General features: G+C 64.6%; 208 protein-coding genes, 1 tRNA gene and 1 pseudogene (1 of these 210 cut by a window edge). 110 read left to right on the plus strand and 100 right to left on the minus strand.

The window, feature by feature from the left end:
* A protein-coding gene (locus LV82_RS08905; RefSeq protein ID WP_104070946.1) for a DMT family transporter crosses the window boundary here: on the plus strand, positions 1-301 show its 3' portion. Its footprint begins 632 nt before the window's first position; only the last 301 of its 933 coding nucleotides appear in the window; its start codon lies off the left edge, out of view; the stop codon is at positions 299-301.
* On the opposite strand, the gene LV82_RS08910 is transcribed toward LV82_RS08905, so the two are convergent.
* Entirely contained in the window at positions 298-645 is a 348-nt protein-coding gene (locus LV82_RS08910; RefSeq protein WP_104070947.1) for an ArsR/SmtB family transcription factor, read from the minus strand. The two genes, LV82_RS08905 and LV82_RS08910, sit on opposite strands and share 4 nt — an antisense overlap.
* A 250-nt stretch (positions 646-895) precedes the next feature.
* On the opposite strand from LV82_RS08910, the gene LV82_RS08915 reads away from it, so the two are divergent.
* From LV82_RS08915 to LV82_RS08935, 5 genes are all read left to right on the plus strand, one after another.
* On the plus strand, positions 896-1,225 hold the full coding sequence (locus LV82_RS08915; protein ID WP_104070949.1) for an AtpZ/AtpI family protein: 330 nt from the start codon (positions 896-898) through the stop codon (positions 1,223-1,225).
* 44 nt (positions 1,226-1,269) lie between these two features.
* Positions 1,270-1,998, plus strand: a complete 729-nt coding sequence (locus tag LV82_RS08920; protein WP_104071245.1) for a F0F1 ATP synthase subunit A — start codon at positions 1,270-1,272, stop codon at positions 1,996-1,998.
* Positions 1,999-2,046: 48 nt separating this feature from the next.
* A complete protein-coding gene (locus LV82_RS08925; RefSeq protein WP_104070950.1) occupies positions 2,047-2,286 on the plus strand; it encodes a F0F1 ATP synthase subunit C in 240 nt (79 codons plus the stop codon).
* 81 nt (positions 2,287-2,367) lie between these two features.
* A complete protein-coding gene (locus LV82_RS08930; protein WP_104070952.1) occupies positions 2,368-2,943 on the plus strand; it encodes a F0F1 ATP synthase subunit B' in 576 nt (191 codons plus the stop codon).
* A gap of 4 nt (positions 2,944-2,947) precedes the next feature.
* A complete protein-coding gene (locus LV82_RS08935) occupies positions 2,948-3,502 on the plus strand; it encodes a F0F1 ATP synthase subunit B (protein WP_104070953.1) in 555 nt (184 codons plus the stop codon).
* An 82-nt stretch (positions 3,503-3,584) separates the two neighbouring features.
* Here the strand turns inward: LV82_RS08935 and LV82_RS08940 are convergent, their stop codons facing one another.
* The 3 genes from LV82_RS08940 to LV82_RS08950 form a co-directional block, all read right to left on the minus strand.
* A complete protein-coding gene (locus tag LV82_RS08940) occupies positions 3,585-4,355 on the minus strand; it encodes a FadR/GntR family transcriptional regulator (protein ID WP_104070955.1) in 771 nt (256 codons plus the stop codon).
* A 104-nt stretch (positions 4,356-4,459) separates the two neighbouring features.
* Entirely contained in the window at positions 4,460-5,119 is a 660-nt protein-coding gene (locus LV82_RS08945) for a YiaD family glycine zipper/OmpA-like lipoprotein (protein WP_104070956.1), read from the minus strand.
* A gap of 121 nt (positions 5,120-5,240) precedes the next feature.
* The gene (locus tag LV82_RS08950; protein ID WP_104070958.1) at positions 5,241-6,110 is read right to left on the minus strand and encodes a bifunctional helix-turn-helix domain-containing protein/methylated-DNA--[protein]-cysteine S-methyltransferase; all 870 of its coding nucleotides are present in this window, start codon (positions 6,108-6,110) and stop codon (positions 5,241-5,243) included.
* Positions 6,111-6,189: 79 nt separating this feature from the next.
* Between LV82_RS08950 and nth the strand changes: the two genes are divergently transcribed.
* Positions 6,190-6,834, plus strand: a complete 645-nt coding sequence (nth, locus tag LV82_RS08955) for an endonuclease III (protein WP_104070960.1) — start codon at positions 6,190-6,192, stop codon at positions 6,832-6,834.
* Entirely contained in the window at positions 6,831-7,820 is a 990-nt protein-coding gene (locus LV82_RS08960) for an adenosine kinase (protein ID WP_104070962.1), read from the plus strand. Before nth ends, LV82_RS08960 begins: the two co-directional genes overlap by 4 nt.
* Before the next feature lie 16 nt (positions 7,821-7,836).
* Here the strand turns inward: LV82_RS08960 and LV82_RS08965 are convergent, their stop codons facing one another.
* Both LV82_RS08965 and LV82_RS08970 read right to left on the minus strand, forming a co-directional pair.
* Positions 7,837-8,580, minus strand: coding sequence for a phosphatase PAP2 family protein (locus tag LV82_RS08965; RefSeq protein WP_170063392.1), 744 nt, complete (start codon positions 8,578-8,580; stop codon positions 7,837-7,839).
* 1 nt (position 8,581) lies between these two features.
* Positions 8,582-9,400, minus strand: coding sequence for a sulfotransferase family protein (locus LV82_RS08970; RefSeq protein ID WP_104070964.1), 819 nt, complete (start codon positions 9,398-9,400; stop codon positions 8,582-8,584).
* Between the two features lie 141 nt (positions 9,401-9,541).
* Between LV82_RS08970 and LV82_RS08975 the strand changes: the two genes are divergently transcribed.
* From LV82_RS08975 to polA, 4 genes are all read left to right on the plus strand, one after another.
* The gene (locus LV82_RS08975) at positions 9,542-11,119 is read left to right on the plus strand and encodes a DUF5928 domain-containing protein (RefSeq protein ID WP_104070966.1); all 1,578 of its coding nucleotides are present in this window, start codon (positions 9,542-9,544) and stop codon (positions 11,117-11,119) included.
* Between the two features lie 8 nt (positions 11,120-11,127).
* Complete coding sequence (locus LV82_RS08980; RefSeq protein ID WP_104070968.1) at positions 11,128-11,511, plus strand: histidine triad nucleotide-binding protein; 384 nt, start codon at positions 11,128-11,130, stop codon at positions 11,509-11,511.
* 88 nt (positions 11,512-11,599) lie between these two features.
* Positions 11,600-11,785 carry a zinc-finger domain-containing protein gene (locus LV82_RS08985; protein ID WP_104070970.1) on the plus strand — a complete coding sequence of 62 codons (186 nt, stop codon included), beginning with the start codon at positions 11,600-11,602 and terminating at the stop codon, positions 11,783-11,785.
* A gap of 51 nt (positions 11,786-11,836) precedes the next feature.
* Positions 11,837-14,671: a DNA polymerase I gene (gene polA / locus LV82_RS08990; RefSeq protein WP_104070971.1), complete on the plus strand. Its 2,835-nt coding sequence runs from the start codon at positions 11,837-11,839 to the stop codon at positions 14,669-14,671.
* A gap of 7 nt (positions 14,672-14,678) precedes the next feature.
* Here polA and LV82_RS08995 read toward each other — a convergent pair whose 3' ends face one another.
* The 6 genes from LV82_RS08995 to LV82_RS09020 form a co-directional block, all read right to left on the minus strand.
* Positions 14,679-16,691, minus strand: a complete 2,013-nt coding sequence (locus LV82_RS08995; protein WP_104070973.1) for a hydantoinase/oxoprolinase N-terminal domain-containing protein — start codon at positions 16,689-16,691, stop codon at positions 14,679-14,681.
* On the minus strand, positions 16,692-18,317 hold the full coding sequence (locus LV82_RS09000; RefSeq protein ID WP_104070975.1) for a GMC family oxidoreductase: 1,626 nt from the start codon (positions 18,315-18,317) through the stop codon (positions 16,692-16,694).
* 92 nt (positions 18,318-18,409) lie between these two features.
* Positions 18,410-19,309, minus strand: a complete 900-nt coding sequence (locus tag LV82_RS09005) for an NAD(P)-dependent oxidoreductase (RefSeq protein ID WP_104070977.1) — start codon at positions 19,307-19,309, stop codon at positions 18,410-18,412.
* Positions 19,310-19,318: 9 nt separating this feature from the next.
* Complete coding sequence (locus tag LV82_RS09010) at positions 19,319-20,869, minus strand: trimethylamine methyltransferase family protein (RefSeq protein ID WP_104070978.1); 1,551 nt, start codon at positions 20,867-20,869, stop codon at positions 19,319-19,321.
* A 41-nt stretch (positions 20,870-20,910) separates the two neighbouring features.
* Positions 20,911-23,361: a GcvT family protein gene (locus tag LV82_RS09015; protein ID WP_104070980.1), complete on the minus strand. Its 2,451-nt coding sequence runs from the start codon at positions 23,359-23,361 to the stop codon at positions 20,911-20,913.
* Between the two features lie 33 nt (positions 23,362-23,394).
* Positions 23,395-25,845: a GcvT family protein gene (locus LV82_RS09020; protein ID WP_104070981.1), complete on the minus strand. Its 2,451-nt coding sequence runs from the start codon at positions 25,843-25,845 to the stop codon at positions 23,395-23,397.
* Between the two features lie 113 nt (positions 25,846-25,958).
* Here LV82_RS09020 and LV82_RS09025 point away from each other — a divergent pair, with 113 nt between their 5' ends.
* Positions 25,959-26,840 (plus strand): LysR family transcriptional regulator, encoded by an 882-nt coding sequence (locus LV82_RS09025; RefSeq protein WP_104071248.1) that lies wholly within the window; start codon positions 25,959-25,961, stop codon positions 26,838-26,840.
* Between the two features lie 2 nt (positions 26,841-26,842).
* Here LV82_RS09025 and LV82_RS09030 read toward each other — a convergent pair whose 3' ends face one another.
* Complete coding sequence (locus LV82_RS09030) at positions 26,843-27,508, minus strand: CDP-alcohol phosphatidyltransferase family protein (RefSeq protein ID WP_104070983.1); 666 nt, start codon at positions 27,506-27,508, stop codon at positions 26,843-26,845.
* Complete coding sequence (locus tag LV82_RS09035; RefSeq protein ID WP_211289196.1) at positions 27,509-29,668, minus strand: FAD-dependent oxidoreductase; 2,160 nt, start codon at positions 29,666-29,668, stop codon at positions 27,509-27,511.
* A gap of 260 nt (positions 29,669-29,928) precedes the next feature.
* Here LV82_RS09035 and LV82_RS09040 point away from each other — a divergent pair, with 260 nt between their 5' ends.
* The 12 genes from LV82_RS09040 (at position 29,929) to LV82_RS09095 (ending at position 40,524) form a co-directional block, all read left to right on the plus strand.
* On the plus strand, positions 29,929-31,182 hold the full coding sequence (locus LV82_RS09040) for an NAD(P)/FAD-dependent oxidoreductase (RefSeq protein ID WP_104070984.1): 1,254 nt from the start codon (positions 29,929-29,931) through the stop codon (positions 31,180-31,182).
* A gap of 42 nt (positions 31,183-31,224) precedes the next feature.
* Positions 31,225-31,917 (plus strand): tRNA (guanine(46)-N(7))-methyltransferase TrmB, encoded by a 693-nt coding sequence (trmB, locus tag LV82_RS09045; protein WP_104071252.1) that lies wholly within the window; start codon positions 31,225-31,227, stop codon positions 31,915-31,917.
* A gap of 72 nt (positions 31,918-31,989) precedes the next feature.
* Positions 31,990-33,339 (plus strand): 3-phosphoshikimate 1-carboxyvinyltransferase, encoded by a 1,350-nt coding sequence (gene aroA, locus LV82_RS09050; protein WP_104071253.1) that lies wholly within the window; start codon positions 31,990-31,992, stop codon positions 33,337-33,339.
* Between the two features lie 4 nt (positions 33,340-33,343).
* Positions 33,344-33,949 (plus strand): (d)CMP kinase, encoded by a 606-nt coding sequence (locus tag LV82_RS09055; RefSeq protein WP_104070986.1) that lies wholly within the window; start codon positions 33,344-33,346, stop codon positions 33,947-33,949.
* Between the two features lie 213 nt (positions 33,950-34,162).
* Positions 34,163-35,845 carry a 30S ribosomal protein S1 gene (rpsA, locus tag LV82_RS09060; protein ID WP_104070987.1) on the plus strand — a complete coding sequence of 561 codons (1,683 nt, stop codon included), beginning with the start codon at positions 34,163-34,165 and terminating at the stop codon, positions 35,843-35,845.
* Positions 35,846-36,143: 298 nt separating this feature from the next.
* Positions 36,144-36,425, plus strand: coding sequence for an integration host factor subunit beta (ihfB, locus tag LV82_RS09065; RefSeq protein ID WP_104070989.1), 282 nt, complete (start codon positions 36,144-36,146; stop codon positions 36,423-36,425).
* Positions 36,426-36,434: 9 nt separating this feature from the next.
* Positions 36,435-36,797, plus strand: coding sequence for a lipopolysaccharide assembly protein LapA domain-containing protein (locus LV82_RS09070; protein WP_104070990.1), 363 nt, complete (start codon positions 36,435-36,437; stop codon positions 36,795-36,797).
* A complete protein-coding gene (locus LV82_RS09075) occupies positions 36,794-37,450 on the plus strand; it encodes a phosphoribosylanthranilate isomerase (RefSeq protein ID WP_104070992.1) in 657 nt (218 codons plus the stop codon). Before LV82_RS09070 ends, LV82_RS09075 begins: the two co-directional genes overlap by 4 nt.
* A gap of 101 nt (positions 37,451-37,551) precedes the next feature.
* Positions 37,552-38,778: a tryptophan synthase subunit beta gene (gene trpB / locus LV82_RS09080; protein WP_104070993.1), complete on the plus strand. Its 1,227-nt coding sequence runs from the start codon at positions 37,552-37,554 to the stop codon at positions 38,776-38,778.
* Between the two features lie 167 nt (positions 38,779-38,945).
* Complete coding sequence (locus LV82_RS09085; protein ID WP_245873128.1) at positions 38,946-39,464, plus strand: PepSY domain-containing protein; 519 nt, start codon at positions 38,946-38,948, stop codon at positions 39,462-39,464.
* Positions 39,465-39,549: 85 nt separating this feature from the next.
* Positions 39,550-39,957: a PepSY domain-containing protein gene (locus tag LV82_RS09090; RefSeq protein WP_104070995.1), complete on the plus strand. Its 408-nt coding sequence runs from the start codon at positions 39,550-39,552 to the stop codon at positions 39,955-39,957.
* A gap of 27 nt (positions 39,958-39,984) precedes the next feature.
* On the plus strand, positions 39,985-40,524 hold the full coding sequence (locus LV82_RS09095) for a helix-turn-helix transcriptional regulator (protein ID WP_104070996.1): 540 nt from the start codon (positions 39,985-39,987) through the stop codon (positions 40,522-40,524).
* Here LV82_RS09095 and LV82_RS09100 read toward each other — a convergent pair.
* Together LV82_RS09100 and LV82_RS09105 are read right to left on the minus strand one after the other, a co-directional pair.
* Positions 40,521-41,328, minus strand: a protein-coding gene (locus LV82_RS09100) for an IS5 family transposase (protein WP_425427744.1) whose coding sequence is annotated in 2 segments (ribosomal slippage) — positions 40,521-41,000 and positions 41,002-41,328 — 807 coding nt in all. Because the reading frame shifts where the segments join, the coding sequence is not laid out codon by codon here. The genes LV82_RS09095 and LV82_RS09100 overlap by 4 nt on opposite strands.
* 452 nt (positions 41,329-41,780) lie before the next feature.
* Positions 41,781-42,992 (minus strand): ROK family transcriptional regulator, encoded by a 1,212-nt coding sequence (locus LV82_RS09105; RefSeq protein WP_342750183.1) that lies wholly within the window; start codon positions 42,990-42,992, stop codon positions 41,781-41,783.
* A 177-nt stretch (positions 42,993-43,169) separates the two neighbouring features.
* On the opposite strand from LV82_RS09105, the gene LV82_RS09110 reads away from it, so the two are divergent.
* From LV82_RS09110 to pdeM, 5 genes are all read left to right on the plus strand, one after another.
* Positions 43,170-44,183 carry a sugar ABC transporter substrate-binding protein gene (locus LV82_RS09110; protein ID WP_104070999.1) on the plus strand — a complete coding sequence of 338 codons (1,014 nt, stop codon included), beginning with the start codon at positions 43,170-43,172 and terminating at the stop codon, positions 44,181-44,183.
* Positions 44,184-44,286: 103 nt separating this feature from the next.
* On the plus strand, positions 44,287-45,366 hold the full coding sequence (locus tag LV82_RS09115) for an ABC transporter permease (protein WP_104071001.1): 1,080 nt from the start codon (positions 44,287-44,289) through the stop codon (positions 45,364-45,366).
* Positions 45,363-46,151, plus strand: coding sequence for an ATP-binding cassette domain-containing protein (locus LV82_RS09120; RefSeq protein ID WP_211289197.1), 789 nt, complete (start codon positions 45,363-45,365; stop codon positions 46,149-46,151). Before LV82_RS09115 ends, LV82_RS09120 begins: the two co-directional genes overlap by 4 nt.
* Positions 46,152-46,241: 90 nt before the next feature.
* A complete protein-coding gene (locus LV82_RS09125; protein WP_104071004.1) occupies positions 46,242-48,641 on the plus strand; it encodes a ligase-associated DNA damage response DEXH box helicase in 2,400 nt (799 codons plus the stop codon).
* Positions 48,642-48,683: 42 nt separating this feature from the next.
* Positions 48,684-49,361 carry a ligase-associated DNA damage response endonuclease PdeM gene (pdeM, locus tag LV82_RS09130; RefSeq protein WP_104071006.1) on the plus strand — a complete coding sequence of 226 codons (678 nt, stop codon included), beginning with the start codon at positions 48,684-48,686 and terminating at the stop codon, positions 49,359-49,361.
* A gap of 82 nt (positions 49,362-49,443) precedes the next feature.
* Here the strand turns inward: pdeM and LV82_RS09135 are convergent, their stop codons facing one another.
* Together LV82_RS09135 and LV82_RS09140 are read right to left on the minus strand one after the other, a co-directional pair.
* Positions 49,444-51,147, minus strand: coding sequence for a SulP family inorganic anion transporter (locus tag LV82_RS09135; RefSeq protein WP_104071007.1), 1,704 nt, complete (start codon positions 51,145-51,147; stop codon positions 49,444-49,446).
* Between the two features lie 41 nt (positions 51,148-51,188).
* Complete coding sequence (locus tag LV82_RS09140) at positions 51,189-51,476, minus strand: helix-turn-helix domain-containing protein (protein ID WP_104071008.1); 288 nt, start codon at positions 51,474-51,476, stop codon at positions 51,189-51,191.
* A gap of 163 nt (positions 51,477-51,639) precedes the next feature.
* On the opposite strand from LV82_RS09140, the gene LV82_RS09145 reads away from it, so the two are divergent.
* Genes LV82_RS09145 through LV82_RS09160 form a run of 4 tightly spaced genes read left to right on the plus strand, consistent with a single transcriptional unit; the run spans position 51,640 to position 55,856 of the window.
* Entirely contained in the window at positions 51,640-52,551 is a 912-nt protein-coding gene (locus LV82_RS09145) for an AAA family ATPase (RefSeq protein WP_104071010.1), read from the plus strand.
* Between the two features lie 12 nt (positions 52,552-52,563).
* Positions 52,564-53,826, plus strand: coding sequence for a vWA domain-containing protein (locus tag LV82_RS09150; protein WP_104071012.1), 1,263 nt, complete (start codon positions 52,564-52,566; stop codon positions 53,824-53,826).
* Between the two features lie 30 nt (positions 53,827-53,856).
* A complete protein-coding gene (locus tag LV82_RS09155) occupies positions 53,857-54,831 on the plus strand; it encodes an XdhC family protein (RefSeq protein WP_104071014.1) in 975 nt (324 codons plus the stop codon).
* Positions 54,828-55,856 (plus strand): molybdopterin-binding protein, encoded by a 1,029-nt coding sequence (locus tag LV82_RS09160; protein WP_104071016.1) that lies wholly within the window; start codon positions 54,828-54,830, stop codon positions 55,854-55,856. The genes LV82_RS09155 and LV82_RS09160 overlap by 4 nt, the downstream gene beginning before the upstream one ends.
* Here the strand turns inward: LV82_RS09160 and LV82_RS09165 are convergent.
* From LV82_RS09165 to LV82_RS09180, 4 genes are read right to left on the minus strand one after another with little or no spacing between them, the layout of a single operon-like run.
* Positions 55,835-57,106, minus strand: coding sequence for a molybdopterin-binding protein (locus LV82_RS09165; RefSeq protein ID WP_104071018.1), 1,272 nt, complete (start codon positions 57,104-57,106; stop codon positions 55,835-55,837). The genes LV82_RS09160 and LV82_RS09165 overlap by 22 nt on opposite strands.
* Positions 57,103-57,609 (minus strand): molybdopterin-guanine dinucleotide biosynthesis protein B, encoded by a 507-nt coding sequence (gene mobB, locus LV82_RS09170; protein WP_104071019.1) that lies wholly within the window; start codon positions 57,607-57,609, stop codon positions 57,103-57,105. Before mobB ends, LV82_RS09165 begins: the two co-directional genes overlap by 4 nt.
* Positions 57,606-58,220 (minus strand): molybdenum cofactor guanylyltransferase MobA, encoded by a 615-nt coding sequence (gene mobA, locus LV82_RS09175; protein ID WP_104071021.1) that lies wholly within the window; start codon positions 58,218-58,220, stop codon positions 57,606-57,608. The genes mobB and mobA overlap by 4 nt, the downstream gene beginning before the upstream one ends.
* Entirely contained in the window at positions 58,207-59,082 is an 876-nt protein-coding gene (locus LV82_RS09180) for a formate dehydrogenase accessory sulfurtransferase FdhD (RefSeq protein WP_104071257.1), read from the minus strand. Before LV82_RS09180 ends, mobA begins: the two co-directional genes overlap by 14 nt.
* Before the next feature lie 272 nt (positions 59,083-59,354).
* On the opposite strand from LV82_RS09180, the gene LV82_RS09185 reads away from it, so the two are divergent.
* The 3 genes from LV82_RS09185 to LV82_RS09195 are packed head-to-tail and all read left to right on the plus strand — an operon-like array spanning position 59,355 to position 61,581.
* Entirely contained in the window at positions 59,355-60,059 is a 705-nt protein-coding gene (locus LV82_RS09185) for an ABC transporter permease (RefSeq protein WP_104071022.1), read from the plus strand.
* Complete coding sequence (locus tag LV82_RS09190; protein ID WP_104071024.1) at positions 60,053-60,772, plus strand: ATP-binding cassette domain-containing protein; 720 nt, start codon at positions 60,053-60,055, stop codon at positions 60,770-60,772. Before LV82_RS09185 ends, LV82_RS09190 begins: the two co-directional genes overlap by 7 nt.
* On the plus strand, positions 60,769-61,581 hold the full coding sequence (locus tag LV82_RS09195; protein WP_104071025.1) for an ABC transporter substrate-binding protein: 813 nt from the start codon (positions 60,769-60,771) through the stop codon (positions 61,579-61,581). The genes LV82_RS09190 and LV82_RS09195 overlap by 4 nt, the downstream gene beginning before the upstream one ends.
* On the opposite strand, the gene ade is transcribed toward LV82_RS09195, so the two are convergent.
* Together ade and hemE are read right to left on the minus strand one after the other, a co-directional pair.
* Entirely contained in the window at positions 61,571-63,265 is a 1,695-nt protein-coding gene (gene ade, locus LV82_RS09200; protein WP_104071027.1) for an adenine deaminase, read from the minus strand. The two genes, LV82_RS09195 and ade, sit on opposite strands and share 11 nt — an antisense overlap.
* A 66-nt stretch (positions 63,266-63,331) precedes the next feature.
* Positions 63,332-64,363, minus strand: coding sequence for a uroporphyrinogen decarboxylase (gene hemE, locus LV82_RS09205; RefSeq protein WP_104071028.1), 1,032 nt, complete (start codon positions 64,361-64,363; stop codon positions 63,332-63,334).
* A gap of 104 nt (positions 64,364-64,467) precedes the next feature.
* On the opposite strand from hemE, the gene hemC reads away from it, so the two are divergent.
* Positions 64,468-65,406, plus strand: a complete 939-nt coding sequence (gene hemC, locus LV82_RS09210) for a hydroxymethylbilane synthase (protein ID WP_104071030.1) — start codon at positions 64,468-64,470, stop codon at positions 65,404-65,406.
* Positions 65,407-65,433: 27 nt separating this feature from the next.
* Here hemC and LV82_RS09215 read toward each other — a convergent pair whose 3' ends face one another.
* From LV82_RS09215 to glpD, 9 genes are all read right to left on the minus strand, one after another.
* A complete protein-coding gene (locus tag LV82_RS09215; protein WP_104071031.1) occupies positions 65,434-65,874 on the minus strand; it encodes a molybdenum cofactor biosynthesis protein MoaE in 441 nt (146 codons plus the stop codon).
* Between the two features lies 1 nt (position 65,875).
* Positions 65,876-66,124 carry a molybdopterin converting factor subunit 1 gene (moaD, locus tag LV82_RS09220; RefSeq protein ID WP_104071033.1) on the minus strand — a complete coding sequence of 83 codons (249 nt, stop codon included), beginning with the start codon at positions 66,122-66,124 and terminating at the stop codon, positions 65,876-65,878.
* The gene (pgsA, locus tag LV82_RS09225) at positions 66,121-66,786 is read right to left on the minus strand and encodes a CDP-diacylglycerol--glycerol-3-phosphate 3-phosphatidyltransferase (protein WP_104071034.1); all 666 of its coding nucleotides are present in this window, start codon (positions 66,784-66,786) and stop codon (positions 66,121-66,123) included. The genes moaD and pgsA overlap by 4 nt, the downstream gene beginning before the upstream one ends.
* A 122-nt stretch (positions 66,787-66,908) precedes the next feature.
* Complete coding sequence (gene uvrC, locus LV82_RS09230; protein WP_104071258.1) at positions 66,909-68,774, minus strand: excinuclease ABC subunit UvrC; 1,866 nt, start codon at positions 68,772-68,774, stop codon at positions 66,909-66,911.
* A 288-nt stretch (positions 68,775-69,062) separates the two neighbouring features.
* Positions 69,063-69,878, minus strand: coding sequence for an SDR family oxidoreductase (locus tag LV82_RS09235; protein ID WP_104071036.1), 816 nt, complete (start codon positions 69,876-69,878; stop codon positions 69,063-69,065).
* Positions 69,879-70,048: 170 nt separating this feature from the next.
* Positions 70,049-70,852 (minus strand): S49 family peptidase, encoded by an 804-nt coding sequence (locus LV82_RS09240; RefSeq protein WP_104071037.1) that lies wholly within the window; start codon positions 70,850-70,852, stop codon positions 70,049-70,051.
* Positions 70,853-70,901: 49 nt separating this feature from the next.
* Positions 70,902-72,035 (minus strand): iron-containing alcohol dehydrogenase, encoded by a 1,134-nt coding sequence (locus tag LV82_RS09245; RefSeq protein WP_104071260.1) that lies wholly within the window; start codon positions 72,033-72,035, stop codon positions 70,902-70,904.
* Positions 72,032-73,522 (minus strand): glycerol kinase GlpK, encoded by a 1,491-nt coding sequence (glpK, locus tag LV82_RS09250; protein ID WP_104071039.1) that lies wholly within the window; start codon positions 73,520-73,522, stop codon positions 72,032-72,034. Before glpK ends, LV82_RS09245 begins: the two co-directional genes overlap by 4 nt.
* Entirely contained in the window at positions 73,519-75,096 is a 1,578-nt protein-coding gene (glpD, locus tag LV82_RS09255; RefSeq protein ID WP_104071041.1) for a glycerol-3-phosphate dehydrogenase, read from the minus strand. The genes glpK and glpD overlap by 4 nt, the downstream gene beginning before the upstream one ends.
* Before the next feature lie 131 nt (positions 75,097-75,227).
* On the opposite strand from glpD, the gene LV82_RS09260 reads away from it, so the two are divergent.
* Positions 75,228-75,998: a DeoR/GlpR family DNA-binding transcription regulator gene (locus LV82_RS09260; RefSeq protein WP_104071262.1), complete on the plus strand. Its 771-nt coding sequence runs from the start codon at positions 75,228-75,230 to the stop codon at positions 75,996-75,998.
* A 6-nt stretch (positions 75,999-76,004) separates the two neighbouring features.
* On the opposite strand, the gene tdh is transcribed toward LV82_RS09260, so the two are convergent.
* The 4 genes from tdh to LV82_RS09280 all read right to left on the minus strand — a co-directional run bounded on the left by tdh (position 76,005) and on the right by LV82_RS09280 (position 79,834).
* Positions 76,005-77,030: an L-threonine 3-dehydrogenase gene (gene tdh / locus LV82_RS09265; RefSeq protein ID WP_104071264.1), complete on the minus strand. Its 1,026-nt coding sequence runs from the start codon at positions 77,028-77,030 to the stop codon at positions 76,005-76,007.
* A gap of 13 nt (positions 77,031-77,043) precedes the next feature.
* Positions 77,044-78,234: a glycine C-acetyltransferase gene (gene kbl, locus LV82_RS09270; protein WP_104071043.1), complete on the minus strand. Its 1,191-nt coding sequence runs from the start codon at positions 78,232-78,234 to the stop codon at positions 77,044-77,046.
* An 89-nt stretch (positions 78,235-78,323) separates the two neighbouring features.
* A complete protein-coding gene (locus tag LV82_RS09275; protein WP_104071044.1) occupies positions 78,324-78,884 on the minus strand; it encodes a helix-turn-helix domain-containing protein in 561 nt (186 codons plus the stop codon).
* Between the two features lie 32 nt (positions 78,885-78,916).
* On the minus strand, positions 78,917-79,834 hold the full coding sequence (locus tag LV82_RS09280) for a LysR family transcriptional regulator (RefSeq protein ID WP_104071046.1): 918 nt from the start codon (positions 79,832-79,834) through the stop codon (positions 78,917-78,919).
* A 97-nt stretch (positions 79,835-79,931) separates the two neighbouring features.
* On the opposite strand from LV82_RS09280, the gene LV82_RS09285 reads away from it, so the two are divergent.
* The 5 genes and pseudogenes from LV82_RS09285 to LV82_RS09300 all read left to right on the plus strand — a co-directional run bounded on the left by LV82_RS09285 (position 79,932) and on the right by LV82_RS09300 (position 87,119).
* Positions 79,932-81,140 carry an acyl-CoA dehydrogenase gene (locus LV82_RS09285; RefSeq protein ID WP_104071048.1) on the plus strand — a complete coding sequence of 403 codons (1,209 nt, stop codon included), beginning with the start codon at positions 79,932-79,934 and terminating at the stop codon, positions 81,138-81,140.
* 22 nt (positions 81,141-81,162) lie between these two features.
* Positions 81,163-83,352 (plus strand): dehydrogenase E1 component subunit alpha/beta, encoded by a 2,190-nt coding sequence (locus LV82_RS09290; RefSeq protein ID WP_104071049.1) that lies wholly within the window; start codon positions 81,163-81,165, stop codon positions 83,350-83,352.
* A pseudogene (locus LV82_RS15260) lies at positions 83,352-84,371 on the plus strand (ACP S-malonyltransferase); the annotation flags it as partial. The gene LV82_RS09290 and the pseudogene LV82_RS15260, both read left to right, overlap by 1 nt.
* 15 nt (positions 84,372-84,386) lie before the next feature.
* Complete coding sequence (amaB, locus tag LV82_RS09295; protein WP_104071266.1) at positions 84,387-85,886, plus strand: L-piperidine-6-carboxylate dehydrogenase; 1,500 nt, start codon at positions 84,387-84,389, stop codon at positions 85,884-85,886.
* A gap of 156 nt (positions 85,887-86,042) precedes the next feature.
* Positions 86,043-87,119: a saccharopine dehydrogenase family protein gene (locus LV82_RS09300; RefSeq protein ID WP_104071051.1), complete on the plus strand. Its 1,077-nt coding sequence runs from the start codon at positions 86,043-86,045 to the stop codon at positions 87,117-87,119.
* 18 nt (positions 87,120-87,137) lie between these two features.
* Here LV82_RS09300 and LV82_RS09305 read toward each other — a convergent pair whose 3' ends face one another.
* Positions 87,138-88,139, minus strand: coding sequence for a polyprenyl synthetase family protein (locus LV82_RS09305; RefSeq protein WP_104071052.1), 1,002 nt, complete (start codon positions 88,137-88,139; stop codon positions 87,138-87,140).
* A gap of 54 nt (positions 88,140-88,193) precedes the next feature.
* On the opposite strand from LV82_RS09305, the gene LV82_RS09310 reads away from it, so the two are divergent.
* The 3 genes from LV82_RS09310 to LV82_RS09320 all read left to right on the plus strand — a co-directional run bounded on the left by LV82_RS09310 (position 88,194) and on the right by LV82_RS09320 (position 89,453).
* Positions 88,194-88,409 carry a putative signal transducing protein gene (locus LV82_RS09310; RefSeq protein WP_104071054.1) on the plus strand — a complete coding sequence of 72 codons (216 nt, stop codon included), beginning with the start codon at positions 88,194-88,196 and terminating at the stop codon, positions 88,407-88,409.
* Between the two features lies 1 nt (position 88,410).
* On the plus strand, positions 88,411-89,175 hold the full coding sequence (locus LV82_RS09315; protein WP_104071055.1) for a tRNA1(Val) (adenine(37)-N6)-methyltransferase: 765 nt from the start codon (positions 88,411-88,413) through the stop codon (positions 89,173-89,175).
* 110 nt (positions 89,176-89,285) lie between these two features.
* Positions 89,286-89,453 (plus strand): YdcH family protein, encoded by a 168-nt coding sequence (locus tag LV82_RS09320; RefSeq protein WP_104071056.1) that lies wholly within the window; start codon positions 89,286-89,288, stop codon positions 89,451-89,453.
* On the opposite strand, the gene yddG is transcribed toward LV82_RS09320, so the two are convergent.
* The 4 genes from yddG to LV82_RS09340 all read right to left on the minus strand — a co-directional run bounded on the left by yddG (position 89,440) and on the right by LV82_RS09340 (position 93,425).
* A complete protein-coding gene (gene yddG / locus LV82_RS09325; RefSeq protein ID WP_104071058.1) occupies positions 89,440-90,321 on the minus strand; it encodes an aromatic amino acid exporter YddG in 882 nt (293 codons plus the stop codon). The two genes, LV82_RS09320 and yddG, sit on opposite strands and share 14 nt — an antisense overlap.
* Positions 90,322-90,433: 112 nt before the next feature.
* A complete protein-coding gene (gene phbB, locus LV82_RS09330) occupies positions 90,434-91,159 on the minus strand; it encodes a beta-ketoacyl-ACP reductase (RefSeq protein ID WP_104071060.1) in 726 nt (241 codons plus the stop codon).
* Between the two features lie 94 nt (positions 91,160-91,253).
* Positions 91,254-92,429: an acetyl-CoA C-acetyltransferase gene (locus LV82_RS09335; protein WP_104071268.1), complete on the minus strand. Its 1,176-nt coding sequence runs from the start codon at positions 92,427-92,429 to the stop codon at positions 91,254-91,256.
* A 153-nt stretch (positions 92,430-92,582) separates the two neighbouring features.
* Complete coding sequence (locus LV82_RS09340; RefSeq protein ID WP_104071270.1) at positions 92,583-93,425, minus strand: EAL domain-containing protein; 843 nt, start codon at positions 93,423-93,425, stop codon at positions 92,583-92,585.
* A gap of 94 nt (positions 93,426-93,519) precedes the next feature.
* Between LV82_RS09340 and LV82_RS09345 the strand changes: the two genes are divergently transcribed.
* Positions 93,520-94,101 carry a DNA-3-methyladenine glycosylase I gene (locus LV82_RS09345; protein WP_104071061.1) on the plus strand — a complete coding sequence of 194 codons (582 nt, stop codon included), beginning with the start codon at positions 93,520-93,522 and terminating at the stop codon, positions 94,099-94,101.
* On the opposite strand, the gene LV82_RS09350 is transcribed toward LV82_RS09345, so the two are convergent.
* Positions 94,086-94,667 (minus strand): TlpA family protein disulfide reductase, encoded by a 582-nt coding sequence (locus LV82_RS09350; RefSeq protein WP_104071063.1) that lies wholly within the window; start codon positions 94,665-94,667, stop codon positions 94,086-94,088. The two genes, LV82_RS09345 and LV82_RS09350, sit on opposite strands and share 16 nt — an antisense overlap.
* 18 nt (positions 94,668-94,685) lie before the next feature.
* Between LV82_RS09350 and argH the strand changes: the two genes are divergently transcribed.
* The 4 genes from argH to LV82_RS09370 all read left to right on the plus strand — a co-directional run bounded on the left by argH (position 94,686) and on the right by LV82_RS09370 (position 100,449).
* Complete coding sequence (gene argH / locus LV82_RS09355; protein ID WP_104071065.1) at positions 94,686-96,077, plus strand: argininosuccinate lyase; 1,392 nt, start codon at positions 94,686-94,688, stop codon at positions 96,075-96,077.
* Positions 96,074-96,229, plus strand: a complete 156-nt coding sequence (locus tag LV82_RS14925; RefSeq protein WP_170063394.1) for a hypothetical protein — start codon at positions 96,074-96,076, stop codon at positions 96,227-96,229. Before argH ends, LV82_RS14925 begins: the two co-directional genes overlap by 4 nt.
* A gap of 185 nt (positions 96,230-96,414) precedes the next feature.
* Entirely contained in the window at positions 96,415-97,686 is a 1,272-nt protein-coding gene (gene lysA, locus LV82_RS09365) for a diaminopimelate decarboxylase (protein ID WP_104071068.1), read from the plus strand.
* A gap of 63 nt (positions 97,687-97,749) precedes the next feature.
* Positions 97,750-100,449: a DUF4175 domain-containing protein gene (locus LV82_RS09370; RefSeq protein WP_342750184.1), complete on the plus strand. Its 2,700-nt coding sequence runs from the start codon at positions 97,750-97,752 to the stop codon at positions 100,447-100,449.
* 30 nt (positions 100,450-100,479) lie between these two features.
* On the opposite strand, the gene LV82_RS09375 is transcribed toward LV82_RS09370, so the two are convergent.
* Positions 100,480-101,358: a zinc-ribbon domain-containing protein gene (locus tag LV82_RS09375; protein WP_170063395.1), complete on the minus strand. Its 879-nt coding sequence runs from the start codon at positions 101,356-101,358 to the stop codon at positions 100,480-100,482.
* A gap of 177 nt (positions 101,359-101,535) precedes the next feature.
* On the opposite strand from LV82_RS09375, the gene LV82_RS09380 reads away from it, so the two are divergent.
* Genes LV82_RS09380 through LV82_RS09390 form a run of 3 tightly spaced genes read left to right on the plus strand, consistent with a single transcriptional unit; the run spans position 101,536 to position 103,867 of the window.
* The gene (locus LV82_RS09380; protein ID WP_104071273.1) at positions 101,536-102,207 is read left to right on the plus strand and encodes a cell division ATP-binding protein FtsE; all 672 of its coding nucleotides are present in this window, start codon (positions 101,536-101,538) and stop codon (positions 102,205-102,207) included.
* Positions 102,204-103,112, plus strand: a complete 909-nt coding sequence (locus LV82_RS09385) for a cell division protein FtsX (RefSeq protein ID WP_245873129.1) — start codon at positions 102,204-102,206, stop codon at positions 103,110-103,112. Before LV82_RS09380 ends, LV82_RS09385 begins: the two co-directional genes overlap by 4 nt.
* Entirely contained in the window at positions 103,109-103,867 is a 759-nt protein-coding gene (locus LV82_RS09390) for a lysophospholipid acyltransferase family protein (protein ID WP_104071071.1), read from the plus strand. Before LV82_RS09385 ends, LV82_RS09390 begins: the two co-directional genes overlap by 4 nt.
* On the opposite strand, the gene LV82_RS09395 is transcribed toward LV82_RS09390, so the two are convergent.
* Entirely contained in the window at positions 103,864-104,865 is a 1,002-nt protein-coding gene (locus LV82_RS09395) for a zinc ABC transporter substrate-binding protein (protein ID WP_104071276.1), read from the minus strand. The two genes, LV82_RS09390 and LV82_RS09395, sit on opposite strands and share 4 nt — an antisense overlap.
* Before the next feature lie 82 nt (positions 104,866-104,947).
* Here LV82_RS09395 and LV82_RS09400 point away from each other — a divergent pair, with 82 nt between their 5' ends.
* Genes LV82_RS09400 through LV82_RS09410 form a run of 3 tightly spaced genes read left to right on the plus strand, consistent with a single transcriptional unit; the run spans position 104,948 to position 106,981 of the window.
* Entirely contained in the window at positions 104,948-105,445 is a 498-nt protein-coding gene (locus LV82_RS09400; protein ID WP_104071072.1) for a Fur family transcriptional regulator, read from the plus strand.
* Positions 105,442-106,203: a metal ABC transporter ATP-binding protein gene (locus tag LV82_RS09405; RefSeq protein ID WP_104071074.1), complete on the plus strand. Its 762-nt coding sequence runs from the start codon at positions 105,442-105,444 to the stop codon at positions 106,201-106,203. The genes LV82_RS09400 and LV82_RS09405 overlap by 4 nt, the downstream gene beginning before the upstream one ends.
* Positions 106,196-106,981, plus strand: coding sequence for an iron chelate uptake ABC transporter family permease subunit (locus LV82_RS09410; RefSeq protein ID WP_104071075.1), 786 nt, complete (start codon positions 106,196-106,198; stop codon positions 106,979-106,981). Before LV82_RS09405 ends, LV82_RS09410 begins: the two co-directional genes overlap by 8 nt.
* On the opposite strand, the gene LV82_RS09415 is transcribed toward LV82_RS09410, so the two are convergent.
* Positions 106,978-108,288 (minus strand): UDP-glucose dehydrogenase family protein, encoded by a 1,311-nt coding sequence (locus LV82_RS09415; RefSeq protein ID WP_104071077.1) that lies wholly within the window; start codon positions 108,286-108,288, stop codon positions 106,978-106,980. The genes LV82_RS09410 and LV82_RS09415 overlap by 4 nt on opposite strands.
* 147 nt (positions 108,289-108,435) lie before the next feature.
* Here LV82_RS09415 and LV82_RS09420 point away from each other — a divergent pair, with 147 nt between their 5' ends.
* Both LV82_RS09420 and LV82_RS09425 read left to right on the plus strand, forming a co-directional pair.
* A complete protein-coding gene (locus tag LV82_RS09420) occupies positions 108,436-109,086 on the plus strand; it encodes a CAP domain-containing protein (RefSeq protein WP_170063396.1) in 651 nt (216 codons plus the stop codon).
* A gap of 139 nt (positions 109,087-109,225) precedes the next feature.
* Complete coding sequence (locus LV82_RS09425; RefSeq protein ID WP_104071082.1) at positions 109,226-109,432, plus strand: hypothetical protein; 207 nt, start codon at positions 109,226-109,228, stop codon at positions 109,430-109,432.
* Between the two features lie 84 nt (positions 109,433-109,516).
* Here LV82_RS09425 and LV82_RS09430 read toward each other — a convergent pair whose 3' ends face one another.
* The 9 genes from LV82_RS09430 to LV82_RS09470 form a co-directional block, all read right to left on the minus strand.
* Complete coding sequence (locus tag LV82_RS09430) at positions 109,517-110,077, minus strand: YjbF family lipoprotein (RefSeq protein ID WP_170063397.1); 561 nt, start codon at positions 110,075-110,077, stop codon at positions 109,517-109,519.
* Between the two features lie 140 nt (positions 110,078-110,217).
* Positions 110,218-112,356 carry a YjbH domain-containing protein gene (locus tag LV82_RS09435; RefSeq protein WP_245873130.1) on the minus strand — a complete coding sequence of 713 codons (2,139 nt, stop codon included), beginning with the start codon at positions 112,354-112,356 and terminating at the stop codon, positions 110,218-110,220.
* 125 nt (positions 112,357-112,481) lie between these two features.
* Positions 112,482-113,630, minus strand: coding sequence for an iron-containing alcohol dehydrogenase (locus LV82_RS09440; RefSeq protein WP_104071088.1), 1,149 nt, complete (start codon positions 113,628-113,630; stop codon positions 112,482-112,484).
* On the minus strand, positions 113,627-115,015 hold the full coding sequence (locus tag LV82_RS09445) for an aldehyde dehydrogenase family protein (RefSeq protein WP_104071090.1): 1,389 nt from the start codon (positions 115,013-115,015) through the stop codon (positions 113,627-113,629). Before LV82_RS09445 ends, LV82_RS09440 begins: the two co-directional genes overlap by 4 nt.
* Before the next feature lie 31 nt (positions 115,016-115,046).
* Entirely contained in the window at positions 115,047-116,411 is a 1,365-nt protein-coding gene (locus LV82_RS09450) for a glutamine synthetase family protein (protein WP_104071091.1), read from the minus strand.
* A 116-nt stretch (positions 116,412-116,527) separates the two neighbouring features.
* On the minus strand, positions 116,528-117,565 hold the full coding sequence (locus tag LV82_RS09455; RefSeq protein WP_104071092.1) for a TRAP transporter substrate-binding protein: 1,038 nt from the start codon (positions 117,563-117,565) through the stop codon (positions 116,528-116,530).
* A gap of 49 nt (positions 117,566-117,614) precedes the next feature.
* On the minus strand, positions 117,615-118,943 hold the full coding sequence (locus tag LV82_RS09460; RefSeq protein WP_104071094.1) for a TRAP transporter large permease: 1,329 nt from the start codon (positions 118,941-118,943) through the stop codon (positions 117,615-117,617).
* Positions 118,940-119,449, minus strand: a complete 510-nt coding sequence (locus LV82_RS09465) for a TRAP transporter small permease subunit (protein ID WP_104071095.1) — start codon at positions 119,447-119,449, stop codon at positions 118,940-118,942. The genes LV82_RS09460 and LV82_RS09465 overlap by 4 nt, the downstream gene beginning before the upstream one ends.
* A 1-nt stretch (position 119,450) precedes the next feature.
* Positions 119,451-120,227, minus strand: a complete 777-nt coding sequence (locus LV82_RS09470; protein ID WP_104071278.1) for an N-formylglutamate amidohydrolase — start codon at positions 120,225-120,227, stop codon at positions 119,451-119,453.
* 128 nt (positions 120,228-120,355) lie between these two features.
* Between LV82_RS09470 and LV82_RS09475 the strand changes: the two genes are divergently transcribed.
* Positions 120,356-121,228: a MurR/RpiR family transcriptional regulator gene (locus tag LV82_RS09475; protein ID WP_104071279.1), complete on the plus strand. Its 873-nt coding sequence runs from the start codon at positions 120,356-120,358 to the stop codon at positions 121,226-121,228.
* Between the two features lie 8 nt (positions 121,229-121,236).
* Here the strand turns inward: LV82_RS09475 and LV82_RS09480 are convergent, their stop codons facing one another.
* From LV82_RS09480 to LV82_RS09500, 5 genes are all read right to left on the minus strand, one after another.
* On the minus strand, positions 121,237-122,250 hold the full coding sequence (locus tag LV82_RS09480; protein ID WP_104071097.1) for an oligopeptide/dipeptide ABC transporter ATP-binding protein: 1,014 nt from the start codon (positions 122,248-122,250) through the stop codon (positions 121,237-121,239).
* The gene (locus tag LV82_RS09485; protein WP_104071098.1) at positions 122,247-123,215 is read right to left on the minus strand and encodes an oligopeptide/dipeptide ABC transporter ATP-binding protein; all 969 of its coding nucleotides are present in this window, start codon (positions 123,213-123,215) and stop codon (positions 122,247-122,249) included. The genes LV82_RS09480 and LV82_RS09485 overlap by 4 nt, the downstream gene beginning before the upstream one ends.
* A gap of 1 nt (position 123,216) precedes the next feature.
* Positions 123,217-124,143, minus strand: coding sequence for an ABC transporter permease subunit (locus tag LV82_RS09490; protein WP_170063399.1), 927 nt, complete (start codon positions 124,141-124,143; stop codon positions 123,217-123,219).
* Positions 124,144-124,146: 3 nt separating this feature from the next.
* Complete coding sequence (oppB, locus tag LV82_RS09495) at positions 124,147-125,070, minus strand: oligopeptide ABC transporter permease OppB (protein ID WP_104071100.1); 924 nt, start codon at positions 125,068-125,070, stop codon at positions 124,147-124,149.
* 70 nt (positions 125,071-125,140) lie between these two features.
* Positions 125,141-126,754, minus strand: coding sequence for a peptide ABC transporter substrate-binding protein (locus LV82_RS09500; RefSeq protein ID WP_104071283.1), 1,614 nt, complete (start codon positions 126,752-126,754; stop codon positions 125,141-125,143).
* A 493-nt stretch (positions 126,755-127,247) separates the two neighbouring features.
* Here LV82_RS09500 and LV82_RS09505 point away from each other — a divergent pair, with 493 nt between their 5' ends.
* The 11 genes from LV82_RS09505 (at position 127,248) to LV82_RS09555 (ending at position 141,233) form a co-directional block, all read left to right on the plus strand.
* Complete coding sequence (locus LV82_RS09505; RefSeq protein WP_104071285.1) at positions 127,248-129,599, plus strand: serine/threonine-protein kinase; 2,352 nt, start codon at positions 127,248-127,250, stop codon at positions 129,597-129,599.
* A gap of 211 nt (positions 129,600-129,810) precedes the next feature.
* Complete coding sequence (locus LV82_RS09510) at positions 129,811-130,884, plus strand: LysM peptidoglycan-binding domain-containing protein (protein ID WP_104071102.1); 1,074 nt, start codon at positions 129,811-129,813, stop codon at positions 130,882-130,884.
* A gap of 65 nt (positions 130,885-130,949) precedes the next feature.
* Positions 130,950-132,047, plus strand: a complete 1,098-nt coding sequence (locus LV82_RS09515; protein ID WP_104071287.1) for a LysM peptidoglycan-binding domain-containing protein — start codon at positions 130,950-130,952, stop codon at positions 132,045-132,047.
* A gap of 100 nt (positions 132,048-132,147) precedes the next feature.
* Positions 132,148-133,245 carry a LysM peptidoglycan-binding domain-containing protein gene (locus LV82_RS09520; RefSeq protein ID WP_104071103.1) on the plus strand — a complete coding sequence of 366 codons (1,098 nt, stop codon included), beginning with the start codon at positions 132,148-132,150 and terminating at the stop codon, positions 133,243-133,245.
* 181 nt (positions 133,246-133,426) lie between these two features.
* Positions 133,427-134,302, plus strand: coding sequence for an FHA domain-containing protein (locus LV82_RS09525; RefSeq protein ID WP_104071105.1), 876 nt, complete (start codon positions 133,427-133,429; stop codon positions 134,300-134,302).
* Complete coding sequence (locus LV82_RS09530) at positions 134,286-135,242, plus strand: PP2C family protein-serine/threonine phosphatase (protein ID WP_104071107.1); 957 nt, start codon at positions 134,286-134,288, stop codon at positions 135,240-135,242. Before LV82_RS09525 ends, LV82_RS09530 begins: the two co-directional genes overlap by 17 nt.
* 2 nt (positions 135,243-135,244) lie before the next feature.
* A complete protein-coding gene (locus tag LV82_RS09535) occupies positions 135,245-136,666 on the plus strand; it encodes a hypothetical protein (RefSeq protein ID WP_104071109.1) in 1,422 nt (473 codons plus the stop codon).
* Between the two features lie 265 nt (positions 136,667-136,931).
* Positions 136,932-138,992: a dynamin family protein gene (locus tag LV82_RS09540; protein WP_245873131.1), complete on the plus strand. Its 2,061-nt coding sequence runs from the start codon at positions 136,932-136,934 to the stop codon at positions 138,990-138,992.
* Positions 138,989-139,939 carry a dynamin family protein gene (locus LV82_RS09545; protein WP_104071112.1) on the plus strand — a complete coding sequence of 317 codons (951 nt, stop codon included), beginning with the start codon at positions 138,989-138,991 and terminating at the stop codon, positions 139,937-139,939. The genes LV82_RS09540 and LV82_RS09545 overlap by 4 nt, the downstream gene beginning before the upstream one ends.
* A 102-nt stretch (positions 139,940-140,041) precedes the next feature.
* On the plus strand, positions 140,042-140,404 hold the full coding sequence (locus LV82_RS09550; protein ID WP_104071114.1) for a hypothetical protein: 363 nt from the start codon (positions 140,042-140,044) through the stop codon (positions 140,402-140,404).
* 40 nt (positions 140,405-140,444) lie between these two features.
* Positions 140,445-141,233 carry a hypothetical protein gene (locus LV82_RS09555; protein ID WP_146065153.1) on the plus strand — a complete coding sequence of 263 codons (789 nt, stop codon included), beginning with the start codon at positions 140,445-140,447 and terminating at the stop codon, positions 141,231-141,233.
* A 4-nt stretch (positions 141,234-141,237) separates the two neighbouring features.
* On the opposite strand, the gene deoD is transcribed toward LV82_RS09555, so the two are convergent.
* Positions 141,238-141,942 carry a purine-nucleoside phosphorylase gene (gene deoD, locus LV82_RS09560; RefSeq protein ID WP_104071117.1) on the minus strand — a complete coding sequence of 235 codons (705 nt, stop codon included), beginning with the start codon at positions 141,940-141,942 and terminating at the stop codon, positions 141,238-141,240.
* A 68-nt stretch (positions 141,943-142,010) separates the two neighbouring features.
* The gene (locus LV82_RS09565) at positions 142,011-143,981 is read right to left on the minus strand and encodes a protein meaA (protein ID WP_104071119.1); all 1,971 of its coding nucleotides are present in this window, start codon (positions 143,979-143,981) and stop codon (positions 142,011-142,013) included.
* Between the two features lie 164 nt (positions 143,982-144,145).
* Here LV82_RS09565 and LV82_RS09570 point away from each other — a divergent pair, with 164 nt between their 5' ends.
* From LV82_RS09570 to LV82_RS09595, 6 genes are all read left to right on the plus strand, one after another.
* The gene (locus LV82_RS09570) at positions 144,146-145,549 is read left to right on the plus strand and encodes a 1-acyl-sn-glycerol-3-phosphate acyltransferase (RefSeq protein ID WP_104071121.1); all 1,404 of its coding nucleotides are present in this window, start codon (positions 144,146-144,148) and stop codon (positions 145,547-145,549) included.
* 108 nt (positions 145,550-145,657) lie between these two features.
* Positions 145,658-146,947: a crotonyl-CoA carboxylase/reductase gene (gene ccrA / locus LV82_RS09575; RefSeq protein WP_104071289.1), complete on the plus strand. Its 1,290-nt coding sequence runs from the start codon at positions 145,658-145,660 to the stop codon at positions 146,945-146,947.
* A gap of 174 nt (positions 146,948-147,121) precedes the next feature.
* Entirely contained in the window at positions 147,122-147,322 is a 201-nt protein-coding gene (locus LV82_RS09580) for a hypothetical protein (protein WP_104071122.1), read from the plus strand.
* 187 nt (positions 147,323-147,509) lie between these two features.
* Complete coding sequence (locus LV82_RS09585) at positions 147,510-148,142, plus strand: acyl-homoserine-lactone synthase (protein ID WP_104071124.1); 633 nt, start codon at positions 147,510-147,512, stop codon at positions 148,140-148,142.
* A gap of 45 nt (positions 148,143-148,187) precedes the next feature.
* Complete coding sequence (locus LV82_RS09590; protein WP_104071125.1) at positions 148,188-149,711, plus strand: ATP-dependent DNA helicase; 1,524 nt, start codon at positions 148,188-148,190, stop codon at positions 149,709-149,711.
* 69 nt (positions 149,712-149,780) lie between these two features.
* Positions 149,781-150,017 (plus strand): Lrp/AsnC ligand binding domain-containing protein, encoded by a 237-nt coding sequence (locus tag LV82_RS09595; RefSeq protein ID WP_104071127.1) that lies wholly within the window; start codon positions 149,781-149,783, stop codon positions 150,015-150,017.
* 6 nt (positions 150,018-150,023) lie between these two features.
* Here LV82_RS09595 and LV82_RS09600 read toward each other — a convergent pair whose 3' ends face one another.
* From LV82_RS09600 to fsa, 12 genes are all read right to left on the minus strand, one after another.
* Positions 150,024-150,878, minus strand: coding sequence for a TIGR02186 family protein (locus tag LV82_RS09600; RefSeq protein ID WP_104071128.1), 855 nt, complete (start codon positions 150,876-150,878; stop codon positions 150,024-150,026).
* 82 nt (positions 150,879-150,960) lie between these two features.
* Positions 150,961-151,929 carry an ABC transporter permease gene (locus tag LV82_RS09605; protein WP_104071130.1) on the minus strand — a complete coding sequence of 323 codons (969 nt, stop codon included), beginning with the start codon at positions 151,927-151,929 and terminating at the stop codon, positions 150,961-150,963.
* The gene (locus tag LV82_RS09610; RefSeq protein WP_104071131.1) at positions 151,929-153,020 is read right to left on the minus strand and encodes an ABC transporter permease; all 1,092 of its coding nucleotides are present in this window, start codon (positions 153,018-153,020) and stop codon (positions 151,929-151,931) included. The genes LV82_RS09605 and LV82_RS09610 overlap by 1 nt, the downstream gene beginning before the upstream one ends.
* Positions 153,017-154,588, minus strand: coding sequence for an ABC transporter ATP-binding protein (locus tag LV82_RS09615; protein WP_245873132.1), 1,572 nt, complete (start codon positions 154,586-154,588; stop codon positions 153,017-153,019). Before LV82_RS09615 ends, LV82_RS09610 begins: the two co-directional genes overlap by 4 nt.
* Positions 154,589-154,610: 22 nt before the next feature.
* Positions 154,611-155,606: a BMP family lipoprotein gene (locus tag LV82_RS09620; RefSeq protein ID WP_104071133.1), complete on the minus strand. Its 996-nt coding sequence runs from the start codon at positions 155,604-155,606 to the stop codon at positions 154,611-154,613.
* A gap of 160 nt (positions 155,607-155,766) precedes the next feature.
* Positions 155,767-156,207 carry a ribosomal protein S18-alanine N-acetyltransferase gene (gene rimI, locus LV82_RS09625; RefSeq protein ID WP_104071134.1) on the minus strand — a complete coding sequence of 147 codons (441 nt, stop codon included), beginning with the start codon at positions 156,205-156,207 and terminating at the stop codon, positions 155,767-155,769.
* Positions 156,204-156,809: a tRNA (adenosine(37)-N6)-threonylcarbamoyltransferase complex dimerization subunit type 1 TsaB gene (tsaB, locus tag LV82_RS09630; protein ID WP_104071136.1), complete on the minus strand. Its 606-nt coding sequence runs from the start codon at positions 156,807-156,809 to the stop codon at positions 156,204-156,206. The genes rimI and tsaB overlap by 4 nt, the downstream gene beginning before the upstream one ends.
* Positions 156,799-157,365 carry a NifU family protein gene (locus LV82_RS09635; protein ID WP_104071137.1) on the minus strand — a complete coding sequence of 189 codons (567 nt, stop codon included), beginning with the start codon at positions 157,363-157,365 and terminating at the stop codon, positions 156,799-156,801. The genes tsaB and LV82_RS09635 overlap by 11 nt, the downstream gene beginning before the upstream one ends.
* A gap of 60 nt (positions 157,366-157,425) precedes the next feature.
* The gene (locus LV82_RS09640) at positions 157,426-158,133 is read right to left on the minus strand and encodes a CDP-alcohol phosphatidyltransferase family protein (RefSeq protein WP_104071140.1); all 708 of its coding nucleotides are present in this window, start codon (positions 158,131-158,133) and stop codon (positions 157,426-157,428) included.
* Between the two features lie 28 nt (positions 158,134-158,161).
* Complete coding sequence (locus LV82_RS09645; protein WP_104071142.1) at positions 158,162-159,091, minus strand: tyrosine recombinase XerC; 930 nt, start codon at positions 159,089-159,091, stop codon at positions 158,162-158,164.
* A 6-nt stretch (positions 159,092-159,097) separates the two neighbouring features.
* Positions 159,098-159,805, minus strand: coding sequence for a DUF484 family protein (locus LV82_RS09650; protein ID WP_104071144.1), 708 nt, complete (start codon positions 159,803-159,805; stop codon positions 159,098-159,100).
* Positions 159,806-159,923: 118 nt separating this feature from the next.
* On the minus strand, positions 159,924-160,577 hold the full coding sequence (gene fsa / locus LV82_RS09655) for a fructose-6-phosphate aldolase (protein WP_104071292.1): 654 nt from the start codon (positions 160,575-160,577) through the stop codon (positions 159,924-159,926).
* 86 nt (positions 160,578-160,663) lie between these two features.
* On the opposite strand from fsa, the gene LV82_RS09660 reads away from it, so the two are divergent.
* Entirely contained in the window at positions 160,664-162,862 is a 2,199-nt protein-coding gene (locus tag LV82_RS09660) for a primosomal protein N' (RefSeq protein WP_104071146.1), read from the plus strand.
* 3 nt (positions 162,863-162,865) lie between these two features.
* On the opposite strand, the gene LV82_RS09665 is transcribed toward LV82_RS09660, so the two are convergent.
* Positions 162,866-163,927: a YeeE/YedE family protein gene (locus LV82_RS09665; RefSeq protein WP_104071294.1), complete on the minus strand. Its 1,062-nt coding sequence runs from the start codon at positions 163,925-163,927 to the stop codon at positions 162,866-162,868.
* A gap of 155 nt (positions 163,928-164,082) precedes the next feature.
* Between LV82_RS09665 and msrA the strand changes: the two genes are divergently transcribed.
* The 3 genes from msrA to LV82_RS09680 all read left to right on the plus strand — a co-directional run bounded on the left by msrA (position 164,083) and on the right by LV82_RS09680 (position 166,120).
* Positions 164,083-164,736 (plus strand): peptide-methionine (S)-S-oxide reductase MsrA, encoded by a 654-nt coding sequence (gene msrA, locus LV82_RS09670; RefSeq protein WP_211289199.1) that lies wholly within the window; start codon positions 164,083-164,085, stop codon positions 164,734-164,736.
* Between the two features lie 59 nt (positions 164,737-164,795).
* The gene (locus LV82_RS09675) at positions 164,796-165,665 is read left to right on the plus strand and encodes a 50S ribosomal protein L11 methyltransferase (protein WP_104071148.1); all 870 of its coding nucleotides are present in this window, start codon (positions 164,796-164,798) and stop codon (positions 165,663-165,665) included.
* Positions 165,666-165,772: 107 nt separating this feature from the next.
* Positions 165,773-166,120: a hypothetical protein gene (locus tag LV82_RS09680; RefSeq protein WP_104071149.1), complete on the plus strand. Its 348-nt coding sequence runs from the start codon at positions 165,773-165,775 to the stop codon at positions 166,118-166,120.
* A gap of 81 nt (positions 166,121-166,201) precedes the next feature.
* On the opposite strand, the gene LV82_RS09685 is transcribed toward LV82_RS09680, so the two are convergent.
* Positions 166,202-166,396: a DUF1127 domain-containing protein gene (locus LV82_RS09685; protein WP_104071297.1), complete on the minus strand. Its 195-nt coding sequence runs from the start codon at positions 166,394-166,396 to the stop codon at positions 166,202-166,204.
* 268 nt (positions 166,397-166,664) lie between these two features.
* Here LV82_RS09685 and ruvC point away from each other — a divergent pair, with 268 nt between their 5' ends.
* Genes ruvC through ruvB form a run of 3 tightly spaced genes read left to right on the plus strand, consistent with a single transcriptional unit; the run spans position 166,665 to position 168,864 of the window.
* Positions 166,665-167,168 (plus strand): crossover junction endodeoxyribonuclease RuvC, encoded by a 504-nt coding sequence (ruvC, locus tag LV82_RS09690; RefSeq protein ID WP_104071151.1) that lies wholly within the window; start codon positions 166,665-166,667, stop codon positions 167,166-167,168.
* Complete coding sequence (gene ruvA / locus LV82_RS09695) at positions 167,165-167,836, plus strand: Holliday junction branch migration protein RuvA (protein WP_104071152.1); 672 nt, start codon at positions 167,165-167,167, stop codon at positions 167,834-167,836. Before ruvC ends, ruvA begins: the two co-directional genes overlap by 4 nt.
* Before the next feature lie 2 nt (positions 167,837-167,838).
* Entirely contained in the window at positions 167,839-168,864 is a 1,026-nt protein-coding gene (gene ruvB, locus LV82_RS09700) for a Holliday junction branch migration DNA helicase RuvB (protein WP_104071154.1), read from the plus strand.
* Between the two features lie 9 nt (positions 168,865-168,873).
* Here the strand turns inward: ruvB and LV82_RS09705 are convergent, their stop codons facing one another.
* Positions 168,874-169,188, minus strand: a complete 315-nt coding sequence (locus tag LV82_RS09705) for a bactofilin family protein (protein ID WP_104071156.1) — start codon at positions 169,186-169,188, stop codon at positions 168,874-168,876.
* Positions 169,189-169,324: 136 nt separating this feature from the next.
* Between LV82_RS09705 and ybgC the strand changes: the two genes are divergently transcribed.
* From ybgC to folD, 11 genes are all read left to right on the plus strand, one after another.
* A complete protein-coding gene (ybgC, locus tag LV82_RS09710) occupies positions 169,325-169,726 on the plus strand; it encodes a tol-pal system-associated acyl-CoA thioesterase (protein ID WP_104071158.1) in 402 nt (133 codons plus the stop codon).
* Between the two features lie 125 nt (positions 169,727-169,851).
* Positions 169,852-170,547 carry a protein TolQ gene (gene tolQ / locus LV82_RS09715; RefSeq protein WP_104071160.1) on the plus strand — a complete coding sequence of 232 codons (696 nt, stop codon included), beginning with the start codon at positions 169,852-169,854 and terminating at the stop codon, positions 170,545-170,547.
* 3 nt (positions 170,548-170,550) lie between these two features.
* Positions 170,551-171,030, plus strand: a complete 480-nt coding sequence (locus LV82_RS09720; protein ID WP_104071161.1) for an ExbD/TolR family protein — start codon at positions 170,551-170,553, stop codon at positions 171,028-171,030.
* 11 nt (positions 171,031-171,041) lie between these two features.
* Positions 171,042-172,223 carry a hypothetical protein gene (locus LV82_RS09725; RefSeq protein WP_104071163.1) on the plus strand — a complete coding sequence of 394 codons (1,182 nt, stop codon included), beginning with the start codon at positions 171,042-171,044 and terminating at the stop codon, positions 172,221-172,223.
* A gap of 80 nt (positions 172,224-172,303) precedes the next feature.
* Entirely contained in the window at positions 172,304-173,620 is a 1,317-nt protein-coding gene (gene tolB / locus LV82_RS09730; protein ID WP_104071165.1) for a Tol-Pal system beta propeller repeat protein TolB, read from the plus strand.
* Between the two features lie 66 nt (positions 173,621-173,686).
* Entirely contained in the window at positions 173,687-174,217 is a 531-nt protein-coding gene (gene pal, locus LV82_RS09735) for a peptidoglycan-associated lipoprotein Pal (protein WP_104071167.1), read from the plus strand.
* Between the two features lie 16 nt (positions 174,218-174,233).
* Positions 174,234-175,082: a tol-pal system protein YbgF gene (gene ybgF, locus LV82_RS09740; RefSeq protein ID WP_211289203.1), complete on the plus strand. Its 849-nt coding sequence runs from the start codon at positions 174,234-174,236 to the stop codon at positions 175,080-175,082.
* Between the two features lie 13 nt (positions 175,083-175,095).
* A complete protein-coding gene (gene tilS, locus LV82_RS09745; protein ID WP_104071170.1) occupies positions 175,096-176,391 on the plus strand; it encodes a tRNA lysidine(34) synthetase TilS in 1,296 nt (431 codons plus the stop codon).
* Positions 176,392-176,473: 82 nt separating this feature from the next.
* Complete coding sequence (gene ftsH, locus LV82_RS09750; RefSeq protein ID WP_104071171.1) at positions 176,474-178,402, plus strand: ATP-dependent zinc metalloprotease FtsH; 1,929 nt, start codon at positions 176,474-176,476, stop codon at positions 178,400-178,402.
* Positions 178,403-178,825: 423 nt separating this feature from the next.
* Positions 178,826-180,502 (plus strand): formate--tetrahydrofolate ligase, encoded by a 1,677-nt coding sequence (locus LV82_RS09755; RefSeq protein WP_104071173.1) that lies wholly within the window; start codon positions 178,826-178,828, stop codon positions 180,500-180,502.
* Between the two features lie 100 nt (positions 180,503-180,602).
* Positions 180,603-181,493, plus strand: coding sequence for a bifunctional methylenetetrahydrofolate dehydrogenase/methenyltetrahydrofolate cyclohydrolase FolD (folD, locus tag LV82_RS09760; protein ID WP_104071175.1), 891 nt, complete (start codon positions 180,603-180,605; stop codon positions 181,491-181,493).
* Positions 181,494-181,567: 74 nt separating this feature from the next.
* On the opposite strand, the gene LV82_RS09765 is transcribed toward folD, so the two are convergent.
* The gene (locus tag LV82_RS09765) at positions 181,568-182,338 is read right to left on the minus strand and encodes an NAD(P)-binding domain-containing protein (protein ID WP_170063400.1); all 771 of its coding nucleotides are present in this window, start codon (positions 182,336-182,338) and stop codon (positions 181,568-181,570) included.
* Positions 182,335-183,645, minus strand: coding sequence for a P-loop NTPase family protein (locus tag LV82_RS09770; protein WP_104071177.1), 1,311 nt, complete (start codon positions 183,643-183,645; stop codon positions 182,335-182,337). The genes LV82_RS09765 and LV82_RS09770 overlap by 4 nt, the downstream gene beginning before the upstream one ends.
* A 146-nt stretch (positions 183,646-183,791) precedes the next feature.
* On the opposite strand from LV82_RS09770, the gene LV82_RS09775 reads away from it, so the two are divergent.
* A complete protein-coding gene (locus tag LV82_RS09775) occupies positions 183,792-185,456 on the plus strand; it encodes a hypothetical protein (RefSeq protein ID WP_146065154.1) in 1,665 nt (554 codons plus the stop codon).
* Here LV82_RS09775 and LV82_RS09780 read toward each other — a convergent pair.
* The 12 genes from LV82_RS09780 to LV82_RS09835 form a co-directional block, all read right to left on the minus strand.
* The gene (locus LV82_RS09780) at positions 185,384-185,938 is read right to left on the minus strand and encodes a prepilin peptidase (protein ID WP_104071181.1); all 555 of its coding nucleotides are present in this window, start codon (positions 185,936-185,938) and stop codon (positions 185,384-185,386) included. The genes LV82_RS09775 and LV82_RS09780 overlap by 73 nt on opposite strands.
* A gap of 4 nt (positions 185,939-185,942) precedes the next feature.
* Positions 185,943-186,803 (minus strand): tetratricopeptide repeat protein, encoded by an 861-nt coding sequence (locus LV82_RS09785; RefSeq protein ID WP_104071182.1) that lies wholly within the window; start codon positions 186,801-186,803, stop codon positions 185,943-185,945.
* 27 nt (positions 186,804-186,830) lie between these two features.
* Complete coding sequence (locus LV82_RS09790; RefSeq protein ID WP_245873133.1) at positions 186,831-187,337, minus strand: tetratricopeptide repeat protein; 507 nt, start codon at positions 187,335-187,337, stop codon at positions 186,831-186,833.
* Between the two features lie 62 nt (positions 187,338-187,399).
* Positions 187,400-188,389: a type II secretion system F family protein gene (locus LV82_RS09795; RefSeq protein ID WP_104071186.1), complete on the minus strand. Its 990-nt coding sequence runs from the start codon at positions 188,387-188,389 to the stop codon at positions 187,400-187,402.
* Between the two features lie 10 nt (positions 188,390-188,399).
* A complete protein-coding gene (locus tag LV82_RS09800) occupies positions 188,400-189,368 on the minus strand; it encodes a type II secretion system F family protein (protein ID WP_104071187.1) in 969 nt (322 codons plus the stop codon).
* Between the two features lie 6 nt (positions 189,369-189,374).
* Positions 189,375-190,802: a TadA family conjugal transfer-associated ATPase gene (locus LV82_RS09805; RefSeq protein WP_104071189.1), complete on the minus strand. Its 1,428-nt coding sequence runs from the start codon at positions 190,800-190,802 to the stop codon at positions 189,375-189,377.
* A gap of 17 nt (positions 190,803-190,819) precedes the next feature.
* Positions 190,820-192,061, minus strand: coding sequence for a CpaE/TadZ family protein (locus LV82_RS09810; RefSeq protein ID WP_104071191.1), 1,242 nt, complete (start codon positions 192,059-192,061; stop codon positions 190,820-190,822).
* A 251-nt stretch (positions 192,062-192,312) separates the two neighbouring features.
* A complete protein-coding gene (locus tag LV82_RS09815) occupies positions 192,313-192,975 on the minus strand; it encodes an OmpA family protein (RefSeq protein ID WP_104071192.1) in 663 nt (220 codons plus the stop codon).
* 5 nt (positions 192,976-192,980) lie between these two features.
* Positions 192,981-194,351, minus strand: a complete 1,371-nt coding sequence (locus LV82_RS09820; protein WP_104071194.1) for a type II and III secretion system protein family protein — start codon at positions 194,349-194,351, stop codon at positions 192,981-192,983.
* A gap of 219 nt (positions 194,352-194,570) precedes the next feature.
* Positions 194,571-195,443 (minus strand): Flp pilus assembly protein CpaB, encoded by an 873-nt coding sequence (cpaB, locus tag LV82_RS09825; RefSeq protein WP_104071195.1) that lies wholly within the window; start codon positions 195,441-195,443, stop codon positions 194,571-194,573.
* Between the two features lie 169 nt (positions 195,444-195,612).
* Positions 195,613-195,807: a hypothetical protein gene (locus LV82_RS09830; protein ID WP_104071197.1), complete on the minus strand. Its 195-nt coding sequence runs from the start codon at positions 195,805-195,807 to the stop codon at positions 195,613-195,615.
* 214 nt (positions 195,808-196,021) lie between these two features.
* Positions 196,022-196,213 (minus strand): hypothetical protein, encoded by a 192-nt coding sequence (locus LV82_RS09835; RefSeq protein WP_104071199.1) that lies wholly within the window; start codon positions 196,211-196,213, stop codon positions 196,022-196,024.
* Positions 196,214-196,559: 346 nt separating this feature from the next.
* On the opposite strand from LV82_RS09835, the gene LV82_RS09840 reads away from it, so the two are divergent.
* Positions 196,560-197,432, plus strand: coding sequence for a lytic transglycosylase domain-containing protein (locus LV82_RS09840; RefSeq protein WP_104071200.1), 873 nt, complete (start codon positions 196,560-196,562; stop codon positions 197,430-197,432).
* 9 nt (positions 197,433-197,441) lie between these two features.
* Positions 197,442-198,875, plus strand: coding sequence for a UbiA family prenyltransferase (locus LV82_RS09845; RefSeq protein WP_104071201.1), 1,434 nt, complete (start codon positions 197,442-197,444; stop codon positions 198,873-198,875).
* Here LV82_RS09845 and LV82_RS09850 read toward each other — a convergent pair.
* A complete protein-coding gene (locus tag LV82_RS09850; protein ID WP_104071203.1) occupies positions 198,872-199,114 on the minus strand; it encodes a hypothetical protein in 243 nt (80 codons plus the stop codon). The two genes, LV82_RS09845 and LV82_RS09850, sit on opposite strands and share 4 nt — an antisense overlap.
* Before the next feature lie 108 nt (positions 199,115-199,222).
* Here LV82_RS09850 and LV82_RS09855 point away from each other — a divergent pair, with 108 nt between their 5' ends.
* Together LV82_RS09855 and LV82_RS09860 are read left to right on the plus strand one after the other, a co-directional pair.
* Complete coding sequence (locus LV82_RS09855) at positions 199,223-199,945, plus strand: M48 family metallopeptidase (protein WP_104071204.1); 723 nt, start codon at positions 199,223-199,225, stop codon at positions 199,943-199,945.
* A gap of 8 nt (positions 199,946-199,953) precedes the next feature.
* Positions 199,954-200,322, plus strand: coding sequence for a diacylglycerol kinase (locus LV82_RS09860; protein WP_104071206.1), 369 nt, complete (start codon positions 199,954-199,956; stop codon positions 200,320-200,322).
* A 229-nt stretch (positions 200,323-200,551) separates the two neighbouring features.
* On the opposite strand, the gene rimO is transcribed toward LV82_RS09860, so the two are convergent.
* The 4 genes from rimO to LV82_RS09880 are packed head-to-tail and all read right to left on the minus strand — an operon-like array spanning position 200,552 to position 204,282.
* A complete protein-coding gene (gene rimO / locus LV82_RS09865; protein ID WP_104071208.1) occupies positions 200,552-201,940 on the minus strand; it encodes a 30S ribosomal protein S12 methylthiotransferase RimO in 1,389 nt (462 codons plus the stop codon).
* Between the two features lie 41 nt (positions 201,941-201,981).
* A complete protein-coding gene (locus tag LV82_RS09870; protein WP_104071210.1) occupies positions 201,982-202,743 on the minus strand; it encodes an ABC transporter permease in 762 nt (253 codons plus the stop codon).
* A complete protein-coding gene (locus LV82_RS09875; protein ID WP_104071212.1) occupies positions 202,740-203,666 on the minus strand; it encodes an ABC transporter ATP-binding protein in 927 nt (308 codons plus the stop codon). The genes LV82_RS09870 and LV82_RS09875 overlap by 4 nt, the downstream gene beginning before the upstream one ends.
* Positions 203,667-203,697: 31 nt before the next feature.
* A complete protein-coding gene (locus LV82_RS09880; RefSeq protein ID WP_104071213.1) occupies positions 203,698-204,282 on the minus strand; it encodes a GcrA family cell cycle regulator in 585 nt (194 codons plus the stop codon).
* A 346-nt stretch (positions 204,283-204,628) separates the two neighbouring features.
* Between LV82_RS09880 and LV82_RS09885 the strand changes: the two genes are divergently transcribed.
* Entirely contained in the window at positions 204,629-205,813 is a 1,185-nt protein-coding gene (locus tag LV82_RS09885) for an aspartate aminotransferase family protein (protein ID WP_104071215.1), read from the plus strand.
* A gap of 37 nt (positions 205,814-205,850) precedes the next feature.
* Entirely contained in the window at positions 205,851-206,777 is a 927-nt protein-coding gene (gene argF / locus LV82_RS09890; RefSeq protein ID WP_104071216.1) for an ornithine carbamoyltransferase, read from the plus strand.
* A gap of 34 nt (positions 206,778-206,811) precedes the next feature.
* Here argF and LV82_RS09895 read toward each other — a convergent pair whose 3' ends face one another.
* Genes LV82_RS09895 through LV82_RS09905 form a run of 3 tightly spaced genes read right to left on the minus strand, consistent with a single transcriptional unit; the run spans position 206,812 to position 210,992 of the window.
* A complete protein-coding gene (locus tag LV82_RS09895) occupies positions 206,812-207,732 on the minus strand; it encodes a sulfite exporter TauE/SafE family protein (protein ID WP_104071218.1) in 921 nt (306 codons plus the stop codon).
* 31 nt (positions 207,733-207,763) lie between these two features.
* Entirely contained in the window at positions 207,764-210,217 is a 2,454-nt protein-coding gene (hrpB, locus tag LV82_RS09900) for an ATP-dependent helicase HrpB (RefSeq protein ID WP_104071299.1), read from the minus strand.
* Positions 210,218-210,224: 7 nt separating this feature from the next.
* Complete coding sequence (locus LV82_RS09905) at positions 210,225-210,992, minus strand: DUF3108 domain-containing protein (protein ID WP_245873134.1); 768 nt, start codon at positions 210,990-210,992, stop codon at positions 210,225-210,227.
* A gap of 123 nt (positions 210,993-211,115) precedes the next feature.
* Here LV82_RS09905 and meaB point away from each other — a divergent pair, with 123 nt between their 5' ends.
* From meaB to LV82_RS09940, 7 genes are all read left to right on the plus strand, one after another.
* Entirely contained in the window at positions 211,116-212,123 is a 1,008-nt protein-coding gene (gene meaB, locus LV82_RS09910) for a methylmalonyl Co-A mutase-associated GTPase MeaB (RefSeq protein ID WP_104071302.1), read from the plus strand.
* Positions 212,120-213,025 (plus strand): carbon-nitrogen hydrolase family protein, encoded by a 906-nt coding sequence (locus LV82_RS09915; protein WP_104071219.1) that lies wholly within the window; start codon positions 212,120-212,122, stop codon positions 213,023-213,025. Before meaB ends, LV82_RS09915 begins: the two co-directional genes overlap by 4 nt.
* A gap of 73 nt (positions 213,026-213,098) precedes the next feature.
* Entirely contained in the window at positions 213,099-213,317 is a 219-nt protein-coding gene (gene infA / locus LV82_RS09920; protein ID WP_104071222.1) for a translation initiation factor IF-1, read from the plus strand.
* 1 nt (position 213,318) lies between these two features.
* Positions 213,319-213,903: a Maf family protein gene (locus LV82_RS09925; protein WP_104071223.1), complete on the plus strand. Its 585-nt coding sequence runs from the start codon at positions 213,319-213,321 to the stop codon at positions 213,901-213,903.
* Entirely contained in the window at positions 213,900-214,949 is a 1,050-nt protein-coding gene (locus LV82_RS09930; protein ID WP_104071224.1) for a ribonuclease E/G, read from the plus strand. Before LV82_RS09925 ends, LV82_RS09930 begins: the two co-directional genes overlap by 4 nt.
* Complete coding sequence (locus tag LV82_RS09935) at positions 214,949-215,125, plus strand: DNA gyrase inhibitor YacG (RefSeq protein ID WP_104071226.1); 177 nt, start codon at positions 214,949-214,951, stop codon at positions 215,123-215,125. Before LV82_RS09930 ends, LV82_RS09935 begins: the two co-directional genes overlap by 1 nt.
* Before the next feature lie 92 nt (positions 215,126-215,217).
* A tRNA-Phe gene (locus LV82_RS09940) sits at positions 215,218-215,293 on the plus strand.
* Positions 215,294-215,402: 109 nt separating this feature from the next.
* Here LV82_RS09940 and LV82_RS09945 read toward each other — a convergent pair.
* Entirely contained in the window at positions 215,403-215,648 is a 246-nt protein-coding gene (locus LV82_RS09945; protein WP_104071228.1) for a CDGSH iron-sulfur domain-containing protein, read from the minus strand.
* Between the last annotated feature and the right edge of the window lie 524 nt (positions 215,649-216,172).

Genomic DNA, 216,172 nt, shown 5'->3' on the forward strand with positions numbered 1-216,172 from the left:
TGACATCCGCGCGACCGAATGGCTGTCCCTGCCGTCGATCGTCTGGGTGACGCTTGCCTATACCACGGTCTTTGCCAGCGCCGTGACTTTCGTCCTGCTTCAGTTCGCAACGCTGCGGCTGCCTTCGGCCAAGGTGATGGCCTATACCTATCTGGTGCCCGGCTGGGTGCTGGTCTGGCAGATGGGGCTGGGGCAGCCGTTCCCGGGCCTTGTCGTCGCGCCGGGCCTGGCGCTGACGCTGGGTGCCTTGGCGCTGTTGTTGAGGGACGACACCTCGGTGCCGATTGCGGCTGAAACCTAGTCCGACTCGGGCAGGGTTTCGGGCAGTTCACTTCGCAGGAACAGCTCGAATGCATCGAGATCGAGCGGATCGAACAGGCCGAAACCCTGGATCCAGACCGAGGCCGCGCGCATCGCGTCGGGCTCCAGCTTGCACCACTTGACCCTTCCCCGCCGCTCCTGGCTGATCAGGCCCGCCTCGGCCAGGACGGCCAGGTGCTTCGAGATCGCCGCAAGCGACATCTCGAACGGCGCGGCGACATCGGTCACGGCCATGTCGTCCTCAAGCAGCATCATCAGGATCTGCCGTCGGGTTGGATCGGCAAGGGCGGCAAAGATGGCGTCCAGATCGGCGGGCTTTTTCATGGCCGCACTCTAGCCGTTCCCGTGTGCCGTCTAAAAGGGGGACAAGTCGATATTCAACCGCATGGTTGAACATGCAATTGACCGCGGGATCGGGCCTTGGGCTGTTGCGCGAAAGCCGCGCCGCGACGGGTAGATTCTTAAAATCAAGCAAATACAATGGCTTGTCCGAGGTGTCTGGCGGTCGCTTCCAGATTGACTCGGCGGGCGCAAGCCACTAGCAAAGCCGCAACTGTTCACGGGGGACAACGCGATGTCCGACGAGCCCGATCCAGAGCGTCTGAAGGCGCTTGAGGAACGCCTCGAACGGCTGAAGGGCGAAAAGGGCCGCAAGCCCCATGTGGACGACAAGGTTTCCGCCGCCAGCGATGGCTGGCGGATGGTGATCGAGCTGGTGAGCGGTCTGGCCATCGGCTTCAGCATCGGGTTCGGACTCGACACCCTGTTGGGGACGATGCCGTTCATGATGGTGCTGTTCACATTGCTGGGTTTCGCCGCCGGCGTGAAGGTCATGCTGGGCACGGCGCGCGAGATGCAGAACCGGAATGCGGCGGAAGGTTCCGCCAGGGACGAAGGGGAATAGACGTGGCGACGGAAGATCACAGCGAAGGCCTGGTGTTCCATCCGATGGACCAGTTCATGGTCAAGCCGCTGTTCGGCGGCGACACGGTCGGCATGCTGACACCCACGAACGTGACGCTGTGGATGGCGATCACCGTCCTGTGCATCGCGGGATTGTTCGTCTTTGGCACGCGCGGCCGCGCGATCGTGCCCTCGCGCACGCAGTCGATTGCCGAGCTGGCCTACGGCTTTGTCCACAAGATGGTCGAAGACGTCGCGGGCAAGGACGCGCTGAAATTCTTCCCCTACATCTTCACGCTGTTCTGCTTCATCGTCTTCTCGAACATGCTGGGCCTTCTGCCGAAGGCATTCACCACGACCAGCCACATCGCCGTTACGGGCGTCCTGGCCCTGGCCGTCTTCATCACGGTCACCGCGATCGGCTTCATCAAGAACGGGGCCAGCTTCCTGTCGCTGTTCTGGGTAAGCTCGGCGCCGCTGGCCCTGCGGCCCGTCCTGGCGGTGATCGAGATCATCTCGTATTTCGTCCGCCCGGTCAGCCACTCGATCCGACTTGCGGGCAACATGATGGCCGGTCACGCCGTCATCAAGGTCTTCGCAGCCTTCGCGCCGCTCGTGCTGTTCTCGGCCGTCGGTGTTGTCGTGACGCCGCTGTCGATCCTGGCGATCACCGCGATGTACGGGCTGGAAGTCGTCGTAGCCTTCATCCAGGCCTATGTGTTCACCATCCTCACCTGCGTCTATCTGAAGGATGCGCTGCATCCGCACCACTGACGCCGGCTGAACCATCAACCAGTCAAACCAAACCGTAAGGAGAGAATCATGGAACTCGCAGCAGCAGCAGCTCTCGGCAAGTATATCGGCGTCGGCCTGTCGTGCCTCGGCATGGGCGGTGCGGCGATGGGCGTGGGCAACGTCGCGGCCAACTACCTGTCCGGCGCCCTGCGCAACCCCTCGGCCGCGGCCAGCCAGACGGCCACGCTGTTCATCGGCATGGCCTTTGCCGAAGCGCTGGGGATCTTCTCGTTCCTCGTCGCGCTTCTGCTGATGTTCGCCGTCTGATCCGCGGGCTTGTTTCCTTACGGCCGGATGGGCGCCAATGCGCCCATCCGGGTTGTATAACGGGCATCGACGGGGGCCGAGATGGCAAATACCACGCATGATACGGCCGCGACGCTCGGCCATGGGGCAGATCATGCCGCCCAGGCGGCAGGGCACGCGGCGCAGTCCGCGGGCATGCCGCAACTGGATCTTTCGACTTTCGCGAACCAGATCTTCTGGCTCGTGGTGGCCCTGATCGCGATCTACTTTATCCTGTCGCGCATCGCGCTGCCCCGGATCTCGGGCATTCTGGCCGATCGCCAGGGCAAGATCACCAGCGATCTGGCCGCGGCCGAGGAATTGAAGGCCAAGGCCGTCGAGGCCGAGAAGGCCTATAACGAGGCCTTGGCCAATGCGCGCGCCCAGGCCGCGAAGATCATCGCCGAGGCCCGCGCCGAGATTCAGGCGGATCTCGACAAGGCGATGGCCAAGGCAGACGCCGAAATCGCCGCCAAGGCCGCCGAATCCGCAAAGCGGATCGAGGAAATTCGGGCCAATGCCGCCAAGACGGTGGCCGAGGTCGCACGCGAGGCCGCGGTCGAGATCGTCGCGATGTTCGGTGCGCAGGCCGATGAACAGGCCGTTGCGGCGGCAGTCGAAGCACGACTGAAAGGATAAGGCCATGAAGAAGTTTCTGCCCATCCTGACGCTTGTCGCTTCGCCGGCCATGGCGGCAACGGGACCCTTCCTGTCGCTGCGGAACACCGACTTCGTGGTGACGATCGCGTTTCTTGTCTTCGTCGGCGTATTGCTGTGGTTCAAGGTCCCCGCGCTGATCGCGGGAATGCTGGACAAGCGCGCCGCGGCCATCAAGGCCGAGCTGGACGAAGCGCGTGCCCTGCATGACGAAGCGCGTTCGATCCTCGCCTCTTACGAGCGCAAGCAGAAAGAGGTTCAGGAGCAGGCCAACCAGATCGTCGAGACGGCCCGCAAGGAGGCCGTGGCGGCCGCGGAGAAGGCCAAGGAAGATCTGAAGGAATCCGTCGCGCGCCGTCTGGCCGCCGCGGAAGAGCAGATCAAGTCGGCCGAGGCCGCCGCCGTTCGCGAAGTCCGCAATCAGGCAGTCAGCGTGGCTGTCGCCGCTGCGGGTGAGATCATCGCCAAGCAGATGGATGCGTCGCGCAAAAACAAGCTGATCGAGGAATCGATCGAAGAGGTCGCGCGGCGTCTTCACTGAAGGCGTACCATGGAATGCCAAGGGCCGGGCTTGATGCCCGGCCTTTTCATTTGGTCAATCCTTCAGGGCAAGGCCCGCGGTTTCACTTGCGCTTGCTTTCATGTTCCAGGCGAAGCTGTGCCAGACGCGCATTGCGCGCGGCTTTCCGGTCGTCCTCGAGTGCCTTGCGCACGAAGTCCAGGTGCGTCTCGACGGCCGAGCGCGCCGCGGCAGGGTCGCGGGCCTGCAGCGCGGCGTTGATCGCGCGGTGCTGGTCCAGCAGCGTGGCGCGGGTCGCCTTCTGACGGAACATGACCTGACGGTTGTAGAACACCCCCTGCCGCAGAAGGTCGAACATCGACCGCATCATGTGCAGCATGACCACGTTGTGGCTGGCCTCCAGGATAGCAAGGTGGAACTCGGCATCCAGCCGGGCCTCGTCGGACGGATCGCGCTTGCCATGCGCGACCTCCATCCGGCGGTATATGCTGTCCACCACCTGAAGATCGGCATCCGAAGCAAGGCGTGCGGCGCGCTCTGCGGCAAGCGCCTCGAGATCGCGCCGGAAATCCAGATAGTCGAAGACGGCCTCGTCGTGCCGCGCGAAAAGGTCGATCAATGCCGGAGAGAAGGCCGAGCCCAGCACCTCGGCCACGTAGATCCCCGAGCCCGGACGCGCAACCAGCAGGCCGGCCTGCTGCAGCTCGGCAATGGCTTCGCGCAGCGACGGGCGGGAGACGCCCATCCTCTCGGCCAGTTCGCGTTCGGCCGGCAGCCGGTCGCCCGGACGCAGGATACCCTGCAGGATCAGGCTTTCGATCTGGCGGACGACGGATGTGGCCAGCTTTTCGGGTTCGATCCGGCGAAACGGCATTTGGACCCCCTGCAATTGGCAAAGTCTTATGACCGGATCGGGCCGCCTGCAATGCAAAAGGGGCCGGACGCTGGGCCCGGCCCCGAGAAGGAAGCACTGACCGATCAGCGCGTGGGAATGATCAGGATCTCGACCCGACGGTTCAGCTGACGTCCCTGGGGCGTCAGGTTCGAGGCAACCGGCTGATCCTCGCCACGGCCATAGGCGACGATGCGGCTGGGCGAGACGCCCGCATTGCGAAGGATCGCCGCGACGGCCTGAGCGCGCCTCTGCGACAGGTCCTGGTTGTAGGCGGCCGAGCCCGTATTGTCGGTGTGGCCGACGACCTCGATCCGCGAATTCGGATAGCGGTTCAGGTGCGCCGCCACTTCGTACAGATCGCCCTGGATCGACGGCTGGACCGCCGCGCTGTCAACCGGGAACAGGATGCCTTCCGGCAGCACGACACGCAGCTGGTTGCCTTCGTTGATGACCCGGATCCGGCTGTCCAGACGGGCCTGCAATTCGGCCGCCTGCTTGTCCAGGTTGTTGCCGACCACGCCGCCAATCAGGCCGCCGACCGCGGCACCGACGAGGGCGCGGTCACGCTTGTCCTTGCTACCTTCGCCGGTCAGGATGCCCAGCCCCGCGCCGATTGCCGCACCGGTCAGCGCGCCTTCCTTGGTGCGCTTGTTCGGGTCGGGGGTGTATTGATCGACAGGCGTACAGGCCGACAGGGCCAGGGCGGCCGCCGCGCCGATGGAAAGGATGTATTTCAACTTCATGCGTGATTCTCCGCGTTTGAATGCGCTGTTGCACCACTTGGTCGCGCATGGCGCAATGTTAGGCAATAACGCGGCCGCATGACAGGGGTTCCGGGGCGAGGAACTTCTGGATGCCCGTGCCTTAAGTCAGATCCGGGCTCGCCTCGGCGCGGGCTGTTTCCCATGCAAGCATCGCGCGCTTCACGGGCAGGCCCCAATGATAGCCACCCAGGGCACCCGACTTGCGGATCGCGCGATGACACGGAATTGCCCATGCAACCGGATTGCGTCCGACGGCCGTGCCCACCGCGCGCACGGCGCGTGGGGAACCTACGGACTGCGCCAGGTCGGAATAGGTCGCAACATATCCCGGCGGCACGCGCAGCAATGCCTCCCAAACCTTGATCTGGAAGGGCGCGCCGATCAGGTGCAGACGCGTCTCGCCGCGCCCGCCGAACGCGGCCTGCACCCAGTCGCGCAGGGCGGACGCATCGGGAACGAAGCGGGCCATCGGCCAGCGCGCTGCCAGGTCGGCAAAGGCGGCCTCGCGCCCGATCTCGGCCGCAAATGCCATTCCGCAGAGGCCGCGTTCGGTCCCCATGGCCAGAACCTCGCCAAAGGGCGAATCGAACCAGCCATGCCGGATGGTCACGCCGCTTCCCGCGCGCGCAAATTCCCCGGGCGTCATCGCCTCCCAACGCACGAACAGGTCATGCAACCGACCGGTGCCCGACAGGCCGGCTTCCTGCGCGGCGTCCAGCAGGCAGCGTCTCTCGTGCAGCAGACGCCGGGCCAGCTCCAGCGTCAGGTACTGTTGGTACCGCTTGGGCGACACCCCCACCCAGGCGGAAAAGACGCGCTGGAAATGCGCCGGGCTCATGCCCAGACGCTGCGCAAGGTCTTCGAGGCTCATCTCCCTGCCGCCCGCGCTCTCGATCAGCGCGAGCGCACGGGCGATGACCCGGTAATGATAGGCGTGATCGACGGTGTCGTTCGGTGCAATCTGGCTCATGTGCCACAGGATAGGGCAGTGCAACCGGCCGCGCGACCCGGTTCTTGCGCATCCGCCGCCATGGGGGCATACCCGCCGCATGTCCGCACAGCTCGACTACAAGACGATCAAGGAAATCTTCGGCCGCCTTCATGCGCTCAACCCCGAGCCAAAGGGCGAGCTGGAGCATGTCAACGCCTATACCTTGCTGGTGGCGGTGGTCCTGTCCGCCCAGGCGACCGATGCCGGGGTGAACCGCGCCACGCGCGCCCTGTTCCAGATTGCCGACACGCCGCGAAAGATGCTGGACCTGGGCGAGGAAGGGTTGATCGAACACATCAAGACGATCGGCCTGTTCCGGCAGAAGGCGAAGAACGTGATCCGGCTGTCGCAGATATTGGAGGAAACCTATGACGGGCAGGTTCCATCCTCGCGCGCGGCGCTGCAGGCCCTGCCCGGTGTCGGACGCAAGACCGCCAATGTCGTTCTCAACATGTGGTTTCATCAGCCTGCAATGGCGGTCGACACGCATGTCTTTCGGGTGGCGAACCGCACGGGAATCGCGCCGGGCAAGACGGTCGAAGCCGTCGAACGAAACCTTGAAGATCAGGTTCCGGCCGAATATGCCCTGCACGCCCATCACTGGCTGATCCTGCATGGGCGTTATATCTGCGTCGCACGACGCCCGAAATGCGGCATCTGCCCGATCAGGGATCTTTGCCCCAGCGAGGAGAAGACCGAGTGAAGAAGTACCAGGTGGTCGGCATCGGCAATGCGATCGTCGATGTCCTTACGCGTTGCGATGACGAATTCCTGTCCCGGATGGGAATCGAAAAGGGCATCATGCAGCTGGTCGATCGCGAGCGGGGCGAGGCGCTCTATGCCGCGATGACCGACCGGACCGAGGCGCCCGGCGGATCGGTCGGGAACACGCTGGCGGGTCTGGGCAACCTTGGCCTGCGCACGGCATTCGTCGGACGGGTGCGCGATGACGCGCTGGGCCGGTTCTTTGCGCGCTCGCTCGAGCTTGAGGGCACGGACTTTCCCAATCCGCCGGTCAAGGATGCGGAGTTGCCGACTTCGCGGTCGATGATCTTCGTCACCCCGGATGGCGAGCGATCGATGAATACCTATCTTGGCGCGGGTGCGGATTTCGGGCCGCAAGACCTGGACGAGGCCATCGTCGAAGACACCGAATATCTGTTCCTCGAAGGCTATCTCTTCGACAAGGATCCGGGCAAGGCTGCGTTCCTTGCCGCGGCCGAAGCCTGCCATCGCGGCGGCGGCAAGGCGGGGATCTCTTTGTCGGACCCGTTCTGTGTCGACCGCCATCGTGCCGACTTCCGCCGTCTTGTGCGCGAGCAGATGGATTTCGTCATCGGCAACCAGCATGAATGGTGCGCCCTGTATGAAACCGAGGATCTCGAGCAGGCGCTGGCGCAGGCCAGGGACGAATGCGACCTGATCGTGTGCACGCGTTCAGGCGCGGATGTCGTCATCATCTCGGGCGATCGGCGGGTCGAGATCCCGGTGCACCGGGTCACTCCGGTGGATGCCACGGGGGCGGGGGATCAATTCGCGGCGGGCTTCCTCTATGGTCTGGCCACGGGGCGGGATCTGGAGATCGCGGGCCGCATGGGTTGCGTCGCCGCGACCGAGGTCATCGGCCATGTCGGCGCTCGTCCCGAGACCGATGTCATGGCGCTGTTTCGCGCACATGGCTTGATCTAGCCGGAAAGGGGCTGGGTCAGCCGGACGCCCCATTCGCGGGCGGCTCGATCGCGCCACGTTGTGTCAATGCCCTTGCCAGTGCGGCGCATGCCAGCGCCCATGACGCGCCAGCCGCCCATCCGGCCAGGACATCCGTCGGCCAGTGCACGCCCAGGTAAACACGGCTGATGCCCACGGCGAGCGTCACGACCACGGCCAGTGAAACGACATAGAGCTTGAGGCTTTTCCGGGGAAAGCCGCGTGCAAGGATCAGCGCGAGCGTCAGCCAGGTGACGGCCGCCATCATCGAATGACCCGAGGGAAATGACGCCGTGTAGACATGGCTGCCATGCGGCACCAGATCGGGGCGCGGGCGATCGATCAGCGCCTTGGCAAGCGAGCTGAGCGCCAGACCCGATCCGACCGACAGAAGGATGAATCCCGCCGTCGCCCGACGGCCCTGAAGCCATGTCAGCCCCGCGCTGGCCAGGGTCACGAAGGCCAGAACCGCCACACCGCCCAGCGCGGTGACGTCGCGCGCCATTTCCTCGACCCATGCGGGGCCCAGGGGATCGGTCGGATCGCCCGGATTGCGCAGCGCCATGAGCAGCCGGCGGTCAAGCATGGCGGTTTCGCCCTCGATTACCTCGTCAAGAACCTCGCCAAAGATCCACAGGCCCAGGGCGGCAAGGGCAAGCAGCACTGCCACGGTCCCGGGATGCGTGCCCAGCCACCGCCGCAATCGGCGCAAGGGCGGGACCATCTGTTCCCTGGCTCGCATGTCACTCGCCCAGCTTGGCGTGAACCTCGTCCAGGTCGATCTCGCCAATGGGCATCTTGTTGGCCGGGTCTTCGAAGTCGTACCGGAACAGATCGAAATCGCTCTTGTAGATCTCGTATACGAGGTGCATCGACAGATCGTCGAAATAATCCTCGACCGGATGGGCGCGTTTCGGCCCGTGGCCTTCGCTTTCGTTGAAGCGCGGGACCTTTGACAGGTCAACCTTGTGCGGAGTCTCGACATTGTCGAGGACGACCTGCATGCCCTCGTTGAATTTCTCTGTGAAGAAGATGTGGTCGTAGCGTCCGCCGTTGACGATGAAGGTCGAGATATGGCCCGACATCGACGACCAGTGGATGTCGGGGTCCATCGGCTTGCGGAACCGGATCGTGTCGCGCGCGAACAGCAGGAAGCGGCGGAAGCTCTTGATCTGGTCGAATTCGAAGCCGTTTTCGGGATCGCCGACCTCGATCCCGTATTTCTGGATCACCATCGGCACCAGATTGCCGCGATAGCGTTTCCCGTTGCGCTGGATGCCGCAAATCTTGTCGAAGAACGACGACAGGATGCGGGTATAGGGATTGCGCACACAGGTGAAGGCAAAGCTGCGATGCGCGCGCACATTCGCCTCGATCGCGGGCTGGCTGGACTCGATCCCCCACTTGTGCAGGCCCTGTTCCGCGTCGTGGATGTCGCCGTCGTAGAACCGCCCGTGGTCCGAATAATACATTATCTGCCCGATCGTCGAGCAGGCGCATTTGGGCACCACGCGATAGACCATGCTTTCGCTTTCGGTCATCCACGTTCCCGGAAAGCCCATCCGATCCTCCGTTCCCCGCGATCGATGCAGGTGCAGATTGAAACAACCTTTGGTTAAAGATCAAACAAACACTGTCTTTTCAACGTCCGTTCGCGTTATCAAGCCGAATCGGAACATTCAGCGTGGACAGCCTTCGCATTCATGGCCCGGATCGCCTTCGTCCTGCTTTGTCACAAGGATCCAGACGCGATCATCCGGCAGGCGCGCCGCCTGACGGCGGCCGGCGATGCGATGGCCATTCATTTCGACGGCCGTGCCTCGGACGCCGATTATGCGCGTATCCGTTCGGCGCTTGCCGACAATCCCAACGTGACCTTCGCGCGCCGGCGCATCCGCTGCGGCTGGGGCGAATGGAGCCTGGTCGAGGCGACGCTTGGCGCCACGCGCGCGGCTGTCGAGGCCTTTCCCGATGCCACGCATTTCTACCTGTTGTCGGGCGATTGCATGGCGATCAAGTCGGCCGAATACGCCCATGCCTTTCTGGATGCGGACGAGGCCGATTACATCGAATCCTTCGACTTCTTCGATTCCGACTGGATCAAGACCGGCATCCGGGAAGAGCGGCTGATCTACCGGCACTTCTTCAACGAACGCAAACACAAGCGTCTGTTCTATGCCTCGCTTGAATGGCAAAGGAAGCTGGGCCTGCGCCGCGAGATCCCCAAGGATCTGCGAATCATGATCGGGTCGCAATGGTGGTGCCTGCGCCGGCGCACGATCGAATCGATTCTCGATTTCATCGACGCGCGGCCGGACGTGATGCGCTTTTTCCGCACGACATGGATACCGGACGAAACCTTCTTCCAGACGCTGGTCAGCCATCTCGTGCCGCGGCGCGAGATCCGTTCGCGCACGCTGACGTTCCTGATCTTCACCGATTACGGGATCCCGGTCACCTTCTACAACGATCACTATGACCTGCTTCTGGGGCAGGATTCGCTGTTTGCGCGCAAGATCAGCCCCGAAGCGCACGAGCTGAAGCGGCGCCTTGGCGATCTCTATGCCGCGACGGGCGTCAACTTTCGCATCACCAACGAAGGACGGCGGCTGTATTCCTATCTTGCCAGCAGGGGCCGGGTCGGCCGGCGCTTTGCGCCGCGTTTCTGGGAGGACGGGGGGTCCCTTGGGCGCGATCGCGAACTGCTGATCCTGACCTGCAAGAAATGGCATGTGGCCAAGCGCCTGGCCGCCCGCGCGACCGAGGTCACCGGCGTCCCGTCCGTCGAATACCTGTTCGACGAGGAATCCGCGGCGCTGCCGGACCTGGGCGGGATCGAGCAGAAGATGGAAAAGCGCACCCGGCACCGCAGGGCCCTGCTTCGAATGCTGTTCGAGCATTTCCAGTCCGAGCGCCTGATCATCTGCATCGATCCGGCCCGTTTCGACCTGCTGCAGGACCTGTCGGGCGACAGGGCGCGCACCCGGATACTCGAGATCGAGTGCCTCTTCTCGGACGAATACCTGCAGGGTCATGCGATGCGGATCGGCCTTGCCAGCGACCAGACCCCACCGGATGCGATGGAACGCCTGCTGCCCACGATCCGCCAGGACATCCGCTATGAGAGCGAGCGCCTGCGGGATGCCGATTTCGCGCATTTCCATCGCATCCGCGAGACCGAGCCCGCCGAACGCAATGCCGCGCAGATTGCGCAATTCCTTTCTATCGACGAATCCGCCGCGCTCGAGATCGCGCGGACCCACCACCTGTTCAGCGACTGAGGAGTGACATGGCCTATACCTATGACGACACCAACGTCTTTGCCCGCATCCTGCGCGGCGAGATTCCCAACAAGACCGTCATCGAGACCGAACACACGCTGGCATTTCACGATATCAACCCGCAGGCGCCGGTCCACGTCCTGGTGATACCCAAGGGGCGCTATGTCAATTTCGACGATTTCGCGGCCAATGCCTCGGAGGCCGAGATCGTGGATTTCATGCGGACCGCGGCCCGGGTCTGCCGCATTATGGGCGTGTCCCCCGACGCGGCGGGTGCGGGGTATCGCACGATCTCGAATGCCGGGGCGAATGGCGTTCAGGAAGTGCCGCACTACCACGTACACATTCTTGGCGGCCGACCACTTGGACGCATGTTGCAGCGGGCGGACTGAAATACGCCTTTCTTGACATGGGCGGCCGGGTTGTCCATTCCGACCCGGCCGCTATCATGCCGCCAGCCCTGTCTGATGGAGCAAACACATGTCGATTCCCGCCCCCGAAACGAAGGTTGTCACCACCTGGAAAGTGGCCTGCGACGGCGGTGAAGGCGCGCTGGGCCACCCGCGCGTCTGGCTGACCATCCCGCGCGACAAGGGTTACGTCGAATGCGGCTATTGTGATCGCCGGTTCGAGATCGACCGCGAACACGCCCACGACGACCACTGACCCGGGCCGGCCAGGGCGCCGGTCCGGCATATCCAGAACGGGAGCGCGATCATGACCTTTGGCAAGGGCAGTCACCTGCACCTGATCGACGGCTCGTCCTACATCTTCCGGGCCTATCACGCCCTGCCACCCCTGACGCGCAAGTCCGATGGCCTGCCGATCGGCGCGGTCGCGGGCTTTTGCAACATGCTGTGGTCCGAGCTTCAGGCCGATCACGGCGACGATGCGCCGACCCATCTGGCCTGTGTGTTCGACTTCTCGTCGCAGACCTTCCGCAACGACCTTTACGCCGAATACAAGGCCAACCGGCCCGAAATGCCCGAGGACCTGCGCGTCCAGCTGCCGCTGGTGCGCGAGGCGACGCGCGCCTTCAACGTCCCCAGCCTGGAGCTCGAGAATTACGAGGCCGATGACATCATCGCCACGCTGACGCGCCGCGCGGTGAAGGCCGGCGGACGGGTGACGATCATTTCGTCCGACAAGGACCTGATGCAGCTCGTCGGCAATGGAGTCGAAATGTTCGACGCCATGAAGAACCGTCGGATCGGTGTCGAAGACGTCATCAAGAAATTCGGCGTCCCCCCCGAAAAGGTGGTGGATGTCCAGGCGCTGGCCGGCGATTCGGTTGACAATATCCCCGGCGCGCCGGGGATCGGGATCAAGACCGCCGCGCTTCTGATCAACGAATTCGGCGATCTGGAAAGCCTGCTGGCGCGGGCCGCGGAAATTCCTCAGCCCAAACGCCGCCAGACGCTGATCGAGCATGCCGACCAGATCCGCCTGTCGCGCCAGCTGGTGCTTCTGGACGATTCCGTCGATCTGCCCTGGACGCTGGACGAACTGGAGCTGCGCAGGCCCGATCCCGACGTGCTGCTGGACTTCCTGACCCGGATGGAATTCCGCAGCCTGACGCGCCGCGTGGCGCAGGCGCTGGGCGTCGAGGCGCCGGTCACCCCCGAGACGCCATCGAAGGCCGCGCCGCCCGAATCTGGCGCGCCGCAACCGCCCGCCGAACCCGACCAGCCAAAATTCGATCCCGGTTCCTATGAATGCGTTCGCGACATGGAACGCCTGCAGGCCTGGATCGACGAAATCCGCGATCTGGGCCGAGTCGCGATCGATACCGAGACGACGAGCCTGGATGAAATGCGCGCCGAACTGGTCGGCCTGTCTCTGTGCACGGCGCCCGGACGGGCCTGCTATGTGCCGCTGTCGCATCGGGCGGGCGGGGACGATCTGTTTTCGGCCGACGAGCCCGTCGCGGGACAGCTTGACCGCGACACGGTGCTTCAGGCCCTGCGCCCCGTTCTGGAGGACGACGCGATCCTGAAGATCGGCCAGAACGTGAAATACGACTGGAAGATCCTGGCGCGCCACGGCATCCGCATGGCGCCGATCGATGACACGATGCTGTTGTCCTATGCCATGCATTCGGGCCTGCACGGGCATGGCATGGATACGCTGTCCGAACGCTATCTTGGCCACGCTCCGATCAAGATCAAGGAGCTGTTGGGCGGCGGCAAGTCGGTGATCACCTTCGATCGGGTGCCGATCGACAAGGCCACCCGCTATGCCGCCGAGGATGCCGATATCACCTGGCGCCTGTGGCAGCTGTTCAAGCCCCAGCTTCATGTCGCGCGCGTCACCACCGTCTATGAGACGATGGAGCGTCCGCTGGTCCCCGTCCTGGCCGAGATGGAGATGACGGGCATCCGCGTCGATGCCAACGCGCTGTCGCGCCTGTCGAACATGTTTTCCCAGAAGATGGCCGCGCTCGAGGCCGAGATCCATGAAATCGCGGGCGGTCCGTTCAATGTCGGTTCGCCCAAGCAGCTGGGCGAGATCCTGTTCGACCGCATGGGGGTCGAGGGCGGCACGCGCGGCAAGACCGGCGCCTACGGGACAGGCGCGGACGTGCTCGAGGACATCGCCGCCAATCCCGAACTGGGGCCGGCGGCCGAACTGGCGGCACGGGTTCTGGACTGGCGTCAGCTGTCGAAGCTGAAATCGACCTATACCGATGCCCTGCAAGCGCATATCGACCCGGATACGGGACGGGTCCATACCTCCTATGTCATCGCGGGTGCGAATACGGGGCGTCTGGCCTCGACCGATCCCAACCTGCAAAACATTCCCGTGCGCAGCGAAGAGGGCCGCCGGATCCGCGAGGCCTTCGTGGCCGGCCCGGGCATGCGGCTTGTCAGCCTGGACTACAGCCAGATCGAGCTTCGGGTGCTGGCCCATGTCGCCGACATCCCGCAGCTGAAGCAGGCGTTCCGCGACGGGATCGACATTCATGCCATGACCGCCTCCGAGGTCTTCGGCGTGCCGATCGAAGGGATGGACCCGATGATCCGCCGCCAGGCAAAGGCGATCAATTTCGGCGTCATCTATGGCATCTCGGCCTTTGGTCTGGCGCGCAACCTGCGCATTCCGCGTGCCGAGGCACAGGCCTTCATCGACCGCTATTTCGAGCGCTTTCCGGGCATCCGGGCCTATATGGACCAGACCGTCGAATTCGCAAGGAAGCATGGATATGTGCAGACGCTGTTCGGTCGCAAGATCCATACACCCGAGATCAATGCCAAGGGGCCGCGCGCGGGCTTTGCCCAGCGTGCCGCGATCAACGCGCCGATTCAGGGGGCTGCGGCAGACATCATTCGCCGCGCGATGATCCGGATGCCGGAGGCCATCGCCGATCTGCCCGCACGGATGCTGCTGCAGGTCCACGATGAATTGCTGTTCGAGGTCGAAGAGCGCGCGGTGGACGCCCTGATCGAGCGTGCCCGCAAGGTGATGGAGAATGCGCCCCTGCCGGCGGTCAAGCTGGACGTGCCGCTGGTCGTCGATGCCGGGCAGGGCGCGAACTGGGCCGAGGCCCACTGACGCGTCCCTATCCGGTCGCGATTCGTGGCCGGCCCGAAGCAGTCACGCGCAGCCGCGCCTCGATGAACATGGGCTGGCCCTCGACCTCGATCTGGCGGATGTCTCGGTCGATCTCCAGCCTTGCCTTCTCGACCCCGGCATGGCGCGCGCGGGCTTCGGCCTCGGCACACAGGGCTTGGGCAAGCGCTTGGACCGCCGTGTCCTGATCGCCGAAGATCGTGGGGCCGGATGGCAGATGCGCAACGAACTGGCCGGGGCCTGGGCTGGTGACGCTGCCTTCGGCATGGACCGCAACCTGGCCCACGACCGCGCCGATCGCATTCGCGACGCCCGCATGTTCGGGCAGGATCATGCGCGTGCCCAGCCGCTCGCCCACGGCACCGTACCAGGACGGGGCCGAGGCCCCGAGCCCGATCACGGGGACACCCAGACAGGCGCTCAGCCGGATCGTCCCTGCATGACGATCCAGCGCCGCCTGCATCAGCTCGTGACGCGCCAAGGTCTCTGGCGCGGCGGCCCAGTCCCGGCTATCCTCGGCCAAGGCACATTCCAGCAGGAAATCCACCGTCTGGCGCGTCAATTGATCGACGATGGCGCGGGCCAGGGATTCGGGGTCCCGCGCGATCGGGTCGCCGCGTCCGTCGCGGCGGCGCGCAAACAGCATCAGCGCCTTGCGGGCTGCATCGGTGTCCCAGCTGTCCAGGCGCCCCAGGACATGGGCCGCATCCGAAGGCGTGATGCCCGACAGCATGACAAGTCCGCGCTGGACCAGGCGCATCAGCGCAGGCAATTCCAGACGGGTGCGCAGGCAATCCGACAGCCGCGCCGGACCTTGCGCCAGCCGCTGTGCGATCTCGGTTTCGCGCCGATCGAGGCCTTCGGGTGGGGTGGTGCCGGCCCACATCGCGATGGCAAAGCGGCCGTCCTGTTCGCCCACGGCAGATTGCGCCAGCCACGCGTCCAGCGCGCCATGGACCAGTCCCGGATGGTTGCGCGCCAGCAGGGCGACCGGCACCAGTCGGCGCGGGCCAAGGCGCAGACCCGCGCGCAAGCCCTCGGTGAGGTGCACCTCGCTGTCGCCGCCTAGCCCCGTGGTGCGCATCGCGACGGCTTCGACCATCGTGCGAAAGCCGCCGACGCGCGCGCCGTCGGGATCGATCCTTGGCCGGCCCGCACGCAGCAGACAGACATCGGTGGTCGTCCCACCGATATCCGAGACGATCGCATCCGCGGCGCCGCTCAGCCATCGGGCGCCCGCAACAGATGCCGCGGGACCCGACAGGATCGTCTCGATCGGCCGTTCGCGCGCCAGTTCGGCGGAAACCAGGGCGCCGTCACCGCGTACCACCATCAGCGGCGCGTCGATCTCGCGCAGGGCCATGTGCGCATGGCATGCGGCGATCAGCCGGTCGATCATGCCGATCAGGCGTGCGTTCAGGAGCGCCGTCAGCGCCCGGCGCGGACCGTTCAGACCGGCCGACAATTCATGCGAACATGTGACCGGCAGTCCGGTATGCGCGCGGATCAGGTCACGCGCAGCCAGTTCATGTGCCGGATTGCGAGTGGCAAAGCGCCCGGCAACGGCGATTCCGGTAATGCCCGTGGGCAGCGCCTGCAGCCCGCGAGACAAGGCATTCAGGTCCAGAGGGGCGATTTCGGCGCCCGAATGACTGTGGCCGCCCGCAAGCGCGATCACGGGATCGCCGCGCAGCGCCTCGGCAAGGCCCTCGCGGTCAAGTTCGGCCGGATCGAAGCCGATGAAGACCAGCGCGACCCGCCCGCCGTGGCCCTCGACCAGGGCATTCGTGGCCAGCGTCGTGGACAGCGACACCATCGCGATCCGCCGTGGTTCGATTCCGGCCCGCGCGATCGCGGCATCGATCGCGGCGGCGATCCCCTGCGACAGGTCTGGGCGCGTCGTCAGCGCCTTGGCCGCAGCCACGACGCGGTCGGCCGCATCGTCCAGTATCACGGCATCCGTATAGGTGCCGCCCGTGTCTATCCCCAGAAGAAGTGCCACCTAGGCCCCCGAATTCGCGTCACGCAGGATCCGTTCGGCGCCGATCCAGCCGACAAGGATACTGGGCGCATTGGTATTGCCTCCGATCAGCGTGGGAAAGACCGAAGCGTCACAGACGCGCAGCCCCGCGACGCCCCGCAGGCGCAGATCGGGATCGACCGCCGAGGTCGCGGGATCGCGCCCCATCCGCAATGTGCAGGAGGGATGAAACACCGTGCCCGAACGCGCGCGGAAATCGGCGATCAGGTCGTCGTCGCTTGTCACCTCCGGCCCGGGGCGCAGCTCCTTCAGGATCAGCGGCCGGATCGGCTCTTGCGCGGCGATGCGGCGCAGGAATTTCACCGCGGCCAGCATCTCCTGCACGTCGTGATCGGTGGAAAAGGCATTCGCGACGATGCGCGGCGGGGCCAGCGGATCGGGGCAGGCCAGCGTGATTTCGCCGCGGCTGGTCGGGCGGCAGTTCGACAGACCGATCGACAGGCCCGAAAACGGGTCGGGCGTCAGCAGCGGACGCTCGCCCTCCCGCGGGATCAGGGTCGAGAAGGCCTGGAAGTAAAGCTGCATGTTCGGCCGCAGCTGGTCGGGCGAGGTGCGGAAGAAGCCGCCCGCATGGTTGATCGACTTGGCCAGCGGCCCGCGGCCGCCCAGAACGTATTGCAGCCCCACCACCAGCTTGCCCCACCACGGTCGCAGGATGTCGTTGTAGGTCGGCACCTTCATCGACCAGGTGTAGTTGATGCCCTGGTGATCGCACAGGTTCTGCCCGACCCGGGGCGCATCGGCGACGATCTCGATGCCCATCTGGCGCAGATGCGCGGCCGGCCCAACGCCCGACAGCATCAGAACCTGCGGCGAATTGATCGCGCCGCCCGACAGGATCACCTCGCGCGCGGCCATTGCCCGCTCGCGCCGGCCGTTGCGCAGGTATTCAACGCCGACCGCGCGCCGGCCCTCGAACAGGATGCGGGTCACATGGGCATGGGTCAGGACGCGCAGATTCGGCCGCCGCATCGCCGGGCGCAGGAAGGCACGCGCCGCCGAATTGCGCCGCGCCCCCCGGATCGTCATCTGGTAGATGCCGACCCCTTCCTGCTCGGCCCCGTTGAAATCGGGATTGCGCGCCAGCCCGGTCGCCTCGGCCGATCGCAGGAAGGTCTCGACCAGCGGATGCAGATCGCGCCGGTTGGCCGAGATGAAGAGCGGCCCGCCCGCACCGCGCCAGTCGTCCGCGCCGGCCTCGTTGTCCTCGATCGCGCGATAGGCGGCGCGCGCGGCCTCCCAGCCCCAGCCGGGGCCGGCCGCGGCCTCCCAGTCGTCATAGTCGCCGCGATGGCCGCGGATCCAGACCATGGCGTTGATCGCGCTCGACCCGCCAAGGATCCTGCCGCGCGGCCAGTAGTCGCGATTGCCCGCAAGCCCAGGATCGGGTTCGGTCCGGTAGCACCAATTGACCGCCGGATCGAAGAACAGCTTGCCGTAACCCAGCGGCAGGTTCACCCAGAACCGCCGGCCGCTGCCGCCCGCCTCCAGCACCAGCACCCGGTGGCGGCCGTTGGCCGTCAGCCGTTCGGCCAGAACGCAGCCGGCCGACCCGGCCCCGACGATGATGTAGTCATGGCTGTCCATCCTGCCTCCCCCTTTATCTGATCTAGCGGGTGGGGCGGGGTGTCACTGGTCGATCCGCGACAGGCCCTGTCGCTTTGCGACCCTGCGACGGGTCATTCCAGGCGATCGGGAAAGCCGGGTGCGCGCAGATCGGTGCCCAGCATGTCCTCCAGAAGTTTGGCGATCATCGGCGACTGGGCCTGCCCGCCATAGGCGGCACGCGCGGCGACATAGGTCTGTTCGGTCAGCGCGGCCAGTTCCAGCGGCACGCCGAATTCGCGGCCGAAGCCAAGTGCAAAGCCAAGGTCCTTCAGGGCAAGGTCGATCGAGAAGCCGATATCGTAGGATCCATTCAGGATCAGCGCGCCCTCGGTTTCGTGGACGAAGGAATTGCCCGAAGAGGCCCGGATCGCCTCCCATGCCTGCCCCAGATCCAGCCCCCCGCGCCGTGCCAGCATCAGGGCCTCGGACGTGGCCTTCAGATGGATGAAGGCCAGCATGTTGGTGATCACCTTGATGATTGCCGAGGATCCCAGCGGCCCCATGTGAAAGATTCGGTTGCCCATCGCTTTCATTGCGGGGCGGTGCAGCTCGACGAGGTCTGCGTCGCCCCCCGGCAACATGGTGATCTCGCCCCGGGCGGCCAGGTGGACGCCCCCCGTGACCGGCAGTTCGATCATGCGAACGCCCGCCTGCGATGCGACATCGGCAAGGCGCAGCACATCGTCCCGCCCCAGAGTCGACATCTCGATCCAGGTCGCGCCGGGGCGCATCGCGGGCAGGATGCGGCGCAGGACGGCCTCTGACACTGCTGGCGAGGGCAGGCAGGTGATCACGTGATCCACCGATGCGGCAAGACTCTCGACATCCTCGGCCCAGCGTGCCCCGTCGTCGATCAAGGCGCCACCCGCATCGGGGTTGGCGTCATGGATGGTCAGTGCGAACCCGGCCTGCAACAGCCGCCCCGCGCATTTCGCGCCAAGGTTGCCAAGACCGACGTAACCGTAATGCATATGGATCCCTTAATGGAAATGGATGTTGAACCGCGCGCGGATCGCCGCGTCGACGGCCGGGTCGATCTGGATCTGCGCGCGCGCCAGGATGTCCTCTTTCCGCGCGCGGGCGCGGGCGATCAGCTGGGGCCGTTCGGCCTCGACCCATTCCTTCGGGCTCATCCGGTTGCCCAGGCTGGGATAGACATATTCGGTCTGCATCAACCGCAAGGTCTGGTCCGCGCCCAGATAGTGACCCGGCCCCCCAAGACAGACTTCCTTCATCACCTCCAGCGAGGTCGTTTCGGCATTCACCTCGATACCGCGGACACAGCGCAGGACCTGGCCCAGAATGTCGTCTCCCAGGATCAGGCTTTCCATGCAGAAGCCCAGCAGGGAGGCATGCATCCCGACCGTTTCATAGGCCATGTTCAGACCCGCAAGCCCGGCCAGGACATTCGTGATGCCCTGTTCCCAACCCGCCTGCATGTCGGGCAGCTTGGAATCGGTGATGCCAGAGGCCGCGCCGCCGGGCAGTCCATAGAAGTGATGCATCTGCGCGCAGCCCGCCGTCAGCAGTGCCTGTTCGGCCGAACCGCCCGACATGGCGCCCGTGCGCAGGTCCGACACGAAGGGCCATGTGCCGAATACCGCCGGATGGCCGGGTCGGATCGCGTTGACATAGACCACGCCGGCCAGGCATTCGGCGACGGCCTGAACGATGGCCAGCGCGATGGGCGCGGGCGCGGTCGCCCCGGCCTGGCCAGCCGAAAGCAGCAGGACCGGCATTCCGGCCCGGATGCAGTGCTCCATCGCGACGCAGCTTTCCTCGGCGAATTTCATCGGCGGCACGACGAAACAGTTCGAGTTCGAGACGAACGGCCGCGCGCGCCAGGCTGCCTCGCCCCCGGCAATCTCGTGGATCAGATCCATGCAGGGGCCGACATTGGCCGGGTCCGAGAAGGACGTGCCCACATGCTTCAACGTCCCCGCGCAACTCGCATAGATCGTGTTCAGGTCCATCTCCAGCGGGTCGGCGATGTCGCGGGCGACCATGACGCGCTGGAAGAAGTGCACATTGTCCAGATGCTGGACGATCCGGGCGGCATCAAACAGGTCCTGCGCCGTCGAGTCGCGATATTCCCCCGTGATCGCATCGACGACATGGACCGCCGCGCCCGCGGTGCCGAAATGGACCCGGGTGCCGCTCAGATGCAGGTCGTATTTCGGGTCGCGACCGTGCAGAGTGATGTCGCGCGCGGCCACGGCCAGCATGTCCTCGACCAGGGCGCGCGGAAAGCGGATGCGGCCGTCGTCTCCACGAACCGCGCCGGCGCCCGTCAGGATCTCGACGCCCGAGGCGGGCGCGTTGGCCAGCCCGATCTGCTCGAGCGCATCCAGCGCTGCGGCATGGATCCGCGCCATGTCCGCATCGCTCAGCGGTCGATATTGTCCGCCGGGCAGGCCGGGCCGGATCGGCCGGATCTCTTCGGCCAGGGGGGCCGCGCGGGCCGCACGGCGTGCCTCACGCCCGCCCGTGCGCGCCGCGCGTCTTGGTGCACATTCCCGTTCCTGTTCCATGGCATCCTCGCTGCACAGAATTGGTGCCCCGGTTGGTGGGGCTACATGCGCATCCTTGCGCCCGTGGGGTCGTACAGAGGTTTCAGCGACGCCGTGGCTTCGACACGTCTTCCCGCGATCTCGATTTCATATCGCGACGCCAGAACGTCTGCCGCGCTCTCGTGCGGGCAGGGGACATAGCCAAGCCCCACCGCGCCACCCAGATGGTGACCATAGGCGCCCGTGGTCAGGTGCCCGACGATTCTGCCGTCACGCAGGATCGGTTCGTTGTGGTAGACCAGCGCCTGCGGGTCGCGCAGCAGGAACTGCACCAGCCGCCGCGAAAGACCCGTTTCCTTCTTGCGCAGCAACGCTTCGCGCCCGATGAAATCGGGCTTGTCCAGCGCCACGGCAAAGCCAAGCCCCGCCTCGAGAACGTGATCCTCGCAGGTGATGTCATGGCCGAAATGGCGAAAGCCTTTCTCGATACGGCACGAATCCATCGCATGCAGTCCACAGGGCTTCAGTCCCAGCTCGGCGCCCGCCTGCCAGAGCGTGTCGAACACATGCGCCGCCATGTCGGTCGAAACGAAGATTTCCCAGCCCAGCTCGCCGACATAGGACATGCGATGGGCCCGGGCCATCCCCATGCCGATCTCGATCTCGCGCGCCCAGCCAAACGGGTGGCCGTCATTGGAAAAGTCGTTCGGGCTGACGCGCTGCATCAGCTCACGCGCGCGCGGCCCCATCACGGCAAGGACGCCTTCGGCGGCGGTGACATCGGTCAGCACGACGTTGAAATCGCCCATATGGCGGCGCATCCAGGCCTGATCAGCCGGTCGCGTCACCGCGGGCGTGACGACCAGATAGGCGGTTTCCGACAGGCGGGTGACGGTGACATCGGCCTCGACCCCACCGCGCGCGTTCAGGAACTGGGTGTACACGATGCGGCCAACGGGCACGGCCATGTCGGCCCCGCAGATCCGGTTCAGAAAGGCCTCGGCATCCCGCCCCTCGACGCGGATCTTGCCGAAAGACGACATGTCGTAAAATCCCACGCCCTCGCGCATCGCGCGGTGTTCCTCGGCGGCATTGTCGAACCAGTTCTGCCGCCCCCAGGAATAACGGTATGCGCGTTCCTGGCCGGGGCGCGCGAACCAGTTGGCGCGCTCCCACCCACCGGCCTCGCCAAAGACCGCGCCCAGGGCGTCAAGCCGCGCATGGAAGGGCGTGCGCCGGATTCCCCGTGCGGTGGCCTTTTGCCGATAGGGGAAATGATCGGCATAGAGCAGGCCCAGGACCTCTTTCGCGCGTTCGAACAGATAGTGACGGTTGCCCTGGAAGGGTTGGTTGCGCGCCACATCGACATCGCCAAGGTCAAAGGGCTTCTCTCCGCTGTCCATCCATTCGGCCAGCGCCATGCCGGCGCCACCCGCAGACTGGATGCCGATCGAGTTGAAACCCGCGGCAACCCAGAAATTGTCGACCTCCAGCGACAGGCCCAGATTGTAGGCGTCGTCCGGCGTGAAGCTTTCCGGCCCGTTGAAGAAGGTGTGGATACCCGCATCGGACAGCATCGGCAGGCGGTGGACCGCGCGCTCGAGTATCGGTTCGAAATGGTCGAAATCCTCGGGCAGCTGGTCAAAGCAGAAATCCTCGGGGATGCCGTTCATGCCCCACGGCTTGGCGTTCGGCTCGAAGGCGCCCAGCAGCAGCTTGCCCGCATCCTCCTTGTAATAGGCGCATTCGTCGGGAACCCGCAGGACGGGCAACGGTTCGAGCCCGCGGATCGGTTCGGTCACGATGTAGAAGTGTTCGCAGGCATGAAGCGGCACGTTGACCCCGGCCATGCGCCCGACGTCGCGGGCCCACATGCCCGCGCAGTTCACGACATGCTCGACCTCGATCTCGCCCCGCTCGTCGCCTCTTTGCCAGCTGACCAAGCGCGCGCGCCTGCCTTCGACCTTCACGCCCGTCACCTTGACGCCTTCGGCGATCAGGGCGCCCCGGTTACGTGCCCCCCGGGCCAGCGCCAGCGCGATGTTGGCGGGGTCGCCCTGGCCGTCGGTCGGCAGCCAGACGCCCGCCGTCACGCCGTCGATGTTCAGATGCGGGTAGCGCGCCTTGACTTCGGCGGGCGAAAGCTCCTCGACCGGCACCCCGAAACCGCTCGCCATCGAGGCATTGCGGAACAGCTCTTCCTTTCTTTCTTGCGTCAGCGCGACCGAAATCGAGCCGACCGTGCGCATGCCCGTGGCCATGCCCGTCTCTTCCTCCAGGCCGCGGTAGAGATCGGCCGAATATTTTGCCAGCCGCGTCATGTTGGCCGAGGATCGCAGCTGCCCGATCAGGCCCGCCGCATGCCACGTCGTTCCGCAGGTCAGCTGCTTTCGCTCCAGCAGGACGACATCGGTCCAGCCCAGTTTCGTCAGATGATAGGCCACCGAGCAGCCCACGACCCCGCCACCGATGATGACGCACCGCGCCCGCCTTGGCAGCACCTGTTCAGACATGTCGTTCCTCGCTCTCTTCGGCCGTGTGACGGATCATGCGCGCAGCCGGGTATTCTCGGGGTCCCAGAGCGGCCGGTCGCCATGCACGACGGCGGGACGGCGCTCGCCATAGATCTCGACCTCGACTTCGGTGCCCGGGCCCACCAGATCGGACCGCAGCATCGCCAGTGCCACCGAGGCGTTCACACGATAGCCCCAGGCGCCCGATGTCGTTTCGCCCACGATCTGCCCGTCCTGCCAGATCGTGGACATGTAGGGCGCGTCGGCCTCGCCCGCGTCCACGGTCAGGATGGCAAAGCGCTTGGCCGGACCGCGCTCGCGCTCGGCCAGAAGCGCCTGCTTGCCGGGAAAGTCCTGTGGCTTGTCGAACCGGATGAAGCGGTCCAGTCCGCATTGCAGCAGGCTGTAGTCGCTCGACAGGTCCTGCTTCCAGGCGCGATAGCCCTTCTCGATGCGCAGGCTGTTCAGCGCCCACATGCCGAAGGGCCGCGCGCCGGCCTTCAGCACGGCTTCGTAGATCGCGGGCATGTCGGCATTGGCGGCGTGGATTTCCCATCCCAGTTCCCCGGCAAAGGAGACGCGCGCCAGATGGCAGGGCCGCCCCGCGACGCGCGCGGGCTGGTGCGACAGCCAGGCCAGGGACAGATCGGCCTCGGTCCCGACGGTTTCGAACAGGCCACGTGCCTCGGGCCCGGTGACGATCAGCGTATCGAGATCGCGCGTCCGGTCAGTCAGCGTCACGCCCTCGGGCATGCCCGCGCGCTCCAGCAGTTCGCGGTCATGCCATTGGGCCGCGGCGGCGGTGATCAGGGTGAACCGATCCTCGTCGTGGCGCATCAGCGTCATTTCGCTGAGCACGCGGCCGCGATGGTCCGGGAAATAGCCAAGATTCATGCGCCCCGCCCGGGGCAGCGCGCCCGCGATGCGCCCCAGCAGCCATTCGGCCGCGCCCGGGCCCGACAGCTCGAAGCGCGAGAAGCCGGGCAGGTCGAGAACGCCAACGCCGTCGCGCACGGCCAGTGCCTCTTCGCGGATGCGCGGCTCCCACGGGCCGGCACGCCCCCAGGTCAGCGTGGCTTCCTCGGACGTGTCGTCGCCGGGCCGCGCGAACCAGTTGGCGCGTTCCCACCCGTTATAGGCGCCGAACTGCGCACCCAGTTCGGCGACCCGCTCATGCACGGGCGACAGCTTCTTCGGCCGGCCGGCCGGCCATTCGTGCCACGGGAAATGCATGGCGTATTCGTGGCCATAGACCTCCATGCCCTTTGCCACGCAATAGTCGTGGTCGGCATGGTCGGTGAAGCGGCGCGGGTCGCACGACCACATGTCCCATTCCGTGGCGCCCTCGGTGATCCATTCGGCCAGGACCTTGCCTGCGCCACCGCCCTGGGCGATGCCGAAGGTGAATACGCAGGCCTCGAAGGCATTGGGCACGCCGGGCATCGGTCCGATCAGCGGGTTGCCATCAGGCGCATAGGGGATGGGGCCGTTGATGACCCGCGAAATCCCGGCCTTGCCCAGCAGGGGCACGCGGGCCATGGCATCCATCACGATGTCCTCGATCCGTTCAAGATCGTCGGACCACAGCTGGAAGCTGAAATCGTCGGGCATCGGGTCGTCCGGTGTCGCCCAATGCGCGCGGCAGTTCGGCTCGTAGGGGCCAAGATTGAAGCCGTTCTTTTCCTGCCGCAGGTAATAGGACGTGTCCACGTCGCGCAGCAGGGGCAGCTTGCGCCCGTGTTCCCGGGACCATTCCTCGACTTCGGGGATTTCCTCGGACAAGAGATATTGATGGCTCATCACCATCATGGGCACGCGCCGCCCGCCATGGGGGATGAACCATTCGCCCACGCGCTGGGCATAATAGCCCGCGGCATTGACGACATATTCACAGGCGATGTCGCCCTTTTCGGTATGGACGATCCATTCGCCGTTGCGCCGGCTGACACCCGTTGCCGGCGTGAAACGCAGGATCCTCGCGCCCATCTGCCGCGCGCCCTTGGCCAGCGCCTGGGTCAGCTGCGCGGGGTCAATATCGCCATCGGCCGGGTCATAGAGCGCGCCCTTGAGGTCGTGCAGCTCGATGAAGGGATATCGATCGCGGATCTCCCCGGGCGTCAGGATTTCCAGATCCATCCCCTGATAGCGCCCCATGCCCTTTGCGCGCTCGAATTCCTGCATGCGTTCGCGCGAATGCGCCAGGCGGATCGAGCCGGTGACATGATAGTTCATGGGGTAATCGACCGCCTGGCCCAGACCGCGGTAGAGCTCGGTCGAATAGCGCTGCATGTTCATGATCGACCATGAGGTCGAAAAGGTCGGCACGTTGCCGGCCGCGTGCCAGGTCGATCCGGCGGTCAGTTCGTTCTTTTCCAGCAGAACGCAGTCGGTCCAGCCCGCGCGGGCCAGATGATAGAGCGATGAAACGCCGACCACACCGCCACCGATGATGACGACCCGCGCGGTCGTCGGGACCCCGGACATGAGCGCCTCCCTGCATCCTGTCGTTTTCCGCAGTATTCGTGGCCCGGATGGCTTTCTTCAATTCGCATTGTCAGTCATTATTGATCGATGAATTCGATCAGACGGTGACCGCGATGCAAATCGAGCTTGTCGAAACCTTTCTTGATCTGTTCGAAACGCGCAGTTTCAACCGCACGGCCGAACGCCTGGGTCTGCGCCAGTCGACCGTCTCGGCCCGCATTCGTTCGCTGGAGGCCGCCCTCGGCCATCGGCTGTTTCAAAGGTCCCGGGCAGGAACCGAGCCGACGACCGAAGGTCTGCGTTTTGCACCCCATGCGCGGCGCCTGCTGCACGACTGGACCGAGGCGCGCCGCGCGATCCGCGACATGGGAAGCGAACGCGCCACCCTGCGCGTCGGCATTCAGCACGACCTCGTCGGCGAGCATTTCAGCCGCCTGATCGCGGGCTTTCGCTCGGCCTTGCCCGAAGCCTCGTTCCAGTTCGAAGCCGATTACTCGGCCCAGATGTGCGCAGACCTGTTGTCGGGTTCGCAGGATATCGCGATCCTGTTCACGCCGCGCTATCACCCCGATCTGCAATTCGAGACCCTGGGCGAGATCACCTATCTGATGGTTTCGACGGAAACCGACAGGCTGTCCGACGTTCGGCCCGATACCTATATCATGCCCCACTTTTCAGACGCGCTGCCGCAGGTTCATGCCCAGCTTCTGCCGCAACTGTCGGCCACCAGCCTGTCGATCGGTCAGAACGCGGCCATGGTGTCGCTGATCCGGACGATGGGCGGCACGGCCTATGTCCTGCGCGACTCGGCGCGCATTCTGGCCGAGGAAGGCATCGCCCGGCATGTGGCCGATGCTCCGCCCCTGTCGGTGCCGATCCATGCCGGGGTTCATCTGCGCAACCGCCATCGCGGGCTGCACCGGCGTCTTTTGCAGATCCTGCGCAGGCATTTCGGCCCCGGCCCCCATCATGACGCGCGCCGGCGCGTTGGATAGGCTCAGCGCGCTTCGCGGACGCCCCCGGGCGCGTCATGGCCTGGCGCAACGGTCTCTGTCTGTGGCGTGAAGGCTGTCCAACCGTGATGCCAGCGCGTCAGCGTGGTGACCGCGCACAGCAAGGCAAAGCCATAGGCCAGAATGGGAAAGCCCTGCGGCCACAGACACATGGCAACGAACAGGGCGATCGTTTCGGCGCCTTCGGTCAGGCCGCCAAGGTAATAGATGCCCTTTGTCGGAAAGGCCAGGGATCGCATCCCCCGCCGTTCGGCAATCGTGGCGAAGGCCAGAAAGCTGGACCCCGTGCCCACGAAACTGGCAATCAGCACGCAGGCGGGCAATGCGTTTCGCGACGGATCGACGATCGCAAAGCCCAAAGGCACCAGCGCATAGAAAAGGAAGTCAAGCGCGATGTCCAGAAAGGCGCCGCGATCCGTGGGGGTCGTCAGGCGCGCGATCTCGCCATCCAGCGCATCGGCCAGGCGGTTCAGAAGGATCAGCGCAAGGCCCGCCCCATGGGCGCCAAGCGCCAGCGCGGCCGCGCCGCCGACCCCAAGCGCGAAGCCAAGGATGGACACCTGATCGGCGGATATGCCGGCACGCACCAGAATGCGCGCGACGGGACGCACCGCTTGCCGGACCAGGGGGACCAGGTGACGATCGATCATTCAGCCTCTCTGCCAGTCGTGGAACCGCTGCAGCAGCGACAGCGCGGTTTCGTTCACATGGGTGCGCCGCCATTGCCCTGCGGTATTCTTCGCGGCCTCCGACAGCGTGGGATAGATATGGACCGTGGACAGGATCCGGCCCAGCCCGTGGCCCTGTTTCATCGCATAGACGAATTCGGCCATGATGTCGCCGGCATGTTCTCCGACGATGGTCACGCCCAGGATTCGGTCCTTGCCCGGAGGCGTCAGGACCTTGACGAAGCCGCGGGCGGCGCCATCGGCGATTGCCCGGTCCAGATCGTCCAGCGGATAGCGCGTGACCTCGTACGCGATGCCCTTTTCCCGCGCTTCGGTCTCGTTCAGGCCGACCCGCGCGATCTCGGGATCCGTGAAGGTTGCCCAGGGCATGACGCGATAATTGACCTTGAAGCGCTTGAGCCCGCCGAACAGGGCGTTCACGGTGGCGAACCATGCCTGATGCGAAGCCGCGTGGGTGAACTGGAACGGCCCCGCGACATCGCCCGCGGCCAGGATGTTCGGGAAACGGGTCTGCAGAAATTCGTCGGTTTCGATCACGCGCCCGGTTTCGATCCCCAGACGCTCAAGGCCATAGCCTTCGAGCCGCGCCTGCCGGCCGACCGCCACGATCACGTCGTCGAACCGGATGCGCCGTCGCGCGCCGTCGGCCTCGACTTCCACCCATTTGCCGCCATCATCCCGCCCGAAGGAGACGGCCCGATGCCCGGTCAGCACCTCGACCCCGTCGGCAGACATGGCATCGCGCACCAGGTCGCTGACCTCGGGGTCCTCGCGCAGCAGCACGCGATCGGCCATCTCGATCTGGATGACATGCGAGCCAAGCCGTGCGAAGGCCTGCGCCAGCTCGCAGCCGATCGGCCCGCCGCCCAGCACGGCCAGCCTGCGGGGCGCGTGGTCGCGTTCGCGCATCTCCTGCCACAGCGTGTCGGATGTCAGGTATCCGACCTCGTCCAGGCCGGGTATCGGCGGCACGAAGGGCCGTGCCCCGGTTGCCAGGATGATCGACCGTGTCGTCAGTCGTTGCGTCTGGCCATCGGGGCCTGCGATCTCGACCGTCCAGGGGTCGATCAGCCGGGCATGGCCTTGCAGGACCTCGACGCCCAGCCCCTGATAGCGTTCGACGGAATCATGCGGCTCGATCGCCTTGATGACATCCTCGACGCGCCGGAAAACCTGGCGAAAGGGGATTTCGGGCGCGACCGGCGTCAGACCATAGCGGTCGGCATGGCGCATCTGATGGGCAAGCTTCGCGCTGCGGATCAGCGCCTTGGACGGCACGCAGCCGGTATTCAGGCAATCACCGCCCATCCGGTTGGCTTCGACCAGTGTCACGCGCGCGCGCACGGCGGCCGCGATATAGGCTGATACAAGGCCGGCCGAACCGCCGCCGATCACGATCAGGTTCCGGTCGAACCGCCTTGGCCTTTGCCAGCCGGAATAGACCTGCCGGCGACGCCACAGGCCCACCGCCGCGCGCGCGACCCAGGGGAACACCCCCAGCGCGACAAGCGACAGGATCACCGGAAGCGACAGGATGTCCGAGGGGTTCTCGATGGCCGACAATTGTGTGCCGGCATTCACGTAGATCGCCGTCGCGGGCAGCATCCCCAGCTGGCTGACAACGTAAAAGGTCAGGGTGCGGATCGGAGTCAGCCCCATCGCAAGGTTCAGCGCAAAGAAAGGCACCACCGGGATCAGCCGCAAGGTGAAGAGATAAAAGGCTCCGTCGCGCTTCATCCCCTCGTCGATCGATTTCAGCCGATCGCCCAGGCGCGCATGGACCCAATCCGACAACAGGTGGCGTGCGGCCAGGAAGGCAAGGGTTGCCCCGATGGTCGAGGCAAAGGACACAAGCAGCAGCCCGGGACCAAAGCCGAACAAGGCCCCTGCGCCCAGCGTCATCCAGACCGCCAGCGGCAATGACAGTGCCGCGACCGCGACATAGACCACGAAATAGCCCAGCCAGGTGGCGACCGGATGCTGCTGCATCAGGCGTTCCAGCCGCGACAGGGCGTCTTGCAGCATCTGCATGTCCGGTCCTGACCGGGCGATCGCCCATGCGGCCACAAGAACCAGAGCGACCAGCAAGGCGAACAGGATGGGTTTGCGGCCAGACTTCACGGAGAACCTCGTTCATGTGTTTCGGTCACCCGTTCTACCCCGGATGAACACGGCGCCAAGCCACGTTTCAAGCCGGTCCCGATGACGTGAAGCCCCGTGATGATCCAGCCGTGATGATCCAGCGGTGATGCCCAAGCCATGAAGCCCGGCCCGTGCAGCGCGGCGCCGGATGGACCGTCGGTGCCGGATGCTGGCATGCCACTTGCCATTTTCGCCGGATCGCGCCCTAGATCGGGTGCGGTTTGGCGCAAGAGGACAGGATGGACGCAAGGCAAGAGATCGAACTTCTGGTGATCGGGGCAGGTGTCATCGGCATGTCTGCCGCGGTCGAGGCCGCAGCCCGAGGGCTGTCGGTGACGGTGATCGACCGTGAGGGGCCCGCCGCGGGGGCCTCGGCCGGCAATGCCGGCGGCTTTGCCTTTCCCGAGATCGACCCTCTGGCCTCGCCCGGCAAGCTTCTGGCGGCGCCGCGCTGGCTGTTCGACCCTCTGGGACCGCTGTCGATCCCGCCGCGCCATGCGGTGCATGTCCTGCCCTGGATGCTGCGCTTTGCACGCGAATGCCTGCCCGCCCGGGTTCGCGCCGCGCGGCGTGCGCAGGGCGCCCTGATGCTGCATGCAAGACGGACGCTGGAACCCTTCATGCAGCGCGCCGGAAGCCTGCACATGCTGCGCAAGCGCGGCCAGATCCGGGTCTATGAATCCGTGCGCGCCTTCGAGGCCGCCCGGCAGTCCTACGAGAGCGCCGAATCCGAGGGCTGGCGCTTCCAGTGGCTGACCTCGCCTGATGAGATCGCCGGCATCCAGCCCGGCCTGTCGCCGCGGTTCCAGCGCGGCATCTTCACGCAGGACTGGTGGGCGATTTCGGACCCGCGCGACTATGTTCTGGCGCTGGCGGAGGCGTTGCGCGCCGCCGGGGGGCGGATTGTTCGCGCCGAGGCGCGCGCCGTGCTGCCTGAGGACGGTTCAGTCGCGGTGCAGACCACCGACGGGGATATGCGGGCGTCGCATGTCGTGATCGCGGCGGGCATCTATTCCAACCGGCTGACGCGCAGCATCGGTCAGGATTTCCCGCTCGAGGCCGAAAGGGGTTACAACACGACGCTGCCGCCCGGCGCCTTCGATCTGCGCTGCCATGTCACCTTCGATGAGCACGGCTTCGTCGCCGCGCCCCTGTCTGGCGGCATACGTATCGGCGGCGCGGTCGAGCTGGGCGGGACGGAATTGCCGCCCAATTTCGCGCGTGCCCGGGCGATGCTGCGCAAGGCGCAGGACTTCATGCCGGGACTGCGGGCCGAGGGTGGCACCGAATGGATGGGCATGCGCCCGTCGCTGCCCGACACGCTGCCGGTGATCGGACGCGCGCGCCGGTCGCCGCGCGTTCTGTTTGCCTTCGGGCATGGTCACCTGGGATTGACGCAATCCTCGGCAACCGCGGACATCGTCGCCGATCTTGTGCAAGGCCGCGCGCCGGCCGTGGATCTTGCGCCCTTCTCGCCCGATCGCTTTGGCTGAGCGGGCTTGCCCCGCGCGGTCTGTGCGGCTATGTCGCGCCCCATGACCGAGGCCAAAAGACCATTTCGCAACTTCCACGGGCGCACGCATGGCAAGTCCCTGCGGCCAAGCCAGAAGACCTATCTGGAGGAAGATCTCGATCGCCTGCGTCCGCGCGGCGTGACATGGGACGAGAACCCCGAGCGTCACCCGATCGACCTGACGGCCCTGTTCCCGCAAAAGCGCGACGTCTGGCTGGAAGTCGGCTTTGGCGGGGGTGAACATCTGGTCCACATGGCGGCCAACAATCCGGATGTGGGAATCATCGGCTGCGAACCGTTCATCAACGGCGTCGCGATGCTTCTGGGCAAGTTGCGCCAGACCGGGTTGACGAATGTTGCCGTGCACCCGGGCGATGCGCGTGACCTGATGGACGTCCTGCCGGAAGGCTCGATCGGCCGGGCCTTTCTGCTGTATCCCGACCCATGGCCCAAGAAGCGTCACCACAAGCGCCGCTTTGTCACGCCCGAGCACCTGATCCCGCTGGCGCGCGCGATGCGCACGGGCGGCGAGTTCCGCGTGGCGACCGATATTCCCGATTACGTGCGCCAGACGCTCGAGGAAGTACCGCAAGCCGGGTTCGATCTGGTCGATCAGGGCAGCGCCCCCTGGGCGGACTGGATCTCGACCCGTTATGAGCAGAAGGCCCTGCGCGAAGGACGCGCGCCGCATTACCTGACCTTTCGCCGCCGCTGACCCCGATCCGGGGCATGGACCGCCCCGCGCGGTTGCGCTATCAGCGCGGACAAACACGCGAGGGAGATGCGCATGTCCGCCCATGGTAAGCCCGTTCCGATGACCGCCCGCCGCGCGGGGCCCCTGCGGGGCTCGGCCGAAGTACCGGGAGACAAGTCGATCTCGCACCGCGCGCTGATCCTGGGCGCGATGGCGGTGGGCGAGACGCGCATCACGGGCCTGCTGGAGGGGCAGGACGTGCTGGATACGGCGGCGGCGATGCGCGCCTTCGGCGCCGAGGTCACGCAGCACGGCCCCGGCGAATGGTCGGTTCATGGCGTGGGCGTGGGTGGTTTCCGCGAACCCGATCAGGTGATCGATTGCGGCAATTCCGGCACGGGCGTTCGCCTGATCATGGGGTCGATGGCCACGACGCCCATCACCGCGACCTTCACCGGCGATGCCAGCCTGCGCAAGCGCCCGATGGGGCGCGTGACCGATCCGCTGTCGCTGTTCGGCGCGCGCGCATACGGCCGTCAGGGCGGGCGGCTGCCGATGACCGTGGTCGGTGCGGCCGATCCGGTGCCGGTGCGCTATGAAGTCCCGGTGCCATCGGCGCAGGTGAAGTCGGCGGTCCTGCTGGCGGGACTGAACACGCCCGGTCAGACCGTGGTGATCGAACGCGAGGCCACGCGCGACCATTCCGAACGGATGCTGCGCGGCTTTGGCGCCCGGATCGAGGTCGAGACGACGCCCCAGGGCAATGTCATCACGCTGACCGGCCAGCCCGAGCTGAAGCCCCAGCAGGTCGCGGTGCCGCGCGACCCGTCCTCGGCTGCCTTTCCGGTCTGCGCCGCGCTGATCGTCGAAGGGTCGGATATCCTTGTTCCGGGCGTCAGCCAGAATCCCACGCGTAATGGCCTTTACGTGACGCTGTGCGAAATGGGCGCGCAGATCGATTTCATGAACCCGCGCGAGGAAGGGGGCGAGCCGGTCGCCGATCTGCGGGTGCGTTTCTCGACCCTGAAAGGGATTGAGGTGCCGCCCGAGCGCGCGGCCAGCATGATCGACGAATATCCCGTCCTGTCGGCAATCGCCGCCTTTGCCGAAGGCCCGACGGTGATGCGGGGCGTATCGGAGCTGCGCGTGAAGGAAAGCGACCGCATCGATGCCATGGCGCGCGGTCTGGAAGCTTGCGGCGTGCGCGTCGAGGAAGAGCCCGACGGGATGATCGTGCACGGGATGGGGCCGGCAGGCGTTCCGGGTGGCGCCGTCGTGCAAAGCCATCTGGATCACCGCATCGCGATGTCCTTCCTGGTGTTTGGCCTTGCCGCGCGCAACCCGGTCGGCGTGGATGATGGCGGGCCGATCGCCACGTCCTTCCCGGTCTTCGAGGACCTGATGCGTGGCCTTGGCGCCGATATCCGCCGCGAAGCGGAGTAGTGGCATGAAATTCACCGTGGCCATCGACGGCCCCGCGGCGGCGGGCAAGGGCACGATCAGCCGCGCGATCGCGCGCCATTTCGGTTTCGCGCATCTGGACACGGGGCTGCTTTATCGTGCGGTGGGCATGAAGGGCGGCGATCCGGTCGAGGCCGCCCGCAGCCTGACCGATGCCGACCTGCGGCGCGACGACCTGCGCAGCCTGGAAGCCGGGCAGGCCGCCAGCCGGGTCGCCACGATCCCCGAGGTGCGCGCGGCGCTTGCCGATTTCCAGCGCCGCTTTGCCCGCCGCGAGGGCGGCGCGGTGCTGGACGGGCGCGATATCGGCACGGTGATCTGCCCGCAGGCCGAGGTGAAGCTGTATGTGACCGCCAGCCCGGAAATGCGCGCCCGTCGCAGATGGCTGGAGCTGGGCGGAGAGGCTGCGCCCCGCAGCCTGGATCAGGTCCTGGCCGAGGTGCGCGAACGCGATGCGCGGGACATGAACCGGGCCGAGGCGCCGCTGCGGCCCGCGCCCGATGCGGTCATTCTGGACACCTCGGATCTGAGTGTCGATCAGGCCGTGGCGCGCGCGATCGAGATCGTGCAGTCGCGCCTGAACGCGCAGTGACGGCGAATTCATTGCGCTCTTGCCGCATGGGGGCAAAGCAATTATAGAGGCGGGCGTCGAGCAGGCCGCCAGAGCCGGTGCGGATCAAACGGGGCAGGGTCGGGTTTCACCGGCCCTTGTCGTTTTTCGTGCTTTCTGCGGCAGACCAACTGAAAGACCGGCGGAGCCAACCGCATGGCCAGTCAAACACGACGAAAAGGATAATTGAACCGCATGTGCGCTAAAGCCACGATGGAGGAATTCGAAGCCCTCCTGAACGAAAGCTTCGAACTGGACACGCCTCAGGAAGGCAGCGTCGTCAAGGGCAAGGTCATCGCCATCGAGGCGGGCCAGGCCATCATCGACGTGGGCTTCAAGATGGAAGGCCGCGTCGATCTGAAGGAATTCGCCAATCCGGGCGAGGCGCCCGACATCAAGGTCGGCGACGAGGTCGAGGTCTATCTGGAGCGCGTCGAGAACGCGCGCGGCGAGGCCGTGCTGAGCCGCGAGAAGGCCCGCCGCGAGGCCGCCTGGGATCGGCTTGAAAAGGCCTATGCCAATGACGAGCGCGTCGAAGGCGCGATCTTCGGCCGCGTCAAGGGCGGCTTCACCGTCGATCTGGGCGGTGCCGTGGCCTTCCTGCCGGGCAGCCAGGTCGATGTGCGTCCCGTGCGCGATGCCGGCCCGCTGATGGGTCTGAAGCAACCCTTCCAGATCCTGAAGATGGACCGCCGCCGCGGCAACATCGTGGTTTCGCGCCGCGCGATCCTGGAAGAAAGCCGCGCCGAACAGCGCGCCGAGGTCATTGCCAACCTGTCCGAGGGTCAGGTCGTGGAAGGCGTGGTCAAGAACATCACCGAATATGGCGCCTTCGTCGATCTGGGCGGTGTTGACGGCCTGCTGCATGTCACCGACATGGCGTGGCGCCGCGTGAACCACCCGTCGGAGATCCTGTCGATCGGCGAGACGGTGAAGGTTCAGGTCATCAAGATCAACAAGGACACGCACCGCATCAGCCTGGGCATGAAGCAGCTGCAGTCCGATCCCTGGGATCAGGTCGAGCAGAAATATGCCGTTGGCTCGGTGCATCGCGGCCGGGTGACCAACATCACCGATTACGGCGCCTTCGTCGAGCTGGAGCCGGGCGTCGAGGGTCTGGTCCATGTCAGCGAGATGAGCTGGACCAAGAAGAACGTCCATCCGGGCAAGATCGTCTCGACCAGCCAGGAAGTCGACGTCATGGTGCTGGAAATCGACAGCGCCAAGCGTCGCGTCAGCCTGGGCCTGAAGCAGACCCAGCGCAATCCGTGGGAAGTCTTCGCCGAGACCCATCCGGTCGGCACCGTCATCGAAGGCGAGGTCAAGAACATCACCGAATTCGGTCTGTTCGTCGGCCTGGACAACGATATCGACGGCATGGTGCACCTGTCCGACCTGTCCTGGGATCAGCGCGGCGAGGAAGCCATCCAGAACTACCGCAAGGGCGACATCGTCAAGGCGGTCGTCACCGAGGTCGATGTCGAGAAGGAACGTGTCTCGCTGTCGATCAAGGCGCTGGATGACACCTTCTCGGAAGCGATCGACGGCATCAAGCGGGGTTCGGTCATCACCGTCACCGTGACCGCGATCGAGGAAGGCGGCATCGAGGTCGAATACAACGGCATGAAGTCCTTCATCCGCCGTTCGGACCTGTCGCGCGACCGTTCCGAGCAGCGCCCCGAGCGCTTCCAGGTCGGCGACAAGGTCGATGTCCGGGTCACCAATGTCGATCCGAAGACGCGCAAGCTGTCGCTGTCGATCAAGGCGCGCGAGATCGCCGAAGAGAAGGAAGCCGTGCAGCAGTATGGCTCGTCCGACTCGGGTGCCTCGCTGGGCGAGATCCTTGGCGCCGCGCTCAAGGGGTCGAACGACAAGTAATCCTGCCAAGACCGGCAGATCGGTGGCCCCGCCCGAAAGGCGGGGCCATTTTCGTTGTGCGATGCCCCGCGAATCGGTCCGGGCGGGGTGCGCGTCGCGAGGGCGGGCACCGCCGCGATGCTGCGCTGCAGTGACGCGGAAACGCCCCGCCGATGACCCGAAGACGGGCCAGATGCCCCAGCTTTGTGGGCGAAATTCCCGTGTTTCCAATGGCTTTCTGTTTGTTCGGGGCGCGTTTGGCCCTATAGTCGGCCGGTATCGTGAAGGCTGCCCGAGAGATGCCGACAAGGGGGGATAGATGATCCGATCGGAGCTGATCCAGAAGATCGCAGAGGAAAACCCGCACCTGTATCAGCGGGATGTCGAAAGGATCGTGAACACGATCTTCGAGGAAATCATCGAAGCTCTGGCCCGCGGCGACCGGGTCGAGCTGCGCGGTTTCGGCGCCTTTTCGGTCAAGAAGCGTGACGCGCGGACAGGGCGCAACCCGCGCACCGGCGAGACGGTCCATGTCGAGGAAAAGCATGTTCCGTTCTTCAAGACCGGAAAGCTCTTGCGGGACCGGCTGAACGGGGGGTAAGCACGCAACATGCTTCGTCTGTTCCGCATCCTCTTTCTGACGCTGTTGGCTATCTGCCTGATCGCCGTCGCCTCGGCCAATCGCCAGATGATAACCCTGCGCGCCCTGCCGCAAGAGATGGACCAGTTCCTGGGCCTGTCCTGGTCGGTCGAGGTGCCGCTGTTCATCGCCATCTTTGCCGGCATCGTTGCGGGGCTGGGTATCGGCCTTGTCTGGGAATGGTTCCGCGAGGCCAAGCATCGCGCCGCCGCCGCCGAGAACCGTCGCAAGGCGCGCCAGCTGGAGCGTGAGGTCGAACGCCTGAAGACCGACAAGAACACGCCCGAGGACGAGATCCTGGCCATTCTGGATGGCAAGAAAGCCGGGGCATGAAACCAGCCGACGGATCGGTACGGGTCAAGATCTGCGGCCTGCGTGACATGGATGCGCTGCAGGCGGCCGTCGAGGCCGGCGCGGCCTATCTGGGCTTTGTGTTCTATCCCCGCTCTCCGCGCCATGTCGAGGTCGAGCAGGCGGCAAGACTGGCCCTGGATGTGCCCGTCGGCGTGGCCAAGGTGGCGCTGACCGTCGATGCCTCGGATGACGAGCTTGACGCGATCCTGTCTTCTGTTCCGATCGATCTGCTGCAGCTTCACGGGCGCGAAAGCCCTGAACGCGTCGCCCGGATACGCGAAAGATTCGGATTGCCGGTCATGAAGGCCGTGGGTGTGGCGGGGCCCGAGGATCTGCCGGCGATCGACTCTTATGGCCGCGTTGCCGACCAGTTGCTGATCGACGCCAAGGCACCGAAGGGCGCCGCTCTTCCCGGCGGCAACGGTGTGGCCTTCGACTGGAAACTTGTCGTGCGCAAATACTGGCCCTGTCCGTGGATGCTGGCCGGTGGCCTGACGCCGGAAAACGTGGCCGAGGCCGTGCGCCAGACGGGTGCCCGTCAGGTTGATGTCTCCTCCGGGGTCGAGCGTGCGCCGGGCGTCAAGGATCCCGACCTGATCCGGGCCTTCATCACAGCCGCCAAAGGGGGCTGAAACCCGCACTGGTCGCAATGGTTTGACCCCTGCGGCCAGCGCGCACCTTTACGCGCCCCGCGCCCCGCGCTAATCCGACAGCAACAGCGGAGGACTGCACCATGGGCATCGAGAAGACCAACAGTTTCACGAACGGACCGGACGAACGCGGGCGGTTCGGCATATTCGGCGGCCGCTTCGTCAGCGAAACGCTGATGCCGCTGATCCTCGAGCTGGAAGCGGAATATGAGAAGGCCAAGACCGACGACAGCTTCTGGGCCGAGATGGATTTCCTCTGGAAGCATTATGTCGGCCGTCCCTCGCCTTTGTACTTCGCCGAACGCCTGACCGAGCATCTGGGCGGCGCCAAGGTCTATATGAAGCGTGACGAGCTGAACCACACGGGTGCGCACAAGATCAACAACGTGCTGGGTCAGATCATCCTTGCCCGCCGCATGGGCAAGACCCGGATCATTGCCGAGACGGGCGCGGGCCAGCACGGCGTGGCCACGGCGACGGTCTGCGCGAAGTTCGGGCTGAAATGCGTGGTCTACATGGGTGCCCATGATGTCGAGCGACAAAAGCCCAACGTCTTTCGCATGAAGCTGCTGGGGGCCGAGGTGGTTCCCGTCACCTCGGGCCGTGGGACGCTGAAGGATGCCATGAATGATGCCCTGCGCGACTGGGTGACCAATGTGCGCGATACCTTCTATTGCATCGGCACGGTTGCCGGGCCGCATCCCTATCCGGCGATGGTGCGGGACTTCCAGTCGATCATCGGCAAGGAAGTGCGCAGCCAGATGATGGAGGCCGAAGGGCGCCTGCCCGATACGCTGGTCGCGGCGATCGGGGGCGGCTCGAACGCGATGGGTCTGTTCTATCCGTTCCTCGATGAAAGCTCGGTCCGGATCATTGGCGTCGAGGCTGGCGGCAGGGGCGTGGACGAGAAGATGGAACATTGCGCCAGTCTGACCGGCGGTCGGCCCGGCGTGCTGCATGGCAATCGCACCTATCTGTTGCAGAACGAAGATGGCCAGATCCTGGAAGGGCATTCGATCTCGGCGGGTCTCGACTATCCCGGGATCGGTCCCGAACATGCCTGGCTGCACGAAACCGGCCGGGCGGAATATGTCGCCATCACGGATGAAGAGGCGCTGGAAGCGTTCCAGCTGTGCTGCCGCATGGAGGGTATCATCCCCGCGCTGGAGCCCAGCCATGCGCTTGCCCATGTCATGAAGATCGCACCCGATCTGCCGCGCGACCATATCATCTGCATGAACATGTGTGGGCGCGGAGACAAGGATATCTTCACGGTGGCAAAGCATCTGGGCGCTGAAATGGGCTTCTGAGGCGCCTAAACCATGGTTTAGGCGCCCTTGCCCCGGGTTTATGGGGGCGAATCTAAACTTCGGCTCAATGGCCTGTCCGCATCCCGGCTGGTTTCCTGCATGCATCGCGACCGGTTCGATGGTTTGCCGGCATCGCGGAGGAGAAAAATGTGTCAGGAGGAAAGACAATGATGATGCGGAAACTTGCAATCGCGACCGCGACGCTGATGTTCTCAAGCGGCCTCGCCATGGCCGAGGTTTCGACCGAGGCGCTCGTCTCGGACCTGCAGTCGCAGGGCTTTGACTGGATCGAGGTGAAGCGCGGCCCGACCCAGATCAAGGTCGAGGCCGTCAGGGATGGCGTGAAATACGAGGTCGTCTATGACCGCGAGACCGGCGCGGTAATCAAGAGCGAGACCGAGTCTGCCGGCGACGATGCCGGGCGCAGCGGTGTCGAGGTGCGCGACCGCGACCGCGATTTCGTCAAGGAAGGGTCGGCCAGTTCGGACGACGACGATTCCGACGGCAAGGGCCGTGGCCGTGGCCGCGGTCGGGGCGGCGATGACGACGACGATGACGATCGTGACGGCGGCCGTGGCCATGACGATGACGACGACCATGACGATGACGATCGCGACGATGATCGTGGCGGTGATCGGGACGACGATCACGATGACGACCGGGATGACGACCGGGACGACGATTGATCCGCAGCATCCGCCGCGTCCCGGACTTGTCAGCCGGGACGCGCGCGGGGCATGATCTGTCAGAACGATATGGTGCGGGGGGCGCATGAAGCGCAGGACATTCCTGATCGGGTTGTCGGGGGCGCTGGTGGCCCCCCGCATCGCGTTGGCGCGCGACTTCGTTGCCGAAATCGTCGCGCAGCTGGGCGCGGCCGGTTACGAGATCGACAGGATCAGCCGCACCTGGCTGGGCCGCATCCGTATCCGTGCTCACAACGCGCGTGGTGAGCGCGAGATCGTGATCAATCCGGTAACGGGGGAAATCCTGCGCGATCTCTGGGTTTCGGGGCGCTTGCCGGGTGGCCTGTTCGGTGGCACGTCGGGAAGCGATGAAGGCGCGGGCGGTTCGGCTGGGGACGATGGCGGCGGTCGGGGGCGGGGCCGTGGCCGTGGCCGCGGGCGTGGCGGCGACGACGATGACGATCGCGATGACGACGACCACGATGACGACTGACCCGGACAGCACGGAAGGCCGCCGGCGATGCGAGGCGTAGCCACCATTCTTGCAGTCTTCCTGGTACAGTTCATCTGTGCCCTGTTTTTTGTCGGCGATATCGTCGCATCCGTTCTTGGCCTGCCGATCGGGCCCATGCCGTGGGAATACCGCGAGCTTCTCGAGGTCGGCGCGGCATTCGGATTGTTGATCGGGCTGATCTTGGGCGGGGTCCTGCTGCGCCGCGCGCTGGCCGATCGGCGCAGGGCCGAGGAAAGACTTCGCCGAGCTTCCAGCGCCTTTGGTGAACTGCTGATGGAGCGGTTCGACGAATGGGGCCTGACAGCGGCCGAACGCGACGTGGCCCTGTTCGCGATCAAGGGATTGTCCACGGCCGAAATCGCGGCAATCCGTGGCACGTCCGAAGGCACGATCAAGGCCCAGACCAACGCGATCTATCGCAAGGCCGGGGTCAGCGGGCGGCCACAGCTGATAAGCCTGTTTCTCGAGGATCTGGTCCACGACCTGAAACCGGACATGGAAACGGACCCGTCCCGGCCCGCTGCCACGCCCGGTGCCGCAGACTAGGACACCGAATCATAAACGCGCAACCGGATGCGTGTTGCGGCGAGTTTGATGAGGGCGAGGAAATTGGCGTCGTGTTTTTCGTATCGGGTTGCGATGGCCCGGTAGTGCTTGAGCTTCGAGAAAAATCGCTCGATCCGGTTGCGCCGCTTGCAGGCTTCGCGGTCCAGCGGCGGCGGGTCGGACCGGCGCGGGATCGGGCGGATGACGGCGCTTGCACCGACCTTTGCGAGGTGATCGCGCAGGCGATTGCTGTCGTAGGCGGCGTCCGCCAGCAGGGTCTGGCCCGGGCCGACGGTGCCCAGCATGTCGCCGGCGGAGCGGCCATCATGGGCCTGTCCGGCGGTCAGTTTCAGTGTGATCGGCAGACCGCGCGCATCGGTGACGGCGTGGATCTTGGTCGTCAGACCGCCCCGCGAGCGCCCCATGCAGAGGGCTCGAAGGTCAGCCACACCGGCGGCACCGGCGGGCGCCTGGCCCCCTGTTTGCGTTCGCCCCGTGCTGGTGAACGCGGATGGAAGACCTGTCCACCGACTGTTCCGACCCCTCATAAGCTGCGGATACCGCCTCGAATATCCGATCCCAGACTCCCAGCTTCGTCCATCGCACAAATCGATTGTAGCAGGTCGTATAGGGGCCGTAGCGCTCGGGAATATCGGCCCAGGGCGATCCGGTCCGCAGTCGCCAGTAGATGCCATTCAGGACACGACGGTCATCGACCCGCGGCACCCCGCGCGGCTTGTTCGGCAGAAGCGGCTCGATGATCGACCATTCGAAGTCGGTCAGCTCGTAGCGACGATGAGACATGCTGCTCTCCTCTTTCCCAGAAGTGAATCAGCATTTCTCAAACGCCGCTAGCAATTCATGAGTGTGTGACCGAATCGAGCGTGGAGAAAGAAAAGTTCGTGGCAGATCACGCCAAGTGGCGCGGTCTTTGTGCTGAACGAGGGGCAGCCGTCCTGGCTTTGCCGAGACTGGTTCGCACTCGCCTGGCAGTACCGTCAGACTTAGCGGCAATTTGCCGATTTCGGGCGGCGATGCGGCACGTTCTATGATGTGGTCATGCCGGATGGCGGGCGGGTCTGTCACGCATCATACAAGGCGGCCGAGGGCGCGGCCAACGCTCGGTCCGTGGACGAAGGGGTATTTGCAAACCCGCATGGTCAAAGAACGGCTTTGCATCGCCGAAATTCGAATGAATGTCGGCTGGGCGGTTCCGGTTCGACCGTTGTGGGGGCGTTGTGCCACATCTACCATACTTAGCGCAGCGCAAAGGCGGCGTTCGTGTCCAGCAGGTATTGGCGAAGCACCGGGTTCGACGCAGCGCCGATTCCGCGGGCGTTTTCGCCGACGGCGCCGGCCTCGACCCTGGGTGGGATCAGGCCGCGCATGTCCTGATGCACCAGATACCGGCGTACCCTCGCGACAAGCTCATCACGCACGCTGGGTGGAAAGGCGCCATCAATCAGCACTGCCTCGAAGTCGATGACCGAACAGACAGACAACGCGGCCTTGGCAAGCTCCTGTGCGGTCTGACCGATCCACGCCTCGACATGGCGTTCGATCCCGCTCCAGTCCTGCGGTTTTTGCCAAAGAACGGCCGCATCGATACCGGCCTCGACGAGGCGTCGTTCGAGAAGATGCAGCGAGGCCACGTCGATAAGTTGCTGGCTTTCGCCCTGGGGGCCTGTTGTTCGCAATGCGCCAAGGGCCCCGGCATTGCCACGATTGCCTTCATACACAGATCCGTTCAGTACGACACCGCCACCGATGAAAGAGCCGATGAAGAAATAGGCGTAGTCGCGGAATTCCTTCCCGCGTCCAAAGAGATGCTCGGCATGACAGGCGGCGGTTGCATCATTGACCATGAACACCGGAAGGTCGGCGAATGCTCGTACCTCGGCGGCGAAGTCGATGTCTTTCCAGGACCGGAACTCGCGCGCAGCTTCGCCTGAAAGGTCGGCCCAGCGCCACATTTCGAAGGGGATGCCAACCCCGATGCCTGCCAGCCTCTCTTGTCCCGCCGGCGGCAAGGCGTCGTGGGCCGCGGCAAGGCCTTCTTCCAGGAAACGGAATATCCGCTGGGGCGTCGCGATTGGGTAAGTGGCCTGCCGCTGCCAGCGAATGCTGCCCGTTAGGTCAAGCAGCAGAAGGTCGGCCGAGCGCCGCCCGATCCTGAGTCCCAAAGACAGCACACCGTCCGGATCGAGACGCATCGGGATCGAGGGCTTGCCGACCTTGCCTCGTATTGGCTCGCCGCGTGCCAGGATCCGGTCGCGTTCGAGTTCCCGCAGAATGATCGACACCGTCTGCGGACTAAGCCCGGTATGCCGCGCGATATCGCTGCCAGGCATCGGTCCGTTGCGCAACAGAAGCGACAGGATCAAGCGTTCATTGTGGTCGCGAACGCGGCTTTGGTTCACGCCACCGGCCAGTGTCCTGATCTCATTGCCATCCATGGATCGCACCATAGGCGCCTCCCGTGCGCCCTGCAAACATGACACGCCAGATTAGTAAATCAAGTTTATTTATATATTGACAGGCCGCAGTGAATCCGCTTCCCTTGCCTCTGGAAGCCGGGGGAGACCCGGGCGGCCGGGATCGGTGGGGGCCGGTCCATGATTGAAAGCCAATCCTGGGAGGAACAAATGAGAACGCTTCTGACGTCTTCGGTGCTGGCGCTTGCCGCGATGGCGGGCGCGGCCCATGCCGAGATCAGCGCCTGCCTGATCACGAAGACCGACACAAACCCCTTTTTCGTCAAGATGAAGGAGGGCGCCACAGCTGCGGCGCAAGAGAACGGCATCGAGCTGATGACCTTTGCCGGCAAGATCGACGGTGACGTGGAAAGCCAGATCGCCGCGGTCGAATCCTGCATCGCCAGCGGGGTCAAGGGCATCCTGATCACGCCGTCCGACAGCCGGGCGCTGGCGCCGGTCGTCACGCAGGCGCGCGATGCCGGAATCCTTGTCATCGCGCTGGACACGCCTTTCGAGCCCGCCGATGTGGCCGACGCCACCTTTGCCACCGACAATTTTAAGGCCGGCGAACTGATCGGACAATGGGCGCGCGCGAAACTGGGCGATGACGCTGCCAACGCCCGCATTGCGCTGCTGGACCTGAACGCCTCGGAAGTGTCGGTGGACTATCTCCGCGATGGCGGTTTCCTGCAGGGCTTCGGCATCGACATCAAGGATCCGACCGATATCGGCGACGAGGACGATCCCCGTATCGTCGGCCATGACGTGACCAATGGCAACGAGGAGGGTGGCCGCAAGGCGATGGAAAACCTCCTGCAGATCGATCCGAACATCAACGTCGTCTACACGATCAATGAGCCGGCCGCAGCCGGCGCCTGGGAGGCGCTGAAGGCCGCGGGCAAGAGCGCCGATGACGTCATCATCGTCTCGGTCGATGGCGGCTGCCCGGGCGTGCAGAACGTCGCCGAAGGCATTATCGATGCCACCTCGCAGCAATATCCGCTGCTGATGGCCTCCAAGGGTATCGAGGCGATCAAGGCCTGGGCCGAAACGGGCGCCAAGCCCGAAAACACGCCGGGGCTCGACTTCTTTGACACGGGCGTCAAGCTGATCACCGACGATCCGCAAGAGGGCGTGCCGTCGATTTCGTCGAAAGAGGGGCTGGAGCTCTGCTGGGGCTGAGGCTGACAGCAGGCGCGGCGGGGTCATTGCCCCGCCGCGTCGCGTGACCCACGCTGACCGGGGCGGAAAGTGCCCCGTTCAGATCGGACGCAGGGAGTAGGACATGACGAATGCAGGCGGATCTGCCCCGGGGGGGCAGGATTTCGAGCAGGTGCTTGACCACAGCGACGCGCGCGTCGCCCAGTTCCAGCGGCGCCGGACGGCGCTCGACCGCGTGCAGCATTTGCTGCACAACAATCCCACGCTGGTTGCCGTCTTCGTGCTGCTGCTCAGCCTTGTGGCCTTTGGCATCGTGGCCGGGGAGCGGTTCTTTTCGGCCTTCAATCTCAGCCTGATCCTGCAGCAGGTGTCGATCATCGGGATGCTGGCCGCAGCCCAGAGCCTGATCATCATCACCGCCGGGATCGACCTGTCCGTTGCCGCGATCATGGTCCTGATGTCGGTCATCATGGGCAATCTTGCCGTGAACATGGGCGTTCCCACGCCGCTTGCGATCCTTGTCGGCTTTGCCGGAGGCGCTGCCGCGGGGGCGATGAACGGATTGCTGATCACCAAGGTGAAGTTGCCGCCATTCATCACCACCTTGGGTACTTGGTCGATCTTCTTCGCGCTGAACCTGTGGCTGTCGGGCGCCCAGTCCATCCGCAGTCAGGATATCGACGCCAACGCGCCGCTGCTGAAGTTCTTTGGACGCTCGGTGAACGTCGCGGGCGCCCAGATCACCTATGGCGTCGTGCTGATGATCGCACTCTTCGTGCTGCTGTGGTACATGCTGAACTACACGGCCTGGGGGCGACACGTCTATGCGATCGGAGACGACAAGGAGGCCGCTGAAATGGCGGGCATCCGTACCGACCGCACGCTGGTTTCAGTCTATGCCCTGGCCGGGCTTGTCTGCGCCATCGCGGGCTGGGCTTCGATCGGGCGGGTCGGCTCGATCTCGCCCCAATCGTTCTACGAAGGCAATCTGCAATCCATCACCGCCGTCGTGATCGGGGGCATCTCGCTGTTCGGAGGGCGCGGTTCGATCCTTGGCGCGCTGTTTGGCGCGCTGATCGTCGGCGTCTTTCAATCCGGCCTGCGCATCGCGGGCGTGGATGTTCTGTGGCAGGTCTTCGCGATCGGCTGGCTGATCATCATCGCGGTCGCCATCGACCAATGGATCCGGAGGGTTTCGGCATGACCGACAGGAACGTTCCGCTGGTGCAGGCACGGGGCATCGTCAAGCGCTATGGCCATGTCACCGCCATCGACCATTCCGACTTCGAGCTGCGCCATGGCGAGATCCTCGCCGTGATCGGCGACAACGGGGCGGGCAAGTCCTCGATCGTCAAGGCGATCTGCGGCGCGATCCAGCCCGATGAGGGCGAGATCCTGATCGAGGGGAAACCGGTGCGCTTCTCCTCGCCCATCGAGGCGCGCGAGATGGGGATCGAGATTGTCTATCAGACGCTGGCCCTGTCGCCGGCGCTGTCGATCGCCGACAACATGTTCACCGGCCGCGAGATCCGCAAGCCCGGTATCCTGGGCAAGTGGTTCCGGATGCTCGACAAGCCCGCCATGGAGCGTTTCGCGCGCGAAAAGCTGAACGAGCTGGGCCTGATGACGGTGCAATCGATCAAGCAACCGGTCGAGACCCTCTCGGGCGGTCAGCGCCAGGGGGTGGCCGTGGCCCGCGCCGCCGCCTTTGCCACCAAGTTCATCATCATGGACGAACCCACGGCGGCGCTTGGCGTCAAGGAAAGTCGTCGCGTGCTGGAACTGATCAAGGAGGTCCGCGCGCGCGGGATCGCCATCATCCTGATCAGCCACAACATGCCGCATGTCTTCGAAGTGGCAGACCGCATCCATATCCACCGTCTTGGCCGCCGCCTGTGCACGATCGACCCGCGTGACTACACGATGTCCGACGCCGTTGCCTTCATGACCGGGGCAAAGGTCCCCGAGGAGGCGGCCGCCACGGTCTGAAGCGAGAGGGACAGGCTTTCCTGGGGGCTGAACAGAGCGGAGTGGCCTGTATTTCCTTGTCGTCCCGGCTGCTGCCCCTAGATTTGCCACATGATGACCCTTCCGCCCAAGTTCCAGAAGTGGTTCGCCGCGCGTGGCTGGCGGATCCATCCGCATCAGCAAGAGCTTCTGGACTGCAGCTCGGCCCCGGCGACCCTGCTCATCGCGCCGACCGGCGGCGGCAAGACGCTGGCGGGATTCCTGCCCAGCCTTGTCGAGTTGGCCGATGGCAAGCATGGCGGTCTGCACACATTGTACATCTCGCCGCTCAAGGCGCTGGCGGCCGATATCAGGCGCAATCTGGCGCGGCCGATCGCCGAAATGGGGCTGCCGGTCAGGGTCGAGGACCGCACGGGCGACACGCCACAGAGCCGCCGCCGCCGCCAGCGTGCCGATCCGCCGCATATCCTGCTGACCACGCCCGAAAGTCTGGCGCTTCTTGTCAGTTATCCAGACGCTTCGCGGATCTTTGCCGGATTGTCGCGCGTGATCGTCGACGAGATCCACGCGCTGGCCGAATCCAAGCGCGGGGATCAGCTGATGCTTGCGCTGGCCCGGCTTGGATCATTGGCCCCTGGCATGCGGCGCGTTGGCCTGTCGGCCACGGTGGACGACCCGCAGGCGATCGCGGCCTTTCTGGCGCGGCATCCGCAGTCTTGCCGCATCGTGCGGGCGGATCCGGGGCCAAGGCCCGACATCGCGATGCTGACGACAGCCGCTCCTCCGCCCTGGGCCGGTGGTGGGGGACGGCACGCGATACCGGAGGTGCTGCAGGCCATCCGGGCGCATCGCACGACGCTGATCTTTCACAATACCCGGGCGCAGGCCGAACTGTTCTTTCGTGACCTGTGGCTTGCGAACGAGGATGGCCTGCCGATCGCGATCCATCACGGGTCGCTGTCGCGGGAAGCGCGCGAGCGCGTCGAGGCCGCCATGGCCGAAGGAAAGCTGCGGGCCGTCGTCTGTACCGGGTCGCTCGACCTTGGCATCGACTGGGGGGACGTGGATCTGGTAATCCAGATCGGTGCCCCGAAGAACATCAAGCGTCTTGTCCAGCGTATCGGGCGGGCGGGCCACCGGTACAACGCGCCCTCGCGCGCGCTGCTGGTTCCGGCCAACCAATGGGAAGTCATCGAATGCCAGGCGGCGCTGCAGGCGGTATTGGAAAACGACCTTGATGGCGAAGAACGTGGCCCCGGCGGGCTCGATGTCCTGTGCCAGCACATCCTGATCACGGCTTGCGCAGGGCCGTTCGATGCCGATCACCTGTACGCCGAGATACGCACGGCCGGCCCCTATGCAAATCTTGCGCGGGCCGACTTCGATGCCTGTCTGGAATTTTGCGCGACCGGCGGCTACGCGCTGCGCGCCTATGACCGCTGGCAACGTCTGATCCGGCGCGACGGCCTGTGGCAGCTGCGTGATCCGCGCGCGGCCCGCGACATCCGCATGAATATCGGCACCATAACCGAGTCCGAAATGGTGCGCGTGCGCTGGCAAAACCGCCTTGGTGGCCAGCCATTGGGGGAAATCGAGGAATCCTTTGCGGCCACTCTGGCCCCGGGGGACACGTTCCTGATCGGTGGGCAGATCGTGCGCCATGTCGGCCTGCGCGAAATGGTGCTGGAGGTGGCCCCCGCGCCCGGTCGCGAACCCAGGATCGCCGTCTATTCGGGTACAAAGTTCGCGACATCGACCCAGCTTTCCGACCGTATCCTGCGGTTGCTGAACGATTGCCCCGAAACCCTGCCCGAACACGCCGCAAGATGGGTCGCATTGCAGGCACGCCGGTCGCGCCTTCCCAGGCCGGGCAGATTGCTGGTCGAAACCTTTCCCGTCGAAGGCCGCCCCCATGTCTGCGTCTACGGGTTCATGGGACGCAATGCCCAGCAGACGCTGGGGCTGCTTCTGACCAAGCGCATGGAGGAACTGGGGCTTGATCCGCTGGGCTTCGTCGCGGCCGATCACGCAACGCTGATCTGGGGGCTGAACGAGGTTTCAGATCCGGCGCAGCTGTTCGATCCCGACGCCCTGCGCGATGGTCTGGAAGGCTGGCTGATCGGCAATGCCGTGATGAAGCGCACGTTCCGCTCCGTCGCCCTTGTCGCGGGGCTGATCGCCCGCAACCATGCCGGCGCGCGCAAGTCCGGGCGTCAGGCGACGTTTTCCTCGGATATTCTCTATGACACGCTGTGCCGCTACGATCCCGATCACCTGTTGCTGCGCATCACCCGCGACGAGGCCATGCGGGGCCTTGTCGACTTTGCGCGCATCGAGACCCGGCTGGCCGCGATCGGCAATCGTATCGACCATGTGGCACTGGACCGGGTATCGCCCTTCGCGGCTCCGCTCTTGCTGGAACACGGGCGGGTCCCCGTCCATGGCGCGGGGCGCGAGCGCGTGCTGGCGGAAACTGCCGCGCGGCTGATGGCGCAGGCCGGGCTGGACTGACGGGGCATTGCCTTTTGCGCGGTGCAGAGGCACCAAGACCGCATGAACGGATACGGCTTCACCTTTTGCGCGGCGCGACTGGTTGCACTGCCTTCGGGCGCCCTGTACTGGCCCGAATTCGGCTGCCTTGTCGTGTCCGATCTGCATCTGGGAAGATCGGAACGCTACGCCCGCCGGGGCGGCGTACTTTTGCCCCCTTATGAAACTGCCGAGACCCTGGCGCGGTTGCGGCGCGACGTTCAGCAGACGGATCCTGGGGTCATGGTCTGCCTGGGTGACAGTTTCGACGATACCGAAGCCGTCCCGGATGCATCCGGGTTGCGGGCGATCATCGGGGATCTTGCGACGAACCGAAGGTGGATCTGGATCAAGGGCAATCACGATCCCCGGCCGCCGATCTCGATCGGAGAAAGTGCGCGTGAATGGCATCTGGGCCCGCTGGTTTTCCGGCATGAGGCCCGCAAAGGGGATGATGCGTCCGGCGAAGTTTCGGGGCATTTCCATCCAAAGATGCGTCTGGCTGGGCAATGGCGCTCCTGCTTTCTGGTCGATGAAAGGCGCATCATCATGCCCGCCTATGGCCGGTACACGGGGGGTATGGCATGTGACCGCCCCCCGCTGCGCGATCTGGTGCAACCCGACGCGATCGCCGTTCTGACCGGACCACGGGCCTATCCCGTCCCCCTGCTGCGCGCCGTGCCGGCGCGTCGTCCGAGCTGAGCCGGCCTCGATGCGCCATTGGTGACGGGCGTCCGAGGCCGGCGAACAAGCCGTTCTCGCGTCGATTGCGCGAAAACCTGCGTCAGGCCGCCTGTCTGGGCTTGCGCAGCGCCGCCAGAGCGCTGTCGACGTCGCCGGCAAAACGAACGGTGTGGCGGTCCAGGCCAATCGCCAGAAGCCCGCGCCGGACATCCCGGCGTGCCCCGGAGATGAAAACCTGAACATCGCGCTTGCGTGCCTTTCGGACAAGGCTTTCGATCATGCTGGCCCCGGTCGAGTCGAGGAAGGGCACCCCCGATAGGTCCAGAATCAGGGCGCGGTGATTGTCCTGGATGCGGTCCAGGACCGAACCGATCGAGGCCGCGGCGCCAAAGAACAATGCCCCGGTGACCCGATACACGATGATGTCGGGGTCGGCGGCTTCCTCGTGATACTCCTCGCGCGGATGTGCATCGTCGGGTTCGTCGCGTGGCACGATCGGCGTCTGGGCCGTGACCTCTGTCGTCCGGCTCATGCGGTGGATGAACAGGATTGCCCCCAGCGCAACGCCGGTCACGATCGCATCGGTCAGATCGCGGAAGACGGTCAGCAGGAAGGTCGCGGCCAGGACCGCGAATTCGCCCCATCCGGTGCGGGCCAGCGCGGCGATCGCGTGACGCTCGATCATGTTCCAGGCGACGACCGCCAGCACGCCGGCCAACGCAGCCAGCGGAATGAACGATGCCAGAGGCGCAGCCACCAGCATGAACAGCAGCAGAAACACCGCATGCAGCATTCCGGCCACTGGTCCGTGCGCGCCCGCGCGCACATTCGTGGCGGTCCGCGCGATGGTTCCCGTCACGCAGATCCCGCCAAACAGCGCCGAGCCCACATTCGCGATGCCCTGGGCCACAAGCTCGCAGTTTGACCGGTGTCGCCGACCTGTCATGCCGTCCGCCACGACTGCGGACAGAAGCGATTCGATTGCCCCCAGCAAGGTGAAGGACACCGCGTTGGGCAGGACTTCCGCCACGCGGGCGGGAGACAGGTCGGGCAGTTGGGGCGCGGGCAGGGTGGATGGGATCCCGCCGAACTTGCTGCCAATGGTTGCGATCGGCAGGCCCAGCAGGGCCGTTGCTGCGGCTGCAAGTGCGACGGCAATCAGCATTCCCGGCCAGCCGGGGCGATAGCGCCTGAGCGCGAGGATGACCGCCACGGTGCCGGCCGAGACGGCGACGGCTGCCGGTGTCAGCGTATGGCGCGCCTCCCACAGGGCGGGCAGCTTCTCCAGCAGTTCCGCGGGCTCGTGGTCCAGCTTCAGGCCGAACAATTCGCGGATCTGGCTGGCAAAGATGATGACGGCAATCCCGGCGGTGAAGCCCACCGTCACGGGAAAGGGAATGAACTTCACGAAGGTGCCCAGCCGCAGCAGACCCACGGCGCTGAGCATCAGGCCCGACAGGAAGGTCGCAAGGATCAGGCCATCCATCCCGTGTTGCGCGACAGTTGCGGCGACCAGGACGATGAATGCGCCCGCCGGCCCGCCGATCTGGAAGCGCGACCCCCCAAGTGCCGAAACCAGGAATCCCCCGACGATCGCCGTATACAGGCCCTGCGCGGGGGTCGCGCCCGAGGCGATGGCGATTGCCATCGACAGGGGCAGGGCGACGATGGCCACGGTCAGGCCCGCGATCGCATCCGCGCGCAGCTGGGTCAAGCCATAGCCTTCGCGCAGGACCGTGATCAGCTTCGGGGTGAAAAGCTCGGCAAAGCTTGCCTCGGCTTCCGTGCTTGTTGTTCGTGCCATTTTCGCAATCCGTCGGTTGGTATCGAGGGTCGGTTTTCGGGTCACTCCTCCGTCTTGTCGGGCGGGGATGTCGCAAAACCGGCAGGCGCGCGCAGCCGCACGCCGCGACCGCCCGTCGGGCTGGCCGTGCCTTCGGCGATCAGCTCTACCCCCGCGGCCTCGAACGCCTCGACGACGCGGGTCAGGCTGTCGATCATGCCGCGCACCGTACCGGGACAGGCTTCCATCCGGCGGATCGTCGGAACCGAAAGCCCCGTCATTTCAGCCAGCTGGCGCTGGTCGATACCCAGAAGTGCCCGCGCCGCGCGCATCTGCGGTCCGGTGATCATGCGAATCTCCGATCACTTTCGATGTCCAAGTCATAATAACTGATACATGAGGTATCAATACTGATCATCCATCTGCAATTCTCCTCCTGCGCCCGCAGGCCAGCTCGCACTGGACTTTGCCCGCATCCGCTCCATACTCGACCCGCAAGGGAGAGGAGCCACGATGAAGCCGAACATCGCCGGGATCGACGACGTCCAGGCCCTGCTGGCCGGGCAGGACTATGTCTGCGACAGGGCATTGGCCACGGTGACATTCCTTGCGCTCAGACTGGGCCGGCCGCTGTTTCTGGAAGGGGAGGCCGGCGTCGGAAAGACCGAGATCGCCAAGGCATTGTCCGCCGCGCTGGGGCGCCGGTTGATCCGGCTGCAATGCTATGAAGGGCTGGACGCGGCTTCGGCGGTCTATGACTGGAACTTTGCCGCGCAGATGATCGCGATCCGCACGGCCGAGGCGTCGGGCGTCGTCGATCGCGACGTCCTGCGCGCTGAACTGTTCACCGAGGAATACCTGATCGAACGTCCCCTTCTGGCGGCGATGCGACCGCAGCCGGGCGGCGCGCCGGTGCTTCTGATCGACGAACTCGACCGTACGGACGAGCCTTTCGAGGCATTCCTGCTCGAGGCGCTGTCCGATTTCCAGGTCACGATCCCCGAGCTGGGAACGATCCGCGCGCCAGAGCCGCCGATCGTCGTGATCACCTCGAACCGCACGCGCGAGGTGCATGACGCGCTGAAGCGGCGATGCCTGTATCACTGGGTCGATTACCCGGATTTCGACCGCGAGATGGCGATCGTCCGCGCCCGCGTTCCCGATGCCGCCGAATCGCTCAGCCGCGAGGTCGTCGCCTTCGTGCAGAAGCTGCGGACCGAGGACCTGTTCAAGAAGCCCGGCGTGGCCGAAACCATCGATTGGGCCAAGTGTCTTCTGGCGCTGGATGTGGTGACGCTGAGCCCCGAGGTCATCGCCGACACGCTGGGCGCGATCCTGAAATACCAGGACGACATCCAGCGCATCGCGGGTGATCCCGCCCGGCGCATCCTGGACGAGATCCGCGCCGAACTGGCCCCGGGCTAAGCCGAGGTCCCGATGCCCGAAGCCGTCTTCGATATCCCCGCCGATGGCAAGCTGGTGGCCAATATCGTGCATTTCGCGCGCGCATTGCGACGTGCCGGCCTGCGGGTTGGTCCGGGCCCTGTCCTGCGGGCCATCCGCGCGGTCGAGGCCGCAGGGTTCTCGGATCGGCGCGACTTCTACTGGGTGCTGCATGCCTGCTTTGTCTCGCGTCCCGAGGAACGCGTGATCTTCTCGCAGATCTTCCGTCTCTACTGGCGCGATCCGCGCTACCTGGAACACATGATGAGCATGATGCTGCCTGCCCTGCGCGGCGTGCAGCAGGAACGCCCCGCCGAGGCCGCGGAGCGTCGCGCGGCCGAGGCTCTGTTGGACGGGCAGGCGCCCGATATGCCCGCCGCCGAGGATCAGGGCCCGGACGAAACCGAGATCGAGATTGATGCCAGCGCCACCGCTTCCGAGGTCGAGCGTCTGCGCAATCTGGACTTCGAGCTGATGTCGGTCGAGGAACAGGCCGCGGCGCGACGGATGATCGCGAAACTCGACCTCCCGGTGCGTCCACTGGCCTCGCGCCGCACGGTGGCGGCGAAATCCGGCAGATTGGCCGACTGGCGCCGCACCATGCGCGCGGCCATCCGCAGCGGGGGCGAATTCCGCACGATGGCCATGCGCCGGCGGCGCGAGCGTTGGCCGAATCTTGTCGTCCTGTGCGATATCTCGGGATCGATGTCGCAATACAGCCGGATGGTGCTGCATTTCGTTCACGCGGTCGCCAATCGCCGCGACGGCACATGGGCACGGGTTCACGCATTCACCTTCGGGACGCGGCTGACCAATGTCACCCGGCACCTGCGCCAGCGCGATGTCGATCAGGCCCTGGCGGCAGTCGGCGCGCAGGCGCAGGATTGGCAGGGCGGAACGCGGATCGGTGCCTGCCTGCACGAATTCAATCGCGACTGGTCGCGCCGCGTGATGGGGCAGGGAGCTGTCGTGCTACTGATCACCGACGGGCTGGACCGCGATACGGGTTCGGACCTTTCGCGCGAGATGGAACGGTTGCGCCTGTCCGCGCGTCGGGTCATCTGGGTCAATCCGTTGCTGCGCTGGGAGGGCTTTGCCCCCCGCGCCCGCGGCATCGCCGCGATGCTGCCGCATGTCGATTCGTTCCGTGCCGGCCATTCCGTCGCCTCGCTCGAGGCGCTGGCACGCGCGATATCGGTCCCATCGGACCGGGGCGACCGCGACCGCCTGCTGGCCCTGATGCAAAAAGGAAGTTGAGTGTAGCCCGAGGACAGGCAAGGCAAGCCCATGGACAGGCCCGATCACGACAGGATTCCCGAAATCGCGCTGGACTGGCATCGCGCCGGGCGGGGGGCCGTTCTGGCCACCGTGGTCGAGACATGGGGTTCGGCGCCCCGCCCCGTCGGCAGCCAGATGGTCGTCGCGGGGGACGGGGCCATGATGGGCAGTGTTTCGGGGGGCTGCGTCGAGGGCGCGGTGGTCGAGGAATCACTGGCCGCGCTGAAGGACGGTCAGCCCCGGCTTCTGACCTTCGGGGTGGCCGATGACGATGCCTTTGCCGTGGGGCTGGCCTGCGGCGGCACGATCCGCATCCTGGTCGAGCCGGTGGGACCGGCGCTGCCGGTTGGGCTGCTGTCCGATCTGGTCGCGGCACGTGCCGCCCGCCGACCGGTGGCCTATGTCGTCGATCTGGACAGCTGGCAGCGCAATCTGGCGCCGCCGAACCCGGACCTTTCCGACCGGTTCCGCGCCGATCGTTCCGGGATCGAAGGCCGCCGCTTCATCGCCATTCACAACCCGCCCCTGCGCATGGTCGTGGTCGGCGCCGTTCATATTGCGCAGGCGCTTTTGCCGATGGCGCGGGCCTGCGGCCACGATCCGGTCCTGATCGACCCGCGTGAGGCGTTCGGGTCACAGTCCCGCTTTCCCGGCGAGACGATCCGCCACGACTGGCCCGACGAGGCAATGGCCGAGATCGGTCTGGACAGCCGCACCTCGGTGGTCACCCTGACCCATGATCCGAAGATCGACGATCCCGCGATCCGCTCGGCCCTGGATTCGGAGGTTTTCTATCTGGGCTGTCTGGGCTCGACCCGGACCCATGCCAAGCGGGTCGAGCGATTGCGGCAGGCGGGGTTCGATGAAGGCCAGATCGCGCGCATTCATGCCCCCGTCGGCCTGAATATCGGCGCGAAATCGCCGGCCGAGATCGCCGTGTCCATCATGGCCCAGATCACGCAGGTCTTGCGAGGACCAAGATGAGGTTCGGACCCGTTCCCGTCGATCAGGCGCAGGGCGCGATCCTTGCCCATTCTCTGACCCTGCGCGGACGAAAGCTGCCCAAGGGTGTCACCTTGACGGCAGATCACCTTGCCGCCTTGCGGCAGGCGGGTATGGCCGTGGTGACGGTTGCGCGGCTTGATCCCGGCGACGTGGCTGAAAACGACGCGGCCATGCGTCTTGCCGCCGCGCTGGTGTCGCAGCCGGGGGCTGCGGGGATTGCCCTGTCCAAACCCCATGCGGGCCGCGTGAACCTGAACGCGACGCGGCCGGGCCTGGTCGAATTCGCGCCCGAGCTGATCCATGCGCTCAATCTGGCCAATCCGGCGTTGACGGTCGCCACGCTGCCGCCCCTGTATCGGGTCGCGCCCGGAATGCTGGTGGCGACGGTCAAGGTCATAACCTACGCGGTTGCGGGCAATGTCCTTGATCGAGCCATCTGCAACCTGACCGCCGAAAGCGGCGTGATCCGCATTCGGCCCGTCATCCGCCACAGTGCCGGCCTGATCCTGACGACGCTGGACGGATCACCCGACAAGCTGACCAACAAGGCGCGCGCGGCCGTTCAGGCGCGGCTTGACGCGCTGGGCATGGGGCTTGCCGAATGCCGGATCGTCGCACATGACGAATCCGCCATCGCGACGGCCCTGCGCGATCTGCCGGGCGAGATCGCGCTGATTCTGACCGCGGCCGCGACCTCGGACCCCGAGGACACCGCCCCACGCGCCCTGCGCATGGCTGGGGGCACATTGCGCCGCTTCGGCATGCCGGTCGATCCGGGGAATCTGCTGTTCTGGGGCATGCAGGCGGAGCGTCCGGTCATTGGTCTGCCGGGCTGCGCGCGTTCCCCTGCGCTGAACGGCGCGGACTGGGTGCTGGAGCGCCTGGCCTGCGGGCTGGAGCCGTCCGACGCGGATATTGCGCGCATGGGTGTCGGCGGGCTTCTGAAGGAGATTCCCCAACGTCCGCAGCCGCGTGAAACGGGTCAAAGGCCGAATGAACCATAGGGCAGGAACAGGACGGGATCGCCCGGGCGGATGCTGATCGCCTGGTCTGGAAGTTCCACAAGCCCGGTCGCCCACGACAGGCCACTGATGCGCCCCGAACCCTCGGATGCGAAAACCTCGGCTTGGCCATCAGTGCCGATGCGTGCCCGAAGGAATTCGCGCCGTCCCGCCTTCTTGGTCTTTTCGAAACCTGCCGGAACAAGGAAGCCGCGCCGCTCGGGCCAGTCGGCCCCGGCCATGCGAAGGATCGCCGGGCGCGCAAAGACCAGGGCGCAGACAAGGGCCGCGACCGGGTTGCCCGGCAAGCCAAGGACGGGAACGCCACGCCATTCCGCGATGGCCAGCGGGCGTCCAGGTTTCAGCGCGATGCGCCAGCTGCTCAGCCGGCCTTCGGTCCGCAGCAGCGCCGAGACGTGATCCTCGTCACCCGCCGAAGCACCGCCCGAGGTCAGGATCACGTCGGCCTGCTCCGCCCCGCGATCCAGAACGGCCCGGATTGCCGCGGGATCGTCGCGCACATGGCCCAGATCGATCGCCTTGGCCCCCCATCGGGTCACGAGTTCCAGCAGCATGGGGCGATTTGCGTCGGGGATCTGGTGGGGACCTGCCGGCTGGCCGGGCCAGGGAACGATCTCGTCCCCGGTCGAAAGGACGGCGACGCGCAGGGGGCGAAAGACCTCGACCTCGCGGATCGCAAGGGCGGCCAGCAGGGCAAGGTCCGGGGCGCGCAGGACATGCCCCGCGGGCAGGGCGGTTGCGCCCCGGGCGACATCCTCGCCGGCCTTGCGGGTGTTTGCGCCGCGGCGCACCGGACCGTCGAAGGCGACGATCCGGCCATCCGTCGCGCAGTCTTCCTCCAGCACCACGGTATCGACGCCTTCGGGCAGGATGGCGCCGGTCAGTATGCGGATCGCGTGGCCCATGGGAACGGCATGGGGCCATGGCTGACCCGCCGCCGCACGCCCCTGAACCAATGGCAGCCGCTGAATGCCCGATCCCGTCGCCGCATGGGCAAAGCCATAGCCATCGACCGCGGAATTGGCCGCCGGCGGATTCGAGCGTCGTGCAATCGCAGGGCGCGCGAGAACCCGACCGCCCGCCTGCGGAAGCGGGACGGTCTCGGTCTGTGCGACCGGGGTTATGCCGTCCCGCAGCCGGGTCAATGCCTGATCCACCGGAATCCATGACACGCCCTGCGGCATGGCCATGCAATCGTCGCGCAGGCGTGGCGGGATCAGCGGCGTGTTCATGGCTCAATCTCGTGCAGGATGAAGTCCGCGACGGCGCTGGTGTCGTTCAGCTCCAGCACGGGCAGGGACAGGTTGACGATCGCCGGATCGGCCGGGCTGTCCGTCGCCACCGCGCGCACGGTCGGGTTCGAAGCCGCGATCGGGGCGCGCGACGATGGCCCGCGCCAGACCTCGATCTTGCCGTGGGGGGCGGTCTTGAAGCCCTCGACCAGAACCAGATCGACCGGCAAGAGGCGTACCAACAGGTCTTCCAGCGACGGCTCTGGCGCACTGCGCAATTCGTGCACCAATGCCCATCGTTCGGGCGTGGCCAGAATGGTTTCCTGCGCCCCGGCCCGGACGTGGCGCCAGCTATCCGTTCCGGGCTGGTCGATCCGGGCCACGTGATGGGCATGCTTGATCGTCGAGACGGCAATGCCGCGCGCCCTGAATTCGCGGATCAGACGTTCCATCAGATGGGTCTTGCCCGCGTTCTTCCAGCCGGTGATGCCAAAGACCTTCATGCGATCAATTCCTCGGCGCGCGCGATGTCTTCGGGGGTGTTTATGTTGAAAAACGGGTCGAAGGGCACCGAATCGAATTCGGCCAGGCCGGCGCCGTGACGCTCGGTCCAGGCAACGATCTTGCGCAGCCCGCCCTGAAGACTGGTGCGCAGATCCTCGCGCAGGGCGACGGGCCACAGGCCAAAGGTCGGGTGACGCCACAGGCGGCCGTGTTCGTCCCGGCTGGCGGCCAGCGCAAGACCGGACGCAGCTGCCGCCCGTTTCAGCCGTGCCGCAAGATCGCGCGGGAAGAAGGGCGTATCGGCCGCCACCGTCACGATGGCCCGCGCGCCAAGACCTGCCGCCCAGTCCAGCCCGACCAGAACGCCTGCCAGCGGCCCGGGGTGATCCGGCAGACTGTCGGCAAGGACCGGCAAATCGAATTCGGCCCATCGGGAAGGGTCGCCATTGGCATTGATCGCGATCGGCGCGCATTGCGGGGCAAGCCTGTCGATCACCATGTCGATCAGGCGCTTTCCCGCGACGCGGCGCAGGCACTTGTCGCCGCCCCCCATCCGCGTGGCCTGTCCTCCGGCCAGGATCACGCCCGGCAATCGGTCATGCCTGCTCATCTTTCGCCCCCTTGCGACGATGCCGGGGATCCTCGGCCGGGACCGAGGCGGGGTCGGCATCGCGGATCAGGCGCTCTTCGCCGGACAGACAGACAAAGCGGTGCCCGCGCAGCCGGCCGATCAGGGTCAGCCCGACCTGTCGCGCGATCTCGACCCCCCATGCGGTAAAGCCCGAGCGCGACGCCAGAACGGGTATCCCCATCTGCGCGCATTTGATGACCATTTCCGAGGTGAGGCGCCCGGTCGTGTAAAGGATCTTGTCCGAGCCCGGCACGCCGTGACGGAACATGAAGCCCGCGATCTTGTCCACCGCGTTGTGGCGGCCGACATCCTCCATGTAGACCAGAACCTTGTCGCGCTGGCACAGGACCGTGCCGTGGATCGCGCCTGCGGTCAGGTACAGCGATGGCGTCGTGTTGATCTGGCGCGCCAGGGAATACAGCCAGCTTGTGCGCAGCTTTGCGGGCGGCAGCCGCAGACCCTCGAGCCCCTCCATCATGTCGCCAAAGACCGTGCCAACGGCGCAGCCCGAGGTCCGGGTCTTCTTCCTGACCTTCTCTTCGTAGGACGTCTGTCGAAGGGTGCGTACCACGATCGTGTCGATCTCTTCATCGTGGTCGATGGCGGTCACGACGTCATCGTCCCGCAGCATCCGTTGATTGCGCAAAAAACCGAGGGCCAGATAGTCGGGGTAGTCTCCGATCGTCATCGCGGTGACGATCTCCTGCGCGTTCAGAAAGATCGTCAGCGGTCGCTCCTCGACGACGTCGATCTCGATCTCGGCGCCGGACTGGTCGGTGCCCCGCACGGCCCGCGTCAGGCGGCGCGCCTGCGGGTCGGGCAGTATCGGCAGGGATGGCATCGGTGGCATGGACGGGCTTTGCCTTTCGGTCTGCGCGGGCATCTTGTATTCCATCCCGGTGTCTTGCAAGGGCTGGCGCCGGGGGCCGTGGTCGGCTCTGGCAAAGCCGGTGTCACGCGGCCTGCGACCGTGGCCCTGGGCGGTATGGCCGGGTCGCGTTCTGCCGCGGACCGGTCGTGTGTGGGGATGACCCGATTGGAAAAAGCCGTGACATCCTGTCTGTCGACGAGCGTGTCAGGGATCGACCCCGATACGGGAAGGGTGGCAGCGCGATGAACGATATCGTCAGTGGGCTGACGCAGGCGGTCAGGCTGATCGCGACGCTTGATGCCAATCTGGTCGAGATCAGCCTGCGGTCGCTGCAGGTGACGCTGTCCGCGACGGTCATCGCTTCGGCACTGGGACTGCCTCTGGGAGCGTGGCTGGCGGTGAGCCGGTTCCGTTTGCGGCGGGTCGTGATTGCCACGCTGAACGCGCTGATGGGGCTGCCGCCCGTCGTGGTCGGGCTGATCGTCTATGTCATGCTGTCGCGCTCGGGTCCGCTGGGCGTGCTGGGCTTGCTGTTCACGCCAACGGCCATGATCATCGCTCAGGTCATCATCATCACCCCGATCATTGCATCGATCGCGCATCAGGCCATTCGGGAATTGTGGGCCGACTACCATGACCTGTTGATCTCTCTGCACACGACGCGGGCGCAGAGGGTCGCCACGCTGTTGTGGGATTCGCGCCGGGCGCTGCTGACGGCTTCGCTGGCCGGTTTTGGACGCGCCATAGGCGAGGTGGGCGCAATCATGATCGTGGGCGGAAATATCGACCATGCGACGCGGGTTCTGACGACGGCAATCGCGCTCGAGACCGCGAAGGGCGATTTCGCCATGGCGCTGGCGCTGGGCTTTGTCCTGATCGGTCTGGCGCTGGCGATCAATCTGGCGCTGCATGTCCTTTCTGGCACGGAAAGGGGCAGCCGATGGTGACGAATCTTCTGCCCCTTCGCATCACCGACCTCGAGCTGCGGCGCGCCGGGCGGCGGATCCTGGGCCCCATCTCGCTGACGCTCGAGGGGCGTGGGATCACCGTGGTCCTGGGGCCGAACGGGTCGGGCAAGACATCGCTGTTGCGCGCGATGCATGGCCTGGAGCGGCTCAGCGCCGGGCGGATCGACTGGGCCTGTGGCGAGGCCGTCGCCCGGGCGCGTCAGGCTTTCGTCTTCCAGACGCCGATCCTGATGCGACGGTCGGTTCTGGATTGCATTGCCTATCCCCTGGTCCTTGATGGCGTGGGCCGCCGTGCCGCGCGCGCTGCGGCAAGGGCAATGGCCGATTCCGTCGGGCTGACAGGTGTTGCGCTGGATGCCCCGGCCTCGGTTCTGTCCGGGGGCGAGCGTCAGAAGATGGCGTTGGCGCGTGCGCTGATCCGGCAGCCCCAGATCCTGTTCCTGGACGAGCCTTGCGCCAATCTCGACAATGCCTCGACCCGCGAGATCGAGACTGTTCTGTTGCGCGAATCCGCGCGTGGCGTCCGTATCGTCATGTCCACGCACAATGTCGGGCAGGCACGCCGACTGGCCGACGAGATCGTTTTCCTGTTTGCCGGACGATTGCATGAAGCCGCCCCGGCCCGGGAATTCTTTGCCGGCCCCGCCACGCCCGAGGCCCGCGCCCATATTGCCGGAGATCTGCCCACATGATTGCGCGTCTGATTTCGAGTCTGCTTCTGGTGCTCTTGCTGGCGACGCCGCTACGCGCCGAGATGTTGCGCATGGCGGTCACGACGTCCTTTGCCAATTCCGGGCTGGCCGATATCCTGCTGCCCGAGATCGCGCGCGACACGGGGATCGAGCTTCAGCTGCTGATCGTCGGCACCGGGCAGGCGCTGCGGCTGGGGGCGGCGGGTGATGTCGATGCGGTCCTTGTCCATTCGCGCGAGGCCGAAGAGGCGTTCATCGCGCAGGGCCATGCGACCCACCGGCGCGAGATCATGTACAACGATTTCATCATCGTTGGCCCGCGGCACGATCCCGCGCATGTCGCCGGCGCCGGAAGCGCGGCCGAGGCTTTCGCGCGCATCGCGCGTGCGGGCGCGCCCTTCGTCAGTCGTGGCGATGACAGCGGCACCCATCGGGCCGAGCTGTCGATCTGGTCGCGCGCCGGGGTCACACCGTCCGGCGCATGGTACCGCGCCACGGGGCAGGGAATGGGGGCCGCGCTGAATACCGCCTCGGGAATGGGGGCCTATATCCTGACCGACCGCGCGAGCTGGCTGAACTTTTCAAACCGCGCCGATCTGGTTCTTTTGGTTCAAGGCGATCCGGCGCTGTTCAATCAATATGCCTTCCTGCCCGTCAATCCGGCGCGCCACCCCCATGTGCGCGCGCAAGAAGCGGCATTGGTCGAGGCCTGGCTGACGGGGCCGCGCGCGCGGGAACTGATCGATGGCTACCGTCTGCACGGGCAGCAATTGTTTCATTTCAACGCGACGCCGATGGTCACGAAATGATCTCGAACCGGGTGACATCGACCATGCCGCGATCGGTGATCTTGAGCGCGGGAATCACCGGCAGGGCAAGGAAGGCAAGCTGCAGAAACGGTTCGTGCAGCCGCACGCCCAGGGATCGGGCGGCCGCCCGCAGGTCGATCAGGCGGTCGCGTACGGTTTCAAAAGGTTCGAGACTCATCAGCCCCGCGACCGGCAATGCAAGCTCGGCCAGAACCTGTCCGTCGCGCACGACCACGAAGCCGCCCTGGATCTCGGCCAGGCGGTTCGCGGCCAGCGCCATGTCCGCATAATCGATGCCGACCACCGCGATGTTGTGATGGTCATGGCAGACCGTCGAGGCAATCGCGCCGCATGTCAGCCCGAAGCCGCGGACAAAGCCCGTGGCGATGTTGCCGTTCTTGCCGTGCCTTTCCACGATCGCGATGCGGGCAAGGTCGCGCGCGGGGTCCGGGCGCTTGTCGCCATCCTCGATCTCGATCTCTTCGTGCAGATGTTCGGTGATGATCCGGCCCTCGACGATGCCGATCACGTCGGTTGCGGCGCGATTGGCCGGGCAGCGGAAATCGGATGGCTTCAAATGGGGCGCGCGCACCGAGTTCAGCCCGACAGGGGGCAGCAGCATGCGCCGGGCAAAGGCAGCATCGTCCACGATCTGCCCGCCACAGATCACCCGCCGGACATCGCAGGTTCCAAGATCGCTCAGGGCGACGATATCCGCCCTCAGTCCCGGCGCGATCTGGCCGCGATCGCGCAACCCGAAGGCCTGCGCCGCGGAAAGCGACGCGGCGCGATAGGCCGCCAGGGGCGTCGCGCCCCGTTCGATCAGGCGCCGGATCATGTAATCCAGATGCCCCTGTTCGGCGATGTCCAGCGGATTGCGGTCATCCGTGCACAGGCAGACATAGGCCGACACGGCGTCGGTCAGGATGGGCGCAAGGGCTTCGAGATCCTTCGACACCGACCCTTCGCGGATCAGGACGCGCATGCCCTTGCGCAGCTTCTCGCGCGCCTCGGCCTCGGTCGTGGCCTCGTGCTCGGTGCGGATACCGGCGGCGATATAGGCGTTCAGGTCGCGGCCGGAAAGCTGGGGGCAATGGCCATCGATATGGCCACCCTGAAACAGCCGCAGCTTGGCCATCGCGGATGGGTCGCGGTGGATGACACCGGGATAGTTCATGAATTCCGCCAGCCCGATGCCGCCTGGATGGCCCATCAGCGGACGCAGATCCTCGGCCTCGATCCGTGCGCCGGCGGTTTCCATCTGGGTCGACGGCACGCAGGATGACAGCTGAACGCGCAGGTCCATGATCGTGTGGCGGCTGGCTTCCTGGAACCACCGGATGCCTTCGACGCCGATGACATTGGCGATCTCGTGCGGGTCGCAGATCGCGGTCGTGATACCGCGCGGGGTCACGCAGCGGTCGAATTCGAATGGCGTGACAAGCGAACTTTCGACATGCAGATGCGTGTCGATGAAGCCGGGCACCAGCGTCAGGCCGTCAAGGTCAAGGATCTGCACCCCGTCATACGGATCGCCAAGACCCGCAATGCGATCGCCGACGATGGCCACGTCGCCCTCGATCGTCTCGCCCGTGACCACGTCGAAGACGCGCGCGCCGCGCAGGACAAGGTCGGCGGGCATCTCGCCGCGCGCGACCGCGATCAATCGTTCCAGATCATCCATGGGTGACGTCTCCTGACCGTGCTGACACGATCAGGCTTAACCACACCGGCGCAAAGGTCCAGAGTCTCAGACGCCTTGGCGCACCGTCTCGATCATCAGGCGCACGTTTTCGGGATCGGCGTCCGGGGTGATCCCGTGGCCAAGGTTGAAGATGTGCGGACCGCCCGAAAAGGCGCGCACGATCCTGCGGGTTTCCTCGACCAGCCGTTCGCCCCCCGTGACCAGCAGCGAAGGGTCCAGATTGCCCTGCACGCAGCCGTCGCGCTGGACATGCCGGGCCGCCCAGTCGGCGTCGACGGATTGATCCAGTGCGACGCAATCGGCCCCGGTCGCGCGCGCAAAGCCGACATAGCGATCACCCGCCCCGCGCGGGAAGGCGATGATCGGCAGGCCCGGATGGCGTTGTTTCAGCTCGGCAATGATACGCCTTGCAGGCTGCAGGGCGAATTCGTCGAAATCCGGGCCGGCAAGCGATCCCGCCCAGCTGTCGAACAGCTTGACGACTTCGGCGCCGGCCTCGACCTGAGCGGAAAGATATTCGATGGTTGCGTCGGTGATCCGGTCGATCAGGCTGGAAAAGGTCGCGCGGTCCTCGCGCATCAGGCGGTGCGCGGGACCCTGATCTGGCGTTCCGCGCCCGGCGACCATGTAGGTTGCCACGGTCCATGGGGCCCCGGCGAACCCGATCAGGGTGACCTCGGGGGGCAGTTCGCGCGCCAGGATCCGCACGGTTTCATAGACCGGGGCCAGGTGTTCGTGGATGTCCTGTGGGCGCTTCAGCCGTGCCAGCTCGGCCGCTGTCGTGATCGTCGACAGGCGCGGCCCCTCGCCGGTCTCGAACCACAGATCCGCACCCAGCGCCTGCGGCACCAGAAGAATGTCGGCAAACAGGATCGCCGCATCGAAACCATAGCGGCGGATCGGCTGCAGCGTGACCTCGGCCGCAAGTTCGGGCGAATAGCACAGCGACAGAAAGTCGCCGGCCTGCGCGCGGGTCGCACGGTATTCGGGCAGGTAGCGCCCCGCCTGCCGCATCATCCAGATTGGCGGGACGGCCTGTTTCTCGCCGGCCAGGGCGCGCAGGATCTTCTTGGTCATGGTGCCTCCGTTGTGCCCTTTCATTCATCCGCGTCGGGCCGTGTCAAGACGTGCGCCGTCTTGCCGCCATTGCAAGGGCAATCTGTCGCGGCTATGCCGAGCACATGAGAAAGCCCGACGCACACAACCCGCTGAAGATCGGAACGCGTGGCTCGCCGCTTGCGCTGGCACAGGCGTTCGAAACGCGCAACCGCCTGATCGAGGCGCATGGCCTTGACGAGGATTCCTGCGAAATCGTCATCATCAAGACGACCGGCGACAAGATCCAGGATCGGCCGTTGAAGGAAATCGGCGGCAAGGGCCTGTTCACCAAGGAAATCGAGGAAGCCTTGCTGGACGGGCGCATCGATATCGCGGTCCATTCCATGAAGGACATGCCGGTACAGCAGCCGGCGGGTCTGATGCTGGATTGCTATCTGCCGCGCGAGGACGTGCGCGACGCCTTCGTCTCGACCACGCATGGCCGGATCGCGGACCTGCCCGAAGGCGCGGTCGTGGGAACCTCGTCGCTGCGGCGGCGGGCGCAACTGCAAAATCGCCGCCCCGACCTGCAGGTCGTCGAGTTCCGCGGCAATGTCCAGACCCGCCTGCGCAAGCTCGAGGACGGAGTCGCCCAGGCCACCTTTCTGGCCATGGCCGGGTTGAACCGTCTTGGCATGGCCGCAATCGCCAAGGGGGCGATCGAGCCCGAGGAGATGCTGCCCGCGGTCGCGCAAGGCGCCATCGGGATCGAACGACGTGCCGATTGCTTGCGCTCGGCCGAGCTGCTGGCCGCGATCCACGACGGCCCCACGGGCGAACGCCTGGCCGCCGAGCGCGCCTTTCTGGCCACGCTGGACGGGTCCTGCCAGACACCGATCGCGGGGCTTGCCGTGCATGACGACAATGGTCTTTGGCTGCGCGGCGAGATCCTTCGGCCCGACGGTTCCGAGGTCATCACCGGCGAGCGCCGTTGCGCCGTCAGCGATGCAATCGAGGCGGGACAGGATCTGGCCCGGGAAATGCTGGCCCAGGCTCCGCGCGGCTTCTTTGACTGGCGATAGTCTGGGCCCTGCGCCGGACCGAATGCCCTACCAGCGCGACAGGGCGTCTTCGTCTTCGTCCTTCGCGGCCACCCATTGGGCGCCGTCTGCCCCGTATTCCTTCTTCCAGAACGGGGCGCGGGATTTCAGATAGTCCATCAGGTATTCCGCGGCCTCGAAAGCGGCCTTGCGGTGGCGCGCGGCGGTTGCGACCATCATGATCGCCTCTCCCGGACGCATTCTGCCGTGCCGGTGGATCACCTTCACGTCGGCCAGCGCCCAGCGATCACGGGCCTGCTGCGCGATCTTCGCGATCGCGCGTTCGGTCATGCCGGGATAGTGCTCGATCTCCATCTCGGTCAGCGCGCCGGAATCGTCGCGCACGACGCCCATGAATGTGACGACCGCGCCGACATCGCGCCTTCCCTGGCCGAAATTCGCGCATTCGGCGCCGAAATCGAAAGGCTCTGCCTGAACGCGAATGTCCATCCTAGCCACCGGTCATGGGCGGGAAGAATGCCACCTCGCGCGCGCCCACGATCGGAGCCGAGAAATCCGTCAGCTCCTGGTCGACGGCGACGCGCACGGCCGACAGGTCCGAGAATGCAACGGCATAGCGTTCTTCGCGCGATTTCAGTTCCTCGACCAGTTCTGCCACGGTTTGCGCCCTGGTCTCGACCCGCTCGCGCGGCTGACCGATGCGTTCGCGTAGCCAGGCGAAATACAGAACTTCGATCATGTGTCATCCTTCAGGAAAGGCAGAGCCTTGCGGAAATAGTCCCAGCCCGTGACGAAGGTCAGTATGGCCGCGATCCAGATCAACACAAGCCCCGCCAATGTCGCATAGGACGAACAGCCGCGAAGGCCGCATGACCGCAAGGGATCGGCAAGACCCTGAGAGACGAGGTCGGCATATTGGTCAGGCGTCAGTCCGCGCCGGGCGATACCCTCCATATGCTCCAGCCCTGTGCCAAGGAACAGGATGGCGATTGCCAGCATCTGCGCCGTGGTCTTCCATTTGGCCAGTTTCGTGACCTTCAGAAGCCCCGCGCTGGCGCCCAGGAACTCGCGCAGGCCCGACACGAAGACCTCGCGAAACAGGATGATGGTCGCCGGCAGGATCAGCCAGGGGTTCATCCCCGAATAGCCCGTCAGCACCATGATCGCGATCACCACCATGGCCTTGTCGGCAATCGGGTCCAGCATGGCGCCGAATTTCGATTCCTGCCGCCACAGCCGGGCCAGGTAGCCATCGAAGAAGTCGGTCACAGCGGCCGTCACGAACAGGGTCAGTGCAAACCAGTCCGCCCAGGGGCGGTGAAAGTACAGAAACATCACCGCAACACCGGGCGCGGCCAGCAGGCGAATGACGGTCAGGATATTCGGGATCGTCCAGGTCATGGGCAATGAGTAGCCGAAGCCAATAAAGGGTGGAAGAGGCAGAATTCGTGGCGTCAGGCGTTGAACGGGTGGCGCAGGGTTTTCCGTCGCCCAGCCGCGAATGCGCCGGTCAGCGCGCCTGCCTAACCGCCCGAGTGAAAGAAGTCATAGATGCGCTGGGCCATGGCCGCGGAAATTCCCTCGACGGCCTTGAGATCCTCCAGCCCCGCGCGGCTGACCGCCTTGGCCGATCCGAAATGGGTCAGAAGCGCCCGTTTGCGCGCCGCACCGATGCCCGGGATCTCGTCCAGCGGTGTCGCGCCGATGGCTTTTGCCCGTTTCGCCCGATGCGCCCCGATCGCCCAGCGATGGGCTTCATCCCGCAGGCGCTGGATGAAGTACAGCACCGGCGAATTTCGCGGCAGGGCAAATGGCGGCCGGCCCGGGCGGTGGAATTCCTCCTTGCCCGCATCGCGGTCGATCCCCTTGGCCACGCCGATGACCGGGATGTCCTCGATTCCCAGGTCTTCCAGTGTCTCGACCACGGCCGCGACCTGGCCCGCGCCGCCATCGATCAGCAGAAGATCGGGCCAGGTCTCGCCGCTGCGGTCCGGATCTTCCTTCAGCAGCCGCTGGAATCGCCGGGTCAGCACCTCGCGCATCATGCCGAAATCGTCGCCGGGGCTCAGATCCGCATTGCGGATGTTGAACTTGCGGTACTGGCTTTTCACGAAGCCTTCGGGCCCGGTCACGATCATCCCGCCGACGGCATGCGCGCCCTGGATGTGCGAGTTGTCGTAGACCTCGATGCGCCTTGGCACGCGGTCGAGCCCGAAGGCTTCGGCCAGGGCCTCGAGCAAGCGGGCCTGCGCCGCGTCTTCGCTCAGCCGCCGAGCAAGCGACTCGCGCGCATTGCGCGCGGCATTGGCGACAAGCTCGGCCTTCTCGCCGCGCAGGGGCACGGCGATCTCGACCTTTCGGCCAGCCCGTTCCGACAGCAATTCGGTCATGAGGTCGGCATTCTCGATCGCATGCGACAGGAGGATCAGCCGGGGGGGTGTCTTGTCGGCATAGAACTGACCCAGGAAGGCCTCGAGAACCTCGGGCTCCTCGGCGCCCGACCCGGTGCGCGGATAGAAATCGCGGTTGCCCCAGCTCTGGTTCGCGCGGATGAAGAAGACCTGCACGCATGCCTGGCCGCCTTCGATATGGACGGCGATCACGTCTGCCTCGGCCACGCCGCGCGGGTTGATCGATTGTGACGATTGAACGGCGGTCAGCGCGCGGATCCGGTCGCGCAGGGCGGCTGCGCGTTCGAATTCCAGCGCCTCGGCCGCGGCCTCCATCTCTTGCGCAAGGCGCGCCTGGATCTGGGTCGAGCGGCCCTGCAGGAAACGCTCGGCGTCCTCGACCAGGGCGGCATAGTCCGTCTGGCTGATCCGGCCGACACAGGGGGCGCTGCAGCGCTTGATCTGGTACAACAGGCAGGGCCGGGTTCGGCTGGAAAACACCGAATCGGTGCAGCTGCGCAGCAGGAAGACCCGCTGCAGATGGTTCAGCGTGCGGTTCACCGCGCTCGCGCTGGCAAACGGGCCGTAATAGTTGCCCTTTTCCCGCTTCGCCCCGCGATGCTTGCGGATCTGCGGATAGGGGTGATCCTTGGTGACAAGGATGTTGGGAAAGGACTTGTCGTCGCGCAGCAATACGTTGAAATGCGGCTTCAGCTGCTTGATCAGGTTCTGTTCCAGAAGCAGCGCCTCGGTCTCGGTGCGCGTGGTCAGGAACATCATCGAATGGGTGGCCTGGATCATGCGGGCGATCCGGGCCGAGTGTCCGGTGGGCCGGGCATAGTTCGCGACGCGCGCGCGCAGGTTCCGCGCCTTGCCGACATAAAGGACGCGGCCGGCTTCATCCAGCATCCGATACACGCCGGGCTGGGTGGTCAAGGTCTTCAGATAGGATTGGATCAGGGCGTGCCCGGTCAGCTTGCCCTGCGTCACGTCTGCCATGATCTTGCCACGATCTTCCTGCTCGTCGATTCTCTCAAGCAGCTGCGCCTGATGGCCGCGAATTTCAAGGCCAAAGCTTTCCACGGAATCTGTGGATAAGTCTGTAGAGAAGTCTTAGACAAACGCGATTTTTCCTTGAATCTCGCAGATTTCGTTGGTTTGCCCAAAATATAGGCAATAAGCTAAGCATCTGAATTATATGCATAAAAAACAGTGCGGCCGCCAAGGGCTTGAAAACTGCGTCAATTTCGCGCGTGAAGTTGCGCGCAACCATATCCGGTGGACAAGTCAGCCCTTGGCGTTCCAGTTTTCGGTCTCGAACGCGCCGTCGGGGCCCGTGATGTCCGGTGTCTTCCAGCCCAGATGCTGGCCCCCGTCGACGCAGATCAGCTGTCCCGTGACGGCGGGCGCATCCAGGAAATATCCAAGCGCTGCACAGATATCGTCGGGGTTGGCGCCGCGTTTCAGGATCGAGCCTCGGCGCTGGGCGTGGAACTGGGCCTCGCTTTGCCGGTCGCCGCGCAGGGTCGTGCCCGGGCCGATCGCGTTGACCCGGATGTCGGGCGCAAGCGCGCGCGCGGCAGTCTGGGTAAAGGCCCAAAGCCCCATCTTGGCAATCGTGTAGGTCATGAATTCCGGCGTCAGCTTGCGCACCCGCTGGTCGACCATGTTGACGACAAGCGCATGGGCGCGGGCTTCGCCGTCTTCCCAGCTGGCGCGCGGTGCCTGTTCTGAAAAACGCTGGGTCAGCACGAAGGGCGCGCGCAGGTTCGATTCCAGGTGCCGATCCCAGCTTTCGCGCGTGGCGGTGCGGATCGTGTCGTATTCGAAGATCGACGCATTGTTGACCAGGACGGTCAGGGGGCCGCCCAAGGCCTCGGCGGCGCGCCCGACCAGCGTGGCGGTCTGGGATTCGTCCAAGAGATCGGCCTGCAGGGCAATCGCCTGAACGCCCATCGAACGGGCCTCTGCCGCAGTCCTTTCAGCCTCTTCGGCAGAGGACGAATAGTGGATCGCCACATCGTGGCCGCGCCTGGCCAGATACAGCGCCATCGCGCGCCCCAGTCGCCGCGCCGCGCCCGTCACCAATGCTCGTGGTTTCATGCCTTGCCTCCACATTCACAGCGCGCGCGTCCGATCAAGGGTCGCCCGCATTTGTCGCAGCGGCGCACGGACTTGCGGCGCGGCAACCGGAAACCCGGCATCCGCAGTCTGCCCAGAAGCGCGAGGATCGCGATGAAAACCAGAAAGAGCGTGATGACCTTGACCATGATCTACAGGCCCAGACGCGCCCAAAGCGCGCGTTCTTCTATCTGGTCCATCACCTCGGCCACGGCCCGCCCGGTCAGCCGCTGCAGCAGCGGACGCTTCACGCCATGGGGAACGATGCGCACCTTGTCGCCGTACATCTCCTTGAGCTTGGGGACCAGATGCCCGATCCCGTCCGCCAGTCCCTTTTCAACGGCTGCGCGGCCCACCCAGACCTCTCCGGTGAAAAGGTCCTCGCCTGCTTGCAGGCGGCTGCCGCGCCGGGCTGATACCTGTGCCTTGAAAGCCTCGTGAATGGGTTCAAGGATCGCGTGCAGCCGACGCACATCCTCGGGCGTTTCGGGACGGAAGGGGTCGAGAAAGCTCTTGGCCTTGCCCGCCGTATGCACGCGCCGTTCGATCCCGTGGCGCGACAGGAATTCGGGAAAGCCGAATGTGGCCGAGATGACCCCGATCGATCCGACAAGCGAGCTTTCGTCCACCCAGATGTCGTCGGCCGCCGTCGCCAGCCAGTAACCGCCCGAGGCCGCGACATCCTCGACGAATGCATGGACCGGCAGCTTCTTCTCGGCAGCCAGACGACGGATACGGGCTGCGATCAGCGCCGACTGCACCGGTGAGCCGCCGGGCGAGTTGATCGAAAATGCGATCGCGCTGGGCCGTCCGCGGGCAAAGGCGCGTTCGATCACCGGGGCCAGCGAGGCATCGTTCAGCCCGCCGCCCATGCGGCCGCCGGCCGAGATCATGCCCTGCAGGCGGATGACCGCGACCCGGGGACGGCGTTTCAGGAAGGGAAAAGCGTGTTTCATGGAACCCGATGTAACGGCCGCAGGCGGGGCGGACAATAGAAAGCCCCTCTCATACGGCCGCGTGCAGGATCCGGATCAGCTCCTGCGTGCTCAGCGCGACGGGATTTGCCTTCATCGAGGACGACGCGACAGCGGCTTCGGCGATGGCGGGAATGTCCGTGGTGGCAAGTCCCATCTCGCCAAGCCGTGGCAGGCCGGACTCGCGGGACCAGCGCTCCAGCGCCCCGATCCCGTCCTGCGCGCCAAGCGCCTCGGACAGCCACCGGCGGACGTCCTGCATTCGCGCGGCGATCGGCGAGCCGGGTTCAAGCCGTTCCGCATTGGCCCGCAGGACATGCGGCAAGAGGGTTCCGCAGACCGCGCCGTGCGGGGCGTCGCACAGCCCGCCGATCGGGCCGGCAAGCCCATGCACCGCGCCCAGTCCCGCATTCGCCAGCGCCAGCCCGCCAGACAGGCTGACCCACGCCATCGAATCGCGCGCCTCGGCGTCCTCTGCGTCCATCAGCCGGCGCAGCGCCTTCAGCCCCATCGGGATCGCGTCGCGGCAAAGCGCGTCGGTAAAGGGATTTGCCCGTGTGCACAGGTAGGGTTCGATCACCTGCGTTATTGCATCCAGGCCCGAGGCCAGGGTCACCGCAGGCGGGCAGCCATCGGTCAGGGACGGATCGACAATGGCCAGCCGCGCGATCATGCGTTCGTCACGCAACGAGACCTTGCGGCGATGGTCCGGCACCCCGATCACGGCATTGCGCGTCGCCTCGGCGCCCGTGCCCGAGGTCGTGGGGATCGCCACGAATGGCAGCGGATCAATCCCAAGGGGCAGGCCGCGTCCAACGACCTCCAGATGATCCATCGGATCCGCATTGCCGGGGATCAGGGCGGCCGCGGCCTTGGCCAGGTCCAGCGCGGCGCCGCCGCCAAGGCCGATCACGAAATCGGCCTCCTGCCCGGCGCGGATGGCCTCTTGCAGCATGGGCAGGGTCGGCTCGGCCGGGCAGGGATGGGGCAGGACCGTCATGCCCAGGGCGCGCAGGCCCTGCACCGCCCATTCGACGCGGGCGGGGTCGCGCCCGTGAACCAGAAGGGCCACGCGCCCGAAGGCGGCAATCTCGGGCAGGGCGGCCCGCGCCTCGCCCCGGCCAAACCGGATCTTGCGCGGCATTGCCAGAGCGAAGGCCATCAGACGCTCATGGTGGCGGCGACCGCGCGTTTCCAGCGTTCGTAGCGAGCCGTGCGCTCGCTGGCTTCCATCGCCGGTTCGAACCGGCGCTGCAAGGCCCAGGCCTTGGCAAAGCCCTCGGCGTCGGGATAGATCCCGGCGCGCGATCCGGCCAGCCACGCCGCCCCCATCGCCGTGGTTTCCAGCACCTCGGGCCGATCGACCGGCGCACCAATGATGTCGGACAGGAACTGCATCGCCCAGTCCGAGGCCGTCATGCCGCCATCGACGCGCAGGACGCCCCCCTGATCTTCCATGCCGGGCCAGTCGGCCCGCATTGCCTCCATCAGATCACGGGTCTGATAACCCACGCTTTCCAGCGCCGAGCGGGCAAGCTCTGCCGGGCCGGAATTGCGCGTCAGGCCAAAGATCGCACCGCGGCATTCGGCATTCCAGTAGGGCGCGCCAAGGCCCACGAAGGCCGGCACCAGAATGACCTGCTGCGTCGGATCTGCCTGTTCGGCCAAGGGCTGGGTCTCGGCGGCATTGCGGATGATCTTCAGCCCGTCGCGCAGCCACTGGACGACCGCGCCCGCGATGAAGATCGACCCTTCCAGCGCGTAGGTTGGCTTGCCGTCGAACTGATAGGCGATCGTGGTCAGCAGGCGGTTTTGCGACAGGACCGGTGTTTCGCCCGTGTTCAGCAGCGCAAAACAGCCGGTTCCATAGGTCGATTTCATCATGCCCGGTCGGAAACAGGCCTGCCCGATGGTTGCGGCCTGCTGGTCGCCCGCCACGCCCATGATCGGGATCTCGCGGCCGAACAGATCGGCCCGGGTGGTGCCGAAATCGGCCGCGCAGTCACGCACCTCGGGCAGCATCGACATCGGGATACCCAGCAGGGCGCAGATGTCTTCGTCCCAGCGACCCGCGCGAATGTTGTAGATCAGCGTTCGCGCGGCATTCGTGGCATCGGTGGCGTGGACGCGCCCCCCCGTCAGCTTCCATATCAGATAGGTGTCAACCGTGCCGAACAGCAGATCGCCCGCCTCGGCGCGGGCCCTTGCACCTTCGACGTTCTCGAGGATCCACGCGATCTTGGTGCCCGAGAAATAGGGATCCAGCAGCAGGCCGGTGCGCTGCGTGACCATGGGTTCGTGCCCTTCGGCGCGCAGGCGTTCGCAAAGCGGCGCCGTGCGCCGGTCCTGCCAGACGATCGCCCGATGGACCGGTTCGCCGGTCTTGCGGTCCCAGACCAGCGTCGTCTCGCGCTGGTTGGTGATGCCGATCGCGGCGATCTCGGCCGCGTCGATCCCGGCGCGTTCGATCGCCTCGCGCGAGGTCGCCGCGACCGAGGACCACAGATCGGACGGGTCGTGCTCGACCCAGCCCGATTGCGGGAAGTGCTGCGGGAATTCCTGCTGTGCGATGGCCTTGATCCGAAGATTGGCGTCAAACAGGATGGCGCGGCTGGATGTCGTGCCTTGGTCGATTGCCAGAATGTGGCTCATGCGTTCCTCCCCCGTTGCATCCACGCGTCAAGCTCGGCGATCTGCTCGGCATTCATCCTCAGCCCCAGCTTGGTGCGGCGCCAGACGACATCCTCGGCCGTCTGGGCGTATTCGCGCGCCATCAGCCAGCGGATCTCGGCCTCGAACAGGCCGGCACCGAAATGGCGGCCCAGATCCTCGGCCGAGCCGGCATCGCCCAGGACCTGCCGTGCCTCGGTGCCGTAGCAACGCGCCAGACGCCGGATCGTGTATCCGTCCAGGAACGGATAGGCCCGGGCCAGATCGTCGCGCAAGGCGGCCACGCCGTCCACCGGGAAATCGCCGCCGGGCAGGGGGGCGGTCGCCGTCCAGGGGCCGGCGGGGACGTCCAGAACGCTGGCGATCTTGTCCAGAGCTGCCTCGGCCAGCTTGCGATAGGTCGTGATCTTGCCCCCAAAGACGTTGAGGATCGGTGGGCCGTCGCTGTCGAGGGTCAGCACATAGTCGCGGGTTGCCGCCGAGGCCGACTTCGCGCCGTCGTCGTAAAGCGGCCGAACGCCCGAATAGGTCCAGACGATGTCGTCCCTCGTGACCGGCCGTGCGAAATATTCCGAGGCAAAGGCGCAGAGATAATCCTGTTCTTCTTCGGTGCAGCGCGCCTGAAGGGGGTCGCCGTCGTGGTCGACATCCGTCGTGCCGATCAGTGTGAAATCTTCTTCATAGGGGATGGCAAAGATGATCCGCCCGTCGCGTCCCTGGAAGAAGTAGGCGCGATCGTGGTCGAACAGCTTGCGCGTGACGATATGCGATCCGCGCACCAGGCGAATATGCGCGCGCGGCGCCAGATGGGCGGTATCCTTGACGATCCGTTCCACCCACGGGCCGCCGGCATTGACGACCATGCGGGCGCGGAACTGCCGGCGCTTGCCGTTGCGTTCGACCTCGACGATCCAGTGATCGCCCGATCTGCGGGCCTCGACCACGCGGGTGCGCGTCATGATCCGCGCGCCGCGTGCCTCGGCATCGCGGGCGTTCAGGACGACCAGGCGCGCATCGTCCACCCAGCAATCGGAATATTCCCATGCGCGGCGGAATTCGGGCTTCAGCGGCTTGCCGGCGGGGTCGCTGGCCAGATCCAGCGTTCGCGTGCCCGGCAGGATCTTGCGGCCGCCCAGATGGTCGTACAGGAACAGGCCCAGCCGGATCAGCCAGGCCGGCCTTCTGCCGCGCATCCATGGCATGAAGGTCGACAGCAGCCGCGAGGTCGGCGTGTCGGATTCGAACCGCATGTCGGGGCTGTAGGGCAGGACAAAGCGCATCGGCCACGATATATGCGGCATCGCGCGCAGCAGGACCTCGCGCTCGATCAGCGCCTTTCGCACCAGCCCGAATTCGAAGTATTCCAGGTAGCGCAGCCCACCATGAAACAGTTTCGTCGAGGCCGAGGACGTGGCCTGTGCCAGATCCCCCATCTCGGCCAGGGCGACCGACAGGCCGCGGCCCGCCGCGTCGCGGGCAATGCCCACGCCGTTGATCCCCCCGCCAATGACAAAGAGGTCAAGCATCGGCTGCTGCGGTTCGGGTTCGGATACCATCACACGCTCCGCTGGACTGAATTCGCATCGTTTATCGCGCCGAGATGCGCGAAATGTCAACTTTTCCGTTCGCGAATGTTCGTTTTGATGCTATTTCTTCGGTGCAGCGGGGCATCGTCACGGAGGGTCGCATGGCGCTGAGCATCCGGCAAAGCGAAATCCTGGACATCGCGCGGGCCGAGGGGCGCGTCAGCGTCGAGGATCTTGCCGAGCGTTTTGGCGTGACGCTGCAGACCATTCGCCGTGATCTGACCGAGCTGGCCGATGCCGGACAGCTTGAGCGCGTGCATGGCGGGGCGGTTCTGCGTTCGGGCGTGGCCAATATCGGCTACGAGCAACGGCGGCTGATGAACGCGGCATCCAAGGCCGCGATCGGGCGGTGCTGTGCGGCCCTGGTGCCGGACGACAGTTCGCTGTTCATCAATATCGGCACCACGACCGAAGCCGTGGCGCGCGCGCTGTTGGGGCATCGCAACCTGACGGTCGTGACCAACAACATCAACGTGGCCAATATCCTGGCACAGAACGAAAGTTGCGAGGTCATCGTCGCGGGCGGCGTTCTGCGCCGATCGGACGGCGGCCTGGTCGGTGACCTGACGACCGAGGCGATCAGCCATTTCAAGGTCGATTATGCCATCGTGGGAACCTCGGCGCTGGACGCCGATGGCGATCTTCTGGATTTCGACCCGCAGGAGGTGCGCGTCAGCCGGGCCATCCTGCGTCAGGCGCGCCAGTCCTTCCTGGTGGCCGATGCCTCGAAGCTGGAACGCCGCGCTCCGGTACGGATCGCCTCGTTGTCCGAGATCACGCGCGTCTTTACCGACCGGCCGCTCCCGTCCGGTCTGGCGCGGAAATGCGCCGAATGGGGGACAGAGGTCACGGTCTGCCCCCCGGCAGAGTAGGAACGGTCAGGTCCAGTCCAGAACGACCTTGCCGCTTTTCCCGGTGCGCATGATCTCGAAGGCCTCGCGGTAGTCGTCCGCGGCAAAGCGGTGGGTGATGACGCCGCGCACATCCAGGCCGTTTTCCAGCATGGCGATCATCTTGTACCAGGTCTCGAAGATCTCGCGGCCATAGACGCCCTTGATCGTCAGCGCCTTGAAGACGATGCGCGACCAGTCCACCGGGCTCTTGCCCGGCGGGATGCCCAGCATCGCGATGCGGCCGCCCATGACCATGTTTTCCACCATCTGATCGAAGGCGGCCTGGCTGCCTGACATTTCCAGCCCGACATCGAAGCCTTCCTTCATCTTCAGCATGTGCTCGACCTCGCGCAGGTCCTGACGCGCCACGTTGACGGGCTCGACATCGGCCACCCGCGCGGCCAGGTCCAGCCGGTCCTGGTTGACATCCGTGATCACCACATGCCGCGCGCCGACATGGCGTGCCACGGCGGCGGCCATGATGCCGATCGGCCCGGCGCCGGTGATCAGCACGTCCTCGCCGACAAGGTCGAAGGACAGCGCGGTATGCACCGCATTGCCAAGCGGGTCGAGGATCGCGCCGATCTCGTCGTCGATCTCGTCGGGCAGGGGGACGACGTTGAAGGCGGGCAGGCGCAGATATTCGGCGAAGGCGCCGTTTTCGTTGACGCCGATGCCGCGCGTGGCGGGGTCAAGATGGAACTTTCCCGCCCGCGCCTGACGCGACTGGCGCCCGATCAGGTGCCCCTCGCCCGAACAGCGCTGGCCGATCGAAAGACCTTCGACGTTGCGGCCGATCTCGACGATCTCGCCGGCGAATTCGTGACCGGTGATCAGGCCGACAGGCACGGTGCGCCGGGCCCAGTCGTCCCAGTTCCAGATATGGATGTCGGTGCCGCAGATCCCGGTTTTCTTCACCCGGATCAGCACGTCGTCGGGCCCGATCTCGGGCACCGGGCGGGTTTCCATCCACAGCCCCGGTTCGGGCCGCGCCTTGACCAGGGCCTTCATCTCGTTGCGCATGTTACAGCACTCCCACCTTGCGACCGGCCTCGGCAAAGGCCTCGAGCGCCCGATCCAGATCGGCGCGCGACAGCCGCGCATTCATCTGCGTCCGGATCCGCGCCTGTCCATGCGGCACGACCGGATAGAAGAAGCCCTGAACGAAGATGCCACGGGCAACGAGCTCGGCCGCCATCTGCTGGGCCAGGCGGGCTTCGCCCAGCATCACCGGCACGATCGGGTGCTCGCCGGGCAGAAGGCGGAATCCCGCCGATTCCAGCCCCGCGCGCCAGTAGCGGGCATTGTCGAACAGGGATGCGCGCAGATCGTCCGCGCCCTCGACGATGTCGATCGCGGCAAGCCCCGCCGCCACCACTGCCGGCGGCAGCGCGTTCGAGAACAGATAGGGGCGCGAGCGCTGCCGCAGCATGTCGATCACCGGCTGCGGCCCCGCGACATAGCCGCCCAGCGCACCGCCCAGCGCCTTGCCCAGCGTGCCGGTCAGGATATCGACATCGACTCCGAAATGGGCCGGCGTCCCGCGCCCCTGCGGCCCCATGAAGCCCGTCGCATGGCAATCGTCCACCATGGTCAGCGCGCCGTATTCGCGTGCAAGCTCGGTGATGCGGGGAAGGTTGGCAAGGTAGCCGTCCATGGAAAAGACACCATCGGTGGCGATCATGACGAAACGGGCCCCCTCGGCGCGCGCCTTCTGCAACTGGGTCTCCAGATCCGCCATGTCGGAATTGGCATAGCGATAGCGGCGCGCCTTGCACAGCCGGATGCCGTCGATGATCGAGGCATGGTTCAGCGCGTCCGAGACGATGGCATCCTCGGGGCCAAGGAGCGGCTCGAACAGCCCGCCATTGGCGTCGAAGCAGGCCGCATAGAGGATCGCGTCATCCTTGCCCAGAAAGCGCGCGATCCGGGTCTCCAGCGCGCGGTGCAGATCCTGCGTGCCGCAGATGAAGCGGACCGAGGCCATGCCGTAGCCGTGATCGCGCATCGCTTCGCAGGCCGCCTCGATCAGGGCCGGGTGATCGGCCAGGCCCAGATAGTTGTTGGCGCACAGGTTCAGCATCTCGCGCCCGTCGATGCGCACATGCGCCCCCTGGGCCGAGGTGATCAGCCTTTCGCGTTTCATCAGGCCCTGCGACTCGATGTCCTTCAGGGTGTTGACCAGGTGGGTCAGGAAGGCGGGTTTGTCCGACATGGCAGAATATCCTCCGTGATGGCGGAAGGGTATCGCGAGCGGGCGAAATGTCAATATTTCGGATGGCGTTCCGGCATGACGGAAAATCGTCAGGAATTCTGGACGATCAGGATCGCGCGTGCGGGGCCGTCCTCGGCGGCGATACTGTGGGGCCGGTCGGCGAAATAACGCGCCGTGTCGCCCTGGTTCAGGACCTGGCACTCCTCGCCCGAGCGGACGCGCAGGCGGCCGGACAGAACCGTCAGATGTTCGCGGCAACCCGGCCCGTGCGGGTCACTGTCCAGAATGCCGCCTTCGTCCAGCGTGAGGTCATAGACTTCGTGCTCGCCCGCGGCTTCGGCGGGCGACAGGATGCGGATGCGCACGCCACGGCCGCGGCCCGCGATGACCGGTGCGGCCTCGGCGCGGATGACTTCGATCGCCGGTGTGCTGCGGCCTTCCAGAAGGCCCGCGAAATCGACCTTCAGCGCCTGGGTCAGGTTCCACAATGTTGCAACCGTCGGGCTTGATTCGCCGCGCTCGATCTGGCTGACCATCGACCGGGAAACGCCCGACAGGCGCGCGACGGCGTCGAGGCTCAGCCCCTTGGCCTTGCGCGCCTCGCGCAGGGCATTGGCAAGACGGTCGTGAATGTCGTTGCGGTTGCTCATGCCGGCCAAGTTGGGCAACGGGGCTGCAAAGGTCAACGGGGCAGCATCGATTCGCCTTGCGGATCGGCGGCCTGATCGACCAGCCATTGCCGAAAGGCGACAAGCGGCGGATAATCTGCCAATGCGGGCGGCCAGACCAGGTAATAGCCGCCCGACCCGGTGACAGGGTCCGGATGCAGGGCAACCAGCCGGCCTTCGTCCAGTTCGGGCTGGGCAAGGAAATCGGGCAGCAATGCCACGCCCAGCCCGTGGATCGCCGCCTGGATCAGGGGGCCGAACTGGTCGAACAGCATCCCGCCCGAATGCGGTGCCGCGATTCCGTGACGCGCCAGAAATGCGGCCCAGGCATTCGGTCGGGTCTCGAGCTGCAACAGCGGCAGCCGCGGCAGGTCATGGGGCCCATGCGCGCCATGTTCGGCCAGAAGCGCGGGCGCGGCGCAGGCGATCAGCCCTTCGTCGAAGAGATGCGCCGATTGCGTCCCGCCCCAGTCATCGGTGCCGAAATGGATTGCGGCATCGAACCCCTCGGTCTCGAAATCGAACGGCCGCAGCCGCGTTCCAAGGTTCAGCGTGATGCCCGGATGGGCGCGCAGGAAGCCGGGCAACCGGGGCGCCAGCCACCGCGTGCCGAAAGACGGCAGGATCGCCAGCGAAAGCGTGCCGCCGTCCATGTTGGCCCGGACCCGCATCGACCCGCGCGAGATCAGGTCCAGCGCCTTGACCACATCGCGCCCATAGGCCTTGGCCTGTTCCGTCGGCGCCAGCGCCCGGCGCTCGCGCCTGAACAGGGTCACGCCCAGCTGCGCCTCCAGCGATTGTATCAGCCGGCTGACCGTGCCCTGTGTCAGGCTCAGGTCGCGCGCCGCCGCCTGGGTCGATCCGGTGCGCAGGACGGCTTCGAACGCCGTCAGTTGGGCAATCGAGGGCAGAAACCGTCGCGGGGTCGCCATCTATGCACTCCATGCATCAAACGGCGCAAGAATATCGCTGTGCGCGCGCACGGCAATGGCGCAAGATGTATCCGACACCCGCAATCGGAGAGCCAGGATGAAATTGTCGCCAAAGGATGCCCCTGAACTTGGCCCCTTCGACTGGGCCGATCCGCTGCGTCTGGATGACCAGCTGACCGAGGAAGAGCGCATGCTGCGCGATGCCGCGCATGCCTATGCGCAGGACCGCCTGATGCCCCGGGTCATCAAGGCCTGGCGCGAAGAGCATACCGACCCGGCAATCTTTGCCGAGATGGGCCAGATGGGTCTGCTGGGCGTCACGATCCCCGAGGAATATGGCGGAATCGGCGCCTCCTACGTGGCCTATGGCCTTGTCGCGCGCGAGATCGAGCGCGTGGATTCCGGCTATCGGTCCATGATGTCGGTTCAGTCCAGCCTGGTGATGTATCCGATCCATGCCTACGGTTCCGAAGAGCAGCGCAAGAAATACCTGCCCCGGCTGGCCAGCGGCGAATGGATCGGCTGCTTCGGCCTGACCGAGCCCGATGCCGGTTCGGATCCTGCCGGGATGAAGACGCGCGCCACCAGGACGGCGGGCGGCTATGTCCTGAACGGGTCCAAGATGTGGATATCCAATTCCCCGATCGCCGATGTCTTTGTTGTCTGGGCCAAATCCGAGGCGCATGGCGGCAAGATCCGGGGTTTCGTGCTGGAAAAGGGGATGAAGGGCCTGTCGGCGCCGAAGATCGGTGGCAAGCTTTCCCTGCGCGCCAGCATCACCGGCGAGATCGTGATGGACAATGTCGAGGTTGGCGAAGATGCGCTCTTGCCCGGCGTCGAGGGGCTGAAGGGGCCGTTCGGCTGCCTGAACCGCGCGCGCTATGGCATTTCCTGGGGCGTGATGGGGGCGGCGGAATTCTGCATGCATGCCGCGCGTCAGTATGGGCTGGATCGCCGGCAGTTCGGCAAGCCTCTGGCCCAGACGCAGCTGTACCAGAAGAAGCTTGCCGACATGATGACGGAGATCGCGCTGGGCCTGCAGGCCAGCTTGCGCGTGGGGCGTCTGATGGACGAGGGCCGCGCCGCGCCCGAGATGATCAGCCTCATCAAACGCAACAATTGCGGCAAGGCGCTGGAGATTGCGCGGATGGCGCGTGACATGCATGGCGGCAACGGCATCCAGGAGGACTATCACGTGATGCGCCATGCGATGAATCTCGAGACGGTGAATACCTACGAGGGCACCCATGACGTTCACGCGCTGATTCTGGGCCGTGCGATCACGGGTCTTCAGGCATTCTTCTGATCGCGGCGGAAAGGGGCGGGCGATGGATCGTGCCGAAATCGTGCATGAAAATTTCCTGCGCCGTGTTGCGGCCGGCGATCTGCCGCCGGGGCGCTCTCCGGCCGGCCCTCTAGAGCCTGCGCGGGCGGTAAGCCTTTTCCGGGCGGGTTGCCTGTCGCGGGCGCTTGACCGTCAGGCGCGAGCGATGCAACGCGCGGGACACGGCTTCTATACGATCGGATCATCGGGGCACGAGGGCATGGCGGCGGTCGCGGCGGCGCTGCGGCCGACCGACATGGCCTTTCTGCATTACCGTGACGCGGCGTTCCAGATCGCGCGGGCAGATCAGGTGCCCGGCCAGACAATCGCCTGGGACATGCTGTTGTCCTTTGCCTCCTCGGCCGAGGATCCGATCTCGGGCGGGCGGCACAAGGTCCTGGGCTCAAAGGCCCTGATGATCCCGCCGCAGACCTCGACCATTGCCAGCCACCTGCCCAAGGCGGTAGGGGCGGCCTATGCGATCGGTGCGGCGCGGCGGCATCGGCCCGAACACCGCGTCATGCCGGATGACGCGATCGTCATGTGCAGCTTCGGCGATGCCTCGGCCAATCATTCGACGGCCCAGGGGGCCTTCAACGCAGCCCAATGGACGGCCTATCAGGCGATCCCGATGCCGCTGTTGTTCGTCTGCGAGGACAACGGGATCGGCATATCGACCAGGACCCCGCGGGGATGGATCGCAGCCAGCTTCGCCCACCGCCCGGGCCTGCGCTATTTTGCCTGCGACGGGCTGGATCTCTATGACACCTATCGCGTGGCCTGCGAGGCAGCCGAGTATGTGCGCAGCCGCCGACGGCCGGCCTTTCTGCACATGCGCACCGTGCGGCTGTACGGCCATGCCGGGGCGGATGTGCCCACCACCTATCTGTCGCGCGAGGAGGTCGAGGCCGAGGAGGCCAACGATCCGCTTCTGCATTCGGTGCGCCTGTTGCACGAGGCCGGGGTGCTGGAACCGGCCGAGGCGCTGGAGATCTATCGCGAGACCTGCGAGCGGGTGGCCCGGATCGCCGAAGAGGCCGTCACCCGCCCGCGCCTGAAGACGGCGCGGGAGGTGATGGCAAGTCTCATCCCGCCGCCGCGCCCCTGCGCGCCGACGAATGGCCCGTCGCAAGAGGCGCGCGCGGCGGCCTTCGGCGCCGATCTTAAGGCGATGGAGGAGCCGCAGATCATGTCGCGGCTGATCAACTGGGCGCTGACCGATCTGATGCTGGAGAATCGCGAGATCGTGCTGATGGGCGAGGATGTCGGCCGCAAGGGCGGGGTCTATGGCGTCACCCAGCGGCTGATCCAGCGTTTCGGCGCGGATCGCGTGATCGACACGCTTCTGGACGAACAATCCATCCTGGGCCTCGCGATCGGCATGGCGCATAACGGCTTCATCCCGATCCCCGAGATCCAGTTCCTGGCCTATCTGCACAATGCCGAGGACCAGATCCGGGGCGAGGCCGCGACGCTGCCATTCTTCTCGAACGGGCAATTCGCCAATCCCATGGTCGTGCGGATCGCGGGGCTGGGCTATCAGAAGGGCTTCGGCGGGCATTTCCACAACGACAATTCTGTGGCGGTGCTGCGCGACATTCCGGGGCTGATCCTGGCCTGTCCCTCGACGGGGGCCGATGCGGTGGGAATGCTGCGCGAATGCGTGCGCCTGGCGCGCGAGGAAAATCGCGTCGTCGTGTTCCTGGAGCCGATCGCGCTTTACCCGTTGCGCGACCTGCATGAGGAGAAGGACGGGCAGTGGATGTGCCGCTATCCGGCGCCGGGGCATCGCATCGCGCTGGGCGAGGTCGGCGTGCATGGTTCGGGGGGCGACATCGCCATCGTGACCTTCGGCAATGGTCACTACCTGTCGCGTCAGGCGCAGCGGCGGCTGCGCGATGCGGGCGTGGAGGCGCGCGTGATCGACCTTCGCTGGCTCTCGCCCCTGCCCGAAGCGGCATTGCTGCGTGCCGTGGAGGGCGCGAAGCGGATCCTGATCGTGGACGAGACGCGCCGCTCGGGCGGGGTGGCCGAGGCGCTGATGGCACTCTTTGCCGAACATGGCCGCGCACCGGTTGCGCGGCTCGTGGCCGAGGACAGCTTCATCGCCACCGGCCCGGCCTATGCCGCCACGATGCCATCGGCGGATGGCATCGTGCAGGCGGCGCTGGCGATGGTGGAGGGCGCGCGATGATCACCGCGGTTGTCGTCTGTCCGGGCCGCGGCACCTATGGTCAGGCCGAACTGGGCTGGCTGAGGCGCCACTTTCCGGACAAGGGCCTGCTGTCGCGGTTCGACGCGATCCGGCAGGCCGAGGGACAGGAGCGGCTGACCGCGCTTGACGGGGCGGCGAGCTTTTCCGTCGACCGTCATACGCGGGGCGACAATGCATCGGCGCTGATCTACGCGGCAAGCCTTGGCGACTTCCTGTCGATCGACCGGGCGCGGATCCGCGTCGTGGCGGTCACCGGCAATTCCATGGGCTGGTATACGGCGCTGGCCTGTGCCGGGGCGGTCACGGCCGAAAACGGCTTTCGGATTGCCAACACGATGGGCCGCCTGATGCAGCAGGCGATGATCGGCGGGCAGGCCGTGCATCCGCATATGGGGCAGGACTGGCGGCCCGATCCCGCGCGGAAGGCGGCGCTGCTGGATCTGGTGGCGCGGATCGATGCGCGCGAAGGTCACACGCTGGCGCTGTCAATCGATCTGGGCGGCATGCTGGTCGTGGCGGGGAACGAGGCCGGTCTGCGCGCCTTCGAGGCCGAGGTCACGCCCGAACAGGGCCGCTTTCCGATGCGGCTGGTCAATCACGCGGCCTTTCACACCGATCTTCGGGCGCCGGTGGCCGAACGCGGACGCGCGCTGTTGCCGCCATCGCTGTTCGGCCAGCCCGGCCTGCCCATGATTGACGGGCGCGGCGCAATCTGGTGGCCGCAGGCCACCGACAGGCAGGCGCTGTGGGACTATACTCTGGGCCATCAGGTGGTGCGGCCCTATGACTTCACCCAAGCGATCCGGGTCGCGGCGCGGGAATTCGCGCCCGACCTGTTCATCGTCACCGGGCCGGGCACGACGCTGGGCGGGGCGGTCGCGCAGTCGCTGATCCTGGCCAACTGGCGGGGTATGGGCTGCAAGGCGGATTTCATGGCGCGGCAATCGCGCGCGCCGGTGCTGGCCGCGATGGGAATGACCGACCAGCGCGCAATGGTACACAGGGAGACTGACATGACCCATTCCGACGTTCTGAAAGCGGCCGGGTTCAGCGAGGCCGAACTGACGGGCGGCGATCTGGCTGTCCATTCGCCAATCGACGGGGCCGAGGTGGCGCGCGTGCGCCAGACCGACCCGGCCGAGATGCCCGGCGTGATCGCGCGGGCGCAGGCCGCATTCCGCGCCTGGCGCGAGGTTCCCGCGCCGCGTCGGGGCGAGCTGGTTCGGCTTCTGGGCGAGGAGCTGCGCGCGGCCAAGGCCGAACTGGGCGCGGTGGTGACGCTGGAGGCGGGCAAGATCACCTCCGAGGGGCTGGGCGAAGTCCAGGAGATGATCGACATCTGCGACTTTGCCGTGGGCCTCTCGCGCCAGCTTTACGGCCTGACCATCGCCTCGGAACGTCCCGGTCACCGGATGATGGAGACCTGGCATCCGATGGGGCCGTGCGCGGTGATCACCGCCTTCAATTTCCCTGTCGCGGTCTGGTCGTGGAACGCGGCGCTGGCGCTGGTCTGCGGCGATCCGGTGATCTGGAAGCCGTCGGAAAAGACGCCGCTGACGGCGATGGCCACGATGAAGATCATGGAGCGCGCGCTGAAACGCTTTGGCGACGCGCCCGAGGGGCTTGTCCAGCTGGTCATCGGCGGCCCGGCGATCGGCGAGGCGCTGGTGGACAGCCGCGACGTGCCGATCGTCTCGGCCACCGGATCCTGCCGGATGGGGGCGATCGTCGGGCCGCGCGTGGCGCAGCGCTTCGGCCGTTCGATCCTCGAGCTTGGCGGAAACAACGCCATGATCGTGGCGCCCTCGGCGGATCTGGACATGGCGGTGCGGGCGATCGTGTTCTCGGCCGTCGGCACGGCGGGACAGCGCTGCACCTCGCTGCGCCGGCTGATCGCGCATCATTCGATCCGCGACGAGCTGGTTTCGCGCCTGAAGGCGGCCTATGCCAGCCTGCCCATCGGCGACCCGCGGCAGGCGCGCACGCTGGTCGGGCCGCTGATCGACCATGCCGCGCGCGACCGGATGCAGGCGGCGCTGGAGCAGGCGGGCAAGGAGGGTGGAAGGGTTCACGGCGGCCGAAGCGTTGCCGAGGGCGTGCCGCAGGGCGGGGCCTATGCCGAGCCGGCGATCGTCGAGATGCCGGAGCAGACGGCCATCGTGCGCACCGAGACCTTCGCGCCGATCCTCTATGTGATGGGCTACGAGAGGCTGGAGGAGGCCATCGCGATGCAGAACGATGTGCCGCAGGGCCTGTCGTCCTGCATCTTCACGCTGAACCTGCGTGAGGCGGAGACCTTCCTGTCGGCCGTGGGCTCCGACTGCGGCATCGCCAATGTCAATATCGGCCCCTCGGGGGCCGAGATCGGCGGCGCCTTCGGCGGCGAGAAGGAGACCGGCGGCGGCCGCGAATCCGGCTCGGATGCGTGGAAGGCCTACATGCGGCGCCAGACCAACACGATCAACTATTCGGCCGAGCTGCCGCTGGCGCAGGGAGTCAAGTTCGACATCTGAGCGCCCCGGCCCGGCCGGCTGCCGCCGCAATCGGCAGTTCGACCGGCCGGGCCGGCATATTTCTGCGAAACGCCTTTCACATCGACGTATTGATACGCGATTTCGGCGGGCCAAGCCGTGATTCTGCCGAAGCAATGAACAATGTGGGAGGCAGTGATGTCATTCGACAGGATCGCGGTTCTCGGTCTTGGCAAGGTCGGTCATCTGGCCGCCGAGCTGCTGGCCGAAGCCGGTTTTCAGGTGACCGGAATCGATGCGCGCGCGCTGGAAGACGCGCCGTTTCCGACGCGGCAGGCCGAGCTGACGGAAAATCCGGAGCAGCTTCTGAAGGACCAGCAGGCGGTGCTGTCGTGTCTGCCCTATCACCTGAACAAGCGCATCAGCAGTGCGGCGCATGCGTTGGGCGCTCATTATTTCGACCTGACCGAAGATGTGCCGACGACGAAGCATATCCGTGAGCTTGCAGGGACCGCGAAGGGCATCATGGCGCCGCAATGCGGCCTGGCCCCCGGTTTCGTCGGCATCGTCGGCGCCCATCTGGCCGAGATGTTCGAGCGTGTCCGCTCGATCCGGCTGCGCGTGGGCGCGCTGCCGCAGAACCCGACGGGGCTGCTGGGTTATGCCTTCAACTGGTCGCCCGAAGGCGTCGTGAACGAATATCTCAACGATTGCGAGGTGATCGAGGAGGGCGTGCACAAGACCGTCTCGGCCATGGAATGGATCGAGCAGATCTATATCGACGGCGTGCATCTGGAGGCCTTTACCACCTCGGGCGGTCTGGGGACGATGTGCGAAACCTATGCCGGTCGGGTCGAGAATCTCGATTACAAGACGATGCGCTATCCCGGCCATGTGCAGCTGATGAACTTCTTCTTTCACGAACTGCTGATGCGCGAAAACCGCGATCTGGCCGGGCGCATCCTGACCCATGCCAAGCCGCCGGTGGACGAGGATGTCGTCTATGTCCATGTCGCCGCCGAGGGCTGGTCCGCCGGTCAATTGCTGCGCAAGGAATTCGTCCGCTCTTACTATCCGTTGGAAATCCGGGGAAAACGACGCACGGCGATCGCCTGGACCACCTCGGCCTCGGTCGTGGCGGTGATCGAGATGGTGCGCGAGGGTATTCTGCCCCAGCGGGGTTTCCTGAAACAGGAAGAGATTCCGCTGGATCCATTCCTGGCGACGCGAACGGGGCAATACTACGTGACAGGCCACAGGGGCAGGAACGCGTGACCCCGGGCTGGCGTGGGGCTAGTAGACCCGCGCCACCACGTAATCGGCCAGATCGGTCAGGATGTCCCGGATTTCGTGCGCGGGCAGGGCGGACAGGGCGCCCTTGGCACGGTCGGCCCAGGACAATGCCGTGTCCCGCGTGGATTCGAGCGTACCGTGCCGCCGCATCAGTTCGAGAGCGTGTTCCAGGTCGCCTTCGCGCTGGTCGCCCCTTTCGATGACGCGGGACCAGAAGGCGCGTTCTTCGGCATCGGCGCGGGTCACGGCACGGATGACGGGCAGGGTCAGCTTGCGTTCGCGGAAATCGTCGCCGACATTCTTGCCGATCACCTCGCTCGCGCCGCCGTAATCCAGTAGGTCGTCCACGATCTGGAAGGCGATGCCCAGGGCGTCGCCATAGGTGAACAGGGCCTTGACCTGATCCTCGGGCGCACCGGCGATAACGCCGCCGACCTCGGTCGCGGCGGAAAACAGCGCGGCGGTCTTGCCGCGGATCACTTTCAGATAGATCGATTCGTCAGTGCGCAGGTCCTGTGCGGCGCTCAGCTGCAGAACCTCGCCCTCGGCAATCGTGGCCGAGGCATTGGCAAGAATGTCCAGAACCCGCAGGCTGCCGGTCTCGACCATCAGCTGGAACGACCGCGCGAACAGATAGTCGCCCACCAGGACCGAGGACTTGTTGTCCCACAGCAGATTCGCGGTGGGCCGCCCACGCCGCTGGCGGCTTTCGTCCACCACATCGTCATGCAGCAGCGTCGCCGTGTGGATGAATTCGACCGTCGCGGCCAGGCGGATGTGGTGGTCGCCCGTGTAGCCAAGCATTCGCGCCGCCGCGAGCGTCAGCATCGGCCGCAGCCGCTTGCCTCCGGCCTCGACCAGGTGGGCGGTCACCTCGGGAATGCGCGGCGCATGTTCCGATGCCATGCGTTCGCGGATAAGTGCGTTCACGGCGGCCATTTCGGGCGCCAGCAGGGCGCCGAGGCGATCGAACGGTTTGGTCGCGGTCTGGTCCAGGCTCATTGCGGCGTTGTCCTTGCTCGACAAACCCGGGGGTTGGTCCTTATGTGTCGAAGCATGAAAGAGCTCATCAGAACCAATGACCCGACGGTGATCGCATATGTGACGGCCCTGCTCGACGCGCAGGGTATAGCCAGCTTTCAGATGGACGTCCACATGAGCGTGCTGGAAGGGTCGATAGGCATTTTGCCGCGCCGGCTGATGGTCGCGGACCGGGATCTGTTCATGGCGCGGTCGATCCTGCGCGACGCGGGCGTCGAGATGGGCGAGTGAGATGTTCGCCGAAGACGATCTGACCTGCGATCATTTCCTGAATGGCAGGCTGCAGATCCTTCAGCCGCGGCAGGGTTATCGAGCGGCGATGGACCCCGTGTTCCTGGCGGCTGCCGTTCCTGCCCGGCCGGGCCAAACTGTGCTCGAGTTGGGCTGTGGGGTCGGCGTGGCCTCGCTATGCCTTGGCGCCCGGGTGCCCGACCTTGGTCTTGTCGGGCTGGAGTTGCAGCCCGACTACGCCTCACTTGCCCGCCGCAACGCCGAAGCGGCGGGCATGACCCTGGAGGTCGTCGAGGGCGACCTGTCCTCGCCACCGCCCGAACTGCGTGCAAGAAGTTTCGATCACGTGATGGCCAACCCGCCATATTATCCGCCAGGCGGCGGCACGCCCGCCAGCGATCGCGGGCGCGAACGATCCCTGCGTGAGGAAACACCGCTGGCGCAATGGGTCCAGACCGCGATTCGCCGTTTGCGATCTGGCGGATGGATGACCTTCATTCAGTCGGCTGACCGGTTGCCGGATCTGATGGCGGGACTCGATCGTAGAATGGGCGACATCCGGGTGCTTCCGCTGGCCCCGCGCATCGGGCGCGAGGCAAGGCGGGTGATCGTTCAGGCGCGCAAGGGTGGGCGCGGTCCATTCCGGCTGCTGGCGCCGTTCATAGTGCACGATGGACCGGTTCATCTGCGTGACGCCGAAGACCTGACCGATGCGGCCCGCGCGGTCGTCCGCGACGGCGCGGCCTTGCCGCTTGCCGCGCAATAGGCGGGGTCATGCCGGGGTACGAAAATCGTTCAAACTTGCAACCGATCCCGCGTGACACGACTCATGTTCTGTGGTCTCCTTGAACCGAGTTCACAGGAGAGGAGAGGCCTATGTCGCTTGGATCGCACCTGCAGGAACTTCGCAAGAAGCACCAGCACCTTTCGGAAGCCGTCGAGAAGGCCCAGCGCCAGCCTGGCTATGACGAACTGGCAATTGCCGAAATGAAGAAGAAGAAACTTCGCCTGAAGGAAGAGATCACGCGGCTCAGTCAAGCCTGACCGGGGCTTTGCGCTGGCTGCCGCGGGCGGCCAGCGCTGCGCCCAGGGTGATCAGCAGTGCCGCAAGGCCGATTCGCCACGTCGCTGGAGCAAGTCCCAAGCCGATCAGGACGAGAGTGGACAACAGCGGCGCAGCATAGGCCGAAACACCCAGAAGCTGAATGTCGCCGCGTTTCACGCCGATATCCCAGATGTAGAACGCCAGTCCCACGGGCCCAAGGCCCAAGGCCAGCACTGAAAGCCAGCCCCATTCGGTATCTGGCCAACGGGGCGTTTCAAAGGCAAGATGCGCGAGCGCCGAAATGATCGCGGTGCCGATGCAGAAGACGGCTACAGAGGCGGTCGGAACCTGTCCAAGGCGTCGCGAGATGACTGAATAGCCCGACCAGGTGAGTGACGCCAGAAAGGCCAGGGCAAGCCCCCAGATTTGTTGCAGCTGCACCTGTGCCGGCTGCTTGATGACGATCAGCGCCGCCCCCGCAAAGGCGACCAGCGCGCCCAGAACATGCATGCCGGTAAGCCGCTCGCCCGGCAGAAGGCCCGAGAACAGCACAATGAACAACGGCCAGAGATAGGCGATCAGGCTGGCCTCGGCCGGGGGCGCAAGGCGCAGGGCCGAGAAATACAGCAGGTGATAGCCGCACAGGCCGGCCGTGCCGAACAGATAGACCCGCAAGGGCACATGGCGCAGTTGAGCCCATTGGCCGGTCAAGGCCAGCCATATGACCCCGACAGCCCCGCCGAGGGCGAAACTCGTCGCGTTCAGCAACAGCGGCGGCATGGGTTCGGTCCCGACCGTGAAAAGCGCCAGCAAGGCCCACAAGAGTACCGCCCCAAATCCGATGGCCGTCGCGCGAGATCTGCTCATTCTTCGGCTTTCCATGGTTGTCTGCGGGATGAAATGGCCGAAAGTTGCAACCTGGTGCAACAGAAAAGGGCCGGCGCGTGGCCGACCCCCTGAAGTGCGATGCAAGCCCGTGTCAGACGAAGTACTGCCCGCCATTGGCGGAGATCGTCGACCCGGTGATAAAGCCCGCATCGTCCGAGGCGAGGAAGACAACGCAGCGCGCGATTTCCTCGGGTTCGCCCAGGCGGCCAACCGGAATCTGCGGCAGAATGCGTTCCTTCAACACCTTTTCGTCGATCGCCTTCACCATTTCCGTCGCGATATAGCCGGGGCAAATGGCGTTCACCGTGATCCCGGCGCGCGCGCCTTCTTGGGCCAGGGCCTTGGTGAAGCCCAGGTCCCCGGCCTTTGCCGCCGAATAATTTGCCTGGCCGGCCTGGCCCTTTTGGCCATTGATCGAACTGATGTTGATCACACGGCCGAATTTGCGCTCGCGCATGCCGGGCCAGACCGGATGGGTCATGTTGAACACGCCCGTCAGGTTGGTGTCGATCACCTCTTTCCACTGCTGTGGCGTCATCTTGTGGAACATCGCATCGCGCGTGATGCCGGCGTTGTTCACCAGAATGTCGATCGGGCCCAGATCGGTCTCGACCCGCCGGACGCCGTCGACACAGGCGTCGTAATCGGCCACTGACCACTTGTAGGTCGGGATGCCGGTTTCCTTGGTAAAGGCTTCGGCTGCGGCATCGTTGCCCGCATAGTTCGCCGCCACCTTGTAGCCTGCATTCTTGAGCGCGATGGAGATCGCAGCCCCAATCCCGCGCGTTCCCCCGGTTACCAAAGCGACTCTGGACATCTTCCCCCCAAAAAATGGTTTCGTTTAAAATGGTATTACCTAGATTGGCAGCGCAACACAACATTATTGCGCTGCGCCGCCGAATGGAATTGGATCACGCGCGCTCCAGGCACATCGCAACGCCCATGCCGCCGCCGATGCACAGGGTGGCAAGACCCTTCTTCGCGCCGGATCTCTGCATCTCGAACAGCAGGGTGTTCAGGATCCGAGCGCCAGACGCGCCGATCGGATGGCCGATCGCGATCGCGCCACCATTCACGTTCACCTTGGCCGGGTCCCAGCCCATGTCCTTGTTTACCGCGCAGGCCTGTGCCGCGAAGGCTTCATTGGCCTCGATCAGATCGAGATCTTCTACCTTCCAGCCCGCCTTCTCCAGCGCCTTGCGCGAGGCGTGGATCGGGCCTACGCCCATGATCGCGGGATCAAGCCCGGCCGTCGCGTAGGAGGCGATCCGGGCCAGAGGCTTGAGGCCACGGCGGGCGGCTTCCTCTTCGGACATGACAAGAACCGCAGCCGCGCCGTCATTGATGCCGCTGGCATTGCCCGCGGTGACGGTGCCATCCTTCTGGAAGGCCGGACGAAGCTTCTGCAAGGCCTCGAGTGTCGTGTTCGGACGGATATATTCGTCCGCGTCGACGACGATATCGCCCTTGCGGGTCTTGATCGTGATCGGAATGATTTCATCCTTGAACTTGCCGGCGGCCTGCGCGGCGGCGGCCTTCTGCTGGCTGCTCAGCGCGAATTCGTCCTGCATTTCGCGACTGATCTGCCATTTCTGGGCGACGTTTTCGGCCGTGTTGCCCATGTGATAGCCGTTGAATGCGTCCCACAGGCCGTCCTTGATCATCGAGTCGATGAACTGTACATCGCCCATCTTGTGGCCTGCGCGCAGATGCGCGACATGCGGCGCAAGGGACATGTTTTCCTGCCCGCCGGCACAGACGATGGCGGCATCGCCCAGCTGCACATGCTGGGCTGCCAGCGCGACCGACCGAAGGCCTGATCCGCAAACCTGGTTGATCGACCAGGCCGCGCTTTCCATTGGCAGGCCCGCCTTGATATGGGCCTGACGTGCCGGGTTCTGACCCTGACCTGCGGTCAGGACCTGGCCCAGGATCGTTTCGCTGACCTCGGCCTTGTCGATGCCCGCGCGCGCGACGACGGCCTCGAGAACCGCGGCGCCCAGATCATGGGCCGGAGTGTTGGCAAAAGAGCCATTGAAGCTGCCGACGGGGGTTCTGGCGGCAGAGACGATTACGACGTTGGTCATGGCATGTTCCTGTCTTTCAAGCGACGTTAAACGCTGGAAGACAGCCTGCGCGTCTTCCAGCGCGCTGCCATGCAGCATGACGATCGCTGCGCACAGGTCAAGGAAAACGGCGGCCCCTTGCGCGATTCCCTGCCGCTAGGGCAAGTCGGACGATCAGGCGCGCTTGCGCTCTTCCCCGCGCTTCCAGGGAGGCGCGACAGAAGGAGCGCCACAATAGTAGCCCTGCAGGCAATCGACACCGGCTGCGGCCAGCCACGCGGCGTCGCGCGCATTTTCGACCGATTCGGCGACCGCAAGCATGTCGAAATGCCGCGCGATGGACAAAAGCGCCTGAGTCAGGACCTGGTTGTCGGGATCGTCCGCAATGCCGCGAATGAACTGGCCGTCGATCTTGAGGATGTCAAAGTAGAATTCCCGCAGATAGCGGAACGACGTGTATCCCGCCCCGAAATCATCCAGCGCAAACGAAATCCCCTCGGCCTGCAGCTCGGACATGAAGACCACGACGGCGTCGGGCATGACCATGGCCGAGCTTTCGGTGATCTCGAGAATCAGGCGTTCGCCGATCGTGGCTTCGGCGCGCAGCCCCTTGCGCAGTGTCTGCATCCAGCGCGGATAGGCGATCGAACGTGCCGACATGTTGATGGCAAGACGTAGCGTCGGATCATGCCGCAACGCGCGCAGCCCAAGTTCGAGCGACAGGCAATCGATCACCCGGCCCAGTTCGGTCGTCTCGATCGCGTTCATGAAATCCTGTGCCGGGATGATTCGTCCGGTTTCGTCCAGAAGACGGATCAGCCCTTCATAGAAGGCGGGACGGGTTGGATCATCGGCCAGCACGACGGGCTGGTATGCCAGCAGGACGTCCCGCCGATCCACGGCCTTGCGCACCATGTCAAGTGTCTGGCGATCGCGAAGGTCGATCGCTGCGCTCAGTGGGGTTTCCAACGCCGGATCTGCCGGCTTGATCGTCCATCCGGTCCCGCGATTTCGCATCCCGTCCTCCATCATCATGCCTGCAGGGTGGCGCGATGTCCCTAATAAGAGGTAAATGGCAGCCGGATTTCATGCTTGGGTCGTGGGGAAACGAATGACAGAACGCTGCCCGTGGTGCGGGACCGATCCGATCTATGTGGCCTATCACGACCACGAATGGGGTGTCCCGGAACGGGACCCGCGCGCCTTGTGGGAAAAGCTGATCCTCGACGGATTTCAGGCGGGTCTGTCCTGGATCACCATCCTGCGCAAGCGCGACAATTTTCGTACGGCATTCCGCGGCTTTGACCCCGAAGTGATCGCAGGCTGGGGCGAGCCCGAGATCGACCGACTGATTCGGGATGCGGGTATCGTGCGATCGCGGGCCAAGATCGAGGCCACGATCGGAAATGCGCGCGCCTATCTGCGCCTGTCCGAACGACAGGGCTTTGACGACTTTCTGTGGCGATTCGTGGATGGTCGGCCGATCCAGAACCGCTTCGCGCGAATCGAGGACGTGCCCGCCCAGACCGTGCTTTCCCAACGCATTTCCAAAGAGCTTCGCGACGCGGGCTTCCGGTTTTGCGGGCCGGTCATCACCTATGCCTTCATGCAGGCGGTGGGGATGGTGAATGACCACCTGGTGACGTGCCCCGCGCATGACCGCGTGGCGTCCATGGCTCACTCGGGCGCCTGAACGGCGGAGTCCGCGTCGGCGGTCAATGCGGCGACGATGGCGCGGGCGCTGTCGCTGTCCCATTCCGCATCGCCCGTCATGCGGGCAATCTCGCGGCCTTGCGGGTCAAGGATCACCGTGACGGGCAGGCCAAGAACCCCCATTGCGCGTGCAAGCTCCATTCGGGTGTCCAGGTAGACCGGCAGGTGCTCGACCCCCAGTTCCGAGAACAGCCGCTCGATCGCGGGCAGCGGATTGCGGCCAACCGCGATGGTCACGACCTCGAAGGTTTCGCCCCCCAGGTCCCGGTTCAGCGCATCCAGCGCGGGCAGTTCCTTGCGGCAGGGCGCGCACCAGGTGGCCCAGAAATTCACAAGCACATGCTTGCCGGACCAGTCGCCAAGGTGAAGTTCCCGGCCCTGCGCATCGGTAAAGGCCACCTGCGGCACCGGTTGGGGCGATTCTGCGAGGGTCAGCTTGCGCATCGAACCTTCGCGCAACTGGGCGATGGCAGCGGGATCTGCCCCTTGGGCGTTTGCACCAAGGACAAGGGCCGTGTACAGGACGACAGAGATGAACCAGCGCATGAAGGCCTCCGGATAGCCATGACCGAAAAGACCCAGAATGCCATGTGGGGCGGACGTTTCGCCTCCGGACCAGACGCCATCATGGAGGCTATCAATGCCTCGATCGGCTTCGACCGTCGACTCTACGCCCAGGACATCCAGGGCTCGCGAGCCCATGCGGCGATGCTGGCCGCGCAGGGCATCATCTCTGATACGGATGCCGAGGCGATCAGGGAAGGGCTGCTCACGGTCTTGTCAGAGATCGAGGCGGGCAAGTTCGCCTTCTCGACCGCTCTGGAAGACATTCACATGAATGTCGAGGCCCGCCTGAAGGAGCTGATCGGCGAACCGGCCGGGCGGTTGCACACGGCGCGGTCGCGCAACGATCAGGTCGCGACGGACTTCCGCCTGTGGGTGCGCGACCAGATCGATGCCGCGATCTCGGGTCTGGTCGCGCTGCAGCGCGCGCTTCTGGACCAGGCCGAGGCCGGGGCTGACTGGGTCATGCCGGGCTTTACCCACCTGCAGACGGCACAGCCGGTGACCTGGGGCCATCACATGATGGCCTATGTCGAGATGTTCGGCCGCGATGTCGGCCGGTTCCGTGACGCACGCGCGCGGATGAACGAATGTCCCCTGGGGGCGGCCGCGCTGGCGGGCACGTCGTTCCCGATCGATCGGCGCATGACGGCGGGCGAGCTGGGCTTCGACCGGCCGATGGCCAATTCCCTGGACGCGGTCAGCGATCGCGACTTTGCGCTGGAATTCCTGGCCGCCGCCTCGATCTGCGCGATGCATCTTTCGCGCCTGGCCGAGGAGCTGGTGATCTGGTCCTCGGCCCAGTTCCGCTTTGTCACGCTGTCGGACAGGTTCTCGACCGGGTCCAGCATCATGCCCCAGAAGAAGAACCCCGATGCGGCCGAGCTGATCCGCGCCAAGATCGGGCGTATCTTCGGCGCCAATGTCGCGCTGATGATGGTCATGAAGGGGCTGCCGCTGGCCTATTCCAAGGACATGCAGGAAGACAAGGAACAGGTCTTTGACGCCGCCGACAACCTGATGCTGGCACTGGCGGCGATGGAAGGCATGGTGCGCGACATGACGGCCAACCGCGAGAACCTGGAACGGGCTGCCGCCGCGGGGTTCTCCACGGCGACGGATCTGGCCGACTGGCTGGTCCGGGCGCTGGGCCTGCCCTTCCGCGAGGCGCATCACGTCACCGGCCGTCTCGTGGCCATGGCCGAGGCGCGGGGCTGCGACCTGCCGGATCTGAGCCTCGAGGACATGCGCTCGGTCCATCCGGGCATCACGCAGGATGTCTATGACGTTCTGGGCGTCCACAATTCGGTTGCCTCGCGGCAAAGCTATGGGGGCACGGCCCCCGATCAGGTGCGCGCCCGCATCGCAGAATGGCGCGAGAGGTTGGAATGAAGGCAACGGTTGCGGCGTTGGTGTTGCTGTTTCTGGCGTCCTGTTCCCAGCCGCGCGCCCATGCCCATGTCCGCGTCACGCCTGACGGCCCGCGCGTGGCGCCTTCGGTCTCGACCTCGATCCTTGGTATCGGCCTGACGGTGACCAGATGATCCGCGCGATCCTTGCCTTGACCCTGCCATTCGTGCTTGCGGCATGCGGCGCCGACGGCCCGCCCGTGCCGCCACCGGGCGCCGGGCCGGTGGCGACGGCTGGGCCTGTCCTCACGCGCCCGCTTTCCCCGGACGAGGCGTTGGTCTAAACCTGCCACAGCGCAACGGGTAGCAGGGGCAGGGGGATGGACCATTTTCTGTATCGCGACGGCATGCTGCATGCCGAGGACGTGCCGCTGTCCGAGATCGCGGCCGCGGTCGGCACGCCCTTTTACGTCTATTCGACCGCGACCCTCACGCGCCACTACCGCCTGTTCGAGGAAGCGCTGTCGCCGCTGCCTCATGTGATCTGCTTTGCCATGAAGGCCTGCGGCAACCTGTCGGTCGTTCGCACGCTGGCCAATCTTGGCGCCGGGGCGGATGTGGTTTCGGTCGGCGAGTATCTGAAGGCCCGCGCGGCGGGCGTTCCGGGCGACAGGATCGTCTTTTCCGGCGTCGGCAAGACGCGCGAGGAAATGCGCACGGCCCTGACCGGCGGCATTCGCCAGTTCAATGTCGAGAGCGAACCGGAACTGGCCGCGCTGGACGAGGTCGCCCGTTCACTTGGTCTGCGGGCACCGGTTGCGATCCGCGTCAATCCCGATGTCGATGCACGCACGCATGAAAAGATCGCAACCGGCCGCAAGGAAAACAAGTTCGGCATCCCGATCTCGCGCGCCGTCGAGGTCTATGCCCAGGCCGCCGCGATGAAGGGCATCGAGGTCATGGGCATCGACGTCCATATCGGCTCGCAGCTCACGGAGCTCGAGCCGTTCGAGCAAGCCTATCTCAAGGTTGCCGAGCTGACCCGAGCCCTGCGTTCGCAGGGGCATGACATTCGGCGGCTGGATTTGGGCGGGGGGCTGGGAATTCCCTATGAGCGGTCCAATTCGGCCCCGCCCCTGCCGACGGAATATGGCGAGGTCGTCAAGCGCACGGTCGGCGATCTGGGCTGCGAGATCGAGATCGAGCCGGGCCGTCTGATCGCCGGCAATGCGGGCCTGCTGGTGTCCAGCGTGATCTACGTGAAGTCGGGCGAAGAGCGGGACTTCCTGATTCTCGACGCCGCGATGAACGACCTGATGCGGCCGACGCTGTATGGCGCGCGCCACGAGATCGTGCCCGTGCAGGAGGCCGTGCCCGGCATGGAACAACGTCTTTACGACGTCGTGGGGCCGGTCTGCGAGACAGGTGACACATTCGCGCGGCAGTATCCGCTGCCCGCCCTTGGACCGGGCGACATGGTCGCGTTCCGCTCGGCCGGGGCCTATGGTGCGGTGATGGCTTCGGAATACAATGCCCGGCCCCTGGTGCCCGAGGTGCTGGTGAATGGGGATCAATTCGCCGTCATCCGGCGCCGTCCAAGCTATGACGAGATGATTAATCGCGATAGCATCGCCCCGTGGCTGCAATCCTGAGGCGCGACTTGTCCCTCCGACGCAGCCAGTGAGTCGCACGGGCACGAAAGGACCGGCTTTGCCGTGAAGGGCACGCAACATCCCCGGGACGAGCCGCTGCGCCGGCTTGAACGCCCCTTGCGGATCACGCGGGCGGCCATGACCGTCGAGAGCGCGGCTCATGCGTTCTGGCCCGCGGGCTCGATCCTCTTGCTTGCGATATCCGTCCTGGCATTCGGTCTGACCGATCATCTGTCGCAAGGCGTCGGGCTGGCCGTTCTGGCGGCGTTTGGCATCGGGCTGGTCCTGGCCATCGGGCTTGGCCTGCGCCGCTTTCGCCTGCCGACACGGGACGAGGCAATGGCGCGGCTTGACGCCCAATTTCCGGACAGGCCGATCTTGGCCCTGTCCGACCAGCTTGCCGTCGGCCGGTCCGACCCGTCCAGCGCGGCGGTCTGGCGCGCGCATCTGCGCCGCATGGCCGATCGTCTGAATGGGTTGAGACCCTCGCCCCCGCGCATCCGTCTTGCCGCGCAGGATCCGTTCGCGCTGCGCCTTGTGGCGCTGACGGCGGCCGCGATGGCCCTGCTGTTTGGCGCGCCCGAACGCGTGGCCGATCTGCCCGCCGAATCCCTGCGCGCGGGCCGGGCCGAGGCCAGCGGCCCGTCATGGGAGGGCTGGGCCGAGCCCCCGACCTATACGCGATTGCCGGCGGTTTACCTGAACGAAGTCGAGGACACCGCGCTGACCCTGCCCGAGGGGACGCGGATTCTGTTTCGAATTTACGGCGAGCCCGGCGATATCGGGATCGAGCAGACCATCGCCGGGGGCCCCCTGACCAGCGCCACGGACACGGATAGGCCGGTTGGGGATTCGGACGCATCCGGGCCGGTCTCGGTGGAATTCGAGGCCGTGCGCAGTGGCGATCTGCGGGTCACGGGATCCGGCGGACGCGGCTGGCAGATCGAGGTGCTGCCTGACCTGCCGCCCGAAATCTCGGTTTCAGGGCCGATCGGCAAGGAGGCCGATGGCCGGTTCGTGCAGCCATTCACGGCGCAGGATGACCACGAGATCGTGGCAGGCCGGGCCGTGATCGAGCTCGATCTCGACCGTGTCGATCGTCGCCATGGGCTTGCGGCCGGACCCGAAGCGCGCCCCGCACTGGTCTTCGATCTGCCGCTGCCGATCACGGGCGATCGTGCCCGGATCGAGGAGGCACTGGTCGAGGACGCATCGAAGCACCCCTTTGCCAATCTTCCCGTCCGGATGGTTCTTGAGGTGACCGACGGCAGGGGGCAGACCGGCCAGAGCGCTCCGCAACTGGTGATTCTGCCGGGGCGGACCTTTTTTGACCCGGTCGCGGCGGCGCTGATCGAAATGCGGCGCGACCTGTTGTGGACGCGGGACAATGCGCGGCGCGTCTCGCAAATCCTGCGGGCAATCACGCACCGGCCTGAAGGACTTTTGCGCAACGAGCGCGCCTATCTGATGATCCGCGTGGCGATGCGGCGGCTGGACGGTGCACTGGCCCAGGGGCCTTTGTCGGATGCGATGCGCGACGAAATTGCCGAGGCGCTGTGGGAAATTGCGCTTTTGATCGAGGATGGCGGCCTGTCCGATGCTCTGGAGCGGATGCGACAGGCGCAGGACCGCCTGGCCGAGGCGATCCGCAGGGGTGCGTCGCCCGAAGAGATCGAACGGCTGATGCAGGAGCTGCGGGAAGCGACCGACGAATATATCCGGCGTCTGGCCAAGAACATGGAACGGCGTGGCCCCGACGAGCCGGGCCAGCAGCAGGCCGATAACGGCCAGCAGATCACCGGTGACCAGATCCAGCAGATGATGGACGAAATCCAGCGCCTGATGGAAGAAGGCCGCATGGCCGAGGCGCAGGAGCTTCTGGAACAGTTCCAGCGAATGATGGAAAACCTGCGCGTCACCGAGGGGCAGAGCGGCGAAGGCCAGCCCATGCCCGGCGGCGAGGCGATGGAAGGTCTGCGCGAGACATTGCGCGATCAGCAGCGCCTGTCGGATGAGGCGTTCGGCGAATTGCAGCGCCAGTTCGGTCAGCAACCTGGCCAGCCGATGCCCGGTCAGTCTCAACCCGGCAATCCCGGTCCGGGACAGCCTCAACCCGGTCAGAACGGCGGCCAGGATCAGCCCGGCCAGGGACAGCAGGGACAGGGCGGGCAGGGGCAGGGGAGCGACCAGCCCGGTCAGCAGGGACAGGGGGCCGAGCCCCGACAGGGCGAGGGGCAGGCAGGTCGTCAGCCCGGTGAAAGCGGTCGGGATCTTGCAGCCCGCCAGCGTGCCCTGCGCGAGATGCTCGAAGGCCAGCTGCGACAGGGATTGCCCGGAAATGATGCCGAGGCGCGGGAACGCGCACGCCGCGCGCTCGAGGACGCTGGCCGCGCGATGGAGGGTGCCGAAGGCGCCCTTCGCGACGGCGATCTGCCGGGCGCCATCGAACGGCAGGCCGAGGCAATCGAAAATCTTCGAGAGGGTCTGCGCGGCCTGAACGAGGCGCTTGCGCAGAATCGCGAAGGTCAGCCCGGCAACGGCGATCAGCAGGGTGAGGCCGGGACACGCCAGGTCCAGCGCGATCCGCTGGGTCGGACGGTCGGCCAGGGCGGTCGGATCGGCACGGAACGGGACATGCTGCAAGGGCAGGATGTCTACCGCCGTGCTCAGGATCTTCTGGACGAGATCCGCCGCCGCTCGGGCGAGATGACGCGGCCGCAGATCGAGCTGGACTATCTCAGGCGCTTGCTCGACCGGTTCTAGGCCGGTCGTGCGGATGCGCCGGTCGGGCCCTTAATCCCCTTGCAGCGCGGTGGTCAGATCCTGCATGCGCGCATCCAGCCACATGCGGGCACCATCGACGCCCTGTGCATAGGTCGCAAGGCCGGACTTCAAGGCTGGAAAACGTTCCGCCAGTTGTGGAGCGAAGAGATAGACCGCGACCAGGCAGACGGCCAGCAGCAGGGCCAGACTGAACCCCAGCCGGAAGCCGCGCCGATCCCGCTGGGCGACGGCCTCGGGCGCGTCCATCGCGGCCGGTTCGTCACCGCGTTCGGAACTTGCCCGCAGGGTGGACTTGATTTCTTCGATATCGGGCAGGGCAACCTTGTTGCCCGTCCCTTTGCCGGACTCGGGTGTTTCGGCGGCTTGCTCGGATCCTGTCGCCGCGGGCTGGGCGCCATCGGTCGATGCGCTGCGCGCCGGTGCTGCCGCCGTCAGGCCGAGGTCGGTCTGGGTTTCGATGCCGCCGCGCTCGGCCTCCCGCGCTCGGCGTTCGCGCTCGGCTTCCTCCCGCAGGACGCTGAGCACCGATTCGTCGATCTTGCGCGGCGGCGGCGCGGGCATGGCATCTTCGTCGGCCGGCTCATCCTCGGCGTCATCGATGTCCGCATCATGCGCGCGGGGTGTCGTCGCCGAAGCCTGTGTTGACGCGGATTCAGGCGGCGTCGGCTCGTCCGGCGCCATGGCGCGCGCTTCGGGCCGGGGCGGCTCTGCCAATCCGGGTGCTTCTTCTGATGTCTTTTCGGCAGCGTGCCCGACCGATGGGCGCTTCGCGGGCATCTGGAACCACGCATGGCCACAATTGGAACACTGGACATCCCTGCCGCTCTCGGGGATGACGCTGTCGTCGACTTCGTACTGCGCGCCGCAGCTTGGGCAGGTCAACCGCATGAGATACCCGTCTGGTTTCAATCTTTTCGCGCCAAGGGCGATCGGGGATGACCCGTTTGCCCAAGTCTTGCCCAAGTAGTAGCAAGCAAATCGGCGCGCTCCAAGACGCGACGACATTTCGCCGGAAAACGGGCCCAGACAATGATGAATTCGCCACGCAGTCCCGACGATCGCAGCGTGATCGCCTTTTCCGACGTTACCCACGGATATGGGGGGTCACCTTTGCTGCATGGCGTCTCGGTCCGCATCGCTCCGGGAAGCTTTCATTTCCTGACCGGCCCATCGGGCGCAGGCAAGACAACCCTGTTGAAGCTTTGTTATCGGGATCTGGTGCCGCAACAGGGCAGCGTATCGGTGTTTGGTCAGGAGACCGCGCAGATGGACCGCGACGCCGTGGCCCTGCTGCGTCGGCGTGTCGGCGTGGTGCACCAGGATTGCCGCTTTCTGGACCACTTGACGATCGACGAAAACGTCGCATTGCCTGTGACAGTGTCCGGGCGGCATATCGACCCGGCCGAGCTGGGCGAGCTGCTGGCGTGGGTCGGGCTGTCGCGTCGCGCCGGGGCGCTGCCGGCAGAATTGTCGGGGGGCGAACGTCAGCGTGCCGCGCTGGCACGCGCGGTCATCACGGCGCCCGAAATACTGATTGCCGATGAGCCGACGGGCAATCTGGACTGGGACATGTCGCTGCGGCTGCTGACCTTGCTGGTCGAGCTGAACCGGATGGGCAAGACCATCCTGATTGCAACGCATGACCTGAACCTGATCCGCGCCGCAAAGACGCAGGTTTCCGCGCGCGTCCTGCGTATTGCGAACCGACGGGTCGAACTGGCGGGGGCTGATCTGTGACACGGGTTTTCGATCATGTCATCGCGGTGATTGCCGGGCGCGGACCGGCCAATCGCATCGTTCCGCCCAGCGGCGCCACGGTCTGGCCGACGGTTCTGGCCGCCGGCGCAATGGCGTTCCTTGCGGTTTTCGCCCTGTCCGTGGCATTGGCGACCGATCGCCTGGCCGATCGCTGGGCCGACAGCCTTGCCCACAGCGCCACGGTGCGCGTGACGGTCGCGCCCGACCAGGCGGATCAGGCCGTGGACTCGGTGCTGCGGATTCTCGCGCAGACCCCCGGCATTGCCGAGGCGCGCGCGCTGGATCAGCAAGAGATCTCGCAACTTCTGGCGCCCTGGCTTGGGGCCGAGCTGCCGCTGGAGGACCTGCCCTTGCCGCGGCTGATCGAGATCCGCGAAACGGATGCTGGCTTTGACGCCGAATCCCTGCGCCTGCGCCTGTCGGCCGAGGTTCCGGGCGCCGAACTTGACGATCATGCCCGCTGGCGCCGCCCATTGGTCCTTGCCGCGGGGCGCATCCGTGCGTTGGGCATGGTGTCGCTTGGGCTGATCGTGGCGGCGATGGCGGCCATGGTGACCCTTGCCGCGCGCGCGGCACTTGCGGCCAACCGGCAGGTCATCGAGGTGCTGCGCCTGGTGGGGGCGCGTGATGCCTATATTGCGCGCGCCTTCGTGCGACGCTTCACCCACCGGGCAGGCACGGGCGCGCTTGTGGGTACTCTGGTCGGCATGTCTGCCATCGCGCTTCTGCCCGGCCCCGCGCAAGAAGGTGCGGGTTTCCTGTCCGGGCTGGGTTTTCGTGGCGCGGAATGGCTGCTGCCGCTGGTGATTCCGGTCGTTGCCGCTATCGTGGCCTTTGCAGCAACCCGCGCCGCGGCTCGGGGCGCCCTGAGGGAAGTGCAATGAGATTGATCCTGCAATATATCCTGTCGATGATTTTCATCGTCCAGATGTACCTGATGATGGCGATCTACGCGCTGTACTGGACGCCGCGCGTGATGTTTCGGCGCGAGGCGGCCTATGACGCCGTTCACGCCTATTGCAACTGGGTGCGCTGGTCGGCCGCCGCCATCGTGGGGCTGCGTTCCGAGATCCGGGGCGAAGTGCCCACGGATGAGGTTCTGATCGCGGCCAAGCATCAGAGCTTCTTTGACATCATCCTGATCGTCTCGGCCGTCCCGCGCCCGAAATTCATCATGAAGAAAGAACTTCTATGGGCGCCCATCGTCGGGTGGTACGCCAGAAAGATCGGCTGTGTCCCCGTTGATCGCGGCAAGCGCGGCCAGGCAATCCGGCGCATGCTGGCCGAGGTCAAGGCGGGCCGCGAGCTGCCCGGGCAGCTGATCATCTATCCGCAGGGTACCCGCGTCGCCGCCGGCGCGCGCAGGCCCTACAAGGTAGGTGTGGGCATTCTCTATTCCCAGCTTGGGCAGGATTGCGTGCCAGCCGCGACCAATGTCGGCGTGTTCTGGCCACGTCACGGGATCCTTCGCAAGCCCGGTCTTGCCGTTGTGGAATTTCTGCCGCGCATTCCCGCCGGCCTGCCCGTCGAGGAATTCATGGCCCGGATCGAGCCGATGATCGAAGAGGCCTCGGACCGGCTGATGGAGGAAGCGGGTTTTGTTCTGCCCGACCGTCCGCGCCAGCCCGCCGACGCCTAGGATCCGCTGGCGCAATCGGCGATGGCCTGCGCCAGCGAACGCATCATCGTCTCATACAGCATCGGGCCCGGTTCAATCCTACGCCCGGCGGGATCGACCGGGGCGCCGATGCGCAAGCCCGTGCCATCGGCAAGAAGACGGATCGCGCGATCGTCACGTCCGGCTTCCGGGAGAATGCAGCCGATCTCGCCTGCTTCGATCATCGCGCGCAGTTGCGAAAGATGCCCCGCGCCCGGCGTCGTTGCGTCCCCTTCGGCAAGCGTGGCGACAATCTTCAGGTCATACTGGTCGGCAAAATACCCATAGGCATCATGCGCAAACGCCAAAGGCACGTCGCGTGCCGGAGCCAGAGTCGCGCGCAGGGATTCGTCCAGGGCGCGCAGCCGCGCCTGGGTCAGCGTGGCGTTCGCGCGATAGGTGACCGCATTTGCCGGATCGATCTGCGCCAGCGCGTCTGCAATCACCCCGACCCACAGGGCGGCATTGTCCGGGTCCAGCCATGCATGGGGATCGATACCTTCATGGCGATGGGGCTCTTGATGGTCAGCCGCTTCGGCATGATGGTCGTGGTCGTGGTCGTGGTCGTGGTCGTGGTCGTGGTCGTGGTCGTGGTCGTGGTCGTGGTCGTCATAGTTATCGCCCGTCGCGGAATCGTCCTTTGGGTCCCCATATTCGCGCAGGGTGACGCCAGGCTGGTGAAGAAGCGCCACGGTCCTGCCCTTGCGGTCGGCAAGGGCGCGCTCCAGCCATGGTTCCAGCTCGGGGCCGACCCACAGGATCAGAGACGCGCCATTCAGAACGCTGACTTGCGAAGGGCGCAGCTGCATGTGGTGCGGATCGGCCCCCTGATCGACCAGAAGCCGAGGCCGACCCAGTTCCCCCATCACGGCCGAGGTCAGGGAATGCACGACGGGAATGTCGGTCACCACCTCGGGCGTCTGGCCAAGGCTGGGCCAGGCCGTCAGCAGGTAAAGGCACAGGGCAAGCGTGCGTTTCATCGGACCCTCCGGCAGGTTGTCAAGCATTCGAGCGTCATGTATGTTATATCGTAACAAGTCAAGGGATAAGGTCCTGCCAGCAATGCCTGCCGATCAGCCCAACCCAGCCGTGGCCTTTGCCAAGCATGACCATTCCGATTGCGCGCATCGGATTCTCGACCGTGCCGAGAAGCTGAGCGAGGCGCGCGGCGTTCGTCTGACACCCGTGCGCCGCAGGACGCTGGAAATCCTGCTGGAATCACACCGCGCGATGGGAGCCTATGAGGTATTGGAGCGTCTGGCGCAAGACGGGTTCGGCCATCAGCCGCCGGTGGCCTATCGCGCGCTGGATTTTCTGGTCGAACACGGTCTGGCCCACCGGATCCGGCGGTTGAACGCCTTTGCGGCCTGCATGGCGCCGGGCCAGACCCACAATCCCGTATTCTTCATCTGCCGCGCCTGCCAATCCGTTGCCGAATCTTCCACGCCCGAACTGCGCGATCGCATCGACGCGGCCGCGGATGCGATCGGCTTCGAGGTCGAGCGCGCAAATGTCGAGGCCCTTGGCCTGTGTCCCGCCTGTGCCGACAGAGAGGAATGATGCTGATCGAAACCCATGGCCTGTCGGTTCGCCGGGGCAACGCAACCGTCCTGCGCGATGTCGATCTTGCCATTGCGCAGGGCGAGATCGTGACCATCGTCGGCCCGAACGGATCGGGCAAGTCCACGCTGGTCCGCGCCCTGATCGGGCTTGAGCCATTGTCCGCAGGCACGCTCTGGCGCAAGCCGGGCCTGAGAATCGGCTATGTGCCGCAACGGCTGCATGTCGATGCGACGCTGCCGATGACCGTGCGTCGATTTCTGTCGCTGCCCCAGCGTGTCAGCGACGAAGCCGCCCGCGTCGCCCTGACCAGGACGGGCGTTCCGGACGTCGCCCAGCGCCAGCTTTCGGGCCTGTCGGGCGGACAATTGCAAAGGGTCCTGTTGGCACGCGCGCTTCTTTCGCAGCCCGACATCTTCATCCTGGACGAGCCTACCCAGGGGCTGGACCAGCCCGGAACCGCCGCCTTCTATCGCCTGATCGAGGAATTGCGCGCCGAGACCGGCGCGGCCGTGCTGATGGTCAGCCATGACCTGCATGTGGTGATGAGCGCTTCGGACCGGGTGATCTGCCTGAACGGTCATGTCTGTTGTCAGGGCGCGCCGCATGTCGTGTCGGCTGCGCCGGAATACAGGGCCCTGTTCGGGCTGGGGACCGGCGGAACGCTGGCGCTGTACCGGCATCTGCATGACCACGACCACGATGGCGAGGCCCATGCCCACAATCACGATCATGCGCGGGAGCATGAGGATGCCTGACGATTTCATCTTGCGCGCGGCACTGGCCGGCGTCGGGCTCATGCTGGCCGCGGGGCCGCTGGGGGCCTTCGTCATCTGGCGGCGCATGGCCTATACGGGGGACGCCACCGCACATGCGGCCATTCTGGGCGTTGCGCTGGCGCTTGCGACCGAAATGCCGATTGCCCTTGGCACCGCGATCGTCGCGCTGGCCATGGCGCTTGCCGTGTCCGCGCTGACCGGGCGCGGCCGGGCGGCCGATACCGTGCTTGGCGTGCTTGCCCATTCGGCCCTTGCGCTGGGCCTGGTGGCGGTGTCGTTCCTGCCCTCGGTGCGTTCGGATCTTTCCGTCTGGCTGTTCGGTGACGTCCTGACCGTCAATGCCCGCGACGTGGCGACGATCTGGGCCGGTTCTGGCGCGGTTCTGGGGCTGCTGGCCTGGCGTTGGGGGGCGCTGCTGACAGCCACGTTGAGCGATGAGCTGTCGCAGGCCGCGGGCTTTTCCCCGCGGCGGCAGCAGCTTGTCCTGACGGTTGCGGTCGCGTTGACGGTTGCGGTCGCGTTGAAGATCGTGGGCGCGTTGATGACCGGCGCGATGCTGGTCATCCCGGCTGCCGCGGCGCGTTCGTTGGCGCGCAGTCCCGAGGCAATGGCCCTGTGGGCGGTCTTGATTGGCAGCCTGTCGGTGGTCGGCGGGCTGATCGCGTCACTGCGACTGGACACGCCCGCCGGACCGTCGATCGTGGTCGTGGCCGCGACGATCTTTGCCCTGACCTTGCCGCTGGCGCGGTACCGCTAGGCGCCGCGACCCACGCCGGTATAGGCCTCGAAGCCCGCCTCGCGCACGGCCTGGGGCGCATAGACATTGCGCAGATCGGCCATGCGCGCCTTGCGCATGACCCCGGCAAGACGGGGCAGGTCCAGTGCGCGGAACTCGTTCCACTCGGTCAGGATGACGACGGCATCGGCGTCCCGGGCGGCCTGATAGGCATCCTCCATCCAGGTCACGCCGGGCAGCAGGGCCTCGCCTTCGCGCCGCCCCTGCGGATCGACGACGCGCACGCGAGCGCCGTTGCCCACCAGCGCGGGAACGATCGTCAGCGACGGGGCTTCACGCATGTCATCGGTATTGGGCTTGAAGGTCACGCCAAGGACCGCGATCGTCTTGCCGTTCACCGAGCCGTCGCACAGATCCATGATCTTGTCGACCATGCGGCGCTTGACCTCGTCATTGACCTTGATCACCGTTTCGACGATCTGCAGCGGGCTGGCATGATCCTGCCCGATCCGCGCCAGGGCCCGCGTGTCCTTGGGGAAGCAGGAACCGCCGAAGCCCGGACCGGCATGCAGGAACTTGGGGCCGATGCGGCCGTCCAGGCCGATCCCCTTGGCGACCTGTTTCACATCCGCGCCGACCCTTTCGCAAAGCTGGGCGATTTCGTTGATGAAGGTGATCTTTGTCGCCAGGAAAGCGTTTGCCGCATACTTGATCAGCTCGGCTGTCTCGAGGTCGGTATAAAGGATGGGAAAGTCACGCAGGAACAGCGGGCGATAGATTTCGCCCATGATCTTGCGCGCGCGATCCGAGGTCACGCCGACCACGACCCGGTCGGGACGCATGAAATCGTCGATCGCGGCGCCTTCGCGCAGGAATTCGGGATTCGATGCCACATCGAAATCGGCATTGGGGTTGGCACGCGCGATCACCTCGCGGACGACCGCATTCGTGCCGACGGGCACGGTGGATTTGGTCACCACGACGGCATAGCCCGTCAGGGCATGGGCAATATCCTCGGCCGCCTGCATCACATAGGTCAGGTCCGCATGCCCGTCGCCGCGCCGCGAGGGCGTGCCCACCGCGATGAACACGGCGTCAGCCCCGTCCACGGCGGATTGCAGATCGCGGGTGAAGCTGAGACGCCCGGCGGCGACATTGCGCGCCATCAGCACGTCCAACCCGGGCTCGTAGATCGGCACTTCTCCGCGCGCAAGCTTGTCGATCTTGGCGGGGTCCTTGTCGACGCAGACAACCTCGTGTCCAAAGTCCGACAGGCAGACGCCGGTAACGAGCCCGACATAGCCGGTGCCGATCATCGCGATTTTCATGGTCCACTCCTGCTCAGGGCCGCCACGGAATGGACCGAACTCGGGCCGGGTGTCAATGTCAGACCGTTTGCCGGCCGGTTTGCGCCATCGTGTTGCCCAAGTTGGGGGGCAAATGTCGCAAGAAGGCACGACTTGGGGATGAGATCGATGATCCAGCATATCGAAGCCGCGCGCGGCGCCCGACTGATGCTTGCAGTCGCGGCACTGATCGTGGCCATGTCGGGCATGGCGGCGGCATGTTCGCGTGCGATGCCGCAGGGGGCCGATCAGGTCGTCGCCGCCAACGGGCGCATCGATGCCGGATTGATTGACGCGGCGATCCGGGCCGAGGTCAACTATCACCGTTGCCGTGCGGGGCTGCCCGCACTGGCCGGCGAAAAGGGCCTGGCCAGGGTGGCGCGGAAACATGCCGAATGGATGGCGCGCGCGCGAAAGCTGTCGCACCGTTCGACGGTGCCGGGCCAATCCACCGCCGTGTCGCGGCTGAAGGCGTCCCGCGTGAAGTTTCGCGCGGGGTCGGAAAACATCGGCTATCTGGCGCGATATCGGATCGACGGGACACGTTTCCGGATCGTCAATTCCGGTGCCTGCCATTTCGAGATCAGCCGTGGCAAACCCGTTCCACCACACAGCTATGCCAGCCTTGCGCGTACCATCGTCCGGCTTTGGATGGATTCGCCCGCACATCGGCGAAACATCCTGGACCGCAAGGTCAGCCGGGTCGGATCTGGGGCCGCTCTGGACCCCAGGGCGGAACATTGTGGGCGCTTCTACGTTTCACAAAGCTTCGCTGGGTAAGAAGGAGTGGCGTTTTGGGCACAGATCTGCGACTGTTCAAGCGAGCCGATCTTGCCTCTTCATTTCTCGCGCGAAGTGTGTTGATATCCCAATCGGCCGCCGTCCTTAGGGCGGCGATGTCTCAAAATGGAGAGTGGACATGAAAAAGATTGTTACCCTTGCTTCGGTCCTGACGCTGACCGCTGGTGCCGCGTTTGCCGGCGGCATGGCCGAGCCGATGGTTGAAGCCGAGCCGATCGTCATCGAAGATGCGCCTTCGTCGAACATGGGCCTGCTGATCCCGGCTCTGCTGGTTCTGGCCATTGCGGCGGCCGCTTCGGATTCGTCGTCGGGCACCAACGACTGATCTGATCGGTGACATGGAATTTCATAGCCGGGCCCGTGGCCCGGCTATTTTTTTCGGTGAGTTCCGGCGATCATGCCAATGTCCTCAGGGTCTGAGGACCTGAATCGTGACATAGCCAAGGGCCGGCCCGATCCACTGCCGAGAGGCCAGCATCGCGCCGTTGCCCGTTACCCAATAACTGTTGGTGATCGTCAGGCCCCCGCCCGCCGTCTGGCAGGTTTCTTGAACGCGGGTGACATTCACCCGCTGCCCGCCCGCTTCCAGTGTCTCGCTGCCGGCAGGCAAGATTCGGCACGACATGGGTAAGGGGCGTTCGATCCCCTCGCCGTCAAGAAAGCGGTATTTTCGGTTGCTCTTGCCAGACTGACGAGACCGCACAATTCGCGCGGTTTCGCCGATATCCGAGGACATCAGATCATTCCCAAGACCGCGGCTTGAAACCACGATGCCATCGTTGAAGGCAAGCGTCCTTTCGTCCGGCGTGGCATAAGTCCTCACGCGCCCGTTTCGGCCGTATTCGCCCAGAACCGTGGTCAGTCCGACTGTCTCGAACTGCGCCAGCACAAGCGGGCCGTCGAACGACTGAAGCGCCGATGCGGCAAGGCGCGCGGGGTCGACCGGCTTGGGTCTTGTTCCATTCGGCATCAGTCGTTGGGCAATCTGCCTGAAGGCATCGCGCGTCAGGCGACTGCCTTCGGTTTGGGCCGCGTCGTTCCCGCAGGCAGCAAGCATAAGGCAGGCAGACAGGAACAAGCCGGCGCGCAAGCGCTGGGAGCGTTGGACTTTCACCGCCAGAATCTCCCCCATTGGATCTGCATGTCGCGCTGATGCGTGTCGCGGATGGTTTCGTAAAGACGCCCATCGACGGCCAGCCTTGCGCCTCCGTCGCGATTGAGCGGCTTGATCACGCTGGACACCTTGTTGCGCGACGGCTGACCGGTCACCCAAGACAGCGGAACCGTCAGCCGGATACCCTTGTCAAAGGACCCTTCGCCGAATTCCTCCTCGGATACGTCGGTGAACGTGGCATAAGCCCCGACCTTCCATCCATTGGCGAATTCCCGGTCCAGCGTGAAGGTCGCGCCCCAGTCGCCGGCCAGATACCTGCCCGCATCGATCTGACCGTGAAAGCCGTTGCCGAAGTCGTAATAGGCCGAGACATGACCCGTGGTGACCTCGTAGTCGCGGAAGGTGAACAGGGTATCGAAGTCCCTCTGGCGAACCCGGTTGATTTCGACGCCCAGGGCGAATGGACTGTCGACGGGTTTCCACAGAAGCTCGCCCGAAATGCCGCCGAACATCCGCTCCAGAAGCCCGACGGTCACGCGCCCGTAAAGATCCGGTGCGGGGCGGCTATACCAGGCCAGCGTCAGATCATGCAGCGCGGGGTCGCCCTGTTTCTGGTATTCGACGGCGTCCGAACGGACATGCGGCAGGATCGAATCCGACACCCGGGTGCTTTGATCCAGATTGCCGACAACCTTCTTGCGCAGTCGGCCCGAGGCGATCAGGCCGGGCGCGAATTCATAGCGACCCTTGAGCTGAAGGCCGAAATCGGCACGCAACGGATCGTCAGGGTCGAAGAACGATGCCTCGCCATATGGCGTGACCGCCCAGGTCAGCCGGGGATAGGCCGCCGGATTCGCCACAAGACCCGCCCCGTCGGATCGGGCGGGATCCGCAAACTCGGCGCGGTTGAGGATCTTGTAGGCGGCGTCATGCTCCAGGGCCTCGACATCCGATCTTTGCAACGTGACCGACGAGGTCGGGATCCCTTCGGCCACCGAGGTGATAACCATGGTCTCGACCGATGGGGGCAGGGCGCGGGTCAGGATACGGGCAGCGTGCCCGATCGCCTGCGGCTGCGCCAGATAGCGGCGATTGCGGATGCGAATTTCGGCGCGTGTGGCCGACAGGGACATCGCCTCAAGCTGCTGGCCGTCCTTCTCCAGCGCCTTGGCGATCGCGGACTGAACGCCGGGTTGAACCTCGGGGTCACTGGTCCAGTCCGTGCGCCATGCTTCGGGGTCCAAGTTGCGCTGGGGCCGGGGGCGGACGGGAAGCGGTGCCTTTTCGATCCCGCTGGGCGCGGGGGGGCGCCGGGGGTCAATCGCCATGGTCAGTTGCAGGCCCAGTTCCGAGCCATACAGATAATATCCCGACAGGTTCGCTGATTTCCCAAGGCGATAGTCGAAACCCAGGTTGAGCGAAGAATCCCGCGTGAATGTGCCGTAGGACGTTTCCTGATCGTAGGCGTCGGACGAATATTCGGCCTTCACCGTCAGCTTGTCGGTCGCGGCCCAGGACAGGCCGAAGAAGGGTGCCGCGGGCCCCCGGAACCATTGGTCCGTATTCGCCTTGCCGCCCTTGCCGAAGTCCAGCGGCGGGCGCGAACCGAACGGTGTTCCGATATCGCCGTGGCTGCCCAGACGGCCCCAGCCCAGACCTGCGGATACTTTCAGGCGGGGCGTGATCGTCTTGGTGGCGACGACGTATTCCCCCGAATAGACGCCGGTGCCGATGAAATCGCGCAGGCCGATCGCGATTGCGGGCCGCATGCCTTTTTCATCCAGCACACGATAATGGATGTCGAACGATCGGTCATAAAGTAAGTCGCCATTGTAGATCTTCGGCACGCGCGAGTACCGGAAGGCCCCGGTGATGCGATCGGTCAGCTGGAACGTGCTTGTGATGCGCATGCCGCCGGCAAACCGGAAAACGGAAGCTGTCAGCAGCCCTTCGCGGTTGCTTTCGGCCGTCGGCATGTCGATCAGGCCGGGCAATCCGAATGTTCCCGGGCTGGGCTTGAGAACGGGATCTGCATAGGCAATTACCGCCCCCATGGCCACGGCGCTGCAAAGGCCCGCGCCGACGCGGCCAAGCCATTTGCGTTCGCGCCGTGCTGTGCGTGGTGCTGTGATCACTGTCCTGCCGCCTGCTTGTCCGATTTCGGTGCAGACTATAGCGGTTCGGGGGCGCCGCGCCATAGGCGGCGACCCGTTTCGCGATGCTGCTGGCAGTCTGTTGCCGGTTGGACGCGCCCCTTGGCCTAAAGGCAGGCTTCGAACAATGCTCGCGTGTTCTCGTACGTCATCGGGATCGGGTTTCCGCCGCAAGACGGGTCTTCGATTGCCATTTTCGTCAGCTCGTCCAGCCTGTCACGTTCAACGCCAAGCTCGGAGAGCGAGCGGGGAATCCCGAGTTCCTCGCGAAGCGACACGATGCGCGCGCGGAAACCGTCGAACCCGCCCGCGATACCCAGATAGGCTGCGGCCATCGAGATTTTTTCCTCGATCGCCGGACGGTTGAAATCCAGGACCATCGGCATCACCACGGCATTCGTCGTGCCGTGATGGGTGTTGTAGACGGCCCCCACGGGATGGGACAACGCATGGATTGCGCCCAGCCCTTTCTGGAACGCCACGGCGCCCATGGCGGCGGCCGACATCATGTGGGCGCGCGCCGTCAGATCCGTGGGCGTTGCATAGGCGCGCGGCAGGTTCTCGAAAACCAGCCGCATGCCTTCCAGCGCGATTCCCTGGCTCATCGGGTGGTAGTGCGGGCTGCAATAGGCCTCGAGACAATGAGCCAGCGCATCCATCCCCGTGCCAGCCGTGATGAAGGCCGGCATGCCCACGGTCAATTCGGGATCGCAGATCGTCACCGTCGGCATCAGTTTGGGATGGAAGATGATCTTTTTTCGGTGCGTCTGCGAATTGGTCAGGACGCCCGCGCGCCCGACCTCGGATCCCGTGCCGGCCGTGGTTGGCACCGCGATGATGGGCGCGATCGTGTCCGGGTTGGCGCGCGTCCACCAGTCGCCGATATCCTCCAGCTCCCAGACCGAGACGGGCTGATCCACCATCAACGCGATCAGCTTGCCCAGATCCAGGGCCGAGCCCCCGCCGAAACAGACCACACCATCATGCCTGCCCGCGCGATAGACCTGCAACCCGGCTTCCAGGTTGCGTTCGTTCGGGTTCGGATCGACGTCGCAGAACATCGCGCGCCCAAGGCCGCCGGCATCCAGGATGTCCAGCGCACGGCGCGTGATGGGCAGTTCCGCCAGCGCCCTGTCGGTGACCAGAAGCGGGCGGCGCATGCCGGCCGCGCGACAATGCTCGGCCAGTTCGGCAATGCGGCCCGGTCCGAACTTGATTGCGGTCGGATAGGACCAGTTCGCTGTCGGAGCGGTCATTTCAGCACCTTTCGCAGATGGTAGGATTTCGGCCGGGTGACCGAGTGATAGCCAAGTACCGACAGCGCGGCGCCGCGCCCGGTATCCTTGCAGCCGGTCCAGCACAGGGCCGGGTCAAGATAGTCGCAGCGGTTCTGGAAGACCGTGCCGGTTTCAAGCCTGCGGCCGATCCGCGCCGCCCGGTCGGCGTCCTGCGTCCACAACGACGCAGTCAGGCCATAGTCGCAGTCGTTCATCAGGGCCACCGCTTCGTCGTCATTGTCCACCGGCATGATGCCGACAACCGGGCCAAAGCTTTCTTCGCGCATCACGCGCATTTCGTGGTTCACATCGACCAGGATCTGGGGCGCAAGATAGGTTCCGCCATCGTCCTGCGGAAACAGCGCCGGATCGATGAGGGCCCGCGCCCCATCGGTGATCGCATCGGCGATCTGGCTTCGCACCGTATCGGCAAAGCGGCGATTGGCCATTGGTCCAAGAGTTGTCTCGGGGTCCAGCGGATTGCCCAGCTTCTGGCGTTTGACCCATTCGACCGCGCGTTCCACGAAGTCGTCGAAAAGGGGCCCAGCGACATAGATCCGCTCGATACCGCAACAGCATTGGCCGGAATTGAACATCGCGCCGTCCATCAGCCCGTCAACCGCCGCATCGAGATCGGCATCCTCCATGACATAGCCCGGATCCTTGCCGCCCAGTTCCAGCCCCAGCGCCGTGAACGTGCCGGCAGCGGCGCGTTCGATCGCGCGCCCGCCATTGACCGATCCGGTGAAGTTCACGAAATCGAAGGCGCGCGAGGCAATCAGGTGCTCGGTCGCCGCGTGATCGAGCACGACATTCTGGAAGACATCCTGTGGCACCCCCGCAGCGTGGAACGCCTCGGCGAGGCGCTCACCCGCCAGAAGCGTCTGGCTTGCATGTTTCAGCATCACGGTATTGCCGGCGATCAGCGCGGGCACGATCGTGTTGATCGCGGTCAGGTAGGGGTAGTTCCATGGCGCGATGACAAGGACGACGCCCTGTGGCTCGCGTTCGATCCGGCGTTCGAAATGCTCCGAGGATTCGACGATCATCGGTGCCAGGGCCTCGGCGGCAATCGCGGCCATGTAGTCGGTGCGTTCGTTCACCCCGCCGAATTCGCCGCCATAGCGGACCGGGCGGCCCATCTGCCAGGCCAGTTCCTCGACGATGCGGTCCTTCATCTGGTTGAGCCTTTCGACCCCCGCGCGCACCAGGGCAATGCGTTCATCGAGGGGACGATCGGCCCAGCCCGGCTGCGCCGCGCGGGCGCGCGATGCGCGCAGTTCCGCTTCGGCCTGGCTCAGGGCCTCGCGTTCGGCATAGACGCGCCCGTCGATGGGCGAGATGCATTGGATCATTCGTGTCATGTCAGTCCTCTTTCGGCGCGGATCGCGCCCGTCAAAGTCGTTCGAACCCGCGGCGCAGTTCCCAGTCGGTCACGACGCGGTCGAATTCGCGGATCTCCCAATGCGCGGCATGCACGTAATGGTCCACGACATCGTTGCCAAAGGCCGCGCGGAGCATGGCCGACCGGTCCATCAGCTCTGTGGCCTCGCGCAATGTCTTCGGGATCTCGCGTGCACCTTCGGCGTGATAGACATCGCCGCGCGTTTCGGGTTCCAGTTCCATCTTCGCCTCGATCCCGGCCAGACCTGCAGCCAGAAGCCCCGCGCAGGCCAGATAGGGGTTCAGATCGGCGCCGCCGATGCGGCATTCGACGCGGATGGCCCTGGTATTCTCGCCGCAGATGCGGAACCCCGCTGTGCGGTTGTCAAAGGACCACACGGCGCGGGTGGGGGCAAACATGCCGATCACGAAACGCTTGTAGCTGTTGATGTTCGGCGCCAGCAGCGCGGTGATCTCGCGCGCATGGGCAAGCTGGCCGGCGACGTAGTGCCGCATCAGGTCCGACATGCCGTGTGGGTCGCCCTCGTCGCGGAAGGCAGGCTGGCCGGACTGCCACAACGACTGGTGGATGTGGCAGGATGAACCCGCCCGTTCGTGGCTGTATTTCGCCATGAAGGTCGCTGCCCGGCCGTGCTGGAACGCGATCTCCTTCACGCCGTTCTTGATGACGGCGTGCATGTCGCAGGTGTCCAGCGCGTCGGAATACTTCGCGTTGATCTCTTCCTGACCGATCTCGGCCTCGCCCTTGGAGTTCTCGATCGGGATGCCCGCGCCCCACAACCCGTTCCGAATGGCGCGCATCACGCTTTCCTCCTTGGTGGTGCCAAAGATGGAATAGTCGATATTGTGACGCCCCAGCGGCCGCAGGTCGCGATACCCGCGATCGTTCAGCGCATCATAGCTGTCCTCGAACAGGAAGAATTCCAGCTCGGTCGCCATCATGGGTTCGAAGCCCAGCTGGCGGGCCCGGGCGATCTGGCGCTTCAGGATGGCGCGCGGACTGACGGCGACTTCCTCATGCGTGTGATGATCCAGCAGATCGCACAGGACCATCGCGGTGCCGGGCAGCCACGGGATACGGCGCAGCGTCGCCATGTCGGGCTTCATCACATAGTCGCCATAGCCCTTTTCCCAGCTGGCCGTGCGATAGCCGGGAACGGTGTACATCTCGACATCGACCGCCAGCAGGTAATTGCAGCAATGCGTTTCCTGCCACGCCGAGTCGACGAAGTGATGCCCGACAAAGCGCTTGCCCATCAGCCGGCCCTGCATGTCGGGGAAGCAGGCGATGACCGTGTCGATTTCGCCCTCGGCCACGGCTTTCTTCAACGCATCGAAGGTCAGGTTGGCGGGCATGTCAGCCTCTCCTTGGTGTGTCCTTGGGCCGGGTTGTGCCCGGGCCACCAGGCGGTGATCCTTGATCAGATCGCGGGGCGGGAAAAGGGGCGGCAAGCGCGCCGCCCCCGGTCGTCTCAGGTATAGCGATAGGGCCGGCCGGCCTTGTCCATCGTTTCATTGTAGGCCTTGAAGATGGAAACGATCCGGGCCTTGGTTTCGCTTTCGGCCGCGATCTCGTCCCAGAATTCGCGGGCGGCGGCCTCGACCTGGGCCCATTCCTCGTCGGGGATCGAGGTCAGTTTCATCTTCGTGCCCTCGACGCGCAGTCGCGCTTCGCCCGCCCAGTACCAGTGCAGGCGGTAATAGTGCGAACTGTCAAAGCAGACCCGCACCAGTTCCTGCAGGTGCTCGGGCAATTCGTTCCACCGGTCCATGTTCGCAAAGAAATGCCCGATCCACGCGCCCGAGATGTTGTTGGTCAGGAAGTAGTTGGTCACATCCGCCCAGCCGACGGTGTAATCCTCGGTGATCCCGGACCAGGCCACGCCGTCCAGCTCTCCGGTCTGCAGGGCGACCTCGATATCCTCCCATGGCAGGGTCACGGGCACGACGCCGAATTTCGACAGGAACCGCCCCGCGGTCGGGAAGGTGAAGATCCGCTTGCCCTGAAGGTCGGCAAGGCTGTTGATCGGGTCCTTGGTCGCGAAGTTGCATGGATCCCATGCCCCGGCCGAGATATGCTTGACGCCCACCTTGGCGTATTCCTCGGCCCAGATCTCGTTCAGGCCCCAGTCATGGAACAGTGCCGGGACGTCCAGCGAATAGCGCGAGGCGAAGGGGAAGTATCCGCCGAAGACCGTCACCTCGGTCGGCGAGGCCATGGAATCGTCGTCCGACTGCACAGCGTCGATCGTGCCGCGCTGCATGGCCTGGAACAATTCGCCCGTCGGAACCAGCTGATCGGCATAGTAGAGCTCGATCTCCATCTGGCCCTGGGCGATCTTGTTGAAACTGTCGACTGCGGGCTTGACCACGTGTTCGCCAAGCGCCGCGCCGGCATAGGTCTGCAGGCGCCACTTGATCGGCGCCTGCCCAAGGACCGCAGGCGCGGCCAGGGTCGAGGCGCCAGCAACCGCGCCTGCCGTCAGGAACTTCCGTCTTGTCGTCGTCATCTTTCATACCTCCTGTGTTGGAAAGAAGCGGCGGTTGTCCCGCCTGTTGTCATCGGTTGTAGAGTGTCTCGGGCAGCCACAGGGCGATCTGCGGAAAGGCGATCACCAGCGCCAGAGCCACGATCATCACGCCAACGAAGGGAACGATCGAACGATAGATGTCGTGCAGCGTGATTTCGGGCGGGGCCATGGCCCGCATCAGGAACAGGTTGTATCCGAACGGCGGCGTCATGTAGGCCACCTGAGTCGTGATCGTGTACAGGACACCATACCAGATCAGGTCGAAGCCAAGCGCATCGACCAGCGGTACATAGAGCGGCGCCACGATCACCAGCATCGCGGTATCGTCCAGAAACGTGCCCATCAGCAGGAAGGTCAGCTGCATGATGATCAGGACAGTCCACCGGTTCAGGTGCAGATCCTCGAGGAACAGCCCCTTGAGCGCATCGACCGCACGCAGCCCGTCAAAGACCGCGCCGAACGCCAGCGCGGCCAGAATGATCCACAGGAACATGCACGACACCGCCAATGTCTGGCGCGTCGCGGTTTCCACGACGGCCCATGTCAGCCGCCCCTTGACGGCGGCCGCCAGCGTCGCGGCCAGCGCCCCGATGACCGAGCTTTCGACCAGCCGCACATAGCCGGTCACGAAGGGCACCATCATGGCCAGGAAGATGCCAAAGGGCAGAAGTCCGGCCCGCAGAAGTCGGATCTTCTCGGCCCGCGAGACCTGCGCGCGTTCCTGCGGCGACAGGACCGGGCCAAGTTCGGGCGAGATGCGGCACCGGATCCAGATGTACAGGATGAACAGCCCCGCCATCATCAGACCGGGCAGGACGCCCGCCAGCCACAGCTTGCCTACCGGCTGGCGCGCGATCATTGCATAGAGCACCAGCACCACCGAAGGCGGGATCAGGATACCCAGTGACGATCCGGCCTGGATCACGCCGGTCACCATCAGCTTGTCGTAATTGCGCCGCAGCAGCTCGGGCAGGGCGATGGTGGCGCCGATCGCCATGCCCGCGACGGACAGACCGTTCATCGCCGAGATCAGCACCATCAGGAAGATCGTGCCGATCGCCAGCCCGCCCGGCACGGGGCCGAACCAGACATGGAACATCCGGTACAGGTCGTCTGCCAGCCGGCTTTCGGACAGGATGTAGCCCATGAAGATGAACATCGGCAGCGTCATCAGGGGGAACCAGCTCATCAGCTTGATCGACTGGGCAAAGGCCAGGTCGTATCCGCCCCGGTCCCCCCACAGCAGCATCGCCGCCACGACGGCGACAAAGCCGATCATGCCGAACATCCGCTGGCCCGTGAACAGCAGAACCAGCATCGCGCCGAACATCGAAAGGGCGATCAGGTTCGGTGTCATGACAGCTCCTTGCCGCGTGCGCGGGCGAGATCCTTGAAGAAGATCGAAATGCTTTGCAGGATCATCAGCGTGATGCCGATGCACATGACCAGCTTGATCGGCCACATGTAGGGCTGCCAAAGACCGCGGCGCTTCTCGCCATATTCGATTGCATAGGCGGTGCTTTCGATGCCGCCATAAAGCAGCACCACGAGGTAGAAGATCAGCGCAAGGATGGTGACCGCATCCACGATTGCCCGGGTGCGATCGCTCCAGCGGCTGTAGAACAGGTCCATCCGCACGGCGCTGTCGAGCTGCAGCGAATAGGCCCCGCCCAGCATGAAGTAGCCAAGCAGCAGGAATTGTCCCATCTCGTCGGTCCAGATCGGCGGGGTGAAGGCCGCCCGGCTGATCGAAGCGTACAGCATCACGCCCATCAGGACGAACAGCAGATACATGGCAAAGCGGCCGACGCGATAATTGATCGCGTCGATCAGGCGAACATATGTCCTGATCCAGTTTGGCATTTCAGACCGTCTCCTTCCCGTTGCCAACGTCTTCAAGCCACTCCAGCGCGCGGCGCAGCGCCTCGGCCAGACCATCGGCGATGCGCGTCACCGCCGCGTCCTCGGCCAGAAGATCGTTGCGCACCTCGATCATGACATGACGCAGGCCATAGGGCGTCGCGTGCAGGCGCAGCGTATGGGCTACGCCGTCGGCAGCCGAATAGGGCGCGTTCAGCTCGCATCTGTGTCCCGTCGTGACCCGCGCACGGTCCAGGACCGTTTCGGCAAAGCTGGCGTCGCCATCGTGGATGAAGCCGATCTCGACATTCCTGGGCTGGCCGAAATAGACCGGCGTGAAGCTGTGAACGGTGACGAAGGCCGGCTGCTCGCCGCGTGCCAGACGCTGGGCCAGCTCGGCCGCGACCCGGGCATGGAACGGAATATAGATCTCGCGCGTGCGGCGCAGGCGCTCGGCAGTCGTCAGGTCGCGATTGCCGGGTATAAGGTAGACTTCGCTCTTTTCCGGCATGGCCGACTGGGCATTCGGGGGACGGTTGAGATCCTGGATCAGCCGTGACACGCCCGCATGGATCAGGACCGAATCGAGCCGCTTCGACAGCGCCCGCGCCAAGGCAAGCGCGCCGGGATCCCAGGCGACATGCGACCGAGCGGTGTCGGCGTCGATGCCAAGATCGCCAAAGGCGTCCGGAAAGGCGTTCGAGGCATGTTCGCAGACCAGCATGAACCGGCCCATACCGGTGCCGTTTTCGACCGTGACCGCGTTGAACGTCTGCGCCATGGTGCCGAAACCCATCCTGTTCGCAACTCAGGCTGGGCCAGCGCCCGCGATTCTGTCAACATGTTTTCAGCGTGCCAAAAGGTGATAAGATCCTTTCTGGCGGGGGGTGCTCAAAAGGGATGCAGGTCATGCCGAATCCGGTGCAGACGATCGAACAGAAGATCAAGGCGCAGTTCGAGACCCTGACACCGGCTGAACGGCGTCTGGCCAGCCATATCGCGCGCCACTATCCGGTGGCGATCCTTGGATCGGTCACGCAGCTTGCGCGCGATGCCGAGGTTTCCAGCCCCACCGTGGTGCGCCTTGCACAAAAGCTGGGCTATCGTGGTTACCCCGACCTTCAGGCCGCCGCGCGCGCCGAGGTCGAGGAGCGGCTGATCTCGCCCATAGCCAAGCATGATCGCTGGGCCGAAAGCGCGCCCGACGCGCATGTCCTGAACCGCTTTGCGGATGCGGTGCTGGGCAATCTTCAGGCCACGCTGGCCCAGGTCGATCGGGCAGAGTTCGACGCGATCGCCGCGCTTCTGGCCGATCCCCGGCGCAAGGTCTATGCGATGGGCGGTCGTATCACCCACGCGATTGCGGATTACTTCGTGACCCACATGCGTGTGATGCGGCGCGATGTTTCGTTGATCTCGGACATGGCGAATGCCTGGCCACCCGCGTTGATCGACATGGCGCCGGGCGATGTCCTGTTGGCGTTCGACATTCGCAGATACGAAAACACCGTCCTTTCGGTGGTCGAGATGGCCGCCGACCAGGGCGCCGAGGTCGTGGTGATCACCGATCAATGGGTCTCGCCCGCCGCGCAGCACGCGCGCCACCGCCTGTCAGCGCATGTCGAGGTGCCCTCGGCATGGGATTCAACCGTGGCGATCCAGGTTCTTGTAGAAACGCTGATGGCAGCGGTGCAGGACCTGAGCTGGCAGGAAACGCAGGCCCGGATGAAGCGGCTGGAAGAACTTTACGCCCGCGCCCGGTTCTTCCGGCGCGGGCGATAAGCCGGATCTCAGGCCGGTTCAGGTTGCGCAAGCGCTTCGGTCAGCGGGCCGGGGAAGTGGCAGGCCACGGCATGGGACTGGCCGGTCAGCAGCGGAACCTGGGCGGCACAAAGCTCGCCTGCGCGCGGACAGCGCGTGCGGAACACGCAGCCCGAAGGCGGCGACATGGGCGAGGGCAGATCGCCTTCCAGCGGGATCACGCGCTTTGCCCGTTCGGCCTTCGGATCCGGGATCGGCACCGCCGACAGCAGCGCCTGCGTATAGGGATGCTGGGGATCGGAGTAGAGATCGTGGCTCGACGCGACTTCCATTTCGCGCCCCAGATACAGCACCATCACCCGGTCCGAGATGTGCTTCACCACCGACAGGTCATGCGCGATGAAGATCATGGCCAGGCCAAGATCACGCTGCAATTCGTCCAGAAGATTGATGACCTGCGCCTGGATCGACACGTCCAGCGCCGAAACCGGCTCGTCGCAGATCAGCAGCTTCGGTTCGACGATCAGCGCGCGCGCGATGCCGATGCGCTGACACTGGCCCCCCGAGAATTCGTGCGGATAGCGGTTGATCTGGTTCGGCAACAGGCCGACCCGGTCCATCATCTGCTTGACCCGTTCCCTGACCTCGGTCCGGGACAGGCCCGGACGATGTGTCCGCAGGGGTTCGGCAATGATCTGGCCGACGGTCATGCGGGGATTCAGGCTGGCCAGTGGGTCCTGGAAGACCATCTGGATGTCCGCGCGGTATTTCAGCATTTCCCGGCGCGAAAGCGACAGAAGGTCGGTCTTGCCCTGCCACAAGACGCGCCCCGTGGCCGGCACCATCCGGATGAGAGCGCGGGCAAGGGTCGACTTGCCGCAGCCCGATTCCCCCACGATGCCCAGCGTTTCGCCGGGTTGCAGATCGAAGGTAATGCCGTTCACCGCATGCAGCAGCCGCGGCTTGCTCCACGGCAGATCGCCCGCGCGACGGATCTCGAATGTCACGCGCAGATCTTCGACACGAAGCAGGGGGGCAGTCATGCGATTTCCTCCAGGCTGCGGTTGCAGGCGCGCAGGCGCCCGGGCGCGAATTCCGTCAGGGGGGCAAGATGGTCCAGGCAGTCCTCACCCGCATGGGCGCAGCGCGGCGCAAACGGGCAGCCCCGGTCCTCGCGCGTCATGTTCGGCGGGCTGCCGGGGATGCTTTCCAGCTGGTCGCCTTCGCGGTCCACGCGCGGAATGGCGCGTAGCAGGCCGCGGGTATAGGGGTGCGATGGCGTCTCGAACAGCGGATCGGTAGGGCTTTGTTCCATCACCTTGCCGCCATAGAGCACCATGACCTGCCTGCAGAACCCGGCGACGACGCCAAGGTCGTGCGTGATCAGGATCGTGGCCATCGCGAATTCGCGCTGCAGCTCGGCCAGAAGCGACATGATCTGCGCCTGAACCGTGACATCCAGTGCCGTGGTCGGTTCGTCCGCGATCAGCAGTTCCGGTCTGCAAAGCAGCGCCATGGCGATCATCACCCTCTGGCGCATCCCGCCCGAAAATTCGTGCGGATAAAGATGCACCCGGTTCGCCGCGTCGGGGATTTTCACCGCATCCAGCATCCGGATCGCTTCGCGCACGGCCTGAGCCCTGGACATGCCCTTGTGATGGGTCAGAACCTCGGCCATCTGGTCGGATACGCGCATATACGGGTTCAGCGAGGTCATCGGGTCCTGGAACACCATCGCGATGCGGTTTGCCCGGATCGGATTGATGACCTTCGGCGGAGCGTTCAGGATCTCCTGACCGTCGAACAGGACCGATCCGCGCGCGCGCCCATTGCGTGCAAGAAGGCCCATGATGGCGAACGAAAGCTGGCTCTTGCCCGAACCGCTTTCGCCCACGATGCCCAGCGTCTCGCCCCGTTCCAGCGTGAAGCTGACGCCATTGACGGCATTGACCGTGCCGTCGGGCGTCTCGAAGCTGACGCCCAGATCCCTTACTTCCAGCAATGCCATTTCAGCGATCCTTAGGGTCCAGTGCATCACGCAGGCCATCGCCCACAAAGAAGAAGGCAAACAGCGTGATGACGAAGAAGAACAGGGGGAAGCCCAGCTGCCAGAGCGTGCCATAGGCCATGGTCCGGGCCCCTTCCGAGATCAGCGCCCCCCACGAGGTCAGCGGCTCTTGCACGCCAAGGCCAAGGAAGCTGATGAAGCTTTCGGTCAGGATCATCAGCGGCACCAGCAGCGTGGCATAGACCGCGACCACGCCCAGCAGGTTGGGCACGATGTGACGGCGGATGATCGTGAAGGTGGGAACGCCGGTGGCCTGCGCGGCCTCGATGAATTCCTTGTGCTTCAGGCTCAGCGTCTGGCCACGGACGATGCGCGCCATGTCCAGCCACGAGATCAGACCGATGCCGATGAACAGCATCGACATGGATCGCCCGAACATGACCAGCAGAAGGATCAGCACGAACATGTAGGGGATCGACATCAGGATATCCACGGTGCGCATCATGATGCTGTCGATCCGGCCGCCCAGATAGCCCGCCGTCGCGCCATAAAGCGTGCCCACGATCACCGCGATGGCCGAACCCACGATCCCCACCATCAACGAGATCCGCGTGCCTTGAACCGTGCGCGCGAACAGGTCGCGGCCCAGGTCGTCGGTTCCGAAATAGTGGCCGTTCGCGATCGACGGGCCGCCCAGCTCGGCGACTTGCCCCATGACCGAGAAGTCCAGCTCTTCGTTCGACCAGACGGCGATCATGTCGCCGAAGATCGCGAACAGCGCCACCAGCACCAGCACGATCAGGCCGCCGACCGCCGCCTTGTTGTGGAAGAAGCGCGCGCGCGCGTCGGCCCACAACGAGCGGCCCTTGATTTCCTGCTCGGCCAGCCGGTCGGCCAGCCGCTGCATCTTGGTTGAGTCCACCACCATGGGTCAGTACCGGATCTTGGGGTCAATCCACGCATAGAGGATGTCGACCACCAGGTTGAACAGGATCGTCAGCGCGCCGACCAGGATCGTGATGCCCAGCATCACCGCGTAGTCCCGGTTCAGAGCGCTGTCCACGAAGGCCTTGCCGATGCCGCCGGTCGAGAAATACATGTCCACGACGACCGAGCCAGTGATCATCGTCACGAAGGCCGGACCAAGATACGAGATCACCGGCAACAGCGCGGGCTTCAGCGCATGGCGCAGGATGATCTTGCGTTCCGGCAGCCCCTTGGCGCGGGCGGTGCGGATATGGTTGGAGTTCAGCACCTCAAGCATCGACGATCGCGTGATCCGCGCGATCGAGGCCATGAATGAAGTCGAGAGCGCGATCACCGGCATGACCAGGTATTGCCATTGGCCACCCTCCCATCCGCCGCCGGGCAGCCAGCGCAGCCACAGCGTGAAGATCAGAACAAGGATGGGCGCCATCACGAAGTTGGGCAGGACCTGCGCGCCGATCGAAACTCCGACGGCCAGGTAGTCCAGCCACGTGTTGTGCCGGATCGCGGCGACGACGCCCAGCGTCACCCCAACCGTCACGGCCAGCAGGAACGAGATCGAACCATAGGTCAGCGTGACGGGGAAGCCCTGAGCGATGATCTCGTTCACCGTCCGGTCCTTGTAGATGAAGGACGGGCCGAAATCGAAATGCGCCACGATGCCCCAGACATAGTTGACCATCTGCTTCCACAGCGGCTGATCCAGGCCGTATTTCGCCTCGAGATTGGCCAGGACCTGCGGCGGCAGGCCGCGTTCGGTCGTGAACGGGCCACCCGGCGCGGCGCGCATCAGCAGGAAAGAGATGATGATCAGCAGCAGAAGCGTCGGGATCGCGACGGCCAGGCGCTTGAGAATGTAGGAAAACATCAGTGAACCCCACCGAAAAGGGAAGGGACGCGCCAGCCGCGCCGGCGCGCCCCATCGGTTTCAGAAGACGTCAGTTGGCGACGCGGTACATGTCCTTGACGTACCAGTTCTGCATCAGGTTGTTCAGGCCCATGCCGCGCAGGTCGGGCTTGATCATCTCGACCTTGGTGTAGTGGTAGATCGGCGCAAAGGGCATGTCTTCGGCCAGGATCTCCTCGGCGCGCTTGTACAGCGGGGCCGGGTTGTCCGCGGTCTTGGACTCCTTCATCAGCCGGTCATATTCCTCGTTGAAATACTTGCCGTTGTTGTGGCCCGAATACGAGGTGAACAGGTCCAGATAGGTCGAGGCCTCGTTGTAGTCGCCGCACCACGCATAGCGCGCCACCTCGAAGTCCTGGTTCTGCAGCTTGTCGGTGTGGACCTTCCATTCCATGTTGTTCAGGGTCAGGTCGACGCCGATCTTCTTCCAGAACTGCTGGACCGCGATCGCGATCTTCTTGTGGCTTTCCGAGGTGTTGTAGTTCAGCGTCAGCTTCAGCGGGTTGTCCGGGCCAAAGCCTGCTTCCTTCATCAGCTCCATCGCCTTGGTGGTGCGTTCGTCCTGGGTCCAGGTCGCATAGTCGATCTCGGGCATCTCGAAGCCCTCGGTCGCGGGATGCGTCCAGTTGTAGGCCGGCGCCTGACCGCCCTGCAGGATGTTGTTCACGATGATGTCACGGTCGATCGCATAGCTCAGCGCCTTGCGCACGCGGACATCCTTCAGCGGCTCGGGGCCCTTTTCGGGGTCGAGGTTGAACAGGTAGATGTACGAGCACGATTGCGGCACCGAAACCGCCTGATCGGGATATTCTGCCTTCAGGCGCGGATACTGGCCGGCCGGGATCTGGACGCGGTCCAGCTCGCCCGCCAGATAGCGGGTCAGAGCGGCATTTTCGTCGTTGATCGTCAGCGCGGTGATCTTGTTGATGATCGTGTGTTCGTCATCCCAGTACAGCGGGTTGCGCTCCATCACGACCTTTTCGCCAAGGATGTGTTCCTTCAGCACATAGGCGCCGTTGCCGACGAGGTTGCCCGGTTCGGTCCACTTGTCGCCGAACTGCTCGATGACCTTCTGGTTGACGGGGAAGGTCGAGGCATGGGTCAGCATCTTGGGGAAATAGGGCAGGGGGGCTTCGATCGTGACCTCGAGCGTGTGATCGTCGATCGCGCGAACGCCCAGCTCCTCGACCGGCTTCTTGCCGGCGATGATGTCGGCGGCGTTCTTGACCTGCATCAGCTCCATGTACCAGGCGTATTCCGAGGCGGTCTTGGGATCGGCCAGACGGCGCCAGGCATAGACGAAGTCGTGGGCCGTCACCGGATCGCCGTTCGACCATTTCGCGTTGTCGCGCAGGTGGAAGGTGTAGACGGTCTTGTCCTCGGACACGTCATAGGAGGTCGCCACGCCCGGGACCAGGGCGCCGTTCTGATCTTCGTTGAACAGGCCTTCGAACAGCTGACGCAGCACGCCGGACCCTTCGACGTCGGTGTTGATCTGCGGGTCCATCGACTTGATCGCGTCGAGCAGCCAGTAGGTGTATTCCTGGTTCTCGGCCAGGACATCACCGGGCTGGACCTGGGCGGCAAGCGTGGGCAGTGCCAGCGCCGCGCTCAGCACGGTGGAAAGAAGCAGGCTGCGAGTCATGGTCATGACCTCCTGTCAATTTTTGGTATTTGTCTTGGGTCGCGCCCTTCGCGGCGCGGAATGGCACGAGCCTAGTGATCGGACGCGGATTGGCAAGACAAATGCGTCGGAACAAATGCCATACGTCGCGTCATTCTGCCGGTTCGATTGGGCAGAATGACTGACCTGTTGTCATGAGTGCCAGAACGCCCGCCGGGCGACCGGTGCGGCGGCCATTCAGGCGACTCAAGTGGCGAAGATCGTTCAACAAACGGGGCGCATCCACTTTTTACCATGATGAACGCCCCCGATTCCTGCGCCGCAACAAAGATTCGCTCGGCGGGAACTGTATCCAGTTCGTTAATATTCCCTGTTGTCGCCCTATTGTTGCCCCGATTGCCGGGCTGGATCGCAACGGCAGGGGGATCCCCTGCGAGCTGATGGCAGAAGTGAAAGTGCATGAGGGTTGGATGACCGCCGCGCGCACGCGGATCCGACCATCGGGGGCAAGGCGATGACACTGAACGAGCCTGCGAACGGGCCGGAATTCGAAGGTACGATGGACGAGTTGCAGCCGGGCACGACCCTGCTGCACGGCCAGTATCGCATCACGCGCTTTCTGAATAACGGCGGCTTTGGCATCACCTATCTGGCCAAGGATAGCCTGGACCGCGACGTAGTCATCAAGGAATGCTTTGCCGACGCCTTCTGCCGCCGCACGAACACGATCGTGACGGCACGATCGCGGGCCCATCAGAACGAGCTGAAATCGATCATCCGCCACTTCATCGAGGAAGCCCGACGGCTGGCGAAGCTGAAGCATCCCAATATCGTCGGGGTCCACCAGGTCTTCGAGGACAACGACACGGCCTATATGGCCATCGACTATATCGAAGGGAAGGACCTGCTGGATCTTCTGGACGATCCGGCGACCCGACTGACGCCTGAACAGATCGTGGCGATCACGCGCAAGCTTCTGTCGGCGATCGGCTATGTGCACGATCACGGGCTGCTGCATCGCGACATCTCGCCCGACAATATCCTGATCACGAAGGATGGCGAACCGATCCTGATCGACTTTGGCGCGGCGCGCGAACATGCCGCCAGCGGCGGTCGCAAACATTCGGCGCTGCGCGTGGTCAAGGACGGCTATTCCCCGCAGGAATTCTATATTCCGGGCAGCGAGCAGGGGCCGTGGAGCGATCTCTACGCGCTGGCCGCGTCTCTGTATCACGCGATCAAGGGCGAGCCGCCGGTCAATGGTCAGGCGCGTCTCGCCGCGATCGCCGAGCAGCGCCCCGATCCCTATGAGCCCCTGGCCGGTCGCATTCCGGGCTATCCTCCGGGCTTCCTCGAGGCCATCGACAAGGCGATGAGCACCCGACCCGCCGACCGCCTGCAATCGGCGGCGGAATGGCTGGCCATGCTGGACAATCCGCAAGCCGCATCGGCGGGGGCTGATCCTGAATCAGCCGTTTCATGGCTGATGCGCGAAGCCGGCGCGGACGAGGACAAGGCCGAAGACCCCAAGCCCGTCGCAGCGGCCAGTGCCGAGCTTGCCGAGCGCAAGCGCGGAGGCGGCGCTCGTGCGGCCGTATCGGTCCTGGCATTGATCGCGGCCCTTGGCGCGGGCGCATACTTCTATCTTGACGAGCAAAAGGATTCTGCCGCGCCAGTTGCTGCATTGCCGTCGTCGGATGTCGCCGCGACGATGAGTGACTCCGCAACAGAGGTTGCCGAGCAAACGTCCAGCGCGGCTGATCAGACAGGCACGGCGATATCCGCGCCGGCAGCCGCCACGGATCCCGCGTCGGCGGCGGTGATCGAACCTGTCCAGACCACAGACGAATCCGTGGATGGCGAGCCGGTCCCTGCGCCTGCGACGGCCTACGACATGGCCGCGCCGGGATCGGAAAGCCCGAAGCCGGCGAGTGCGACCGAAAACGACGGTGCCGGGGCCGGAGCGGCCATGGCGGCCGCAGAGCCGGCTGCCGTTTCGCAGGCTTCGGTCGAGAATGTGCCAGCAGATCCTGCGGCAGATCCGGTTGCGGACGAAACGCCAGTCGTTGGCATAACCGAGTCCCAGGTCGATCGTGCCGCTGCAGAGGCGGCCGAAGCAGCGGCGCTGCCGGATGCGTCACAAGATGCGGCCGGTGGGTCGGAAGATTCCGCGCCGACCGAAATCGTGGCCCCGGTCGAGCAGGCTGCGGTTGATGCGCAGCCCGTGATCGAGGAAGAAAAACCTGCCGCGACTGGCCCCGTCCTTCAGCAGCAGGTCGAATTCGCCCTGTGGGATGTCGAGGTTCCGTTCGACTATGAGACGATTGCCCGTGGCAATTCCCGGTTTGCGAGCGTGACGCAGGTTCCCGAAAGTGTCGCCGCCGAGATCGGAGGCTGGCTGCGTCCGGGCGTCGAGATCCTGACCGTCAATGACAAGCCGCTGACAGAAGCGGCACCGTTCGAAATCCGGATCCTGACCGACATGGTGATCGATCCGGACGGCAAGACGCGCATGACGGTCCGGTACAAGGACCCGGATACACTCCGGTTCGATCTGGCGCTGCTGGCAGTGCCCGTCATACGCCGGATAGGCTTGGCCGATGGTACAGTGCTGGTTGCGGCCATGCGGGACGGGGTCTGGCAGACCCGCGTGGCCGAGACGGGCGCGAATGCTGACGGTGTTCTGCAGCCGGGCGACATCATTCGTCGGGAGACCCAGACCGGCGCCGTGTTCGAGACGGCCGAGGCGGCCGAGATCGCCATGGCGGCACTGGTGGAAATGGGGGCCGAAGCCGCGCGGCTGGAAGTCCTGCGCGATGGCGAAACGCTGGTGGCAGAGCTGCCGCTGGCGCGCGCTCCGGAATAGGTATCGGTGGCCGCGGAGGAAATCCGCGGTCCCGCGATTGGTCATGAGGCGTCACCCGGGCCGAACCTGCCCGCGTCTCAGGTAAGAGTGCCGGATTGCTCAGGCAGTTTCCGGAACGGGTTCTCACAGGTCAAGATAACGTTTTCAGGGCTGCACGCGACGTGCCGCACCGAGGGGGCTTCAGGCTCCAGCGAAGGAAAGGGAAGAGGACATGCACAGCGCCATCAGATTTCTGAAGACGACAGCGATCGCGCTGGCCCTGTGTGCCGGGGCTGCCGGGGCGCAGGAGGCATGCAAGACCTACCGCGTCGCGCCGGGCGACACGCTTCTTAAGATTACCAAGCGCGCCTATGGCAACGACAATTGGCGCATGATCTACGAGGCCAACCAGGATGTCTTGCGCAATCCCGACATTATCGAGGTGGGCGACGTCCTGCGCATCCCCTGCACCGACGGCACCGTGCCCAGCCAGACGCCGGCGATCGCGGCCGAGGCTTCGCCTGCCGCGGTTGCAGCCGCAGCTGACGAGGAGCGCCCCATCGTCCTGATCACGGGCAATGACTTCCCCCCCTTCACGGATGAAAGCCTGCCCGGACGTGGCGTCTTTACCATTCTTGTCGAGACGGCAGCCTATCGTGCCGATCCCGAAAAGAAGGTCGAGGTGAAATTCGTCAACGACTGGGAGGCGCATCTGGACCTGCTGCTGCCGGTCCTGGCATTCGACGGATCCTTCCCCTGGTCCCGACCCGATTGCGAACGGACCGACACCTTGTCGGCACATGACCGGAACCGCTGCGAGAATTACGACTTCTCCGACCCGTTCTATGAGGTCGTGGACGGCTTCTTTGCCCGCGTCGGCAGCGGCTATGACGAGGCGCTGGACTATGCCGACTTGAAGGGCGCGCGCATCTGCCGGCCCGAGGGCTATTCGACGGCCCATCTGGATGAAGCGGGCCTGAGCGCTCCGGCCGTCGTCATGGTGCGGCCGCCGCTTGTTGCGACCTGCTTCGAGCAGCTGATGGCGGGATCCGTCGATGTCGTGTCCGTGGACACGCTGGTGGGCGCGAACGCGATCGCGGACATGTCCCTGGATGGTCAGGTGGTCGAGAACGCCAATCTTGGCGCGGTCAAGGAACTGTATGTCCTGGTTCACAAGAAGAACCCGCGCGGGCGCGAGGTGCTCGACCTGCTGAATTCCGGCCTGCAGAAGATGGTCGAGTCCGGCGAATGGTACGACATCGTCTCATCCTACCTGCGTGAGCGGATGCAGGCGGGGCGCGGCTGACGACACGGTGCGGGACGGTTCCGGCGCAATCGGCTGACCGAAGAAAAATGAAAAGGAAGAACGATATGATCCGGGGAATTCGCAGGTCGCTGTATGCCGTGACCGCTGCGGTGGCGATGATGGCTGGCGCGGGCGCATCGGCCCAGGAGGCATGTACGACCTACACCGTGAAGGAAGGGGAAAGCCTCGCCTCGATCGCCCAGGCGGCCTATGGCAGCTATGACTACCAGATGATCTTCAACGCCAACCGGGACGTGCTGGGGGGCAATCCGAACGCGGTCGCGCCCGGCACGGTGCTGCGCCTTCCCTGCGAGGATGGCAGCCTGCCCGGGGCAGAGACGGCACAGGCGATCATCCAGCGCGAGGAGGCGCGCAGCGCCGGCCGCAGCATTGACGGGGAGTATCGTCCGCCAATCAAGTTTCTGGGGGGCGACGACTGGAAGCCGTTCATGGACAAGAGCCTGACCGGCGGCGGGATGCTGGTGCGGCTGTCCACCACGGCGGTCAAACGCGGCGGGAACGATCGCGACTACATCATGTCCTATGTGGATGATTGGGGTGCTCATCTGACCACGCTGCTTGAAATCGGCGGATTTGATATCGCGATCGGCTGGACTCCGCCGCCCGATTGCTCGAAGCGCGATCTGCTGGACGAAGCCGCCCTGTATCGTTGCGACAATCTTGTCTTTTCGCTGCCGATCTACGAGTCGGTCACATCCTACTGGTCCCGCAAGGACAGCGAATATGCCGGTGTCCGCACATGGTCGGATTATGCCGGCGCACGGATCTGCCGCCCCGAGGGTTGGTCGACCTTCGATCTGACCGTCGAGGGCCTGGTCGAACCCGTCGTGTCCTGGGTCTATCTGCCAACGCCGAAGGACTGCATCAGGGCCGCGGTGGATGGCAAGGTCGACATGGTTTCTCTCGATCTTGAAAGCGCGCTTGGCGCGATCGCCGAGATTCCCGGCTCGGAAGAGGTGTTGGAGCCGAACCCGAACCTGTCGAAGGTCGAGCCTCTGAACTGGGTTGCGCACAAGAAGAATCCGCGGGCCGAGGAAATCATCGAGCTTCTGAATGCCGGGCTGAACGAGATGCGCGAAACCGGAGAATGGTACGCGATCATTCAGGACAGTCTGGCCGAATACAACAAGATCGGCGGGTAAGCCGAGACGCCCATGCACCGGCGCCCGTCCGGGCGCCGGGCACGTCAAGTCCCGTCCCCATGGGCCACCACCATCGGGGACGCACCGGAGGGAAGAAACGATGAAGACCACGATCCTGAAACTTGGACGGGCAACCGTCGTCGGTGCTGCCGTACTGCTTGCGCCCGGGCTCGCCGCGGCGCAGGAGGCTTGCTCGATCTACACCGTCAAGGACGGCGACAGCCTGGGTTCGATCGCGCAGGCCGCATTCGGGTCCTTCGACTACCAGATGATCTTCAACGCCAACCGGAACCTGATCGAAAACCCCAACAAGCTGGTTCCGGGCACGCAGCTGAAGATCCCGTGCGAGGACGGCAGTCTTCCGGGAGAACAGGCCGCCGAGGCGATCATTCAGGAGCAGGAGGCAAAGCAGGCCGCGACGCGCAAGCGCTCGAACCTGTATGAGCCGCCGATCAAGCTGGTTTCCGGGTCGGGATGGGAGCCCTATACGGGCGAAAACCTGAAGGGCGGGGGCATGCTGGTGCGTCTGGCCACGACCGCGCTTCAGCGGGGCGGCAACGACCGGGAATTCACGCTCAGCTTCGTCAATGACTGGCAGGCGCATCTGGACACGCTGCTGCCGCTTGGCGCATTCGACATTTCGATCGCCTGGTACAAGCCCGAGGATTGTTCGAACCTCGAGGCAATGGACGAGAATACCCGTTATCGCTGCACCCAGCTGGACTGGTCGCTGCCGATCTACGAATCGGTGTCGGCGTACTGGACGCGTACGGACAGCGACTATGCGAATGTGACGGCCTATTCGGATTATGCCGGGGCACGCGTCTGCCGGCCCGAAGGCTTCTCGCTGGCCGAGTTGTCCTCGGAAGGCCTGGTCGAGCCGGTCATCACGCTGGTTCAGCCGCCGCGACCCGAGGACTGTTTCCGCATGCTGGTCAATGGCGAGGTGGACATGACGCTTCTTGACCTGGAGGGCGGCGACGCAGCCCTGAAGGCGGTGCCGGAGGCGCAGGGTGTCGTGGAACCGAACCCGAACCTGTCCAAGCTGCAGACGATTCACTTCGTCTCGCACAAGACCAATCCCCGGGGCAGGGTCTATCTGACCCTTCTGAACCGAGGCCTGAACGAGATGCGCGAAACCGGCGAATGGTACGCGATCATCCAGGACAGCCTGGCGGACTTCAACAACCTGAAATGAGCGTGATCGGGGCCACGTGACATTCCCTGTCGCGGCCCCGGCGCGATCCGGCGGCGGGTCACAAATTGGCCGCAATTGCCGAAGACCTTCTTCGCGTCATCTTTTGGCCAGAATGCCGGGTCACAAATTGAGACAAAGCTGGGCCGAGATCGGCCCGCCAGTGGATTGGAAAGGCAAGACAATGGGCATTTTCGGAAAGCTGCTTGGCCGGTCGAACAGCTCGGGTCAATCCTATCGTGAGGACGATGAGGCCGAGCTGCAGGTTCCGCCTCTGTCGGAAGTCGTGCGCGAGCGGCGCGATCCTGCGCCCCGACCGACCTCCCAGGGCGCGGCGCAGGCCGTGGATGAGGATGCGCTGGATCTGGAGCGCCTGTCCCGGTCCCTTGAGAGCGATGAACCCGAGGGGGGTGCGGCCTCTTCTGCGCCGGGCGCGGTGAATATCTGGGATCTCGAGGATGACGAAGACCAAGCTGCGGGACAGCCGTCCGCGGCGCCCGCGCCCCAGGCGCGGCCGCAGCCCGCGCCCGTTGCGGATAGCGGCATCGACCTGACCTCGCGCCTGCCTTCGGGCAATGCACGTCGTCGGCGCGCCAAGACGCGGCTTCTGGGGTTCGAGAAATCCGATGGTGAGATCGTCGATCTGTTCAACAATCCCGCTCAGTCGCGCGCGGCCAGCGTTCGGTATCCGATTGGCTGGCTGGTCGTGGTCAAGGGGCCTGGACGCGGCGAATCCTTTGCCTTGCGCAGTGGCCTGTCCCAGATCGGCCGTGGCGAGGACCAGACAATTCCACTGGATTTCGGAGACACGGCCATCTCGCGCAGCAATCATGCAAGCATCGTCTATGACCCCGAAACCCATGAAACGCTTCTGGGCCACGGCGGCAAGGCGAATATCGTTCGGCTGAACGGCAAGCCCCTTGTCAGCACCGAGAAGCTGAAGAACGGCGACATGATCCGTATCGGAGAGACGACGCTGCGCTTCGTTGCCCTGTGCGATGCCGAGTTCAACTGGGCTGGCGAGGACGGCGAGGAGGCCGACGATGTGGAAATCGCCTGAGCCGCGTTTCGACGTCGCTTCGGCGATCTGCCAGGGCGGGCGCGACTATCAGGAAGACGCGATCGTCACGGACTTTCCCGCGGGCACCGATGTCGGTGTCGCCGTGCTCGCCGATGGCATGGGCGGTCATGCGGCGGGGGATGTCGCGTCCAAGATCGTCGTGACCGAAGTCTTCAGCGAACTGAAGTTCGAAAGTGCCAATTTCCAGGAATTGGAAGCCAACATCCCCAACTATCTGACCATGGCCGCGGCCAATGCGAATGCCTCGGTTCGTGACTATGTCAGCGAACACCCCAAGGCGGTAGGGATGGGATCGACCCTTGTCGCCGTGGTGGTGGTGGAAAACCGTCTGTACTGGATGTCGATCGGCGACTCCCCGCTTTACCTGTTCCGCAATGGCAAGCTGCGGCAGCTGAACGAGGACCATTCCCTTGCGCCGCGCATCGACGCGATGGTGGCGGCGGGCCTGATGGACCCCGAGGTGGGGCGGAACCATCCCGATCGCAACTGCCTGACCTCGGCGATCATGGGAGACAGGGTCGAACGGTCGCAATGCCCGCGCGAACCCTTTGTGCTGGAGGTCGGGGATATCGTGATCCTGTCCAGCGATGGTCTTCAATATCTCGAGGAGCAGCGGATCGAGAAGATTCTCAACAAGTATCGTCGCCGGAAAAGCGCAGAGATTGCCGAGCGCCTGCTGGATGCGATCATCGACCTGGCAGATCCCGACCAGGACAATGTATCTTTTGCCGTGATCAAGCTGAACCACAACAAGCCTGCCGAACGAAAGATGCGTCGCAGGCCAGAGGACGCCGCGGGCGATGATTCGGCTCATGCGACACGCGTGGTTCCCGTCGACAAGGCAGCTTTCACGCCGACCGAGGCAAAGTCGGGCGGTGACGGCCAACAGCCCTTCAGGCTGATCGCAGGAGGCAAGTGACCATGAAGACGACCGTTCGGCCCGAAATCGTCGACTCGCTGCGTGCTCTGACCGGCAATCTTGATCTGCCGATACATGTCCGCAAATCGGCCGAAGCGTTGCTTGCGCGTCTGACCCAGCCGGTTCGCGTGACGTTGTTCGGCAAGCGGGGCAGCGGCAAGTCGAGTATCGCGAATCTTCTGTTGGGCCGACAGATCCTGCCGTCGGAACGGGAACTGCCCACTCTGTTGGTCTCTGGTGCCAAGCGCGAAGAAGTGCGATGCACGCTTGCCGACGGTACGGTTCGAACACTGGCCCGCTTTGATCCGGACGCGGTGGCGGCTCTTGCCCCGATCTATGTCGAGATCGACATGGATCTGCCCGCGCTGGCCAGGATCAGCATCCTGGAAATAGTCGCCCCGACCCCTGCGGATCTCGAGCGCGCCGTTCGCTGGGCCGACAAGCGGACCGACATCGCCATCTGGTGCAGCCAGGTCTTTGACGAGGAAGAGCGCGCTGTCTGGCAGGGGGCAAGCGACCGACTGAAGGACCATGCGATTCTGGCCGTGACCCGGGCTGATGAAATGGTGTTGTCCGGCACGCTGGAGGCGACGCTGGCAGATCTGAACGATCGTGCAATCGAGCACTTCAACCATGTCCTGCCGATTGCCACCCCAGACGCTCTGGCGGCGCGGCGGCCTGACGGCAGCGTCGATCGCGACCGTATGGCGCGCAGCGGAGGGCGGGCGCTTGTTGCGACGGTCCTTCGCGAGATCGAGCTTGGTCTTCAGATCGCCACGGATCGTGCGGAACTTCTCATCGCGAAATTTGCGCAAACGGGCCAAACGGGGGCAGAGCTTGCAGAAGATGCGAGCGCCCTGCCCAACGCGGAGCCATCGTCCTTGCATGAGATCGCGGCAGAGACTGTTTCGCCAGATGCGCCGCTTGTCCTGACAAAGCGTGTCGAACCATCGGACCCGCCTGTCGAAAATCATCGGACGCCTTCCGCGCCTGTTTCGCCGGGCGACGCATCTGTTCGAACCGTTCGCCGCCTGCGTCCGGTTGTGGCGCATCGAAGCGAGGATGATGAAGCCACTGTCGAAGCCAGGTCACGCGGCATGTCCGAGGCCGCGCGCGCGGCACTGGAATTGGCGATCAACCGGCTGGCCCGTCATGGCCGCGAGTTCCAGTCTGCTTCGGGGCAAGCTCAGATCGAACCGGAAAAGCTGTTGGCCGAAGTCATCGAGTCGGTCGAATGGCTGGCGGAGTATCTTGCCGAGCGGGCAAATGGTGATCCGGCCCTTGCGCGAATCCGGGACGCCGCCTTTGACGCGGCCGATCTTCTGCAACTGATGCAGATGGAAAATGATGACGAATCGCTGCGGGAATCGCTGGCCATCGTCATTCAGTTGAAGCGCGAGATGGAGGCGAATCTGGCCGCCTGAAGTGGCCGGATTGCCGCCCGTGCCCCATATTTCGGGCGTCAAATGATTTATGAAATCAATGATTTGCGACAGAATCCGGGGCACGCGTGCCTTGCCTCATTTTCGCCCCCAAGTGGTGCTTGATTCAATGAGGGTGAAAATCAACACTTCTCCCACCATATTTCGGATCGAATATTTTGCCGGAACGTTCCAGAGGACCAGGTGATCAATGAAGAGTGACCGTGCAATCCGTCCAACTGCCGAGGGCCCCACGCCCCCGGATTTCATGCGTCAGGGTCAGGAGCGGCTTTCCGCACTCAAGGCCGAACTGGACGAGCTTCGCGATACCCTGCTGGACATCGAGGCACTCAGCCCGTCCGGATCCGACAGGCAGATCGAACGCCTGGTTGCGGAACTCGACAACTTCGAACCCGCCATCACGATGATCGGCCAGATCAAGTCGGGCAAGACGACGCTAGTGAACGCGATGATTGGTCGCCCAGGCCTGCTGCCGGCGGATGTGAATCCATGGACTTCGGTCGTGACCTCGCTGCATCTGAATGTGCCGATCGCGCCCGATGCGCCGGTTGCCACCTTCCAGTTCTTCGACGAAAACGAATGGGATCACCTGGTGACCAATGGCGGCCGCATTGGCGAGCTTTCCATGCGCGCCGGCGCGGATGACGAGGTGCGCAAGCTGCAAGAGCAGGTCGCGCAGATGCGCGAAAAGACACGGGCCCGGCTTGGGCGGCGGTTCGAGCTGCTGCTGGGTCAGCGCCACGAATACCGCCATGTCGATGAGGACCTGATCCAGCGCTATGTCTGCCTGGGCGACGACTTTGCCGACGAAGAGATGGACGACAAGCAAGGTCGCTTTGCTGACATCACGCGTTCGGCGGATCTTTACCTTTCCGCACCGGCAATTCCGATTCCGCTGTGCATCAAGGATACGCCGGGGGTCAACGATACCTTCCTGATGCGGGAACAGATCACCATCCGGGCGCTGCGCGACAGCCGCCTTTGCGTCGTGGTGCTGTCGGCCTCGCAGGCCCTGAGCTCGGTCGATATGGGGCTGGTCCGGCTGGTGTCGAACGTCAAGTCCGATGGTGTCGTGATCTTTGTCAACCGCATCGATGAATTGTCGGACCCTGCCAACCAGATCCCCGAGATCCGCGACAGCATCCTGAAGACGATGGCCCGGATGAACGGACCAAAGGATCCCCGGATCATCTTTGGCAGCGCCTATTGGGCGAATGCCGCGCTGGCAGACTCGGTGGGCAATATCGTTGCCGACAGCGCCGAGGCGTTGAGGAAATGCGCCGATGCGTTGGTCGGCGAAGGGGCGGGCGAACGGACCTCGCGCGGCATGATGTGGCGTCTGTCCGGCATCCCCGAATTGTTCGAGGTCCTGGGCGACCGGATCGCACGCTCGGCCGGGGCGCGTGTGCTCAACCATGTGCGTCAGCGTGCGGCCAACCATGTTTCGGGGCTGCGCGCTTCGACCTCGCTTGCCACGATGCGCATCGACGGCGACAGTGTTCAGGTCATGAGCCCGAATGAGGTGTCGCGCCTGCTTGACGGGATCGAGACCAAGGCCCGCGCACAGCTGAAAGAGGAACTGGATCGCGTGTTCTCGGCCTTTGCTGCGCGCGTAAACCAATCGCATGCGCGTTTCCTGGAACGCGCACTTGATGCATTGCTTCAGCACCTGGAAAAGAATGGCGAGGACGCGCCTTGGCAATACAGCCCCGACGGCCTTCGACTGTTGCTTCGCACCAGCTATCAGGTGCTGAGGAAGAATCTGTATGCCGCTTGCGGGTCGGTCTATGAGACGGCCGCCCAGGCCGTGACCCAGGCCTATGGCCAGGTCGTATCGGTCGGCGTTCAGGGGTTCTCGGTCCGACCGCCATTGCCGCCCGAAATGCCCGCGCCGGTTTCGCTGGGCACGACCATTGCGCTCGATCTGCATTCTTCCTGGTGGAAAAGCTGGTGGAAGCGTCGGCGGGGATATCGGGCCTATGCCAAGGGGTTCTACAGCCTGATCGAAGCCGAGACGGCCCCGATCGTGGCAGAGCTTCGCGACCGTCAGGCCGCCGAAATCCGCGCTGCTGCCGAGGCGCGGCTGGAAGAATTCCTGGCCGAACAGCGGTCGGTTCTGATGGATGTCGCTGAAAAGGGGCAGGTCGGCATGAACGAGCTTCAGGAGCTGTTTGGCGTCAGATCGCAGCTTGAACGGGCCGAGGTCCTGGAAATGATCCTTGAGGAACTGTCCGAAGCCATCGCGCAAACCGAAGAGGATGCGGCGGATGAAGAGGTTGCGATCGCCCGGAAGGGAGCGGCCGCATGACACTGGCGTCTGGCATGTCCCGCAAGCCGCGCATCGGGATCATGGGGGAATTCAGCGCGGGCAAGAGCACCCTTTCGAACCTGCTTCTTGGGCGGCGGGCCCTGCCTGAAAAGGTGACCGCCACCCGCTTGCCGCCGGTCTGGATCGCCTGGGGGGACGACCCGGCGCATCGTGTGGATATTCACGGGGACACGCACCCCGTATCGCTGGACTCCCTGGATGACATTCCGCTGGACGAGACGCTGTATGTCCGGCTTTTCCTGCAGGCAGAGATCCTTGAACATTGCGATCTGATCGATTTTCCCGGCATCTCCGACCCCAACATGGATTCCGAAGTCTGGGAGCGCGTCCTGGGTGAGGTCGACGGGGTCCTGTGGTGCACACATGCCACGCAGGCCTGGCGTCAGTCCGAAGCCGCTGTCTGGGAAATGGTGCCCGAGGAAGTGCGCGCCAACAGCCTGCTGTTGGTTACGCGTTTCGACAAGCTCGTCAGCGAAAGTGACCGCGCCCGTGTCCTACGCCGTGTCGAACGGGAAACGTCGGGCTTGTTCGAACGGGTTTGCCCGATTGCGCTGACACAGGCGCTTGAGGCGAGCGAGGGCGACGATTTGTGGGAAAGCTCTGGCGCTCATGGTCTGTATCAGGCATTGGCCGGGATCGTCGAACGCCTGGCAGGGCAACAGGATGTGTCCCGGCAACCGGCCGCGGGGTCTCCCATCGATCGGATTTCACGTCCAGCGAACGCAACCGCGACAGGTGAATCCCATCCCGATGCGCGTGGCCTCGAGTCTCGCCCCGTTGCGCCGCGGCGCGTGATGCCGCGCCGTGTGCGTCCCAAGGGGACCGTCACATCCCTGCGCCCGAGTGCGGAAGAGGGGCGTGCAATGCGGCAGGCGCTGTCCGTCGTCGCGCGCAGCCGCGAAGACGAAACGACGACATCGGGTTGACCCGTGCAGACCGGGAAAGGGGCATGACCTGTCATGAGCCGCGCCAGACGGACTTTCGCCCCCGATCCATCTGCGCTACCCCAAGGCGCGGAGGTGCACGGGATGGCGAACAAGGTCGTTGAATATCTGGACGCGCTGGCGGACCGTTTTCCGGGGACCAGTGTCGTTGCCTATGCCGATCTTTCGGCAGGGATGGTGCTGGTCACCAATTCCGCCTGCGGCATGGACCGCTCGGCCCTGGATCAATTGTGCGAGCAAGCCTGCACCCTGTTGGGCAAGGCGCCTGTACTGGGCGATGCACCGGCCAGGCGGGCCCTTGTCGGCGATCAGGATGGTATTGCCCTGTTCGTGCGTGCGCAAACGCAGCCTGATGAGGCATTGTTGTGCGTCGCAGAGGGCGCGATCGACGTTACGGCCCTGGGCCGCGAAGCGGTGGAATGCCTGGACCGCATAACCAACGAATGAACAAAGGCGGCAAAGACCGCGCAAGACAGCAGAGGCAGCCATGACCGACAACCGAGCAGTCGCAAGAAAATTGTCCATCCTGAGCCGGGAGCGCCCGGTCTTTCGCGGTCGGGCCCGCGTGATATCGAACGGGATCATGCCGCCGCCCATGCACGCAATCCTGGACGAGATCGATGTGACCGTGATGAAGCGGCGGGTAACGTTTCGCGTCGGCGACAGCGCTGCGACATTCCTGGTTTCCGGGCGCCGACTGATGGTGTTGGAAGACGCAAGTCCCGATCTGTCGATGCTGACCCCGCTTGTGGGGCAAGAGCTGAGCCATGACGAGGATGACGTCATGGAAGCCGTCGCCGCGGCACTGATGACTTTTGCGCAGAGCGAGGCCCCTGTTCTGGTCGAGGTCGACCTTCCCAAGGAGGCGGGCGCGACCATGGCAATCGGTATCCCGGTGGACCATCTGGCCGAGCTTCTCGAGGTCGATCTGGGGGAAACCTTTGATCCAATGCGCCTGTTCGTCGAACAGGCAGAGCAGAATTTCTCCGCCTGCCTCTATTTTGCGTCTGGCGTCTGGATCGGAACCAGTGACGACGAGGAATTGCTGGCCCGCCTGCGGACGATTGCCGAGACGCAGTGGGACCGCTTCCGCGAGGCGATGAACCGGATCGGACGCAGTTCGGACGTTCCGCGGTTGATCGTTCTGGATGGCGTGCTTGAAGGCGATCTATCCGTCACGGCAAGCTGGTCTCAGGACGAATTCGCCGTTCTGGCTCATTCCGCCGACGAAACCGCAGAGATCCACCGCCTGTGGCGGCGGATCTTCACGCTTTGATCGTTCAGGAAAACGCTGCTTCCAGCGCGATCTCGACCATGTCGCCGAAGCTTCGCTCGCGGTCTTCCGAGGGCAGAGCCTCGTGGGTCAGCAAGTGGTCGGAGATCGTCAGAACTGCCAGGGCGCGTGCACCATGTCGGGCGGCAACGGTGTAGAGTTCGGCCGTTTCCATTTCCACGCACAGGACACCGTGTCGCGTCATGGTCTCGGTCAGGTCCGGGCGCTCGTCATAAAAGACGTCCGAGGAATAGATGCCGCCTGCGTGGAATGTTGCGCCACGCGCACGGGCGGCCTGAACGGCTTTCTCCAGTAGTCCGAAATCGGCAACCGGCGCGAAGTTCAGTTCGCGAAAGATCCCGCGTGAAGGCGTAGAGATCGTCGAAGCCGTCATGGCGATCACGATATCGCGGATCTTGACGTGATGCTGCATCGCGCCGGCCGAACCGATGCGGATCAGGGTTCGCGCGCCGTAGTCGCGGATCAGTTCATTGGCATAGATCGACAGGCTGGGCATCCCCATCCCGGATCCGTGGATCGTGACCCGGTTGCCGCGCCACGTCCCGGTAAAGCCCAGCATACCGCGCACCTGGTTCACGCAGACAGGATTGTCCAGAAATGTCTCGGCCGCCCATTTCGCGCGATAGGGATCGCCGGGCATCAGGACGGTTTCGGCAATGTCGCCGGGTCTGGCGCCAATATGGATCGACATGTCATTCCCCCGTGTTCGAATCGGGGGCGACTATGGCACCGCGCGTCCGGGCGCGAAAGGCCGGCGGGCTATTCCGCCGCGACCGCCCGGGGGCTTGCCAGTTCGACCACGTCCTTCATGATCCGGTTCAGAGCGAAATCCTTGGGCGTATAGACCCGCGCGACGCCCATCTGCAGAAGGCGTGCCTTGTCTTCCTCGGGGATGATGCCCCCGACCACGACCGGCACGTGTTCCAGGCCGGCCGCGCGCATCCGCTCCATGACCTCGGCCACGAGCGGCAGATGGCTGCCGGACAATATGGAAAGCCCGACCACATGCGCGCCCTCGGATGCGGCCGTTGCAACGATCTGGGCTGGCGTCTGTCGGATCCCCTGATAGGTGATGTCCATTCCGCAATCGCGGGCGCGCGCAGCAATCTGTTCGGCGCCGTTGGAGTGGCCATCAAGCCCGGGCTTGCCGACCACGAATTTCAGGCGCCGTCCCAGCCGGGCCGAAACCGCATCGACAGCCTCGCGGATGTCGTCCAGCCCCTCGGTCCGGTTCGAAGGCGACGCCGACACCCCCGTCGGCCCGCGATATTCTCCATGCACCGCCCGCATGACGCCGGCCCATTCCCCGGTCGTGACACCGGCCTTTGCGCAGGCGATGGAAGCCGGCATTATGTTGCGGCCCTCCTGCGCAGCCGATCGCAGTTCGGCCAGGGCGGCCTTGACGGCAGTTTCATCGCGGCTGGCCCGCCACGCGCGCAGTCTTTCGATCTGTTCTGACTCGACGGCGGGATCGACGGTCAGGATGGCCCCATCGCCGGCGACCAGTGGCGATGGCTCGCCCTCGGTCCATCGGTTGACGCCGACGACGACCGTTTCGCCGCGCTCGATCCGCATGATGCGTTCTGCATTGCTCTCGACCAGGCGCGCCTTCATGTAGTCGATCGCCGCGATTGCTCCGCCCATCGAATCGATCAAGGCCAGTTCATCCCGCGCACCCTGCTTCAGCTCTTCGACCTTCGCGGCGACCACGGGGTTGCCATCGAACAGGTCCTCGTATTCCAGAAGGTCCGTTTCGTAGGCCAAGATCTGCTGCATGCGCAGGGACCACTGCTGGTCCCATGGGCGAGGCAGACCCAGCGCCTCGTTCCATGCGGGCAATTGGACGGCGCGGGCACGCGCCTTTTTCGACAGTGTGACCGCCAGCATCTCGATCAGGATGCGATAGACGTTGTTTTCGGGCTGCTGTTCGGTCAGGCCAAGGCTGTTGACCTGCACGCCGTATCGGAAGCGGCGGAACCTCTCGTCCTCGATGCCATAGCGTTCGCGGCAGATCTCGTCCCAGAGTTCCGTGAATGCGCGCATCTTGCACATCTCGGTGACAAAGCGGATGCCGGCATTCACGAAGAAGCTGATCCGCCCGACCATTGCGGGAAAGCGGTCGGCCGGAACCTTGGCGCGCAGGTCGTCGAGAACGGCGATGGCCGTCGCCAGCGCAAAGGCAAGCTCTTGCTCGGGTGTCGCGCCGGCCTCCTGCAGGTGATAGGAGCACACATTCATCGGGTTCCATTTCGGCAGATGCTCGGCCGTATAGGCCGCGACATCCGTGATCATGGCCAGCGACGGCTTTGGCGGGCAGATATAGGTCCCGCGCGAGAGGTATTCCTTGACCAGATCGTTCTGCACCGTGCCCTGAAGGCGATCGATTCGCGCGCCTTGCTCCTCGGCCACCGCGATATACAGGGCCAGCAGCCACGGCGCCGTGGCGTTGATCGTCATCGATGTGTTCATCTGCTCCAGCGGGATGTCCCGGAACAGGCTGCGCATGTCGCCCAGATGGCAGATGGGTACGCCGACCTTGCCGACCTCGCCGCGGGCGAGTTCATGGTCGCTGTCGTATCCCGTCTGGGTGGGCAGGTCGAAGGCCACCGACAGGCCCGTCTGGCCCTTGGCAAGGTTCGCGCGATACAGCGCGTTCGACTTCTCGGCCGTGGAGTGGCCGGCATAGGTGCGAAACAGCCAGGGGCGGTCACGGTCAGGGGTTCCGGTCATTGCGAACCTCAAGGCAAGAAAATTCGGTTGCCTTGAAGCTACAGGAAAGAAAGTTGCGCGTCCATATGCTGCGCCGCAAAAAGGCCAGCTGCGGCGCGGCGTCATTTTCGCAAGGCGCGTGGGCGCGTGTTTACGGCTGCGTTCAAACCTGACAGGCTGCGCCGATGACCCAGCCCGTGACGTTGCCCCTTTGGCTTGTCGTCCTGATTCTGGCCTTTGCGACGGTGTCGTTCCTGTCGCATTTCCTGTTTCCCTCGGTGCGCTGGTTCCTGCGCCGAAGGATGCAACGTGCGGTCGATCGGTTGAACCGCAGGCTGGAGCATCCGATCCAGCCCTTCAAGTTGATGGCGCGTCACGACATGATCGTGCGACTGACCCACGACGCGCAGGTGGCCGAGGCCATCGCCGCAGAATCCGCGCGCACGGGCGTACCGGCGACGGTCCTGCTGGAGCGTGCCCGACGCTATGCGCGCGAGATCGTGCCCGCATTCTCGGCGACCGTCTATTTCGGCCTTGCGGCACGCGTGGCAAAGTGGCTGGCCCGGTCTGTCTATCGCGTTCGCGTCGCCTCGGCGCCCGCTCCGGCCGATCCCGGAACCACGACGGTCTATGTGATGAATCACAGGTCGAACATGGACTATGTGCTTGTGACATGGCTGTCATCGGATCGCGCAACCTTGTCCTATGCGGTTGGGGAATGGGCGCGCATCTGGCCCCTGTCGTGGCTGATCCGCGCATGTGGGGCCTATTTCATTCGTCGTCGGTCGAACGATCCGTTGTACCGGAGAGTGTTGGCGCGCTATGTCCAGCTTGCGACGAGCGAAGGCGTGACTCAGGCGATCTTTCCCGAAGGCGGCCTCAGTCTGGACGGAAGGGTCGGCGCCCCGCGCCTGGGTATTCTCAGCTACATCGTCGAAGGGTGGTCCGCAGACGGGCCAGATGTCGTTTTTGTGCCCGTCTCGATCGCCTATGATCGAATCCTGGAAGATCAGGTTCTCACCCGCGCGCATGCAAGGGGAGAGCGCCGGTTTCGAACCTCGTTCTGGGGGGCGGTCCGGTTTGTGGCGCGGCAAGTGCGACGCGTTCTGACCGGAAGGTTCCAGAAATTCGGAACCGCTGCGGTAAGCTTCGGTCCGCCGCTGCGCCTTGGCAATCTCATGCAGGTCGCGACGGATGATCCCGTCGCGGCCCTGGGCGAGGAGTTGATGCGCCGCATCGTGCGCGCCATGCCCGTCCTGGCGGTTCCGCTGGTCTGTGCGGCGCTGCAGGGTCAAGGCAAATTGTCCCGTGCCGAATTGCTTGACCGGGTTCAGGACCTCATGAAGCGGCTGCAAGAGATCGGCGCCCCGACGGATCTGGCAGGGCGGTCGGCAGACGATGCGCTGGAGGCCGCACTGCCCATACTGGCCCGCCGTCGTGTTCTGCGTGAGACAGGGGGGCATATCGAGGTTGCGCGATCCTTCCTGCCGCTGATCGACTTCTATGCTGCTTCGGTTCTGCAGCATTTTTCTGCGTCCGCAGAAGAATGTGGCGGAGTTTTGGGTAATAAAATTTCTAAAACGACATAAAATTACAAAACATCGCGGCAATACTGTTGCAATCTTGCGTATTGCTGCGTAACCATACTGCTGAGGCCGCAAATGATTCTGCGGCGCAGCAGGATGCAGGAGGACAGGATGGCCCTGGACGCACAAAGCCCGATCGCCCCCTACGAGGCGCCGGAAAAGGAACTGTACGAAATCGGCGAAATGCCGCCTCTGGGCTATGTCCCGAAGAAGATGTACGCATGGTGCATCCGCAAGGAGCGCCACGGCGAACCCGACCAGGCTATGCAGGTCGAGGTCGTGGAAACGCCCGAGATCGATTCCAACGAGGTTCTGGTCCTCGTGATGGCGGCGGGGGTGAACTACAACGGCGTCTGGGCGGCGCTGGGCATTCCGATCAGCCCATTCGACGGGCACAAGGCGCCCTATCACATCGCCGGTTCAGACGCGGCGGGAATCGTCTGGAAGGTGGGCGACAAGGTCAAGCGCTGGAAAGTGGGCGATGAGGTCGTCATTCATTGCAACCAGGATGACGGCGACGACGAGGAATGCAATGGCGGCGATCCGATGTTTTCACCCAGCCAGCGGATCTGGGGCTACGAGACGCCCGACGGTTCGTTCGCGCAGTTCACCCGCGTCCAGTCGCAACAGCTGATGCCGCGCCCGCGCCACCTGACCTGGGAAGAGTCGGCCTGCTACACCCTGACGCTGGCCACGGCCTATCGGATGCTTTTCGGTCACCACCCCCATGAGCTGAAGCCCGGTCAGAACGTTCTGGTCTGGGGCGCCTCGGGCGGATTGGGGTCATTTGCGATCCAGCTGGTCAATACCGCCGGGGCGAATGCGATCGGTGTCATTTCGGACGAAAGCAAGCGTCAGTTCGTGATGGACCTTGGCGCCAAGGGTGTCATCAACCGCAAGGAGTTCAACTGCTGGGGCCAGCTGCCCAAGGTCGGTACGCCGGAATACAAGGAGTGGTTCAACGAAGCCCGCAGATTCGGCAAGGCGATCTGGGACATCACCGGCAAGGGCGTCAATGTGGACATGGTCTTTGAACATCCCGGCGAGTCGACCTTTCCGGTTTCGACCTTCGTGGTGAAGAAGGGCGGCATGGTCGTGATCTGCGCGGGCACCACGGGCTATAACCTGACGCTGGACGCGCGTTACCTGTGGATGCACCAGAAGCGTGTTCAGGGCAGCCACTTTGCCAATCTCAAGCAGGCCAGCGCCGCGAACAAGCTGGTGATCGAACGTCGGATCGATCCCTGCATGTCCGAGGTCTTCCCGTGGGATCAGATCCCGGCGGCGCACATGAAGATGCGGCGCAACGAACACAAGCCGGGCAACATGGCCGTTCTGGTCCAGTCGCCCCGTCCGGGTCTGCGGACCTTCGAAGACGCGCTGGAAGCCGGCCGTCGCTGAGCCGCTTCCCGAGAATCAAGACGGCCCCGTCCAAAGCGGCGGGGCCATTTGATTCGCCGCCATCTGCGCGGCCTCGTCAGTTTCGCCCGTCGAAAAATCGAAACCTGATGTTAAGGGTCGGCCCCCATTCTGAGGTTGAAAGGGCGACCCCACCACTTCAGATGGAAAAATTCGATGCAATACGACTGGATTCTTGACGTTCTGGCCGATCTGCGGGGCTTTGCGCGGATGAACGGCCTTGCCGAACTGGCGGATCATCTGGATCAGGCCACGCTGGTTGCCCTGGATGAGATGCGCCGCACACATGGTGCGCCGACGATGCCCGATGCCGGGTTGAACGCTTCGGCGAAACCGCTGCCCCAGAAGATGACCTGAGACTTGCGGTCCCGAACCGGGCAGCTTCTCAATGCAGCCCCGCGCTTTGCATGGCCTTGCGGGCGTTTCTTTGGCCGCATGTGAATGAACCTCGCGGCGGCACCGGCGCATGGATGGCGCTCGGTGCGGCAGGAAACCGTTAACCATCCCTCGCTAGCCCTTGTTGCACGCAACAAGGGAGGCATCGATGCTGCGTTTTCTGACAGGAGAAGAACTGGCGACCCATCCGGCATTGCAGGAATCCATGTTCCGCGACCGCGCGCGACAGTTTCGCGACCGCCTGCAATGGCAGGTGCGGGTCGATGAATGCGGGTGGGAGCGCGATGAATACGATCCGCTGAACCCTGTCTATGTCATCTGGCAGATGCCCGATGGCCTGCATGGGGGCTCGATGCGGTTTCTGCCGACGACAGGACCGACCATGGTGAATGATCACTTTTCCCATCTGGCAGCCGGGATGAGATTTTCGCATCCGAAGTTGTGGGAATGCACACGGTTTTGCGTGTCCGAACGTGCGCCACACATGGTTTCCTCGGCGCTGATGCTGGGGGCGGCTCAACTGGGATGCGCGCTGGGTCTGCGCCGCGCGGTCGGCGTTTTTGACGCCCGCATGGTTCGCATCTATCGCCGCCTTGGGTGGGAACCTGTGGTTCTCGGTTCCCAGGGGGAGGGTGCCGAGCGCATCAGCCTGGGCTTCTGGGAGTTTTCCGAAGAGATCCGACGGCACCTTGCGTCTCGGGTCGGGATCGCGCCCGAGCTTGTCGAAAGCTGGTATCGGGCCGACAGGGCGCAGGGCGATCCTCTGGCGCAGATCCGCTGATCTGACCATCTGGCGCCGCCCTGCGTGACGGGCTAGGGTCGCGCCATGACTGCCTCCGAGATCACCTTTTCCGACGATCAGGCCGAAGCCTGGGACCGCGTGGCGGACCTTCTGTCGCGCGCGGGCGTCGACCTGCTGGATGGCACGACCACGCCTCCGCGCGCCGCTGGTAGCGGCGTTCTGGCCGTCACCGGCAAGGCCGGTTCGGGCAAGACCATGCTGCTGGCTCAGCTCACCCGTGCGCTGCAGGACTCGGGTGTCGATATCGTCACTGGCGACTATGAGGGCCGCCGCCGCAAGGAGCGCCGTTCTGTCGCGATTCTGGCGCCCACGAACAAGGCCGCCAGCGTTCTGCGCAACCGGGGGGTGCCGGCGACCACGATCCACCGCATCCTCTATACCCCCGTCTATGATCCGCAATACGAACGCATCGCGGACTGGCTGGCCGGTGAAGGCACCCGCCCGTCGGTCGAGGGGCTGAGCGAGGACGCCTTGGACAGGGCGAAATCCTTCTACGATCTGCACAAGTCGATTCCGGGCGCTCTGGCCGCCGCGGGCTTGCGCGGGTCGGACTTCATCAAGGGGTGGAAGCGGCGCGAGGACCCGCTGGATATCGGCTTCGTCGATGAAGCCTCGATGCTGGACGAACGTCAGTTCGACGACCTGAAGGAAATCTTCCCGACGCTGGTGCTTTTCGGCGACCCGGCGCAACTTGCGCCGGTCGGGCAATCCGGTCAGATGGTCTTCGATGGCCTGCCGACCGGCGCGCGCGTCCACCTGAACCGCATTCACCGGCAGAATGCAGGGAACCCGATTCTGGACCTGGCGCATGCCCTGGCCGACCCGCAGATGGATTTCCAGTCGTTCGAGACCCTGGTTGCCGAGGCCGCGGCCGCCGATGATCGGGTGAGGGTCGGCGAACGTGTCGATGCCGCACTGATGGCGCGTTCGCCCGTTCTGGTGTGGCGCAACCAGACGCGCATTCGCCTGATCCATGCTTTCCGGACGGCCTATGGCGCCCCTCCGGACGAACTCTTGCCCGGCGAGCCGCTGATCTGCGACGGGATCGAACTGCCGCTGAAGCATCGCAAGCGGCGTATCGAGCTTGAGGCCCGCGGACTGATCAAGGGCGCCCAGGTCGTCTATCTGGGGCCCGGCAAGAAGCCGGGTTTTGCGCGGCTGTTCGTGATGGGCGCAGACGAACCCCAATTGTCGGCCGCCTCGATCATCAAGATCGAGCTGCCGGACGAGGACGAACCCTTCATCCCATCCGCGGCACATATGGGCGCGGCCTTTCTGCATGGTGCGGCGGTCACGATTCACAAGGCCCAAGGGTCACAATGGCCCGAAGTCCAGGTCTATGCCCCCGATATCCAGGCCGCCGCGCGCATGGGCCGTGTCGAAGCGGGCATCCCCCTGTGGAAGCGGCTTGCCTATGTCGCGATCACGCGCGCCGAACACCGTCTGCACTGGGTCGTCCGCAACCGCCTTGCCCTGCCGTCCGAGCCGCTATCGACGGCCGATCTGATCGCGCCACCCGCCGAGCTGGCGCTGACCGGCGGGCCGTGACATGCGTGCAGTTCCCGTTCATTCCTGCCATATCCGCCCCGGTTCGGGGCAACCGTCACGGAGAAGCCCATGCGTTGTGTCTTTGTCCAGTTCCGATGCCAGCCCGGCAAGACCTATGAGGTGGCCGAAGCGATCTTCGACCGCGAAATCGTGTCCGAGCTTTATTCCACCTCGGGCGAATACGATCTGATTGCCAAGGTCTATGTGCCCGACGACCAGGACGTCGGCCAGTGGTTGAACCGGAATCTGTTCGACATTCCGGGCATCAGCCGGACGCTGACCACCATGACCTTCCGCGCATTCTGAGAGAGATCAGCTTTTCAGCCAGCGAAAGACGGCCGAGGCCAGCCAGCCCGCCGCGATCGCGATGACGATCGACAGAATGCCATAGGCCAGCGGCTGTTCGTTGGCCAGCCGGTACAGGTCGCGCTCCAGCCCCACCTTGCGTACCGCCAGAGTGGTCGATTGGCTGGAGACGACCTTGCGGTCGCGGGTCAGATACAGGGTCACGCGATAGGTCCCCTCGGTCAGGTTCGCGGGCAGGGTCACCGCCGTGTTGAACAGGGTCTGGTCCAGAAACCGGATCGTGTTCGGACGCAACTGGTATATCCCCGATCTTGTCCGCAGCCGGATCAGCGCATCCGTGAACGAAAGGGAATCCTGGATGTTCGATGGGGCACCGACGGATCTGATCTTGCGCGGGATCGAGATCTTGTGGCGCAGATCCTCGGTATCCGACAGGATCTGGTTCAAGGGCCCGGTTGTCGCGATCGCATAGAATGAGGGCGCAAGATCAATCTCGACCGCGTCGGTGTTGACCCAGATACCGGCGATACGTTCCTTGCGCCGCACCGTCACGGGACGCGACGGGCCCTCGACCGTCACGATCACCGATAATGGAGAGTCGGTGCGTGCGGGACCATCGCGCTTGACAGCGCCGAAGACGATGATCTCGGTCCCGTCAAAGTCTGCCGTGATCGGCACCTGACGTTGGCTAAGATCCGCGACGATGCTTTCCCTGGGCGGTGCGGCCCGGGCAAATGTCAGGGCGGCAAGCAGAATGCCCGCGGTGACGATCAGGCCCACGAAATGCGGTACGATACCAGGGCCGGATCGTGTCGTGCCGGCAGGGTCCGATCGGTCGGAATACGGCACGCGAAGTTTCATCGGCGGGAACCTGCCTTGCGGGAAGATCTTTGTCAGTCTTCCCGCAAGGACGGGGCGTTGTCAAATTGCTGGCGCGTAAGGCTCAGCGTTCCTTCACATAGGGCTCGCCACCCGCGCGCGGTGGAATGGCGCGACCGACAAAACCTGCCAGAACGATCACGGTCAGGACATAGGGCAGGGCATCCAGCGCAGGCACGGGAACGTCGAAACCAAGCGTTCCACGGATCACGTCCGGCCGCAGCGCCAATGCCTGGAAGAACCCGAACAGGAAGGTCGCCATCAGCGCATGCCAGGGCCGCCACTTGGCGAAGATAAGTGCCGCAAGTGCGATATAGCCCCGCCCGGCTGTCATTTCCTTGCCAAAGCCGGTCTGCAGACCAGCGGCCAGATAGGCCCCCGCAAGACCGCACAGGATTCCGGTGATGATGACGGCGGTATAGCGCAGCCGGATGACCGAGACCCCGGCCGTGTCGACCGAGGCCGGGTTTTCGCCGACCGCGCGCAGGCGCAACCCGAAACGTGTACGGAACAGCACCCACCAGGTGACCGGCACGGCCAGAAGCGCCACATAGACCAATGCGCCATGGCCCGAGAGCACATCGGAATAAAGCGGGCCGATGATGGGAATATCTGCAAGCTGCGCCGCGAACGGCAGTTCGATCGGATTGAACCGTGCGTCGCCCGACAGCGGCGGTGTCCGGCCGCCCTGCCTGAACAGGGCCTGCGCAATCAGCACGGTGACACCCGAGGCCACGAAGTTCAGCGCCACTCCCGAAATCAGCTGGTTGCCGCGGAAGGTGATCGAGGCCAGCCCGTGAACCAGCGCGAACAGAATCGAACCTCCGATCCCGGCAAGCATTCCCAGCCAGACTGAACCGGTCAGCGCCGCGACCGCGCCGGTGCACATCGCGGCCATCAGCATCTTGCCTTCTAGGCCGATGTCGAAGATGCCCGATCGTTCCGAATAAAGCCCCGCCAGACAGGCAAGCAGCAGGGGCGTAGCAAGCCGCATCGTGGAATCGAGAATCTGGACCAGTGTCGAGAAATCCATCACGCGGCCTCCAGCTTGCGAGCGCGGAAGAACGGGACCAGCATCATGCGAACCATGTAGTCAAGGGCGCCGGTAAAGAGGATCACCAGACCCTGAACGACAGTACGCAGCTCGATCGGGATCGTGGTCCAAAGCCCAAGCTCGGCCCCGCCCTGGAACAGGAACCCGAACAGCAAGGCCGCAAGGAAGACGCCAAAGGGATGGTTGCGCCCCATCAGCGCCACCGCGATGCCGATGAAGCCCGCGCCCTCGGTCGAGTTCTGCAGCAGGCGCTCGCTCTCTCCCATGACGTTGTTGATCGACATCAGGCCCGCCAGCGCACCCGAGATCAGCATCGCCAGCATCGTCACCCGAAAGGGCGAGATACCGGCATAAAGCGCCGCAGGTTCCGACCGCCCGAAGGCACGAATCTCATAGCCCAGGCGTGTGCGCCACAGCAGAACCCAGACCAGCCAGCAGGCGATGAGCGCGATGAACAGCGTCACATTCGCCGGAACCTGCTTGTCGAAGATCAGGTTCACCAGCGGTATTTCGTTCAGCTGGGGCAGGTGGGCGCCTTCGGGAAAGCGCGCGGTGGCCGGATCCATCTGCCCTGCGGGCTTCAGCACGCTGACCAGCAGATAGATGATCAGCGCAGCGGCGATATAGTTGAACATGATCGTCGTAATGACGATGTGGCTGCCGCGCCGTGCCTGCAGCCAGGCCGGAATGGCCGCCCAGGCCGCGCCGAACAGGGCCGCGCCCACCATCGCGGCCGGCAGGGCCAGCGTCCAGTGCGGCCAGGGAAAGGACAGGCAGACCAGCGCCACGCCAAGTCCGCCCAGCGTTGCCTGCCCCTCGCCGCCGATATTGAACAGCGATGCATGGAAGGCCACAGTTACCGCAAGCCCGGTGAACATGAAGCTTGTGGCGTAATACAGCGTGTATCCCCAGGCATAGGGCGATCCAAGCGCGCCCACCACCATGGTGCGCAGAGCTTCCCACGGGCTTTGCCCGATGGCCAGGATGACCAGCGCCGAGATCACGCCAGCCAGCAGCAGCGAGATCAGAGGCACAAGGACCAGATCGGCCCAGCGAGGCAGGCGGGTCATCTTGCGTCCCCCTTGCCGTTTGCGACCCCGGCCATCAGAAGACCCAGTTCGCGTTCGTCGGTTTGTTCGGGCAGGCGTTCGCCCATGATGCGGCCGTCGAACATGACGGCAATGCGGTCGGACAGGCTCATGATTTCGTCCAGTTCAACCGAGACAAGCAGCACTGCCTTGCCGGCATCGCGCAGCTCGACAATGCGTTTGTGAATGAATTCGATGGCGCCGATATCGACGCCGCGCGTTGGCTGCCCCACCAGGAGCAGATCCGGATTGCGCTCGATCTCGCGCGCCAGGATGATCTTCTGCTGGTTGCCGCCCGAGAAGTTCTTGGCCTGCAGTGTCGGGATGGGTGGGCGAACGTCGAAGCGTTCCATCTTGCCCATCGTGTCGCGCAGGATCGCATCGTTGTCCATCAGCCACCGGTTCTTCTGATAGGCCGGATCGTGGTGATAGCCAAAGGCGACGTTCTCCCAGGCGGTAAAGTCCAGGATCATGCCCAGACGCTGCCGGTCTTCGGGGACATGCGCGATACCGCGCGCCCTGCGCGACTGGCCATCGGAATGGCGCCCGGTCAGGTCCAGTTCCTCGCCATTCAGGCGGACGCGACCCTGACCCTTCATGATGCCACCCAGGACCGCCAGCAGCTCGGACTGGCCGTTGCCCGCGACGCCCGCAATGCCCAGGATTTCGCCCGCGCGTATCTGGAAAGATATCCCCTTCAGTCGTTCGACCCCGTCGGCATCGGTCACGCGAAGGTCTTCGACCTCAAGCACGGTCGCTCCGGGCGAGGCTGGCGCCTTGGGAACGTTCAGCAGAACCTTGCGACCCACCATCAGCTCGGCCAGCTGTTCGGGGCTGGTCTCGGCCGTGCGTACGGTGGCGGTCATCTCGCCGCGCCGCATGACGCTGACGGTGTCGGTGACCTCCATGATTTCGCGCAGCTTGTGCGTGATCAGGATGATCGTCTTTCCCTGTTCCTTCAGGTTCTTGAGGATGCGGAACAGGTGATCGGCCTCGGCCGGGGTCAGAACCCCCGTTGGCTCATCAAGGATCAGGATGTCGGCATGGCGATACAGCGCCTTGAGGATTTCGACCCTCTGCTGATGCCCGACGGACAGATCCTCGACCACGGCATCGGGATCGACCTCCAGCTCGTATTCGCGGGCAAGTTCGTCAAGAACGCGCCGTGCCTTGGCCAGCGAGGGACGCAGCAGCGCGCCATCTTCGGCCCCAAGCACGATATTTTCCAGAACGGTAAAGTTCGGGACCAGCTTGAAATGCTGAAAGACCATGCCGATGCCTGCGCGGATCGCGTCCTGGCTGTCGTGGATCTCGGTCTTCTTGCCATTGATGAAGATCTCGCCCGAGTCGGCGCGATAGAATCCATACAGGATGGACATCAGCGTGGACTTGCCCGCGCCGTTCTCGCCGATGATGCCGTGGATCGTGCCCGGCATCACGCGAATCGAGATATCCTTGTTCGCCTGAACGGTGCCGAACGCCTTGGAGATGCCCCGCAGCTCGATCGCTGGTGGAACATCCAAAGGGGCGGCGGTGTCCCGCCGCCCCATTTTCGTTTCAGGGCTCATCATCTCAGAAGGTCAGGGCAGGGCAGGTCTCGTCGGCCATGTAGTCATGGACCTTGATCTCGCCCGAAATGATCTTGGCCTTGGCCTCTTCGACGGCGGCCTTCATCTCGTCGGTGATCAGCGCGGCGTTGTTTTCGTCCAGCGCGTAATCGACGCCGCCCTTGGCCAGGTCCATCACTTCGATACCCGGCTCGATGTTTTCGCCGGCCTTGAAGGCTTCGTAGACGGCATTGTCCACGCGCTTGAGCATCGAGGTCAGAACCTTGCCCGGATGCAGGTAGTTCTGGTTGCTGTCGACGCCGATCGACAGGATGCCTTCGTCGGCTGCGGCCTGCAGAACACCGATGCCGGTGCCGCCAGCCGCGGCATAGATGACGTCAGCGCCCTGCGCCTTCTGGGCCTTGGCGATCTCGGCGCCCTTGACCGGATCGTTCCATGCCGCGGGCGTCGAGCCCGTCATGTTCACGATGATCTTGGCATCGGGATTGACGGCCTTGACGCCTTGGGCATAGCCGCAGGCGAACTTGCGGATCAGGGGAATGTCCATGCCGCCGACGAAGCCGACCGTGCCGGTCTTCGATGCCTTGGCGGCCAGCACGCCGACCAGGTACGAGCCCTGCTCTTCGGTGAAGACGATCGATTTGACGTTGGGCTGATCGACCACCATGTCGATGATCGCGAATTTCGTGTCCGGATAGTCCGGCGCGACCTTGTTCAGCACGTCGCCGAAGGCAAAGCCGGTCATGACCACCGGATTGGCGCCAGATTCGGCCAGTCGGCGCAGGGCCTGCTCGCGCTGGGCCTCGGACTGCATCTCCAGTTCCTTGTAGGTGCCGCCGGTTTCGGCTTTCCAGCGCTCGGCACCGTTATAGGCGGCCTCGTTGAAGGATTTGTCGAACTTCCCGCCCAGATCATAGATGATCGCCGGATCGGCAAGCGCCGCGCCCGCCGTAAGCGCCAGCGCCGCGGCTGCGCCGAGGAATTTGGTCATGAGGGTCATGGAATGCTCCCTGTTTGGGTCACTGGTATCCGCAAGTGCGCCAGACCCGTCACGGTATCGGGCGCGTGCGGATTGGGAACGATTAGTGCGAAACCAGCCCGTCACGGTCAATAGCTATTTGCGCCTGCCCGCCTGCGGGGACGCAACGTGCGGGCTTCGATCAGTCCTGCCTTCTTAGGTTTCGTGCCATGACCAGAGCATCCACGGGGCTGCCATCGGGCCGGCGGTAGTACCCACGCCGACAGCCGGATTCAGCGAATTCGAAACGGCGATAGAGTGCGATCGCCGGAAGGTTGTCGGCCGCGACTTCCAGAAAGGCCGTCGCAGCCCCACGCCGACGGGCTTCGTCCAGGAAGGACCGCACCAGCGCCGCGCCGTGCCCCTGGCGCTGCCTTTCGGGGGCAACGGCAAGGGTCAGCAATTCGGCCTCGTCGGCGACCACGCGCCCGACAAGCAGCCCGCCCAGCCCGGCGTCATCCTGACGGCTCAGGATGAACGCGCCCGGCTGCCCGAGAAACGCGGCAAATTCATCTGCCGACCATGGCCGAGGAGTCGTGAAAACGGCCGCGTGCAGAGCGGCGAGCGCCCAGGCGTCCGTCATGGCAGCAGGGGCGGCGCCACATCGCGCGCGGGCGCTGCGTCTGCCGGGCGCAGGTAGAGTGGCGCCGGACGGGGTGCCGTTTCGTGGGCACGCTCGGCCGCCAGACGCGCGATCTGCGCTGCGATCTCTTGGGGAGACACGCGATCATGGCGCAGGATTGGCAGATCGGTCCTGTCAAGCTCGGACTCGGGCATGACGACGGGGGGCAGGGCCGATTGCGCGGTGAATTCCTGGACGCAAATCATGCCGCGCGGCGCGGGAACGACCGCCAGGCAGGCCATGGCCGGCGGGCGGATGGACTCGAAAGCCGACACGCCAATCGCGGGGATGCCGCGCGCAAGAGCCAGACCACGCGCCGCGGCCACGGCGATGCGAATACCGGTAAAATTGCCCGGTCCGATACCGACCCCGATCGCGTCCAGGGCGGACCAGTCCAGACCCTGCCTGTCCAGCAATGCGCTCAGAAGCGGCATCAGCCGTTCGGCCTGGCCGCGCGCCATCGTCTCGACGCGCGCGTCGACGATCTGGCCGCGCACAAGCAATGCGGCCGCGCAATGCGCGGCCGATGTGTCGAATGCCAGGATCGTCGCTTCAGGCGGCAACGGGACGAACCTCGATCACTTCGGGGATGTAATGGCGCAGCAGGTTCTCGATTCCCATCTTCAGCGTCAGGGTCGAGGACGGGCACCCTGCGCAGGCCCCCTGCATGTGCAGATACACGATACCGCGGTCGAATCCATGGAACGTGATGTCACCGCCATCCTGCGCCACGGCCGGGCGCACGCGCGTATCCAGCAACTCCTTGATCTGGCGAATGATCTCGGCATCGGGGCCGGATTCGTCGGTCTGGACATGGCCGCTTTCGGCCTGGCCTTCGTCCATCACCGGCTGGCCGGACTGGAAATGCTCCATGATCGCGCCAAGGATCGCGGGCTTGATGTGCTCCCACAGAACGTCATCGGACTTGGTCACGGTGACGAAGTCAGACCCCAGAAACACGGCCGTCACGCCGGGAACGGCGAAGATCCGCCTCGCCAGCGGCGATCTTGCGGCCGATTCGGCATCGGTGAAGTCCGCGGTTCCATTGCCCAGCACGCTTTGACCGGGAAGGAACTTCAGCGTGGCGGGGTTCGGCGTGGATTCGGTTTGAATGAACATGACAGGGCGCCTCCATCTGATCTGGATATGCGCCCCGCGGCCCGTCGCGTCAAGGACTGCTCAGGCCTGTTCGCGATCCGCGTCTGTCGGGAAGACCTGCTGGACGATCCCGACAAGCAGAAGATAGATCGAGCTGAGCGCCAGCCCCCAATGGGCAATGTCACCCGGCGCGAAATCGACCCAGGCCGCGCGCGCGGCAAACAACACCCAGGCGATGGCGATCGGCAAGGTCAGCCAGCGCCAGCGTTCGGTGCGCACGGGATGAACGAATTTCAGATTCGTGAACATGGATGCGGCCAAGGCCACGATGATTGCCGTCATGAGATAGAAATTCGGCTTAAGGGCAAACAGGACCAGCACGACCATGTTCCAGCAGGCCGGAAAGCCGGCAAAGGAATTGTCGCGCGTCTTCATGCGTGTATCGACGAAATAGATCGCGCTGGCATAGGTGATGACGATGATCGCCAGCCAGCCCGTCCAGCCCGGCAGCAGCCCCGATTGAAACAGCGCGAAGGCAGGAATGAAGACATAGGTCAGGTAGTCGATGATCAGGTCCAGAAGCACCTCGTCATAGGTCGGCCAGTTCACCTTGACGTGGTAGTGACGCGCCAGCGGGCCGTCGATCCCGTCGACGATCAGCGCCACGACAAGCCACAGGAACATCATGCTCCATTCCCCGTCCGCCGCGGCCAGCATTGCCAGCATCGACAGCACCGCACCAGTCGCGGTGAACAGGTGAACCAGCAGCGCCTTTGTCCGTGGCGTCATGTCATGTCGTCCTTCACTGGTGCAATCTTCATGCGCGGGGATGGGCCTTCTGGTAAATCTCCATCAGGCGGGCAGTGTCAACCGAGGTATAGACCTGGGTGGTCGAGAGGGAGGCATGACCCAGGAGCTTCTGGATCGCCCGCAGGTCGCCCCCGGCGGCCAACAGATGGGTGGCAAAGCTGTGGCGCAGGGCATGGGGGGTGGCGCTTGCCGGAAGGCCCAGGCCGTGACGCACCTGCTCCATCGCGCGCGCAACAAGGCGCGGGTTCAAAGGCCCGCCGCGAGCGCCGCGAAAGATCGGCGCGGCGCGGTCGTCCGCGATGGGCCAGGGAGCCAGTTCGACGTAACGTTCGACAGCCTGCCGTGCGGCCGGAAGCAACGGCACGATCCGTTCCTTTCCGCCCTTGCCGCGGATGCGCAGGCTGTCTTGCAGCGGCAGGTCCGCCCCGGTCAGGCCAAGCGCTTCGGAGATGCGCAGACCACAACCATACAGCAGCACCGCGACCGCAACATCGCGCGCCCCGATCCAGTCGGCGCGCGATGTCTGTCCGATCTGTTCGACCACGGCGCGCGCCGCGTCGGGCGAAAGCGCGCGCGGCAGGCTGCGGCGATATCTGGGTGCCCGGGCGGACAGGATCACCGTCAGGTCCAGGCCATCGCGCTCGGCCAGCCAGCGGGCAAAGGACTTGACCGCCGACAGGCGCCGCGCCAGCGTTCGGGCCGAAACGCCGCGCGCGCGTTCATGTGCCAGAAAGGCCCGCATGTCGGCCTGCGTGATGCTGGCCAGCGCACCCGGCCCGGGCGCGCCGCCCAGATGGGTTGCCAGAAAGACAAGGAAGTCGGATACGTCCGTCGAATAGGCCCGCAGCGTATGCGCCGACGCTGCATCCAGCGCGCCCAACCGCTCCAGCCAGTCCGACAGGGCCTCGCGCAGCGCAGGGTTGATGGCCAGCGTCATGACGGCCTAGCCCAGCCAGCGCCGCATCGTCCTTTCAAAGACCCCGGCCAGAAAGCCCAGCAGGTCGGTGCCATGCGCGGGGTCGAACTGATGCGCGTCCGCCGAGCCAAGGGCCAGCAGGCCAGGCAGGCGGCCCGCCCCGAAATCCAGCCGCATCACGGCTTCCGAGCGGATCCAGCCATTGTCCTCTCCAAAGATGACGGCTTCGTCGGGCGCTGTCTGGCGCAGAACCACGTTGCGCGGCGCCCCGACGCGGCCGGCATTGAGATAGGCGTCGGCAAAGCCCGGCCCGACCAGGCACAGGATGTCTCCGAACCGCTCGAGCGCCGGATCGCCCTGATCCGCGTGCGTTTCCAGCACCAGACGCACCGCGCGCACGCGCAGGATGCGGGCGACGTCCTCGCCCAGATTGCGCAGGAAGCTTTCGAAATCGGCAGGTTCCAGCAGGCTGAGAACCGCGCGGTGGATCTGGCTTGTGCCGGCAAGGTTTTCATACGCGGCGGCGATGACCGAACGGTGCGTGTCCTCCAGCCGCGCCAGGCGCGCCTCCAGGCGCTCCATCGCGATGCCGCGCAGATCGACGATGTTTGCGCCCATCGCGCGTTCATTCGCGCGGATCAGCGCCTTCATCAGGTCCGGGTCTTCCAGGATGACCTCTGGCTGCGCCAGAAGTTTCCTGCGCAATTCCTCTGCGAGGATCGCCGTTTCCGCCATGTCTGCCCTCTGCCATTTCTTGCTTTTGCGGCAGCCTAACAGCAATCGCCGCCGGCGTTTAGGAAAAAACGCAAACGAAGCCGCGGCGCGGGAACCTTGCCCGCGCCGCGTTTCAGGATCAGACGATCTTCTGCCCGGTCTTGGCCCAGTCCTTCAGGAACTGGTCCAGCCCCTTGTCGGTCAGCGGGTGATTGGCCATCGCCTTGATGACCTGGGGCGGGGCGGTGACGATATCGGCGCCGATGCGCGCGCACTCGATCACGTGATTGACCGACCGGATCGAAGCCGCCAGAACCTCGGTGCCGAAATCATAGTTGTCATAGATCGTCCGGATGTCGGCGATCAGGTCCAGACCATCCAGGTGGATGTCATCCAGACGTCCGATAAAGGGCGAGATGAAGGCCGCGCCAGCCTTGGCGGCAAGGATCGCCTGGGCAGGCGAGAAGCACAGCGTGACGTTGACCTTCAGGCCTTCGGATGCGAAAGCCTTGCAGGCGGTCAGGCCGTCCCAGGTCAGCGGGACCTTGATCGCGATGTTCGGGGCGATCTTGGACAGTTTCATGCCTTCGGCGATCATTTCCCTGGCCTCGGTGGCCACGACTTCGGCCGAAACCGGCCCTTCGACCATGTCGCAGATCTCGCGCGTGACCTCGAGGATGTCGCGGCCCGATTTCAGGATCAGCGACGGGTTGGTGGTCACGCCATCGACCATGCCCAGATCGGCAAGTTCCTTGATTGCGGCGGTATCGGCGGTATCGACGAAGAATTTCATGACGGACATTCCCTGGCTGGATATTGCTGTCGGGCGCCCTTCTATCGCGGATCGGGGCGAACCGGAACCCGCTATCGGGGGTATGCGTGGCTGAACGGTCCCATTTCCGCGAAGGCGAGCTGATCTCGGTGCTGACGACCGAACCGGTCGGGCGGCCGCTGGACTACCGCGCGCCGGCGGGTGGCGTTGCGCCGGGCGCGTTCGTCGAGGTGCCCTTGGGCCCACGCCGCGTTCTGGGCGTGGTCTGGGGGCCGGGAGAGGGCAGTTTCGACCCCGCACGCATCCGGCCGGTGAACCGGGTGCTGGACGCAGCGCCCATGGTGCCAGCCATGCGCGAGTTCCTGATCCGCGCGGCCGATTACACGCTGACCCCGCTGCCCCAGATGCTGCGGCTTGCGACCCGGGCCCCGGGGCTGGCCGATCCGCCGGGTCCCCGGCGTGTCTATCGCCGTGGGCCCGGCGATCTGCCGGACCGCATGACGGATGCCCGCGCACGGGTCGTCGAGGTCCTGCAGGATTACGGCGGCGCCAGTTTTGCGCTTGCCGAACTGGCAAGGCTGGCCGGTGTTTCGACCGGCGTCGTCAAGGGGCTGGTCAAGGCCGGGGTCCTGATCGAGGAAGACGCCCCACGGGACCTTCCCTATCCACGACTGGACCCCGACCGCCCGGGCAAGGCCCTGACCGAAGACCAGGCCGCCGCAGCCAGGCTTCTGACCGAAGGCGTGGCCTCTGGGCGCTATGGTACGACCTTGCTGAAGGGGGTCACCGGGTCGGGCAAGACCGAGGTCTATCTTGAAGCCGTGGCCGAGGCCTTGCGACACGGGCGGCAGGTTCTGGTCCTTCTGCCCGAGATCGCCCTGACCTCGGAATTCCTGACCCGGGTCGAGGCGCGTTTCGGCGCCCGTCCCGGGGAATGGCATTCCGGCGTGACCCAGACCGAACGCCGTCGGCTTTGGCGCATGGCGGGCGAGGGCGGCGTACAGCTGGTGGTCGGGGCACGGTCGGCCCTGTTCCTGCCATTCCGCGATCTGGGCCTGATCGTCGTCGATGAAGAGCATGACAGCTCGTACAAGCAGGAAGACGGGGCGCTGTACAACGCCCGCGACATGGCCGTCCTGCGCGCCTCGCTGTGCGATGCGCAGGTCGTTCTGGCCTCGGCCACGCCCAGCCTGGAAAGTTGGGTCAATGCGCGGACGGGCAAGTATCGGCGCATCGACCTGAACGCACGCTTTGGTCCGGCGCGGATGCCCTCGCTCTCGGCCATCGACATGCGGGCTGAGCAGTTGCAGCCGAACCGGTGGATCAGCCCGACGCTTGCCCGCGCAGTCGAACAGCGCCTGGCGCGGGGCGAGCAAGCCCTGCTGTTTCTCAACCGCCGTGGCTATGCGCCGGTGACCCTGTGCCGGGCCTGCGGCCACCAGATCGGTTGCGACCAATGCGACGCGCGCATGGTCGAGCATCGCTTCCTGAAGCGGCTAGTCTGCCACCAGTGCGGGGAAAGCCGCCCCATGCCCGAGGCCTGCCCGTCCTGTGGGGTCGAGGGAAAGCTTGCGCCGGTCGGCCCCGGCGTCGAGCGCCTGGCCGAGGAAGTGGCCGAGCGTTTTCCCGATGCGCGGGTGGCGGTTCTGTCATCGGATCTGTTTGCCTCGGCCCGCGCGCTGAAGGAAAGCATTCGCCAGATCGCCGAGGGCGCAGCCGACATCATCATCGGCACCCAGATCGTGGCCAAGGGGCACAATTTCCCGCTGCTTACGCTTGTGGGAGTCATCGATGCCGATCTGGGGCTGCAGGGGTCGGATCTGCGCGCGGCCGAACGCAGCTTTCAGCTGGTCCGGCAGGTGTCCGGTCGGGCAGGGCGGTCGGACCTGCCCGGGGCGGCGATGTTGCAGACATGGCAGCCTGAACACCCCGTCATCCGGGCAATCCTGTCCGGCGACGAAGAGGCTTTCTGGCAGGCCGAAGCGGCCCAGCGCGAGGCTGCCGGCATGCCGCCCTATGGCCGTCTTGCGGGGATCGTGCTGTCCAGCCCGGACATGCACGCGGCCTTCGATACGGGGGCGGAACTTGCGCGCAAGGACGCGCCGTTGCGCCGGATCGGCGCCCAGGTGTTTGGGCCAGCCCCCGCCCCGATTGCCCGTGTGCGCGGCCGTCATCGTGTGCGCCTGCTGGTCAAGGCAGCCCGGGGCGCACCGCTTCAGGCCGCGATCTCTGAATGGACGGGGCAGATCCGTCTGCCGGCGAATCTGCGATTGACGGTCGATATCGATCCGCAGAGTTTCTATTGAGCCTCAGGCATGGGCGACGCGGGCCGGGCGATCCAGCAGGGTATCGGCCAGAATGGCCCCCGCCCACATCGCGCACAGCGCAAGCCACGCCGTGCCGGCAAAGATCGATCCCCCGCTGACACCCGCGCCGATCGCGCATCCGCCCGCCAGCATCGCGCCAAAGCCCATCAGCACCGCGCCCGTCATGGCGCGGCGCATGCTGGATGCGCCGTCGAAGCCCTCGAACCGGAACTGGCCCGACAACAGGGCCGACAAACCCGCGCCCAGCACGACTCCCGGAACCAGTCCGATATCGAATCCCAGCACCCGGCGGGGTTCCAGGAAGAACATCAGCGTCGCTGCAGATGGGCCGGAAAAGGTGACCGAGCTGATCGTGACAGGATCGAAACTGATCTGGGCGAGCGCGTGGGTCGACACCCAGCCCAGAGCCACCGAGAAACCGACCCCGGACCCAAAGATCAGGGGCGATAAGCCGATACGGTTGCGCCAGGCCAGCACGATCGCAAGCGCCGCGAACCCAAGCCCCAGGATCAGGCCGCTGGCTTGGGGAAGGCCGGCCCAGTCGATCAGGTTCAGGTTGTGCCCGCCCGCCGTGACCGAAAGCGCGGCTAGCCTGTCGCGCAGGGGCGCAAGTATTCCGTGCAGGCTCATCTGGGCCACGACGGCAAAGATCAGCCCCGACACGATCGAACGCAGATTGCCCGAGGATGCCAGCACCAGAAGCCGCCCGGGGCAGCCGCGTGCGAGCACCATTCCGCCCCCGAAGATCAGCCCGCCGATCAGCGCGCCCGACCATGATCCCGGCACGGCCATCATCCGTGCCTCGGTGCTGCGAAACAGGCCGGTGAGTTCGGCCGCCTGTACCCAGACCAGCGCGGTCGAAAAGCACAGCAGCCAGACCGCAACGCGGGGGCCAAGCATGCCGCGTGCGAATTCCACGGTCGCCGCACGCAGACAGAATCGCGATCTCTGAGCCGAGACACCGAAGACCACGCCGGTGGCAAGACCCAGCATCGCTGCCGCCGGCGCTTCTCCAATCGTTTCGACAAGGGTGATGAGATCCATGACTGCCTCCGCTTCGCCGGCGCGATTCATGCACGAAAACGAATGCGTGCGATTTGATCCATGTCATTCGCCGCGCGAGCAAGGATGCGCGTCACGGCACTGGTCGGGGGTGTCGCCGCGGACTATCTTGGCCATGTCAAGCTGAGGAGACCGCCATGCTGAGCGCGATGTTCGGAAAGAAGACCCAGATGGTTTCGCCCGACGAGGCCTTGCCGGGCAGGCCCGACCCGATCCCCACGGCGCGGGAACACTTCGTCTTTCACCGCCCGCTGAAGGCCCCCATCCCCGAGGGCATGCAGGAGGCAACCTTTGGCATGGGCTGTTTCTGGGGCGTCGAGAGGCTGTTCTGGAACCTGCCCGGGGTGTGGCTGACGGCGGCGGGTTATGCCGGGGGATACACGCCCAACCCGACCTATGACGAGGTCTGTTCAGGGCGCACCGGTCATGCCGAAGTCGTCAGGGTGGTCTTTGACCCGACGCGGATTACCTATGCCGACCTGCTGAAGGCCTTCTGGGAAAACCACGATCCAACCCAGGGCATGCGGCAGGGCAACGATATCGGCACCCAGTACCGCTCGGCGATCTATACCCATGACGCTGACCAGCGCGCAGTCGCCGAGGCCACTCGCGCGGCCTATGCCGAACGGCTGGCGCGGGCCGGGTTTGGCCTGGTAACGACCGAAATCGCGCCGGCAGGCCCGTTCTATTATGCCGAGGATTACCACCAGCAGTATTTGGCGAAGAATCCGAACGGCTATTGCGGCCTTGCGGGAACGGGCGTCAGCTGCCCCGTCGGGCTGGGCGTCTAGGCTTGCGGCCGCGGGCGCGCGGGGGATATAGGCGGGGGAACACAGCGCCCGAGGATGACATGCCGACCTATTCCGCCCTGACGACCCTGGATTCCCGCGAAGCCGCCGAGGCGCTGGCCGAAGCGCTGGAGGGGATCGCGCCAGAACCCACCGGCGTTGGGTGCTTCGAGATCGAGGACGGTTCGGGTCGCTACGAGGTCGGCGCCTATTTCGAGGAAGAGCCCGACGACATCGTCCTTGCCCTGCTTGCGGCTGCGCATGGTGCGCAGCCCTTTGTCGTCTCGGAAGTTCCCGAGACCGATTGGGTGGCCCATGTGCGGCGCGAATTGCAGCCCGTCGAGGCCGGGCGCTTCTTCGTCCATGGCAGCCATGATGCCGACAAGGTGCCGCAGGATGCGGTTGCATTGCTGATCGAGGCTGCAATGGCCTTTGGCACCGGGCATCATGCGACGACCCGGGGCTGCCTTCTGGCGCTGGATGCTCTGGCCAGTCGGGGCGTGCAGGCCCGCAACGTCGCCGATATTGGCTGCGGAACGGCCGTTCTGGCCATGGCGGCGGCCCGGATCTGGCCCGACCCGGTGATCGCGTCCGATATCGATCCGCTTGCGGTGGAGGTGGCGCGGGCAAATGTCGTGGCCAATGGGCTCGCGGGGCGGGTTCAGTGCGTCGAGGCCGCGGGCTTCGATCACCCGGACCTGTTGGCGCGGGCGCCTTTTGACCTGATCTTCGCCAATATCCTGAAGGGGCCGTTGATCGATCTGGCGCCGGAAATGCACAGGCATACCGCGCCCGGTGGGCATGTCATATTGTCGGGCATCCTGATATCACAGGCCGATGAGGTGGTTTCGACCTATCGCAAACATGGCTTCGACCTTGTTGATCGAAACGATCTTGGTGATTGGTCAGCATTGATCATGAACAGGGTATAGCCGACACGATTTGGTCGCTTTTGCCAAAAATTTGCCTTACTGTCATTTCAGCATTCTTGCGCAGATGCAGCACGAATCGCCTTTTGATTGTATTTCGGGGTATTCACATGGTCGATCGCAACCTTCAGAACTTCTATGGCCGCGTAGCGCGGATCGAGCGTATTCACGCGTCAGGTGGCGGTTTCGAGGCCGAGGGCGCGATTGGCCGATCCTACTATACCCGCAAGAGCAGGCCGCTTCTGCGCCGTGGTGTGCTTGGGCCGGTGGTGCTGGTCCTGATGACCATCGTGGTGATCAAGGCTGCCGTCCTGGCATCGATCGGCGACGTGGCCTATGCCGACCGGCTGGAGCGTCTTCGGACTGGCAGCACGATTGATCGGGTCGGGGCCTATGTGCTGACGGCCGATCCGCTGACAGTGATGATTTCCAGACAGCTCGATCGTCTGGGGCTGTAAGGCAACACGACCCTCGTTGACGAGACGGGGCCGCCGCGATCTGGTCGCGACGGCCCCGTCTGCCTTTCCCGCCTGGCAGCTTCAGCGGCCGAAGGTCAGCGTTTCGATATCGGCGCGGGTCAGGCCGATATCGGCCAGCTCACGATCCGACAATGCGGACAGAGCCTTGCGCGTCACGCGCATGTCGTTCCAGGTGGTCAGCATTCCGACCAGCGCAGAGACAAGGCGCCAGATCGAGCCGGCGGCGGGGCGGCGAGTGGTGTCGAGTATGGCCATGATGCGTGATCCCGTTGCAAAACTGCGCGGCAGATAGGCCGAGTTTTCGAACCTCGCAAGCGCAAAAAACGCATCGCAGTCATGCCGATTTTGCATGTTCTGTCAGGTGTTTGGCCAAGATCCGCCTGCTGCGTCGCTTTCGTGTTTCGGCATGTCGATTTCGGGCTGAAAATCGGCCGCTGCCGCGTGGGGCGACCTGTCATTGATGCTTTGCGGTGTTCGCTATTCGTGCTAGTCGTGGGAAAAATACAACATGCGAGGAGAGCAGATGCGCGTTCTTGGGATCGATCCCGGCCTGCGAAACATGGGTTGGGGCATCATCGAGATGGCTGGTTCGCGACTCAGCCATGTCGGGAACGGAATCGCTCACTCGAAAGACGGGGATCTGGCCTCGCGGCTGCTTTCGCTGCACGAACAGCTTGCGTGCATCATTCGGGAATTCCGGCCCGAGGCTGCCGCCATCGAACAGACATTCGTCAACAAGGACGGCGCGGGCACGCTGAAACTTGGCCAGGCGCGGGGTATTGCCCTGCTGGTGGCGGCGCAGGCGGGGCTGAAGATCGGGGAATATGCGCCGAACGCGGTCAAGAAGACGGTGGTCGGCGTGGGGCATGCCGACAAGGGGCAGGTTGCGCATATGGTCCGCCACCAATTGCCGGGCGTCAAGCTGGCGGGCCCCGATGCCGCCGATGCCCTGGCCATCGCGATCTGCCATGCATACCACCTGCAAAGTTCGGGGCGGCTGGCTGCCGCGATGCGGGGTGTGGCATGATCGGGCGAATCGCGGGCATCATCCTGCACCGGGCGAACGACCATGTGCTGGTCGATGTGCGGGGGGTGGGATATATCGTCCATGTCTCGCAACGCACCGCGGCCACGTTGCCGCCGGCCGGACAGGCCGTGGCGCTCTATACCGACCTGATGGTGCGTGAGGATCTGCTTCAGCTCTTCGGGTTTACCTCGCTGCTGGAAAAGGAATGGCATCGGCTGCTGACCTCGGTCCAGGGCGTCGGGGCCAAGGTGTCGCTGGCCATTCTGGGGGCGTTGGGGCCCGAAGGGGTCAGTCGTGCGATCGTACTGGGCGATGCCGCGGCCATTCGCACCGCTCCCGGCGTCGGGCCGAAACTCGCGCAGCGCATCGTGAACGAGCTGAAGGACAAGGCGCCAAGCGTCATGTCCCTTGGGGGCGAGCTGTCGGCCGAGGCGCCGCCGCTCAAGGTGATCGAGGAGGACGCCGCATCGCCCGCGCCGGCGCAGACCTCGACCGCGCCGAACAATTCGGCCAGCGCCACGGCGGATGCCCTGTCCGCGCTGGTCAATCTTGGCTACACTCATGGTGATGCCGCTTCTGCCGTGGCCCGGGCCGCGCAAGAGGCCCCCGAGGCCGACACCGCCAGGCTGATCCATGCCGCCCTGAAACTGTTGGCGCCCAAGGCGTGACGATGGAACCCGATCCGATCCTGCGCCCCGACCCTCAACCCGAGGATATCGACCGCAGCCTGCGGCCTCAGACGCTGTCCGATTTCATCGGACAGGAGGAAGCGCGCGCCAACCTGCGGGTCTTCATCGAAAGCGCGCGCCGGCGCGGCGAAGCGATGGATCATACGCTGTTCTATGGTCCTCCGGGCTTGGGGAAGACCACGCTTGCCCAGATCATCGCGCGCGAGCTGGGCGTCAATTTCCGCATGACCTCGGGGCCGGTGCTGGCGCGGGCGGGGGATCTGGCCGCGATCCTGACCAATCTCGAGGCGCGCGACGTGCTGTTCATCGATGAAATCCACCGCATGAACCCGGCGGTCGAGGAAGTCCTCTATCCGGCGATGGAGGATTTCGCGCTGGACTTGGTGATCGGCGAGGGGCCCGCGGCACGCACCGTGCGGCTGGATCTTCAGCCCTTCACGCTGGTCGGGGCGACGACCCGGCTGGGGCTGCTGACCACGCCGCTGCGCGATCGCTTTGGTATTCCGACACGGTTGCAATTCTACACGATCGAGGAGCTGGAGCTGATCGTGTCCCGCGGCGCGCGCCTGATGGGTATTCAGGCCGATCCCGAAGGTGTCCGCGAAATTGCCCGTCGCGCGCGGGGTACGCCGCGTATTGCCGGTCGACTGCTACGCCGCGTCGCGGATTTCGTTCTGGTCGAAGGCAATGGCCGCCTGACGCAAGAGATCGCCGACCGCGCGCTGACGCGGCTGGGGGTCGATCACATTGGTCTTGATGGCGCGGATCGTCGCTATCTGACACTTCTGGCCGAGCATTATGGCGGCGGACCGGTCGGTGTCGAAACGATCGCCGCCGCGCTGTCCGAAAGCCGTGATGCAATCGAAGAGGTGATCGAGCCCTTCCTGCTGCAACAGGGCCTGATCCAGCGCACACCGCGGGGGCGCATGCTGGCCAGCCGGGCCTGGGCGCATCTGGGGCTGCCGCAGCCTCAAAGTGCGGGGCAGCCCGATCTTTTCGGCAAATAGAGGGCGCGCTCAGGCGCCGGTGATCTGCACCTTGCCGCTTATCCGCGCGCCCTTTTCCGACACCAGCGTGCGGGCGCTGACATCCGCCTTGACGTCGGCTTCGGCATCCAGGACCAGGTCGCCGCAGCTGATCGTGCCGGCATGACTGCCCTCGATCCGGACGATCTCGGCCTGGATTGCGCCCTGGACCTGTCCACCGGGCCGGATCTCGACCGTATTCGCGTCAAGATCCCCCGTGACGCGGCCCTTGATCTCGATCTCGCCCTGCTTCGAGGAGATATTGCCTTCGATGATCAGGTCCTGCTCGATGACAGAGCGGTTCATGTCTTCCCCTTCCGGCCAGTGTAGGTCCTTGCCTGTCGTGGCTACACCAGCCCGGCGAGCTTGCCAAGGCCGGGCGCGCGGGCTTGCGCGAAAGCGCCGGGAGACGCTAGTCAGGGGGGCAAACAGGGATCGCCCAATGAGCCACCGCCTGCAGATCCGGGTCTATTACGAGGATACCGACCTTGCCGGGATCGTCTATTATGCCAATTACCTGAAATTCATCGAGCGCGCGCGCACCGAATGGGTGCGGACGCTGGGGATCGACCAGGTCAGGCTGAAGGCCGAATCCGGGATCGTCTTTGCCGTCCGGCGCATCGAGGCGGATTACCTCTCGCCCGCGCATTTCGACGACCTTCTGGACGTTAATACCAGTCTGCGCGAGGTCCGTGGCGCGCGGCTGATTCTGGATCAGGCCGTGCTGCGTCGCGACGCGGTGCTGTTTCAGGCGGTTGTTACGCTGGTCTGTCTGGACGCACAGGGGCGCGCGGCGCGATTGCCGGCGGATATCCGCCAACGCATCGCGGAAACCGCCGCGTGAGGGCGTGATTGACCGAGCGTTCACGGGAAAGCCAGTGGAAAGGCGCGCCGATCGCGGATAGAATCGCCGCAAATCACGGTCGGGCAAGACGCCCGGCTGCATAACAAGAGCGCGAGCAGTCATTCATGGATACCCAAACCCTTGCCCTGGCGCAGGAGATGGATTTCTCTCTGTTGGCCCTGTTCTGGCGGGCATCACCGGTCGTCAAGCTGGTCATGATCATGCTTGTCGTGGCCAGCTTCTGGTCCTGGGCCATCATCATCCAGAAATTCATCGCCTTTCGCGAGGCCCGGCGCGAGGCCGCGATTTTCGACCGCGCCTTCTGGTCGGGCGAGCCGCTGGACGAGCTGTATGACCGGATCGGCCCCGATCCCGAAGGGCCTTCCGAGCGCATCTTTGCCGCGGGAATGACGGAATGGCGTCGATCTCTGCGCGATGATGGCGGCATGATCGCGGGCGCCCAGGCCCGGATCGAACGGTCGATGGATGTCGCGATCCTGAAGGCGACCGAGCAGTTGACGCGTGGCCTGCCATTCCTGGCAACCGTGGGATCGACCGCGCCCTTCGTCGGCCTGTTCGGGACGGTCTGGGGGATCAAGGTCGCCTTCGAGCAGATCGCGATCAGCCAGAACACCTCGCTGGCCGTTGTCGCGCCCGGCATCGCCGAGGCGCTTGTGGCCACTGCCCTGGGCCTGGTCGCGGCCATTCCCGCGGTCATCTTCTACAACAAGCTGTCCACCGATTCCGACCGGATCATCGCGGGTTACGAGGCTTTCGCCGACGAATTCGCCACGATCCTGTCGCGGCAGCTGGATTCCTGATCGATGGGCGCGGGGGTCATGAAACCGGGCAGTGGCGGGCGGCATCGCCGTCGCGGCCGCCGCGGCAAACCGCAGGTCATGAGCGAGATCAACGTCACGCCCTTTGTGGACGTGATGCTGGTGTTGCTCATCATCTTCATGGTCGCCGCTCCGCTCTTGACCGTCGGTGTTCCGCTGGAGCTTCCCAAGACCGCGGCCCAGGCAGTGGGCAGCCAGCAGGAGGAGCCCTTGGCGATCTCGCTTCAAGCGGATGGTACCATCGCCATACAGAACAGCCCCGTGCCCGAGGCCGAGCTGGTGCCGAAGCTGCGCGCCGTTCTGGCCGAGCGCAGCGACGACCGCGTGTTTCTGCGCGCGGATGGCAAGCTTGCCTATGCGCGTGTCGCCGAGGTGATGGGCGCCCTGAACTCGGCCGGGATCTCGAATATCGTTCTGGTCACGGAATCCGGCGGCCCGCGCCTTGACGGGTCGGCGGGGAACTAGGGCGCTTGCCCATGGACAGATCCGAACGCATCGGTCTTGTGGTTTCCGGCGCAGCCCATGCGGCGGTGATCCTGTGGCTGATCGTGGGGGGGGTGTTCTTCGAACATGACACGCCGCCCTTGCCCACGGCGCAGGTCACGATCATGTCGGAGTCGGAATTTGCGACACTTCTGGCCGCTCGCCCGGCCGATACCGCACAGCCGGCCCCCGAAGCGCCGCCGGCCCCCGAAGCGCCCGCCACGCCGGCCGTCGAGGAAGAGCCCCCCGTGCCCGCGCAGCCCGCAGACCCGGTACCGGAAACGTCGCCCGCCCAGGCCGAGCCAGCCGTGGAGCCCGACGCGACGCCCGATGTGACGGATCTGACGCCGCCCGTCACCGACGTCGAGGACACGCCGCCCCTGCCGCCTGCGTCGCCAACCGAGATCACTTCCGATATTCCGCTGCCTGCGCCGCAGGATACGCCAAAGGCCGCGCCGCGAGTCGCGCCAGAGCCGACCGAGGCTCCGGCCGAGAATGCCGATGTCGCGCCCGAAACCGTTACGGCGACTGCTCCCGAGCCGGCCCCGACGCCCGAGCCCCAGCCCGAAGCCGAGGCCGCCGCCCCCGAGGAAAGCGGCCAGGTTCTGCAAACCGAAGCCAACCGGCAGCAGAAGGATCTTGCCGCTGCAGCGCCGACATCTTCGCCCCGGCCCAAAAGCCGTCCGAAACCGAGACCGGAGCCGGCCGCCGAGCCGACCCGTGCCGAGACCAGGCCCGACCCGAAACCGGCACAGCCCGATGAGGACGCCGTGGCCGAGGCCCTGGCCGCCGCACTGGCGGGGGCGGCCGAGACTGCACCGGCAGCTGGCAATGGCACCGCGCGCTCGGGCCCTCCGCTGACCGGGGGCGAGAAGGACGGCTTCCTGCGTCAGGTGGCGCAATGCTGGAATATCGGCGCACTCTCGACCGAAGCCGCATCGACGAAAGTGACCTTGGGTTTTTCCATGACCCCCAACGGACTGCCCGTGGACGGGTCGATCCGCCTGGTGGCTTACGAAGGCGGTTCCGAAGCCGCCGCGCGTCAGGCCTTCGAGACGGCGCGACGCGCGCTTTTGCGATGCAAGGGCAACGGCTATGCTCTGCCGCCAGAGAAATACGAGCAATGGCGCGAGATCGAACTGGTCTTCAACCCCGAAAGGCTGCGACTGAGATGACGGACCGACAGGAAACCGAATTGGGACGCTGGGCGTTTGACGCGCACGAAGGCAGGACAAGCTTGAGAGGGTGGAAGCGGATGATCAGAACCATACTGGCGGCGGCCCTGGCGGGGTTGATGATCCCCCTGAACGCTGGTGCACAGCCATTGCGGCTCGAGCTCGATCAGGGCGTGATCGAGCCCTTGCCCTTTGCCGCGCCGGCATTTGTGGCCGAAACGCCCGATGCCGGGCAGATCGCGCAGTCGATCACCCAGGTCGTGATCGCCGACCTTGCCGGCACGGGCCTGTTTCGCGAAATCCCGCCTTCGGCGCATATCAGCCCCGTGACCAGTTTCGATGCGCCCGTTTCCTTTGCGGACTGGAAGGCGATCAATGCCCAGGCGCTGGTCACCGGGGCCGTCGGGGTGCTGGCCGACGGCCGGATCAGTGTCAAGTTCCGGCTCTATGATGTCTTTTCGGAAAGCCAGCTGGGCGATGGGCTGCAATTCGCGGGCACGCCGGCCGACTGGCGGCGGATCGCGCACAAGGTCGCCGACCAGGTCTATGCCCGGATCACGGGTGAGGGCGGCTATTTCGACAGCCGCGTGGTCTATGTGTCCGAGAGCGGACCAAAGGACCAGCGGCTCAAGCGGCTTGCCATCATGGATTACGATGGCGCGAACGTGCAGTATCTGACGGATGCCTCGTCCATCGTGATCGCGCCGCGCTTTTCGCCGACGGGCGATCGCATCCTGTACACCTCGTTCGAGACGGGGTTCCCGCGCATCAAGCTGATGGACCTGGCGACGCTGTCCTCGCGCGCGCTGGCCGAGCTTTCGGGCAACATGACCTTTGCGCCGCGCTTTTCGCCCGATGGCGGGACGGTCGTCTTCTCGCTCGAGCAGAACGGAAATACCGACATCTATGCGATGCAATTGTCGACCGGCCAGACGCGGCAGCTGACCAATGCGCCTTCGATCGAGACGGCCCCGTCCTATTCTCCCGATGGGCGGTTCATAGTTTTCGAAAGCGACCGGTCGGGCACGCAGCAATTGTATGTCATGCCCGCCGAGGGCGGCGAGGCGACGCGGATTTCCTTTGGCGAGGGGCGCTATGGCACTCCGGTCTGGAGCCCGCGGGGGGATCTGATCGCCTTCACCAAGCAACATGCGGGACGTTTCCATATCGGCGTCATGCGCACCGACGGCTCCGAGGAGCGGCTGCTGACGGCGTCGTTCCTTGACGAGGGTCCGACCTGGGCGCCGAACGGGCGCGTGATCATGTTCACGCGCGAAACGCCCGGCGCCACGGGCGGCGCACAGCTTTATTCGGTGGATATCACCGGGCGGAACCTGCGGCGCGTCGCGACGGAAGGATCGGCCTCCGACCCGGCCTGGTCGCCGCTCTTGCCCTGACGTTTCAAACGCGATCCAACAATGTTAACCTTCCGGCCATCGAGCCAAGAACAGAGGCGACAGACAATGAAACTCCTTCCCTCCTTCCTTATCGTTGTGGGCGCGGTCGCTCTTGCCGCCTGCAACAACCCCGACCGCTATGGTGCTGGCGGCGCAGGCGCGGGGGCCGGCGCAGGCGGCCCCGGAGCGGGCATTACCGCCGGCGTGCTGGGCGATCCGAACGATCCCAACTCGGTCGCCTATTTCAATCAGCGCATCGGCGACCGGGTTCACTTCGCGGTTGACCAGTCCACCCTTTCACCCGAGGCACAGCAGATCCTGATCCGCCAGGCGATGTGGCTGAACCAGCATCCGAACTATACCGCCATCATCGAAGGTCATGCCGACGAACAGGGCACGCGCGAATACAACCTGGCGCTGGGCGCGCGGCGCGCATCGGCGGTGCAGCAGTTCCTGATCGCCCAGGGCGTGGCGCCGAACCGGCTGCAGACGGTGTCCTATGGCAAGGAGCGGCCGCTTGCGGTCTGCTCGGACGAGGCATGTTATGCGCAGAACCGTCGCGCGGTTACGGTGATCGGTGCCGGTGCCGGGGTCTGACCGGGCCATGGGACCGATCCGCAACACGGTTCTGGCGGGCCTGATCGGCTTGATCGCAGCGATCCCCGCCCTTGGCCAGGACCGCGCCGCCACGCTGGCCGATCTGCGCGCCCAGCTTTCGGCTCTGGCAGCCGAGCTGCAGTCTCTGCGATCCGAGCTGATCGCGGGCGGCCAGTCCGCGATCCAGGCCGCTGGCGGTGCGTCCGCGCTGGACCGAATGAACGCGATGGAGGGCCAGCTTGCGCGGCTGACGGCCGAGGTCGAGCAACTGAACAACCGCGTGGCACGGATCGTCGCGGACGCGACCAACCGTATCGGCGACCTCGAATTCCGCATCTGTGAACTCGAGGACGGCTGCGACCCATCAAACCTGCCGATCACGGCCAGCCTTGGCGGCGGGGGCGGCGCCCCTGCGGCAATGCCGCCGGCGGTCGCGCCGGGGGCGGCTTCGCAAGGTTCGACGGGGGCCGGACCCGAGCTTGCCGTCGCCGAAAAGGAGGACTTCGAACGCGCCCAGGCCGCGCTGGAGGCGGGGGACTATCAGGCCGCTGCCGATCAGTTCGCGCGCTTCGTCGAAGCCTATCCGGGCGGCCCCCTGACCAGCGAGGCGCACTTCCTGCGAGGGGAGGCCCTGCAGAAGCTGGGCGATACGGCCAATGCGGCGCGCGCCTATCTGAACGCGTTCTCGGGCGCGCCGGACGGGCCGCGCGCTCCGGCTGCGCTGCTGAAGCTTGGGGCTGCGCTGGGGGTTCTGGGGCAGGTGCAGGAAGCCTGTGTCACGCTTGGAGAGGTGGGCACGCGGTTCCCGACCTCGCCCGAGGCAGTGGAGGCCGGAACGGCCATGCGTGCGCTGAACTGCCCGTGATCCGGGGGCGCCGGTGACGTCACGCGCGCAGGAGCACGAAGGTCCGGTCACGCATCTGCCGGGCTTGATTCAGGCGACCGTGCCCGGCCGAGTCTCGCGGCTGGGCATTGCCGTTTCAGGTGGCGGGGATTCGCTGGCGCTTCTTCTGGCCGCGGTGGACTGGGCACGCGAGCGCGGGGCCGAGTTGCGCGCGGTGACGGTCGATCACGCATTGCGGCCGGAATCGCGCCACGAGGCCGAGCAGGTCGCCCGCATCTGTGCCGGACTTGATGTCGCCCACGATCTGCTGACCTGGAACCACGGGGCGATCCGCGGAAATCTGCAACAGGCCGCACGCGAGGCGCGCTATGCGCTGATCGCAGGCTGGGCACGGGCCAATGGCGTTCAGGCCGTGGCCCTGGGCCATACCGCCACCGATCAGGCCGAAACGTTGTTGATGGGTTTGTCACGCGCCGCGGGGATCGACGGCCTGTCGGGCATGCGCCCGGCCTGGGAAGAGGCCGGGGTGCTGTGGCTGCGTCCGTTCCTGACCGTGACACGGCAGGACTTGCGGGCCTTCCTGCGACAGCGGGGTCAGGATTGGGTGGACGATCCTTCGAACGAGGATGCGCGGTTTGCCCGCGTTCGCGCGCGTCAGATCCTGAACGCGCTGCAGCCCCTGGGTATTTCCGAAGCCAGCCTTGCGCGGGTCGCCGAGAATCTGGCGCGCGCGCGTGAGGTCGTGGTGCGAACCACGGCAAGGGCTGCGGCCGATATCCTGACCGAACGCGCCGGGGCGTTGTTCTTTCATCGACGCGCCCTGATCGAACTGCCGTCCGAAGTCACGCGGCGGATACTGAGTTCCGCCCTGATGTGGCTTTCGGGCGCGTCATATCCTCCCCGGGCGGCCGAGATCGAGCGGTTGACCGTCGCGATCGCGGATGGAGGCGCGGCGACATTGGCGGGATGCCGCGTTGCGCCGATGGCGCCCAACGATATCGGTGACATGCTGGTTGCCCGTGAACTCCGTGTCCTGTCCGGACAGGTGCAGGCATTGGAACCCGGCTGGGAGGGCGCATGGGATCGGCGATGGCGGCTGAAGGCGCCTGATGGCGCCGATGTCAGCGGGCTGCGCGTGCGCGCAGTCGGGCCAGAGGGCTTGCGCCAGTGTCCCGAATGGCGTGACACCGGCCTGCCAAGGGCGGCGCTGATCGTTACGCCTGCGGTCTGGCGGAAAGAACACCTTGTCGCGGCGCCAGTGGCGGGCCGACCCGCCGGATGGACGGCGGAAATCGTCGCACCCTTTGCCGCGCGCCCGTTATCGCATTGAACCTGCCCCGGTAATCTCTATCTTATGGGCAACTTCGCGCTGGCGCGGCCTGTGCGATGGCAAATCGTTTGGAGGACACTTCGTGGGTAACGCACGCAACATCGCCTTCTGGGTCGTGCTATTTTTGCTGATCCTGGCGCTGTTTAACCTCTTTGGAAACGGCCAGTCGGCCATGAACGCGCGACAGATCGCCTATTCGGACTTCGTCAAGCGGGTCGAGGCAGGCGACGTCGCCGCGGTCGTCATGGATGGTGAAAAGGTCCAGATTCAGACCCGGGACGGTCAGAACTTCGTGACCATCAAGCCCCAGGGGGAGACGATCAGCGACAAGCTGGTCGAAACGCTGATCGACAAGAATGTCGCGGTTCGGGCCGAGCCTCAGGAACAATCGGGCTTTCTGTCGATCCTTTCGCTCTGGCTGCCGTTCCTGGTTCTGATCGGGATCTGGATCTTCTTCATGAACCGGATGCAGGGCGGTGGTCGCGGCGGGGCGATGGGCTTTGGTAAGTCGCGCGCCAAGCTTCTGACCGAAAAGCACGGTCGAGTCACCTTTGACGATGTGGCCGGTATCGACGAAGCCAAGGAAGAGCTGGAAGAGATCGTCGAATTCCTGCGCAATCCGCAGAAGTTCAGCCGGCTTGGCGGCAAGATCCCGAAAGGCGCGCTGCTGGTCGGCCCGCCGGGTACCGGCAAGACGCTTCTTGCACGCGCCATCGCCGGCGAGGCGGGCGTGCCGTTCTTCACCATCTCGGGCTCGGATTTCGTCGAGATGTTCGTCGGCGTGGGCGCCAGCCGCGTTCGCGACATGTTCGAACAGGCCAAGAAGAACGCCCCCTGCATCGTCTTCATCGACGAGATCGACGCCGTGGGCCGAAGCCGCGGTATCGGCTATGGCGGCGGCAATGACGAACGCGAGCAGACGCTGAACCAGCTTCTGGTCGAAATGGACGGCTTCGAGGCCAATGAGGGTGTGATCATCATTGCCGCGACCAACCGTCCGGACGTGCTTGACCCGGCACTCTTGCGGCCGGGCCGCTTCGACCGGCAGGTGCAGGTGCCCAATCCCGATATCAAGGGGCGGGAAAAGATCCTGGCCGTTCACGCGCGCAAGGTCCCGCTGGGCCCCGATGTGGACCTTCGCGTCATCGCGCGCGGCACGCCCGGCTTTTCGGGCGCCGATCTTGCAAACCTTGTGAACGAAGCCGCGCTGATGGCGGCACGCGTCGGCAAGCGCTTTGTCACGGCCGAGGATTTCGAGAAGGCCAAGGACAAGGTCATGATGGGCCCGGAGCGGCGCAGCATGGTGATGACGGAAGACGAGAAGAAGTTGACCGCTTATCACGAGGCGGGCCACGCGATCGTCGGCATACACGTGCCGCAGCACGATCCGGTGCACAAGGTCACGATCATTCCGCGCGGTCGGGCGCTGGGTGTCACCTTCTACCTGCCAGAGCGGGACAAGCTGTCGCTGACACGCCAGGCGGCACTGTCGAAACTGGCGTCAGCCATGGGTGGCAAGGCGGCCGAAGAGCTGGTCTTTGGCCCCGAGAACGTCACGAACGGCGCCTATTCGGATATCCAGCATGTCACCCAGCTGGCCACTGCGATGGTCAGCCAGTGGGGGATGTCCGACAAGCTGGGCAACATCAACTACACCAGCACGCAGGAAAGCTTCCTGGGGTCGCAGTCGCATTTCAACGCCTCGGAAGAAAGCCGCGAGCTGATCGACCGCGAAGTGCGTCGCCTAGTGGACGAGGCCTATGAGCGCGCCAAGACGATCCTGCGCGAGCACTGGGACGAGATGGAGAACCTTGCCCAGGGCCTGTTGGAATATGAAACGCTGACCGGCGAAGACGTCATGCGCGTCATTCGCGGCGAAAAGCCGACCTTCGGCAAGGACGGCGACGACAGCTCGAGCGGCAGCGAGGTTCCGTCGCTGACCGCCATTCCCAAGACCAAGAAGCCGCGCGCTCCGAAGGACGGCGGCATGGAGCCAGAGCCAACGGCGTAAGGCCTGGCCGGGCGATAGCGAAACAGGGGGAAGCCATCACGGCTTCCCCCATTTCTTTGGCGCGAACCGGGCCTGATCGCCTTGTGGCCATGACGATTCGGCGAAAATGTCCCCTGTGCTTACACAAGCAGGATGAGCGTCGCCGCAAGCGCCGTGCCCAGCGCGAACCCGGTTCCGACGATCAGTGTCGCAATTTGCATGGCGTCTTTCCTCTTGCGAATTTTCAATGGAACAACGCCGGTCAGGTCGGGGCGGTTCCCGGCGGGCCTTGGGCCCGACCTCTTTCGCGGCCACAGGTTTCGCATTGGAAACCGCTCACGGCGATTCCGCCCGGCTTTAGGTCGCAATTCAGCCTTCCCGCGACAGCTGGTGTCGTTATCACGCTAGGCAGGCGTCCCGGATCGTCGCAGGGAGAAAATCGACATGGCGTTCAAGACCGATATCGAAATCGCGCGTGAGGCAAAGAAGAAGCCGATCCAGGAGATCGGCGCGAAGCTGGGCATTCCGGCCGAGCATCTGCTGCCCTATGGCCATGACAAGGCCAAGGTCAGCCAGGATTTCATCCGGTCGCTCGAGGGGCGGCCCGATGGCAAGCTGATCCTGGTTACCGCGATCAACCCAACCCCGGCGGGCGAGGGCAAGACCACCACGACGGTCGGCCTGGGCGATGGTCTGAACCGTATCGGCAAGAAGGCAGCCATCTGCATTCGCGAGGCCAGCCTTGGGCCGAATTTCGGCATGAAGGGCGGAGCCGCGGGCGGCGGTTATGCGCAGGTCGTTCCGATGGAGGACATGAACCTGCACTTCACCGGCGATTTCCACGCCATCACCTCGGCGCATAACCTGTTGTCGGCGATGATCGACAACCACATCTACTGGGGCAACGAGCTGGGCATCGATCAGCGGCGTGTCAGCTGGCGTCGCGTGATGGACATGAACGACCGTGCCCTGCGCGACGTGGTCGTGTCGCTGGGAGGGGTGGCAAACGGTTTCCCGCGTCAGACGGGCTTTGACATCACCGTGGCCTCGGAGGTCATGGCCATCCTGTGCCTCGCGCGCGATCTGGAGGACCTGCAAAAGCGCCTGGGCGATATTGTCGTGGCCTATCGCCGGGACAAGAGCCCGGTCTATGCCCGCGACCTGAAGGCCGATGGGGCCATGACCGTCCTGTTGAAGGATGCGATGCAGCCCAACCTGGTGCAGACATTGGAAAACAACCCCGCCTTCGTCCATGGCGGGCCGTTCGCCAATATCGCGCATGGCTGCAACTCGGTCATCGCCACGCGCACCGCGCTGAAGCTGGCCGACTATGTCGTGACCGAAGCAGGATTTGGCGCGGATCTTGGGGCCGAGAAGTTCTTTGACATCAAGTGCCGCAAGGCGGGGCTGAAGCCGGCGGCAGCGGTAATCGTGGCGACCATTCGCGCGCTGAAGATGAATGGCGGCGTGGCCAAGGCCGATCTGGGCGCCGAGAATGTCGAGGCCGTCCAGAAGGGCTGTGCCAACCTCGGGCGTCATATCGCGAACGTGAAGTCCTTCGGCGTGCCGGTCGTGGTGGCGATCAACCACTTTGCAACCGACACCGAGGCAGAAATTCAGGCGGTCAGGGACTTCGTCGCAACCCAGGGGACCGAGGCCATCCTGTGCCGCCACTGGGCGGAAGGCTCGAAGGGGATCGTGGATCTGGCCGAAAAGGTGGTGCAGCTGGCCGAAAGCGGCGCCTCGAATTTCGCGCCGCTTTATCCCGACGAGATGCCGCTGTTTAAGAAGATCGAAACGATCGCCAAGCGGATCTATCATGCCGACGAGGTTCTGGCCGACAAGTCGATCCGTGACCAGCTGCGCGCCTGGGAGGCCGAGGGTTATGGCAATCTGCCCATCTGCATGGCCAAGACGCAGTATTCCTTCTCGACCGACCCGAACCTGCGGGGCGCGCCGACCGGTCATTCCGTGCCGGTTCGCGAGGTCAGGCTTTCGGCCGGCGCGGGCTTCATCGTCGTCATCTGCGGCGAAATCATGACCATGCCGGGCCTGCCGCGTCATCCGGCGGCCGAGGTCATCCGCATCAATGACCAGGGGTTCGTCGAGGGTCTGTTCTGACAAGACAGGCGCCCGGGGGCGTGTGGGTTCCGGGCGCCGCTTGCAGCCGGTTGCGGCCCGTGGCACGACAGGACGAGTTCAGGAAGGGAAAGGCAGGGACATGACGGCCCGGATCATCGATGGCAAGGCTTTCGCACAGGACGTGCGTGCGCGCGTGGCGGAACACGTCGCCCGCATCAAGGAGGCGAACGGCATCACGCCGGGTCTGGCGGTGGTGCTGGTGGGGGATGACCCCGCGTCCGAGGTCTATGTGCGGTCCAAGGGTAAGGCCACGGTCGAAGCCGGGATGAACTCCTACGAACATCGTCTTCCTGCGGATACGCCTGAGTCCGAATTGCTGGCATTGATCCGGCGGCTGAACGAAGACCCGGCCGTTCATGGAATCCTGGTGCAGCTGCCTCTGCCATCGCATCTGGATTCCAACCTGGTCATCAACACGATCGATCCGGCAAAGGATGTCGATGGCTTCCATATCTCGAATGTCGGCTTGTTGGGGACGGGGCAGAAGGCGATGGTCCCGTGTACGCCCTTGGGCTGTCTGATGCTGTTGCGTGATCTTCACGGAAGCCTGGCCGGCATGGAGGCCGTTGTCGTCGGTCGGTCCAACATCGTGGGCAAGCCCATGGCCCAGCTCTTGCTGGGGGACAGTTGCACGGTAACGATCGCGCATTCGCGCACGCGCGATCTGCCCGATGTCTGCCGGCGCGGGGACATTCTGGTGGCAGCCGTGGGGCGGCCCGAGATGATCCCGGGCGACTGGATAAAGCCTGGCGCGACGGTGATCGATGTCGGCATCAACCGCATCGAACGCGACGGCAAGAAGCGGCTGGTCGGGGACGTGGATTTCGAAAGCGCCGCGAAGGTTGCCGGCGCGATCACGCCGGTTCCAGGTGGCGTCGGTCCCATGACGATTGCCTGTCTGCTGGCAAATACCCTGACCGCTTGCTGCCGGGCGCATGGCCTGCGTGAGCCCGAGGGTTTGACCGCCTGAATGCGGCCTTTGCCTCGGCGCCGACTGGTAAACGCGCAACCAGATGCCTGTTGCGGCGCGTTTGAGCCGGTATCTTAATGGATCGCCCGGGGGCGGATCATCGCCACGGGGCGCTTCTGGCGGCGCGAAGGAGTCAGGTGGACTTCGGCCAAGGCTTCATCAAGCGCGGTTTCAATGCTGGCGGTCATGCTTGCGGCGCTTTCTGCCCCGACGCGCGCGGTACGGGCCGGATCAGCAGAACTTTCATCCGAAGGCGACAGGGCATCGCGCGCGATATCAAGCGCTGCCTGCATGTCAAGCGACTGAAGCTCGGCCCATTCCAGGGCGACTCGGGTCAGGGCCGATGATGCAGCCGACAGGAAATCATTCAACACCTTGGCCGATGTGGCCGTGCCAAATTCCCCCGTATGGATGGCCCGGCGCGACAATCTCGCAAGCAGGGGGTCAAGTGCCGCGATCGGTTCGGGTTCACCCCCGAGGAAGAAGGTCAACCTGCCTTCCCGGGCATCCTGTTGCGACCCGATGAAGGGGGCGTCTACCAGCGCGACATGGCGCGGAATTCGCGCGCGTAGGGCGCGAACGAAGCGCGGCGGAAGATCCGCCGCTATGACAATCTTCGAGCGAATGGGCAGCTGCCGGGCCAACCCCGACTGACCGATCAGGATATCCTCGAGCTCCAGCAGGTCATGCGGCACAAGCAACAGCGTGGAAAGCTGCTGCAAGCCATTGCCACGGTTTCTGACCAGTTCGTCGGTCGGGCGGATATCGATCCCGCCGGCTTGCAGCCTGGCAAGGAATGTCGCGGCGAAGGGCCCCGACCCTGCTATGCCGAGTGTTTCGGTCAATGCACGATCTTCTCGTCGCGAACGAACATGTTCGCCCATGCTCGATCGATGAGTTCGGGAGTCATCTGATACGGAATTCCTTCGAAATTGCAAATGGCGATCATCTGATCGATCAGGAATTGGGGTTGGTAGTTCGCGTATTCGTTGTTGATCGTCGGATACTTCACCTTCAGGAGGTGCAGCAGGGCCTTTTCGTCAAGCGGCATCTTCTTCTTCTTGGCCACCATCGCAAAGATCTTCAGGAACATCTCCTGGTCAGGACCGTCGATCTTGATCTTGAAGAAGATCCGGCGAAGCGCCGCCTTGTCGAAGATCTCGTTCGGGTGGAAGTTGGTCGAGAAGATGACAAGCGTGTCGAATGGGACCTCGAACTTTTCGCCCGATTGCAGGGCAAGGATATCACGATTTTCTTCCAGAGGAACGATCCAGCGGTTCACGATCTTCTGAGGTGGTTCGGACTGACGGCCAAGGTCGTCGATGATGAAGACACCACCGGTTGCCTTCATCTGCAGCGAGGCGGTGTAGGTCCGTGCCGTCGGGTTATACGTCAGGTCCAGCATGTCCAGCGTCAATTCGCCGCCGGTAATGACAGTGGGGCGTTCACACAGGACGTAACGCTGGTCGAACCGCGCCGAGGTCCTGCGCAGCGAGGTGGGGTCTTCCTCGACCACCTCGGCCGCGGTGTGGACGATCGGGTCGTAGACCGTGATGACCTGTCCCGCATATTCCACCGCGCGGGGGACATAGATCTTGTCGCCGATCGCATCGCGGATACCGTTTGAAATCGAGGACTTGCCGTTCCCCGGCGGGCCATACATCAGGATCGATCGCCCGGCACTGACCGCCGGCCCAAGATGATCCAGCAGGGAATCGGGCAGGATCAGATGGCCCATCGCCTGCGTCAGCTGTTGACGCGTGATCTGAATGTTGCGGATCGACTGACGCTTGACCTGTTCGCGGTACATTTCCAGCGGCACGGGCATCGCGCCGTAATATTCCGATTGCGACAGCGCATCGAGCGCGCGCGCCTTGCCGGCATCAGTCAGCTGATATCCCATCTCCTTGGACGCGGTGGCATGCAGCGTACCGGTCGCCTCCAGCAGCTTCTGGCTGCGCGCAAGATCGACCAGCTCCTGCGTGACGGCCACCGGCAGGGCAAGCGCGCGCGACATCTGGCTGACCTGCTCGAGATTCATGCGGAAGATCGTCTTCAGCAGCAGATCGCGCATCACAACGATCGACAGGCCCGTCTCCTCCAACGATCGGGGGGCGGGTGGCGCGATCACGTTCGAAACCTGCATGTTCATGTGAGTTGATCCTTGATCGATCTTGTCTGTACTGGTCTGGCCGAATTGCCACGCCCGGAATGTTCGTATCCAACCGGGATTCAGCCTGGGACAATGCCCGGGTAATGTGGCCAAAAAATGGAAACAATTTTGGGATCCTGGTTCGAATGGGCAGTTCACGCGCGATCCGTCTTTTGGCGTTCCTTGGCCTGGTGGTCGGCATTCTTGGGGGCGTCTCGCTGGTCAAGGGCGGGATCTATCTGGGCAAGCACGAAGGCGATGCCATGCACCTGGCCGAGCTGGTGCTGCGCATGGCGGACGGCCAGTTGCCGCACCGTGACTTCATGACGCCCATCGGAATTCTGGCCATCGCGCCAATCGCGGCATTCGTATCGTTGGGGCAGGGGATCGGCATGGCGTTTCTGCTGGCGCAATGTCTTGTTGCGCTGACACTTCTGCCCGCCGTCTTGCGGGTTGCGATCAGTCGCCTGACCGGGGTCTGGCCATGGGCCTATGGTGGCTTCGTAATGGCGCTGTGCGTAGCGCTTGTTCATGGCGAGGCGCATTCGGCCATCTCGGTATCCATGCATTACAATCGCTGGGCCTGGGCAGTGGCCTTCGTGGTTCTGCCGCTCGCCCTTCTGCTGCCGCATGCGAAGGAACGTCCATTCGTTGATGGCGCCATTGTCGGGATCGGAATGGCGGTGCTGGCGCTGATGAAGGCGACCTATTTTGTCGCGCTGGCTCCGGGCGTTGCCGTTGCGCTGATCGCGCATCGTCGGTTTGCGATGCTGGGCTGGGCGGTTCTTGCGGGGCTGGCCATCGCAGCGATGACCACGTTGCTTTGCGGCACCGACTTCTGGTGGGCCTATTTGCAAGACCTTCTGACCGTTGCGAGCAGCGACAGTCGCCCCGCGCCGGGGGAAGACTTCGTGACCGTGGTGGCGGGTCCAGCAAATATCGGCGCAAGCCTGTCCATTCTGGCGGCCGTGATATTCCTTCGGCAGGCCGGGCGCGCGGCCGAAGGTGTGGCGCTGCTGATCCTGATGCCGGGGCTGTTTTACATCACCTATCAGAACTTCGGCAACGATCCGCAATGGATACTGCTTCTGGCGCTGCTTTCATTCGCCCTGCGGCCCGACGCGGACCATAGGAACGGGCTGGGATGGCGCTTGCGCGATGCGCTGTCCTATGTGGGGGTGATCGCCCTTGCGCTTGGGCTGGCGTCGGCAGTCAACGTGGCGCTCAGCCCCTTTCGAAATCTGGCGGCCAAGACGGACGACACGACGCCATTGCTGTCACATCTGCCCCAGCACGCGGATCTGCGCGCACTGACGCCGCGCCTGTTCACGATCCGCCGGGTGGAATCCATGACCGAGCCCGGCGAGCCATTTGCGGTCTTCCGGGATCGTGTCGAGCACGAGGACCCCGTGGTTCTGAATGGAGAGACGCTGCCCGAATGCGCTCAGGAAGGTGGCATCACCGCCTGGTTCGAACTTGTTTCTGCCGAGTTGGAGGCGGCGGGATTCGCCGGATCGGCGATCATGGGGACGGATCTGTATTCGGCCTATTGGCTTTACGGCGACTTTCGCCCGGTGATTGGCGCCGCCCCGTGGTATTACGGCGGCCTGCCGGGAATCGAGAATGCCGACTATGTCGTCATCCCACTATGCCCGCTGTCGCGCAGTCTGCGCGCCTCGATGTTGAAGTCTCTGGAGGAGACGGGCTGGCAGCTGAACGAAGTCTTGCGCACGAGCCTTTACGTCGTTGCCGCGCCGGTCGCGCCGAACAGGAATGCGACGAGTGACGGGAAGGCCATCAGCGACAGGTAGAACAGGAAGGTCCCGACAAGGGCCAGCCCCATCGGAAAATCCTTGCGCGTCCAGCTGACCCAGCCCGGCGTCAGTCTGCGCACGGCGGGTATCGCTCGCAGCAGCCGGTGGGCGGCAAAGGCGCCCAGCAGGAAGGCTGCGAATACCGGCAGCACGATGGGAAGATGCGTCGGCGCAATGAACGGGGCAGCCGCCGCCGCGAATTTCGCGTCGCCCGCACCGACATGCGCAACCGCGTTCAGCACGAAGCCGATCAGCAGGACGACCACGAAATTGAGCCATCGCCAGGCCCAGGGCTCGAGCGGCAGAAGAACCGGCCCCGCCAGGGCAAAGATCGCCATGACGGCCAGAACCGCCTTGTTGGGAATTTTCATCGTGCTGAGATCGGACCACGCGACCCAGGCGCAGACCGGCAGGCACAGAACAAGAAAGACGCGATAGGCAAAGGTGACGGCCTCGAGACCTTCGAACGGATTCAGCATCGGGTCAGCCCTTCGAGACGGTCTTGTTCAGGGCTTCGAGCGCGCGGGCGGCCTGTTCGAAATGCCTGGGGCTGGTTTCGACGGCGTCTTCCAGCAGGCCGCGCCCGATCGTGACGTCGCCCTGCTTGATCGCCGTCAGCGCGGCCGTGTACAACAACTGGGCCTGTTCCTCTTGCGTCATCTGGATCAACGGGAGATCGTATTTGCGTTGCGCGGCGCGGGCCAGGACCAGGTTGTTCTTGATCGTGAAGTTGTTGGGATCATAGGTCAGTGCTTCGGCGAAAAGACGCTCTGCAGATGCGAAATCGCCGCGCGACAGCTTGGAAAAGCCCCAATTGTTGAGAACCCCGCCCGGCTGTGTCGTCAGACCAAGCGCCGTTTCATAGAACGAATCCGCCTTGGACCATTGCTTGTTGGCATCTGCGACCATGGCCTCGAGCCTGTAGCGGTCATAGGTTTCATGCGTCGGGGGGATGCTGTCCAGAACTGCCTTGGCCTTGGACCATTCATTGGCCCGGATAAGGGCGTCGGCGTAGGCAACGCGGTCGTCATTGGTCGCTTCGGGCGAATTCACGATCTCGGCCCAGACCGCACTGGCCTGAACGGGTTTGCCGGCACGTGTCAGCGACTTTGCCAGCCCGCGCTTGAGTTCGATCCTCTCGGGGTTTTGCGCAGATGTGCGGGCGAAGTAGTCCACCGCCTCGTTCGGATCGGCCGCGTTCAGCATCACCTCGTTGAGGTTGCTTTCGTCGATGACATTCACGTCCTTGAGAGCGCGCTTTACATCCGCATTCGACGTGTTTCCGCAGGCGGACAGGGCCGCGATGGCCGCAATCGTGACGGTAAGTAATGCCTGTTGGCGCATTTGCTGCGTCCCTTTTCTGCTCTTGCCTCAGGGCGCGGTCAGAAGCAGGTATTGCCCGTTCCCGCGCCGTACCAGGGAAAACTCGCCCTCTGGGCCGGAATCATACGATGGATTGTCCACTTTTGCGAGGGAAAGGCGAAGGTTCTGGCGGATCTCGTCAGACCTGCCGTTGTCCAGGGCGAAGGCGGTCTTGAAGACTTGACTGGCCTCGGCGTATTCGCCCTTCTCCATCAGGACGACGCCCAGGTTGTTCCATGCGGGGACAAAGGTTTCGTCCTTCTGGATCGCCAGCCGCAGGATCGTTTCCGCCTGTCCGAGCCGGCCCAGCCGCAGATTGGCCGATCCGATGGCCGACAACGTGTCGACGTTTATTCCTTGCTCGGCCGCTGCGCGGTAATAGGCCTTGAGCGCAAGCTCGTATTCACCCGCCGCCATCAACCGGTGTCCGACGATCAGACCATCGACGGATTCTTCGCCGGGAACCGGATCCGTCGGGGCATAGGGCCCGCCGATATCGGAGTGTCCGTCCGCCATCTGACAAGCGGCCAAGAGGACGGAAAGGACGAATCCAGGGAAAGGGCGGGCTGCCATGATCCTCAGGGGCGGAAATTCGCGAAGACCTGCATCATGTCATAAACCGACGGCCCGACAAGGATAACCAGAAGCGGCGGGACCGTGAACATCATGGTCCCCAGCGTCATCTTGGTTGGCAGCTTGTTGGCAATTTCCTCGGCCCGCATGACGCGCTTGTCGCGCATCTCGGCCGAATACACCCGCAGGGCATCGGCAATCGACGTGCCGAATGTCTGCGACTGGATCATGACAGTGACGAAAGACGAGATATCAGGAATTCCAACCCGCTCCGAGAATGCGCGCAGGACGGAAATGCGATCCTTGCCGGCCTTGGTTTCCTGGGCGACGATCTCCAGCTCCTCGGCAAGGGTGGGATACCCCACCTTCAACTCCTTGGAGACACGCATCAGCGCCTGGTCAAGAGATTGCCCGGCCTCGACGCAGACAAGAAGCATGTCCAGCGCGTCGGGGAAGGCATTCTGCATTTCCTGCTGACGGGTCTGGATCCGGCGTTCTACCCAGTATCGGGGCAGGAAATAGCCGACGAGCCCGGGAACAAGGACATAGAGCGCAAGCTGGGTCGTCGAGACGTCGCCGCTTGCCGAACTGATCAGACCGAAAATGACGCCGACGACAAGAAACGAGATGCCCAGTATGAACTGGATGGCGTGGAACTTGCGCACGGCATCGCGCCCGCGATAGCCCGCCCGCAGCATCTTGAGCCTGGCCGTCGAAAGCTCCTCTTCGGTCTTCGGCTCCAGGAAGGATGCGAATTTTTCCAGCTTGTCATTCTTCCTGCTGCTGCGAAGCGTGGCGCGCGGTTGGGATGACTGGGTCTTGGTGGCTCCCGCCGGGCGCGCAGTTTCGCGCAGCTTGTCCCATGGGTCCGCCCGCTTCTTCAGGATCACGGGCAGCGTCACGCCGATCATCAGCACGCCAAGGATCGCCACGGCATAGAGCGGTCCAAGCGGCCCCAGAAGATTTACCAGATATTCGTTCAGTGCGCTCAGCATGGCGTTCCCCTCAGACCTTGATGTCGGTCATCATGCGCATGAAGATCATGTTGATCCCCAACATGATGAAGACGAAAAGGGCCGCCGGCACGAAAAAGGCCGTGTCCTTGACCTTGTCGAAATAGTCCGGCTTTGCAAGCTGGATTATCAGCAGGACGAAAAGCGGAAAGCCCGACAGGAATGCGCCCGACCATTTTGCTTCGGCCGTGATCGCGCGGACGCGACGGAACAGGCGGAAACGGGCGCGGATAACCTTTGCAAGACCGTCAAGGATCTCGGCCAGGTTGCCGCCTGATTGCTGCTGGATGGTCACGGCGACCGCAAGGAAGCGAAGGTCCTGCATGTCGAGGCGTTCGGCCATGTCACGCAGGGCCTCGGAAATGTCGCGCCCATAGGCAGCCTCGTCTGCGATCAGGCCGAATTCCGTGCCCAGCGGGTCGGGGACTTCCTTGGCGACGATCTGGATGGCCGAGGAAAATGGGTGCCCCACACGCAGCGAACGAACCATGAGCTCGACCGCGTCGGGCAGCTGCTCCTCGATCATGCTCATGCGTTTCTTGGCCTTGCGGCTGATCCAGAAATAGACGGCCCCGATACCCATCACCAGCGACAGCGTGATCTGAACGGGCGTTGACGCCTGGGTGCCGATCTTGAGGCCGATGAAGGCGACAAAGCTCAGAAGCGCCATGATCCCGACCAGCGCCCTGGGCGAAAAGACGATATTTGCCTTCTGTGCCTTGGTCGCCAGCAGCGAGTAGAAGGGTATGCCCTTGGCCTTCAGGTGCTGGCTGGCTTCCTTGCGAAGCTGCTCCAGAACCTGCTCGCGCTTGCCGCCCTTTTCCAGAAGCTCGAGCCGGCGATTGACGCGCGAGTTGAGCGAGATCGACTTGCCGAAGGCAAGCAGATACAGACCTTCTACCAGCAACAGGACGGCAAGGAAAATGGCCGCGTAGATCAGCGGGGCGGGGCTCAGGATCATGTGCGCTTACTCCGCGGCGACGGGTTCATAGATGGAGGGAGGCAGGTCGTAGCCCCAGGCCTTGAAGCGATCGGAATAGGCCGAGCGCACGCCGGTCGCCGTGAAGCGCCCGATGATCTTTCCATCCGGCGCAAGGCCCAGCCGTTCGTAGCGGAAGATCTCCTGCATCGAAATGACGTCGCCCTCCATGCCCGTGATTTCGGTGATCGACACCATGCGACGCGAGCCGTCCTGCAGGCGACTTGCCTGCACGACAAGATTCACGGCGCTGGCGATCTGGCTGCGCACGGCCTTGATGGGCATCTCGATGCCGGCCATGGCAACCATGTTTTCCAGTCGCGAGATGGCATCGCGCGCCGAGTTCGCGTGAATCGTGGTCATCGATCCGTCGTGGCCCGTGTTCATGGCCTGAAGCATGTCGATGACTTCCTCGCCGCGCGTTTCGCCGACGATGATGCGGTCGGGACGCATGCGCAGGGCGTTTCTCAGGCAGTCCCGCTGTGTCACGGCGCCCTTGCCTTCGACGTTCGGCGGACGGCTTTCCATCCGGCCGACATGGACCTGCTGCAGTTGCAGTTCCGCCGTGTCCTCGATTGTCAGGATGCGTTCGGAATTGTCGATGAACGACGACAGCGCATTCAGCGTCGTGGTCTTGCCCGAGCCCGTACCGCCCGAGACGATGACGTTCAGCCGGGTTGCCACCGCTGCCTGCAGATAGGCGGCCATCTCCTCGGTGAAGGCGCCGTAGCGGATCAGGTCGTCGACCGACAGCTTGTCCTTCTTGAATTTCCGGATCGAAACCAGCGACCCATCCACCGCGATGGGCGGGATCATGCAGTTGAAACGCGACCCGTCCGCAAGACGCGCGTCGCAATAGGGGTTCGATTCGTCCACCCGCCGCCCGACGGCCGAAACGATCTTGTCGATGATGCGCAGCAGGTGGCGTTCATCCTTGAACTGGACGTCTGTCAGTTCCAGCTTGCCGTTGCGTTCGACGAAGACCTGATGCGGACCATTGACCAGGATGTCGTTGACCGTGTCATCCTGCAAGAGCGGCTCAAGCGGCCCGAGGCCCATGACCTCGTGATAGAGTTCCTGGAACAGCTGGGTGCGTTCGTCCTTGTTCAGGACGACGTTCATGCTTTCCAGCGCCTCGGTCGAGATGGCCACGATCTCCTGTCGCAGCTCGGCCTCGGTCGCATGTTCAAGTGCGGCGAGGTTGAGGTTGTCGAGCAGGCTCTTGTGCAGCTCGACCTTCAGTTCGTTCATCCGCTCCTTGCGCTTGCGCTCCTTGTCGATTGGCGCCGGCTGGGCGGCGACGGTCGGGGCCTTGCGCGTGACGCCGGTGGGCACGGTTGTGGCGGGAGCGGCAGGCTTGGAGGCCGCGGCCGGAGGCTGAGTGTTGCCCTGTGATTTCTTGTAGCGCGAGAACATGACGACCTCTCCTTCGCTCAGACCAGACCGGCCGTTGCCGCGGCCCGTCCGTGTTCAAGGATGGATTGCGCCATCTTGGTGATTTCCTTGCGCAGCGGGCTTTTCGCTGCGGTTTCCGCCAGGGGCAGACCGTGATCGTTGGAATCGGTCACTTGCTTGCCACCGTCTGGCAGCTGGATCTCGATCTTGATGTCCAGGCTTTCGGCCAGTCGCTTGACCCGGCCCTTGCCCGAAAGATCGGTGAATTTGGGCGCCCGGTTGAGGATGTAGCGCAGCTTTTCGAATGGCAGATCCTCGGCCTTCAGTGCGCGGATCATGCGCAGCGTGTTCTGGGCCGACCGCATGTCGAGTTCGATCATCGCGAAATAGACATGCGCCTGGTTCAGGACGGCCTCGGTCCACTGGACGACAGTGCGCGGCATGTCGACGATAACGAAATCGAAATTTGCGCGGGCGATGTCCAAAATGCGATTGATGTCTTCGGATGTCACGATATCGAGGGGCAGCATGTCCGAGGGCGCCGTCAGAACATGCAGCTTGTCCTTGAAGGTAACAAGCGTCTGCAGGAATGCGGCATGGTCCACGGCAGCGGTGTCCGAAAGCATTTCATAGACTGCCTCGCGGCGCGGCAGATCAAGATAGGTCGATACCGATCCCGTCTGGAAGTCGAAATCCAGCAGGCAGACCTTGGGCGGATTGGTCTTGTCGAGGTTCGCAAGTTCCCACGCCAGGTTGACGGCGAGTGTCGTGGCGCCGGTGCCGCCCGCAAGCCCGTGGATCGGATAGACGATACCCTGACGGTTTTCGCCGCCCGTGACGACGGCCGCGGCTTCGATGGCCGGGGCCTGAGCGGCCCGGCGAAGGCGTTCGATGGCATCGTGCAGCGCGGCTTCGGGCAGGGGGTAGGGCACAAAGTCGTCAGCGCCGAGTTTCAGCAGCTGATGCAGGGCCATTGGGCTGATTTCGTCGGCAATCAGAATGGCCTTGATGTCGCGATCCTTGGCAGCCTTCACGATATCCGCGATCCGGCCGAGATTGCCTTCGTCCTTCGAATCGACCGCGATCGCGATGAATTCCAGCGTTGCGGCATCGGGCTGCTGCAGATATTCGATCGCCTCGTCGAAGGAAAGATCACCCCAGCTTTCGCCAAGTTCGGTTTCCATGTCTTCGATCAGAAGATCGAAATTGCTGATGTCTCGGGAAATCGTACAGGCGACGACGGGTGTCACGTCCGGTTGCTGTGCTGCAGCGCTACTCATTCAATTCGTTCCTTCTCAATACCCTGGGCAAGGTTGTCGGCCCGGAAGGGGCAGGCACCGGCCACGACGGGATCCTGCAGTCCGGAATCGCAGGACCACCCAATGGTTCTTGACTTCACAGCTTCCGCAGAAAGGTGGCAAGAATTTGGCCAAATAATCGTAATTATACGCCCTGTGTGGAAGATGGGCGCGAAAAGGCGGCCTTTGTTGCCAAAGACCGCCTATGCAGTGTTCCGATCGGCGGATATCCGTCAACCGCCGTCGCCAACAAGTTCTGCTTCATTTTGACCATGCTGCGGCTGTGCGCTGTTGACGTATTCGCGCCAGATGACCGCCGCATACTTGCCGTTCAACACCGAAGGATGTTTCCGGACGAATCCGGAGACCTCGGTTACCGTGCGGCGATTGCGACGTTCGGGTGCCTGCACATAGACCAGTGGCTTGGTTTCACCGAAAGAGGCGACCGCCTCGAGCCGGGACCGATCGATGCCCTGCGAGACGAGGTAATTCACCACCGCCTGGGCGCGTCGCAGGCCAAGCCTTTTATTGTAGGCGTCCGAGCCTACGAGGTCCGTATGGCCATAGACGCGGAATCTGACCTCGGGGAACTGGCGGATCCAGTCGGCCTGTTGGCGCAGTGCCGCGCGCGCGGTTTCGTCGAGTTCGGCACTGTCAAAGGCAAAGTTCACCGTGTTCGGAACCTCGGCGGCAAAGCGGCGCGTCAGATCGATGACCATGGACCTTTCGTCCGCCTGGACGAGGGTGTTGTTCATCGTCGCATTGCCAAAGTCGCTGGTCTCGATCTCGGAACCGGCCTCGGAGTAGAATGTCCGGGCTATGTTGGTTTCCTTGGAGCACCCCGCAAGACCGACAAGGCCCGCAGACAGAAGAAGAAGGCTGAGACGTGTCTTCATCGGGCTTACTCCATCACATAGCCGTAAGAGCCGGAAAAGTCCTGCTTGGCCACTTCGGCCACTGCTCCCTTGGCCGACCGGTTGCCGGCGGTCTTGCCAAGCAGGAACAGCTCGGCCTCGGTCGGGGGACGGACGCGATCGGTCGGCAGGGCAAGAGCCTCGCCGCGCACCGGGGTCACGAGATGCGGCGTGATGATGATTACGAGCTCGGACTGCTTGCGCTGGAAGTCCACGGATCGGAACAGCGACCCCAGAACCGGGACGTCGCCCAACCAGGGAACTTGCGATGCTCCATCAGTGAAATCATCCTGAAGCAAGCCCGCGATCGCAAAGCTTTCTCCGTCCCGCATCTCGACGGTCGTGGTGGTCCGCCGCGTTTTGAAGCCGTTAATTGTGGTTCCACCTGCGACGGTCACGATGGATGAGTCGATCGACGAGACGGCCGTACTTATCTCAAGATTGATCAAGTCCCCATCTACGACCCGCGGAGTAAATTTCAGCTCTACACCGAACGGCTTGTACTCGATCGAAATCGTGTTGTTGTCGCCCCTGGTGGGAATCGGAAGTTCTCCACCGGCAAGGAAATCGGCTTCCTGGCCTGATAGTGCGGTAAGATTCGGTTCGGCCAAAGTGCGCACCAAGCCCTTGCTTTCGAGAGCTTCGAGCAAGACGTTCAACTCAAACGAGCCGCGTGTCAGCGAGAATCCCAACCCGCTTTCTGCACTCCCGCCGGCCGAAGATGTACTGTAGCCGCCAGAGGGCTTGAATGTTCCACGGGTAACGCTGGCGCCAATGGCGCTGGACAATTCCTTTGAAACCGAACGCTGCATTTCGGCGATGCGGACCTTCAGCATGACCTGCTGGACCCCGCCCACATTCATCAGGTTGGAAACACGTCCAGGTGCGTAGCGTTCGGCCAGATCCAACGCGCGATCAAGTTTTGCGGCAGAGGAGACCGTGCCCGACAATACGATGCTGTCTGCAGCCGTGCGCACCTCGATCTGCTCGCCGGGCAGGATTTGCTGCAGGCGCTCCTTGAACTCGCCGACGTCGATCGAAACATGGACGTCCACGTTCGCGATCAGGCTGCCATTCTCGCCCAGAAGTGTGAGCGTGGTTCGCCCGGGGGCCTTGCCCAGAACGTAGATCGAGCGATCCGATAGGGTCGAAATGTCGGCGATCCCTGGGTTGGCGATGGACAGCTGCGCAAAGGGTTGGTCCGCTTCCACGACCACCGCGCGGTTCATCGGAACGGTCAGCGAGCTGGACGCCGCACCGTTCATTACCCGCAATGTTTCGGAATGCGCGGGAATTGCTGCTGCAAGAGCGACCGCAATGCCCAGCATGCCGGCCGATAGTGTTGACTTCATGTGCATGTGACCTGCCTCTCCGATCACGGAAATGAATGGGGTCTTAGTGCCCCGTTAATTGCGATCACAATGAGGCCGTCCTGCATTCATTGCAACTATCAAGTGCTTGGCGCGCATTCTTTATGTGCGATCTGTGCAACACTGCGGGATATGGGTAAAATGAAATGCGCCGTCCACCTGATGTGGTGGTCGGCGCATTTGTCCAAGCGAAAACCGCCAGCCGCTCTAGTTCGTGCAGGGAATGACGGTCTCAACGATTTCGCCACCCTTATTGGTGCGAATCGTGCATACGCGTTCCTTTTCCTCGACAACAGGGGCGGGGGCTTCCTGGATACCCAGAAGCGTGTTCCGGTCGATTTCGATCTGACCGATTTCCGTCGTGTCGCCCGTACCGACCAGGGACAGGGTGAGGCGCCCCGTGCGCTGTGCGAGCTCCAGCGCGGCGACCTGTTCGGGCGATCCCTCGATCGTGACGGTGCGCGCAATCAGGGTTTCCTGGACCCGGTCCGCGTCCGCGTTCTGGTCGATGGCGATCAGGCGCACGTTCCGGTCGATCAGCTTCGTCACGTCCTGACCGTTGATGTTGCCCGACCAGTAGATGTCCACGCGGTCCTCTGGCCGCAGGAAGCCGGAAACGCCCGATGTGACATCCACGCGGATGGTGAAGGCGCGCATCCCTGGCGACAGGTTCGCCTTGATGCCGGCATCCACGCCGGGCGGCGTGATCTTCGATTCAAGGATTGGTTCGTATTTCTGGTAGCTGCGCAGCGTTGCGCGCGGGCGGGTTTCGCCCTCGTAGAACACCGGCTTGATGTTCGGGTCACCATCCTGCGGGGCGACAATGGCGTTGAAGGCGCCTTCGGGGACCTTGTCCGCCTGCCACTTGACGATGTCGAGATCATCGCGCGTGAAGCGTTCGCCGTAATTCTTTGGAGCCTTGGCGACGACGACATCCACCAGGCGCGGGGCGTTGCGCTGGGCGGCTTCAAGCTGCGCCGCACGCAGATTGGCCTGTTCGATGTAGTTCTGCGCCATGTAGACCGCAAAACTGGCCAGCGCGATCCCGACAACGAGAACGAGGCCGAATACCAGTCGCATGAAAGTCCCTTTCCTTGAAGCTGCGCTGCACGGGACAGATGTGCCCGCGCGGATTGCGAATTTCAAGCAATACAGCGCCCAAATATGGCAAAACGGCGATCAAAGATCGCCAAAAAGGTGGACTTGTTCTGTTTCGGAAACCTGCGCGGATCTTTGCCGGGAACGGGACCTACTTGCCCACGTCGGACGCTACAGCAGTCAGCTTTTCATCGATCTTTTGACCCAGCGTGGTCACGCCGGGCTTGATCGCGGTACCCGCAAGGATCGCCAGGGTGCAGACAACCGCCGTCAGCACGACCCAATCAATGGTTACCGCACCGGACTCGTCATCGAGGAATTTCCCAGGGTCGATATTGAAGCTCATTAATGCACCGCTGTCGTTTGTTCTGGAGGCCTCATTCCCGGGGTCGGCACCGGTCTGCAGGCTGGTTGATTCAGATAAGCGTAAGAAATAGGCAGGAATTGGGCAGGGTTGGGTCAATAGTTGGGGGGGCGCAGCGCGTGATATCAGCGCGTGGAAAAAATGAAGCCGCGCTTGGGGCGCGGCTTCCATGAACCAGCCTTGGCAGGCCGACCAATTACTGCAGCTGCGTGGTTGCGCTGCTCAGGTAGTTGTTGATCGCGGTCGACAGCGTGCCGGTGCCCGACTTGATCGCGCCCAGCGCCAGGATGCCCAGGCCGACAACCGCGGCGGTCAGCACGACCCAGTCAACGGTCACAGCACCGTCTTCTTCGTTGTGGAATTTCTTCGCAAGCTTGAACAGTTTCATGTCTCTCTCCGTTACGTTCGCCCGTTGCACCATCCGCGTCGCGCAGCGCCGTTTTCCGTTGGCCCTGATCACCGCGGCATGTGCATATATAGCAGGTCAATCATGGCAGGAATTTGGCGCGTATCGTTCATTTTCCGGTTTCTTCTTGGGCAGATGAGATTCATTCAACCAACTGATTGGGTTATATTTTTTGTGTGTTCTGTCCGTTGTCACCCGCCTGCCGTCACAAGAATCACGGGACTTTGGGGCTGCAAATCCGCCTCGTCCGCGGCCTTTGGGCTGGCCGTAAGCGCCCGGAAAGGGCATTCTGGTGCAAAGGGGTGAACCCGAACAGGCGATAGAAGCGATGCGAGCAGTTGAATGGTGCAGGGTGCCCGTCGTGGCGCTGGCGATACTGACGGCGGGCTGGGCCAAGGCTGAGACGCTGAACGCCAAGGCCGGTGGTCCTGCTGACTTTACGTTCAAGATGATCTCGCCGGCGCAAGCGAAGCCCGGCAGGTGGATCACGGTCCAGATCGACCCTGAAGAGCAGGCGCGCAGGCTGGCGGCCGGGCCATTGCCGCCGCCCGAAAACCCGATTCCGCGCGGCGGCGCCGCCCCGGGACTGCAGCCTGAATCCGCGCCTGCGGTCAGTTCCTACGATTGGTACTGGGCGATGGTTCCGGCAGCGCTTGCCGAAAGGTCGGGCAGGTTCGACCTTGCCCTTGCCGCGCTGGCCCGCGCTCCCGAGGGAAAGGCCGTGCCTGCACCGCGCCTGCAACAGATGCAGGAAATCGCCGCCCGCCATGGGCGCGAAATCCTGAAGGCCACCGTGGGGCGCAACATATCGCCGGCATTGGTTCTGGCGATCATTTCGGTGGAAAGCTCGGGGCGGCCCGACGCGATCTCGCCCGCAGGGGCCGCGGGGCTGATGCAGCTGATTCCCGCGACCGCCGAGCGTTTCGGTGTCGCCGATCGCATTGACCCGGCTGAAAACATCGCCGGAGGGGTCGCCTATCTCGAATGGCTGATGCGCGAGTTCGACCGCGATCCGGTGCTGGTACTGGCGGCCTACAATGCGGGAGAGAATGCGGTGCGCAAACATGGCGGGGTACCGCCCTATGCCGAAACACGCGCCTATGTGCCAAAGGTCCTTGCCGCCTGGCTTGTCGCGCGCGGTCTTTGCGTGACCCCGCCGGAACTGGTCACGGATGGTTGCGTATTCGCGGTCAACGGGTAGCCTTGCGGCATGAGCGAAACGACCCCCCTGGTTCTGGATGTCGACGGGACGTTCCTGAAGACGGACCTGTTGTATGAATGCCTGTGGGCGGGCCTTGGCCGTGCCCCGCGCGAGACCATTCTGGCCGTGATCCGGCATTTCCGGCATCCCGCCCGCCTGAAGGCAGAACTGGCGCGGATCGCGCCGCTGCGAACGGATCTCCTGCCGGTCAATCCCGATATCGCCGATCTGGCCTTGCGTTCGCGCATGGCCGGGCGCGAGGTGGTGCTTGCATCGGCCTCGGACCGGCTTCTCGTCGAGCGGCTGGCGGCGGAATATGGCCTGTCGGGTCGCGTATTCGCCTCGGACGGAGAAACGAATCTCAAGGGCGAGGCCAAGGCGGCCGCCCTGGTCGCCGAATTCGGCGAGCGCGGTTTCGATTATGCGGGTGATTCCGCCGCGGACCTGGCCGTCTGGCGGCATGCCGAGAATGCCATCGTCGTGGGTCCGGTGCGCAGTGCGCGCGCCCTCTCGGCCGATGGTGCCAATATCGTCGAGATCGCAAACGGGTGGAAATTTCGTGCCCTGATCCGGGCCATGCGCCCGCATCAATGGGTAAAGAACGTCCTGCTGCTGCTTGCGATGATCGCGGCGCACCGGTTCGACCTGCAGACCCTGATCCCGGTACTTTGGGGGATGGTCGCGTTCTCGGCGGCCGCTTCGTCGATCTATATCGTCAACGATCTGATCGATCTCGAGGCCGACCGCCTGCATCCGACCAAGAGGCTGCGCCCATTCGCCAGTGGCGAGGTCCCGATCGTCGTCGGAATGGGCGCGGCCGCCGGTCTTGCGCTGCTGGCTGTTGCAATTGCGGCATGGCTGGGATGGGCTTTCCTGGGCGTGCTGGTCTTCTACATGATCCTGTCGCTGGCCTATTCGCTGAAGCTCAAGCGGATGCGGTGGATCGATATCGCGACCCTGGCTGCGCTTTATACGGTGCGGGTCGTCGCGGGGGCAGCTGCGGGCAAGGTGGATGTGTCGATCTACATGCTGATCTTCATCTATCCCGTCTTCATCACGCTGGGATGTGTGAAGAGGCTGACGGAACTTACGCTGGCAAAGTCCGACGAACGTCTGCCGGGACGGGGTTACAGCCGTGCGGATCGTGGCGATCTGCTGAACGTCGCGGTGCTTGGCATCGTTGGCGCGCTGGTGATCTTCTTTCTCTATTCGATCAGCGAACAGGGCAGGCAGCTTTACCCCACGACGTGGCTTCTGTGGGTCGCGATGGTGCCCATGGCGTGGTGGCTGAACCGCATGGTTCTGCTGGGCTGGTTCGGCAAGCAGGACTACGATCCGATCGTGTTCGCCATGCGCGACAAGTTCGGGTTGGGGCTGTTGATGATCACGCTCAGCCTGATGTTCTGGGCAGCTGGCCTCTGGGCCAAATGGTTCGGGCTCTAATCCTCGTCCCGACGTTTCAGGCGGTACACGCCTTCGGGCAGGTTCAGCGCGGCTGCAAGGTCGCGCAACTGGCTCATGGACATTTCGATCTTGCAGACCTCGTCACGCCGCGGGTCGTATTGCTCGATCGTCACGCATTCGGCGAATGCGTGAATTATGACATCTTCCTGAAGATTTGGGCTGCCCTCGTCCACAAGGGTGATGACGGTTGCGTCGAAATCGTGCTCGATGGTGAACATGGGCGCAGGTTAGCGCGCCATCGTGGGTCCGGCAATGGCATCGGGCATATCTTGAAACGGGCGGGCTGACGCATCAGGGTTCCGGCAGCAAGAAGATGAGGCAGTGCAATGGTCTTACGTCCTGGTGTTCTTGGCGCAATGCTCATGCTGGCCGGCTGTGTTGCGACGTCACCTGCGGCACCGCCTGCCGTGGCGCCTGCTGCCGACGCCGGCTGGACGCCCGAGATTGCCGCGCGCAGCTTTGCCGATGTCGTCGCGCGCATGGAGCCCGTGATCGAAAATGAATGCCTTGCGGCAATGACCGTGGTCAATTGCGACTTCCTGATCGTCGTGGATGCCCGCCCGGGCCTGGCCCCGAACGCCTATCAGACATTGGACCGATTCGGACGTCCGGTCATTTCCTTCACCATCGGCCTTATTGCCGAGGCGAGAAACGCCGACGAGCTGGCATTCGTGATGGGACACGAAGCTGCCCACCATATCGCCGGGCACATTCCGCGCCAGCAACGCGAGGCCATGACCGGTGCGCTGGTGCTGGGCGGCCTGACCGCCTTGACCGGGGGCGATGACAATGCGGTGCGCACGGCGCAGCGCATCGGCGGGACAATCGCGGCGCGGCGCTATGCCAAGGCGTACGAACTGGAGGCCGATGCGCTGGGCACCGTCCTGACCTGGAAGGCGGGGTTTGATCCCGAACGGGGGGCGGCGTTCTTCACGCGTATTCCCGACCCCGGGGACGCCTTCCTTGGAACCCATCCGCCGAACGCTGCACGAATCCAGACCGTCAGGCGCGTCGTCGATGCCTTGCGGAACGGCGCAGGACAGGGATGAGGGAACGAATGAGCTGGCTTGGCAGTCTGGGTTCGGAAATCGCGCGTTTCAGGAACACCTGTAAATGGTCGTGGCAGGGCTTCACGGCGGCGTGGCGGTCCGAGAAATCGTTGCGCCAGTGGACCTTGGTGAATGTCCTGTCCGCCGCTCTGGCGTTCGTTCTGGACCTTGACGCGGGCGAGCGGGCGCTTGTCCTGGCGCTGGGTCTGATCGTGCTCGCGGCCGAGCTCGCCAATACCGCGATCGAAGAGATCGTGGACTTGGTCATGCCCGAACGCGATCCGCGCGCTGCCAAGGCCAAGGATTGCGGTTCGGCCGCCGTGGCCCTGTCGGCACTGGCCGGGGGCGTGGCCTGGCTGGTAATCCTTCTGGGGTAGGGAATTCCGGAATGTGCCGAAATGGGCTGCGGTGCTAGCCTGATTGCGGTGGTGACTGGTGGCGGAGGGTGGTCCGCCAGACGCGGTGCGACCGCCGCGTCAAAGCCGTTCGTCGCGGGGGTGGATCCGGGCTGCAAGGGCGTGCATCCTGGGTCCACCCCCGCGATGAACGGCCTTACGCGTCTGTCTTTCGGCGACTGTCAGCGCGTCGGCCTGACGATTCGACGGTTCAACGAACCAGCCGTCCCCACAGGTCGTATTCACCGGCCTCCTCGACCTCGACGGTGACGATGTCTCCGGGCTTCAGTCCGGTGAAGTCCTCGTCGATGAACAGGTTGCCGTCGATTTCGGGCGCGTCGGCCTTGGTACGGCACGTTGCGCCTTCGTCGTCCACCTCGTCCACGATGACGTCGAGCGTCTGACCGACCTTGCGCGCCAGTTTGGCGGCTGAAATCGCCTGGGCCTTTTCCATGAACCTTTCCCAGCGGTCCTGCTTGACCTCTTCGGGCACGTGGTCGGGCAGGTCGTTGGCGCGCGCGCCCTCGACGTTTTCGTATTTGAAACAGCCCACACGGTCGAGCTGCGCCTCTTCCAGCCAGTCGAGCAGCGTCTGGAACTCCTCCTCTGTCTCGCCCGGGAAGCCGACGATGAAGGTGGACCGGATGGCAAGATCCGGGCAGATCGCGCGCCAGGCGGCGATCTCGTCCAGCGTCCGCGCCGCCGCGGCCGGCCGCGCCATGCGCCTCAGCGTGTCTGGATGGGCGTGCTGGAAGGGGATGTCGAGATAGGGCAGAACCAGCCCCTCGGCCATCAGGGGGATCAGATCGCGCACATGCGGGTAGGGATAGACGTAATGCAGCCGTACCCAGGCGCCGAGACTGCCCAGATCGCGCGCCAGATCCGTGACATGCGCCCGAAATTCCCGCCCATCACGCCCCGCGCTGACGGCATGCTTGAGGTCAACCCCATAGGCCGAGGTGTCCTGGCTGATCACCAGCAGTTCCCGCACACCAGCCTCGACCAGCCTTTCGGCCTCGCGCATCACGGCATGGGCCGGGCGCGAGACAAGCCGACCGCGCATGTCGGGGATGATGCAGAACCGGCACTTGTGATTGCAGCCTTCGGAGATCTTCAGATAGCTGTAGTGCCGCGGTGTCAGCTTCACGCCGGTTGCGGGCAGAAGATCGACAAAGGGATTGGGGGCGGGCGGCACGGCCGCATGAACCGCGTCCAGAACCTGTTCGTATTGATGCGGCCCGGTGACGGCCAGAACCGAAGGATGCGCGCCGGTGATGTATTCGGGCTCGGCGCCAAGGCAGCCGGTCACGATGACGCGGCCGTTCTCGCGCAGGGCCTCGCCGATTGCCTCGAGGCTTTCGGCCTTGGCGCTGTCCAGAAAGCCGCAGGTATTCACGATCACCGCATCTGCGCCCTGGTAATCCGGGCTGATCGCATAGCCTTCGGCGCGCAGCCTGGTCAGGATGCGTTCGCTATCCACCAATGCCTTGGGGCAGCCAAGCGACACCATGCCGATCCGCGGCTGTCCGGGGCGGGCCTGCGTGTCGAAAACCGGGCTGGGCGCGATGTCGGGTCGAAGATCTGGCGGGTTCTGTGTCATGGCCGGCCCCTATACGCGGTTGGAGCATTCAGGGGAAGGGGTCAGTTGCGCAACCGCCATCCCGTGCGGAAGATGAACCATACCGCCGCCATGCCAAGCCCCAAAAAGACTGCGACCGCAACAAGCGATGCGGCGACGGGAACATCGGCCTGACCGAAGAACGCCCAGCGAAAGCCGGATACCAGATACAGCACCGGGTTCAGCTTGGCCACGTCCTGCCAGAATGGGGGCAGCATGGACGCCGAATAGAAGGCGCCGCCCAGGAAGACGAGCGGGGTGACGACCATCATCGGGATGAACTGCAATTGCTGCCAGTCCTTTGCCCATATCCCCATCAGGAAACCGAACAGCGAAAAGCTGAATGCCGTCAGGACCAGAAAACCCGCTGCCCAGAACGGATGCTGGATCGGCAGATCGACAAAGAACAGGGCCGTCAGATAGATGACCGCCGCGATGATGATGGATTTCAGCGCGGCTGCACCGACATAGCCCAGCACGATCTCGAAGAACGAGATGGGCGCGGCCAGGATTTCGTACATCGTGCCCACGAATTTCGGAAAGAAGATTCCGAAGGACGCGTTCGAGATCGATTGCTGCAGTACGGTCAGCATGATCAGGCCCGGCACGATGAAAGCGCCGTACGAAATGCCTTCGACCGATTCGATGCGCCCGCCGATGGCCGCGCCGAAGACCACGAAGTACAGAACCGTCGATACGACGGGCGAGGCCAGCGATTCCCACGGCGTGCGCCAGAAGCGCGCCATCTCGTGCGCAAAGATCGTTCGCACCGCCCGCCAGTTCATGCCGCTTCTCCCAACAGGCGCAGAAAGACGTCCTCGAGCGAGGATTCGCGCGTTTCCAGGTCGCGTACGGCGATGCCGTGCCGGGCCAGAGTGGCGAACAGCCGCGCGATGCCGCTGCGATCGGCGCGGGTGTCATATTCGTAACTCAGGTGTTGACCGTCTTCGGACAGCACAAGCCCCAGTTCACGCAGATCGGCCGGCAGGGTGATCAGCGGTTCGACCAGTTCGACCACCAGTCGTTTGCGGCCGAATTCGTGCATCAGATCCCGCTTGTCGCGCACCAGCATCAGGCGGCCCTTGTCGATGATCCCGATACGGTCGGCCATTTCCTCGGCTTCTTCCAGGTAGTGGGTCGTCAGGATGACCGTCACGCCCTGGTCGCGCAGGCGGCGCACGACGGCCCAGGTGTCGCGCCGCAGATTCACGTCAACGCCCGCCGTGGGTTCATCAAGAAACAGCACACGCGGCTGGTGCGACAGGGCCTTGGCGATCAGGACGCGACGCTTCATGCCGCCCGAAAGTTCCATCAGCCGGGCGTCGCGCTTGTCGTACAGAGACAGGTCGCGAAGCAATTTTTCCAGATAGGCGTCGTCGGGCTTCCGGCCATACAGGCCGCGGCTGAACCGAACGGTGTTCATCACCGTTTCGAACATCTCGATCGAGATTTCCTGCGGCACCAGGCCGATCAGGCTGCGCGCTGCGCGGTAGTCGCGGACGATGTCATGCCCGCCAACGCGCACCTCTCCGCCCGATGGCGTGACCAGGCCGCAGACAATCGAGATGAAGGTCGTCTTTCCCGCCCCGTTCGGGCCCAGAAGGGCAAGGATTTCACTCTCATGGATATCAAGCGAGACATCCGACAGCGCGGTCGTGCCGCCCGCATAGGTCTTGGACAGGTTGCGAACTTCGATGATCGGCACGATGGGCCTCGATCCGGGGCGCCGGGAGGCGCTGTCAGCGTTTGCGGTCGCGCCTTGCGCTCATGGGCTGGTACGCCAGCGCCGTATGGGCCTCGCAATAAGGCTTGCCCGGCAGCGCGGCCAGTCCGCAGAAATAGAAGTCATCCGTAGCCGGATCGCCAAGTGGCCATTTGCATGTCCGCTCGGTCAGCTCCATCAACGAGATGCGTCGGGCGAGCTTTTCCGCCTCGCTGGCCTTGGCCAAAGCCTCGGGGCTGATCTCGTTGGCAGAGGGCTGCGGCGGCAGGGGCTGGCCCGGAACGTGTTTGCGCGCGGGCTGCGCGGCCGGGGCGGCCGCCGCGGGCTCGGCCGCGGCTTTTTCGGGCGCTGGCGAAGCGGCGGCTTCCGAAGCTTCGGCCTTTGCGGGGGCTTCCGCCTGCCTGGCGCTGGTGTCTGGCTGTTCTTCCTTGGGCTTTGCCGTTTCGCCGGCTGCGTTGCGGTTGGACAGGCCCAGCCGATGAACCTTGCCGATCACCGCATTGCGGGTGACGCCACCCAGTTCCTTTGCGATCTGGCTGGCAGACTGGCCTTCGGCCCACATTCTTTTCAGGGTCTCGACGCGTTCGTCGGTCCAGGTCATGATCGATCCTTAGCTGTTTGGCCTTTTCAGCGCGGCCGGTCAGGCCTGCGCGAGGCATATCGGGCGTTGCGCGCATTTTAGTCGGGACACGACGAGATACAAGCCGCCCGGCCCGGTTTCAAGTCCAGACGAACGGGCGGCGCCTTTCGACGCATCGGTGGACAAGCTGCCGACATTGAATTAGGCGGTGAGTCATGAAGATGCATTGCGCCACCACGAAGTTCCCTCGACGCCGACGCTGAACCGCGTTCGTGGCGCGAACGCGCGCCATCTTCATGCCTTCCCACATCGTTGACTTGGCCCCGTGCATCGGGCACGGATTGCCAAAATCCGCTGGAGAGCACCCATGATCCCCACGATCCTTCCGACCTATAATCGTGCTCCGCTTTCATTCACCCATGGGCAGGGCAGCTGGCTGTTCGACGAGGGAGGCGAGCGATATCTGGACCTTGCCGCGGGGATCGCAGTCAATGCCCTGGGCCATGCGGATCCGCGCCTGGTGTCCGCCCTGACCGAACAGGCGGGCAGGCTGTGGCATGTGTCGAACCTGTATCGAATTCCCCAACAACAGGAACTGGCCGATCTTCTTTGCCAGACATCCTTTGCCGATACCGTTTTCTTTACCAATTCCGGGACAGAGGCCGCCGAACTGGCGATCAAGATGGCGCGCCGCTACTGGTTCGAAAAGGGCGATCCGCGCCCCGGCATCATCACGTTCCAGGGCGCGTTTCACGGGCGCTCGACCGGGGCGATTGCCGCGGCGGGATCCGAAAAGATGACGCAGGGCTTCGGCCCGTTGATGCCGGGCTTTCTGCAGGTGCCTTTCGGCGACCTTGACGCGCTGCGCGCGGCGATCGGCCCCGATACGGGTGCCGTGATGGTCGAGCCGATCCAGGGCGAGGGCGGCATTCGCGCCCTGGCGGATGAGGACATGGCCACGATCCGGGCCATCTGTGACGAGTTCGGGCTTCTGCTGATCCTGGACGAGGTCCAGTGCGGCATGGGTCGGACGGGGCGGCTTTTTGCCCATGAATGGGCGGGCATCGTGCCCGACATCGTGATGGTGGCCAAGGGCATCGGCGGCGGTTTCCCGCTGGGGGCGGTGCTTGCGCGCGAGAATGCCGCGGCGGCGATGACGGCGGGCAGCCATGGCTCGACCTATGGCGGCAATCCGCTGGCCTGCGCGGTCGGGCTTGCCGTTTCGCGGATCGTGTCCGAGCCGGAATTCCTGCAAGACGTTGCCCGGAAGGGTGCCGCGCTGCGCGCCGAGCTGCAGGCCCTGGTGGACGCCAATCCCGACCTGTTCGAGGAAGTGCGCGGGCGCGGTCTGATGCTGGGGCTGAAATGTCGCGTGGCCCCTGCCAATCTTGTTCAGGCTGGCTACCGGGCGCGCGTCTTGACCGTTCCCGCGGCCGACAATGTCGTTCGCGTGCTGCCGCCGCTCAACATCACGGATGCCGAGATTTCCGAGGCCGGGCAGCGTCTGCGCCGTGCGGTCGAAGTGCTGCGTGCCGACGCCGCCGGAAACTGACGCGCCGATCACAGACATTCATAACAAGGACAGCGGGATGAACCACTTTCTGGACATTCACAAGACCTCGCCCGAAGACCTTCGCGCCATGATCGAAATGGCCAAGGCGATGAAGCGCGCGCGCGGCGGGCGGCCCAAGGGCATGCGCGACGACGAAACGCCGCTGACCGGCCGGATGATCGCCCTGATCTTCGAAAAGCCATCGACCCGCACGCGCGTCTCGTTTGACGTCGGCGCGCGCCAGATGGGCGGTGAGACGATGGTTCTGTCGGGCAAGGAGATGCAGCTGGGGCATGGCGAGTCGATCGCTGACACGGCCCGTGTCCTTTCGCGTTTCGTCGATCTGATCATGCTGCGGACCTTCGAGGAGGCGACGCTTCTGGAGATGGCCGAACATGCGACGGTGCCCGTGATCAATGGCCTGACGGATTCGTCCCATCCCTGCCAGATCATGGCGGATATCATGACCTACGAGGAGCATCGCGGCTCGATCGCCGGGCGCCGCTTCGTCTGGGCGGGCGACGGCAACAATGTCTGCGCCAGCTGGCTGCATGCCGCCGGACAATTCGGGTTCGACCTGACCTTTACGGGGCCCGAAGCGTTCGACCCTGATCCGCGGGCCGTCGAATTCGCCCGCTCGCGCGGATCGAGGATCGAGATCGAGCGCGACCCGCTGAAGGCGGCAGAAGGAGCGGATGCGATCGTCACCGATACCTGGGTGTCGATGCACGACCCCGAAAGCGCGCGCGAGCGGCGCAACAAGCTGCTGCGCCCCTATCAGGTCAACGCGGCAGTGATGGCCCGCGCCAAGCCCGATGCGCTGTTCATGCACTGCCTGCCCGCCCACCGCAACGAAGAGGCCACGGACGAAGTCATGGATGGGCCGCATTCGGTCATCTTCGACGAAAGCGAAAACCGGCTGCATGCGCAAAAGGCGATCCTGCGCTGGTGTCTGGGCGTATGAAAGGCCGCGGGGCGGGGCTTCGCTCTGCCCCGTGTCAGCTTCCGCCGGACCACGCGACCGAGTAGAGCTCGCTTGGCGTGATTACCAGGTCCAGCCCGATCTTGACGCCGACGATCAGAACCAGCGCGGCCAGCAATATGCGCAATTGTTCGGCCTTCATGCGCGCGGCAAAGCCCGCGCCAATCTGGGCGCCAATCACGCCGCCGACCAGAAGGATGACCGCCAGCACCAGATCAACGGTCCGGTTCGTCGTCGCATGCATCAGCGCCGCATAGGCCGACACGAAGGTGATCTGGAACAGCGATGTGCCGATGACGACCTTTGTCGGCATGTTCAGAAGATAGATCATGGCGGGCACCATGATGAAACCACCGCCAACGCCCATCACGGCAGACAGGAAGCCCACCAGCGCCCCCACGCCCAGCGGCGGGATGATCGACATGTACAGCCCCGAGGTGCGAAAGCGGACCTTGAAAGGCAGCGCGGCGACCCATCCGCGCGGTGCCCGTCGGGTGGCTTTCGGTGGCGTCTTCGATGATCTGCGCAAGGCCCGCAGGCTTTCAATCAGCATCAAGGCCCCGACCGCGCCAAGAAAGACGACGTAGAGCAGCTGGATCATCAGATCGACCTGGCCCATCGCGCGAAGGGTGTTGAAAATTGCAAGCCCCGCCGATGATCCGATCAGCCCGCCGAACAGCAGGACCCAGCCCATGCGGAAATCCACGGATCGGCGGCGGATATGAGCGAAGATGGCCGACACGGAGGAGGCCACGATCTGATTGGCCGAGGTGGCAACCGCGACTGCCGGAGGGATGCCGATGAAGAACAGAAGCGGCGTGATCAGGAACCCTCCGCCCACGCCGAACATCCCTGACAGCACGCCAACCAGGCCGCCGATCGAGAATAGCGTGAGGATATTGACCGAGACCTCGGCAATCGGAAGGTAGATGTTCATGGATTACTTGTAGGCCCGGGCCGATCGCGCATCAAGCGCCGCGCGGCTTGGCGCGCAGCGTGGGTTCGGCCTGCGTCGGGTCTTCGGGCCAGGGATGCCTGGGATACCGCCCGCGCATGTCCTTGCGCACGTCCTGATACGAACTTTTCCAGAATCCGGGCAGATCCAGCGTGGTCTGAACCGGGCGCTGGGCCGGAGACAGCAGCGTGATCCGCAAGGGCAGCTGTCTTTGGCCGATCGTCGGATGTTCGCTTTGGCCGAACATCTCCTGCAGGCGGACCGAGATGGATGGATGGTCGCCTTCGTAATCGATGGGGATGCGCCGGCCAAGGGGCGTGGTGAAATGCGATGGCGCAAGCCGGTCAAGGAGCTGCGTATGCTGCCAATCCAGCGCGGCCTGAAGGGCCGGCGTGATGTCGAAACCGCGCAGATCGGCTTCGGTGCGAAGGCCGGCAAGAAACGGCAGCAGCCACTCTTCGGCGTTGCGCATCAGGCCTTCGTCCGAAAAGTCGGGCAGGTCCGCCCCTTCGGCGCGAAGCAGTTCGACCCGGGCGCGCAGACGTCGGGCCGCATCTGTCCATGGCAGGCCGATCTGGCGGATGCCATCCAGCGCGGCCCGGGCCAGCGCCTGGGGCGGGGCGTCGGGCCAGTTCCGATCCTCCAGAACCAGCGCTCCCAGGCGCTCTTGCCGGCGGGCAATCACGCGCCCTTCGCGCCGGGACCATTCGCAAGTTTCGATCCATTCGATCCGGTCGGCGAACAGGCGGCGCACACTGGATTCGGCAATTCCGATCCCCTGGCGGATTCGTGCTTCGCGCGGGTCGCCATCGAGGTCGGTTGCGACGATCAGTCGATGCGCCCCCAGAGGGTCGTCCGGGGCGGCGACCGCACCCTTGCCGCCCGAGAGCACATAACGCGGCATGTCGCCCTTGCGGCGCAATCCGATGCGGTCGGGATAGGCCAATGCGGCCATCTCGGCCAACGAAAATTCGGCGCCACCGTCCGGCACCATCCGTTCCAGCCGTCTTGCTTCGGCGCGGATACGTTCGATCACGCCCCGGTCGGCTGTCCAGGGGTGATCTCGCAAGAAGCCTTTCGGATTTCGGATTGCCGCTGCGCGCAAGCCAAGGTCCGCGGGTGCGCCGCGCAAGGGATCGCGATCGGACAGAAGGGCCGCAAGCAAAGCGCCTTGTCGCCCGGCGACCGCCAGCATGTGTCCCAGGCGTGGGTGCAGGGGCAGCGCGGCAAGTCTTCGCCCGTGTTCCGTGATGCGAAGCCTTTCATCCAGGGCACCAAGGGATCGAAGCAAGGCCCGCGCCTCGGCCAGAGCGGGGGCGGGGGGCGGTGTCAGGAACGCAAGGTCCGCCGCGTCCGAGCCCCAGAGCGCCAGCTCCAGCGCCAGCGCAACCAGATCGGTGGATTCGATTTCGGCCGGGGCGAAGGGGCGCAGGGCGCCTTCCTCTCCGCGGCTCCACAGCCGATAGCAGATGCCGGGCGCAACGCGTCCCGCGCGTCCGCGCCGCTGGTCGGCCTCGGCTCGACTGACCCGTTCCGTCACCAGCCGCGCCATGCCCGAGCCAGGGTCGAAGCGTGATCGCCTGGCCAGGCCTCCGTCCACGACCACGCGAATGTCCTCGATGGTCAGGGAGGTCTCGGCGATCGAGGTTGCAAGCACGACCTTTCGGCCGCTGCTGGCCGGTGTGATCGCGGCGCGCTGGGCCGCAAGGTCCATCGCCCCATACAGCATGTGCAGATGGCAGTCCTGCGGCAGGCGATCCTTGACCAGTGCGGCGGTCCGGCGGATCTCGCCCTCGCCTGGCAGGAAGGCCAGGATGCCGCCTTCGGTCTCCCGGGCGGCCTGTTCGATCAATGCCGCAAGGGCGTGTTCGAATCGTGTCGATCGATCAAGCGGTCGCGGCAGCCAGCGTGTTTCGACCGGAAAGGCGCGGCCCTGCGACGTCACGACGGGCGCGTCATCCAGAAGCGCGGCAACCGGCTGGGCATCCAGCGTTGCCGACATCACGACGATTTTCAGCTCGGGCCGCAGGGCACCACGGACCTCCCAGGTCAGGGCAAGCCCCAGATCGGCATGCAGCGAGCGTTCATGAAACTCGTCAAAAAGGATAGCTCCGATCCCGGGCAGGTCCGGATCGGACTGGATCATGCGCGTCAGGATACCTTCGGTGACGACTTCGATACGGGTCTGGGTCGAGACGCACGATTCGCCCCGGATGCGGTAGCCCACCGTTTCGCCGACCTTTTCGCCCAGCGTCTGGGCCATGCGTTCGGCGGCGGCGCGGGCGGCCAGACGGCGCGGCTCGAGGATGATGATTCGCCCTTCGACCAGACCGCATTCCATCAGGGCAAGCGGCACGCGTGTCGTCTTTCCCGCGCCGGGCGGGGCTTGCAGGACCGCGCGGCCATGCTGCGCAAGCGCCGTGGTCAGCGCCGGAAGGACGTCATCTATGGGCAGTCGGTCAGTCACGCGCGTCTTATCGCCGTTCCAGCCGTCCTTTTCCATAGATCGTGTCCATCGAAACCTCGACGACCTTCATGCGGCCATCCGGGCCGGGCTGCAGGCGCATGGTGAAGGGAAAGCGGGTCTTTTCGGCCATTTCCTTTTCGCTGAATCCGGCAAGCCGCCGGTATTCGCCGTTGCAACGCAGGCCGTTGCCGTCTGTGACTGGCGTCCCGATCCTGACCTGGCTGCGGCGCTTGCCATCGAAAAGCGTCAGCGACAGGTCGCAGGCCTCGGCGCGGGGCACGTCCCGAAGGGCTGCGAACAGGGCGGTCAAGGGGTCAACCGTGCCCCCCTGGGTGGCAGGGTCGATATCGCCACTGCGCGACTTGCGCGGCGGATCGTATTTCTTTAGCTGCGGCACCCCATTGACGTAGTCCATCACGGCGCGGGACTTCCGCTTGCCGGTATCGGCATCTTCCACGTACTGGCGCGGGACGAATCTGCCATCACGATATGTACCCTGCACGCGGGCATCATAGCGGACCTTGCGCACCAGGGCGACGAGCCCGCCGGATTTCAGGACGCCTGCCGCCGCATAGCTTTGCCCTTCGATCGCCCCCGAAACCGACAATGTGCCGGCATGTATTCCGCGCAGGGTCAGGTCGAACACGGCGGAAAAGGTCTCCTGCCCTGTGGCGGGGCCGCCCAGGGCCATGGCGATGGCAGCCACAAGGGCGCGCGTTCGGCCAGCGATTGCGGGTCGGGCGACGGGTCGGGCGCCGTTCATTGCGGGAAACATGTGCTGCTCGTCCTTGTTTTTCGTCGATGCTCTGGACACCGGCGGGGGGCAGCAGGCAAGAAATGCGCTGTAGCGTCAAATCAAAACGCCGTTGGTTCAGCGAAAGGCCGCCCATTGCGAAATATCGATGTGAAGGAACTGGCCGGCAAGGTCGCCGCGGGGGATCGTCGCGCACTTGCCCGGGCGATAACCCTGGTCGAATCGGGCCGGCCCGACCACCGGGCGCAGACGGCCGAGCTGATGGCGGCCCTGCCCAGGCCCGCACGCCCGGCCCTTCGGATCGGCCTGTCGGGAACGCCGGGGGTCGGCAAGTCCAGCTTTATCGAGGCGTTCGGTTTGATGCTGACCGAGCAGGGGCTGAGGGTGGCGGTTCTTGCGGTCGATCCGTCCTCGGCGCGTTCGGGTGGGTCCATACTGGGTGACAAGACGCGGATGGAACGTCTGTCGCGCGATCCGCGCGCCTTCATTCGGCCATCCCCCAGCCAGACCCATCTGGGCGGGGTGGCGCGGCGCACGCGCGAAGCCGCCACCTTGTGCGAGGCGGCGGGATTCGATGTCGTCCTGATCGAGACCGTGGGCGTCGGCCAGTCCGAAACCGTCGTGGCCCAGATGACGGATCTGTTCGTTCTGCTGATTGCGCCGGCGGGAGGAGACGAGCTGCAAGGCGTCAAGCGGGGCATCATGGAAATGGCCGACCTGATCCTTGTGAACAAGGCGGATGGGCCGCTGAAGGAAACGGCCATGCGTACCTGCGCGGACTATGCCGGCGCATTGCGGCTGTTGCGCAAGCGTCCGCAGGATCCCGAAGGTTATCCCAAGGCGATGTGCGTTTCCGCATTGGAAGGCTCGGGTCTGAAGGAGGCATGGGACGAAATGCAGTCCCTGGCCGAATGGCGGCGCAAGACCGGTCATTTCGACCGGATGCGGGCCGAACAGGCGCGCCACTGGTTCGAAGAAGAGGTCCGTCAGGGTCTTCTGGCCCGTCTGACCGAGGATCGTCACGCCCGTGTCCGCATGGAGGAGCTGGGGCGCGAGGTCGCCGCGGGCCGCGCCGTGCCGATCGACGCGGCCGCCCGAATGCTTGGCGAACTGGCGAGCATCCCCAAGGGGCACGGAGGGACAGAAGAATGAGAGTGGCGGCAGCTGCCTATCCGCTGGACTGGTTGAACGGCTGGCAAGACTACGAGACCAAGCTGGGCGATTGGGTGGCCCACGCGGCGGGGGACGGTGCCCAGCTTCTGGTCTTTCCCGAATATGCGGCGATGGAGCTGGCCTCGCTGGGGGGGGAGTGTGTTGCGGCGGATATCCGGGGGGCGCTGGAAGAGGCCGCACGTCACCGCGCGGCAGCGGACGAATTGCATGCGCGGCTGGCCGCTCGGCATGGCGTGCACATCCTGTGCGGGTCTGGGCCGGTTCTGGAAGTGGGTCGGATGGGCGATCGGCCGGTGAACCGGGCGACGCTGTTTTCGCCCGATGGACCCGTTGGCCATCAGGACAAGGCGATCATGACGCGGTGGGAACGCGATCCTTGGAACATGGCTTCGGGTTGCGGGCTGAACGTCTTTGATACCGAACTGGGCCGGATCGGCGTGCTGATCTGTTACGACAGCGAATTCCCCCTGTTGGGGCGCGCCCTTGCCGAGGCCGGGGCCGAGATCCTGCTGGTCCCCTCGGCCACCGAGACAATGGCGGGTTTTACCCGCGTGCGGGTCGGGGCCATGGCGCGCGCGTTGGAAAACCAGATGATCGCCGTGCATGCGCCGATCGTGGGGCAGGCGCCGTGGTGCTGCGGGATGGAGGAGAATACCGGGGCGGCCTCGATCTATGCGCCGCCCGATCGCGGATTTCCGTCCAGCGGCATCATCGCCGAAGGGCAAATGGGCAGGCCCGGCTGGGTGATGGCCGATATCTCGCTTGACGCCATCGAGGCCGTGCGCGCGGATGGCGGAGTGCTGAACCTTGCGCATTGGCCAGAGCAGCTTGCCCAGGTGTCGCAGGTGCGAATCATTGCCGCGAATCGAGATAAGTCTTGAAATCTTGGCCGTTCGAGCGCATCTAACCCGCGCCCGGAACGCGATTCCGGGCCCGTTCGAAGAAGGAGTGACCATGGCCAAGGAAGAAGGACTCGAATTTCCGGGCGTCGTGAAGGAACTCCTGCCGAACGCGACATTCCGGGTCGAGCTCGAAAACGGCCATGAGATTATCGCGACGATGGCAGGAAAGATGCGCAAGAACCGGATCCGCGTATTGGCGGGGGACCGCGTTCAGGTGACGATGACGCCCTATGACCTGACCAAGGGGCGGATCAATTACCGCTTCAAGTAAGGTGCGACCGCGCCTTGTACTCGGCTCGGCCAGCCCGAGGCGGCGCGAGCTTCTGGCCCAGTTGAACCTGGTGCCGGACGACATTCGTGCGCCCGATATCGATGAGACGCCGCACAAGGGTGAATTGCCGCGCCCCTATTGCATTCGCATGGCGCGGGAAAAGGTGCTGGCGGTACCCGGCACGCCGGACGAAGTCATCCTTTGTGCCGACACGACGGTTGCATTGGGGCGTCGCATTCTTGGCAAGCCCGCTGACGCGGCCGAGGCCGCCGAGTTCCTCATGCGTCTGTCGGGACGCAGGCATCGCGTCCTGACGGCGGTTGCCGTCCGGCGCGGCGATCGTATCTGGCAGCGTTGTGTCGAAAGCGTCGTCAAGGTGAAGCGTCTGTCGAACGAAGAACTCAACACCTATCTTGCCAGCGGCGAATGGCAGGGCAAGGCGGGTGGCTACGGCATACAGGGCCTGTTCGGCGCATTCATCCCCTGGCTTGGCGGATCCTTTACGGGAGTCGTGGGCCTGCCTCTGGCCGAAACGGCGAACCTGTTGCGGGCGGCCGGGCTGGTCATTCACGGAGAACAGTCATGAGGGGCAGGGTGGTCGTCCTTGGGCAATACCGCGGCCGCGAGGCCGCGGCTCTGATCGTCGATGGCCAGCTCGAGGATCTGTTGGTCGCACCGGGCGATGATGCCGGATTCCTGCCGGGTTCCATCCTTCGCGGTTCGATGGATCGACCCGTCAAGGGCATGGGGGGAGCATTCGTCCGGCTGCCGGATGGTCAGAAAGGATTCCTGCGAGAGACGCGCGGTCTTGCCCCGGGCAGGCCCGTGATTGTTCAGGTGTCGGGTCACGCCGAACCTGGCAAGGCGCTGCCGGTGACCACGCGCGTTCTGTTCAAGGGGCGGTTGGCAATCGTGACGCCCCTTGCGCCGGGACTGAATATCTCGCGCCGGATTCGCGCGGAGGACAGCCGCGCCCGGCTCGAGGCGATCGCCCAACAGGCCATGGCGGGATCGCCCTTTGGTCTTGTCATGCGATCGGCCGCCGAGCACGCGGATGACGATGAAATCGGTGAAGAAATCGCAGTTCTGCGCGATCTGGCCGAAAGGGTAATGGCCGATACCGATGGCGCGCCAGAGCTTCTGGTCGATGCCCCCGGCCCGGTCGAGCTTGCCGCGCGAGAATGGGCCGATCCGCTACCCGATGAAGTCGCCGAGGGCGCGGCCGCGTTTGCCGAGCATGGCGTGGAAGAAATGATCGACGCGCTGCTGCTCCCCACGGTTCCTTTGCCCGGAGGTGGCCATATGGCAATCGAGCCGACGCGGGCGATGGTGGCGGTGGACATCAATACGGGAACCGACATGACCCCGGCAGCCGCGCTGAAGGCAAATATTGCCGCGGCTCGCGACCTGCCCCGTCAGTTGCGGTTGCGCGGTCTGGGCGGCCAGATCGCTATCGATTTCGCGCCCATGCCCAAACGTGACCGCTCGGCGGTCGAACAACAGCTGCGCCGGTCATTCAAGGGCGATCCGACGGAAACGAATCTTGCCGGCTGGACGCCGCTGGGCAATTTCGAATTGGCGCGAAAGCGTGATCGTCTGCCTTTGGCGGAAGTTCTGAAGGGGAAAGCGTGATGAGCTGTCCGATCTGCAAGAACGAGACGGATCCGAAATATCGGCCATTCTGCTCGAAGCGTTGCGCTGATGTCGATCTGGCCCGCTGGCTGAACGGCTCCTATGTGATTCCGGCGGAAGAGGACGACCAGCCGGACGAGGATGAGATGCGTGATCCGCGTATTCCGCGCCACTGAAAGGAAAGTGCGAATTTTCCTGCAAAAGGCTCTGGACAGGCTCGCGCCTGTCGCCTAAACACAGCCCCGCCGGATGCAAGAGCATCCCCGGTGCCCAGATAGCTCAGTTGGTAGAGCAACGGATTGAAAATCCGTGTGTCGCTGGTTCGATTCCGGCTCTGGGCACCACCCGATATCCAACTTGCACAGATTGCTTCACTCCGTGCGCGCAGGTGAGTCCTGGCTGGTGCCGCGTTTGATGGCTCGGATTTGGTTGCAAACCCGAGCCGTCCAGGTCTCATTCGCAAAGATTCTTGTGACTTCCGTCGCAGAATGGCGGCGTCGAGGTCTGCTTGCAGCCGCAGAAGAACATGCGGCCATCGCTCTCAGCCGGCCACTTCAGAGGGGTGAAGTTCGTCCTCTTGTGGCTGCCGTCACAGAAAGGCTGATTCCCTGACAGTCCGCATGCGCACCAGAAATAGGTTTTGCCTTTCGAGACCTCGACCGGAATCGGAGCCTTTGTTGCGATCTCACCCTTGGCCATAGACATCTCCACAGTTGTTCCTGCCTGATATTGGTCATGTCGAGACAGCCGACAAGGCCACGCAGCGACCGTTGGGATCTAAGGGGGCTGTCCCTGTCTCCGAGTTATCCACAGGAAGTTGTGTGTTGGGTGTCATTTTTTCTTCATTTTGGGGTTGCGGAGTTTTTTTTGTGGGACTAGATAGCGGCTCACCGGACGGCGCGGGGCGCTGTTCTGGTGGTCCTGGGGGTCTGGCGATGGATTGCTGGTTCTTCGGGGTTTGATCGGAGGCATGATGGGCGGTTGCGCTGATAGGGTTTTGGCGCTTCCGGCTGGTTTTGTCTCTGCTGCTCTTTGACATTGCTGGAATACTGAAGAGATATGAGGGCGGTTTGGTCCGGATCGATGGATCGATCGCTGCATATCGGCTCACTAGGGGTTTCGGCCTCGATGATGTGAGTGTCAGCTTCACTGTTTGTCGGATCTGTCGATGAGACGAGATCCTGCAGACAGAGGCATTGCCTGGTGCCTTTTGGTGCTGGGTG

This window comes from Albidovulum inexpectatum, from assembly GCF_002927635.1.
In the GTDB taxonomy this organism is placed as follows: Bacteria; Pseudomonadota; Alphaproteobacteria; order Rhodobacterales; family Rhodobacteraceae; genus Albidovulum; species Albidovulum inexpectatum.

Bases quoted from the DNA above. Each gene is read 5' to 3' on its own strand.
- amaB (WP_104071266.1), top strand. From the start codon at position 84,387: ATGACCCATTCCGACGTTCTGAAAGCGGCCGGGTTCAGCGAGGCCGAA.
- LV82_RS09475 (WP_104071279.1), top strand. From the start codon at position 120,356: ATGCCGAATCCGGTGCAGACGATCGAACAGAAGATCAAGGCGCAGTTC.
- LV82_RS09855 (WP_104071204.1), top strand. From the start codon at position 199,223: ATGGTCTTACGTCCTGGTGTTCTTGGCGCAATGCTCATGCTGGCCGGC.
- LV82_RS09505 (WP_104071285.1), top strand. From the start codon at position 127,248: ATGACACTGAACGAGCCTGCGAACGGGCCGGAATTCGAAGGTACGATG.
- oppB (WP_104071100.1), bottom strand. From the start codon at position 125,070: ATGTTTTCCTACATTCTCAAGCGCCTGGCCGTCGCGATCCCGACGCTT.
- LV82_RS09805 (WP_104071189.1), bottom strand. From the start codon at position 190,802: ATGTTCTCGCGCTACAAGAAATCACAGGGCAACACTCAGCCTCCGGCC.
- LV82_RS09310 (WP_104071054.1), top strand. From the start codon at position 88,194: ATGAAAGAGCTCATCAGAACCAATGACCCGACGGTGATCGCATATGTG.
- LV82_RS09640 (WP_104071140.1), bottom strand. From the start codon at position 158,133: ATGACGCCACGGACAAAGGCGCTGCTGGTTCACCTGTTCACCGCGACT.
- LV82_RS09430 (WP_170063397.1), bottom strand. From the start codon at position 110,077: ATGCCGAATGGAACAAGACCCAAGCCGGTCGACCCCGCGCGCCTTGCC.
- LV82_RS09340 (WP_104071270.1), bottom strand. From the start codon at position 93,425: ATGCGAAATCGCGGGACCGGATGGACGATCAAGCCGGCAGATCCGGCG.
- LV82_RS09260 (WP_104071262.1), top strand. From the start codon at position 75,228: ATGGCGCTGAGCATCCGGCAAAGCGAAATCCTGGACATCGCGCGGGCC.
- LV82_RS09150 (WP_104071012.1), top strand. From the start codon at position 52,564: ATGCCCGAAGCCGTCTTCGATATCCCCGCCGATGGCAAGCTGGTGGCC.
- LV82_RS09725 (WP_104071163.1), top strand. From the start codon at position 171,042: ATGGACAGATCCGAACGCATCGGTCTTGTGGTTTCCGGCGCAGCCCAT.
- LV82_RS09020 (WP_104070981.1), bottom strand. From the start codon at position 25,845: ATGTCCGGGGTCCCGACGACCGCGCGGGTCGTCATCATCGGTGGCGGT.
- LV82_RS09645 (WP_104071142.1), bottom strand. From the start codon at position 159,091: ATGACGCTGGCCATCAACCCTGCGCTGCGCGAGGCCCTGTCGGACTGG.
- LV82_RS09860 (WP_104071206.1), top strand. From the start codon at position 199,954: ATGAGCTGGCTTGGCAGTCTGGGTTCGGAAATCGCGCGTTTCAGGAAC.
- LV82_RS09815 (WP_104071192.1), bottom strand. From the start codon at position 192,975: ATGAAGACACGTCTCAGCCTTCTTCTTCTGTCTGCGGGCCTTGTCGGT.
- LV82_RS09240 (WP_104071037.1), bottom strand. From the start codon at position 70,852: ATGAAACACGCTTTTCCCTTCCTGAAACGCCGTCCCCGGGTCGCGGTC.
- LV82_RS09375 (WP_170063395.1), bottom strand. From the start codon at position 101,358: ATGCGGTTGACCTGCCCAAGCTGCGGCGCGCAGTACGAAGTCGACGAC.
- yddG (WP_104071058.1), bottom strand. From the start codon at position 90,321: ATGAGCAGATCTCGCGCGACGGCCATCGGATTTGGGGCGGTACTCTTG.
- ccrA (WP_104071289.1), top strand. From the start codon at position 145,658: ATGGCCCTGGACGCACAAAGCCCGATCGCCCCCTACGAGGCGCCGGAA.
- LV82_RS08975 (WP_104070966.1), top strand. From the start codon at position 9,542: ATGGCCCGGATCGCCTTCGTCCTGCTTTGTCACAAGGATCCAGACGCG.
- LV82_RS09755 (WP_104071173.1), top strand. From the start codon at position 178,826: ATGGCGTTCAAGACCGATATCGAAATCGCGCGTGAGGCAAAGAAGAAG.
- LV82_RS09570 (WP_104071121.1), top strand. From the start codon at position 144,146: ATGACCCAGCCCGTGACGTTGCCCCTTTGGCTTGTCGTCCTGATTCTG.
- ruvC (WP_104071151.1), top strand. From the start codon at position 166,665: ATGCGCGTTCTTGGGATCGATCCCGGCCTGCGAAACATGGGTTGGGGC.
- LV82_RS09055 (WP_104070986.1), top strand. From the start codon at position 33,344: ATGAAATTCACCGTGGCCATCGACGGCCCCGCGGCGGCGGGCAAGGGC.
- LV82_RS09810 (WP_104071191.1), bottom strand. From the start codon at position 192,061: ATGAGTAGCGCTGCAGCACAGCAACCGGACGTGACACCCGTCGTCGCC.
- LV82_RS09850 (WP_104071203.1), bottom strand. From the start codon at position 199,114: ATGTTCACCATCGAGCACGATTTCGACGCAACCGTCATCACCCTTGTG.
- LV82_RS09610 (WP_104071131.1), bottom strand. From the start codon at position 153,020: ATGACCCGCCTGCCTCGCTGGGCCGATCTGGTCCTTGTGCCTCTGATC.
- LV82_RS09470 (WP_104071278.1), bottom strand. From the start codon at position 120,227: ATGGCGCAGACGTTCAACGCGGTCACGGTCGAAAACGGCACCGGTATG.
- folD (WP_104071175.1), top strand. From the start codon at position 180,603: ATGACGGCCCGGATCATCGATGGCAAGGCTTTCGCACAGGACGTGCGT.
- LV82_RS08910 (WP_104070947.1), bottom strand. From the start codon at position 645: ATGAAAAAGCCCGCCGATCTGGACGCCATCTTTGCCGCCCTTGCCGAT.
- aroA (WP_104071253.1), top strand. From the start codon at position 31,990: ATGTCCGCCCATGGTAAGCCCGTTCCGATGACCGCCCGCCGCGCGGGG.
- LV82_RS09000 (WP_104070975.1), bottom strand. From the start codon at position 18,317: ATGGACAGCCATGACTACATCATCGTCGGGGCCGGGTCGGCCGGCTGC.
- cpaB (WP_104071195.1), bottom strand. From the start codon at position 195,443: ATGCGACTGGTATTCGGCCTCGTTCTCGTTGTCGGGATCGCGCTGGCC.
- LV82_RS08935 (WP_104070953.1), top strand. From the start codon at position 2,948: ATGAAGAAGTTTCTGCCCATCCTGACGCTTGTCGCTTCGCCGGCCATG.
- LV82_RS09460 (WP_104071094.1), bottom strand. From the start codon at position 118,943: ATGACACCGAACCTGATCGCCCTTTCGATGTTCGGCGCGATGCTGGTT.
- ybgC (WP_104071158.1), top strand. From the start codon at position 169,325: ATGAGCCACCGCCTGCAGATCCGGGTCTATTACGAGGATACCGACCTT.
- LV82_RS09440 (WP_104071088.1), bottom strand. From the start codon at position 113,630: ATGACCGCTCCGACAGCGAACTGGTCCTATCCGACCGCAATCAAGTTC.
- tdh (WP_104071264.1), bottom strand. From the start codon at position 77,030: ATGAAGGCCCTGGTCAAGGCGCGGCCCGAACCGGGGCTGTGGATGGAA.
- LV82_RS09635 (WP_104071137.1), bottom strand. From the start codon at position 157,365: ATGTTCATTCAAACCGAATCCACGCCGAACCCCGCCACGCTGAAGTTC.
- uvrC (WP_104071258.1), bottom strand. From the start codon at position 68,774: ATGGCAGACGTGACGCAGGGCAAGCTGACCGGGCACGCCCTGATCCAA.
- LV82_RS09300 (WP_104071051.1), top strand. From the start codon at position 86,043: ATGTCATTCGACAGGATCGCGGTTCTCGGTCTTGGCAAGGTCGGTCAT.
- LV82_RS09885 (WP_104071215.1), top strand. From the start codon at position 204,629: ATGATCCCCACGATCCTTCCGACCTATAATCGTGCTCCGCTTTCATTC.
- LV82_RS09030 (WP_104070983.1), bottom strand. From the start codon at position 27,508: ATGATCGATCGTCACCTGGTCCCCCTGGTCCGGCAAGCGGTGCGTCCC.
- LV82_RS14925 (WP_170063394.1), top strand. From the start codon at position 96,074: ATGAAGGCAACGGTTGCGGCGTTGGTGTTGCTGTTTCTGGCGTCCTGT.
- LV82_RS09605 (WP_104071130.1), bottom strand. From the start codon at position 151,929: ATGGATTTCTCGACACTGGTCCAGATTCTCGATTCCACGATGCGGCTT.
- LV82_RS09775 (WP_146065154.1), top strand. From the start codon at position 183,792: ATGGGCAGTTCACGCGCGATCCGTCTTTTGGCGTTCCTTGGCCTGGTG.
- LV82_RS09425 (WP_104071082.1), top strand. From the start codon at position 109,226: ATGAAAAAGATTGTTACCCTTGCTTCGGTCCTGACGCTGACCGCTGGT.
- LV82_RS09180 (WP_104071257.1), bottom strand. From the start codon at position 59,082: ATGCCATCCCTGCCGATACTGCCCGACCCGCAGGCGCGCCGCCTGACG.
- LV82_RS09665 (WP_104071294.1), bottom strand. From the start codon at position 163,927: ATGGATCTCATCACCCTTGTCGAAACGATTGGAGAAGCGCCGGCGGCA.
- mobA (WP_104071021.1), bottom strand. From the start codon at position 58,220: ATGAGCAGGCATGACCGATTGCCGGGCGTGATCCTGGCCGGAGGACAG.
- LV82_RS09705 (WP_104071156.1), bottom strand. From the start codon at position 169,188: ATGAACCGCTCTGTCATCGAGCAGGACCTGATCATCGAAGGCAATATC.
- LV82_RS09095 (WP_104070996.1), top strand. From the start codon at position 39,985: ATGCGAGGCGTAGCCACCATTCTTGCAGTCTTCCTGGTACAGTTCATC.
- LV82_RS09500 (WP_104071283.1), bottom strand. From the start codon at position 126,754: ATGACTCGCAGCCTGCTTCTTTCCACCGTGCTGAGCGCGGCGCTGGCA.
- LV82_RS09145 (WP_104071010.1), top strand. From the start codon at position 51,640: ATGAAGCCGAACATCGCCGGGATCGACGACGTCCAGGCCCTGCTGGCC.
- LV82_RS09835 (WP_104071199.1), bottom strand. From the start codon at position 196,213: ATGAAACTGTTCAAGCTTGCGAAGAAATTCCACAACGAAGAAGACGGT.
- LV82_RS09600 (WP_104071128.1), bottom strand. From the start codon at position 150,878: ATGAAACTTCGCGTGCCGTATTCCGACCGATCGGACCCTGCCGGCACG.
- LV82_RS09915 (WP_104071219.1), top strand. From the start codon at position 212,120: ATGAGAGTGGCGGCAGCTGCCTATCCGCTGGACTGGTTGAACGGCTGG.
- LV82_RS08930 (WP_104070952.1), top strand. From the start codon at position 2,368: ATGGCAAATACCACGCATGATACGGCCGCGACGCTCGGCCATGGGGCA.
- LV82_RS09075 (WP_104070992.1), top strand. From the start codon at position 36,794: ATGAAACCAGCCGACGGATCGGTACGGGTCAAGATCTGCGGCCTGCGT.
- LV82_RS09510 (WP_104071102.1), top strand. From the start codon at position 129,811: ATGCACAGCGCCATCAGATTTCTGAAGACGACAGCGATCGCGCTGGCC.
- LV82_RS09870 (WP_104071210.1), bottom strand. From the start codon at position 202,743: ATGAACTGGCGGGCGGTGCGAACGATCTTTGCGCACGAGATGGCGCGC.
- LV82_RS09005 (WP_104070977.1), bottom strand. From the start codon at position 19,309: ATGCATTACGGTTACGTCGGTCTTGGCAACCTTGGCGCGAAATGCGCG.
- LV82_RS09820 (WP_104071194.1), bottom strand. From the start codon at position 194,351: ATGCACATGAAGTCAACACTATCGGCCGGCATGCTGGGCATTGCGGTC.
- LV82_RS09480 (WP_104071097.1), bottom strand. From the start codon at position 122,250: ATGACTGCCCCCCTGCTTCGTGTCGAAGATCTGCGCGTGACATTCGAG.
- LV82_RS09125 (WP_104071004.1), top strand. From the start codon at position 46,242: ATGATGACCCTTCCGCCCAAGTTCCAGAAGTGGTTCGCCGCGCGTGGC.
- kbl (WP_104071043.1), bottom strand. From the start codon at position 78,234: ATGTCGGACAAACCCGCCTTCCTGACCCACCTGGTCAACACCCTGAAG.
- LV82_RS09140 (WP_104071008.1), bottom strand. From the start codon at position 51,476: ATGATCACCGGACCGCAGATGCGCGCGGCGCGGGCACTTCTGGGTATC.
- LV82_RS08970 (WP_104070964.1), bottom strand. From the start codon at position 9,400: ATGGGCTTTCCGGGAACGTGGATGACCGAAAGCGAAAGCATGGTCTAT.
- pal (WP_104071167.1), top strand. From the start codon at position 173,687: ATGAAACTCCTTCCCTCCTTCCTTATCGTTGTGGGCGCGGTCGCTCTT.
- LV82_RS09685 (WP_104071297.1), bottom strand. From the start codon at position 166,396: ATGGCCATACTCGACACCACTCGCCGCCCCGCCGCCGGCTCGATCTGG.
- LV82_RS09090 (WP_104070995.1), top strand. From the start codon at position 39,550: ATGAAGCGCAGGACATTCCTGATCGGGTTGTCGGGGGCGCTGGTGGCC.
- LV82_RS09790 (WP_245873133.1), bottom strand. From the start codon at position 187,337: ATGGCGGACGGACACTCCGATATCGGCGGGCCCTATGCCCCGACGGAT.
- tolB (WP_104071165.1), top strand. From the start codon at position 172,304: ATGATCAGAACCATACTGGCGGCGGCCCTGGCGGGGTTGATGATCCCC.
- LV82_RS09120 (WP_211289197.1), top strand. From the start codon at position 45,363: ATGACCGACAGGAACGTTCCGCTGGTGCAGGCACGGGGCATCGTCAAG.
- LV82_RS08985 (WP_104070970.1), top strand. From the start codon at position 11,600: ATGTCGATTCCCGCCCCCGAAACGAAGGTTGTCACCACCTGGAAAGTG.
- LV82_RS09195 (WP_104071025.1), top strand. From the start codon at position 60,769: ATGATTGCGCGTCTGATTTCGAGTCTGCTTCTGGTGCTCTTGCTGGCG.
- moaD (WP_104071033.1), bottom strand. From the start codon at position 66,124: ATGATCGAAGTTCTGTATTTCGCCTGGCTACGCGAACGCATCGGTCAG.
- pdeM (WP_104071006.1), top strand. From the start codon at position 48,684: ATGAACGGATACGGCTTCACCTTTTGCGCGGCGCGACTGGTTGCACTG.
- LV82_RS09465 (WP_104071095.1), bottom strand. From the start codon at position 119,449: ATGCCAAACTGGATCAGGACATATGTTCGCCTGATCGACGCGATCAAT.
- LV82_RS09590 (WP_104071125.1), top strand. From the start codon at position 148,188: ATGACTGCCTCCGAGATCACCTTTTCCGACGATCAGGCCGAAGCCTGG.
- LV82_RS09415 (WP_104071077.1), bottom strand. From the start codon at position 108,288: ATGAAAATCGCGATGATCGGCACCGGCTATGTCGGGCTCGTTACCGGC.
- LV82_RS09785 (WP_104071182.1), bottom strand. From the start codon at position 186,803: ATGCGCCAACAGGCATTACTTACCGTCACGATTGCGGCCATCGCGGCC.
- LV82_RS09400 (WP_104071072.1), top strand. From the start codon at position 104,948: ATGCCTGCCGATCAGCCCAACCCAGCCGTGGCCTTTGCCAAGCATGAC.
- nth (WP_104070960.1), top strand. From the start codon at position 6,190: ATGTCCGCACAGCTCGACTACAAGACGATCAAGGAAATCTTCGGCCGC.
- LV82_RS09675 (WP_104071148.1), top strand. From the start codon at position 164,796: ATGCCGACCTATTCCGCCCTGACGACCCTGGATTCCCGCGAAGCCGCC.
- LV82_RS09490 (WP_170063399.1), bottom strand. From the start codon at position 124,143: ATGGTGGTGGACTCAACCAAGATGCAGCGGCTGGCCGACCGGCTGGCC.
- pgsA (WP_104071034.1), bottom strand. From the start codon at position 66,786: ATGACCTGGACGATCCCGAATATCCTGACCGTCATTCGCCTGCTGGCC.
- LV82_RS09455 (WP_104071092.1), bottom strand. From the start codon at position 117,565: ATGACGACGACAAGACGGAAGTTCCTGACGGCAGGCGCGGTTGCTGGC.
- LV82_RS09555 (WP_146065153.1), top strand. From the start codon at position 140,445: ATGACCGACAACCGAGCAGTCGCAAGAAAATTGTCCATCCTGAGCCGG.
- LV82_RS09525 (WP_104071105.1), top strand. From the start codon at position 133,427: ATGGGCATTTTCGGAAAGCTGCTTGGCCGGTCGAACAGCTCGGGTCAA.
- LV82_RS09680 (WP_104071149.1), top strand. From the start codon at position 165,773: ATGGTCGATCGCAACCTTCAGAACTTCTATGGCCGCGTAGCGCGGATC.
- infA (WP_104071222.1), top strand. From the start codon at position 213,099: ATGGCCAAGGAAGAAGGACTCGAATTTCCGGGCGTCGTGAAGGAACTC.
- LV82_RS09280 (WP_104071046.1), bottom strand. From the start codon at position 79,834: ATGGCGACCCCGCGACGGTTTCTGCCCTCGATTGCCCAACTGACGGCG.
- LV82_RS09840 (WP_104071200.1), top strand. From the start codon at position 196,560: ATGCGAGCAGTTGAATGGTGCAGGGTGCCCGTCGTGGCGCTGGCGATA.
- LV82_RS09235 (WP_104071036.1), bottom strand. From the start codon at position 69,878: ATGAAACCACGAGCATTGGTGACGGGCGCGGCGCGGCGACTGGGGCGC.
- LV82_RS09190 (WP_104071024.1), top strand. From the start codon at position 60,053: ATGGTGACGAATCTTCTGCCCCTTCGCATCACCGACCTCGAGCTGCGG.
- LV82_RS08980 (WP_104070968.1), top strand. From the start codon at position 11,128: ATGGCCTATACCTATGACGACACCAACGTCTTTGCCCGCATCCTGCGC.
- hemC (WP_104071030.1), top strand. From the start codon at position 64,468: ATGAGAAAGCCCGACGCACACAACCCGCTGAAGATCGGAACGCGTGGC.
- LV82_RS09405 (WP_104071074.1), top strand. From the start codon at position 105,442: ATGATGCTGATCGAAACCCATGGCCTGTCGGTTCGCCGGGGCAACGCA.
- ruvB (WP_104071154.1), top strand. From the start codon at position 167,839: ATGGAACCCGATCCGATCCTGCGCCCCGACCCTCAACCCGAGGATATC.
- LV82_RS09110 (WP_104070999.1), top strand. From the start codon at position 43,170: ATGAGAACGCTTCTGACGTCTTCGGTGCTGGCGCTTGCCGCGATGGCG.
- LV82_RS09335 (WP_104071268.1), bottom strand. From the start codon at position 92,429: ATGACCAACGTCGTAATCGTCTCTGCCGCCAGAACCCCCGTCGGCAGC.
- ruvA (WP_104071152.1), top strand. From the start codon at position 167,165: ATGATCGGGCGAATCGCGGGCATCATCCTGCACCGGGCGAACGACCAT.
- LV82_RS09155 (WP_104071014.1), top strand. From the start codon at position 53,857: ATGGACAGGCCCGATCACGACAGGATTCCCGAAATCGCGCTGGACTGG.
- LV82_RS09945 (WP_104071228.1), bottom strand. From the start codon at position 215,648: ATGGCCAAGGGTGAGATCGCAACAAAGGCTCCGATTCCGGTCGAGGTC.
- trpB (WP_104070993.1), top strand. From the start codon at position 37,552: ATGGGCATCGAGAAGACCAACAGTTTCACGAACGGACCGGACGAACGC.
- LV82_RS09535 (WP_104071109.1), top strand. From the start codon at position 135,245: ATGAAGACGACCGTTCGGCCCGAAATCGTCGACTCGCTGCGTGCTCTG.
- LV82_RS08925 (WP_104070950.1), top strand. From the start codon at position 2,047: ATGGAACTCGCAGCAGCAGCAGCTCTCGGCAAGTATATCGGCGTCGGC.
- LV82_RS09025 (WP_104071248.1), top strand. From the start codon at position 25,959: ATGCAAATCGAGCTTGTCGAAACCTTTCTTGATCTGTTCGAAACGCGC.
- LV82_RS09795 (WP_104071186.1), bottom strand. From the start codon at position 188,389: ATGCTGAGCGCACTGAACGAATATCTGGTAAATCTTCTGGGGCCGCTT.
- LV82_RS09285 (WP_104071048.1), top strand. From the start codon at position 79,932: ATGAAATTGTCGCCAAAGGATGCCCCTGAACTTGGCCCCTTCGACTGG.
- LV82_RS09545 (WP_104071112.1), top strand. From the start codon at position 138,989: ATGACACTGGCGTCTGGCATGTCCCGCAAGCCGCGCATCGGGATCATG.
- LV82_RS09540 (WP_245873131.1), top strand. From the start codon at position 136,932: ATGCGTCAGGGTCAGGAGCGGCTTTCCGCACTCAAGGCCGAACTGGAC.
- LV82_RS09580 (WP_104071122.1), top strand. From the start codon at position 147,122: ATGCAATACGACTGGATTCTTGACGTTCTGGCCGATCTGCGGGGCTTT.
- LV82_RS09595 (WP_104071127.1), top strand. From the start codon at position 149,781: ATGCGTTGTGTCTTTGTCCAGTTCCGATGCCAGCCCGGCAAGACCTAT.
- LV82_RS09650 (WP_104071144.1), bottom strand. From the start codon at position 159,805: ATGGCGGAAACGGCGATCCTCGCAGAGGAATTGCGCAGGAAACTTCTG.
- LV82_RS09620 (WP_104071133.1), bottom strand. From the start codon at position 155,606: ATGACCCTCATGACCAAATTCCTCGGCGCAGCCGCGGCGCTGGCGCTT.
- LV82_RS09010 (WP_104070978.1), bottom strand. From the start codon at position 20,869: ATGGAACAGGAACGGGAATGTGCACCAAGACGCGCGGCGCGCACGGGC.
- LV82_RS08950 (WP_104070958.1), bottom strand. From the start codon at position 6,110: ATGAGCCAGATTGCACCGAACGACACCGTCGATCACGCCTATCATTAC.
- LV82_RS08965 (WP_170063392.1), bottom strand. From the start codon at position 8,580: ATGCGAGCCAGGGAACAGATGGTCCCGCCCTTGCGCCGATTGCGGCGG.
- LV82_RS09445 (WP_104071090.1), bottom strand. From the start codon at position 115,015: ATGACACGAATGATCCAATGCATCTCGCCCATCGACGGGCGCGTCTAT.
- LV82_RS09800 (WP_104071187.1), bottom strand. From the start codon at position 189,368: ATGATCCTGAGCCCCGCCCCGCTGATCTACGCGGCCATTTTCCTTGCC.
- LV82_RS09585 (WP_104071124.1), top strand. From the start codon at position 147,510: ATGCTGCGTTTTCTGACAGGAGAAGAACTGGCGACCCATCCGGCATTG.
- lysA (WP_104071068.1), top strand. From the start codon at position 96,415: ATGGACCATTTTCTGTATCGCGACGGCATGCTGCATGCCGAGGACGTG.
- LV82_RS09215 (WP_104071031.1), bottom strand. From the start codon at position 65,874: ATGGACATTCGCGTTCAGGCAGAGCCTTTCGATTTCGGCGCCGAATGC.
- trmB (WP_104071252.1), top strand. From the start codon at position 31,225: ATGACCGAGGCCAAAAGACCATTTCGCAACTTCCACGGGCGCACGCAT.
- LV82_RS09485 (WP_104071098.1), bottom strand. From the start codon at position 123,215: ATGGCATTGCTGGAAGTAAGGGATCTGGGCGTCAGCTTCGAGACGCCC.
- LV82_RS09780 (WP_104071181.1), bottom strand. From the start codon at position 185,938: ATGCTGAATCCGTTCGAAGGTCTCGAGGCCGTCACCTTTGCCTATCGC.
- LV82_RS09895 (WP_104071218.1), bottom strand. From the start codon at position 207,732: ATGAACATCTACCTTCCGATTGCCGAGGTCTCGGTCAATATCCTCACG.
- LV82_RS09085 (WP_245873128.1), top strand. From the start codon at position 38,946: ATGATGATGCGGAAACTTGCAATCGCGACCGCGACGCTGATGTTCTCA.
- msrA (WP_211289199.1), top strand. From the start codon at position 164,083: ATGCTGAGCGCGATGTTCGGAAAGAAGACCCAGATGGTTTCGCCCGAC.
- phbB (WP_104071060.1), bottom strand. From the start codon at position 91,159: ATGTCCAGAGTCGCTTTGGTAACCGGGGGAACGCGCGGGATTGGGGCT.
- tolQ (WP_104071160.1), top strand. From the start codon at position 169,852: ATGGATACCCAAACCCTTGCCCTGGCGCAGGAGATGGATTTCTCTCTG.
- LV82_RS09135 (WP_104071007.1), bottom strand. From the start codon at position 51,147: ATGGCACGAACAACAAGCACGGAAGCCGAGGCAAGCTTTGCCGAGCTT.
- hemE (WP_104071028.1), bottom strand. From the start codon at position 64,363: ATGACCAAGAAGATCCTGCGCGCCCTGGCCGGCGAGAAACAGGCCGTC.
- LV82_RS09395 (WP_104071276.1), bottom strand. From the start codon at position 104,865: ATGAAACGCACGCTTGCCCTGTGCCTTTACCTGCTGACGGCCTGGCCC.
- ihfB (WP_104070989.1), top strand. From the start codon at position 36,144: ATGATCCGATCGGAGCTGATCCAGAAGATCGCAGAGGAAAACCCGCAC.
- LV82_RS09165 (WP_104071018.1), bottom strand. From the start codon at position 57,106: ATGAACACGCCGCTGATCCCGCCACGCCTGCGCGACGATTGCATGGCC.
- LV82_RS09115 (WP_104071001.1), top strand. From the start codon at position 44,287: ATGACGAATGCAGGCGGATCTGCCCCGGGGGGGCAGGATTTCGAGCAG.
- LV82_RS09390 (WP_104071071.1), top strand. From the start codon at position 103,109: ATGAGATTGATCCTGCAATATATCCTGTCGATGATTTTCATCGTCCAG.
- LV82_RS09345 (WP_104071061.1), top strand. From the start codon at position 93,520: ATGACAGAACGCTGCCCGTGGTGCGGGACCGATCCGATCTATGTGGCC.
- LV82_RS09880 (WP_104071213.1), bottom strand. From the start codon at position 204,282: ATGACCTGGACCGACGAACGCGTCGAGACCCTGAAAAGAATGTGGGCC.
- deoD (WP_104071117.1), bottom strand. From the start codon at position 141,942: ATGTCGATCCATATTGGCGCCAGACCCGGCGACATTGCCGAAACCGTC.
- argH (WP_104071065.1), top strand. From the start codon at position 94,686: ATGACCGAAAAGACCCAGAATGCCATGTGGGGCGGACGTTTCGCCTCC.
- LV82_RS09160 (WP_104071016.1), top strand. From the start codon at position 54,828: ATGAGGTTCGGACCCGTTCCCGTCGATCAGGCGCAGGGCGCGATCCTT.
- LV82_RS09930 (WP_104071224.1), top strand. From the start codon at position 213,900: ATGAGGGGCAGGGTGGTCGTCCTTGGGCAATACCGCGGCCGCGAGGCC.
- LV82_RS09530 (WP_104071107.1), top strand. From the start codon at position 134,286: ATGTGGAAATCGCCTGAGCCGCGTTTCGACGTCGCTTCGGCGATCTGC.
- LV82_RS09105 (WP_342750183.1), bottom strand. From the start codon at position 42,992: ATGGTGCGATCCATGGATGGCAATGAGATCAGGACACTGGCCGGTGGC.
- LV82_RS09550 (WP_104071114.1), top strand. From the start codon at position 140,042: ATGGCGAACAAGGTCGTTGAATATCTGGACGCGCTGGCGGACCGTTTT.
- LV82_RS08920 (WP_104071245.1), top strand. From the start codon at position 1,270: ATGGACCAGTTCATGGTCAAGCCGCTGTTCGGCGGCGACACGGTCGGC.
- LV82_RS09350 (WP_104071063.1), bottom strand. From the start codon at position 94,667: ATGCGCTGGTTCATCTCTGTCGTCCTGTACACGGCCCTTGTCCTTGGT.
- LV82_RS09720 (WP_104071161.1), top strand. From the start codon at position 170,551: ATGGGCGCGGGGGTCATGAAACCGGGCAGTGGCGGGCGGCATCGCCGT.
- LV82_RS09830 (WP_104071197.1), bottom strand. From the start codon at position 195,807: ATGAGCTTCAATATCGACCCTGGGAAATTCCTCGATGACGAGTCCGGT.
- LV82_RS09520 (WP_104071103.1), top strand. From the start codon at position 132,148: ATGAAGACCACGATCCTGAAACTTGGACGGGCAACCGTCGTCGGTGCT.
- LV82_RS08915 (WP_104070949.1), top strand. From the start codon at position 896: ATGTCCGACGAGCCCGATCCAGAGCGTCTGAAGGCGCTTGAGGAACGC.
- LV82_RS08945 (WP_104070956.1), bottom strand. From the start codon at position 5,119: ATGAAGTTGAAATACATCCTTTCCATCGGCGCGGCGGCCGCCCTGGCC.
- LV82_RS09410 (WP_104071075.1), top strand. From the start codon at position 106,196: ATGCCTGACGATTTCATCTTGCGCGCGGCACTGGCCGGCGTCGGGCTC.
- LV82_RS09770 (WP_104071177.1), bottom strand. From the start codon at position 183,645: ATGAACATGCAGGTTTCGAACGTGATCGCGCCACCCGCCCCCCGATCG.
- argF (WP_104071216.1), top strand. From the start codon at position 205,851: ATGAACCACTTTCTGGACATTCACAAGACCTCGCCCGAAGACCTTCGC.
- fsa (WP_104071292.1), bottom strand. From the start codon at position 160,577: ATGAAATTCTTCGTCGATACCGCCGATACCGCCGCAATCAAGGAACTT.
- ade (WP_104071027.1), bottom strand. From the start codon at position 63,265: ATGGATGATCTGGAACGATTGATCGCGGTCGCGCGCGGCGAGATGCCC.
- LV82_RS09315 (WP_104071055.1), top strand. From the start codon at position 88,411: ATGTTCGCCGAAGACGATCTGACCTGCGATCATTTCCTGAATGGCAGG.
- LV82_RS09905 (WP_245873134.1), bottom strand. From the start codon at position 210,992: ATGTTTCCCGCAATGAACGGCGCCCGACCCGTCGCCCGACCCGCAATC.
- LV82_RS09320 (WP_104071056.1), top strand. From the start codon at position 89,286: ATGTCGCTTGGATCGCACCTGCAGGAACTTCGCAAGAAGCACCAGCAC.
- glpD (WP_104071041.1), bottom strand. From the start codon at position 75,096: ATGGTATCCGAACCCGAACCGCAGCAGCCGATGCTTGACCTCTTTGTC.
- rpsA (WP_104070987.1), top strand. From the start codon at position 34,163: ATGTGCGCTAAAGCCACGATGGAGGAATTCGAAGCCCTCCTGAACGAA.
- LV82_RS09615 (WP_245873132.1), bottom strand. From the start codon at position 154,588: ATGGGGCGGCGGGACACCGCCGCCCCTTTGGATGTTCCACCAGCGATC.
- rimI (WP_104071134.1), bottom strand. From the start codon at position 156,207: ATGACGGACGCCTGGGCGCTCGCCGCTCTGCACGCGGCCGTTTTCACG.
- LV82_RS09290 (WP_104071049.1), top strand. From the start codon at position 81,163: ATGGATCGTGCCGAAATCGTGCATGAAAATTTCCTGCGCCGTGTTGCG.
- LV82_RS09275 (WP_104071044.1), bottom strand. From the start codon at position 78,884: ATGAGCAACCGCAACGACATTCACGACCGTCTTGCCAATGCCCTGCGC.
- rimO (WP_104071208.1), bottom strand. From the start codon at position 201,940: ATGACACAGAACCCGCCAGATCTTCGACCCGACATCGCGCCCAGCCCG.
- LV82_RS09040 (WP_104070984.1), top strand. From the start codon at position 29,929: ATGGACGCAAGGCAAGAGATCGAACTTCTGGTGATCGGGGCAGGTGTC.
- glpK (WP_104071039.1), bottom strand. From the start codon at position 73,522: ATGAGCCACATTCTGGCAATCGACCAAGGCACGACATCCAGCCGCGCC.
- LV82_RS09515 (WP_104071287.1), top strand. From the start codon at position 130,950: ATGATCCGGGGAATTCGCAGGTCGCTGTATGCCGTGACCGCTGCGGTG.
- mobB (WP_104071019.1), bottom strand. From the start codon at position 57,609: ATGAAGGTCTTTGGCATCACCGGCTGGAAGAACGCGGGCAAGACCCAT.
- LV82_RS09450 (WP_104071091.1), bottom strand. From the start codon at position 116,411: ATGCCCGCCAACCTGACCTTCGATGCGTTGAAGAAAGCCGTGGCCGAG.
- LV82_RS09015 (WP_104070980.1), bottom strand. From the start codon at position 23,361: ATGTCTGAACAGGTGCTGCCAAGGCGGGCGCGGTGCGTCATCATCGGT.
- polA (WP_104070971.1), top strand. From the start codon at position 11,837: ATGACCTTTGGCAAGGGCAGTCACCTGCACCTGATCGACGGCTCGTCC.
- LV82_RS09185 (WP_104071022.1), top strand. From the start codon at position 59,355: ATGAACGATATCGTCAGTGGGCTGACGCAGGCGGTCAGGCTGATCGCG.
- LV82_RS09565 (WP_104071119.1), bottom strand. From the start codon at position 143,981: ATGACCGGAACCCCTGACCGTGACCGCCCCTGGCTGTTTCGCACCTAT.
- LV82_RS09845 (WP_104071201.1), top strand. From the start codon at position 197,442: ATGAGCGAAACGACCCCCCTGGTTCTGGATGTCGACGGGACGTTCCTG.
- LV82_RS09305 (WP_104071052.1), bottom strand. From the start codon at position 88,139: ATGAGCCTGGACCAGACCGCGACCAAACCGTTCGATCGCCTCGGCGCC.
- LV82_RS09070 (WP_104070990.1), top strand. From the start codon at position 36,435: ATGCTTCGTCTGTTCCGCATCCTCTTTCTGACGCTGTTGGCTATCTGC.
- LV82_RS09420 (WP_170063396.1), top strand. From the start codon at position 108,436: ATGATCCAGCATATCGAAGCCGCGCGCGGCGCCCGACTGATGCTTGCA.
- LV82_RS08940 (WP_104070955.1), bottom strand. From the start codon at position 4,355: ATGCCGTTTCGCCGGATCGAACCCGAAAAGCTGGCCACATCCGTCGTC.
- LV82_RS09935 (WP_104071226.1), top strand. From the start codon at position 214,949: ATGAGCTGTCCGATCTGCAAGAACGAGACGGATCCGAAATATCGGCCA.